Source organism: Mucilaginibacter sp. 22184 (assembly GCF_052045695.1).
In the GTDB taxonomy this organism is placed as follows: Bacteria; Bacteroidota; Bacteroidia; order Sphingobacteriales; family Sphingobacteriaceae; genus Mucilaginibacter.
Genome location: NZ_JBQEPI010000004.1, coordinates 230,687 through 461,372 on the forward strand (window position 1 = coordinate 230,687; position 230,686 = coordinate 461,372).

Genomic DNA, 230,686 nt, shown 5'->3' on the forward strand with positions numbered 1-230,686 from the left:
AAGCTATAGCTGGCCGTGCCACTGCCCGAGTGGATGCTCCATGGTGGTGAAACGATGGCATCATAGTTATCCATCAGCACATGGCGGGTTTCCTGCCCCTCGCCCATGTAATGGAACACGCGTTGTCCTTCCGGCACGTCAAAATAAAAATAGGCTTCCATACGGCGATCATGCACGTGTGCTGGCATGGTATTCCAAACGCTGCCACCATGCAATATGGTAAGGCCCATCACCAGCTGGCAGCTTTTGATACCTTCCAGGTGGATGTATTTATTGATAGTACGTTTATTAGCTGTTTCGATAGAGCCGGTATGTACTTTGGCAGCATCCTCATTGGTCATTAATGTGGTAGGATATACCGCGTGTGCCGGGGCCGAAAGCAGGTAGAATACCGCTGGCTCCGCGCTGTTTTTACTGGCAAATTTTACACTTTTAACACCTTTGCCTATATACAGGCAATCCAGCTTATTTACCTGGAAGGTTTGGCCATCGGCGGTAACTTCGCCATCACCGGCTACGTTGATGATGCCGATTTCGCGGCGCTCTAAAAAATAACCGGCACGCAGGTTAGGATAGTTTTCCAGCTCTACCGATTTGGTTACCGGGTGAGCTGCTCCTACAATCATGCGGTCGTAATGGGTGTAAGTACAATTAATTTGATCTGTTTGAACTAGTTGGTCAATTAAAAAACGTTCTCTTATCTGGGCTGTCTGATAGCTTTTAAAATCTTCGGGGTGTACGCTATGTATTACTTTCAAGGCTTTATGTTTTGGTAGGCAATTCTACAACGTATCTTTTTTAAATCAAAAGTATTCGGCCCATTATTCTACTCAAACGTTTGCGCTGAGGTGCCTTATTAACATAAAAGCAACAAAAAAGCCACTGAAGTAAAACATCAGCGGCTTTATAAAATGATACTTGACCGGTGTTTCTTAGTCCTCGTTCACAAATGAACGTAGCATCCAGGTATTTTTTTCGTTAAACTGCATAAAGCGGTTCACCATATCGTTTGAGCCATCGTCACCTGCTTCGGCGGTAATGTCCAGGATCTCTCTTTCTTTGGCAATTAAAACAGCCAGGTCATCAATAACGGCTTTTACCATTTTGGTATCTTTTAAGCCAATGGTTTGGATTTCTTTGATGGCCGATTTTGTAATATAATCATTAAATGTGCTGTATGGCGATTTGCCCAGGGTTAATATCCTCTCGGCAAGTTCGTCAATGGTGGTCAGCGCTGCAGTATACAGTTCTTCGAACTTTAAATGCAGCGTAAAAAAGTTTTGTCCTTTGATGTTCCAGTGGCAGCCGCGTACTTTTTGGTAGTAGATATGATAGTTGGCCAAAAGGTCATTTAAGTGGTCAACAACAGGTTTTACTTTACCTTCTTCCAGACTAATTTCTTTAGCGTTCATATATAAATAGTGATTTTTATGTTTAACATTAGCTTGGCAGCAATGTTTGGTAAATATAAGCAGATTTGAATTTATTACCCATATTTACACACTTTATGACACAGATGCTACCTTTTATTAACCAACAATTTGACTGGCCCATCTGGCGTATGGAAATTGACGTTATCAGCTCCACATTGTTTGTTGAACTGCGTAACAGCGAAGATAAAAAAGTAGCTTTTGGCGCCATAAATCTGCTCAGCGGCGATGTTTACTTTAAGGATATCACCACCCCCGAGCGATGGCTTACCGGTATTGAAACGGCTTACGATGGTACGCTCCTCGTACACAATTATCAATCAGAGAAAGGCCCTGTACATAAAGGCCTGATAGCCATTGATGGCACAAGCGGAGAAACGCTGTGGAGCAATTATACCCTGGCCTTTGATCACCTGTGTGTAAACGGCCCCATAGTTTATAACGCCCAGGTACAGCCCCCGAAATTATTTTTGGCCGATATAAAAACAGGCGGACTTTTACGAACCCATCAACCGGCAATAGATACACCATTACATAATGATATTGTTGTACCCCAGATGCTCCCGGCATCTCTTTTAAAAGAATTACCCTTACCTGCCGAACCTTATTTAAATAGCCTTCATTATTTGGAGCACAATAGCTACAGAATTGTATCTTTGCACACGTTTTTTCAGGAAAAAATAAAGCAGCATTTATATATTATTGATAGCGAAGGCGTAATTGTTTACCATGATTTGTTAAACAGCAACATACAAAAATTGCAGCCCGAGGCGTTTGTAGTACATAAGAATAACCTGATCTATTTAAAAGAACGGTCAGCATTAATAGTTTTAAACTTATAAGTTACTGTATTATAATTTATTATGAAATTAAAGATTTTATTAGTCATCGCTCCCCTACTTACCCTGTCCATATCCATTTTTGCAAACCCGGTTGTAGACTCTGTTGGAGTTGAAAACCTGAACGGAAAAAAAGTTGTACTACACAAACTTGATCCTAAAGATAATTATTACTCTATCGGTCGCCGTTATAATGTAAGCCCTAAGGCTATCATGCAATTCAATAACAACGCGCCGCTTAAAATTGGCGGCATTGTTAAAGTACCTACCGAACAATCATTTACACAAACCGCTGCCACAACACCTGCGCCGGTTCAGCAAACCAGGCCACAAGTGCAACAGCCTGTTCAGCAGCCAAAGCCACAACAGCCGGTAGCTCAACAACCAAAACCACAAACACAACAGCCGGTAGTACAGCAACAAGCCCCGGCTACAACCGTAACAACTACAACACCAGCTGCCGATACCACCCCTGCCAAGCCGGTAAATATGGATAATGTGCAGCAGTACAAAGTGTCTGCTGGCGAAACGCTTTATTCTATAGCCAAACGTTTCGGCACTTCTGTTGAAGATATCACCAAACTGAACAACTTAACTTCCAGCACGCTTACCCCGAATCAGGTGATTAAAGTACGCTCGGGCATGCCACCAGAAGAAAGACCTGTGGCTAAGCAAGACGCGGTAGTAACCACCTCTGATTCAACCGTGGCCGCTATTGACAGCGCGGGCAATAAACTGAAAGCCAACCGTTTTGGCCTGTATGAAAAAAATGAAACAGGTGTAGCCACCTGGATAGATGATACCAGCCTTGACCCTAAAAAGGAACTGGTATTACACCGCACCGCCCCTATCGGCACCGTGATCAAGATTACCAATCCTATGAACAACCATACCACCTATGCTAAAGTTGTAGGCCGATTTACCGACAGCGAAGCTACCAAGGATGTACTTATTGTAATGACCAAAAACACAGCCGACGCATTAGGTGCTTTAGATAAACGCATTCACGTAAACATCAGCTACGGCAGTCCGAACCCGAATGAATAAACCTTATATTATTGGAATTGCCGGTGGTAGTGGATCTGGCAAAACCTTTTTCTTAAAATGTTTCCTGGAGCATTTTACTGCCGACGAGGTGTGCCTGGTATCGCAGGATGACTACTATTTTCCGGTGGCCCATAACATGACGCCCGAAGAGAATAAGGAGTATAATTTCGACCTGCCATCTACTATCGACCATGAACACTTTCAGCAGGATATCAGTAAACTTTTTAATAATGAAACCATTATTAAGCCCGAGTATACTTTTAACAACCCTAATATTGTGCCCAAAATGCTGGAAATAAAGCCGGCGCCTATTTTAATTGTAGAAGGCTTGTTCATTCTGCATTTCAGGGATATTGCAGATATGCTGGACATGAAAGTTTTTATTGAAGCCAACGAAGAAGTGGCCTTAGAACGCCGCCTGAAACGCGATCTGATAGAGCGCGGCTACTCGCACGATGATGTGATGTACAAATGGATTAACCATGTGGTACCAGCTTATAAAGAGTTTTTATTGCCTTATAAAGACGAATGCGACCGGGTGATCACCAACAACAGTCATGTTGCCCAGGATATCATTGCCGTAACCGAAGAAATATCGGCAGATTTAAGGAAGAAATTATTTTAATAATTGATGGTTCATAGATCATAGTTAATGGTTCATGGTATTAATCACGACGAATTATCAACTATGATCTATAAATCACCTATGATCCATGAACTACGGATCAAATAACAATTTCCGGAATTTCTCCTTCAACAATCAGTTTACCGGCAGTTGCATTTTTAATCTCTTCCACACTTACACCCGGCGCACGTTCCAACAGTTTAAAACCACCTTCGGGCAATACATCAAATACGCCCAGTTCGGTCACTATTTTTTTTACGCAGTGTACACCGGTGAGCGGCAGAGTACATTGGGGCAATAGCTTTGATTCGCCTGCTTTGTTCACGTGCTGCATGGCTACAATGATGTTTTCGGCGGATGCTACCAGGTCCATGGCGCCGCCCATGCCTTTTACCATTTTACCGGGAATCTTCCAATTGGCAATATCACCATTTTCAGATACCTCCATAGCGCCCAGGATGGTGAGGTTTACCTTTTTCGCACGGATCATCCCAAAACTCATAGCCGAATCAAATATGGCCGAGCCCGGCAACATGGTAATAGTTTGTTTACCCGCGTTGATCACATCCGGATCCTCCTCCCCTTCAAACGGAAATGGTCCCATGCCCAGCAAGCCATTTTCTGACTGCAGCACCACATCCATGGTTTCGGGTATATAATTGGCTACTAAGGTGGGGATACCAATCCCCAGGTTCACGTAGTAACCGTCTTTTATTTCTTTAGCTATTCGCTTTGCTATTCCTGTTTTATCCAACATAATTTCTTATTTATTTCCCAGCACGTCATTGCGAGGAGGAACGACGTGGCAATCCCTGATTTACAGAGTCGCTCTGTATAGTTTGGGATTGCCACGCTACGCTCGCAATGACGCGTGGTTTTGTTCAGGTTCTTTTTTGCCTTTGCTCTTTGCTCCTTCTATCTTTATTGCTTCACCCTCACCGTCCTCTGTTCTATCCTTTTCTCATAATCTTTACCCTGGAAAATACGATGTACATAAATACCAGGAGTATGGATATGATCGGGATCGAGTTCGCCGGGTTGTACCAGTTCTTCTACCTCGGCAATGGTTATTTTACCCGCCATGGCCATCACCGGGTTAAAATTACGCGCGGTGGACCGGTACACCAGGTTGCCCATGGTATCACCCTTCCAGGCTTTTACAATGGCAAAATCGGCATCAAAAGCCATTTCCATCAGGTAATCCTTACCGTTAAAATTACGGGTTTCTTTGCCTTCGGCTACTTCGGTTCCTACACCGGCAGGGGTAAAAATAGCGGGCATACCATAACCGGCAGCCATACAGCGGGTAGCCAGCGTGCCCTGCGGCAGCAGTTCTACTTCCAGTTCGCCGCTGAGTAACTGGCGTTCAAATTCGGCATTTTCGCCAACGTATGAGGAGATCATTTTTTTTACCTGCCGCTGTTTCAGCATCAGGCCGATGCCAAAATCATCAACCCCGGCATTGTTTGAGATACAGGTAAGTTGTTTGCGCCCCTGTTTTACCAGCGCGGCTATACAATTTTCGGGCAACCCGCAAAGGCCAAAGCCACCCAGCATTAAAGTCATGCCATCCTGAATATCGCGGATGGCCTCATCGGCACCACTAACTACTTTATTCATGTTCTATAATTGGTTGCTCAAATTTAGATATAAGAATTAAGAGTCAAGAATCAAGACGTAAGAAATAGCCATATAATAAAGCTTTTTCCTTCTTGATTCCTGACTCTAACTTCTTGACTCTACTGGCGTTTTACCACTTCACCTGCTTATCAATAAAGCTGATCAGATCATCGGCCATAACTTGCTGCTCCTTGGCGCTGGGGTGTCCGGGAGTGTTTTTGAAAGGGAAAAAATGGGTATAAATTGCCTTATCATTGAGGCTGGCTACCGCCTTTTCGATATAACCAGGCCATGGCGAACCTGCTTTGGTAGCGTCCATACTGCCCAGCGCACAAATGATCTGTGCTTTAGGGTATTTTTTGCGGATATTTTTTACAAACTCCCTGTAAGCTTTAATGATCTGGTCGGATTCGGGTGCTTTGGCGCCAAAGCGTTCTTTAAACTGCTGATTGTTGGGTTGCTGAACTATCCAGGAATCGTTCTGAAACAGGTTGATCACCACCAGCTCCGGCATATATTTGGAAAAATCCCATAAGCTTGTGGGATCCTTTGGATTAAGCCGGTTATACATTTCGGGCATAATGAGCGGGAACCAGCTTACCATAACACCGATACCACTTTTAGCAGTACATACATAATCGGCATCAAAATGGCGGGCGGTAATGGCCGCATAGCTGATATAGCCATTTTCATAGGGCGCGGAGCCCCTATCCTGCCCGGTAGTATCTTCCACCGCGTATCCGCAGGTAATGGAATTACCAAAAAACTCTATCCTGTGCTTTTTAGCAGGTGGCGCAGGCAAAACAGTAGCTTCTTTGGCCAGTATAAACTGGTAAAAAGTAGTTTTGCCCATTTCCCACTCTGTACGTTTAAATAACTCAACACTATGTGCTCCGGCTGGCAATCCTTCGGCCAGGGTATAAACCCGTTTGGTACTGTCTAAATGAATGGTGTTAGCTACCTTGCCATCAACAATAACGGTAAAGTAGTTTTCGCCGCGTTCGTCCCGTAGGAGCGCCGATGCACCAGTACCGCTAAAGTTAATTTTAACCGACGAACCCGTCCAGTAAAGTTCAGCGGCTCCGTCGGTCATATTGATGCGGCCGGTATAACGTATGTGCGGGTCTTTACTATTAAATACCGCAATCTGAGCATCAGCGCAACTTAAACCGATAGCAAAAATAAGGAACAGAACTACAGTGCAGATCTTACGCATGGTTAATGGCTGTGATTTAAAATTATAAAAAACTGTTTAAATAAAATCAACCTCAATCTTCAATCCCAACTATTCCAAAGGCGTGCCAAACTGCAGTATATAGGCATTGTTATCAAAAACCGCGAACTCCCGCATACCATAGTTAAAATCTTCAATAGGATAGCAGATCACCGCTTTTTCCTTCAACTCATTCCATAGCTCATCCACGTTATTGGTGCGGATGTAAAAAGAGCCCGTGAATTTGGGCACGGTAAAGGTTTCGTGCTCATTGGGGAGCGCGATCATAATTTCGATATCATCCCTGCTCACGGTTGCCCAGCCCCAGTCTTCATCAAAACCAACGCAGGTAAAACCCAGATTACTAACATAAAAATCAACGCTTTCCTTAACACGAAGCGTATATAACATAGGAGTGATACTTTTTAATGCCATAATTTACGTTTAGTATCGAGTAGTTAGTATCAAGTATCACGACTTTTTTATTGACAGCAGATGCCGCATTTAAGCAATCTTGATACTTGATACTAACTACTCGATACTTATTTTAACAGCTAATTTACTTTAAATATGCATATGTTATACCATCGCCGCCGCGGTCGGCGTGTTCATCTTCCAGGCGATCTACCTGGTCGTACTTTTTGAGGTACTGCCTGATCATTTTACGCAGGATACCATCGCCTTTACCATGAATGATTTTGAGGTTATTGAAGCCCATCATCAAGGCGCGGTCAAACAGTTTTTCAATGGCGTGCAGGGCATCTTCGGTACGCATCCCCCGCACATCAATCTCCGGACTAAAACTAGCCAGATCATTGGTGTGCGAGCTAAAGTTTCTGCGGATATCCTTCGGTACCGACGATTTGGAAACTTTGACAACCCGTTTCTTTTTGGCCACGGTACGCAGGTCGCCAATGGCAATTACCACATTGTCCTTGATCAGCTCGATCACCTGCCCGGTAGTTTCCGAATCGGTTAGTTTCACCCAATCGCCGGGTTTCAACTCTTCGTCTGCAGCTGCCGGGTTTGGTTTTACGGGTTCAACTTTAACGGTATTCTTTTTAAGCTCGGTATTCAGGTTTTCGCGCAGGGCACGGGTTACCTCCTTATCGGCATTGCTGCTTTTTATTTCGGATATGGTATTCTCCACCAGCTTATTGGCATTCAGGATGATGTTTTTAGCCTGATCCTTAGCCTCTTTGATCAGCACTTTTTTGTTCTCGTCCAGGTAGCTTTTCAGCTTCTCGTTTTCGGTTTGCAGTTCGTTTACACGGCGTTGCTGCTTATCCAGCTTTTGCTTGGTTTCAAATATTTCGCGCTTTTCGCGTTCCAGGTCAACCAGCAGGGTATCTACTTTTTTCTGGCCTTCGCTTATTTTATTTTTGGCGAGGTTAAGCACATTGGCCGGTAAACCTATTTTCTGAGCGATCTCAAACGCGTAGGAACTGCCGGGCTTGCCAATTTCTAACTGGTAAAGCGGTTTCATTTCCACATTGTTGAACAGCATCGAAGCATTTTCGATACCCTCGGTATTACTGGCAAATATTTTGAGGTTGGAGTAGTGCGTGGTGACCATCCCCCGCACCTTTTTCTGATTCAGGGATTCCAGCACAGCCTCGGCAATAGGGCCGCCAAACTGCGGATCAGTTCCGGTACCAAACTCATCAATCAGGATGAGCGTTTTGCCGTTAGCATCTTCCACAAAAGTTTTCATTTTGCTCAGGTGCGCGCTATAGGTACTCAAATCGCTCTCGATCGACTGATCATCGCCAATATCCACAAACATTTGTTTAAACACCCCAACCACGCTGGCTTCGGCAGCCGGGATCAGCAAACCGGCCTGCACCATCATTTGCAGTAAACCAACGGTTTTCATACAAACCGACTTACCACCCGCATTCGGCCCCGATACCACAATAATGCGGGTACCTTCGTCAATATGCACATTGAGCGGAACTACCGTTTTCTGCTCGTTCTTGAAATTCAGGAACAACAGCGGATGGCGGGCATTGTACAATTTTAAGCGGGCTTCGTTAACTACCTGCGGCATTTCGGCCTCTATATCAATAGCAAACAGCGCCTTGGCGCGTACAAAATCGAGCTTGGTTAACAAACCATGATAGGATAGTAAAAGCGGCGTATAGGGCCGCAATTCATCTGTCAAAGCAGTTAATATTTTAACTATCTCGCGGCGGCGCTCAAACTCCAGATCACGTACACGGTTATTCAGCGTAAATACCTCCTCGGGTTCCATATAAACGGTTTGGCCCGATGCGGATTCATCATGGATAAATCCTTTAAGCTTGCGTTTGTTTTCGGCCAGCAGCGGGATACACAGCCTACCATCGCGTACGGTAAGCGAGCCATCGGCCGTCCAACCACTGCCGGATGCGGCTTTAAATATCTGGTCTATCTTTTTGCGGGCCTCTTGTTCGGCCTTGGCAATGCCCAGGGTAATTTCATTCAGCTCGCGCGAAGCGTTGGGACGGATCTTGCCTTTGGGGTCAATAACGGCGTCAATCTTTTTCAGGATCGCCTTTTCAATAGGCAGGTGTTCAAATAAAGCCTCGAGGTTTGGGTATAACCCTTCCCGCTCGCTAAAGTAAGCGATCACCGCGAATACGGTTTGCAGGGAGGTTTGCACCTGGTAAAATTCTTCCTCAGACAAAAATACGCCCTCAATACGGGCTTTGTTGGCTAAGGTTTTTATATCGAAAAAGTGATGAATGGGTAAGGCAGCATCATTAACCAGGATATTTTTAAACTCGTTGGCCTGGTTCAGGAACTTGTATATCAGGTCGTAATTGCTCATCACCTGTATCTTGTCAACCATTTGTTGACCCATTTCGCTCAGGCAATGCGCTTTAATTAATTCTTTTACCTCGGTAAACCCCAGCTTATCAACACTATTTTTTGGGTAAAGCATCAGGATGTTTTTGTTTTAACTTTTTTAGAAAATCAGCCTTTTTCATGGCCTTTTTGATAGAATCAAGCTTGTTTGCGGCCTTTTTGATAGAGTCGGCCTTGTTTACCGGCTTTATGGCTTTGTGAACAGCTTTTTTAATAGAATCGGCCTTATGAGCCATTTTGATAGAATCGGCTTTTAATTCAGCCTTGCGGTTTATGGCCTGTAGCTTGTTAACCGAATCGGCCAGGGCTTTGATCCGCTCATCAACCTTATCATATATATCGGTAAGCTTGTCCGGGTATTTGGCATAATAATTCATGCTCCTTTTAAAAGTTCCGGAGTCGGTATGGAACCGTTCAAAGGCGGCCAGATAATTGCCCATACCATATTTGTACAGCGTATCCGGTGTTTGCAACCCAGAGTATAAATGTCCGTCAATGATGTGAATTTCGGTTAGCAGACCAGCCATCGCATCAGGTTTTATAAGTCCGCCGGGCGGTTTATCGTTTTTACAGGCACATAAAAGTAGTGATACTGAAAAAAACAAGGTTAAATATTTATGCATTCTGTAATTTAGCGGCTAATTAAGTAAAATATTCAAAGAGCCTCACCCTGCCCTCTCCATCCCGATAGCCATCGGGAGAAGGTTCAAAAAAGAGCAGGGCTAAAGTCCTCTCTCCCGATAGCTATCGGGATGGAGTGTATTTAAGTGAGGCCCTTAATAATTAAGCAAATTTACGGATAAATGAGCATTGCAGATAATATCAAAAGTTTAAAAAAAGAAACGGGCCCGGGGGTAACTTTATTGGCGGTGTCGAAAACTAAACCTGCTGCCGACCTGCAGGAGGCCTATGATGCAGGGCAGCGCCTGTTTGGCGAAAACACCGTGCAGGAGCTGGTAGAGAAATATGAGCAGCTACCTAAAGATATTAAATGGCACCTGATAGGGCATTTACAAAGCAATAAGGTTAAATATATTGCTCCTTTTGTGAGCATGATCCAATCTGTCGACAGCCTGAAACTGCTGCATGAGATCAACAAACATGCGGAAAAAGCTGGCCGTATTATAGATTGCTTGTTGCAGATATATATCGCCGATGAAGAAACCAAATACGGCCTGGGTTTTGACGAAGCCATTGAACTGCTGCGCTCAGATGAGTTTGTAACGTTTAATAACGTACGCATTCGCGGACTGATGGGTATTGCCACCAATACCGATAACGAAAAACAGATCAAAGAAGAATATTACGAACTGAAGACATTTTTTGACGGCATTAAACAAAGCTATTTCCGCAAGATAGATACTTTTGATACCCTGTCGATGGGCATGTCATCAGATTATAAACTGGCCATTGAGCAGGGTAGTAATATGGTACGCGTAGGCAGCACCATTTTTGGCAACCGTGTTATTAAGCACTGGAAAAATAATTAAGTGAGTGGTTAGATTGGGTTGATTAAGTGAGTGGTTGCCTGATCGTCTGAATAGTTTTTCATAATTACAAAAATGAATTTTATTGGTTTGCAAAACCTAATGAACAATTGAACTAATGAACATCGATATAAGAATTGCCCGCAAAGAAGACTGTCCGCGTTTAATGGATCTGGTGCATGAATTGGCCCTTTTTGAAAAAGCGCCCGAAGAGGTAACCGTAAGTCTGCAGGAGTTTGAGGATGCCGGCTTTGGCCCTAAACCTGTTTGGAAGGCTTTTGTTGCCGAAGCTGAGGGTCAGATAATTGGCTTCGCGGTTTATTATGTACGCTACTCTACCTGGAAAGGCTGCCGCTTATATTTGGAAGACCTGATTATTACCGAACAATATCGCGGCAAAGGTGTTGGTAAATTATTATTCAACGTACTGATTGCTGAGGCCAAAGAATTAGGCTTTAGCGGTATGGTATGGCAAGTGCTCGACTGGAACGAGCCGGCCATCAATTTTTATAAAAAATACGAAGCCAATATTGAGGCCGGGTGGCTCAATGCCTCCTTATCAAAAGAACAGCTTTTAAACTATTAAGCCATGAAAACCAGCTACCTGTTTTATTTTATCGTTGTTAGTTTCGCTTTCGCGTCATGCCAATGGGGTGTTCCATCAAAGCAGAAGGACACTACCAGTGCCGACACGCTTTCCTATACCTACAAAAACATACATGAGCGTGCGGCAGATTGCGGCAATAAGCCAGACAGTGCCTGTGCTGTAGTAACCATCAAATACCCGGTTTTTACAGGGCAGAAAAAGCTGAACGACTCTATCACCCAGAAGATAAGAGGCCTGTTTGCCATGGATGGGCAGCCAGATAGCACCATTGAGCTTATGAACAAGGCTTTCTTTAAATCGTACAATGATTTGAAGAAAACTGAGCCCAAACTGGCTATGTATTACAAGCTGAACAGCTATGCCAAAGTGATATTACAGGATTCGAGCCTGACAACACTTGAAGTTGGCGGCGATACTTACCAGGGAGGCGCGCATGGTGCCGCTGCTACATTCTTTATCAACTGGGATACTAAAGCTAATAAAGACCTTACGCTGGATGATATTTTTACTGCCGGATATGAAGAAAAGCTCAGAACCATTGCCGAAAGCATTTTCAGGAAAGACGAAAAACTGAGCCCCACTGCTTCGCTGGCTAATGATTACTTTTTTAAGGATAATAAATTCGCGCTGAATGATAATTTCCTGATCAGCCCCGTCGGACTAAAATTCTTTTATAACTCCTACGAGATCAAACCTTACGCGGGCGGTACAACAACCCTCATCATCCCCTATTCATCCATCAAATCATTATTACGACCAGGTTCGGTTGTGTCCAAATACATCAAATAAATGCTTGTTTTTAAATTCGGAGGCGCGTCTGTTAAAGATGCCGGTGGCATCATTAACCTGGCCAGCGTTGTTAAAAAATATACAGGGAATCAGTTACTTATCGTGGTATCGGCCATGGGCAAAACCACCAACGCACTGGAAAGCCTTACCCGGGCCTATGTGGATCAGTCGGACAATATGCACCTCATCTACGAAGGCATCAAACAGTACCATTTCGATATCCTGCATGAGCTGTTTGATGCCAAGCACCCGGTGTTTGATGAAATAGCCAACACTTTTGTGGAGATTGACTGGATGATTGAGGATGAACCCCATGATGAATACGACTTTATTTACGACCAGATCGTATCCATCGGCGAGCTGGTATCTACCCGCATCATCAGTGCATACTTAAATAAAGAAGGGTTAAAAAACCAATGGCTGGATGTACGTGGCTATATCCATACCGATAATACTTATCGTGAAGGCGCAGTGCAATGGGATAAAACCCGTGAAAGCATCACCAAAGGCATCCCGGCTTTGCTGGATAAAGGCATTGTTGTAACCCAGGGTTTTTTGGGCGGCACATCTGAGAATTTTACCACCACATTGGGGCGTGAGGGATCGGACTATACCGCGTCCATCTTTGCATCATGCCTGGGTGCCGAATCGGTAACTACCTGGAAGGATGTGCCCGGTATCCTGAACGCCGACCCTAAGTTTTTTACTGATACGGTAAAGTTTGATGAGCTCTCCTATTCCGAAGCTATCGAGATGACCTATTACGGCGCAAGTGTCATCCACCCCAAAACCATCAAACCGCTGCAGAATGCCAATATACCCTTGCTGGTTAAACCGTTTTCTGATCCATCGGCGCCGGGGACTATTATTAAGGAAGATGGCGTAAATAGCTTTGTAAAACCGGTCATCATCCTTAAACAAAACCAGGTGTTGCTGTCGGTATCTTCTAAAGACTATTCTTTTATCACCGAAGATCACCTGAGCGATGTTTTTGGTCTGTTTGCGCAGAACCAGGTAAAAGTAAACGTAATGCAAACCTCGGCCCTTAGCTTTTCTGTTTGTTTTGACTTTTACGAAGAGCGCTTTGAAAAACTGCTGAACAGTTTGCAGCAGGATTTCAAAGTAAAATACAATACCGGCTTAACACTCATCACGGTAAGGCACCATGCCGACGGCGCATTGAAAGAGCTAACCAACGGTAAAACTGTGTTGCTGGAACAGGTAAGCAGGAATACGGCGCAGATGGTGTTGAAATAGAAAAAAAACAAACGCGTCATTGCGAGCCAAGCGTGGCAATCCCCGATAAGCAGAGCTGCTCTGTAGAGTTAGGGATTGCCACGCTTCGCTCGTAATGACGTACGTTTTTCCCGGCTAATTCCCAACAAAAACCTACCTTTATGCCTCCTTTTAGCTTCAAAGGGCTATATTTGGGCATGGACGCAATCAAGACAGTAAAAGATGCAATAACTATAGGATTGGGAATATTATCTGCCGGATTTGGGTTAAAAGGCTTTTTATTATCGAGCCATTTTATTGATGGTGGCGCTACCGGTATAGCCATGCTGATATCGGATATCACACATGCGCCCATCTCTATACTTATTTTTATTATCAATGTACCTTTCCTTTGGTTGGGCTATAAAAAACTGGGATTGCAGTTCGCTATTAAAAGTACGCTGGCTATTGGTCTGCTCGCGATAGTTTTGGCTGTGGTTCAGTTCCCCGATGTTACGCATGATAAATTACTTACCGCCGTATTTGGGGGTGTTTTTATAGGTACAGGCAGTGGTTTGGCCATGCGTGGTGGTGCCGTGCTTGATGGCACCGAAATTGCCGCCGTGCTGGTGAGCAAAAAAACACAACTGCTTAAAGTAAGCGACTTTATTCTGGTACTCAACGTGCTTATATTTAGCTTGGCCGCTTTCTTTTTGGGTGTGGAGCCCGCTATGTACTCCATCCTTACTTACATGGCTGCCGCCAAAATGATCGACTTTATTTTGAACGGTATCGAACAATACTCCGGTATCACCGTCATATCAACCCATAGCGAAGCCATCCGCAAGGCCATTACCGAAACGCTGGGTCGCGGGGTTACTATTTACCAGGGCAAAAGCGGCTACGGTAAAGATGGGCATATCAATGATCCGCGGGATATTGTTTTTACCGTGGCTACCCGTCTCGAGATCCCTTCGCTTAAACAAACCATCCTGGGTATCGATCCTAAAGCATTTATTGTACAGCAAAGTATTGATGATACCACGGGCGGCCTGCTCAAACGCAAAGGACTTCATTAAAGCTGAAAGCTTTTTTACGTAATATTTTTTTCAGCTTTTAGCTAATAGCCTTAGGCTATTAGCTAAAAAAGTATTTCCTTTGCGGCCTAAACCAAATCATATATGAAAAAAATCCTTACCACAATTACTATTGTTATTGCAACCCTTACAACCACATTTGCCCAGCAGAAAAAAGGCGATGTTGAACTGGGTATCCATGCCGGCTACAGCTATTCTGCCATCAGCAACTATTGGGGTAATTCAGATTTAAAATCGTCATTTAACGCGGGTGTATCTACCGATTTCTATTTCTCAAACCGCTGGAGCTTAAAAACAAGTTTAATTTTTGACCAGAAAGGCTGGGCAAATGGATTTATTTATACCGATTCAAGAGGCAATGGCTTAATTACCGATTACCGCTTAAACTACATTACCCTACCCGTAATGGCCAACTGGCATTTTGGCAAAAAACGTAACTGGTACCTGAATTTTGGCCCCTACGCAGGTTACCTGGCGGGTGCCAAAGCAAGCGATATTAGCCTTGACGTAAAAGATTACTTTCACAACGTCGACTTTGGCATAGCAGCCGGAATTGGCACTAAAATTCGATTATCAAACAACGTAAAGCTTCTGCTGGAATACAACGAACAAGCCGGACTTACCGATATCTTTAAAACAAATCCAGGTTCGATAGTCAGGATTGGCAGGGGAAGTTTTAACGTAGGTTTTAATTTTATACTGAAATAAGGCTAAAACAACAAAAGCGAGGGCATGCCCTCGCTTTTGTTGTTTTATAAGAAACCCGTCATTGTGAGCGATAGCGTGGCAATACCTAAAATACAGAGTGGCTCTGCTAATCGGGGATTGCCACGTCGTTCCTCCTCGCAACTACGGTGTAAGATCCCAAATGCTAAACTATCTCAGCTTACCCCATTTTAGCAGGGTGGCCCCCCATGAAAAACCGGCACCGAAGGCGGTCAGGATCATGTTGTCGTTATATTTAAAGTCGTTTTTAAAATCCCAAAGGCACAGTGGTATGGTGGCAGCTGTGGTGTTTCCGTACCTCTCGATATTTACTTTTACACGCTCGGCGGGTAAACCCAAATGGTCGCCAACGGCATGAATGATGCGGTAATTGGCCTGGTGAGGTATCAGCCAGTTGATATCGTCAATAGTCAAATCGTTACGTTTCAGAACTTCTTTACAGGTTTCGGTCATGCCGTTAATGGCAGCTTTAAAAACCACCCGGCCATCCTGGTGTATAAAATGTTTGTTGGCAGCCACGCTCTCGGCCGTTGCCGGAACTTTTGAGCCTCCGCCGGGTACCAGTAAATGCTCCCGGCCTTTGCCCTCGGTTTTAAAAACACTGTCAATTAAGCCCGTGCCATCGGTAGTAGGTTCAATTAAAACCGCTCCGGCCCCATCGCCAAAAAGTATACAGGTGTTACGGTCTTTATAGTTGATGATAGCGCTGTTCTGATCGGCACCTACCACAATCACTTTTTTATAACGGCCGCCTTCCACCAGGCTTGATCCCAGGGTGTAGGCATACAAAAATCCACTACAGGCAGCGTTTACATCTGTTGCCCAGGCATTGGACATACCCACCTTATCGCAAACAATGCTGGCAGTTGATAATAATAAATGATCGGGGGTTGATGTGGCGATGATTACACAATCAATTTCATCTGGAGAAACTTTAGTACTATCTAATAAATTTTTTATGGCCCAGGTGGCCATATCAGAAGTAGCGAGCGTTTTATCGGTTAAAATTCTTCTTTCCTTTATTCCTGTTCTTGATACTATCCATTCGCTGTTTGTATCAACCATTTTTTCTAAATCACTGTTACTCAGGATACTATCTGGAACATAACCACCTATACCCGTTATAACTGCGCTGCTCTTTAACTTCATAAATACTAAAATTCTTCAAAAAACAGGCAATTATACGGAAATTGCCTGTTTTTGACGTCAGGAAACTGTTGTTTCTACAACTAACTGACGAAGTTGTTTTGCAGCCAGCACCATATTCACCAGCGCGGTTTGTGTTTCGGGCCATTTACGTGTCTTCAAACCACAGTCGGGATTAACCCATAAATTGCGTGCCGGCAGTAATGCCGAAGCTTTTTCGAGCAGCGTGGCCATCTCATCAACCGTAGGTACGCGGGGCGAGTGGATATCATAAACACCCGGGCCAATTTCATTAGGATATTTAAAATCGGCAAAGGCATTAAGCAGTTCCATTTGCGAGCGCGAGGTTTCAATGGTGATCACATCTGCGTCCATATCGGCAATGTTTCCAATGATGTCATTAAACTCACTATAGCACATGTGGGTATGGATCTGTGTTTCGTCCTTCACCCCACTGGCCGATATACGGAAAGCACGTACGGCCCAGTTCAGGTAGCTTTCCCAATCGTTTTTACGCAACGGCAAACCTTCGCGTATCGCGGGTTCGTCAATCTGTATCACTTTGATACCGGCTTGCTCCAGGGCAACCACTTCATCGCGGATGGCCAGGGCTATCTGGTAGGTGGTTTCGGAGCGGGGCTGATCATCGCGCACAAACGACCATTGCAGTATAGTAACCGGACCGGTAAGCATACCTTTCATCAATTTGTTGGTATTGGCCTGGGCAAAGCTGCTCCAGCGAACGGTCATATCTGCCGGGCGGCTTACATCACCATAAATTACCGGCGGTTTAACACAGCGGCTGCCGTAGCTTTGTACCCAGCCATTTTTGGTGAACAGGAAACCATCCAAACGCTCGCCAAAGTACTCTACCATGTCGTTACGTTCAAACTCGCCATGTACCAATACATCCAGGTCGATCTCTTCCTGCCAGCGGATGGCTTCGATAGTGGCTTTTTCTATCTGCTCGTCGTACTGCGCCTCGGTCAGTTCGCCTTTTTTGAGGCGTGCACGCAGCGTGCGGATATCATTAGTTTGCGGAAACGAGCCTATGGTAGTTGTAGGGTACAGGGGTAAGTTAAAACGCTGCTGCTGTATTTTTTGGCGATCACTGAATGGACTGTCCCGGCGTGCGTCGGCATCAGTGATAAAAGCGGCACGTTGTTTAACCTCCTGTTTGTGGATCAACTTGGAAATATTACGGCTGGATATAGCCTGGATATTGGCTTGCAGCAGGTCGTTATTACCTTCGATGATCTGGGCCAGCTCGTTAACCTCGTTCAGTTTTTGTTTAGCAAAGGCCATCCAGTTTTTGATCTCGGTGTTGATGGTAGTTTCCAGGTCGAGGTCAAAAGGTGTATGCAGCAGAGAGCAGCTTGGCGCGATGATCACCCTATCCTTACCCAATACCGCGATAGCTTTTCTGATGTGCGATATGGATTTGATGTAATCGTTTTTCCAGATGTTGCGGCCATCAATAACACCTACCGACAGGCTCAGTTTTTCGGGCAGCAAGGTAAGCACCTCATCCAGTTGCTGCGGGGCACGTACCAGGTCGATATGCAGGGCGCTTACCGGCAGGTTTACGGCCAGCTGGGTATTATCCTTCAGACTTTCAAAATAAGTGGTAAGCAGTATTTTGATACCCGGAGTATTTTTGTTGATCTCGTTGTAAGCGTATACAAAGGCGTCTTTTTCGGCCTGGGTCAAATCAAGCGCCAGGAAAGGCTCATCTACTTGTACCCAAACCGCGCCATACTCTTTCAGGCGTTTCAATACTTCGATATAAACAGGCACCAGTTTTTTGATCAGATCGATCTTATTAAAGCCTGCTTGTTTCTCTTTACCCAGCAACAGGTAACTTACCGGACCGATCAGCACCGGTTTTGGTGTAGTACCGGTATGTTGTTTAGCCAGCGTAAATTCATCAAATACTTTTTCTGAAAACACCCGAAACTGCTGGTTTTGTATAAACTCGGGCACAATGTAGTGGTAGTTGGTATCAAACCATTTGGTCATTTCCATGGCGGTTACATCCAGGCCATCTTTCTGGTAACCGCGAGCCATGGCAAAGTACAGGTCGATCTCGGTATTGGCTTTGTTTTGGGTTAAAACAGGGGTGTAACGCTCAGGGATAACACCCAGCATGAGCGAAGTATCCAGCACCTGGTCATAAAAGCTAAAATCGTTACAGGGAATCAGATCGATACCGGCATCAACCTGGGTTTTCCAGTTGCTGATCCTGATCTGGCGGGCAACGGCAAACAGCTCGTCGCGGGTAAATTGGCCGGCCCAATACGCCTCACTGGCCTTTTTAAGTTCACGGAGGGCACCTACACGAGGATACCCGAGATTGTTTTTGAGCATACGCATAAAACTTTTTTGGTTAAACATTAAATTGAATTAATGCTCCTTACGGTTTTCGGTATGCTTTCGGGAAATGGTAATAAAAGGCAAAAGCACAACAACGCGCAGGCCGCTAAAAAGGGGCGCCGGCGGTTATCCTTTTTCTTTGACTACTGCTTCAAAACGCGAAAGCATTGTCTTTTATACAATAGGGCAAGTATCCTGGCTTGTAATATTGTTGCCGTCCTTCTCATTCCGTTTGGATGGAATAATGGACCTTACCGGCAACAACTTTTTGTATTACTTACAGTTGCGCGACAGCCCGCGATTTACACACGGTTCCTTTTTAATCCCTGCCCTCCACAGGCAGGAAACCATATTGCTGAAAAAAAGTAAAGAACTTTATTACAACAAATATAGGCTTTAATGGAACACGATAATCAACGTACGCAGGAAATTGCCATAGGACAAGTTTTTTAGATGTGCAAATTACAAATGTGCAGATGTGCAAATGTTCTGCTGTCAATAATGATTACGATTTCCCCATGTTGGCATATCCCCACGCTTTCATGGCATCAATAATAGGCAGTAACGTTTGGCCATGCTGGCTGATATGATATTCAACCCGGGGTGGCACTTCGGCAAAAACTACTCTTTCCAATACGCCGTCTACCTCCAATTCACGCAATTGATTGGTGAGGGTTTGCTTGCTTATTTCGGGGATGCCTTTCTGCATTAAGCTGTATCGGTTGGTTCCGTTCCTGATCAGGTGAATGATCACCGGTTTCCATTTGCCCCCAATAATATTCATACAATAGGTTACCGCGCAGTTGGTTGGGTTAAAATTTTTTGTTTTACGGGTGATCGATTTTGCCATTAGTCTAAAATTATTGCCTAAGCATATAAATATAGTCTTTTGCCGATGATCAGCAAAAACCGGGACATTTGCCAGCGATAAAAACAAATAATATGACCAAGAACTCAGAAATATCAGCTATAAAAACAAACCCGGTTCCGGGTGTTAAAAGTTACCATTTTGAATCATTTAATCTGTTGGTTATTACAGATGGAGATGTAGAATATGATAACGGCTGCTTTGCTCCCGGTATACCACCTGCAGAACTGAAACAGTTACGGGAAAACCACAATAACCTGACCGCGCACTTTATGCTGCCTCATAATATTATGGTATTCACATCACCGGATAAGACCATCATGATCGATGCAGGCAACGGTGACAAAGCCAGACCCGGCGCTGGTAAATTAGCAGGCAATCTGTATGCCGCCGGAATTAAACCCGCCGATCTCACCGATATTATACTCACCCATGCTCACCCCGATCATTTTAGCGGTCTGATAAGCCATAGCGGCCAACTGGTTTTCCCAAACGCGAAGATCCATCTGCACCAAAAAGAATTTGATTTTTGGCAGGATGATCATGCCGATTTCTCTAAAAGTAAAAGTCTGCTATCCTCACTTCAATCGCTCCAGCAGGAGATCCAATTTTTCTTTACGCAGATAAGCGGAAAGTTACAGCTATTCAATACCGATGAGCCACTATTTGATTTTTTGCAACCCATACTTACACCCGGGCACACACCGGGCCATTGTATGTTCACGATCATTTCGGGCAATGAAAAATTCATTCATATGGCCGATATTTTTCATGACGAGATCGTGCTGTTTGCCAAACCCGAATGGGGTACTGTTTTCGATATTGATTTTGATTTGGCCGCCCGTACACGCCAATCAATTCTTAAAGAATTTGCCACATCAAAACAACGGGTCTTCGGTTATCATTTACCCTGGCCGGGTTTTGGGCATATTGAAAAGCACAATGATGCGTTTACATGGGTGGTGGAATGATATAAAACTTGTGACTATCGGGCGAAATAAAAAATTAGTTCTTCTTTCTCCCGATATTTACATTTCAAATGCCTGCAAACGAAAACACCATCCTATTTAAAGTAGCCTATCAAGGGCGCATCACCGAGGTTCATACCTACCCCAACCAGTACTATAGCCTGATGACACTGATCTCTGACCAACTGGCTATCCCCGGTTTTGGTTTATGTTGCGGTATGGGCAGCTGTGGCACCTGCCTGGTGCAGATCAGCAATGGCTATCATCATGTTACCCGCAATGTGCTGGCCTGTGATGTACAGGTAAATGACGAGTTGGCCAATGCATTGGTCACTATATCAGGCGTATTTTAAAGAAACATCCTAATCATAAAAAGTTTGTCATCCTGAGGTACGAAGGATCTATTCGTAAACTTTGTATATCGGCGATTAGATGCTTCACTACGTTCAACATGACAAGAAAGGAGAGCGGGAAGCGGCTCATGAGTCGCCTGTGAGCAACAGGAAAAAAGGCCCGCAAAACAAAAACATTTGGCCTTTAAAACAAATTCTATTTAATTAAAGCCCTCTACTTTTGTTTCATCAACAAACAATAAAAAAATGGAACAAATAACAGATAATTATAATGGCGCGCTGCAACAACTTGTAGGCTCGGGCTTTAACGCTAAATCAACTACTACCGACGTGATCAAAGGCATCGATCTTACCGGCAAAAACATCATCGTAACCGGCGGCTACGCAGGTATCGGCCTCGAAACGGTAAAAACATTTGTTCAGGCTGGTGCGCAGGTTACCGTACCCGCCCGCGACATACAAAAGGCGGCCCAGAACCTGCAAGGGATCGACCATGTATGCATCCGCACTATGGACCTGATGGATCCTGCCTCTATAGATACGTTTGCCGACGATTTTTTAAAAACCGGTAAGCCGCTGCACATTCTGGTAAACAATGCCGGTATTATGTGGGTGCCGCTGCAGCGCGACAGCCGGGGTTACGAATCGCAGTTATCCACTAATCACCTGGGGCATTTTCAGCTTACGGCCCGGATTTGGCCTGCCTTGAAAAAAGCGAACGGTGCCCGGGTGATCAATGTATCCTCATTCGGGCACCAGATAGCGCCTTTTGATTTTGAGGACCCAAACTTTCTGCATCGCCCTTACGAAACTTTACAGGGTTATGGTCATTCCAAAACAGCTAACAACTTGTTTAGTGTGGAGCTGGATCACCGGGGTAAAAACTCTGGGATACGTGCATTTTCGCTGCATCCGGGTTCGGTGATTGGTACTGATCTTGCGAGAGTAGCTCCTATGGAATTGTTTCAGCAAATGGGCACGCACGATGCCGATGGCAACCTAAAACCCGAGGTGGCAGCCATTTTAAAAAATGTGGAACAAGGCGCAGCTACATCAGTTTGGTGCGCAGTGAGCCCGCAATTAGATGGTATTGGCGGCGTATATTGCGAAGATGCTGACATAGCCGAAGTAGATAACGGCCAGATTGAGCACCGCTATGATGATCCATCGACTCTCCGTGGCGTAAAACCATATTCGGTAGATGCCAGTTATGCCCAAAAACTGTGGGCTTTAAGCGAAGACCTGACCGGCATAACCTTCGAAGCCAATTGATCACTATCTTTGGATAATTGAACAATGGATTTTAAGATACACTATTTAACGCCCGACATCAAACTATCCTACTTTGATGCACAATCCTTCCGCACGGAGGTATTGTTTGAGCAGCATATGCTGGTATGGTTTATATCGGGCGAAACCAAAATAGTGCAAACCAATACTACCTATCTGTTTGGGGCTGGCGATATTTTCCTCATCCCCCGTAACCAACTGGCTACGGCTATCAATTATCCAAAGAACGGGCAGCCGCATAAAACGGTGGTGATGCATCTTACCCCAAAAATATTGAAGGACTTTTACGCGAAGAACCGGGCCAAAAGCAGGCATTTTTATGACCAGGGTATCCGCAATTTTGGCAAGCACCCGCTGCTGGAAAGTTGCCTGGCATCGCTGATACCCTATTTTGACCTGGAAGAGCCCCTGCCCGAAAGTATCGCTGCACTGAAAATAGAGGAAGCCATCAATATCCTGCGAACCATCGATAAGGATATTGATGGCATACTGGCTAATTTTGATGAACCCGGCAAAATGAACCTCAGCGATTTTATGGAACGGAATTTCATGTTCAACATGACGATGGAAAAGTTTGGGTATTTAACCGGTCGTAGTCTCACCACCTTTAAGCGCGATTTTAAAAAAGCCTTTGGCACCACACCACAAAAATGGCTTACCCAAAAACGACTGGAGCTGGCCCACTACCAGATTAGGGAACAAAACCGGCGACCATCAGAAGTATATGCAGAGGTTGGTTTTGAAAATCTCTCCCACTTTACTTCGGCCTTTAAAAAACATTTCAGCTATACGCCTACCAACATGGCCGGGTTTTAGTGCTCACAGGTTTTCGTTGGCCCATTGCTCAATATAGTCATAATCCTCCCGCTCGTTCCTAACGGTATGGATGTGTAAATGGAATAACGTATAATGAATGATATAACATTGCAGGCGTTCCTCAAAATGGAGTAATGCTTTGGGGTTGTTTTTCATGGCCGCTTTCCATACATCCACATAGATGAGCCTTGCGTCCTCATCCAGGGTTCATCCATATGGATCAAGTCATACAAAGGATCGCCCAGCAGCATTTCTGCCCAGTCAATAACGGCAGCTACCCGGTGATCGGATGTCAGCAGTAAATTATCATAGCCATAGTCGCCGTGCAATACGTGTTTCTCTTTGGGCAGGTACGGAAAATAGCTTTTCATCCGCTCGGTTAAACGGATAAACAAATCGCCATTAAGCCAGGTAGTTTTGGCCAGCTCCTGCCAGGCAATGGTGTATTTGCCATTATGGATAGCCAGAAGATGCTCTGCCCAGCTCCCAAAGATGCCGTTCCCGTTTTCATCGGTATAACCCCAACCGCTAAGCTTACCGGTATCAAGCTCGTGAATAGCTACAAGCTGCGTTATTACGGTTTGAGCTATCTCCATATTGGGCTCAGATGCGTATATATCCATAATTTGATCCGAAGGGGTGCCTGCTACATACCTGGAAATACAATAAAATAGCTCTTCATCGTACTTCCCGATAGCCATAACTTCTGGGATGGGTATCGCGGTACTATTAATGTGAGTGTAAGCAAATATATCTTTCCCAAAATCGACAGGGTGTTTACTTATTCTGATAACCCGTACTTCCCCAGCTGTTTTAAAAGAGAAAGCCTGCGACCACCAGCCATCCGCGATAGCTATAATTTCGGTAACATGGGTAAATTGCTGATGTAAAAAAACAGTCAGGGAATTAAGGTCTATATGCATATATTTTCCTGAAATAAAAGCAAAATATTAGCCTTTGATCCCCCCCATCCAAACGGGTATCACTAACCGGATTAGCCCTTTGTGCAAGCTGTGCTGTCACAAAGGGCCATACCCCAAACAAATGGTATTGCTTTATGCTGAATATTAAGGCTAAAATTTTTTAACCCTAATTTATAAAATCGGCATCAACTGTTATAATTTTAAATTATTGATTTACCTTAAATGTCTCTGTAGCCTGGGCGGTAGCACGGTTGCAGGTCATGGCTTGTGTACCATTCTCGCTCGAGATAAATTTGCCATTATTGCCTTTCAATGAAACCGTTCCATCTGCATTGCTTACCCAGTCAAACTGCTCCCATGGGCCTATTGATGCACGATTACAATTGATGGCCTGGGTACCATTTTCTGAGGATACATATTTGCCTAAACTCTGCAGGGCAACTTTACCACCCCCGGCATCAACTATCGTAAACTGCTCCCATCCACCGGCCGCGGGGCGGTTGCAGTTCATGGGTTGTGCGCCGTTTTCGCTGCTTACATAATTATTATTGGAACCCTTTAATGTTATGGTTTGCCCTATAGGTACAGAGCTTACCGGGTTACCGGTGGTTTGAATTACTTTTTGAATGGTGCCATCTGCATTGTAAAAAAGCTTATCCACACAGATAGATCTTGTCCAGTCGTTATGGGAGATGGAGCTGTTATGATAAAACGCATACCACTGATTTTTATATTGCACGATAGAACCATGATCGGTATAACTGTCCGTAGGATCAATATATACCCCCTTTGATGTCCACGGGCCTAATGGACTGGTGCTGGTAGCGTAGCGCATCTGGTTGTGTTTACCATTAACATCATGATTATCAGCATAAGAAAGATAATAGACCCCATTTCTTTTATGTACCCATGCGGCTTCGTGAAAATCATCGAGGCCCTGCATGGTTTGCATTGCGCCATCAATTTCGGTCATGTTATCTTTAAGCTTGCCACCCTTGCAGGAGCCTCCGCCACCATAATAAAAATAGGCCTGTCCGTTATCATCTACAAACACACAAGGATCAATCAGCGGCTCAAGACCAGCAATATATCCCTGAACGGTGAAGCCGCTTGCCGGACTTGTGCTGGTAGCCACACCTATTTTCCAACTGCTGCCCCAGTCCGTAGCACTTGGGTGAGGGAAGTAAAAATAGTAAGTACCATTTTTGTAAGCACAATCAGGAGCCCACATAAAACCTCCTTCGGCCCTGCCCCACGGCACCTGGCTGGCGCGCAGAATTTCGCCATGATCCGTCCAATGAATCATATCATCTGTTGAAAAAACATGGTATTGATCCATCAGGTCGCAACCGCGCGGAGGATCGATATCGTGCGAAGCATATACATATAACCGGCCATCGGCCCATACATGTGCTGATGGATCGGCGGTATAGATGGATGTTATAAACGGATTTTTCATCACATCAGCAGCCACTACATCTTTTTTCAGATCGGCGCTTTTATTAATATCCGTAAAATTATCAATAGTTTTTTTGGAGCAACCTATGCTTAATGCAAGCAATAGAGCCATCATGGGCAGGATGAGCTTTCTCATATACAGGTTTTAATTGGTTACTTATAAATTGCCTGCCCATCACTTCCCGTTTGAAGTATTGAAATTAATATTCAGATTAATTGGCAGCTATAATTGGTTAAAACAAGTATATGATAAGTGATTAATAATAGCTTAATAATTTATTAATAGGTATCATTAAGCTATTATTTGAAAAATATCTTGTGAGCATACCAGGTATTTTCATGCAAAAATATCTAATATGCATATATCCCCTGAAATAAAAATAATTATCAGCCTTTGATGATCAGCCCCATCCAAACAGGGATCAACTTTTTTCGTTCCTGCATCAGGGCAAAAAATTCATCAGAAGTAAAATAGCCCGAATGCAGCATCTGTGGGCGACTCAGAAATGGCGACATGATCATGCCGGTGATATTCCACAGCAAGTTAACCGGATGAAAATTGATATCTCCGTTTGTTTTCAACTCGCGCAGCTGCCTGGCAAAATGCGAGTTAACCAGCAGCTTCATAGTATTGATCATGGGCAATTTGGTTAAGCCGCCCATTACTTCACTCACCATAAAAAATATAAAGTCGGGGTTTTCCAGTACCTGGTCAATGTAGTAACCTACGCAAACCGCTATTTTTTCGGTAATGCTGGTGTCTTCATCGTTCAGTACCGGTTCAATTTTATCAAAAAGCTTTTTGATGGTTTCGTCCATAATAAAGGCAAACAGGTTTTCCTTACTCCGGAAGTAGTAGTTAATCGAAGCCACGTTGATATCGGCCTCAGTAGCTATATCCCTGATGGTAGTAGCCAGGAAACCTTTTCTGGTGAAAATTCTCCTGGCCGCGTCCTTTATTTTTTCTTCTGTTGAAAGTTCGGTAGTTGCTGGCATAATTGGTATTAGTGCTGTAAAGCTAACCATTAGCCAACAAATAAACTGCCATAATTCTACGCTTAATGCGAATCTGATACCGCTTTTTGCCCTTTTACAAATGGTGCTAAATAAACCATCGGAATAGCACATAACATTACAATACCCACTATCCAATAAGCATCGTTATAACTTAAAAGCGTGCTTTGCTTTTGTACAGCGCCTTCAATGGCACCGTAAGCCATACGGGTAGCATCGCTGAAGGATTTGCCCTTGGCTATAAAACCCTGCACATAACCGTTAAACCTGTCGTTATAAAAAGGATTGTAATTGTTGATATTCACCAGCAGGTTATTGCGATGTACGGCCTGACGTATGTGGATCATGGTATTTAAACCGGCAATACCGAATGAGCCGCCCAATTGCCGCATCATGTTGTTGAGGCCGGTACCCTGCCCTACTTCCTGTCCTTTTAAGCCGCCGATAGCCAGTGTAGTTAATGGCACAAAAAGTAAGGATAAACCTACCCCACGTATAGCCAGTGGCCAGAAAAAATCACCAATGCCTGAAGATAAAGTAGAGTGGCTCAGCATAGCCGAAAACACAAAGAACAACAACATACCTACCGTGGCCATAAACTGAGCCGGAACACCCTTATTGAGCATAATACCCACAAAAGGCATCATTACTATGGTAAACATCCCACCCGGGAATAATATTTCGCCGGTTTGTTGTGCCGAAAACCCCAGCAGCCCCTGGCAAAATACCGGGAATACAAACGTGGAACCATATAAGCCAACCCCCAGAATAAAAGAAGTAACCATACCAGCCGAGAAACTCCGGTGCCGCATGATCTTGAAATTGATGATAGGATAATCGGTACTGAGTTCGCGCCAGATGAACAGCAGCAGACCAAAAATGGCTGTTACAGTTAATACAACAATGTACGGGGTGGCAAACCAGTCTTCATCCTCGCCTTTTTCCAATATGGTTTGCAGGCTCCCTACGGCTATAGCCAGCAAAGCTATCCCCCACCAGTCGATAGGTTTTCCTTTACCATCGCTGGGCGTGGCCCGTACAAACATATAGGTACAGGTAGCTGCTAAGGCGCCTACGGGTATGTTCACATAAAATATCCAGCGCCAGGCGGCATGGTCGGTAATATAGCCCCCGATAGTTGGGCCGATGGTTGGACCAACAATAGCTCCCAAACCAAATAAGGCCGTGGCCGTACCCACCTGGTTGGGCGGCCAGGTTTCCAGCAAAATAGCCTGCGCGGTTGAGATAAGTCCCCCACCGGCAAGTCCCTGCAATATCCTGAATATCACCAGTTCAGACAGGCTTTGCGCGTTACCGCATAAAAAGGAAGCAATGGTAAATACGATAATAGAGGTTAAAAAATAATTCTTCCGTCCGAAGAAACTGCCCAGCCAGCCAGACATAGGCAGGATGATCACGTTGGCCACGCTGTAGCCGGTAACCACCCAGGCGGCATCGGTAATGGTAGCGCCCAGGTTACCCTGGATTTGAGGGATGGAGACGTTAACGATAGTGGTGTCGATCAGTTCCAGCAACGATGCTGTGATAACTGTAATGGTAATGATCCATTTTTTTATGCCTGTTTCAGCCATTTTGATAATATCCTAAATGAGTTAATTGATAAAAATCAGGACAAAATTAATCAAACGATTGATTAAAACATTTGTTTAAATTACATGTTTAGTTTATTTACACAGCGTTGACGGAAGCAGGGAAACGAAAAAGCAAGCCATTCCCGACTTGCTTTTTTCAATAGTGATCTCACCGGGGTAATATTATTAAGTCAAGGGCTGCTCCATCGGAGTAAAAGCTTTGTAGAAAACCCGGCATAAGTATTTAGCATGCCGTAGGTATGCAACCTGTGTGCAGTATCTACGGCATTGGATTTCGAATTAAATTTTCTACAAAGCTTTAACCCCTATGGGGTTTACAAAATTCCTTAATTTAATGACATTGTTAGCCAAGAGTAGCTCTTACTTCGGCAGCTTACAACTTTTAATGATTTCATATAGATATAGCGGCACGGCCCATCCCATCCAAAACAGGGATGGAGAAATGTTTTCAAAACTGCCCAATTGTTTAATGGAAGGTAATTTCAACGCAAGCCCTGAGATAACAAATGCCAGCGTTACGATATAGCTTCTGATCATCCACTCTTGATGGAGTTTAAACTTTTTGATAATCGCGGTATAATAGGCGATCGTGGTGGCGCTGATCCACACACTTACCCATATCTGTAAAGAAAAAGCATAGGCCCAGTTTATTTGATACGCGGTAGTAAAAGCCAAAATCACCGCGCAAATACTGCTTACCAAAACCGCTAATAAATATAGTGTACCAATGATCCGGTGCAGCCGCCAGCTGTACGTTCTTAAACTGGGCCAGAACTGCAGGAAGCCCAGTATAAGCGATCCACCACCGGCAGTTATATGGACTATCAACACCCATTTTATTTTGAAATATTTGCCCAGTGCCTCTGGTGTTAATTGCAGAAAATGATCTGCGCCGTGCATAAATAACCATGTTAGCGATATGATAGTTACCCATATGAGCAGCGGGATTATATCACCCGTGGTTAGTCTGAAAGCGGCATTTTTTTTTATAGTAGTTCTCATTATTTGTTTACGATTCTTGTACGCTTATTTCTCTACAAAATTCCGGTAAATCAATCGGGCGGGCAATAACCGATAAAAGATTCGGTATTCATCAATTTTAATCAGCCTGCCTAATTATTTAACTTTATAAATTAAAAGCAGAAACGATGTACACTAAAAAAATAGAGGAGGATCTGAATTGCGGGCTCCGCATTGGTTTTAAAATATTTGGTGGAAAGTGGAAAATGTGCATTCTTGACGCCATCAACAACGGCTTTACCCGCCCTGCAGAAATTTACAGAAGCATGCCCGACGCTACATTAAGGGTTATAGAAATGCAGCTGGCAGAATTGCTGTATTTTGGTGTTGTTGATAAATATTCGGAAGATGTGTATCCCAAGAAAACCGAATACCGGCTTACCAATCTTGGCAAAAGCATCCTCCCTATTTTATCCCAAATTGACAAATGGGGAACAGAGCACTCGGCATTCGTAAAAGAAAGGCTTCAGGAATTAGATGAGGTACAATAATAATATATTGAGGAAGCAGCAGCTGCATAATTTGATCAGGCAAATTTGTGGGCTGATTTAATAACAAATTACCGGCAAACACACTTAACGCGCTGAAACAAGTAACTCGCCGATTTTTACAATACCTGGAACCCGTGCATAAAAAGCCGGAAATTGAGCATCTCCACATAAAAAGATCAGGTAAGTAGGTGTTTTGCAACCTACTGTCCTCATAGATTTTACCTATTCATTATAGAATTAATCGATTGTGATTGTTGAATTCAATATCCTAATTTTATAATATATAAACTTATAAACATGGAAAACGAATCAAATGACATCAGTAAATGCCCGTTTCATAATGGCAGCATGAAGAATAATGCAGGTGGCGGCGGTACCCGGAACCATAATTGGTGGCCCAACCAGTTAAAACTAAATATCCTGCGCCAGCATTCTTCATTGTCGAACCCCAATGGTGATGATTTTAATTATGCCGAAGCTTTCAAAAGCCTCGATCTGGAAGCCGTAAAAAAAGATCTTCATGCCCTCATGACCGACTCGCAGGACTGGTGGCCAGCCGATTTTGGTCATTACGGTGGTTTGTTTATCCGTATGGCATGGCACAGCGCCGGAACTTACAGGGTAGGCGACGGCCGCGGAGGCGCAGGTGCTGGCTTACAACGCTTTGCTCCATTAAACAGCTGGCCAGATAACGTAAGTTTGGATAAAGCCCGCAGATTGCTTTGGCCCATCAAACAAAAATATGGCCGTAAAATTTCATGGGCCGATCTATTGATACTGACCGGCAACATAGCCCTGGAATCAATGGGTTTTAAAACTTTTGGTTTTGCTGGCGGTCGTGAAGATGCCTGGGAAGCAGATGAATCTGTATACTGGGGCTCTGAAACTACCTGGCTGGGTGGCGATCTGCGCTACGCGCATGGCTCGCCAGGCGTAAAAGAAGGTCATGGTGTACTGGTATCTGATGATGATGCCGATGGCGACATCCACTCCCGCAACCTCGAAAAACCGCTTGCAGCAGTACAAATGGGATTGATCTATGTAAATCCGGAAGGTCCTGATGGTAATCCTGATCCGGTTGCTTCGGCAAAAGATATCCGCGATACGTTTGGTCGTATGGCGATGAATGACGAAGAAACTGTCGCGCTGATAGCCGGTGGCCACAGCTTCGGTAAAACGCATGGAGCTGCCTCTGCCGATAATGTAGGCAAAGAACCCGAAGCCGCGGATATCGAATCACAAGGTTTTGGCTGGAGCAATAGCTACGGTTCTGGTAAAGGCGCCGATGCCATCACCAGCGGACTGGAAGTAATATGGACCACAACGCCAACCAAATGGAGCAATAATTTTTTTGAAAACCTGTTTGGGTTTGAATGGCAATTAACAAAAAGCCCTGCCGGCGCGCACCAATGGGTGGCTAAAGATGCCGAGGCTACTATTCCTGATGCTTATGACAGCTCCAAAAAGCATCGTCCGGCCATGCTGACTACGGATCTTGCCTTAAGGTTTGATCCGGCTTACGAAAAAATATCAAGACGTTTCCTGGAAAATCCAGATCAGTTTGCCGATGCTTTTGCGCGTGCATGGTATAAATTAACACACCGCGATATGGGTCCGCGCGAGCGTTACCTGGGTCCGGATGTGCCACAGGAAGAACTGCTTTGGCAAGATCCTATCCCTGCGGTTGATCACGCCCTGATAACTGATAGCGATGCAGCCGATTTAAAAGCAAAAGTATTGGCATCAGGTTTAAACATATCTGAGTTGGTTTCTACCGCGTGGGCTTCTGCTTCTACCTTCCGTGGTTCTGATAAACGTGGTGGTGCCAATGGTGCACGCATACGCCTTGCGCCGCAAAAATACTGGCAGGTGAACAATCCGTCTCAATTGCAACATGTATTGGGCGTATTGGAAGGCATCCAAAAAGAGTTTAACGCGGGTGGTAAAAAAGTATCACTGGCCGACCTGATTGTACTGGCTGGTAATGCAGGGATCGAAAAAGCGGCTAAAGATGGAGGCCACGCCGTTACCGTTCCGTTTAAAGCTGGTCGTGCGGATGCTTCGCAGGAACAAACCGATGTAGAATCATTCGGTTACCTGGAACCAGCTGCCGATGGTTTCCGCAACTATCGCAAAACAAAAGCGCCCATATCTACCGAAGAATTACTGATAGATAAAGCGCACCTACTTACATTGACCGCGCCTGAGCTAACCGTATTGCTGGGTGGCCTGCGTGTACTGAACATCAATTTTGATGGCTCTAAGCATGGTGTTTTCACCGCTCGCCCGGGTGTACTTACTAACGATTTCTTTGTAAACCTGCTGGATATGGGCACTGCTTGGAAAGCCGCTTCAGCCGACAAGGAATTGTATGAAGGCAGCCACCGTGCAACCGGCGAAATAAAATGGACAGCTACCCGTGCCGACCTGGTATTGGGTTCCAACTCCGAACTAAGAGCCGTTGCCGAGTTATATGCAAGTTCTGATGCTCAGGACAAATTTATAAATGACTTTGTAGCCGCCTGGACTAAAGTAACGAATCTGGATAGATTTTAAGCTGATCCACAGATAGCTTAAAGGGCATCACTTACAACCGGATAAAGTTGTGGGCGATGCCCTTTGTTTTTTAATGTATACCCGGGGCCTTCTTAAAACTACGAATTATCGCCTACCCCGGGGGCCGCGGCGATGTAAACTTCAATGGAAAGCATATTGGCAATGTATTGCGGGTTTTGTGTCTGTTTCATGATATAGTAAGGTGCATTTATGGTGGTTACCGTAAATTGGTCGCCCGGATTCACCGGATTATTGCTTTTGGTGGACTTTACGGCTAAATTCCCGCTTAATATAGTATCACCTCCATTTTTTTCCACAACCTGGAAATTTCCATTGGCGCTTTCAGCGACGCCTCCATTATAGTTAACATATCCGGCAAATTGCTGCGCACCGTATGGAGGAATCTCACTGGTACCTGCATTTATCACCATCTCCATCCCTCCGGTATCCAGTAACATTGGTACGCTTGTTATATTAAAAATAGTTATCGTAATAGTAGCACTACTTGGTGAGGCAGTGTTATTTGTTGTAGTGAACGGATATTTTACCTGTACATCCCAGCCATTTAACTGCCGGTAAAAATCATTAGGGTTAGTGCCATAAGACCAAAGCAGGTTCATCACATCCGGATTGATCACCGCTACCCATTCACTGAAAGTTCCATCGATATTTTCACCGTAAAAGGTAAGTTGATCTTCCTGTAAACCTCTCTCCGGACCTGTAGAGTTGTGCAAATACGCGTTGATGTAAAATGACGGATTGGAAGGGATCAATGTTTGAAAAACTTTGCCCGCGTACCCATCGAGCATTTGGTTGGTCATCACTGGGGTAAGCGAGGCCGGCCAATACAGGGAATCAATGGTGTCTGTATTTTTTATCATATCGTAAACGGCTGTGGTCTTACCCCAATCTGATAATATGGCCATTTCCATTTTGCCCAGCATAGTACCTATGTTTTCAAATAAACTCAGCAGCGATTGTTGCAATTGGAATACGCTCAGTTCATAGTTATAGATATTCTGCAAAACTGCTTGTGTCTTTGAAGTTGGCTGAGCAGAGGGTCTTGCCTGGTAGCAGGTCACCGACGCGGACATGACATTTGCCAAAACGGGAAGTAGATGTTTTAAAAACTTTTCGCCCGCTTTTAGCTCTCCAACTACATCTGGATCACCCACAAGCGCGCCGGCAGCATTTAACGCTGTGTAAAGTACTCCCTCTACTATATCCCAGATAAATTTTTTCTTCTTTTTGGGCGGTGTCACCGGTTGATTTTGACCGTTGGGGAAAGCGCATGCCGTGATCAGCTCAGAAACCAGTAAGGCCTGTGCCTGGCTCAGGGACTGATGCATAATACCGGCCTGTGTAAAAAATTGTTGAATGGCCGTTACACTAATGATTTCCTTATTTAACTGTTCAACCACAGTTTTCCAGTCTTGCGATTGGCTATTTTTTAAAAACAGCATATTAATGACACTCAGATAAGTACCCAGGGGCGCGGCAAGATTTTGATACTGCGCACGTATCCCGCCGGGCAAGCCAAGCGTTTTATTGATTTCGTTGTATACATTGGTTAAGTCTTGCGAACTACTGTCATCAGGTACCGGAAAAGGAACCCGTGGCATAACCAGAACCGTTTGCAGGGCCTGGCCCGGTGAAAAATCCCAAAGTTGCATACTGGCATCGGGCTGGTCAGAAACCGGCTGGGTAGTTAGGGAATAAGTTGTGCCATCGGTGGTTACCGTCAGGGCAAAGCCCGTTTGTTTATTGACCAGCATGCCCGATGGATCAGCCACCCAAAGTTGAAAAGGTTGAGCTCCGGGAGCCCGGAGATAAGCGGTAACATTAGGTCCAAAATCGGGGGTCCAGTCATTTGCGCCTTCAGTAGCTTCCACACTAAGTACAATGTTATCATTTAAGGAGCTCGCTATATAACCCGGATATACAAACTGCCAGGTGGATAGCGCCGCATTGCCGCGTGCCCCAACAACAACATTATAGGAGTTTTTTGTCGCCCCCTCTTCCAATTGCAGGAACAGCCCTGGCTCTTTTTCGGTCCCACCTGTGTTGCGGAAGGTTGTAGGTTGATTATAAGCGGGATTAAATGGCGCCATAAACCAGCATTGCCCAGGTACGTTGCTGGCAGGTGATACCGCCGTTTTTAATGATACAGAAGATATGGTGCCACTATTACCTTGATTCAATTGGGCATATAACGCAAGTTGCTGCCCTACATTTAACAGCACAGCACTCTGGAAATGATACTTTGAATTGTGTATGATAAACATTTTCCAGGTGTCGCCCCATACCCATTGCTGATTGGGGTTGCCGGTTTGTCCGGGCGTTAATGACAATGTACCATCCTGGTTACCCGTCAGGAAAAGCCCTGAGTTTAAGGCGCTGACAATATTTCCATCGAGCGTAAATTGCCAGAGCTGATTTACTGCCGCTTCTCCATTTGCTAATATATTACCACCCAGGGGTGGCGCGGTCTGTACAGTGGCCCAGTCGTTACTTACAGTGAGTAAAAAAGGTATTCTGTTATTTTTCTGTTCTGTGGCTGACTGAATTGTAAACCACTGACCCGACATTTCAGGTTCGTAGTTTACTATCTTCCATGAAGCGTTAGCATTATTTGAACCAGGATAAGTATAGGTTGTTACCTCTCCATTTGCCATTCCGGGATTAGAAGAAGTTGCAGAAATTGAATTTAATACACTCAGGTACTGCACGGTAGTTCCGTTGGCTACCGCAAACATGCCATTGGGCAACAAACACCAGGTCTGCAATACACCGGCATCACCGGCTGCCTGCAGGCTAATGGAATTACCCGTAGTGGGGTCTGCTGATAAAAGCAGTGAAGGGTTCAGTATATTAATCAGGGTACCCTCCGGGGTGAATTGCCATAATTGAGAAAGAGCACCTGGCTGAAGCTGATTGATCTGGACCAGTGTTGACGCTACAGGGCTTGAACCGGCAACAGTAAGTACATACTCGGGACCGGGAGGAGTAGACGACGAACTTTGATTTAGCTCTGTTTGGATATAAAACCATTCCCCAATCGGCGCGCTTTCTAATGGGAAACGGGTCCATTTCTCATTGCTACCCTGGTTAATTTCATACGTGACCACCCAGGCGTTTTCTGAAGCTTTTGCGTTTTTAACAGTTAACACCATTTGGGTGCCAAATTCCTGACTTGATAGTATTAACTGCTCATGGCTCCATGTCCATATTTGTTGCGCCGAAAGTGTAGCGGGAGGAGTGACCACATCAGTCTGAGTACTGGTATCTGTTGCAGATGAGGCATTAGATGTCAGCACCCAGGTTGAATTGCTAAGGGGGGATACAGACCCATCATAATTAAACTGCCATAATTGGTTTGAAGCACCTGGCTGCCATTGTTGTGTACATGCCAGTAACTGATTATTCTGCCAATTTGCAGCCAACATATAGGGTGAAGATCCGCCCGGGGGAGTTCCACTGCATTGTGTCTGAATATAAAACTGGTTAATAGTTTGCTGATATCCGGCCGGGAGAAATTTCCATAATTGTTCTGGCGAGGGCGAATTGTTGAGAGCGGTTAGCGACAGTGTATTGGAAGGGTCGGCTCCTCCCACATAAGGCACCTGGTTACTGGCTGCCGTGATGAGCTGTTGATTTTGATTGTTGGAAATGGTATACCCTCCCGCGTACCAGGTTATCGCCCATTGTTGAGTTTGGTCGGTATCGTCTTTTGTCACAATGCACAGCGTTGATCCCGAAATTCCGATCACCATATTGAATAGAAAAGGATTGACAATAAACCCATCGGGAGTAAGTTGCCATGAGCTATTCCAGTCTGTAGGCCCTGGAGCAAGCGCCCATAAAATCAATGGCGAATCTTGACTGGTGCCACCGTTTGATATATTGATAGCATTTAATGTATATGGCGGACTTGCCGCGGATACAAGACATACCGGAGTACCATAAACCGGCGGTAAGCCATTTTTAACTAAGCCTTCGGCGTCGTTAGATAAATACGCGTTGAGTGTTGACATAAGACTGATGTTGGTTGATTTGAAATTCTTATTAAAAATAAATAAGAATATATTGATATACCATCATCATATATGTATCCATTTTGGTCGTTTTTTTTATGAAAACATATTAAACCAAACTGATTATTAGAAGATTAGGAAGAGAAGCTAAAGTGGATACTATTCACCGTCAATTGAGTTTATTCTCCGTGGTGAAGTGTATAGGGTAAACGCATTTGAACAATGGAGAAATAAAATACAAACTTTTGTGCCCATGTGCATGCTATTACGCATGCACATGGGCAAGTTTTTAAATTAGCCCTTTTTAAAAAATCTGGTTTTAATAAAGGACGTGAACAGGATACCCGCCACACTACAGGTAACCAGAAGATAAACGATCAGGATGTGTTTCGGCATTTGGGTTTATAATTTTCCTAAATGTAACGGGTATGATACAACAGATGCAAGTGTTTTGAAAAATAATCTTTTTACCGGATGGGATAAAAAGTCAGTATAAGGTCATTTTGCCGCCTGTTTTATGTCATTATTCAGCTCTTATCTGTTTAATGGCTAATTCCATATTTTCAATCGCTTTTGTTCTTCCATCATTAAGCATCGCTGTATGCTTATCGGCTATTTGAGATAAGGCCAGGCCAACTATCGCTTTATCATCAGTATTAATTCCAGACAGTACCATTGATGTTATCTTTTCGAACAAAGCTTTCAGGCGTTTTAAAATTTCGCCGCCCTCATTGGTTAGCTTTATTAAACGGGCCCTTTTATCGGCAGGGTCTATCCTTTCACTGATCAGACCCGCTTTGAGCATCCTGTTTAAAATATCTATACCCGTGGTAGGTTCCAGCAAAAGGTTAAAACTTACAATTTCGGTTTTACGAATTTCTCCTCCGGCCGCTATCGCTTCCAAAAGATAATACCAATCCAGTTCAAAGTTGGGTATTTGCCGTAGGGCAAGTTTATAGTAGGCTTTAAGGATGCTATTGGTTTTACCCAACTGTTTAGCCAGTTGCAGATCGGCTCGGCTGTTATCGGGCGCTTGTTTTTTATGTGCCGATAGATAGTTATAGCAAAAGCCTGCTACATCGGCATCCGCATGCTGTTCAGTATATTGTTGCCAGGCGGTAATGAGTTGTACTAAAGGTTGCATGCTCAAATATACAATTAATTACAAAACCATTGTATCTATATCGATTTCGTTTTATAATTGTAAAAAATAAATCAGACATGAAAAATTATATCGTATTATTTAGGGAACCCGATGGCCGTGTGGATGAACATCCGACAGAAGCCATCAAACAACACCAACAAAATTGGGCTGCCTGGTTCGGTCAATGGGGCGCTGCGGGTAAACTGGCTGGCGGCAGTGGGTTAACATTACAGGGCCGTATCATTAAAGAAGATGGCAGCATCATCACAGATATTCACCGGGTAGGCACCGAGATAGTTGGCGGCTACCTGCTGCTCAAGGCCGATGATCTTGATGAGGCAACACAAATTGCTGCCTCCTGCCCTATTTATGAGTTTGGCGGTTATGCCGAAGTACGCGAACTGCAAAATCAATCATAACGCAAGGATAAGGTCCGGTATTAAACTGATTAGAATACAGGGGGCTCCGACGGTGCCAAAAACACTTCATACGATGGCTATAAACAGGGTGTTCCTCCGGAGCTTTGGTAATTTATAGCTCCAGAGGAGTATCCTGTTTATAGATAAACGAGGAAAAATTCATTGGCTCCTTCGGAGCCTCCTGTATTCGTATTGGTTACTTACCGGGACTCGTTTACATTTGTTTTATGGCTTCATCGCCATCTCCCACTTTTTCTTTGAAATGTTTAACTTTGCGCATGCCAACGTCTGAGTTAACCGAAAACGATATTTATAATCACGACACCATCACCAGCGAAGCTGTTCAGTTTAGGGTTGCCGAAATTTGTGCCACCTATTGCAGTCTGAGTTCATACAATCGCCGGAATTTTTATAAGATCACCTTATCCCTGGGTGGTGAAGGGCAGTTATATTATGCCAACAGGGCCATCGAGATCAATAAACCCGCCCTGGTGTTCACCAATCCGCTGGTTCCTTATTCCTGGGAATGTGACCCGGCACAGCACATCGGATATTTTTGCCTTTTTACCGATGAGTTTTTACACCCGGGCAACCGTATGGAAAGCATGGAAGAATCGACCCTGTTTAAACCTGGCGGCGACCCGGTATATTTCCTGGATGAAACGCAGGTACAATATATCCAAAGCATTTTTAAACGCATGTTGCAGGAGTTTGATAGTGAGTACACTTACCGGTACGAGCTACTGCGCAACCACCTCAATCTAATTATTCATGAGGCTATCAAAATGCAACCGGCCATAGCTTATTTTACACCACAGAACGCGGCTTCGCGCATAGCCAACCTGTTTTTGGGCCTGCTCGAGAAACAATTCCCTGTAGAATCGCCCAGGTATATGCTGGCGTTAAAAAAGGCCGGCGATTATGCCGATAGGCTATCGGTACACGTCAATCACCTCAACGCCGCCGTACGCGAAATAACCGGCCGATCCACCACCACGCATATTAACGACAGGATACTGACCGAAGCCAAATCACTGTTAACGCATACCGATTGGAGCGTTGCCGACATCGCGCGCAGCCTGGGCTTTGATTACGCATCCTACTTTAATAACTTTTTTAAAAAACATACCGGACTTACCCCTATGGCTTTGCGCAAAACTCTTTGAAAAGTATAATTATTACTTTGAAACGTTTAACATGCGTTCAGGCCGTCCGTTTTAACTTTGCTTAACGAAAACATAAAAGCAACATTATTATGATACAAGCAAAAGCGTATGCCGCCCAAACGCCGGAAACTGACCTGGCGCCCTGGGATTTTGAACGCCGCGAGGTAGGGCCGCATGATGTACAGATAGAAATACAATATTGCGGTGTATGCCACTCCGACCTGCACCAGATCAAAAACGATTGGTTTCCGGGGATATTCCCGATGGTACCGGGCCACGAAATTGTAGGCAAAATTATTAAAGTAGGTGATCACGTTAAAAAATTCAAAGTAAACGAACTTGCCGGTGTTGGCTGTATGGTTGACTCCTGCCAGGTTTGCGAAAACTGTAAAGACGGCCTGGAGCAATACTGCCTGGAAGGCAACACCCAAACTTACAACAACAAAGATCGTAGCGGCGTGCCTACCTATGGTGGTTATTCCAACACTATTGTAGTACGCGAGGAATTTGTACTGCATATTTCTGATAAACTACCGCTGGCCGCTACAGCACCCCTGCTTTGCGCCGGTATTACTACTTACTCGCCGCTACGTCACTGGAAAGTGGGCAAAGGCCATAAATTGGCCGTATTAGGTTTAGGTGGACTGGGCCACATGGGCGTTAAATTTGGCGCGGCCTTTGGTGCCGAAGTTACCGTACTGAGCACATCACCATCAAAAGAAGCTGAGGCTAAAGCTCTGGGTGCCCACCATTTTGTGGTAACATCCGATCCAGAGCAAGTAAAAGCCGTTAAAGGATCATTTGACTTTATCCTGGATACCGTTTCGGCTGAGCATGATATGGATCTGTACCTGTCGTTATTAAGAACAAACGGTACTATCATTGGTGTAGGTGTACCATCAGAACCCTATTCCATCAGACCATTTTCGTTATTGGCTGGTCGTAAAAGCATGGCTGGTTCCGGTATCGGAGGCATCCCTGAAACTCAGGAAATGCTTGATTTTTGTGCCGAACACAATATCGTTTCTGATATTGAACTGATCGACATCAAGGATATCACCACTGCATACGAGCGCATGCTGAAAGGCGACGTACGTTACCGCTTTGTGATCGATATAGCAACCTTGTAATTAGTGAATTATTGATTTGGTGAATTGGTGAATTTTCATTCAACATCGGCAGGTAAAAATTTTAATTGTTGATTATTGATTAAAAGACATAGCAACACTGTAATTGATTAACTATTGACTAAACTAAAACTAAAACTAAAAGCGCCTTCCGGTTTCCCGGAGGCGCTTTTTTAGTTAGTGAATTTTGCCTGAACCATGATTTACACGATTTTTCACGAGTTAATTTTAATCGGTGTTCAAGAGGGCTCTGCCGTTTAAGGATTACCATGATTTATTGCCAGATCATCCCAACATGTTTGTCATCCTGAGGAACGAAGGATCTATTCTTAAACATGCACATCGTTTAATAGATGCTTCACTCCGTTCAGCATGACAATTTTTTTAATTATTGAATTAGTGATTAAAAAAATCTTCTTCCCCGTCAGCAGATAAGCTTCGGGCGAAAGCGGGCAGAACGATGATGGCCTTGTGCGATCGCAGGGGCATAGCAAGTTTTGCAGAAGAAGTGGAATTGTGTGAGCAAAGCGGGGCAAATAATTGCAGCCCGTGGTTCTGTCCGCATTGCAGGGTAAAGGCAATGAGCGCAAAGAAGCATTTCTGCTGAAGCCTTTTTGGTTACTTTTGTGGCGACATACGGCGAAGCCCTCTTGAGTACCTTAAAAAAAACAAACCACAACGAAAAAAGTAACTGGCCCTCCCGCGGCCAAGAGCGGGTATGCGCCATACAAACCAGCGAGTAGATCCTTCGCTCCACTCAGGATGACAAACCGTTCGTTTCCGTCACCTCCAAAAAAGAAGATTTTCGCATAAACATCTGGTAAAGAATATATTTATATTTGTATTTGTATATCACCCGCTTAAAACTGTAATGAATTACCGTCAGTTATCACCGCCTGACTATCTCAAAAACCACATCCGCTTTTTCTGGACACTGGAAAGCGATGATTCTGCTGTGTTTAGCCGCTCTTTCAGAACCATGGCCGAAGGCTGCCCGGGCTTGATCTTTCAATCGCCGGATAAAGGGCCGATGTACCAGTTTGATAAAAAACTGCCCCATATTTTCATCTACGGACAATCAACCCGCCATGCTGATATCCAGTTCGGCGCTGTTTTTAGTACCATTGGCATCTGCTTTTTTCCTAACGCGCTCAAAGCCATATTCGGGTTTGATGCCTATGAATTGACCGACGATTGTACCTGTCTGGACCTGATAGCCCGCAAAGACGGCTTTTTATTATCAGAACAGCTCCTGGAGACCGATTCGCTCACCGATCGTATAGAAGTATTGAGCGCTTACCTGTTTTTTAAACTTCAAAGAAATACCCGGTATGAAGATGAGGCTATGCAGTTTGCCATAACACGCATAGCACAATCAAAAGGCAATGTTCAGATGAAGGAATTACAGCAGTATCTGCAGCTTTCGGAGCGCAGTTTTGAACGCCGGTTTAAGCAATATGTAGGGATATCGCCCAAATTATATTCCCGGATCTCCCGGTTCCAGGCCGCGCTCAACCAGATCCGCCTTGGCCAGCACAGCCGCCTTACCGATCTGGCTTATGAAAATGACTATGCCGATCAATCGCATTTTATACGTTCGTTTAAGGAGTTTGCCGGCTGCTCACCCCTGCAATACCAAAAGCAATCCATGCAGCAGGTGGAGAATTTTTATGAGAAGGTGCTGTAAGTATCAAGCGTTTTGCAGACCGGACGCTTACTTCGCCTGTCCATAATAAGCTTTTACCAGTGTGGCCTTCCCATTATCATCCAAAACAGCTACATCGGCTACCAGCGCGCCGGTTTCCCGTTTGTAAATAATGGTGATGCCATCGGTTCCGCTCAGCATATCTATAAATTCAAAATACAGACCTGGGGCCAGGTCAAGGCCTTTCAAAAAATGTGCTCTTAGTTGTTCTTTCCCGCTGATCTTGCCATCGGCAATACCCCAGCGTTTGGTAACGGTGAGCGAGTAAAATACAATATCGTCGGTATAATGCGCCATGATCCGGTCAATGTCCCGGTTATTCCAGGCATCTATCCAGTCAAGCGCTATGACTTGCGTATCCATTTGGTTTATTTATGATATATAAATATACGCTTTTAGTTTTTATAGGCCAATTCTTCCACCTCTTCCGGAATCTGGACAGCCTTATTTCTGCCATCCTTTATTTTAAAGATCAGTCCGGCAAATAAAATACATACGCCGATAACGCCCAATGCCACAGGCAGTGTAAGCAGTTGGGCTATAAAGCCGATAAGTGCCGGGCCAGCCAGGATACCGGCATATGCCATAGAAGTAACCACCGGGAGCGCATAGGCTGGCGAAAGTCCCGGCATAGTGCCTGCCGTTGAAAATAGGATCGGAATGATATTAGCACAACCCAGCCCCACCATCAGGAAACCCGCCAGTGCCAAACTCACATACGGAAAACAAACCGCAAGTATCAATCCCGCGGAAGCGATAACGCTGCCCCATACAACCACCTTTAATCGTCCTACAGCAGCAATAACGCTGTCGCCTGTTAAACGCATGATGGCCATGGCTACCGAAAACATGGCATAACCAACACCGGCAAACTCAATACTTAAATGCCGGTTGGCGGTCAGGAAAACCGCGCTCCAATCCAGCATCGCTCCTTCGGCCAGGGCCGATATAAAGCAGATAGCACCCGATATCAGCAAAGCGGCTGAAGGAAACTTGAAACCTTTGGTGGATTTATCTTGTATTTCTGCCGGGTCATCACTCATTAAGCTGGAGAATTGCGAGTAAGTGATCAGCACCAATAAAACGGATATAAAAATAATGGTGGTCATGGCATCCAGCCCGGCCTTAAGCAATAAACCAAAGCCCAGCGAGCCCACCAAACCACCTATACTGTACAAACCGTGAAAAGACGACATGATATGTTTACCGTATGATCGCTGCACTTTAATAGCCTGCGCATTCATGGCTACATTAATGCCCCCGGTTGATGCCCCGAAAATGAGCAGACAGATACTCATTTGATAAGTATGATCAAGAATTAGTAACAAAGGTAATATGGCGGCAATCAAAGTGCCCGAAACTACAATCACCCGTTTACTCCCAAACCGGCTAACCAGTTTACCGGTAAGCGGCATTGTGATCATGGCGCCAACGCCAAAAAACAGTAGTAAAAGCCCCAGGCTGCCATTATCCAGCCCGAGCCTGGCTTTGGCCATCGGTACCAGTGGCGCCCAACTGGCAACACCTAAACCACAAACTAAAAACATTAAGGAATTGGCTATTCTGGCTTTTCTAAGATCGCTCATGATTCAATTTTTTTAAGGGTGATTGATTTCTCCTTGCAATAATATGCAATAAAAAGCGAATAATTGCATATACGTGCAAATATTTGCAATTATTTGCAAAAACAGATTCAATCATTCTAAAAGAAGCACTGGCGGTTTAAGCGGAAAAATGACCAGTTCGGGGTTTCTATTGTCTATTTACCCCATTTAGCGGTTGAATTGAGGCTGTATTAAGCACAACTTTGTATCACAAAACAATAACTCAAACCATGGAAAAGAAAAAAGACATCCTTGCCGGCATCATTATTTTAGTTGCAATGGTCTTATTAACCATCTCAACTTCAGCCTCGGCACAGCAACAGGGCGTTAAACGTAACGATCTGCAACGTCACGATCTGAGCATCACCGGATACGAAACCGTACAGGCACGCATCGATTTTGAGCCCGGGGCCCTGGCCGTTAAACACAAACACCCGGGCGAAGAGATTATCTACGTACTGGAAGGTTTATTGGAATACCAGTTAGGTGACAAATCTCCTGTTACGCTTAAAGCCGGCGAGGTATTATTTATTCCGGCGGGTACTGTCCACTCGGCTAAAAACGTGGGTAACAGCCCAGCCAAGGAGCTTGCCACCTATGTGGTTGAAAAAGGAAAGCCGCTTGTTGTGCCGGTGAACTAAATATCATTACAATGCAAATAATCCCTCCGTTGCCAAAAGCATGGCAGCGGAGGATCATCATCTCCTTATAGCGATTAATTACTTTTTGCTTTAAGCAATCGCCTTATGGTAACCAAATGGGCGAAAAACACTGTAGGAACAATAAAACCGGGTAACCATACAAAAGGAAAATAGAACAAGGCCACACTGGGCTCATCAAACGCAAACCGCTGAAAAGGAAGGGGTGCCGACAATACCGCGGTTATTACAATATTGGCCAGCAATAACAAACAGATCACATTCCAGGCAAGCAATACTTTTTTGCCGAGCATCGGTTTAACGTAGCCAAAATACCAGACCAGTGGCGCGGTTATTCCGCAAAGGATGTCATAGTTCCGGCCTTCAAATGTCATTACCTGGGGGATCCCTTTATACAGGTGCAGCCAGTATAAAACCAGCTCAACCAGTATCCTTACTACATGGAGCAGGGTTAATATTTTCACATCAAAGCTATCCATTGCCCACCGTCCCCTTTTTATAAAAAACAAGGCGATTATGAACACCACCGGCGGCATTAATAAAAGCGCGAACCGTGGCGGCACCACACTGGTTACCGTATAAAATCCCGACAAGCTGACCGCACCCTGTAGTACAAGCCATAACAGGGTAATGATCATCACCGGTTTTGAATAATGTGTGGCTTTATACAACAGCAACAGCGTAACGATGACGCCAAGCGCAAACACAATATCGATATCAATTGGTAAATTTTCCATTGCTTAGTTATTTATAAAGCAAAGGAACTTAAATAAGGGCCGCCCCATCTTGCCAATTGGCAAGAAATGAACCTTTTACTATTTCTTTGAAAATTCTTTCCGGATCCGGCTTAGCGAAGTATCGGTAATACCCAGGTATGAGGCGATGTTTTTTAATGACATCTGTTGAAATATCCCGGGGTTGGTTTTTAGCAGATGCGCGTAGCGTTCTTCGGCGGTTTCGGTAATGGTCAGCAACATCCGGTTTTTCAACTCCGAAAAGCCTTTTACCAGTGTCCACCGGCCAAATTCCCTAAACTCCGGCAGCGTATGGAAAAGTTGATTGAGCTGTTCATAAGTGATATACCAGCCCTCGCAATCTGTTAAAGCCTGGATATTTTCTTTTGAGCGTGTACGGTTAAAAAAAGACGACACCTCCAATATGATCTGCCCCGGCGAACAAAAACCGGTAGTAACCTCATTCCCTTCTGTATCATGCGCAAATGTGCGCATGTACCCTTTTTCCAGGAACAGATATTGATCGCTTATTTTCCCGGCTGTTAAATGAAATTGATTTTTAGGAATGATTTTATGGTTAAACTGTCTAACAATTTCCTGCGCCGCAGATAACGAAACCAGGTTGGTGTTCAGCAAAAATGTAGTGAGGGTTTCTTTATCCATACAAACGATACTAATCAGGTAACTAATATACCAAAACCATCACTATAGGTAAGGCTCCTTCACCGTAGCGGGTGTTAAAAATCATATAATAATGGTAACTTTCCTATAAATATATTACCTGTTTCTTCAATCTGTAAATCCTATGAAAAAAGCAGCGCACAACCCGATCTTTAAAATTGCAAAACTCAACATACCCAAATTACTTACAGTAAGCTTTTTATGCGTGCCTTTAGTTTTTATTATAAGTGGATGTGCCGCCCAGTCGACACCAGCGCGTTCGTTGTTGGCCCTTTCTAAAAGTGATCATACGTTATCCATCATTGATCCGGTTAGCCTGAAAATTCTGGCAAGCGTTCCCGTAGGTTCAGATCCGCATGAGGTTATTGCCTCTGCCGATGGAAAAACGGCCTACGTTTCTATCTATGGTGGTGGTAGTCTGCACGAACTTAGTGTGATCGATCTGGTGGCGCAAAAGCCCCTGCCCTCTTTGGATACCAGGCCGCTGATGGGTCCGCATGGTTTGGCATTTGCCAATGGTAAGGTGTGGTTCTCGGCCGAGGGCTCCAAAGCTGTCGGCAGCTACGATCCGGCATCTGCCAAATTCGACTGGGCTATGGGGACCGGCGAGGACCGCACCCACATGATCTATGTAACCCGCGATGGAAAAAAGGTTTATACCACCAATGTTAACGCTGCAACAGTGAGCATTCTGGAGGATAAGGCCACACCCCCAGCCTATCACGAATGGGTGCAAACCGTTATCCCGGTGGCTAAAGGCTCCGAGGGCTTTGATGTATCGCCAGATGGCCGTGAGTTATGGACAGCTGGCGCCGCCAACGGTACCCTCTCTATTATCGATCTCGCTACCAAAAAGTTAACTGCCAATATCGACGCTAAGGCCGTAGGCGCCAACCGGCTCCAGTTTACCCCGGATGGCAAGCGTGTACTGGTGAGCAGCCTCAGAACCGGCGACCTGTTTATTTATGACGCGGCATCACATAGAGAGTTGAAACGCATCAATACCGGCCACGGCGCCGCCGGCATCCTGATAGATGACGATGGGTCACGCGCCTTTATTGGCTGCACCGGCGATAACTATGTAGCGGTGATTGATCTCAAGACCTTAACCGTAACCGGGCATATTGATATACGCGGAGCCGATGGCCTGGCCTGGGCGGTTAGACCGTAGGCCGATATTACTCAACTATTTTTATCCATTTTTTCCAACAGGGCCAGAATTTTGTCGAGTTTATCTGTTTCGATGGCGTTTAAGCGCAGTTGTAATTCTTCAATTTCTCTTTTGGCTTCCACATTGGTATGAAAATCCTCATTGGCCTGTGCCCGGTCGCGCTCATTCTGACGGTTTTGGGCCATCATGATAATCGGCGCGGCATATGCTGCCTGGGTCGAAAAGAGTAGGTTTAATAAAATATAAGGATACGGATCCCAGTGATCAACAAAAGCCACCACATTCAACAGCATCCACACGGCCACAATAATGGTTTGAATAATAATGAATCGCCATGAACCCATGCCCGCCGCTACCGAATCGGCCAATCGTTGCCCAAAAGCCAGTGAATCCGTATGTCTTTGATACCAATTTTTTTTACCGTTTGTCATTTTTAAAGGGGTTAAACTTTGTATGCTAAATATAAAAATTTAATTGGCCGGACTAAGCAGGTGCTTTTATGAAAAGAAAATCCCATCACGCGCCACTCGTGGTCTTCGTGATGGGAAATGATGTAAGTCTATTTTAGTACGCGCGAATCGCAGGCAGTAAATTACGGTTTGGACGATGGCGAGGCCAGAAACAACCTCTCCCCATTTTTAAAGGCCGCCACACCATCAAAATTTATCGATTCTGAAACCAGGTCTTTATCATAGGCAACCCTGCCCTGCCCCTCGTTGATAAATATGCCCGTTCCATGCGAATTGTCGATATTGATGATACCGTAAGTAACATTTTTTAAACTCGTACCATCTTTTGTTCCGGATAGCAGGATGCCGAAATAGGCAAATTTGGTTTTATCGGCCGAAACAGATTTCACCTTTCCATAAACGGTAAAATTATTGCCGCTGCCTGAGATGGCCGTAGTAATGCTGGTGTCTGCAGCGTTCAGAAAATATTTGCCAACTAACTTTATTCCAAAATCCTTGGTGCTTTGCTCAAAGAATTTCACGCTGGCATCATGAAAACTCTGACCGGGATAGTCGGTTTTGATATTACTTTTTTTCAGTATTAATGGGGCAATATGAAAAGCGCCCTCTACATTGGGTGGCGTTGTACCCTGGTTTACCGTCAGGCCTAATTTTGATAGGGTATCGATGTATTGCTGAGGCAGAATGTCCGAAATTTTCTTATTCAGGATCTCCTCCGGAGTAGGATTAACTTTGTCACTTTTTGAACAGGAAACTATCGTCACAGCAGATAGTAAACACAGCAGAACTAATAAATTTTTCATAGGTAAATGAATGATGATTGAATGTGATATCTAAATGTCTTTAGGGAGAGTTCAAAATTATATATGTTCTTACAATGCATCTATACCTACATTTGGGTATTTATTTGTACTGGTTTCTAAGTAATGGGATGGGAAATAGTTCCTATTCTACCGCAAGCGTCCCGCTTGTGGTCACCCTGATGATAACTGTACATAATCTATCTTAAATACCACAAGCGGGACGCTTGCGGTAGCGGGGGACGCCTGAATGGGCAAAGGCACATCAACTTCCGGTCTTGATACTTGATACTAACTACTTGATACTGACTACTCGCTACTTGATACTACTACGAAAGCGTATTCATAGGCTGCTCATCCAGCGTATGCACAGTATCTTTCTGGAGCTGGGTTTTGCGCAGGAAACGGAAGTGCAGTATACCGATGATGAGGGCCACCACGCCTTCCAGCATTACGGTATCGGCTGTGCCTATCCATTGCGAAACCGAGCCTACCAGCAAACCGCCAAGCGGCTGCATACCAAAAAATGCCATGGCGTAAAAGCTGATCACCCGGCCACGCATATCCGGTGTTACCGTGGTTTGTATCAGTGTGTTGCTGATGGTGATCTGCGACATCATCCCGAAACCGGTAACCGCCGCGAACAGCAAGGCCAGCGGGTAATTGGGCATGTGCGAAAAGATGACCAGTCCGGCGCCAAATATGAGCGTGTTAATAGCCAGTATCTTTTTGAGGTTATGACCCGGTTTTAGCGAAGCCAGGAATATAGCACCCGAAAATGCGCCCAGGCCTATCACACTATCCAAAACACCAAAGGTGGATGCCGTACCCTTAAAAATATCCTTGGCGTATACCGGTATCAGCGTGCTAAACGGCAATACCAATAAACTAATGGTGGCCAGCATAATGAGTATGGATTTGATGGATGGCGTATTGCTGATATAAACAAACCCTTCTTTGAGCTCCGAGAAAATATTTTTATCGTGTTTTTTAGATTCCATTTTGGGTAAACGCATCATCAGTAAGGAGCCTATTACCGCTATAAAGCTGATGGCATTGGCGCCAAAACATACGGTATCGCCAAATTTTTCCAGTACCAGACCGGCTATACCCGGACCAATCAACCGCGACAGGTTAACCATGGAAGAATTGAGGGCGAGGGCATTCGGCAGATCGGCCTTATTATCCACCATCTCATACACCAGCGATTGCCTGGCGGGCACATCAAAGGCATTAATAAAACCCAGTACGGCGCTCAGGGCTATGATCTCCCACACCACATAATGCCCCCAGAATATCAGCGCGGTAAGCAGCAGCGCCTGTATCATGGATGCCGCCTGTGTAGCCAGCAATAAACGGTAGCGGTTATAACGGTCGGCTGTTACACCACCCAGGAACGAAAATAAAAACGATGGGAACAAGCTGGCAAATAAGGTGAGCCCCAACATAAACTTCGAGTGGGTAAGCGAATAGATAACCCAGCTCACCGCCGTTTTCTGCATCCAGGTACCTACTAACGATATAGACTGGCCGGCAAAGTATAACCGGTAATTGCGGCTCTTGAAAGCATTAAATGTACTTATATTCATCTCTTAATAATGATTGAATTAGTGATTTAGTGAATTAGTGATTTTTGGGGAACCAACTCTTAATCAAAATCAACTAATTTGGTTAGCGGACCAATGGCCCGTTTCAGCAGTTCTTTTTCCTCCGCTGTGCAGGTAGCCTCCAGGGCCTTGTTGAGCCATTCGTTGCGCTCACTACGTACCTGGTACAACAGGGTTCGGCCAGCATCAGACAGGGTGATGATGGCCTTGCGCTTATCCGTTTCAGAAATACGCCTTTTGATCAGGTCCATCTGTAGCAGCTTGCTCAGTATTTGCGACATGCTTTGCGTGGTGATCTTCTCCATGGCGGCCAGCTCGTTGGGCAGCAACTCACCGTGTTTATCCAAAAGCGCGATGATGGACCGCTCGGTGAGCGATAACTTATCGGCTGTTGACGATTGTTTACGTAATTTTTTGATCAACCGTGTCACCACGGTACGCAGCTCAGAAGCCAGCAGGGAATCTTTTTGCTTTGTCATAATTCATCAAGTAAACTTATAAGTTTACCTTACAAAGGTAAGTATTATTTTATCTGGCTAAAGTCATAAAGAAAAAGAAGGGTTAACCTTAAAAGTGCGGTCCTCGAGCAATTCTCTCCCCACGGCAGGGAATTAAACTAACCTCTGTAACCTTAAATAATTTGACTAAAAAGTGCAACCTTTTTATTCCCGCTGCGTCTTGCATATAAACTATTGACTTATGCACCAATACCTTAAAATCATCAGCCTCACCATCCTATTACTCACCTTTTACATTCATGGCTTCGCGCAAAACGGTTTCTCCAATTCGCCCGACAGCGTCCGCTTTGTAACCGGCGATATCGACAATTTCTGGAAAGCTTTTGATCATTATAAAAAAGACACATCCATAAACACCTTTGGCAAAGAATATATCGACATTGGCAGCGATGGTGTAAAGGGCTTTACCCCTTATCGCATTCGGAGCGCCGATAACCTGTACAAAACAGTTAAGAAGCGACAGGCCGATTACGAGAAAGTGAGAAGCAACACCCTGCGGATAAAAGAAAAGGAAAAGCAATGCCGGGCCACCTTTTACGCCTTAAAATATTTATACCCACAGGCAAAATTCCCGCCGGTTTATTTTGTGATTGGGGCCTATAATTCGGGCGGAACTTCCGGCGATCAGGGTTTATTTATTGGCGCCGAAATGCAAAACAACATTGATGGCTTGCCGGGGATTGTAGCTCATGAACTGATCCATTTTCAACAAAACCTAAATGGCGAAAACCCTACCCTCTTGCAGCAAAGCATAATAGAAGGCAGTGCCGATTTTATAGGTGAGCTGATATCCGGAACACGTGGTGACGATGCGGCAAATAACTATGGTAATGCCCACGCCGAGCAACTTTGCAAAGAATTTGTTTCCCTTATGAATGGCACCGAGCGCAACGACTGGCTTTACGGAACTTCCAAAAAAGACGACCGCCCAAACGATTTGGGTTACTGGATAGGCTACCAGATCACCGCTCATTATTATACTAAGGCAAAGGATAAAAAACAGGCAATCTATGACATCCTGAATATTAAAGACTATACCGATTTTCTGAAAAAAAGCGGCTACCTGAATCAATATTTGAAGTAAGGGCGTGCCAGAAAGGCTACAATCTAAAAAGTTTGTCATCCTGAGGAACGAAGGATCATCTTCAACATGCCTATCGCAGAATAGATGCTTCAAACGTTCAGCATGACAACATAATTGTATCAAGTTTCACCTTTCTTTTCCCCGTCAGCAGATAAGTTTCGGGCGAAAGTCTGAACCATGATTTACATGATTTTTTGACTACCGTGATTGAATTATTGATTAAACTCAACTTCTTCCCCGTCAGCAGATAAGCTTCGGGCGAAAACGGGCAGAACAATGGTGGCCTCGTGCGCCAGCAAGGGCATTGCGAACCTTACCTGAAGCGTAGGGTAATGAGCAAGCGAAGTAGAGGTAAGGTTTGGTCCCGATAGCTATCGGGATGGTTCTGCCCGTTTTGCAGGGCAAAGGCAAAGAGCGCAAAGAAGCATTTCTGATGAAAGCCTTTTGGTTACTTTGTGGCTACAAAGTAACCAAAAGGCCCTCCCGCGGCCAAGAGCGGGTATACGCCATACAACGCGAAGAATAGATCCTTCGCTACGCTCAGGATGACAAAATAAAGAGAGATTGCTTCGTTCCTCGCAATGACGTGCGTTTTTTTAATTGATGAATTAACAATTACTCCAACTCTTAATTCCTGATTCTTATTTCTTGCTTCTTTTTAAATTATTTGTATCGCATTTGTTACATTTAAAGAGCGTCATACGTATTTGATAAAGCGGTACAGGCTCGGGGGTGGAATGATATTGACTGGATACATTTTTCTCAACAAAACCATAAACTGTTACTATGAGCAAGTTTCTAACCCTTCTTTTCGCTTCGCTGATATGGAGCACTACCATTTGTCACTCACAAACACCCAAAATATCCACAATGAAGAACACAACCACATTTAAAGTATCGGTACCGCAACCCGTATTAGATGACCTAAAAACCCGTTTAAAAAACACCCGCTGGCCGGGCGAAGCGGAGGGCTCCGGCTGGAACTTCGGCACCAACGAAACTTACCTGAAAGAGCTGGTAAATTACTGGATCAATCAATATGACTGGCACAAACACGAAGCCGAGCTGAACAAATATCCACAATACATTGCCAATGTAAACGGCGTGAAGGTGCATTTTCAATACATTAAAGGCGAAGGCAAAAACTCCAGGCCATTGCTACTAACCCACGGCTGGCCCGATAGTTATTATCGTTTCCACAAGATCATTCCGCTATTAACCAAGGGTGATCAAAGTTTTGATCTTATCATTCCATCTATTCCCGGCTTTGGATTTTCTGAAAAAACAGCTATAAGCAGCGAAGCAGTTGCCGATTTATGGAAAGTACTGATGACCGAAAACCTGGGTTATACCAAATTTTACGCGGCTGGCGGCGATGTGGGCATGGGCGTTACCAAGGCTCTGGCATCAAAATATCCGGGCGTTGTAGCGGGTGTACATTTTACCGATATTGGTTACCCCATGGGCCAGGAAGATCCCAGTACCATGACCGATGCCGAAAAGCAATTTGCACAATTTGTACAACAATGGTGGTACAGCGAAGGCGCGTATGCCATGGTACAGGCCACCAAACCGCAGTCGCTGGCCTATGGTTTAAACGATTCACCTACAGCACTTGCCGCCTGGATGCTCAGCTTCGGCAATGCAGGGGCCCCGCCCGAGATCGTGGAAAAAGCATTCGGCGGCAGGGATGAACTCCTCACCAACATCATGATCTATTGGACAACCCAAACCATAGCCACTTCTGTTAAAATGTACAAGATAGATGCCATGGCACAATGGAGCGGCGCCAAACCATTGCAAAAAAGTGATGTACCCGCAGGTCTGGCGGTATTCCCAAGGGAAGCGCAATTCCCCAAAGAATGGGCCGAGCGTTTTGTAAACGTCACCAGTTTCAAAAAGATGAAAGAAGGCGGCCATTTTGCTGCTCTGGAAGTCCCGGATGTTTTTGCCGATGAATTAAGAAGTTTCTTTTATAGCATCGATTGATAAGCAACGATAGGATAGCCATTTGGTATTCCACCCAAATTTTTGTATATTGTATAAATCACAGCCCGGTGCTCCTTTATTAAGAGTTCCGGGCTGTTTTGTTAAGGAGAAAACAAGACTCAAAATCGACCATTTTTCAATTAGTTATTTGACAATCAATAATTTAATACTTTTTAAAGTTTTTAAAACGCCTCAAAAACGGGCTAAATTTTGTTAAAAAGTGTTAAAATGGATATTTTTCAAATGTTTTTAGCGGTTATCACCCAAAAAGCGCATCGAAATTTGTTAAAATTCAAGGTTTAAAAAGTTTTTGGAAAGGGATAGTGACCCCATGATCAGAAAAAACGGGGTGTCAAAAATTACTTCATCGTTAAATATCTGTCGACACAAAACCGCACCTTTGTGATCAGTAAATATGGAAGCCAAACACGACATAACCACGCTGGACGATATCAAGCTACTGGTAGATACTTTTTATACCCTCGTAGCTGCCGATGCGCTGCTGGCCCCCATTTTCACCGCGCGTTTGGGCGGGCACTGGCTGCCCCATCTGCAAAAAATGTATACCTTTTGGCAAACCGTACTACTGGAACAATATACCTATAACGGGGCACCTTTTCCGCCGCATGCCCGTTTACCGGTAGATGAGCAGCATTTTGAGGCCTGGCTTAACTTGTTCTCGGCCACCATCGATAACCTTTTCCTGGGCGAAAAAGCCGATGAGGCCAAATGGCGGGCAGGTAAAATGGCCCAGATGTTCCAGCTTAAAATAGCGCATATCAAAAACAACCCACGCAATATATTATAGCGGAATTACTGGTGTATAAGCGCATTTTTGTAATTTTGTACCGTGCCACCTATCGAAAAAAAAGTTACCGAAATTCCCAATCCCTTCGTCCCGGTGAAAAAGAAAGCTCCTGCTAAAAGAAAAACCGTGGCCCAAAAGAAAAAGGATCAAAAAAACACCGTATACTGGCGAATAGCTATAATTGGACTGTTACTCATCCTGCTTTCGCCTTTTTATTATGGCTATGTTTTGCGGAGTTTTAGCGCTACCTGGCGCTGGATACTGGATATAGGGCAGGATACCGGCTATCGAACTTATAAGAACTTTAATGTGCGTATCCCGGCAGGTTTTACGGTTCACGGCATTGATGTATCATCGTACCAGGGCAAAATAAACTGGCAAAAGGTAAAAGCCATGAATGATGATGACGTACATATCACTTTTGCCTTTATCAAAGCTACAGAGGGCGTTTTAAGCGTTGATCCCTACTTTCAGCGCAACTGGCGCGAAGCACCTAAGGCGGGGATTATTTGCGGAGCATATCATTACTTTTTGCCACAAAAAAGCGGGGTGTGGCAAGCCAGGTTCTTCCTGCAAACCGTAAAAATGGAGAAGGGTGACCTGCCTATGGTAGTAGATGTAGAACAACTTTACAGAACGCCTCCGACTAAAATGCGTGAGCAGCTGATGTCCTTTGTAAATCACATAGAAAATAAAACAGGGGTTAAACCTATTATTTACACCAATATCAGCTTTTACCAGGATTACTTGCAAGGCTACTTTGACGATTATACCCTTTGGATTGCGCATTACTATCAGCCGGTATTAAACATCAGCAAAAAAACCAATTGGCAGTTTTGGCAACACTCCGATAAAGCGCGCATTAATGGTATCAATGAAAAAGTTGATTTCAATATATTCAGGGGCGATAGTATAGCTTTTCGCAGATTGCTCGTGAGCCAATGATTTTTTGTAACGGGAGAGCAGCTACAAACGTCAATAAAATAAAACCTATGAAAACACCCATATACCATTTCCTGATAGCTGTTGCCTTTTTAGTATCCTGCATGTTTTCATCCCAAAACGTACACGCCCAAGCCACTCAAAAACATGTTGACCAAAAGCTATACAATACCATTTTGCATATGGACAGTGTTTGCTTTGATGCCTATAACAACCGTGATCTGGAAACGCTGAAAAAAGTATTTTCCAAAGATCTGGAGTTTTATCATGATCTGGGTGGCCTTACCAATTATGAGCAAAACATCCAGGCTTTTGAAAGGACTTTCGCCCAAAATAAAGTTTCAGGCATGAAAAGAGAGCTGGTAAAAGGCAGTCTGGAAGTTTACCCGATTAAGGATTATGGCGCCATTGAGGTTGGTGTACACCGCTTTACCCATATGGAGGATGGCAAGCAAGTGGTTGGTCTGATGAAATTTTTGCATGTATGGCAATACAAAAACAACGAGTGGAAAATTACACGAATAGTTAGTTACGATCATTAATCCGGTTTCTTTAACGGGATAAACAAGGGTACACTATTTACCCACGAAGCACTTATTACAGTTGCAGATAAACCTTATCTTTATAAATTAAGTAACCTAAATCACCCTGTATATGAAGAAGTTCCTGCTGATCCTCATCATTTCAAGTGCATCATCTGCCTATATGGCTTTTGCACAACAAAGAACATGGCATTCTCAGCTTAAAAAAGCAGGTTGGCTAATAGGCGAATGGAAAAATCAGACCCTGAAAGGCCTGTCTGTAGAAAGCTGGAAAAAGCTAAATGATTCCACCTTACTGGGTAAAAGCTATGTATTAAGAGGTACAGACACTGTATCTGTCGAGCACATCCGACTGGAAGAACATCACGGTAACCTGTATTATATCCCTACGGTTAAAAACCAGAACGAAGGCAAACCGGTAACTTTTACCATGACAACATCATCGGCTGATCATTTTGTTTTTGAGAATCCGGAGCATGATTTCCCGCAAAAAATCACCTATAACCGTATCAACAAGGATAGTCTAGTAGCCGAAATTTCGGGAACATATAAAGGAAAGCAACGCGCTATAAAATTTCCGATGGGGCGGATAAAATAATATAGCCTACAAAACGGAAAAACCGCTGGCGGAATGCCAACGGTCTTTTCTGTTTATATAAAATGAGAGATTAGTTTACTTTATTCACCCTGCCCGAACCGGTGTACTTGGTTTCGCCAATGGTGGCATTGCCCGAGTACGAAACGCCTCCTGAACCGGTGATACGTGCGGATACAGTTTTATTGGCGATAATAGAAATGCTGCCCGAGCCACTGATGCTTGCGGCCAATGTTTCTGTAGTTAAGCCAGTACCGTTAATCTCACCAGAACCACTGATACGAAATTGAGCCGATTCGGTATTGCCTTTAATGTGTATACCACCAGAACCACTGATGCGTGTTTCTAAAGCGGATGCTTTTACAGCCACACGCATATTGCCAGATCCGCTTAATATTACGGATACGCTTTGACCAGTCAGGACACCATCAAGATCAAGATTACCAGAGCCGCTGTTGCTCAATCCGTTTAACGATTTGGCGGTAACATAAATGTCGCCCCGTTTAATGTTATGGTTACGCAGGGAAAAATTACGACGGAAGCCTATTTTTAAAACACCGCCTTCTACATCGGTTTTAACATCGTTTACTACATCGTCGTCAACATCCAAACGAACGCTTTCCGTACCGCCAATTTTAACGTGCACATTAAAGGGACCGCCCGATTCTATACTGCTAAAGCCAGAAACAGATCTGGTTTGCCCGCTTTGGGCGAATGTATTTAAAGATAGCATGGTTATAGCCAATGTAAACAGGATAAAGATTTTTCTTTTCATAATTCGATTGTTTTTTAGGAGACGCTATATAATGGCAAATAGTTGCAACAAATAATGAAGGATAGGTATTTTCTTTCCGAAAGAGGTTATTTTATTATTTTGGATGAAGTTAGTATATAAAGTTCCTATTTAAATGCCCGATCAGTCTGTCCGTTTTAACAAAACCCGTATAGCTCCTACCCCCAGCGGCTTTTTGCATTTGGGTAATATTCTGTCGTTTGCGCTGACGGTTGCATTGGCCAAACAACATGGAGCTAAAATATTGTTAAGGATAGACGATATTGATCAGGCCCGTGCTGATGAAAAATATATACAGGATATTTTTGACACCCTGAATTTTTTAGAGATCCCCTGGGATGAAGGTCCCCGTAATGTTGAAGAATTTAAAAACACCTACTCGCAAATACACCGGTTGGAGCTTTATGCCGAAGCTAATAAACAATTAAGGAACAATGGATTCCTGTTTGCCTGCACCTGCTCGCGCAAACAACTGGAAAAAGAAACTTGTACCTGCTTCAATCGTAAAATTCCGCTGGATACAAAAGATGCAGCATGGCGCTTGCATACCCACAATAACCGCGAGCTAACCATCAGGGATTACAATGGGCAAACCGTGGCCATTAATTTACCTATGGACATGCAAAATTTTGTGGTCAGGAAAAAAGACGGGTTTCCCGCCTACCAGCTTACTTCGGTAATAGACGACCTGTTTTATGGTATCGACCTGATTGTCCGCGGGCAGGATCTTTGGTCATCTACTTTGGCTCAGCATGAGTTGGCATTGGCTCTGGGTAAAAACGAATTCCGGGATATTACTTTTTATCATCATCCTCTGCTTACAGATGAGCAGAACCAAAAACTATCCAAATCGGCAGGAGCCACTTCGGTACTTTACCTGCGTCAAAACGGTAAAACCCAGGCGCAAATTTATACAATGATAGCCGATATGCTGGGGCTCCATATAGCTATCAGCAGTTGGGAACAGCTGGCAGATGCGGTACTATCCTTTTATAAAAACAACCCTGCTCCGACAATGAGCGGAACAGGGTCTGACATTTAAGTTTAGTTGGTGCTTATACGGTGTACACTGAGATTATCGTAATAGATATAATCGGTAGTATTGGCCGTCCAATAATCCTGGCTTCCCCCTCTGAAGGTATGCCAGGTTAGCTGGTCAATCATCCGTTTAGAGTCATTGGTTGTCCATCGGATATCCTGGTCAAGCACAACGGTACCGTCAATCACAATTTGGGCATGGCCATTGGTATTGCTGCCTGTATTGCTTTTAATATACATGTGCACATGATACCATTGTCCTTTAACCAGGGCGCCACTTGTAGGATAGGTTTTACCAAATGTATCGCCAAAGTTGTTGCCTGATGACGGGCCACCATTCATATCCTTGTAATAAAGATATGGCTGAAAATATACCCGACCTGGGTTAGAGTTTGGCGAATACCACATTAAGCGTAAAGTTCCGCCGTTGCCATCCCAGGCAGCGTCGCCACCGGTATTGTGCTCGCCTATACCGAAACCGAAGCCTACTTTACCGCCACGGCTCCAGTTAAACTGGCTGTGAAATTTTACATCATAGTCCATTTCGTAAGCGGTACCTGCCCCTATACTGATATTGGTTACCAAACCACCCGCACCCGAAAGCTGACCAGGCAACAGTGTAACACGGCTGCCTACGGTATTATCCTTACCATTGGTAGTGTAAGCCCTGTCGTTCCAGGAACTCGTATTACCCAAATCGGCATTGGCTTGCGACTGGGTGTAGGTAGCCCCGTTAGTCCGGTTATTCCAGTTGGCAGTAAAGCTGCTGTTTACCGCATCGACCGCCAGATTAGGGCCGTTTACAACGGGCTGTTTGTCATCAACATTGTTTGGCGCATTCGCTTCCTTTTTGCAGGCGGTAAGCGAGAGACCGATAAGCATGATAGCTGCCCCCGATCTTAAAACGTTCTTTTTCATAGTACTGGTTTTAAATGATAAATTGGTTAATTGGTTATAGTTAAAAGTTGATGATTTGCTGCAGCGGTTTTCAACTGTAAAACTCAGGATTGTATATCGGCTTAGTGATAAGGTTAAAGCGGATATAAATGAAATGTACAAGCATGGCAATGCCCTGCGAAATGTGTTATTTTTCCAATTCCGTTAAAATTTTAATAAATAATTATTTGATGTATTGACTGCGGTTTAAGCTCCAAATGAGTACTGACTTCCATTTGGTTAATTGGTTATTGTACAGGCGGTGAGCACTGTAACATCATATCAAAACTATTTAACTAAAAGATAATATTGCAACAATATCCCGATTTTATTTGCGCAATCGTTTTCGTAAAAACCCTCATAATCACACCACTTAAATCTAATTATAGCAAAAACATGGGAGACTGTTGAATACTAACCAGGCCAATAACGCAGGACTATAAATATCTATTTTTTTGTATTATAATGTAAAATACATCTTTCAACGATTTATTTCTTACCCACTCAATTAATCATGAAAAAGAGGCCGTTTCGCGGTAACCGCTGTTTGCCTTTAAGGGCAAACTGGCAGGTCACAAAACATCACCTTCTGACCCTCGTCAAGGCCTCTTCATAAAAACTTCATGAATTACCAAATAAATGACAGAGACTTAAAAAGCTTGTTATTTCTATTATTTAGGCAATATTTGGCCTGGATAAATCTCTTTTTATTAAAATCCTGAACTTATTTTGTTTGAGGTATTATTTTCTGTATCTAAATAATTACAAAACAGTTGATAGGTAAAACTGTATTTTTACAGCAGTTAAAATTATGTCGTGAAAACGCGGAAACAGATCATAAAGCAATGTATCGTTTTATCACTTTTAGTGATATTACAGGCTATATCTTTGATCCACATCGCTTCGATGCCCAGGTTCTATACTCCGATCGACAAGTCTCAATCGTCTTCAAGTGTAGATCTTCTTCATAAAAACCAAAGCGCGGGTAATGTAAGGATACCTTTTCAGCGAGGCATCGAAAACAACCGTAAAGCTTTAATAACCCCTCCAGATAAGGATTTTGTCCTTATTTTATCTTTCTTTTTAGGTAGCCTTATTTCACTGGCTATAGTTAAAAAACATAACACTCATGTAAGTCAACCAGGTGCACTATCACCGAGTTCATATCTGAGATTGTGTACGCTTAGGATCTGATTCTCTCCTGCTATTTCCTGCTCTAATTGATTGAAGCTTCTCATTAACAGAGGTTCCGATTCACGATATGTATTATTCCGGTTTTCATATGGAATAATATCTCAGTTTGTTCAGCTGTTTTTTAAAATCTATTGCTCAAAAAACAAGCAGATAATCATCAACTGAACCATAATCCTGATAAAACTAAATACGGATGTGCCGGAAGGCACAAACAATATGTTTTGAAATGAACAAAATACATTTTAATATTAAGCACAACCTTTTCGTTGTATTCGCGGGTTTGCTACTCTTATCATTGAGCGCACAGGCGCAAAATGCTAAGCCTAAAACCAAATCGTTCCCAGTTCCGGAAAATATCCCGGACACTAATAAAGTTGGCTTTCCTGTTATGCCCAACGCTACAAACCCGGGCAACAGCAGCGATCAGTACATGACACTGAAACAATGTATCGAGTATGCTATGATCCATCAGCCAGCGTTAAATAAATCACTGATCAATGTCGATATCGCCAAAACAACCAATGCCATTAATCTGTCGGCCTGGTTGCCCCAGGCCAATGCCAATGGTAACCTCATCCATTATATACAGCAATCTAACGCCAATATATCAACAGGTGTGGGTACCGGTGGCACTACCACCGGCAGTACGGGTACCGGCACTGGATCAAGCACTAATGTGCGTTCGAGTTATTCCAATACATTTATTCCCGAGCTGGCTGTTACACAAGCTATAGTGAGCCCTAATTTATTATATGCTGCTAAAACTGCCCCCCTGTTGGTTAAACAAGCCCAGCAAGTAACTGATAGCACCAAAATATTCCTGGTATCGGCAGTAAGTAAATCATTCTATAATGTATTGCTTACACTACAGCAGATCAACGTTTTAAAGGAAGACACTACCCGCTTGGGTAAAAATCTTCGCGATACTTACCACCAATATAAAGGCGGTATTGTTGATGAAACGGATTATCTGCAGGCAACCATCACCCTCAACAATTCCAGGGCTCAGCTTAAGCAGGCCAATGAAAATGTGGTACCTCAATACGCTGCTTTAAAACAATTAATGGGTTATGAGCCTGATAAGGATTTTAATGTCAGTATCGATACGGTACAGATGATGAACGATATCCAGATCGATACTACCAAGCAGCTGCAATATGAAAAACGGATAGAGTATCAACAGATCCAAACCAAAAAGGATTTGCAGCTTCAATTAAGCAGCTATTACAGGTATCAGTTTTTACCTTCCGTATCGGGATTTTTTAACTACAGTGCACAGTTCGCGAACAACAGTTTTCCGAATCTTTTATCCAAATCCTACCCAAGTTCGTTGGTAGGTTTATCCATCAGCATACCCATATTTACCGGGTTTGCCCGCCTGCATAATTTGCATAAATCGCATTTGCAGGAACAACTGATCGGTTGGGACGAGGCGGATCTGAAACTGCAATTACATAAAGAGTATGCCACAGGATTGGCCGATTACCGGAGTAACCTTTACAACTTTAATGTTCAGCAGAAAAACGTGGCCATGGCCAAGCGGGTATACTTTGTGGTCGACCTTCAGTACAAACAAGGTATTGTGGCTTACCTGAATGTTATAACCGCCGAATCGAACTTAATTACCGCAGAAATCAACTACACCAACGCGCTGTTCCAGCTGCTTTCGAGCAAAATTGACCTGGAAAAAGCAATGGGAGATATCACTTATTAATATAAAAAACCAACTCCATGAAAAGAGTATTTTTAAATGCCATTTTTATAAGCCTTACTATTCTGGCAGCGTGCAATAAAAAGCAACCACCCGTTAATCCTGAAGTTCCTGTTAACCTGTTTAAGGTTAAGGAAAAACATGTGTTGTATTATGATCAATATCCTTCAACCACGGCGGCGCTTAGCCAGGTTACGCTGTTGCCACAGGTTCAGGGTGCCGTTACAGGTATATTTTTTACAGAAGGTACTCATGTAAAAAAAGGTCAGAAATTATACGAGATCGATAAGCGCATATACCAGGACAGCTATGATGCTGCAGTAGCCAACCGCAAGGTAACCGAAGGCACATTAGTACAATCGCAACAGGACGCCGACCGTTATGAATACCTGAATAAATACAACGCCGTTGCCAAACAGCTTTATGACCATGCGGTAATTACGCTGCAAAACTCGCAGAGCCAGGTTAAATCGGCAGATCAGGCGGTAAAAACAGCCCGCACAAATTTAAATTATGCCACGGTTTACGCCCCTTTTGATGGCACGATAGGTTTTAGCCAGGTAAAATTAGGCAACGTGGTTACAGTAGGCTCAACGGTATTGAATACCATATCAACAGATGACCCGATGGCGGTTGATTTTGTGATCAACGAAAAACAACTGCCCCGTTTTGAACTATTACAGCAAAACAAACAGCAAACCACCGATTCACTTTTTACCATTCTATTGGCTGATAATAGTCTTTATCCCATCAACGGAAAAATTTCGGTGATCGACCGTGCGGTTAATTCACAAACAGGTTCTATTACTATCAGGCTTGTGTTTCCAAATCCCAAAGGTATGCTTAGGGTTGGGATGAGCTGCGTAGTGCGAGTTCATAACCAGGAGAAAGGTCCGCAGTTGCTGGTTCCGGGCAAAGCCGTGGTTGAGCAAATGGGCGAATACTTTGTGTATACCGCTAAAGACAGCCTGATGAACAATCCAAAAGCAGGTGCCGACTCTGCCAAGCAAAAGATAAAGAAACTGGTTGCAGTGCAGAAAAAAGTTCAAGTGGGTCAAACTATAGGACCTAACATGATCATCAAAAGCGGTATTAATAATGGTGACCGGATAGTGGTTGACGGTGTGCAGCTGTTACATGATGGCTCACGGATTACAACGGCTAATAAGATTGGGCCATCAGCCGGTGGCAGGGGCGGACGCTAATAGCATCGCCAAAAAACACAATCTGAAATTTTTAGACAAAGTATTGTATGATTGCTAACACCTTCATTAAAAGACCTGTAACTGCTATAGTTATATCTATTGTACTCATCATTACCGGTACAGTAAGTATACTGCTTTTACCGATAGACCAATATCCGGATATTACGCCGCCTATTGTACAGGTGAACGGTCAGTTTACCGGTGCCGATGCGCAAACCGTTGAACAAACCGTGGCCACCCCTATTGAAGAACAGGTAAACGGAACTCCAGGCATGGAATATATGCAAAGTAATAACACCAATAACGGGCAAATGAGCATGAACGTGACCTTTAAAATGGGAACAGACATTGACGTTGCCGCACTTGATGTGCAAAACCGGGTGAGTATTGCTACTCCACTGCTACCAGCTGTAGTAAGCCGTCTTGGCCTTACTGTTCGCGCGGTTAACCCCAGTATGCTGATGATGGTGGCTATTTATGCGCCGAAAGGAACGCATAATATCACCTTCTTGGATAACTACACCAATATATTTATTCAGGATGCTTTATTGCGCGTACCAGGTGTAGGCAGTATCAACCGCTTTACCGATGACTTCAGTATGCGTATCTGGATGAACCCGGATAAAATGGCTGCTTACAGCTTAACCCCACAGGACGTGATCAATGCCCTTAATGCGCAAAACGTGCAGGTAGCGGCCGGTACGGCCGGTGTGCCGCCACAGGCATCAAGCCAGACTTATGAGTTGGGTATCCTGGTTAATGGTCGATTGAGCAAAGTATCTGAATTTGAAAAAGTTATTGTAAAAACAGTACCGGCCACGGGCCAACTGGTTTACCTGAAAGATGTTGCCCGGGTTGAACTGGGTAAGTTTACTTTTTCGAGCAACTCCTTTGTTGATGGGCATAAAGCCTCCTATCTGCAAATTTACCAGGCACCGGGCAGTAACGCGTTGGAAACCGCCAACGGTGTATACGCGGCGCTGGCTAAATTGAAAACCAACTTTCCATCGGATGTAGAATACAAAGTTCCTTTTGAATCGGTTACCGTGGTTAAGGTTTCTATGGAGGATGTGGTAGGAACGCTGTTAAAAACCCTGGCGCTGGTTGCCGTTGTGGTATTTATTTTTCTGCAAAACTGGCGCTCGACCCTGATCCCGGTACTGGCTATTCCCGTATCTATTTTTGGCACCTTCTGCTTTTTTATCCCCCTGGGCTTTACCATCAACACCCTAACCATGTTTGGTTTTGTGCTGGCCATTGGTATTGTGGTGGATGATGCCATTATCGTGGTAGAAGCCGTGCAGCATTATATCGACCATGATGGCATGTCGGCTAAAGAAGCTACCTACCAGGCCATGAAGGATATCTCGGCACCGGTAATTGCTATCGCGCTGATATTGGCGGCGGTGTTTGTTCCGGTTGGGTTTATCCCGGGTATTGTGGGGCGCTTGTATCAACAATTCGCCATTACCATCGCCATATCGGTGATCATATCGGCATTTATAGCCCTTTCCTTAACACCGGCGCTATGTACCCTTCTGTTAAAACCATCACACCTGGATAAAGACGCCAAAGGCATTAACAAATTGTTCTTCAAGTTCAATACCTGGTTTGAAAAGGTAACCGCCAGTTATACCGAAGGTGTAAGAAAAAGCATCAAGGCATCGCGTTTTGTGGTGATCATTTTGATCTGCATTTGCGTGGGCACCTATTTCTTATTCCAGAATAAGCCATCGGGCTTTATTCCTTCTGAAGATGATGGCAACCTGTATGTGACCTTCCAGCTACCGCCGGCATCTTCTACCGCGGCTTCTGTTGATGTAATGTCCAGATTGATGAAAGTTATCGGATCGACACCCGGTGTGGCCCATTACGCGGCTCTATCCGGTCTCAACGTGGTAACCAATGCCAGTAACTCCAACAACGGTACTATTTATTGCCAGCTTGCCCCATGGGATGAGCGCAGTAAATCCACCGAGCAGGTACCAGGAATCATTGGCGAGCTGCAAAAACGTATTGCTGATGCTGGTATCAGGGATGCCAATGTGGAAGTTATCCAACCATCACCCCTTCCTGGTATTGGTACAACTGTGGGCTTCAGTTTGCAGATAGAACAACGCAACACCTCTGATAATTTGCAGGACTTTGAAAAAGTGGTGAAAAACTTTGTTGCCGAAGCCAATAAAAACCCGGTTATCAGCAAGGCGTTTACCTTTTATACCGCTCACACCCCCAACTATAGCTTAACGGTAGACCGGGAGAAGTGTGAGAAATTAGGTGTAAACGTAGCCGATGTATTCACCACCATCCAGGCGTATATGGGTAGTCTTTATATCAATGACTTCACCACCTATAACCGAACGTTTCACGTAGTGGTTCAGGCGGATACGGCCTTTAGAAAAGTGGTAAATAACATGGACAAATACTATGTACGTAACCAGGCCGGTGATATGGTTCCGCTGGGTACAGTTATCAGTTATAAGCCAGTTGACGCGCCACCACTGATCTCGCATTTCAACATCTTCCGCACTGCCGAGGTTGATGGCTCTGCAGCACCTGGTCATAGTAGTGGAGAAGCCATTGCTGCCATGCAGGATCTGGCTAAACGGATTTTACCACAGGGTTATGAATACGAGTTTTCGGGACTGAGTTATGAGGAGATCAAGGCGGGTTCAACCACTATTTATATATTCATCTTCTCCATCACCTTCGTATTCCTGTTCCTGGCGGCTTTGTATGAAAGCTGGTCGGTTCCTTTCTCTGTACTGTTGGCTGTACCGGTAGGCGCAATGGGTGCAATCCTTGCCCTGGTACTGGTGCCGAGTTTAACCAATAACGTGTACGCGCAAATTGGTCTCATCACGTTGATAGGTCTCGCGGCCAAAAACGCGATCCTGATAGTAGAATTTGCCAAGGTGCGGGTAGATATGGGCGAAGAGCTGATCAAATCAACGCTGGAAGCCGTAAGTCTTCGTTTACGCCCTATCATCATGACCTCACTTGCCTTTGTTTTGGGTGTATTGCCTTTGGTATTGGCAACAGGTGCAGGTGCGGTAGCGCGGCGGACTATCGGTTTTACCGTTTTGGGCGGGATGATCGCGGCTTCAACGCTGGCCATATTTATTGTACCAGTATTGTTTGTGCTGATAACCCGCTTCTCCTATGGCAAAGAAAAGCTGGAGTACTTACAGGCACACAAAGAAAATCTGAAGGAAAAAGCAAGAAAAGTTGAAGCTCAAAACATTGATCCCGAACTGGAATATGAGATTGCAAAATCCCGTGAATTACATAAAAGCTAACAAGGATGGTTTCAAATACATTTATAAAAAGGCCGGTAACCGCTATTGTTATATCATTAGTATTAATGATAGCGGGACTGATCTGCCTTTTCAATCTGGCGGTTGACCAATATCCTAATATATCACCGCCAAGCGTATCGGTAAACGGATCGTATACCGGCGCTGATGCTCAAACAGTTGAGCAAAATCTGGCCACTCCCATCGAAGAGCAGGTAAACGGTACACCGGGCATGGAATACATGACCAGTACCAATACCAACAGCGGCAGCATGGGTATAAGGGTAACCTTTAAAATAGGCACCAACGTACATATCGCCGCGCTTAACGTTCAGAACCGGGTGGGCATAGCCACGCCCTTGCTACCTTCCGTGGTAAGTAAACTGGGGCTGACCGTACGTGCGAGTAACCCCGATCAGTTAATGCTGGTCGCGATTTACTCACCTAAACGCACCCATAACATCACCTTCCTGGATAACTATACCAATACGTTTATCCAGGATGCCATACTTCGTGTCCCCGGCGTGGGCGATGTTAGTGCACGTACCGATAATTTCAGCATGCGTATCTGGCTCAATCCGGATAAAATGGCATCTTACAGTTTAACGCCTGCTGATGTTACTGCTGCCCTTAATGGACAAAACGTATATGTTGCAGCCGGTTCTGCCGGTGCTCCGCCCCAACAATCGTCGCAAACTTTTGAAACTGGTATTTTGGTAAATGGGATGCTGAGCAAAGTTTCGGACTATGAAAAGATCGTGGTAAAAACCATTCCCGGAACCGGGCAATTGGTTTACCTTAAGGATGTGGCCCGGGTTGAACTGGGTAAGTTCACCTTTTCCAGTAACGCCTTTGTGGATGGCAACCGGGCATCAACCATACAGGTATACCAATCGCCCGGAAGTAACGCCTTGCAAACTGCCGAGAATGTTTACGCCGCGCTGGCCAAACTCAAAAAATCCTTCCCAAAAGATGTGGATTATGTAGTGCCTTTTGAGTCAATAACCATCATCAAGGTATCGATGCAGGAGGTAATAGGCACCCTGGTTAAAGCATTAGCTTTAGTGGCTATTGTGGTGTTCCTGTTCCTGCAAAACTGGCGCTCAACACTCATACCTATACTGGCTATCCCAGTATCTATCCTGGCAACGTTTATATTCTTTATACCGCTGGGATTCACCATCAACACGCTAACTATGTTTGGTTTTGTGCTGGCCATTGGTATTGTGGTGGATGATGCCATTATTGTGGTAGAGGCGGTGCAGCATTATATAGATGAGAAGGGGTTGTCACCCAAGGAAGCTACCTATCAGGCCATGAAGGAGATCGCCGCGCCGGTGATCGCGATAGCCTTGATCCTGGCATCGGTATTTGTGCCGGTTGGCTTTATTCCGGGTATTGTGGGTCGTTTGTATCAACAGTTTGCTATTACCATAGCCATATCAGTTATTCTTTCGGCTTTTGTGGCCTTGTCGCTAACACCAGCGCTTTGTACTTTGCTGTTAAGGCCAACGCCACCGGTAACCGAAAAATCAAACTGGCTAACCAAATTCTTTGATGCTTTTAACAAGCGATTTGAAAAGATCACCCTGAAATATACTAACGGCGTTCACCGCAGTATTAAAGGGGCCCGGTATATTGTTATCATACTGGTGTGTATTTGTGTAGGTACCTATATCATGTTCAGGGTTAAACCATCCGGATTTGTACCGGCAGAAGATGGCGGGCGTTTATACGTAACCTACCAGCTACCCGAGGCCTCATCAACCATTCAGTCCGTTACGGTCATGGAGAAGCTGATGAAAATAGTGGCCTCGACACCGGGCATATTGCATTACACGGCCATATCGGGCTTTAACATACTCAATGGCGGGGCCAACTCCAACAATGGTTCCATGTTTTGTATGCTTACTCCCTGGGACGATCGTACCACTCCAAATACCCGTGTACCCGGACTGATGAATGTGATCAAACAAAAGATAGCCAAAGCGGGTATCAAAAATGCTAACGTGGTGGTAGCTCAACCTCCTCCCATCAGGGGTATAGGCCAGGCAGCCGGTTTTAGTATGCAGATTGAACAAGGTAACACCACCGACGATATTTATGCTTTTGAAAAAGTGGTTAAAAAGTTTGTGGCAGCGGCAAAAGCCAATCCGGCTACAGCAGGCGCGTATAGCTACTTTTCGGCACATACGCCAAGTTATGAGTTGAATGTCGACCGTGAAAAATGCGAAAAGCTGGGCATTAATATATCTGATGTTTTCTCGACCATGCAAGCCTACATGGGTAGTTTGTTCGTCAACAACTTTACGCTGTATAACCGCACCTACCACGTAGTTGTGCAGGCCGATACAGCTTATCGCGCACTCATCTCCAACATGAACAAGTATTACGTACATAATTCTGTTGGACAAATGTTGCCTTTAAGCACAGTGATCAGCTATAAGCCTATTGTAGCGGCCCCGTTGATCACCCACTTCAATATTTTCCGCTCGGCCGAGGTTGATGGTTCTATACCGCCGGGATATAGCAGTGGCCAGGCTATTGAGGCGTTAAAAGCATTAGCAGCTAAAACATTACCGCGCGGATACACCTATGAATTTTCGGGCTTAAGCTATGAGGAGATCAAGGCGGGTTCAACCACGGTTTACATCTTCATGTTTTCCATCATTTTTGTATTCCTGTTCCTGGCGGCGTTGTACGAAAGCTGGTCGGTACCTTTCTCCGTAATGCTCGCGGTTCCCATCAGTGCTTTTGGCGCTATTCTGGCGCTTACTGTTGTGCCTACGGTTACCAATAACGTATATGCTCAGATAGGATTAATCACCTTGATAGGCCTTTCGGCAAAAAACGCCATCCTCATTGTGGAATTCGCCAAAATAAGGGTGGATCGAGGTGAGGAGTTGATCAAATCGACATTGGAAGCCGTACGCCTGCGTTTGCGCCCTATCATCATGACCTCCCTGGCATTTATTTTAGGCGTATTACCGCTGGTTTTAGCAACAGGTGCTGGTGCCGAATCCAGAAATACCATTGGCATCACGGTTTTAGGGGGGATGATAGCCTCGTCAACCATTTCCATATTTATTGTGCCTGTGCTCTTTGTATTATTTACCCGTTTTTCTTACGGTAAAAAGCAGCTGGCTTATTTGCAGGAACATCATGAAGAATTAATGGAAAAGGCCCGCAAAGTAGAGGCCCAGAATATCGACCCCGAACTGGAATATGATATTGCCGAAGCCAATGCCAAACATAACGCGGACAAGCAAACAGCAAATGAAAATAACAAATAGCGTAGCGATCTATGAAACACACACAGCTGATATCAGAAAATTTAAGACTGATCAATTATTTATATAATAAGAACCTCTCCAGGGAATTATCATCTATCAAGGTGAATCATCATTTTGAAGTATTGTTGATTTTGGCCCAACAAAAGGGCCCGATAACGCAAAATAAATTAGCAGAATTGCTGCACGTTGATAAATCGAGGGTGGTGAGTATTGTTTATTCACTGGAACAGCGAAAAATGCTGATCGTGAAAACAAACCCCGCCGACAGGCGTCAGCATTATATCTCCTTATCACCTCATGCTTTACTGTCTATTCCTTATATCGAAACAAAAGTAAAAGAGGTAAATGAATTGGCTAATACCGGCATCAGCGAAGAAAAACTGGATACTTTTTTCGAGGTGGCCGAAGCGATAATGCAAAACCTGACTAAAAACAAGCACTGAATTTGAAATACTTTTCATAAAAGTATAATATTTTTCAGATCGCTGTCAGGGTTATCTGCTGTTAAATGTGTCATGGTTCAAAATATCTACCATGAAATATTTAACAGCAGATTTAAAATTCATCAAAAAAAGCCTATCACTCATCTCCTTCATAACCGCCCTCCTGCTTATTGAACATGCACAATTACGTGCCCAATGCCTGTACTATCCCCGCGACCTGAAACAAGCTTTTAAAAACAAAACCCGGTCGGCAGATGGGAAACCTGGTAAAAATTACTGGCAAAATCACAGCAGCTACAACATCACCTTAACTGTATTACCTCCCAGCAGAAATATCCAGGGAACCGAGCAGATCATCTACAGTAACAACAGTCCGGATACGCTCAAAGAACTGAATATGAAGCTAATCATGAACATACACAAACCGGGAGCGGCACGATTTGCCAATGCGCAAGCCAACTATTTAACCCAGGGTGTGCAGATGGATAGTTTTTCAATAGATGGCCAGCCTGTAACGGTAAACAATCAGGATGCCACAACCAATCAAACTATCGCCCTGTCAAAACCTTTACTGCCACATCAATCTGTAAAATTGGATATTACCTGGCATTATGAACTGGCTTTGGGTGCGGGTCGCGAAGGGGTTATTGATTCCACCTCTTTCTACCTGGGCTATTTTTACCCGAGGGTAGCCGTTTATGACGATTATAATGGCTGGGATAAACTCCCTTTCTTAGATATCCAGGAATTTTACAACGATTTTAATGACTATACCCTGCAGGTTAAAGTGCCATCTGATTTTTTGGTGTGGGCAACAGGAACCTTACAAAATCCAAAGGAGGTACTACAACCAGAGTATGCCAAGCGTTTGCAAAGCTCCATGAACAGCGACTCTAGCATACACGTAGTCACTCCTGCCGACCTTGCCCAAAAGAACATCGCCGCAAAAACCAAGCTCAATACCTGGATCTGGAAGGCGGATGATATCAGCGACATGGCTGTAGGCATAAGCGATCATTATGTTTGGGATGCGGCAAGTGTAGTTGTTGATCATTCTACACGTAGAAGAGCAAGCATACAGGCAGCTTACCTGGATAGTGCCGCCGATTTTCACTCTGCAGTAAAATTTGGGCAGTACGCCTTAAAGTGGTTTTCGAACAATTTACCAGGTGTACCTTACCCGTATCCAAAAATGACCGTTTTTCAGGGATATGCGGATATGGAATACCCCATGATGCTTAACGCCAGCCATAAAGATGATTTGAGTTTTGCTCAGCTTTTACTGGATCATGAGATCTCTCATACCTGGTTTCCGTTTTATATGGGTACCAATGAAAGTCGCTATGGTTTTATGGACGAAGGCTGGGCCACCACCTTCGAAAGGTTGATAGGCGCCACAGAAATAGGTCAGGAAAGCACCGATGCGCTATGGACTGAGCTCCGGGTAAAACCGTGGATCAGTGATCCATCAGCCCCGGAAGATCTGCCCATCATCACGCCTACGAGCGAATTAAGAGATGGCCTTTCCAATAACGAATATGGAAAACCGGCTTTGAGCCACTTTGCGTTGAAGGACCTGCTGGGTGATGACCTGTTTAAAAGATCGTTAAAAGGTTATATGGACAACTGGCATGGTAAACATCCGGTTCCCTGGGATTACTTTAATTCCATGAGCGATAAATCTGGCCGAAACCTGAACTGGTTCTTCAACAATTGGTTTTTCAGCAATGGTTATATCGATCTGTCATTACAAAAGGTAAACAAAACCAAAGATGGCTACGCCATCACTATCAAAAACACCGGTGGGTTTTATATCCCCTTTGATGTTAAAATTATCTGCCTGGATGGCACCTGCAAGATCATACACCAAACACCTGCCATATGGGAGCAAAATCCGCAGGCTGTCAGCTTTGTGTTTCAAACAGACAGGGTAGTAAAAGCCGTTGAGATAAATACAGGGGTATTTTTGGATGCCAATACCTCGGATAATAGCTATGTGGTTAAATAGCATGTAGTCTGTCGCAAACTGCCCTTAATTTGTCGTTTTCACACGCTTGCTCTTTTTGCATGTACGCTATTTTTGTATCATAAATTCATGAATATGAACAGTAACAATAAAACGATCCTTACCGCGGAGGTAGAAATAAACGCCCCGATTGAAACAGTTTGGGCCAGGTGGACTGAACCGGAGCACATTATGCAATGGAATAACCCATCTGAGGAGTGGCGTAATTCTAAAGTAGAAAATGATCTGCAGGCGGGCGGCAGATTCCTTTTTGCCATGGAATTAAAAGATGGCAGCTCCCGTTTCGATTTTAAAGGCACCTATGATGAGGTCAAAATTCATGAACTGATCTCCTACACCCTTGACGACGACCGCAGATCAACCATAACTTTTACAACAGGCCATATGGTGAAAATAACCGAAGCCTTTGAACCCGAAAAGAACCACCCACTCGATATGCAAAAAGATTTTTGCCAGGCCGTATTAGATGGCTTTAAAAGATATGCGGAATCTGATATTTAATTAAAAAACGAAAACCCCAAAGCCCCTCAGAACTAAACCTATGACAATTTATTCTTTGGGCACATTGATAAAGTTGGGGCAAGAAGCAACCTCAGGAGCCCAAAAGTGGGTTTACACTAAAACCCATAAAATAGCATAAAAATAAAATTAACTACCTGATTATTAATTAAATACATAAATGCAAACCATAAAAAGTGTAAACCATGTAAACCCACTTTTTAGGCTTTAATGAGCATATGGTTTATCAGGCCCTGCCCTGTAAAAAGGATTCTATGGCTGCCAAAACTTCTGTTTCAAATTCCTCTTGCCTTTTCAGGTCTTTTTTAGTGCTGCCAAACTCATGGCTGATGGGATAGCTTTTGCCGAATTTATTTTTCTTGTTCGAAATGGCGTAATGCAGCAAACCATTCAACTCCACGGGCAGCAGGTGCACATCTTCAAAATTCATTAATTTACGGGTGTATAATCCCGGAAATTTGCGGTAAATGGTTTGGGCGTACTGATCAAACTCATAAGTAACATTTACCCTGAACAAAAAGTCATAAATGGCATAAAGTGCTGGCACCATGCCTACGGTAAGCCATCCCCAGGTACTATCATGCCCAAGGTTTAGCACAGGTACTATGATAAATACGGCTACGGCTATCGAGGCCGAAATAACAATATTGATCCAGTAGTTGCGCATCGGCTGAAAACTCAGCTTCCCTCCCATTATTTTCAAATTATAGCGATCCATCTTTATTTTTTAGTTGGCGATATCAATCCTGCCTGAAGCTTTTTAGTGTACCGTCGTTGTTAAATTCTATGGAGTAACGTTGGCGGCTGCCATTGATGGTGCCAGGATACCAGCGCATCACTTTATCCCAAACCACCATATAAGCGCTGGTTGTTGGCCTGGCACCTTCAATTTCCGCAGCCTTTTCATTATATAAGCGGGTAATGTTGGCTATCGTAGTAAAGTCGACCTCATCCAGGGAAACCGACCGGCTGTCTATATCAGCATTTACCGATACCTGTTCTGGTTTAGGTTTTGACCAGGCACCATTCCGGTATTCATAACTATCCACATCATCCGGATTTTCAGGATGACGGAGCATTATACTAATGCTGCCGTCATCATAAAAATGTACCGACCGGTAAATAAAGATCTCTTTACCCCGGTACTGCGGCAGGTTTCTTAAAGATGCCTCCGCTTTTTTCAGCGCCGTGGTGTTTGTTAAAAAATCCTTACTCTTTACAGGCCTACTACGATGCGAGGTAGCATTAACCTTTGATAAGGCTGTTGTTAACTGATCTTGCATCTGCATTATTGCTCTGCTGGTGGTACTGTCAATCGCCTGCTGCACCAAAGCAGGTTTACTTACCCTCTGTTGTGGGTTTGGTTTAGGTATAAAAGTCTCGTCGACACTCCTGGTGATCTGTTTGCAGCCCACAGAAGTTAAACTGCAAACTACTGTAATGATTATAAAGGAGCTTAACGTTTTCATCGGTTTAATCTATCTCGTCTAAATCGGTGGCAAAAGCTATTTTTTGTGGGTCATCCTGCAGATAAAAGATGTCTGCCGTTTTCTGTTTTGTGCTATCCAGATCGAGCAAACTCACAATTTTTTTGATGCTGGCCCTATGTGTATGATTCTGGTGATCCACAAATTCCAGTTCGAAGTTCACCATCGGCTGCTCGTTAATGTAGGTACTGGTAAGGTTTGCCGCGATTTGTTTAGCCGTTGTTCTGACCCCCTTAAATTTAATTAAAGGAGCATTATCCAGTCCACTGTTTAGTTTACTGCTAATAAAGCCGAGAAGTACACGATAAAACAGTAGTACCGCCGGGCAAATCAGCAGCGGATGTCCAAAGCTCATAAAGCGCCAGCCCATCCCCTCGCTTTCTGACTGATAGGAGTATATGTAATATCCAACCACTACCGTTAAAAGCAGCAGCCAGCCCAGGTTTATCAACGCTATTATTCCTCTACGGATACTGCCTTCGCTATTTTCAAAAATAAAGTACGGGATATGTTTCATCTCCTTATCAATTAACAAACCAACCCGTTTACCTACTTCAAAGCGGCGCTCATAGGGCTTCATATCATTTATGCCAGCCTTTTGTACAATCTCGGTATTAGCCAGATTTTTAAAGCTCAGACTAAGCTCGTAGGTATTATACCCTGCGTCGGGTTTCGTTAGGTTGACTGATTCCAGTATTTTGGCCTCGCGCCGCACTCCATTTTTCTTAAGGCGATCCATATTCCGTTTGGCCGAAAACGCCTTCAAAACCCATTTACGATAATACCCTGCCAGCAAGATGATCCAAAGCACCATTGACAAAGCCGTCAGTCCTAACGAAAGCCAGGGATCTGATCCTTCGATATCAAGTGGGTTTTCGCTTTTGATGTTATAATATAACAGCATCGGAAAAGGGATAGCGAAAAACAACATGTAAAGCATCCAGAATATAGCAACACCGCGTTTCATTGTCGATTGGTTTTAGTTAAAAGCCAGTTACCTACTTAATTTTATTTGGGCAAGCCCATAATATCACTCAACTCGTCCGTAAAGTTTTGCAGGGGTTTGGTAACAAAAAAGCCTTGCCGCACCAGTATCCTTTTTTCTTTACCATTCTTATAAAAAATCATGGTAGCTGACACATTAAGCGTGATGCCGATGTTGGTCATTTTGGAGATCAGGAAATGATCAAAATCATCAAAGCTGTATTCCTTTTCAGGAGTAAAGAAAAATGTTTTAAAGGTCATGCTCCTGGCTGCTGTGTTAAAGCTTATTTTGGCGGTGGTACGCAGGATTCCTATCGTACCCAGGATACCCAGGCACGCTGCAAAAAAATAGGCACCTTTGCTGTTTCCATAAATCAAAGTAGCAACCATACCCCCGAATGAGAGTAAGGAAAGAAAATAGAACATACCCTTTTGTATTTTCACCTGGTAGGTATTCCCATCCTGTTCAAAATATTTAAGTGATTGCATAAGGCTATATTTTAAAAATGATCAACCTATAAAAGGGAAACTATTTTCAAATGCTTTACCAAATACAGGAATGGGCTTTTGGGCGTTATTGGCTGCATTGATCATACCCAATATCCAGAATACAATGATCACTAAGCCTATCAATCCCAAAAAGGCCAGTGCAGGCACCAACGATACAATAAATCGTAAAACGATATTAAGAATGATGCTCACAATGGCTAAACCCAATGATTGTCTTAAATGATATTTGAGCAACGCATCTGCTTTATCTTTTCCCGAAAAATACGCGACCAGCCACCCAATAAGAGTTATGTACGATACGATGGATAATGTTTTGTTGTTCATGATAATTTAGTTTTTTTGCCTGGCGATATTGCCGCAACAAAATTGCAGACAACTACCATGCAATGCTAATTTTTGCATTCTACAAAGCGTCTACCCATTTACAGCAGAGCGTCTACAATATATCTACAGGTTTTATAAATAATTGATTGTATGAATATTACAAATACACCCCAAGCACCAATCCTGGCGTTTCCGTATTAATTTTCAGTTAATTGTAGTAATTTGGCTTCATGACATCTCCATGGAATAAGCTCTTTATTGGGGCCTGTATGATAATGCTATCATTTGTTGCCCGGGCCCAGAATGTAATAATAGATAGCTTACGCTCTGTTATTGATAACCCCGCATTAAATGAAAAAGAAAAACCTGCTTTACTTTACCAACTGGGCCAGGCAAACCGGGTCAGTAAAAATTATGAGATTGCCGTATCCAATGCTAAACAATGCATTGTCCTGGCTTTAAAGTATAAAAACTTTACGGTAGCCACTAAGGGCTATACTCTATTGGCTACTATTAAAGCCAACACACAGCAGTTGGCCACTTTAAAACAAACCTGTGATACGGCCGTAATCATGGCACAACAGGCTAATGACCCCATAGCTATGGCCTATAGCTATTACGCAAAAGTATGGTTATATAGAATGCTCGGTAATTCGGATAATGTAGTAAAATACTGCCAGTTGGGATTAAAAGAGCTCGAAAAAAAAGCTGACCCCGGTTTAGCCGCTGGTTTTTATTACCGGCTTTACGCCGTAAACTCCGACTGGAACAATGAAGCTAAAGTAAATTTTTATGCCCGAAAAGCCGTTGAAAACGCCTTGCAGGCCAAAAATTATGACTTATTAAGTAATGCTTATACCGCGCTGTCAGTAGCTCATGAATACAATTACAATAAATCAAAAAACAAGGCCCAACTTGACAGCTTTTTCTTTTACCTGAATCGGTCAGAAATACTCTACCGGCAACATTCAGGAAGGGTATCTGCTAATACCTATGGTATTACTTGCATTAATATCGCCAACGCTTACTATAAATACTTCCCGCAAACTGATAAAAATGCCCGGAACCAGGCTATCGAGCATGCTAATATTGCCCTTTCAGTATTAAAAAACTCAAATAACGGTCAGGAAATTATGGCCAGCGGCTTGGGGATACTAAGCGAATATGCCCGGCGCGACGGAAATACCCCTCAGGAGGAAAAATATTTACTGGAAGCTTACCGCGTCATGCAAACCGATAAGCAACCTTATTATTACACGATGATCAATGTGGTTACGGGCTTATCGGAGTTTTATGAAAAAAGAGGAGAACTTGGAAAAGCGCTGGATTTTCAAAAGAAAATAACGGAGTACAACATCAAAAACTTTAACCAGGAACAAGCTCTCAATACTCAAAAACTGGAAATACAATACGAGACCGAAAAAAAGAACAGTGAAATGCAGGCCTTAAAGGAAAAAGAGAAAAGCCGCAGATTGCAAAATTACCTTTACGGCTGTATAGCCATCGCTTCTGTTTTGGGTTTGTTATTCATGTTTAGGTCATATCACTTCAAGTTGCGTTATTCTATGCAGCGCGAAAAACAATTACAATTGGAAAATCAGGAATCTGAGCTACAGGTAAAACTGGAAAAAGAAGAACAGGCCAGGCTCAGAGCCGAGCAGCAATTACTGGAAACACAGCAGCAACAACTAAAATTAGAAATGATGGCCAACACGCTTCAACTGGAACACAAGAACCGGATGCTGCACGATATAAAAGATAAGCTAACCGAGGGTGACCCTGTAAATATGCAGCGGATACTAAAAGAAGAAATGCTGCTGGATAACGACTTTGAACATGCCACATTACAAATACAACATGTGCATCCAGAATTTTTCAATCTGCTTAATGATAAGGCAAAAAAGAAACTAACCCTGCTCGATTTAAAACTTTGCGCCTACCTGTATCTTAAAATGGATACCAGGCAAATTTCGCAACTGATGCATATCGAAGCCAAAAGTGTACGAATGAGCCGCTACCGGATAAAACAAAAATTAGGATTGGAAAAAGAAGAAGATTTGAACCTCTTTTTACAGAAATTAGGGAATTAGGGCTATAGCTGGCCGAGGTCATGATTGCGCACAAAAAAAGCCTCTCATTTTCATGAGAGGCTTTCGGGTAAATGATGGGGCTCGAACCCACGACCCTCGGTACCACAAACCGATGCTCTAACCAACTGAGCTACATCTACCGTTTGGAGAGTGCAAAAATAGAAATCTTACGGCTATTTGCAAACTCTTTTTAAAATTACATTCGGCTTACCTGTTTAATTTAGAACGATTTTAATTAATTATTAGATTTGTATTTATGGCTGAGCAATTAATTGAATTGAACGTGACAGGGATGCATTGTAATAATTGTGCCTTATCTGTACATAAACTACTTGAAAAAAGGGGCTTACATAATATACTGGTCGACTTTGCCAGCGAAGAGGTAAAATTTTCAACCAGCGACAGCACCCAACTACCCGAAATAAAAAAAGGAATAGAAAGCTTAGGTTTTAGAGTGATTGACGATATTTCGCAACATCAGCCTTCATTTTACGATAAAGTAGAGAATAAATTTGTCTTCTGCGCCCTGTTTACCGTACCTCTTTTACTCGGCATGTGGTTGCCCTGGCATGTATTACATCAACCTATTGTACAACTATTATTATGCCTGCCGGTATTTATAGTAGGCTGCCTGCATTTTGGTAAAAGTGCATGGAGTTCTGTAAAAGGTGGCGTACCCAATATGGATGTGCTCATATTTATCGGTTCAACATCGGCATTTGTATATAGCCTTACGGGTACACTGCAGCATTTAGGTCCACAGTATCAATTTTACGAAACGTGTGCTACTATTATTACCCTGGTACTATTAGGCAATGTGTTTGAAAAACGATCCGTGACCCAAACCACGTCGGCAGTAAAAGATCTGATCAAATTTCAGCAGGTAAATGCTAACCGTGTTGTTAACGGCGGTGTGGAAGTGATCAGCGCCAAAGAAGTACGCCCAGGTGATACCTTATTAGTAAATCAGGGAGATAAAATACCTGTTGACGGCGAAATTCTGTCTGGCAGCGCGTCTGTAGATGAGGCCATGCTTACCGGCGAAAGTTTACCCGTTGAAAAGAAAAAATATGACAGGGTAATAGGCGGTACTATACTAGTTAACGGCAATATACATATGCTGGCCACCAAAGTTGGCTCCAATACTATCCTGTCGCAGATCATCGAGCTGATGAAAAAAGCCCAGGCAGCCAAGCCGCCTATTCAAAAACTGGGTGATAAGGTTGCTTCTATATTTGTACCAGCAGTGCTGGGTATCTCCCTGCTTACCTTTGTACTTACTTTTTACATCGTTCATGCCGGTCTGCAGCATTCGTTGCTGAACGCGATAGCCGTATTGGTGATATCATGCCCTTGCGCTATGGGACTGGCTACCCCTACTGCGGTAATGGTAGGTCTTGGTCGTGCGGCTAAGAGTGGCATCCTCATCAAGGGTGGTGACACGATTGAAGCCGTAGCCCATACCAAATATGTGGTATTTGATAAAACAGGCACCTTAACCACCGGCAAGTTCAGCATCAATGAGATCAAAGCCGAAGCTGGCGTCGATATCGAATTGATCCGAGGCATCATTATCGCCATTGAAGAGCGATCAAACCATCCAATAGCCAAATCACTGGTGAGCGGATTAAAAAATCTCCCCCGGCAAAAAGTAATCCTCAAAGTAGCCAAAGAGGAAAAAGGCCTCGGTATGCGTGCCGAAGACGTACAAGGCAGCAATTACTTCCTCGGTACTGCCAAACTGAATAAGGACGATCATTTTAATCTCTCCCTTTATAAAAACCAGCAGTTACTGGCCCAGATAGCGCTTGATGATGAAATAAAACCAGAAACGGCCTCCCTTATAGCCCAACTCAAAAAAATGGGCATCAAACCCATACTATTGAGCGGCGACAAAAAAGACCGTTGCCTCAAAGTGGCCTCTGTTATAGGCATTAAGGAGGTGCATGCCGAAAAACTGCCCGACGAAAAGTTGAAAGTGATCGAGATGTATAAGCAAAAAGGTAAAACCATCATGATAGGCGATGGAATAAATGATGCCCCTGCATTAACCAAAGCCGATGTGGGCGTATCCATGAACGATGCCAGCCAGGTGGCTATACAATCAGCCAGTGTTGTGCTGCTTAATACCGATCTGAATTCGGTGATTAAATTTTTACAGATCAGCAAGCATACCCTGCTCACCATTAAACAAAATCTGTTTTGGGCATTTGCATATAACATTGTAGCCATTCCTCTGGCAGCCCTGGGCTTTTTAAACCCGATGGTAGGCGCATTTACCATGGCTTTTTCAGATGTGGTGGTGATTGGTAATTCGCTGAGGTTGAAAATTAAAAAGGTCGATGGTCGATAGACCATAGTCCATGGCCCTTTCATTTTCTGTTTTATTTACGCATAAGTCAAAGTTTCTTACTTTTGCAGCTGTGGACTATGGTCTATCGTCCATGGACTAACAATTATGATAGAAATATTTACAGACGGTGCATCAAGCGGGAATCCGGGTCCGGGTGGTTATGGGGTAATTTTGCGTTCGGGGAAGCATTATAAAGAGCTTTCTGAAGGCTTTCGCAAAACCACCAACAACCGTATGGAACTACTGGCTGTAATCAAGGGACTGGAAGCGCTGAAAACCCCTAATCAGCAGGTGATGATCTTCTCCGACTCCAAATATGTGATCGATTCCATTGAAAAACGCTGGGTAAATGGCTGGGTGCAAAAAGGTTTCGCGGGCAAAAAAAATAAAGACCTCTGGCTCCGTTATCTCGATATCAGCAAGCACCACCAGATCAAATTTACCTGGGTACGCGGTCATAACGGTCACCCCGAAAACGAACGCTGTGATGAACTGGCTGTAGCCGCCGGGAAACAGAAACCACTGCTTATAGATTCGGTTTTTGAAGTGGAGAATGGGAAATAATTAGTATCAAGTAGCTAGTATCAAGTATCACGACTTTTTTCTTTTTATATTGAAGAGGCATAGCATCTTGATACTTGATACTAGCTACTTGATACCCAACCAACCTACCTACCACCTTCCCGCCAGCTCTATTACCTGTAAATCCTGAATTTTATCGCCATCGATATTAAAACGCATCAGCGTACGTACTTTATGCCAGCCTTGCTGCCCGGCCGCGCCTGGGTTAAGATGCAGGCAGCCAATAGTTTTATCGGGCATCACTTTCAATATATGCGAATGGCCTGAGATAAACAACTTAGGCGGGTTTAAGTAGATCTCCTTTTTCACCGCCGGACTATATTTACCCGGATAACCGCCAATGTGGGTCATCCATACATCAACACCCTCACAATTAAAACGCAGATTTTCCGGGTATATCAATCTTACATCCTTTTGGTCGATATTGCCATATACCCCTTTTAGCGGTTTAAAAGCGGCCAGTTTATCGGCCAGCTCCAGGGTGCCGAAATCGCCGGCATGCCATATTTCATCGCAATTTTCAAAATGCTTAAAAACGGCCTCGTCGAGGTAACTGTGGGTATCGGATATCAGGCCTATGCGGGTCATGGGAGCAAATATAGATACAAGCGGTAAGAGTCAAGAATCAAGAGTTCATAAATCTGTCGTTGTGCGCAAAAAAACTGGATAAAGGCTAAAAAGTGGGTTTACATGGTTTACACTTTTTAGGGTTTAAATTGATTTAATTTATTGATAATCAAATAATTAACTACAATAAAGGTCTATTTTGTGTTAACCCACTTTTGGGTCTGTTTTTGGTCGAATATCATAAGTCAATCATTTCCAACATCAGCAACACAAGGTGCACGAAAATATACCAGGATAAAATTTGTCATGCTGAACGTAGTGAAGCATCTATTAGTCGACAGGCAAAGCTCACGAATAGATCCTTCGTCCCTCAGGATGACAAATAAGAACTAAAATGGTGATTAAAATATCGTCAAAAAGTTCTCCAATACTTTTTGGTATTGCCTGCTGTAAACTTTAGGCGAATCGTAAATCACTAATTTCTCCGCTTTTGATTCTCCCTTACCAAAACCAAAAGCCAATATTTCCCGATGAAGTTCATCACTTTTAAACGAATGTATACTGATTACTTTTTGTAAATGAAGCTGATGTTGCGTGGCCAAAGCTTTAACCAGCTCAGCAGTATCAATTGGCAGCACCAACCAGCAAGTCCCATTTTCTGTTAAATGTTCAGCCACACCAGATATCAAGCCTTCAAAAAAACCATCACCTGCATGTTTGGCCAAATTCTTCTTTACCCCCGGCGATTGAAGGGAGTTGATATAGAAAGGCGGATTGGATACAATCAGATCATATTTTTTACTGGGATGATCGGAAAAAAAATCGGCAAAGCCAGTCGGAAACAATTCCAAACGATCAATAAAAGGCGAGTCTTTAAAATTACTCCTGGCAGTTACAGCCGCACTTTCATCAATTTCAACAGCATCGATATAGGCGTCTACAAAACGCTGGGCCAACATCAGCGCAATTACGCCGGTGCCTGTGCCTATATCTAATATGGATAGAGGTTTATCTGCATCAGCCAATGCACCCAGTAAAACACCATCGGTATTGATCTTCATAGCGCAACCGGTTTGGTCGACACTGAATTGTTTAAAGCGAAACATTGATGCGAATTTATTACTAAATGTTAAGATGCGTATCAACGTTGACATTTAGCGGGTTTATATTTGTTGGTGACAACACCAACAAAGTGCGAAGTTGTCCTCGCTGCCGTTGTTTTTGCCGCCCGTTGTTGGTGTTGTCACCAACAACTCTTATCTTGAAAGTTATAACCGATTTAAATGGCCGAAATCAATTTTGACTATCACCCTCAATTTTTCACCGCAACTATACTGGAATGGAAACCCTTATTACAGGACAACGCTTTTAAAGATATCATCATCAAAAGTCTTTTATTTTTAACCAATGAAAAAAGCATTGTTGTTTATGGTTTTGTGATCATGCCGAATCATATTCATTTAATATGGCAGATTCAGGATGGTTATAAACAGGATGTTATTCAATTGCATTTTTTAAAATTCACCGCACAACAATTCAAATTTAAATTATTGGATACTGACGATGATAGGCTACCCCTATTTTTAGTAAACGCTAAAGATAGAAAATATCAATTTTGGGAAAGAAATTCATTGAGCACTGATTTATGGGGTCCGAGAGTGTTTATGCAAAAGTTGGATTATATACATAATAACCCGCTCCAAAAAAAATGGCAATTAGCTACTTTACCGGAAGACTATAAATATTCATCAGCAAGGTTTTATTTGACAAATGAGGATAATTTCGGCTTTCTGAAACATCATAATGAATAAAAGCATAATGGTATTTGTTGGTGATAACTGATGTTTGTTGGTGACAACACCAACAAGCATAATTATTTTTCACAAAGCTCCAGCGGTAAACCATCCGGATCGGCAAAAAAGGTGAAACGTTTACCGGTAAATTCGTCTATGCGAATAGGCTCTGTAGTAATGCCATTAGCTTGTAAACTATCAATCGCTTCATCAATATCATCAACCTCAAAAGCCAGGTGACGCAACCCAGCGGCTTCGGGGCGTGATGGCCGGGCAGGTGGCTCGGGGAAGGAGAAAAGCTCGATCTGGTATTGGTCGCCCACTTCCAGATCGAGTTTATAGGATTGCCGCTCTTCGCGGTATACTTCTAATAATATCTTGAAACCCAGTATCTCGCTATAAAAATGCTTCGACTTTTGATAGTCGGAACAAATAATAGCGATATGATGTACCCGGTTCAGTTTCAGCATTATTCGCCTAATATGGAGTGTAGCACGTTGCTGTGAACCATTTTCAGGTCGGTAACATGACCAAACGGAACTTCGTCAACAGTAAGCGAGCCATTGTTCACGGTACCCAGCAAGCTGAATTCTACATCGCTGGTAGCCATAAATTCAATAAAGCGCTCTTGCTCTTCGGGAGCTACGGTTACCACTACCCTGCCTTGTGCTTCGCCAAACAGGAAGGCATCTTTACGGATCTCATCATCAGTTTCGATATCAAAACCTAAGCCGTTTGGCATAGATGACTCTAACAGGGCGATGTATAGGCCACCATCGGCAACATCATGTGCCGATTCGATCACACGGTGTTGGATGAGCCCTTTAACAGCCTGCTGTACCTCGTATTCCTGGTCGATATCAAAATGCGGTGCAGGTGCTTTTAGTATTTTGTGCCATGAAGCCAGGTACTGTGATGAAGCGATATCATTAACCGATTCGCCGATTAGGTAAATCAGGTCGCCGGGCTGTTTAAAGTCGGCGGTCATGATGTTCTCTACATCGTCCATTACGCCCAGCATACCAATGGTTGGTGTCGGGAATACCGAACCACCATCTGCCGACTGGTTGTAAAAGCTTACGTTACCACCAGTTACCGGGGTTTCGAACTTACGACAGGCATCGCCCATACCTTTTATGGCGCTTACAAACTGCCAGTAAACCTCTGGGTTATAAGGGTTACCAAAGTTTAAGCAGTTGGTAATAGCCACAGGCTCGCCACCGGCACAGACAATATTACGTGCAGCCTCGGCAACGGCAATGGAGGTACCTTTATAAGGATCGGCATATACGTAGCGCGAGTTGCAATCTGTGGTTAACACAATGGCTTTATCAGTATCCTTAACCGCCACAACGGCTGCATCGCAGGCCAGGTTGGCGGTCATGGTTTGTACACCTACCATGCTATCGTACTGATCGGTTACCCAACGTTTTGAAGCCAGGTTAGGATGTGCAGCCAGGTGCTCGGCCACTTCAATCAGGTTTTCAGGCTCCTTAACATCATCGATGTTGAATTTTTGGTTCTCGGCAAAGTAAGCAGGCTCACGGTATTCGCGCTGATAAACCGGTGCACCGCCACCTAAAACAAGGTCGTCGGCAGGTACGTCGGCAACCAGTTCGCCGTTCACAAAATATTCCAGGCGTTTGGTATCGGTTACCTCGCCTATTACGGCGCAATTCAGATCCCATTTGTCAAAAACAGCCTCTACATCCTTTTCGCGACCTTTATGAACCACAATCAGCATACGCTCCTGTGATTCGGACAGCAAAATTTCGTAAGGCTTCATATGATCCTGGCGGGTTGGTACTTTATCCAGGTGGATACGCATGCCATGCTCGCCTTTGGCGCTCATTTCGGAGTTGGAGCAGATGATACCGGCAGCGCCCATATCCTGCATACCTACAACGGCGCCGGTTTTAATTACTTCTAAGGTAGCTTCCAGCAACAGTTTTTCCTGGAAAGGGTCGCCTACCTGTACGGCAGGAAGATCATTTACAGAATCGGCAGTGATATCTTTAGATGCGAAAGCCGCGCCATGGATACCATCTTTACCGGTTGCAGAACCTACTATATATACGGGGTTACCCACACCGTAGGAAGTTGCCGAAACGGTTTCGCCCGCTTTTACAATACCTGCCGACATGGCGTTAACCAGCGGATTTACATTATAACAATCGTCAAAAAACAGCTCGCCGCCTACGGTTGGGATACCGAAAGCATTACCATAATGACTGATACCTTTTACCACGCCTTTTACCAGCCATTTGGTTTTATCCAGGCTCAGATCGCCAAAACGCAGGGAATTTAGCTGCGCGATAGGACGTGCGCCCATGGTAAATATATCCCGGTTGATACCGCCCACGCCTGTAGCAGCGCCCTGGTAAGGCTCCAATGCTGATGGGTGGTTATGCGATTCGATCTTGAAGGCGCAGCCGATGCCATCGCCTAAATCAACAAGACCGGCATTTTCTTCACCAGCCTTAGCCAGCATCCGCGGACTATCCTTAGGCAGTGTTTTTAGCCAGGTAATAGAGTTTTTATAGGAACAGTGCTCGCTCCACATTACCGAGAATATAGAAAGCTCGGTAAAGTTGGGTACGCGGCCCAATATTTCTTTTATACGTTCAAATTCTTCGGGTAATAAGCCTAAATCTTTGGCGGTTTCAACGGTGGTTAATTCCTGGTGCTCCAATGTACTATTGTTTTATTTGAAAGGATGCGCAAAAGTAGGAAAAAAGGCTGAAAGCTGAAAGGTAAAAGGCGAAAGGTTTTGGACGGCGTGGGGTTCGGGTTACGGGTTGCGAGGTTTGGGTGACGGAATGGTTAGTTTACTTTCTTCACCTGAAAATGAAACCTGTAAAATTCAAATCGTAAGAACTTTTTAAACCATCGATTTTAACATTTTTTTACTCAAAAACGAATGAAAAACCGATCAAAAACGATTTAAAATTTGATTAAAAGCATCAACTTTAACGCTTTTAACAAATTTTTGATGGTTTTTAAAATTTTAAAAAGTATTAAATAACTGACATTTAAATAGCGATATACCAAATGGTCGGTTTTTGTTGCTTTTTTTGAAAAGGGTAATTCTGTTTTTCAAACGGGATAAAAAGCTGGGCTGGTTCATTTAAATGTTCGGGGAACAGCAATGGAGGGATATATCTATTTAACCTGATGGTGCAGTGATATCACCGCACCACCAGGCCAATAATCAGAACAACTTAAACTCCATAAGTGCTCGTCAGGAACTCTTTTAGCCCTAATGTTTTCCTTCCAAGCAATTTTTCCAGGTCACTTCGGCGGGTATCAAACTCTCCTTTGGCTATTGCCGTTCCGAACCCTGCCAAAAATGAAGCGTTTTCCCGGGGAACGCCAGCCTTTACCAATTCATCTACATAAGTTTCTGCATCAGGTTTATGATATTGGATGTTTTTGCCCGTAATCTCGGAGATCATTTGCGCGATATCTTCAAATGAATAGGTTGTATCGGCAGCCATGGCATATGCTTTATTTTCGTGTCCCGGGGTTGTCAACACAACCGCTGCTGCTTCGGCCATCTCTGTCCGGGCAACAAAAGGTGTTTTACCGTCCCCGGCGGGGAAGAAAATGCCATTTTCCAAAACCTTATCGCCTAAAAACAAAGGAATCACATCGGCATAAAGTGTATCGTTTAACAGCGTATAAGGAATACCCACTTCCTGAAGGTAGTTGGCCGTATCGCGATGAATATGGCTAACGTACGGAATAGCAGTTTCATCAAAGCTTTTAATATCTATACCCGTATAAACGATATGCTTAACGCCATTTTCTTTAGCGGCATTGATAACGTTTTTATGCTGAACAAGCCTGTCCACCATTTCGTTGGAAGAAATAAGCAATAGCTTGTCTACACCCCGAAGGGCATTTTTAAGCGAGTCGTAATCATTATATTGACCAATTTTTATCTGAACTCCTTTATCTTTTAAATGTGCTGCCTTCTTTTCATCTCTTACCAAAGCGGCAATTTCATGAGCCGGAATACCTTTATTTAAAAGCGATTCGATTGTCGCGTTTCCTAAATGTCCTGTTGCACCTGTTACTAAAATCATCATTTGTATACTTAGAATTAATACTTATTTTTGTTTGTTACACAAAGTAACTAATAATGATTTCAAAAAGTAACTTGTTACCTTTTGGTAACTATGAAAATAGTGGTAACCTTTACGTGACTAATGGATAATAAAGCAGAAATTAACCCCTGCCCGTTTACGGCAACCATCGCTTTAATTGGGGGGAGATGGAAAACAATCATCATCTATTTATTGCTGGATCATACCAGGCGCTTTGGTGAAATAGCAGCGCGAATGCCTTCTATTTCGAGAAAAGTATTAACCGAACAGCTGAAAGAACTGGAAAGTGACGGATTAATTAACCGGAAGCAATACAAAGAAATTCCACCCCGTGTAGAATATTCGCTAACGGAGCTGGGCCAGAGCCTTAAGCCAATATTATCTGATATGGCCGTGTGGGGGCAGGAAAAACTATTGGATACGATGTAATATCATATTTTTTGTTCGTTCAGAAGACTCTGGGGGCCTCTGCGAGAGCCCTGAGGAGACGAAAAAGTTTGTTTACATCTGCTCAGACATTCCCATAAAGAAACATTTAGCCTGTGGTTGTTGTTATTAAGGTAACGCTTTATCAATACTATATCTCATAATTAAACTATGGCAAAAAGTAAATTACTGAGGATGGACAACATCGGCATTGTTGTGGAATCTCTCGATGACGCTATCGCTTTTTTCACGGAAGTGGGCTTAAAGCTCGAAGGACGGGCCACCGTTGAAGGTGAATGGGCCGGTCGCGTTACCGGACTGGGCGATCAACGTGTAGAGATTGCTATGATGATTACTCCCGATGGCCATAGTCGGCTCGAAATTTCGAAATTTATAACCCCGCCTACTATTGCAGATCACCGGACTGCCCCAGTGAACGCGCTCGGTTATTTACGCGCTATGTTCACTGTTGAAGATATCGACGAGCTGGTACCCAGGCTCATCAAGCATGGCGCCCAGCTTGTTGGCGAAGTGGTTAAGTACGAGAATTCCTATAAACTTTGCTACGTTCGCGGAGCCGAAGGATTGCTGATTGGTTTGGCAGAAGAACTCTAATCGCAGGCCTTCTGCCCGAACCGGGCCGAAAACATTTATCTTTGATCCAGGCCATCAATCAGCCCAAACAAATGGAAGCATTAATCTCCTTATTTACCAAAAACTTAGGGCTAAACATGGATCATTTCCAGGCGTTTTACGCGGAGCTGAAAGTGAAAAACCTAAAGAAAAAAGAACACCTAATTCGTGAAGGCTCAGTTTGTAATTTTATCGGATTTGTATCATCCGGGATGTTTAGGTCCTATATCCGGAATAACGACGAGGAGTTTAATAATGATTTTTATTTCGAGCATGATTTTGTAAGCGCCTATACCAGTTTTTTAACCCAGGCGCCAACCAATTGCAATATAGAGGCCTTAACCGACAGCACCATCCATTATATCAGTTATGATAAACTGAATAAACTCATCGCGCAGGACAATGCCTTTCTGAAACTGGGCAAATATGTTTCCGATACTTACTTTATCAGGAAATGCAAGCGGGAAACATCTTTCCTAAAACATTCGGCAGCGGAACGGCTCGAGGCTTTATCGTCCCTTTATCCCGGGATAGAGCAGCGGGTTTCGCAATACCATATAGCCTCTTATCTGGGTGTAAAAGCCGAATCGCTGAGCCGCATCAAACTCTTAACATACATCAATAAATAAGCGCTTTTTTACCCGGAGCTTTACTTCAGTAATTCACTAAATATTGAAGTATGCCCATCATCAATTTAAAAGTAAGCGGCCCGGAAGACCGCATTTTGGCACAAGAACTTGTAAACGAGATCGCTCGTCTCACCAGGGAGATCCTCAACAAAAAGCCCGAAGTTACGGTAGTAGTCATATCCTTTGTACCAGATCATCTTTGGTTTGTTAATGCTGTATCGCTGGCCGAATTAAATACAAGGAGCTTTCATCTCGACATTAAAATTTCAGACTCTACCAACCTTAAAACCGATAAGGCTAATTATATTAACGCTGTACACAGCTCGTTAGCCCGTATTTTAGGAGATATCCACCCGGTAAGCTATACTGCTATACAGGAAATGAAAGCAGATGCTTATGGCTATGAGGGGTTAACCATAGAATATAAGCTGGTTACCAATCAACAAAAGCAAGCTATTTTGCCGGAGCCTATCGCTTAATAGCATATAAGTTTCTGTTTTCCAACATCCATAAAATCTTAACAAAATGAAAGCTATAAAATTACTATTCATTGCACTTCTGATAAGTATTGGGCAGGCCTACGCCCAGCAACCGTCAGATAATAAAAAGGAAATAACCGACATCATTAATAAATACACCCAAAGCGTAATTGCCAGGGATTCCGTTACTTTTTATAGTTTGTTTAATGATGGGCCGGTTACCTGGTGCGGTGCCATTAAGGGCAAATCTCAAGCCAAAGAAATAGAAAAAAGGGGCGTGAAAGCGGCCGGGAGCAATTATTTTTCGGGTAGTTATAAAGACTTTTTAAGAAGCTTGTTCCGCCTTAAATCATCCGAAGATAAGTTTGATAACATCCAAATTACGGAGGATGGAAACGTGGCGTCGGTAACTATGGATTACAGTTTTTGGGCGAATAATAAAATGACCAATTGGGGCGGCAAATACCTGGGGTTGGTGAAAAAAGATGGAAAATGGAAGATCACCAGTGTTATCTACTCCCTGGAACTTACGGAATACTTTGAACAGCCCCAGCTTAAAGAACGGCAAAAATTAACTTTACATCATGTGATAAAGTAAGCCGTTAGATGAGTCGCTCACGTACGCTACCGCAAGCGTCCCGCTTGTGGTCATCATGATGATAATATTACCTTGCTAAATACCACAAGCGGGACGCTTGCGGTAGCGGTGAGCTTAAATCCCCTCTTGAGAGGGGGCGTGCGGGATTGTGTGACAGCAGGGGTGTGTTAGTAAAGCTGAAGAACACACCCCTCCCCCCTCTCAAGAGGGGAATCGCACATTCTCTGCTTTTAAAAGTCTTCCGAACATTCATGATGCAGCCCTGCTTTAATCACCTCATTTGATTAGATTTGCTTAACCATGTTTGAGGTATTCGAAAAATATTTACGCGGCTGGGTTGAAATCACTGACGAAGAGATGGAACGCATCCGTTTAGCAAGCACTGAAAGGTCGATACGAAAATGGCAGTCGATACTGCATGATGGCGAGGTATGGCGCATTGCCTGTTTTATCACAAGCGGATGTTTCAGGCTTTACCGGTTTGGAAAAGACGGAACAGACCATACCGCGCGATTTGGTGTTGAAAACTGGTGGATAAGCGACCAGGAAAGCTATAATCACGAAACACCTTCTGATTACAACATAGAAGCATTAGCTGCAAGTAAGGTTATTATATGGACAAAGGAATCATGGGAGGAATTGAGGAATACCATCCCCGCGGTGAAGCTATTTAACGAGCGCTTGCTGGCCCGTGCATTCGAAACAAGCCAGCAGCGGATATTCTCTTTGATCAGCAGTTCGGCAGAAGAAAAATACCTGGAATTTCAAAAAACCTATCCCAGCGTATTTAATAAAGTCCCGTTGCACATGGTAGCCTCCTACCTCGGCATATCGCGCGAAACACTCAGCCGCATTCGGAAAGATTTTACTAAGCGCAAATAAGAAAGCTCCCGGACTATTCCGGGAGCTTTCTTATTATATCAATTGCTTTGATCAGGCTATCGGGTGTTTACCGTAAGCATCGCTGCCTATCTGGATCAGTTCACCCAATTGAAGGATCGTGGCTTCATCAAACCACCGGGAAACCAGCTGAACGTTGACAGGCAAATTTTCGGAACTTAAAGTTACCGGTACCGAAAGCGCGGGTAAGCCCGTAGCGTTAAAAGGCGCGGTGGCAGCCATTACATGATAAGCAGATACGGTTTTACCATCTACCACATACTCCTGCAAACCATGGCCGGTAGCCGTCATCGGGTTTACGGGCAGCAACAACACATCATATTGTACAAAGTAATTGGCAAAATGGCTTTTCAGTTGTTCTATGCCGGCTTCGGCTTTTACATAGTCGGTAACGTTAAGCAGCGGAGCATCCATAGTAGCTTTACCAATAAAATGCAGTTCCGATTCGCGGCCTTTGGTAAACTGCTCCATATAAGGCACCAGTTCGCCATACAGCAAACCGAAATAAGGGGTGAGCCAATCGGTGTTTTCCATAAAAGGCAAACGCACTTCTTCTACCTCACAACCGGCCTCTTTCAGCAACAGGGCGGTAGCTTTAATAGCGGCTGTTATCTCCGGATCAACCGGGCCAAAAGCGGTATCCGATACCCACCCTACGCGGATCTTTTGCCCGGGGATCCTGAAACTGGCAGGTTTGGCATCATTGGCGAAAATGCTGTAGCCATCAATTCCATCAGCACCATTAATAATAGAGTACCCCAGAGCCACATCTTTAACCGTACGGGCCATGGCGCCTATATGCCAAAACCTGCTCAGGGCCGCCGGGAAATGCCCCGTATAAGGCACCCTGCCATGTGTTGCTTTTAACGCGGCGATACCCGTGAATGCCGCAGGGCCACGAACAGATATGGCTACATCGCTGCCCAAACCAATAGGCGAAAGGCCGGCGGCGATCACTGCCGATTCACCACCGCTTGATCCGCCGGGGGTACGCTCGGGACTCCAGGGATTCAGGGAGCGGCCGGTAAGCAGATTATCGGATTCCCAATGCGCAGAAAACTCGGGTATATTGGTTTTCATTAAGGGGATAGCACCCGCGTTTTTCATACGGCTAACCACGGTTGCATCCCTATCGGGAATAAACCCGGCGAATATTTTGGAGCCACGTTGTGATGGTACACCTGCTGTATCTATGGCATCCTTAATAGAAAAAGGTACACCATGCAGCGGGCCTAATTTATCGCCGTTGCTTACTGCCTTGTCGGCAATGGCGGCAGATCGCAATGCCTCTTCGCCCATGAGGGTAACCACGCCATTAATGCGGGGATTTATTTCGGCTACGCGATCAAGATGGGCCTGTACAACTTCAACCGAAGTTATTTCTTTATCGCGGATCATTTGGGCCAGTGTACCGGCCTCCTGGTAGTAAACAGGATCTATTTTACTGTTTTGGGTTTTCATATACTTTCTTTTTATGTTCAGCACCCGGGCATTTTTATTGATCAGGTGCGGAACAAAAGTGGGTACCAAACGCTACCCAAAACGAAGCTATATGACACAATTTGGCGTTGACATTTGTCACAGTTTTAGCCACGGATTGTTGTTATCATTGAGCCGCCATGTATATTTGTTTACTGCATAGTGCTGTGCGACATCAGCTAAAGGCTAATTGCAACCTCAAAACCAACTATGGAAATATCCGTACAAAATTTCCTTACCGATACACAGCTCCACGCGGCTTATCAATTATGGAATGACGAATACCCAGGAAAATTACAACACCATCATATAGCTGATTTCAGCAATTACCTGGACAATCTGGCGCATAAAACATACTTCCTGTTAATTAATGAAGACGGGATTCTGATGGGCTGGTCGGCAACTTTTTTGCGCGAAGATGAGCGGTGGTTCGCAATCATTTTGAACAGCAACGTTCAAGGAAAAAAATACGGAACCAGTATATTGAATGAAATAAAAAAACACGAAAATTATTTAGCCGGCTGGGTGATAGATAAAGAAGGAGAGTTAAAGGCCGATGGAAAGCCATACGCATCACCGTTGATGTTTTATATCAAGAATGGCTTTGCCGTACATGAAGATCAGCGAATAGAATCCAATAAAATATCAGCGGTAAAAATCAGCTGGCGGGGTTAAAAGATATTGCAGAAACCCCTTCCTCCCCTTCCCCAGGGAAGGAATCGCACATTCCCCTGTTTTTAAAAAACAAAACAATATCACATTCAATTCCTCCCTCTTGACTCTTGTTTCTTGTATCTTCTTCCTCCTCTACTAAATGACATTCCTATAACGATGTATATTTGGTTTGAAGAAGATTTGGTCCGATCTTTGAATTAGATGTTTAAACATTTATTTAAAATAATCAAATGGAAATAGGAGTTGACAGCTTCGCTTCGGCGATGTACGGCAGTAAGGAATTGAGCAGTGTGGATGCCATGGAACAATTGCTTGACCGCATCGCTTTTGCCGATGAGGTTGGTCTGGATGTTTTCGGTATCGGCGAACACCATAAAAAGGAGTTCCTGGATTCGGCAACAGCGGTGATTCTGGCCGCGGCTGCGGCACGGACTAAAAATATTAAACTCACCAGCGCGGTAACGGTACTGAGCGCCGCCGATCCGGTACGGGTATACCAGAGTTTTGCCACGCTTGACCTGATATCCAAAGGCCGGGCCGAAATGGTTGTCGGCCGGGGATCGTCGGTAGAAGCCTACCCCTTGTTTGGCTTTAATCTTGACGACTATGACGCACTGTTTAGGGAAAAACTGGACCTATTATTAAAGGTACGTGATAACGAATTCGTAACCTGGTCTGGCAAATTCCGCGCGCCTATAAACAACCGCCCCGTGTATCCAAGAACATTGCAGGAAAAACTACCCATTTGGCTGGGTGTTGGCGGCACGCCGGAGTCATTCGCCCGTGCCGGAACCCTGGGATTGCCACTGATGGTAGCCGTGATTGGCGGCGAAACACACCGGTTCAGGCCATTGATCGACCTGTATCGCGAGGCAGGCAAAAGAGCGGGTTTTACCCCCGATCAGTTAACCGTCGGCCTGCATTCGCCGGGTTATGTGGCCGCGACCAATGAACAGGCCGTTGCAGATTATTACCCCGGCTACGCCGAACTGTGGACCCGGTTGGGCCGCGAGCGTGGCTGGCCACCGGTAACCAAAGCGCAGTTTGACACCCTGATAGCACCCAAAGGCGTATTAGTAGTAGGCGGCCCCGAACAGGTTGCCGAAAAACTATTGCGCCACAGCGAAGCCCTGGGTGGTGTGGATCGTTTTACCTTCCAGATGGATAATGCAGGTTTAACACATGCCCAGCTCATGAGCTCTATTGAGCTGATCGGTAAAAAGGTGATCCCGCTGGTGAACGCAGCATAAGTATGGTACGGTGATAACACCGACCATCGGCTGAAACACCTACTGTAAACTAAATAAAAGCTGTCATTTCGAACGAGGTACGAGGAGAAATCTTATACGATTAACCAGACGAACATTGCAAGGTGTAAAAAATTTCTCCTCACGCCATCTCACCACCCAAACTTGTTCGTTCGAAATGACAGATTTTTTTGACTTTTAAATTTTGAATTTTGACTTCTCCTTCCAACTCACTTAATTACCGAAAGCACCTGCACAACCGGCAGATAGGGTGTTAAAAGTTTACGGATGAACTTGCTAAAGAAAGTCGTCGCTTTTTTTTAAAGCGTTGATCACCTCATTGGTATTCAATACGGTGGCAAATTCTTCGTTTATTTGTGCCAGGGCGGTTAAATGGATGGTTTCCGCATCGTAATGTTCACCGTTGATGCCTGTTTTGGCAAAGGCGGCTGTGGCATCGGCTACTACAAAGGTGTTGTAGCCTAAATTACCGGCCATCCGGGTGGTGGTGGATACGCAATGTTCGGTGGTAAGGCCCACAATAACCAGGGTATCAATACCAGCGGCGTCCAGTTGCTGCTGCAAATCGGTACCGATGAAAGAGCTATTCACCGATTTTTTGATCACCGGTTCGCCTGGCAGTGGCTTTACAATTTCTTTGTGTGCGTTGCCCGGGTTACCTTCGGCCAGCGGGGAATTAGGGTTGGTTGAGCAATGCTGAATGTGAAAAATGGGCAAGTTGTTTGTGCGCCAATGATTAAGCAATTTACGGACGTTTGCCTCGGCGCCGGGGTTATTGCGTTCGCCGCCCCAGTAAGGAATATTATCAAAACCCTGCTGTATATCAATCAGTATCAGCGCCGGGTTGGTATTTGTTAATGTTTTCATACCTCAAAATTGCAGCTTTGGCGGCACCCGTTTTTTGCTGTGAGGCTTTATTTGTTTGTTATGATAATACCTGATGGTTACGTGCGCAACTGGGCGGAGCGCCAAACTTTTGCTTATACACTTTTGAAAAATGCGAAATATTCTCGAACCCGCTGCTATAAGCTATTGCCGATACCGGATGGCTGGAGTTTTTGAGCTGATAAGCCGCATATTCCAGCCGGCGGTTGATCTGCCATTTTACGGGTGTAGTATTAAAACGTTCGGTAAATTCCTTTTTAAAGGCGCTTACACTCCGGCCGGTTAGTTTAGCCATATCCTGCAGGGAGAGCTGCCGGTTAAAGTTTTGTTCCATAAAATAAGCCAGATCGATCTTATTTTCGCTCACCATATGTTTTAAAAACGAAACAAAGGTTTTGGAACTGTCGTTCGATAAAATTTGAAGCAATACCTGGTGGGTGATAAATTTCACGATACAGCGCGAATATTCCTGCGGATGCAAAATATGATGAATAGCCTGCGCAATGTTGGCCGTTATAAACTCGGATGTTTTAAAGATAAAGGGCAGCACATCATCGCTAGATTTTTCCTGCCTGAACTCGGGCACGTGGCTGTCCAGAAAATAATCAACAAACTCATTTTCCATAAAAATGAGCATGCTGGTATAATCATCCGACGGGAATATCTGGTAATTACCTCGCCTCCTGAACTGAATATCACCGGCCTTTAAATGCTGTACGTGGCCGCCATACCAAACATCAATAGATCCGGTTAAAACCACCTCAAGGCAATGCATGGTTTGCAAGGTATCATCACAGCCGAAGGGCCGTTTTTTATCAATAACAAAACCATACATTTCACACATGCGCAGCTTCACATGCGCATGATAACCAACCAGATCCTTAGGAATTTGTATCATCGTTACAATAAATTATACTAAGCTACGGCTTGTTGGGTTATCTTTTTAGCTTTTGGGGTAATTGTAACAAAAGGATGATAAAAGGTCGCCTACTAATTCCCTTTTGAGAGGGGAATTAGAATTAATCAGATAACTTTGGAGATAACAAAAAAGGGCAAACGAAAAATATTCGCTTGCCCACGGTGGTCATCTAACGATTTCTGTCCCCCCGGAGACGCTATACAACCACTTTATTTTGAATGCCTTATTGCCATATTACTCACTTAGCTGAAAATTGATGGGGATATTGTACCGAACCCGCACCGGCTGACCGTTCTGGATACCCGGTTTCCAGGCTTTGGCCAGTTTAAGCACGCGCAGGGCTTCTTCATCAAACCCATACCCTGCGCCACGCTCAACTTTAATATTAGACAATGAACCATCTTTCTCAATTATAAAACTCATGATTACCCTGCCTGATACCCCTTGTTCTTGTGCTACCGCCGGAAAGCGAAGATTTTTTTGTAAAAATTTCCCCCAGGCTGCCGCTCCGCCAACCGGCTCGGGCATTACTTCAAGGGTACCCGGATCATATACTGTTGTTGACGATGGTGCTGTACCCTCTCCAGGCCCACCACTGCTCGGCCCTTTGCCTTGATCCATTACATTCTCGGGGCCTTTTGCAGGACCTTCAACATTTTTAGGCCCGATGGTGCCTTCTATTTTATCAATAGCAGGAGGATCAACCGTAGGCTGATCATCCGGAACAACCTTTGTCGGTATAGCCGTAGTTTTTACCGGTGCCGCAGCAGCAGGCTGCTCGGTTGATTTTGGTGGATCTACTTTTTTAAGTTTTGGTTCCACAGGAATCTGAATTTTAAAGTCCTCCAACTTCACAGGCACCAGATCAACCAACTTTTGGGGACTAGCCCTGAATACAAAACTTGCCACAATAAAAAGCGCCACAGCAATAAAGCTAAGCCCTATGGCTTTCGCCATGGTGCGGCCATAATTCTTTCTCAGATCATAAGCACCGTACTCTTTGTTACGATGGTCAAATACAAGGTCGAGCCACTCGGCGTTGTACAAATCAAATTTGGCAATATTCATAATTTTCAGAATTAAATTTCTTATTAAACGAATATACATATATAATATTTTACAAAACAAGAATTATTTTAAAATAATTTTCATCCTTGATACAAGGCACAAACCGTACAAAACGTTAAATTCCAGGCAAAAAATCCTCTCTACTGAATTGGTTTAGCAATTACAATCATTCTTATTTAATGATAAAAAGCTGTCATTTCGACGAGGAACGAGGAGAAATCTTTTGTTTTTTACTTTACAAACAAACTTATAGCGATTTTTTTTACCAACAAGAGGCAAAACAATCACACACGTTTAATTTAGTCTAAAAAATTTTCACATTTAAACAATAAATGCAATTTTAAAAGTCATTTACTTATATATTTATCATATAAACAAACAAAAAGTTAAATTATTTATAAAAAAACTGTATTTATTTTAATTTTTTACTACTTTTAGACATGATCAACAGGCTTTATCAATTTACTGCCTTACTTTTTTTTCTTTTTTCCGGATTTTCAGCATCCGGACGGGGAGGATCATACCACATTTACCATCAGGACGAAAAAAAGGCTTCTTTAAGAGCCACAAATCTTAATCATCGTCCCTCAAACTACGAATACAGCCTTAACAATGTACCCTTACCGGTTATTAATGTGCAGCAACACCGCGGGGCGCATTCGTTACAGGGCTTTTGTCATAATCCCAATTTTTTCTCCATCGGGATCAGATACATCACTTTTTCATGCGGCCGTGGCACAAGTCAGTTGTCGCGCTTCCGCAAACTCATCCTTTTTCCGTTTCACGCTTTTTGGTAGCAGGAAGAACAATGCTATCCCGGTGCCCTGATTAAGCACCCCGGATCTTATTGTTTTTAAAAATTTAGTTTTAATACCGCCCGGCATTTTTGATTGGGTGCCGGGAGTTATTTAAGAATCAAGAGATAAGAATCAGGAATCGAGACAAAAAAAACAAAACAGTTGATCGTTAACCCCTTCGTTTGAATATTTATTCCTCAGATCAAGGGCAACACCAAACCCATCACTGTTTTTCTTTCGTCCTGATTCCTGGCTCTTAACATCCTGACTCTCCAATACTGCCTGGTATTTTGATTGGTGCCAGGCAGTATTGATCAAACCTTACTAAACACCCTAAAACCCGAAACATGAAAAAATTCATACCCTTTGGCGTACTTATCCTTGTAATTGTACTTGCCCTTATATATCCATCAGTTACCCTTACCACCATCAAAGACAGTAAAATTGACAGCGGTGATACCGCATGGCTTTTGGTAAGTACCGCCCTTGTACTCATCATGACACCCGGCCTGGCCTTTTTTTATGGCGGCATGGTGAGCAAAAAAAACGTACTATCAACCATGCTGCAAAGCTTTGTTTGTATGGGTGTTATCACCGTTATATGGGTGATATTTGGCTTTAGCCTGGCCTTTGGCGATTCTATCGGCGGCTTCATCGGCGATCCCCGCACCTTTTTTATGATGAAAGGCACCCTGGGTAATGCCACCTGGAAACTGGCGCCAACTATTCCATTGGTATTATTTGCCATGTTCCAGTTAAAATTCGCTGTAATTACACCGGCGCTTATCACTGGTGCTTTTGCCGAGCGTATCCGCTTTAACTCCTATGTGATTTTCCTTTGCCTGTTCATGATATTTATATATGCCCCACTGGCTCACTCTACCTGGCACCCGGATGGTTTTCTGTTTGGCAAAGGCGTACTGGATTTTGCCGGCGGTACGGTAGTACACATGTCGGCAGGTTGGGCTGCATTGGCTTCGGCATTATATTTAAAACAACGTAACGATAAAGCACACGCGCCTGCACGCATCAGCTATGTGTTATTAGGCACCGGCTTATTATGGTTCGGCTGGTTCGGCTTTAACGCAGGTTCGGCTTTAGGCTCAGGCACATTGGCAGCTACTGCTTTGGCAACTACTACCACCGCATCAGCAGCTGCAGCTATGGCATGGATGTTTTTTGACATATTGCGTGGTAAAAAACCAGGGGTTATGGGTGCTTGTATAGGCGCGGTAGTAGGCCTGGTAGCTATCACACCGGCAGCGGGCTTTGTAACCATCCCCCACTCTCTCATCATCGGCATCGTAGCCGCGGTAGTAAGCAACCTGGTTGTGATCTGGAGAACATCAACCAGCATTGATGATACGCTCGATGTATTCCCTTGTCACGGCGTAGGCGGTATGGTGGGTATGTTATTAACCGGCGTATTCGCGCATCAAAATGTAAACGCGGGTAACACAACCGGCAATGGCTTATATTATGGCGAAACCCATTTGTTTTTCCTTCACCTCATTACATTGATAGGTGTTTCTGCCTTCGCATTTTTTGGCTCCTTATTATTATTAAAGATCACAGATATGATCAGCACTTTACGTGTTAGCCCAGAAGAAGAGCTTGCAGGCCTGGATATTAGCCAGCACGACGAAGAGCTTTAAGCTACATAGCGCTATAAAAATCAAAACCAAACAACAAGAAAAAACTAAAGCTGCATTTTTAAAGATGCAGCTTTTTTAATTATTGAATTATTGATTTAGTGAATTAGTGATTTCTTTGTCGGAACCCGAATTAGTAGAATTTAAGAATTAACTCGGTTGAGGGCTGCGCCGTTTTCAGGATTTGACTAACTTGCTTACCAATTTCTCACTACTCACTACTCACTACTCACTACTCACTACTCACTACTCACTACTCACTACTCACTACTCACTACTCACCAAACTACCACTCCTTGGTTGAAATCTTATTGATCTTTTTTTGCTCTTTGGGCAGGGCTGATATTTTGAGCATGTATGACCTGAGCACTGCTCCTACTTTGCGACTGTTTAATAACATTCGGTTTAAAAACTCCGCCACATCGCGCTTGTCCAGCTTATCTTTGGCTTTTTCCATGGGAATGGTTACACCCGGTACAGCTTCATATACATTATAGCGGTTGCGTTGATAAGGCACATATACAAAATCGGTAAACCAGTAGCGGTATTTATTATCCTTTACCTCAACCCTCAGGGTGTAGGTTATTTCGCCATCTTCATGGGTGGTTACGAATGATTTTTTTGATACCAGGAAACCACTGCTACCTACCAGTACACCCTGGGCCTTATCGGCAGTCGACTGCTTTAGCTTACCTTTTGGATAGGCCGACTTAAAAAAGTAAAGCCCGCGGTTATACAAGGTATCAGCGCTCAGGCCATCCTGGGCAACCGTTTGATAATAGATATACTTATCATTTTCATCCAAAGCCAACGAATCTGTCTGAGCCGAAGCACTTTTCACAAACAACACACAAACAAGCGCTATCAATATATTTTTCATTTTATACTTTATTAAGTTGAGCAAGGATTTTTTGGAGCAAGAAACAAGGACTTTTGGAGCAAGAACAAAAGGAACAAAGAGTAAGGACTTTTAACCCACCTGAATTCTATTTTTTTTCTATCCTTGTTCTTTGCTCAAAAATCTTTGTTCGAAAATCTTTATCCTCAAAGATAAAAGCCGTTCCGGTAATAGGAACGGCTTTTATAAAAAGAATTTATTTATTTTTTCTTAGAAATGGGTTAAAACATCTTTTATGTAGAGACGCATAATTGCGTCTCCCACAGGACAAGCCACTTTGCATTGTTTAACCTCCTTAATCTGTAAACGAGAGACGTAATTATACGTCTCTACATTTAGAACCACCTCTTAGAACGCGTAAACCGCCGCTAACACAAACTGCGAAGCTTTATTGGTTGCTACACCGCTGCTGTTAACAAAAGGCGCGTAGAATTTATCGCTCTTTTTATCAAACCTCACCTCCGGTATCAGCGTTAGCGGACCGGCCTTAATATTTGAGGTTACGGTGATCGCTTTTACATCGCCGCCATCTTTTTTAACTTTAAAATACTCACCCCTTAAACCAAAGCTCACTATTTTTGAAACAGCATACTGCGGGTAAAGAGCAACACCTTCAAAACCGCCACCATCATGAGGAGCCGAGAAGGTGGCACCATTTAAGCCTAATTTAAAGGCATCGGTTATCTGATAGGCTGTTGTCAGGTCAAATTCTGTTCCGGAGTATGACCCGGTTAATACGTTCAGATAAGCAGTCCAGCCTTTAACCGGGGCAACCATCAATTGCGCGCCAAAGGTTGATACATCACCAGAGGTTGTAGCACCTTCACCTACAGACCTGTAAGAGTTATAGGCATTCCAGTAGTTATTAAATATACCGGCCATTAAGCTCACTTTATCAGAGAAAGCATAGGTAGCTTTTAAACCCGCGTTTTGGAACGGACCATTGGTGAACAGGTATGAAGTTGAATAGTTATAATTGCCCGTTGGCGCAATTACCTCATAACCCACAAAAGTTGCCATATAACCCGCTGTTAAATTAAACTGACTGGTAACATCATAGGAAACATACAGGTTTTGGATATGATAATTAGGGTTAGGGATTGACTGATCATTTCGCGGACCGAAAGACAATTCACCTACAAATGAAGCCTTGCCTACCTTTTTCTTCAAACCCAGGTCAATCATACCTATCGAAACCGAATTCTGATCTGATGCGAAACTGGTTGGTATATTGGCGTGTTTAGAAAAATCGTATTTATAGTATGCATCAACAGATCCGGTTATGGTCAGGGGTGGATCTGCCGCTGCTGTTTTTGTGGTGTCCTGTGCTTTCACCGTGAAAGCCGCGATAGAAAATAAACATAATAGTAAAGCTGTTTTTTTCATGATAACGATTTAATTGTTAATAAAATTGGGTTTGTTAATTTTTTGATTTAAAATATTGATATACAAATAGTTATTACCTTACAGGACCTTTTATTGTCGGCATAAAAAATCCCTGTGCAGTTGGCGATGCCATTGCATTAAAGCCACACACCAACCACACAAGGTATTACAAGACCCCGACCGGGAATCTTTTTGTTATTATTTATTCGTCGTCTTAAACTTCGGTAGTCGACTTAACCCCTTTGTCAAAAAGACCGCTTAAGCTGATCTCTTCTTCCTGGGCAGGGTAAACTTCGATACCGTGATCAAACACATCGATACCGCCTAAGCCAGCTTCGCCATGTTCTTCGATACGCAGTTTCCATGGATTTGGCAATTTATTGATGATAAACATCATAGCAAAGGTTACTATAAACACCGAAGCTGTAATAGCAAAGCTGCCGATGAATTGAGCCTTCAGTACACCAAAACCACCACCATAGAATAAACCTGCAACCGGAGCAGAGTTATCGGCACCTGTTGGCCCCGTGGCACCAAACTGACCAGAAGCGAATAAGCCTAATGATAAAGTACCCCAGATACCGCACAGACCGTGAACAGAAACCGCGCCAACCGGATCGTCAATGCGGAACCACTCGATCAGGTAAACACCAGCAAATATCACGAAGCCGGCAACCGCGCCTAATAAAATAGAGCCAAACGGACTTACCCAGTAGCATGGACAGGTAATAGCAACCAAACCGCCTAAAAATCCATTGATAGTAAAGGCCAGATCGAACTTGCCTTTTGTTGGGCCCCACCAAAGCGCGGCAAGCATAGCAGCAAAACCACCAGCGCAAGCAGCAAGGGTAGTATTAGCAGCAACACGGCCAATACCCTGCATATCCATTGCGCTTAAGGTTGAACCAGGGTTGAAACCATACCAGCCAAACCATAATATAAAACCACCTACGGCAGCAACTAATAAGTTATGACCTGCAGGCAATCCTCCTTTTTCTTTATCGTCACGTGCAAATATTCTGCCTAACCGAGGGCCTAATACCATAGCGCCAGCCAATGAGGCCACACCACCTATAGTATGTACCACGGTTGAACCTGCAAAGTCACGGAAAGGTTGAGCGGTTAAGTGAGCGAAAATCCCCGAAGTTCCCATGGTAGCCAGGAAACCATCCGGCCCCCATGCCCAGTGACCAATTATTGGGTAAATAAAACCTGTAATACCTATACTGTATAAAATATCGCCACGGAAACTGGTACGACCGATCATGGCACCAGAAACAATTGTTGAACAAGTATCGGCAAACGCATATTGGAAAATCCAGTGTGCCAAAAGCGGAATACCGGTTGAACCATAAGTAGCGGGCGTATTTTGTAAAAAGAACCAGTTAGTAATGGTTTTGCCGTCGGCGCCTAAGCCACCCCAGCCAATAAAGCCATTACCGTTACCAAACATAAAGGCATAACCTATTGCGTAAAACAATAACCCGCAAAGACATGTATCAAAAATACACTCCATTAAAACGTTAACCGTTTCTCTTTTACGGGCAAAGCCAGCTTCAAGCATCACAAAACCAGCCTGCATACCGAAAACCAAAAAGGCGGCCACCAGTGTCCATACCGTATTAACAGTATTGATCAGTGCCGTCTCGTGAGCGGTGTAAGTGTCGGCAGCGTGAGCAGATGTACCTAATATACCAGGTAAACTCATCATGGCCACCAATACCAACCCTAACCCAATCATTTTTCCTGTTAAAATGGTAGCTCCCAGCGCCCATTTTTCACGTGACAGTTGTCGGACTGCACTCAGGAGGTTGTGTTTTGTTGAACTTACTTTCATTTGTCTTTAATTTAGTTTGATTGTTTTTAAAAGTTTAATTTAGTTTGATTGTTTATTTAATTAAGCTTGATTGCAGGGTAAAAATCTACAAAAACCATCATCCCACCTCACAAATACTACCTTTTAACTATTTAATTATTGATAATTTTATAAAAAACTCAATAATTATGATGTTTCTGTAAATTATTTTCTGAAATTATGCAGTAATTTTAATAATAACAAATTTTTAACAAAAAAATAACGTTAAAAAATGCAATATTTACGAAAATTGTAAATCAAAACTAAAATTTAAGGTAAATTTTAATGATTTTGAAATTTTATTCATCTACAAATCAATTTAAATTCACACATTCAAAAAAAATGAAGAATTTTTTAGACAAAATTTGATTTTTTGAATATTTCAGAGCAAAAAACAAGAAAAAACAGCATAAAATTCAAATTTAAACTCAACTCAAGGCGCCAAATGAGTGCTTTTCTTAGAAATATTCAGAATTTAAGTTTTATTGACCAGGGCAATCACTTTTTAAAATTCATGTGTTTTTTATTAGCTCGAAAAGGGGGCGAAAGCTAAAAGGCGGAGGTTACGCCGAATTTATTCAGCATCTCACTCACAGATACACCGCCGCAACAGGCAAATTTTTGACCCGACAAGGGTGAATATCCTTAGGTATGCCCAAATAAATTCGGCATAACCTATTTTTTTATTGATTTTTCTATTCATTTACTTACTTATATCATATTTCCGCTAAATTTTGCACATATTTTAAAGGATAGTTCTATTTTTGAGAGTTGACCTTTATTTAAACCGTATATCTTATGTCTAACATCCGATTTAAAGCACTACAGGACGTCCTGGGCAGGACCATCCCGGAAGTGAAACCACCTTCTTCAAAAATTTCAGATTATTTTGGTGCCAATGTTTTCGATAAAAAGAAAATGAAGGAATACCTTTCAACAGAGGCCTATCAGGGAATCATTAACTCTATCGAAAAAGGTGAACCAATCCCGCGCGACCTGGCCGAGCAAATTGCCGCAGCTATGAAATCATGGGCGTTGGGTAAAGGAGCAACGCATTATACGCACTGGTTTCAACCGCTTACCGGCACTACCGCCGAAAAGCACGACGCTTTTTTTGAACCAACTGCCGATGGAGGCGCCATTGAGCGTTTCTCCGGTGATGCATTGGCGCAGCAAGAGCCAGATGCTTCAAGCTTTCCGAGCGGCGGCATCCGCAATACCTTTGAGGCCCGTGGTTATACCGCCTGGGATCCATCATCACCTGCATTTTTGATGGCCCGCACTTTATGTATACCTACCGTTTTTGTCTCCTACACCGGCGAGGCCCTGGATTATAAAGTACCATTATTAAAAGCATTAAGCGTTTTAGATAAAGCCGCTGTAGATGTTTGCCACTATTTTGATAAAGGCATCGAAAAGGTAAATGCGTCCTTAGGTATCGAGCAGGAATATTTCCTGGTTGATATTGCCTTATTTAATGCGCGTCCCGATCTGTATTTAACCGGCCGTACCCTGTTCGGTCACATATCGGCCAAAAACCAGCAATTGGAAGATCATTATTTTGGATCGATACCGGAGCGCGTGTATGCTTACATGCAGGATATGGAAGCCGAGGCCTTATTACTAGGTATACCTTTAAAAACCCGCCACAACGAGGTTGCACCTTCGCAGTTTGAGTGCGCCCCTATTTATGAAGAGATAAACCTGGCCATTGACCACAACCAATTATTAATGGACCTGATGGACCGTGTTGCCCGTCGCCACAATTTCAAAGTGTTGTTGCACGAAAAACCTTACGCCGGCATCAATGGTTCAGGTAAGCACAATAACTGGTCACTGATAACCAATACAGGTAAAAACCTGTTGTCGCCAGGTAAAACGCCTAAGAACAACCTCATGTTCCTCACCTTCTTTGTAAATACAATTAAAGCGGTTTATGAGCATGCAGATTTGTTAAGAGCGTCTATCGCTTCGGTAAATAATGATCACCGCTTAGGTGCTAATGAAGCCCCTCCGGCTATCATCTCTATTTTCCTGGGCAGCCAGCTGAATGATGTGCTGGACGAAATAGAAACTTCGAGGATCAGCAAAAAGATCAAAGAAGATAACTTGCTATGGCAGGGCATCCCTAAAATACCACAGATATTGCCCGATAATACCGACCGTAACCGTACCTCGCCTTTTGCCTTTACCGGTAATAAGTTTGAGCTGCGCGCCGTAGGGTCATCAGCAAACTCTGCCAGCCCGATGACGGTGTTGAATCTGATTGTGGCCGATCAGCTTAAAAAATTCAAGTATGATGTAGATAAGCTGATCAAAAAGGGCGAGAAAAAAGATGTGGCCCTGTTAATGGTGATCAAAAAATACATCAAAGAGTCGAAAAACATCCGCTTTGAGGGCAATGGCTACAGCGATGCATGGGAAAAAGAAGCAGAAGAAAGAGGCTTATCAAACATCAAAACTACGCCAAAAGCGCTGGATGCCATGTTATCCGAAAAAACAGATATCCTTTTTGCAGAAACTGGCATATTTACTCCTCGCGAAGCACATGCCCGTCACGAGATCTTGCTGGATGCTTTCTACAAGAAATTACAGATAGAGGCGCGCGTTATTGGCGAGCTGGTACTGAATGTGATCATTCCATCGGCTATTGCCTATCAATCTAAATTGATCGAGAACGTAAAAGGCCTCAAAGATCTTGGCCTAAGCGCCGATACCTACGCCGCCCAACTTGACATTATCACCAAAATAGCCGAACACGTGAACTTTATAAAAGCAAACGTGGAGCAAATGGTTGATGAACGCAAAAAAGCTAATGTGATAGAAGATATACGCCAACGTGCCATTGATTATGACGAAAAGGTTAAAACGTTCTTCCAGCCGATACGCTACCATGTAGATAAACTTGAGCAATTGATAGATGACACCCTTTGGCCACTACCAAAATTCAGGGAGCTGCTATTTATAAAGTAAATAAACACTAATTTTTTGAAGGAGTTGACTTAGGTCAGCTCCTTTTTGTTTAAAGTACATTGGATCAGCACGCGGCGACGACTCACCCTGTCATCGCTGCGCTCGACATCCCTCTCTTCGCCTACGGCGTAAAGAGGGAGTTTTTTGTCATCCTGAGGAACGAAGGATCTATTTTAAGATTGAAAAGTTCAATAATAGATGCTTCACTTCGTTGAGCATGACAGATCTATTTTTCCCTTCACCCTCTTTCCGCAGTAGGCGAAGAGAGGGTCGCCTAGCGAAGCGTAGGCGGGGTGAGTCGGTACCGGGCCCAATTCGCGCAATCCGTGTTTCATCGCATTCGTGCAATTCGCATAAATTCGTGACAATTAGTGTCAAAATCATTAGTTTTGCGCTATGGTTTCTTCACAACGTTATGATCAACGTGGCGTATCTGCCTCCAAGGATGATGTACACAATGCAATAAAAAATATCGACAAGGGTATTTTCCCACAAGCTTTCTGCAAAATTGTACCCGATATATTAACCGGCGACGAGGATTATTGCAATATTATGCATGCAGATGGTGCGGGCACCAAATCATCCTTAGCTTATACTTACTGGAAAGAAACCGGCGATATATCGGTATGGCGCGGTATTGCCCAGGATGCTATTATCATGAACCTTGACGACCTGCTTTGTGTTGGCGCAACGGATAATATCCTGCTGTCATCAACCATTGGCCGCAACAAAAATTTGATACCGGGCGAAGTGATCGCGGCCATCATCAACGGTACCGAAGAAATTCTGAGCGAGTTGCGTGAAGCTGGCATCGGCATCTACTCCACTGGCGGCGAAACCGCTGATGTGGGCGACCTGGTGCGTACCATCATTGTCGACTCCACCGTTACCTGCCGCATGAAACGCGAGGATGTGATATCAAACCACCGTATCCAACCCGGTGATGTGATTGTTGGCCTGGCCTCATACGGACAAGCCAGTTATGAAAAAGAATATAACGGCGGCATGGGCTCCAACGGTTTAACCTCGGCCCGTCATGATGTATTTAACAAAACCATAGCCGATAAATATCCCGAAAGTTACGATGCGGCCATTCCTTACGAATTGATCTTTAGCGGCAGTAAAAACCTGACTGATAAAATTGATATAGGCAACAACCAATCGGTAACAGCTGGCAAACTGGTATTGAGTGCTACCCGCACCTACGCCCCTATCATCAAAAAAATGCTCGATGCACATCGCGGCCGGATACATGGTATGGTACATTGCAGCGGCGGCGCGCAAACCAAGGTGCTGCACTTTATTGACAACCTGCATATCATCAAGGATAATCTTTTCCCTGTACCACCGCTATTTAAGCTCATCCACGAGGAATCAAAAACCAGCTGGCAGGAAATGTACAAAGTTTTCAATATGGGTCATCGTATGGAGCTTTATGTACCCCAGGAAATAGCGGCAGAACTCATAACCATATCCAAAAGCTTTGGTGTCGACGCGCAGGTTATCGGTCGCGTTGAAGCGGCTGATAGCAAAAAGGTGACGGTAACATCTGAGTTTGGGGTGTTTGAGTATTAAAAGCCGAGAAGCAAGATAATAAGAGTCAAGAATCAAGACAGAAAAATATCTGTATATAAAAACCTTGTTTCAATAGCCGCGTTTAAAGGCTGACAACTATTATTGTTTTTCTTGTATCTTGACTTCTTGGTTCTTGATTCCAAAAAACTCGCCTATGCTTAGGTTCCTGTCGGCACAATCAACTTTTAATCTTTGGGTGATATTTTTGACCGAGAACCTGTTGGTGACCGTATTAGCATTGTTGTTTGGCTGGCTGATACTCAAATTCAATCACAAACCTATCAAACCTGCTTCCCGCAAGGAGGTATTCATTTGTATTTTAACCAACGTAATTAATACAGCTATAACCTACGCCGGCTTTTGGTTATGGACACATGGTTATATTCTGCTCAGCTATACCACATCCTGGCGTATCGGTTTTGATTTTTTAGTTCTTTTTATGCTGATGGATCTGGCGATGTTTTTGTTTCATTACGCCATACATCGGTCAATATTATACAAAACCATCCACAAATTCCATCACCATTATGCCGATCCCATCCCCATTGATCTGTTTGTATTGCACCCGCTGGAAACGGTAGGCTTTGGCTGCTTATGGCTGGCCCTGCTCCTGTTGTTCAACTTTAATATTTATGCTGTTTTCATTTACCTGGTGGTGAATGTGTTTTTTGGCATCATGGGGCATTTGGGCATAGAACCTGTACCCGCAGGAATCCGGCGGATAGCGCCTTTTAAATATTTAGGTACATCATCTTTTCATCACCAGCATCATTTAAATATCAACCATAATTTTGGTTTTTATACCAATATCTGGGATAAGATTTTTAGAACTTATAAGGGATGATTTTGGGAGCAAAGATTTGGGGAACAAGGAGCAAGGGCTTTTGGATAAAGGATAAAGGATAAAGGATAAAGGATAAAGGATAAAGGATAAAGGATAAAGGATAAAGGATAAAGGATAAAGGATAAAGGATAAAGGATAAAGGATAAAGGATAAAGGATAAAACAAAAAGCCCGGCCAAATTGGCCGGGCTTTTTGTTTTATATTCCTGTTTCAGGAGAAACGATTAGTTAAATATGTATCTAACACCGATCTGAGCCTGGAAACGTGAGAACTGACTGATATCTGTTTTGTATGAATTAGTAACGGGTATCTGGTTGTTGGCATCAAGATAAGGGAACGAATAAGTTGCCTGAGTTGAACCATCTGCATTTTTTTGAGGGCCCATATATCTTAACACAGTTGTTGCACCATTGTTGAAACCACTGTACGATACTTGTTGATTACCCCAGTTACGGTTCAACAGGTTAGTAAAGTTAATTACGTCGAAAGTAAGTTCGAGTGTATTTTTAGTTTTACCTGCTTGTATGAAAAAGTCTTGTGCAAAGTGCAAGTCAACTCTTTTGTAGGTAGGTAATATCGCACCGTTTCTTTGAGCAAACTGACCTCTGTGCTGGCTCAGATAAGGATCCTGGTTGATGAAGTTATTCAACTGAGTCCAGATCTGATCTGCTGTACGGGTATCCTTGGTTCCATTTGCTGCTGTAGGCGCTGCAACCAGAATAAGATCACTCTTATTTTTAGGGATATACATCAAATCGTTGGTAGCACCATCCCCGTTAGGGTCGTTAGCAGTAATATATGATATAGCGCCGTTGTTAGCCGCTTCAAATACTAAACCAATGGTTGATGCAAAGTTTTTAGCATACTGTTTACGGTATGATACGGTTGCTATGATACGGTTTGGCTGTACATAAGAACTGTTTGACAGGTTATCCGCATTCGGGTTACCTGCAACATAACGGGTGTTCCAGATAGTTGCAGCGGTTGAACCACCATCGTTAACATCTTTTGATTTGGTGTAAGTATAAGCTACGCTGGCGGCAAAACCGTTGCTGAAGCTTTTTTGCAACTGACCGGTAATAAAGTATGAGAATCCTTTGTTGGTATTTCTCATATAATATAAACCATTGATGAATGGATTAGTGGCAGTGGTAGGATTAGCCGTTGTTGGAGCTGTAGTATTTTTTGAAGTATACTGAATTTGACCTTCTGGACCAGCCAAAGTGGTGTATGAGTCAGATAATACTAAGTTTTGGTGATAAATAGCCCGGATATCTTTTGTATAAGCACCTTCGATAGTACCGATAATACCGCCAGGTAATTTTTGGTCAACCGCTAAGTTGGTTCTCCAGATTTTTGGATATTTCAGGTTCGGGTCAGCAACGTCAAGCTCGTATGAGTTATTGGCTGCCGCATTAGCCGGACGATTCGCGTTAACATTTTGATTGAATAACAATCTTGGATCGCCAGGAGAGTTTTTCTGCGTAACGGTATATGAACCAAATAACAAACCGTTGTTTGATGCCTGGTTAGATATCCACACAAATGGTACCGGACCGGTAAACAAACCAGAACCACCACGTATTTGGGTAGACTGATCGCCATTTACATCCCAGTTAAAACCTACACGAGGTGAAAGCTGTACCCTATTTTTTGGCAGCTTAGAAACATCAACATGTGTACCACCCTGAAAAGTAAGGGCAGCAGCATTGCTGTTAGAAGCTAATGTAGTTGGGAATACGTTATAATCGGCTCTTAAACCATATGTTAATCTGAAGTTATCAGTTACATGGTATTTATCCTGTACATATACACTATAAATAGACGCTTTGATCTTAGCAAATGGGAACCCGCTGCCAACAGCCGAATAGCGGTAAGTATAAGCTTGTGCTGGCAATCCATTGATAAAGTCAGAAGCTGAATTATAAGTATATAAACCATTGTAATCTGGAGCAAAACCGTTAGTGTAGCTCTGGATCTGGTTACTCGTACCTATAGTGAACTCATGTTTACCAGAATAAATGGTAAAGTCATCAGCAAACTGCCAAATGTTGGTATTTAATAAGTTACCCGCAGTATAAAGCTCAGAACCAAAGCTGGTTGCTGTAGCACTTGCAGGAGAGGTAACAACGCCATTGGCATCAGAAGAACCATTACCTATATCAACCATTGGTAATGAACCATTACCCAGGAAATTACGGAAGTCCCTTAATGCAGAGTAACCCACAGTCAATTTGTTTGACATAGAGTTGCTGATGCGGCTATTTAACTCAACTATACCGATATTAAAGTTATTGTTGATAGTATAACCAGATCCGTAGAAAGGCAAAGTATTTGGACCAGGTGCGCGGGTGGTACCATAACCTACGGTGGTTATACCATCGCTGTTAGGGATACCCGAGTTACTGGCTGGCTGATCTTTAAATGATTTTAAGTAAAAATACTTAGCACTTAAAGTATTATTCTTATCAATATTCCAATCTAACTTCGCAGTTAACTTGTTGCTTGAAGTTCTGTAAACATAGTTTTCATAAGCTCCCGGATCATAACCATAGCTTGCCAGTTTTGCTTTGATAGCATCTAATGTGCTGGCTTGTACGTTTGATACGTTCGATCCGCTTAAACCCGGACGGCCTGCTACTAAAGCATTTGCCGGTGGCGCGCTAACTCTTTCCTGTTCACCTGATACAAATAAGAACAATTTATTTTTGATGATCGGACCACCTACAGCAACACCATCGGTATGGTAATCAAACGGAGTAATAGGCACATTGGTTGTACCTGCATGGTAACCTGTTAACCTGGTACCACGACCATAATAATAAGCAGTACCTTTTACCTGGTTAGTACCTGATTTTACTACGGTATTAACACCAGCGCCGGTAAAGTTACCCTGGCGTACGTCATAAGGGGCAATATCAACCTGAATCTGATCGATCGCGTCTAATGATATAGGCTGTGAACTGGCCTGGCCACCCAAAGTACTTGATAAACCAAAAGAGTTATTGAACAATGCACCGTCAACAGTTACGTTATTATAAGCTCCGCTACGGCCACCGAAACTATTAAAAGTACCGGTTGAGTTTGCAGAAGGTGTTAATTTGGTAAAATCCTGTAATGAACGGGCAACAGTTGGTAAGTTTTCAATTTGCTGACGGTTGATTGTTTCGCGCGCTCCGGTACGTGATGAGTTGATCACTTTACCTTGCGAACCGGTAATTACTACCTCTTTTAACGCAGTCAGATTATCCTCCAGTTTGGAATTGATCTTTTGATCCTGACCAATAGAAAGGGTAATACCTTCCTGAACAAAGTTTTTGTATCCAACAAAACTTACTTTAAAGGTGTACGGGCCACCTACTCTTAAGTTGGGGATATTATAACGCCCATCGGCACGGGTTACTGTTGAATACACAGTACCGGTAGGTTGGTGGGTGATGGTTACGGTAGCACCCGGAATTCCACCCTTGGCATCGGTTACAATACCGTTTACACTGGCTGTTGTTACACCCTGTGCAAAGGCATTCCTGTTAAGGAACATAAAACCGGCCAATAATAATAAAAGAAGTAAAGGCTTCCTCATAAATTGCTTTTTTAATTATACTTTGTGTTGATTAGCCGCAAAGATAAGTAATAGGCTGATTGTCAATGTTAATTTTATGTTAACAATTATTATATATTTTTCAACAGTTTCATTCGTACATAATATGAATCACAAGTAAACCGGTAGATATTATATAATATTTATAATAATTTACCGGGCTGGCCGGGTAAATAGCATCTGATTGTAAATAATAACGCGGGGCTCTCTGAGCCTTCTTATTCCATTTTTCCTTTTCAGCCCTTTTACTTAGCTTTGGGCCATTAAAATTAACGCCTGTGTGTAACAACACAGTTTAGCTTTAATCCGTACAAAGCGAAAATTTAAATTATACATCATTAAAATATGGATTACGATTTAATTGTTATAGGATCAGGCCCGGGTGGTTACGTAGCAGCAATCCGCGCTTCCCAACTTGGTTTAAAAACTGCTGTTATTGAAAAAGAATCAGTAGGCGGCATATGTCTTAACTGGGGTTGTATCCCCACTAAAGCCCTATTAAAAAGTGCCCAGGTATTTGAATACATCAACCACGCTTCTGATTATGGCATCAATGTAAATGGTACCGGCGAGGTTAATTTTGAATCGGTTATCAAACGCAGCCGTGGTGTTGCTGATGGCATGAGCAAAGGCATCCAGTTTTTGATGAAGAAAAACAAGATCGATGTAGTCGCCGGTTTTGGTAAATTAAAATCAAAAGGTGTTGTTGAAGTAAAAGCTACTGATGGCTCAACCAAACAGATCACCGCTAAACATATTATACTAGCTACTGGCGGCCGCTCACGCGAATTACCAAACCTGAAACAGGATGGCAAAAAAGTGATCGGTTACCGCGAGGCTATGTCATTACCCAAACAGCCAAAATCAATAGTGGTTGTAGGCTCTGGCGCTATCGGTATCGAATTTGCTTATTTCTATAACTCTATCGGCACTAAAGTTACCGTAGTAGAGTATTTGGATAACATCGTTCCGTTGGAGGATGAAGAAGTTTCAAAAGGATTGAACCGTATCCTGAAAAAACAAGGCATCAACATTATGACCAGCGCTAATGTGGAGTCTGTTGATACCAGCGGCGAGCTTTGCAAAGTAAACGTTAAAACCGCATCGGGTGTTGAGGTATTGGAAGCCGAGGTTGTATTATCAGCCGTGGGTATCTCTACCAATATCGAAGGCATCGGTTTAGAAGAAAACGGTGTTAAAACAGATAAAGGCAAAGTACTCGTTGATGATTTTTACCGCACCAATGTAGAAGGCGTTTATGCTATTGGCGATATTGTAAAAGGTCAGGCGCTGGCACACGTAGCCTCCGCCGAAGGCATCATCTGCGTAGAGAAAATTGCAGGTCACCACCCTGAGCCATTAAATTACAACAACCTTCCGGGTTGTACTTACTGCTCGCCCGAAGTTGCCTCTGTGGGTTATACCGAAAAAGCCGCTAAAGAAGCCGGTTACGAAATTAAAGTGGGTAAGTTCCCATTCTCGGCATCAGGTAAAGCCAGCGCAGCCGGTGCTAAAGATGGTTTTGTAAAACTGATATTTGATGCCAAATACGGCGAGTTCCTGGGCGCACACATGCTGGGTAATAACGTTACCGAACTGATTGCCGAAGTAGTTACCGCACGCAAGCTGGAAGCAACAGGTCATGAGATCATCAAATCGGTTCATCCGCACCCAACCATGAGCGAAGCTGTAATGGAAGCTGCCGCCGAAGCTTACGGCGAATGTATACATTTGTAAAATTCAAAAGTTAAAATTCAAAATTCAAAAGCCGGTTGCTTATATAGTTACCGGCTTTTGTTTTTATATCAACCGGAGTAGAGTTTTTGAATTTTGAATTTTTACTTTTGACTTACTATGAAACTCCACACAATAGATACCGGTTTTTTTAAGTTGGATGGCGGCGCCATGTTTGGCGTAGTACCCAAAACCATCTGGAACAAAACCAATCCTGCCGACGATAATAACCTCTGCACCTGGGCCATGCGCTGCCTGCTGGTAGAGGATGGTAAGCAACTGATATTGATCGATACCGGCATCGGCAATAAACAGGACGAAAAATTCTTCGGTCATTATTACCTGCATGGCACTGCCACTATTGACAGTTCGCTGGCAGCTCTTGGCTTTCATCGCGACGATATTACCGATGTATTTTTAACCCACCTGCATTTTGACCATGTTGGCGGCGCAGTGATACGTGATGGTGATAAGTTACTACCTGCCTTTAAGAATGCGGTTTATTGGAGCAATCCGCAACACTGGGAATGGGCGGTAAACCCCAACGAGCGCGAAAAAGCATCATTTCTGAAAGAGAACATACTGCCTATACAGCAAAGCGGCCAATTACAGTTTGTGGATAGTACAGATGGCATAAAATTCGCCGAAAACTTTCATATACGCTTTGTTTATGGCCACACCGATGCCATGATGCTGCCATTGATAGGTTATAAAGACAAAAAGATACTCTATATGGCCGATCTGCTGCCATCTGTTGGGCATCTGCCACTTCCCTACGTAATGGCCTATGACATGTTTCCGCTGAAAACGCTGGCCGAAAAGAAACTATTTTTAAATGAAGCCGTAGAACAGGAATATATATTGTATTTTGAACACGATCCCATTAATGAATGTTGTACATTGCAGCAAACGGAGAAAGGACCGAGGTTAAAAGATGCGTTTAAACTGAGTGATATTTAATAAGTGTTTTATGGATACCACAAAAACCATACCGCTTGCAGGTTTAAACAATTAATAATACAAAAATGAACAATTTGTTAACATTGCAATAGCTAACCACTCATAGTCAATTACTTATAAAAGCAATTAACGACGCGTTTTTTTTCAAAATACAATTTGCAATTATATTTTTTTAGAACAATTTTATAACTTTGCACGTTCTGTACTAAATAGAAAGTACCGAAGGTTTATTAAATAAATGAGACAACTCAAAATAACGCAATCCATTACCAATCGCGAGTCACAATCGCTGGACAAATATCTTCACGAGATTGGTAAAGTTGATCTGATAACTGCCGAAGAAGAAGTAATATTAGCTCAAAAAATACGCGAGGGCGACCAGGCCGCTTTGGAACGGTTAACCAAAACCAATTTACGCTTTGTGGTGTCTGTTGCTAAACAATATCAAAATCAGGGTTTAACGCTGGGCGATCTCATTAACGAAGGTAACCTCGGTTTGATCAAAGCCGCCAAACGTTTTGACGAAACCAAAGGTTTTAAATTCATCTCCTACGCGGTATGGTGGATCCGTCAATCAATCCTGCAGGCAATTGCCGAGCAATCACGTATTGTGCGTTTACCATTAAACCAGGTAGGTTCATTAAGTAAGATTAGTAAAGCGTTCTCCAAACTGGAGCAGGAATACGAGCGTGAGCCTTCACCGGAAGAACTGGCCGATATACTGGAAACTACTGTAGATAAGATCTCTGATACGCTGAGTAATTCAGGCAGACATGTATCTATGGATGCGCCGTTTGTACAGGGCGAGGAAAACACCCTTCTCGATGTACTCGAAAACCAGGAACCCAACACCGACTCCATCCTGATCAACGAATCGTTATCAGAAGAGATCAAACGGTCACTATCGACCTTAACCGAACGCGAACGTGAGATCATCGTATTGTTCTTCGGCCTGGGAACCAACCATCCGCTTTCATTGGAGGAAATAGGCGAGAAGTTTAATCTTACCCGTGAACGTGTACGCCAAATTAAGGATAAGGCACTACAACGTTTACGCCACACTTCCAGAAGCAAAATATTAAAATCATACCTGGGTTAATCTATAAACCCCGATCATATTGAAAAGCCATCAGTAATACTGGTGGCTTTTTTGTTTTGCCTCTTTATCAGGAGACACAAATATGCGTCTCTACAACACATTTCTTCCTGTAGAGACACATATTTGTGTCTCCATTTTACATCAAACAAACCCATCTCTTTCTGCGTTTTAAACCCATGCAACCCTCCCAGTATGAAAATCTTACAGCAGCCCAGGCCATCGCCTACCAGCATGAACTACGCAGGCAGATAGACCTTACACCGCTGAATAAACCTATCCAAACCATAGGTGGGGCCGACATCTCGTTCAATAAATACTCGGAGGTAGTATATGCCGGTATTGTACTGTTTAACTACCCCGAATTGAAAGTTATAGGCACAGCAACAGCTATCAGCAAAACTAAATTCCCTTATATCTCGGGCCTGCTGGCTTTTCGCGAAGTACCCGCTTTATTGGATGCATGGAACAAACTGCCCATAAAACCCGATATAATGGTTTTAGATGGCCAAGGCATTGCTCATGAGCGTCGAACTGGCATCGCCACACATTTTGGATTGATAACCAATACACCATCCATAGGCAGCGCTAAAAGTCGCCTTACCGGGCGTTATGACGAACCCGGCAACAATCCATTTGATCAAAGCCTCATGTATGATAAAGGCGAAGTCATCGGCATCGCGCTGCGCAGCAAATCCAATTGCAATCCCATTTATATTTCGCCCGGCCACCGGCTAAGCATGAAGCAGAGTGTGGAGATCATCAAAAACTGCATCCGCGGTTACCGCATCCCCGAACCAACCCGCCAGGCACATCTCCTGGTAAATAAAATACGCGTTGACGACGGCGACAACAATAATCGGCAGATTAATCTGTTTGATTAGCTGTTACCTATCTATTATCGCATTGAAACGTTTAAGCATTATTACTTTCCAGTTTTACCGCTTGCTCCTGCTGTATAATATAGCATTTACTATATTGGCGCTATTTCTTTTGCTTTTCAATGCGGCCTCTCTAAATGCCGGAACCTTTGTGTTTGCCAAGGTAATTGGGTTCACATGCGCCGTAGCCCTTCATTATTTTTCGGCCAAGGAGAATTACTTTTATTTCCGCAATGCGGGCTATGGCATGAGGCGTATGTTCGTGAGTGCTTTCGCTATTGATCTTTCTATCTGTATATCATTGATCACCATAACTAAAATCATATTATATGCAGGCCTCTATCTTAAAGGTTGACAGCATACAGCTCGAATTTGATGGTCGAAAAATCCTGCAGGATATTTACCTCGACTGTAAGCAGGGGGAGATCGTGGGCTTGTTGGGCCGCAATGGTTGCGGAAAATCGTCATTGCTACGTATCATATTCGGTATTTTAACGCCTGGCTTTAAACATGTAAGTATTAACGGCCAGTACATAGCCAAAGGTTATCATCAAACCCGGATAGCCTATCTGCCTCAGCATAATTACCTGCCACACGGCATTCCGATAACAAAATTGGCCAAAAATTTTATCGACCCGATTTTCTGGGACGAATTCAGCAGCCTGGATATCTATAAAGGCCATTTTAATAAAACAGTAGGTCAGCTCTCAGGCGGCGAACTCCGCCAACTGGAAACCTTGATGATCATTTACAACAAGGCCGATTTTATCCTGCTCGACGAACCTTTCACACACATCTCACCCATACAGGCCGAACTGTTTAAACCCATCATCAAAAGATGCGCAAGGCACAAAGGTTTTATCATTACAGATCACCAGTACCGCAACATTATCGATATAAGCGATAGGATCATCCTCATCAGCGAGGGCAGCACCAAACATGTTAAAAGCAAGGATGATCTGATTACCTGGGGCTATGTGAGTCACTTAGATTGATGTTTCAGTCATAAAATAATCATCTGGGAATCGAATATAATTGCCGATATTCCGTTATGTTGATGTGATTTAATATTCACATAATAAAAAAGTAATTTAGCTTCACCAGAACATTTTTTTATGACCATCCCCATATACCAGGCCGACGCGTTTACCGATAAATTATTTGGCGGTAATCCCGCGGCTATTTGTCCGCTTACCAAATGGCTACCCGATGATGTGATGCAAAAAATAGCCATCGAAAATAACCTGGCCGAAACCGCTTTTTTTGTAAAAACGACTACCGGTTACAAACTACGTTGGTTTACCCCCGAATATGAGATTGATCTTTGCGGTCATGCTACCCTAGCATCGGCACATATACTGTTTACCGAACTGGGGTTCGCAGGTGACACCCTTCATTTTGAAACGGTAAAAGCAGGTACATTGATCGTAAAAAAAGATGGCGACAAATATACCATGGATTTCCCTTCGAGGCCACCAATCCCTATCGAACAACCCATGGGACTGGCCGAAGCCCTGGGCGATAAGCAACCTGTTGCCTTTTTACGCTCACGAGATTACTTCCTGGTTTATGAAAGCGAACAGGATATCAAAGACATTACCCCCGATTTTTTTGCACTCTCCAAAATGGATACCGTTGGGGTAATTGTAACCGCCCGCGGTGATAACTCCGATTTTGTATCGCGCTTTTTTGCCCCCGGCGCTGGCATTCCCGAAGATCCGGTAACCGGTTCGGCACATTGCAACCTGATACCTTACTGGGCAAAAGTGCTGGGCAAAAATACCCTGCACGCCTACCAGATCTCGGCCCGCCGCGGCGAACTATGGTGCGAACTCAAAGGAGACCGCGTACAAATGAGCGGCAAAGCGATGACTTACTTAAAAGGAGAGATAAGCGTTGTTCATTAGTTCATTGGTTCATTAAGAAAACTTCATATCGTTTAAATATTGTTTGTCATCCTGAGAAACGAAGGATCTATTTATAGTCATGCCTGTTGCACATTAGATTCTTCGTTCATCAGAATGACAACGTTTTTAAATATCTTTTTCTTCTCCCCCGTCAGCAGAACGGCTTCGGGCGAAAGCGGGCAGAACAATGGTGGCCTGTGCAGCTGTAAGGGCATTAGCAATTTTGCCTGAAGCGGGGATATGAGCGAACGAAGTAGCGGCAAAATTAAGCAGCCCGTGGTTCTGCCAGGTTTGCAGGGCAAAGGCAATGAGCGCACAGAAGCATTTCTGCTGACAGCCTTTTTGGTTACTTTTGTGGCGACAAAAGTAACTGGCCCTCCCGCGGCCAAGAGCGGATATGCGCCACGCTCCCACCCAAACTTTCCGTCTTTCTGACTTTCGGTCTATATCCCTCAAAAAAAGTTTAATAAAATCATTTTTTTATGATTACTTTGAAGGTTCGATCTTTTATACGGACACAATAATATAAATGCAGCTTACCCGCTTAGAAATCAAGGGCTTTAAAAGTTTTGGAGATAAGATCACCATTAATTTTAATGAGGGTGTAACTGCTATTGTGGGGCCAAATGGCTGCGGAAAATCAAATGTGGTCGACTCGATACGCTGGGTTTTAGGCGAACAAAGCACCCGGATGCTCCGGTCCGAGAAGATGGACAACGTTATTTTTAACGGAACCAAGAGTCGCAAATCCGCCAATCTGGCCGAGGTTTCCCTCACTTTTGATAATACCAAGAACGTACTGCCTACTGATTATTCGCAGGTTACCTTAACCCGCAAGCTATACCGCACCGGCGAAAGCGAATACCGTCTGAATGATGTTCAGTGCCGCCTCAAAGATATTACAGATCTTTTCCTGGATACAGGCATCGGGTCCGACTCCTACTCCATCATCGAGCTGCGGATGATCGACGAGATCATTACCAATAAGGAAGGCTCGCGCCGTAACCTGTTTGAAGAAGCATCGGGCATATCCAAATACAAGCTTCGTAAAAAGCAAACTTTTAGTAAGCTTAAAGATACCGAGGCCGATCTGGAACGTGTGGAGGATCTGTTATTCGAGATCGAGAAGAACTTGAAAACGCTGGAGAACCAGGCTAAAAAAACCGAACGCTACTACCGCATCAAGGAGCAGTATAAAACGCTCAGCATTATGTTGGCTTCGTTCCGCATTGTATCGTTCAGCGAGTCGTTAAAGAAAATTGAAGACCAGGAGCAACAGCAAAAAGCCGAAAAAGGCGGTATTGTTGCCCAGATAGATACTTTGGAGGCCGCTCTGCAGCAACAAAAGCTGGATAGCATCACCAAAGAAAAAAACCTGTCGGTTCAGCAAAAGACCACCAATGAGTTTGTATCCAAGATCCGTGCTTATGAAAGCGAGAAAAAGATCAAGAACGAGCAGCTCAAATTTCAGCAGGATAAGGAAGCCCGTTTAAGTGAAGAACTGGAACGCGATAAAAACCAGCTAAACCACGTACTGTACAACATCAAGCGCCTGAGCGAGGAAAAAGCTATTGAAGATGAAAACCTACAAGCCATACAAAGCAAAGTAACCGACCTGAAAGAAGCGGTTGATGAACTGCGGCAGCAGCAAACCGAAGCCCGCAACGAACTTAACGAGCTTACCAATATCAATACCCGGTTACAAAACCAGGCTTACAAAGCCGAAAAGGATATTGATATTTTGCAGATTCAGCAACAGGCCCTGGAACAGGAAAGCCAGCGTAACATGGAGGACACCACCAATAAGGAGGTGGAACTTTCGCACTTTAACCAGGTGGTTGCCGAACTGCAAACCCGCAAGGAAACGCTGGATGATGAATATCAGGCATCTTTAGAGGCAGAAAATAAGCTTAAAGAACAAATCGCGGCAACTGATACCGAGCTTACCGAGATAAAGGATACCATTATTAAGGAGAGTCGTAAGCTCGACGCCAAGCAAAACGAATACAACCTCACCAAAAGTATGGTCGACAACCTGGAAGGTTTCCCGGAGTCGATCCGATTTTTGAAAAAAAATACCGACTGGGCCAAAAACGCGCCGCTGTTCAGCGATGTGTTGTTTTGCCGCGAGGAGTTCCGTGTAGCCATTGAAAACTATCTGGAACCCCTGATGAACCATTATGTGGTGGAGAGCTATGACGAGGCTATAAAGGCCATCAATTTACTCAGCACCGCGTCAAGAGGAAGGGCGCATTTCTTTATCCTGGAAAATTACAGCGAAACCAAGCCAACCGAACCCGCGTTTGAAAACGCCGGCGCAGTATCGGCGCTCAAAGTGATCGAGGTGGATAAGCGTTATACCAACCTGTGTAACCATTTATTAAAAAATGTGTACCTGGTTGACGACGATAAAGACCAGCAGATCAACAACGCGCAATTACCCGAGGGCGTGGTATTGATCGGTAAAAGCGGCAAGTTCAACAAATCAAAATATACCATGGCCGGTGGTTCGGTAGGTTTGTTTGAAGGTAAAAGGATAGGCAGGGCCAAAAACCTCGAGAACCTGGCCAAGGAGATCAAAGGGATCGAGAACCAGGTGAACGGCTTAAAAACCCGCGTGGATGACCTGCAAAGCAAACTGGCAGCTCTCAAAGCATCCACCAAAACCGCTGAGCTGAATGAGCAGCAAATGATCATCAACCGTTTAAATACGGAGCTCATTACGGTTAAAACCCGGCAGGAACAATACCAAACCTTCATTGAAAACAGTCTGAACCGTAAGGAAGATATCGCCCGCAAAATAGCCACTATTACAGAGGAGATGCAAAACCTGCACCCCCTGTTAGCCGAGCTGAAAACGCAAAAGCAAATTCAAAACGACCTGCTTGTTGAAAAACAGGCGGCGTTTAACGAGCTGAACGAGTATGTTTCGGTACAGTCAAACGCTTATAACCAGGAGAATATCCGTTTCCATCAACAGCAAAATAAGGTATCGGGCCTGGTAAAAGATCTGGATTACCGCGATACCCAGCAGGAAAGCCTTGAAAGCCGTATCAAGCAAAACAGTGCTGAATTTGAAAATGTAAAAATAGCCATACAGGAAAACCTGAAACAGGCCGATAACTCTGACGAGGGTCTGCTGGAAATGTATGAGCAAAAGGAGGCACTGGAAAAAGCCACTCAACAAGCCGAACAGGAATACTACCAATGGCGCGGCGTCATCACCGAAAACGAGAACGAAATAACCGCCCTGCGCCGCAAAAAAGATAACAGCGAGGTTATAGAGAACGAACTGCGCGAGGAACGCAACAACCTTAAACTGGAACTGAACGCCCTGAAAGAGCGCCTTTCTGTAGAGTTTAATATCGATATTGAAGAACTGCCTGAAACCGAAACCCCGGTTGACGAAAGCGAGCATGACCTGCGCGAAAAGGCTGAAAAACTGAAACGCCAGCTGGATGATTTCGGCGCCATTAACCCTATGGCGGTAGAGGCTTATAACGAAATGAATGAGCGCTATACCTTCATCCAGGCACAAAAGAAGGATCTGAGCGAAGCTAAGGCCTCTTTACTGGCCACCATACAGGAGATTGATGATACCGCCAAAGAGAAGTTCATGACGGCCTTTATCATGGTGCGCGAAAACTTTATTAAAGTATTCCGTTCGTTGTTTAATGAAGAGGATTCCTGCGATCTGGTGCTGACAGACCCTGATCATCCACTGGAATCAGACATCGATATTATTGCCAAGCCAAAGGGCAAACGCCCATTGTCTATCAACCAGCTATCAGGTGGTGAAAAAACATTGACCGCTACAGCCATCCTGTTCTCACTTTACCTGTTGAAGCCAGCCCCCTTCTGTATTTTTGATGAGGTTGACGCACCGCTGGATGATACTAATATTGACAAGTTCAATAATATTATCCGTACATTCTCCAAAGATTCGCAGTTCATCATCGTATCCCATAACAAAAGAACCATAGCCAGCACCGATGTAATTTACGGGGTGACTATGGTTGAACAAGGTATCTCGCGCGTTGTTCCCGTGGATCTGCGGGAACTTGCTGATTAAATTCAGTATTTATTTCTTTCCTTTTAACGTCAGGAACATGGAGCTTTTAAGGAGCGGCTGTGCCTTCACAGCAAGCACCCTTCGCTGGTAATCGCTCATGGTTATAGCATTGGTTGATAAGCTCTGAACCTTTAAGGTTGTACTTGCCGGATAAGCTCCGTTTTCGATATAACCTATGGCCTGGGCTAATAAAGTTTCATTGGTGTCGCCAAAATCATTCTGAATATTTTCTAATATCCGCTTACCCTGAAATGTTCCACCGCCTGATAAGCTGCCAACAGGTGGCATACCGGTATAATAACCGCCTTCGTTGTTTGAATTTTTTGTTTCAAACTCAGGTGTATAAAAATAATAGCCGTTAACTTTAAGATCTGACAAAAAACCAACCGGTTTACCAAAAGTGGTGTCACCAACTAACTGAACATTCATTTTAGGTCGCAGGTTATTGATGGTAAGCTCACTGGCCGATGCCGTATTACCCGTTACCAGAAAGAAAACGCGATTGATATTTAAAGGTCCTTTTTTTGCAAATTTTTCTATTTGCGCGGCGTTAGTTGGCTTAAAATACCCGGTAGGGAAAGGACCCAGTTTTTTCTGTATGATAGGATATTTATCATTTTGCATGTTGGCTGTCCAATAAGTGGTATTCATTACGCTGCCGGTTGCGCTTGACGGCGCTATAAGATTGGTGAGGTAAATACTCATATCCACATCACCCCCGCCGTTATAACGCAGATCAACAATCAGGTCGGTCACATTTTTACTGGCAAAAGCATTAAAAACAGAATCAAGCCTGGCCTGTACATCTGGATTTTTGTCCAAAGTCACAAAACTGTTAAACACCATATAGCCCGCTGTTTTACCCCCTTTAAGGGCGTAAGTATTGGTATAAACAACCGGGTTAACTGTATAACTTTTGGCGTTTATGGTAACCGTTTTTTCGGTACCATTTGCCTTACGGATCTGAAGCGTTATTGTACTGCCGTTATTCACCGCGTTGCTTACAAATTTGTAGCCTGCATCATTAGCCGGGTCTTTAAGATTGGTAATGTAAATACTATTACCAGTTTGACCATTGATCCCGATAATCTGATCGCTTCGTTGCAAACCAGCTGAAGCCGCTGGCGAGCCCGGATAAACCAGGCTTACCCTGATTACGTTGGCGTAAGTATAAAAGTAATTGAAACCAAAATCGCCTTTTACAGCATTTAACTCACCATTAATGGTACCATCATCAATAAATGAATATTTGGAGCTGCCAGGGTTAAACGGATCATACTCATAAGGCAGGTTATGATCTGCCGGGTTTGCTGATAATTGGGTATAATGATCAATCTCGTCACTATAATTAAGCAGATCCGTGCTCTGCCTGGTATACTTCCTCGGATTAAAATCATTATAGGAGGGCAATGAATTATTCCAGTAATAATCCTCCTGGGCTATCATGTAAATGGAGTCCTGGGTGAGCTGGAGTTTAGTAGCATCGGTATTATTAGGTCCGTTGTTCGGGCTACTTTTTTTACAAGCCGAAACAACAATTGCGCAGGAAAAAAGTATTGGGTAAAATAATTTTTTCATATAGGATCAGTTTATTTAAATGCTTAACGCCATATAACCAACTATGTTACGCAGGCTTATAAAAATTTGTCGATATTAATATAGTCTATTCCTACGGCTTCGGCACATATCCTGTCCACTTCAGAATTTTCTATCATGATAATATCCCTTCTTTGTAAACTATGGTCTTGCATAAGCAGGTGCAAAACATCAGGTTCGGGTTTTGGGGCCGTTTCTTCGGCAAAATAGCAGGCCAGGTATTTTTCCAACCCGTGCCACTCTGTTTGTTTAATTTTATTTACCTGCTGTTCAATGTTTCCATTGGTTACAATGAACAGCTTTTTACGATCAACAACAATTTCCTGCATCAGCGTCAGCATATTCTGATACAGCAACAACTTCAATGGCAGCTTGGCGGTGATCAGCAGGTTTTCAAATTTATCCCTATATTTTTCAGCAATGGGGAAAGCTTCGGCTACTTGATTAAAAACCGCGTCCTTGCCTATAGTTGTATACGCATCAACCATGATATCGGTTGTCTGTTTCGCGTCAACTAATTCGGTATATTCCAATAAATTGGCAAACAGGTAATAAACCTGGTATAAATAATCTTTTTCGGGATACAGTACGTTATCCAATTCAAAAATAAAAGCGCTCTTGCGCCCGTCGATGTCCCTATAGTTCATTGGTTCATTAGTTCATTGGTCAACCTCACCCCAACCCTCTACAAAGGAGAGGGCTTCAAAATATTTTTTTGATGTTTCCCCTTTTGGGGGAGATTTAGAGGGGGCTACTCCACCAGTATCTTTATATTGTATTCATTAAACAATGTTTCGGCTTTCATCAACAGATCAATTTCCAATTGCCGAAACAGGTAAAGCGTTTCCACCCCCATATCCAGGCATAAGGTAAGCATTTCATGCGTATAACTTGCCGATTTTGGATCGGGCAAACGGATGAGTTTACCGGGTTTCAGCATAAAATCGGGCAGATCCATGTGATCGCCCATAATTACATCATCACTATTCAGCAGGTTTTTCAGTTTATAGGCCGGTGCAGAATTGGCCGCGGTTATCAGTATACTCACAATATTAGGCTAAAGGTTGTTCGGCAATTAAACCATCTTTCATTAATATGGTACGATCAGATAAATTGGCCAGATCCTCATTATGCGTAACGATCACAAAGGTTTGATTGAAATCTTTACGCAGCTTGATAAACAATTCGTGCAGTTCCAGCGCGTTCACCGAATCGAGGTTGCCCGATGGTTCATCGGCAAATATCAAAGCCGGGCTATTGATGAGCGCACGTGCCACGGCTACCCTTTGCTGCTCGCCGCCTGATAGTTCATTGGGTTTATGATTCACTCTATCGGCCAGACCCAGGCGTTCCAGTAGTTCTGTGGCTCTTTTTTCGGCCTCAGCACGGGCTGTACCTGCTATAAACGCGGGGATACACACATTTTCTACAGCTGTAAACTCAGCCAGTAAATGATGAAACTGGAAGATAAAGCCAATTTTACGGTTACGAAAATCGCTCAGCTGCCGGTTGCTTAACTTGCTCAACTCGATATTATTGATAAACAACTGACCAGAATCGGGCCTGTCCAGCGTACCCAATATATTAAGTAAGGAGCTTTTACCCGCGCCGGATGCGCCAACAATGGTTACAATTTCGCCCTGCTGTACATCCAGGTCAACCCCTTTTAATATTTGCAGCTGCCCGTATGATTTATGGATAGATGTAGCTTTAAGCATTTACAAATGTAAAATTAGTATCAAGTAGTTAGTATCAAGTATCAAGATTTTTTACAATGGAGTCTAAATCCTATAATCTGCATACAGAAAACGGTCGTGATACTTGATACTAACTACTTGATACTTCCCCCTATTGTAAACACAATGTTAATAAAAGCAACAAGGGTAAATAAACTCCATTTTGGGCATGAACCTTTGAAACAAAATTGTAGATTTACCGCAAATTCTTCAAAAAACATGAATATTCACGAATATCAGGGTAAAGCTATATTAAAGAGCTTTGGCGTTAGAGTTCAGGAAGGCATTGTTGCCGACAATCCTGAAGAGGCTGTTGCGGCTGCGCAAAAAATGAAGGAAGACTTTGGGTCTGACTGGGTAGTTATAAAAGCACAAATACATGCCGGTGGCCGTGGAAAAGGTGGTGGCGTAAAGCTGGCCAAAAATCACGATCAGGTTAAAGAGATTGCCGGTAACATTATAGGTATGCAACTGGTTACTCCGCAAACCGGACCAGAAGGTAAAAAAGTAAAAAAGGTTTTAGTAGCACAGGATGTTTACTACCCGGGCGAAAGTGAAACAAAAGAGTTTTACATGAGCGTACTGCTTGATCGCGCCCGTGGCCGTAACATCATCATGTACAGCACCGAAGGTGGTATGGACATTGAGGAAGTTGCACACTCAACCCCCGAATTAATATTTAAAGAAGAAATTGACCCTAAAGTTGGTTTGCAACCATTCCAGGCACGTAAAATTGCCTTTAACCTGGGTGTTAGCGGCGATGCTTTTAAAGATATGGTAAAATTCATTACCGCTTTATACAAAGCTTATGATGCTACCGATTCTTCGCAATTTGAAATTAACCCGGTATTAAAAACATCCGACAATAAAATTTTAGCGGTTGACGCTAAAGTAAACCTGGATGATAACGCGTTATACCGTCACCCGGATTACGCCGCTATGCGTGATACCGATGAAGAAGATCCAACCGAGGTTGAAGCCGGTAAATCAAACCTTAACTATGTAAAACTTGATGGTAACGTGGGTTGTATGGTTAACGGTGCCGGTTTAGCCATGGCTACCATGGATATCATTAAACTGGCCGGTGGCGAGCCCGCTAACTTTTTGGACGTAGGTGGTACCGCAAACGCGCAAACTGTTAAAGCTGGTTTTAACATCATCCTGAGCGATCCAAACGTAAAAGCTATCCTGATCAATATTTTTGGCGGTATAGTACGTTGCGACCGTGTGGCGCAAGGTGTTATTGACGCTTATAAAGAAATTGGCAACATCCCTGTACCTATCATCGTTCGTTTGCAAGGCACCAACGCTGCCGAAGCCAAAGAACTGATCGATAACTCAGGCTTGAAAGTATTCTCGGCTATCCTATTAAAAGAAGCTGCCGAAAGAGTAAAAGAAGTATTGGCTTTGTAATTAAAGCTGGTATTTAATATAAAAAAGCGATGGGTTTTACCTGTCGCTTTTTTTATGCCCGTTTGACTACAATAAACTTTGACAAAAAATGACATAAACAAGAAAACCTGCTTCTGGTAAAAGCAGGTTTTCTTTATAGTATTAATTTAGTTTTGTTCTGTTCTATATGTCGAATGAAAAATCATCGTCGGCACCGGCAGCTTTGGCCACTTCAGAGCCTTCGCTGTATTCGTAACGTTTTTCAACTACTTCCTGGTTTGCTTTGATATACTCAACGGTTTCTTTTAAACCTTCAGCAAATTTTTCGAAGTCTTCTTTGTACAAAAATATTTTGTGTTTAATAAACACACCGTCTTCCAAACGCTTTTTGCTTTCAGTTATTGTAACATAATAATCGTTTGAACGGGTTGCTTTCACATCAAAAAAATAAGTCCTCTTCCCGGCTCTCACCTTCTTTGAAAAAACCTCTTCACGCTCTCTATTGTCAAAATCTCCCATAATGAATATACCTGTAATTAGTTTTGGTTGGCATAAATATAAATCAAAATTTGAAAGCGCAAGTATTTTATTCAATTTTATTGAACTTTTTGAAACATTTCCGTCATTTTATTGTGTTTGCGCAAAAAAATCAGGCGTCTTGTTCTTCTTCAAGCAATTGTTTTTCGTATAACTCAAAGTAGGTACCTTTCAATTGCATCAGGTGATCGTGGTTACCGTGTTCAACAATCTGGCCATTATCCATTACCAGAATTTTGTCGGCATTTTTTATGGTTGATATGCGGTGGGCTATAATGATGCTGGTTTTGTTTTGCATTACCCGCCCCAGGTTGTTTAATATCGCCTCTTCGGTACGGGTATCAACTGCCGAAAGGCAATCATCAAAGATCAATATCTGCGGATGCTTAAAAATTGCCCGGGCTATGGACACCCGCTGCTTTTGGCCACCTGATAAAGTTACGCCCCGCTCCCCTATCAGGGTTTCAAAGCCCTGCTCCAGCTCAATGATATTATCATATACAGCGGCATCTTTGGCAGCCTGCTCTACAACAGGCATATTCAATACATCGGCGCTGAAAGCGATGTTATTGGCGATGGTGTCCGAAAACAGGAAAACCTCCTGCGGTACAAAGCCCACCTGCGAACGATAACTCTCCAGGTTGAGTTGTTTTACCGAAGTACCGTCGACGGTTATCTCACCGCCTGTAGTATCATACATGCGCATCACCAAATTGGCAATGGTTGATTTCCCGGACCCTGTACGACCGATAATGGCTACCATTTGCCCCGGTTCCACCGTAAACGATACATCTTTTAAAGCTTCGATGCCTGTATCGGGATAAGTAAATGATACATGGTTAAACTCAATAGCTCCCTGAACTGTACGCTCGGGCTGATCTGGTGATATGATATCCGGTTTTTCGTGCAAAAACTCATTGATGCGTTTTTGCGAAGCAGCTGCACGTTGAATTAATGAGGTAACCCAGCCCAGTGATATCACCGGCATAGAAAGCATATTGAGATAAACAATAAACTCGGCGATGTTACCTGATGTAATATTACCCTTCATCACCTCTACCCCACCCACATAAATGGTGATCACTGTACTTAAGCCCACCAGCAGCAGCATGGTTGGATAAAATACAGCTTGTACTTTAACCAGGTGCATGGAGTGCGTTTTGTAGTTTTCGCTCTCGGCGGCAAAATTCTTACGTACAAAACCTTCCCTCACATATGATTTAATAACCCTGATACCCGAGAAATTCTCCTGCACAAAGCTCGACAAGGCCGACAGCCGCTCCTGGATCTGCTCGCTGCGCTGATTGATCACGTTGTTTACATAATATATAACCCCGGCCAATATGGGCAACGGTAATACCGAAAGCACAGCCAGCCTTACATTCACTGTAAGCATGGCATATATCACCAATATAAACAGCACCACCGTATTAACGGTATACATAATACCAGGCCCCAGGTACATACGCACCCGGCTCACGTCTTCGGTAACACGGTTCATCAGGTCGCCGGTATTGTGGCGGCGGTAAAAAGCGAGGGAAAGTTTTTGATAGTGATGATAGATCTCGTTTTTCATATCATACTCGATATGCCTCGACATCAGGATGATGGTTTGCCGCATAAAAAACAGGAACAAACCACGCAAAAGCGCCAGCACCAATACCAATACACCAAAAAGCATCAGGCTGCTGCCAAAAATATCATAGATCATGTTTTGCCTGTTAAAACCGGCAAAAAGCTGGTAGGCGCCAATATTTTCGGTCACCAGGTCAAACGCTACCCTGATCACTTGTGCCGGCAGCACCGCGAAAATGTTAGAGATGATCACAAACAGCACACCGGGTATCAGCCGCCAGCGATATTTGTAAAAGAATTTATTAAGGTAAGCAAGGTCTTTCATATTTATGTTTTCCGGAAAACCGGGAAGCCGGAAAATCCGGAGGATATCGTTGCCTGATATCCGGTTAATCAAAAGTATTAAAAAGTTGGCAGAGTGGTTGAATGGAAAAGTCGGAATGATGTAAGAAAATGGCTACAGATCAGATCCGGTTAAATCCAGAACCGACTCGGTTTACGCTCCGCCGGACCGCCCTCTCTTCGGCTTCGCCGGGAAGAGCCTCCCCCATGTCTGCAATTCAACACCTCCTCCTATATTATTTATAAACCACTGTTAATCAATAAACAAACAATACTTAAATTGTTAGTTATTATTTTATATTTGATAAGTCTATAACCATTTTTAAAACAAAAAATTATGAAGAATTTCCAAAATTTTGGTTCAAAAGTATTGAACCGTGCCGATCTTAAAAACATTAAAGGAGCGGGTAGCGGCGAATCAGCCGTATGTGATAATGCCGGAAGATCCTGCAGCCGCTTTTGCTCAGCCGGTTTTTCAAATGGATATAGCTCATTTGTGGCTTGTGTTAGCTCCTATAACCCATGGCCATGTTCGCCATTAAATGAATGGGGAGTTGTTTGCGGCAGTTACAATTAATCAAACTTCGTAACGCTTACTTTGCTGTATAACCGGGTAAGCGTTACTTCTTATTGCCCCACACCTGGTACCAGCCGTTTGTAGCCACCTTATTACGCGTTATTATAGTTTAAAAATACCCCATCTATACTTCCCCGCTAATAAACTTTGTCAGAATAAAAAAAACCTCTACTTTTGTCCACGCCTTAAAACATTTACTATCGTATACTAATGCCCGTTCAACAACAACCGGAATCCATATTCAATCAGCTCGATGCCTTTGGCCACAAAAAAGTTGTATTCTGCAGCGATCCGGACACGGGTTTAAAAGCCATTATAGCTATTCATGACACCACGCTGGGCCCGGCCTTTGGCAGTACCCGCATGTGGAGCTACAGAACCGAGGCCGATGCTTTGAACGATGTATTGCGCCTTTCAAAAAGCATGACCTACAAATGCGCCATCGCAGGTTTAAATATGGGCGGCGGTTATTCTGTTATTATAGGTGATTCGCGTAAAGACAAAACTGAAGCATTGATGCGTAAGTTTGGCCGTTTTATTAAAAACCTGAACGGCGAATTTATTACATCTGAAGATGTGGGCACCAGTCCTCGTGATATGGAGTACATCCGTATGGAAACCGAGCATGTTACCGGTATACCGGAAAGCTTAGGTGGTAGCGGCGATCCATCACCGGTAGCCGCGCAAGGTGTTTTTCAGGGCATCAAAGCCTGCGTAAAAGAGCAATTCGGCAGCGATAGCCTTACTGGGAAATCGGTTATAGTACAGGGCGTTGGCCATGTTGGCGAGCACCTGGTACGTTTGCTTCGCGATGAAAATGTAAAAGTTTATGTGAGCGATATCCAGGAAGAACGCATTGGCCAGATAGCCAAAAGATATGGCGCCGAAGCAGTATCTAATAACAGTATATTTGATATCGATGCCGACATTTATGCACCATGCGCTTTGGGCGGTACCGTTAATACACAAACTATCAATAAACTTAAATGTAGTATTATAGCAGGCTCGGCCAACAACCAGCTGCTTGATGAAGCCGAACACGGGGCTATGCTTTTAGAGAAAGGGATATTATTCGCGCCCGATTATGTGATCAACGCTGGTGGTATCATCAATTGCTATTCGGAGTTGATGAGTTTCAGCAAAAAACGCACTTTGCAGCTTACCGAAAACATTTACGAGGTAACGCGCACCATTTTAAAACTTTCTAAATCAGAAAACATCTCTACCGTTAAGGCAGCCAATAAAATTGCCGAAAAACGGATGGAGGATATTAAAAAAGTAAAATCGTCTTATTAAATTAACCATCTGCCAGCTGGCAGATCAAATCGTTCTTACACATGTTAAACAGAAGGCACCTCCGGGTAAAAGTATTACAGGCATTATACGCGTATCATCAGTCAGATACCAAGGACATCAAGCTATACGAAAAAAATATGCTGCACGGCATCGACCAGGTATTTGAAATGTACATCTGGATGCTGTCGCTGATTTCGGAAGTGGCTAATTACGCGGCTAACGACGCGGAAGAACGCGCCAACAAACATTTACCAACTGCCGAAGACCTGAATGCCAATCGTAAAATATTGGAAAACAGGTTTATCGTTACCCTTAACGATAACCGCGATTACCTCATCGCGCTGAAAAAATATAAAGTAGAGTGGCACTTTGAGCCCGAACTGGCCAAAACGCTGTTCACCACGCTTAAAAATTCGCCGGAATATGCCGAATACCTGGCTAAAACCGATGATACCATCCATACCGATAAAGACATCATCAAATTCATTTTCAAAAAAGTGATCCTGAAATCGTCATTAGCCGAACAGGTTTTTGAAGACAAGTTTATCTTCTGGCCGGTTGACCGCGACGTTTTACAGGCTCTGATAGCTAAAACTTTTAAGAATTTTGCCTCGGAAGACGCCAAGCAGAACCACCTGGCCGAAATTACCGGCAACTGGATAGAAGACCGTGAATTTGTAGTAAATCTTTTTGAACAAAGCATCCGGTTTGATAAACCTTACCAGGAGCTCATTGCCGCCAAAACTCAAAACTGGGAGCCCGAGCGTATTGCCATGATGGATACCCTGTTGATGAAAATGGCTATTACCGAGTTTGTTAACTTCACTTCCATCCCGGTTAAGGTAACTATTAACGAGTATCTGGAGATCTCTAAAGAGTTCAGTACACCTAAAAGTAATTCATTTATAAACGGTATCTTAGACAAGATTTTGATTGACCTGAAAGGGGAGAACAAAATCAAAAAAATAGGACGAGGACTAATAGAATAATATTTTAACCGATGAAACGATTATTTTTAAGCTTATTAACCGCAGGCGTATTATTATCGGCCTGTAACCAAACACCCGCCAATGGCGCGGCATCAAGCACTGCCGATAGTTCTGCAACTAAAACACCTGCAGCAACTACAGCAAACGCCGCTACCGCCCCTGTCATGAAGTTTGAAAAAGAAAGTCATGATTTTGGCAAGATCAAACAAGGCGATAAAGTTAGTTACGATTTTAAATTCACTAACGATGGCAAATCGCCGCTGATTATTACAGACGCGGTTGCCAGCTGCGGTTGTACTACGCCCGAGTGGCCTAAAACCCCGGTTAAACCAGGCGAAAGCGGCTTAATTAAGGTGGTATTTAACAGTGCCGGTAAAACAGGTTTACAGGACAAACAAATAACCATTACCGCCAATACCGTACCGGCACAAACTATGGTACACCTTATTGGTGAGGTATTAACAAAATAACAATTAATTAAAAAAATGATAGCTACTATTTTATTACAAGCACCAGCAGGTGGTTCCGGAGGTTTTGGTATGTTGATACCAATGGTATTGATCATCGTGGTGTTTTACTTCTTCATGATCCGTCCGCAGGTTAAAAAGCAAAAAGATCAAAAGAAATATGTTGAGGAACTAAAAAAAGGAGATAAGGTAGTTACTACTGCCGGTATCCACGGCCGTATCATTGATTTGAACGAGACCACCTTTTTAGTTGAGGTAGAGAACGGCAAGATCCGTTTTGACAAATCGGCTATCTCGTTAGATGCTTCAAAAGCATTAAACACTCCTCCGGTAGCTGTAAAAAGCTAAGGCTTTTTGTTGATAAAAGACCAATGGAGCAAAGACAAAGGACTGAAAGTTCTTTGCCGCTATAAAAGATAAAAGGGCGAAAGATAATTGGTATTTTACCTCTATCCTTTCGCCTTTATCCTTTCAGCTTAAATAATCTTTTGTCTTTTTATCTTTGATCCTTAATCTAAAAGAATGGCAATAGTAAAATTATCGGCTACAGAACGAAGGCGCTTATCGGCATTTTTTACCTGCCTGGTGCTGGCCGTTGTGGCCTGGTTGTTTACTACGCTCTCTACCCCCCAGCCGTACACCATACAGGAAGTTCTTACCTATAAAAACGCTCCGCAGAAACGCGCTTTTCATTCCCTGCAGCCCGATACCGTGAATGCTACCGTACAGGGCACCGGCTGGCAAATGCTTTTTTCGAGCATGAATAAAGAAAGCAAGCCCATTACTATTGATCTTTCGACACTGGAGAACCGCAACTATGTAGTACTTAATTCACAGCTCAAACAGATTAACCTGAATAAAGATATCACGCAGCAGATCATTTCCATCGATCCGGATACGCTATACTTCGATTTCTCGAACCGCTTAGTAAAAAAAGTACCGGTACAACTGATGCTGGGTATCAAATACCGCAAACAATTTGCCGTATCGGGTAATATGATCATTAAACCCGCATACATCACCGTGAGCGGCCCTACCGAACGTTTAAAACAAATAAACCTCTGGAAAACAGATTCGCTGCAGATGAGTGATGTGGGCGAAACCGTGAATACCCGTGTAAACCTGCAAGCGGTTAAGGAAGGGAACTTAAATGTATACCCAAAAACGGTACAGGTGATCATCCCGGTTGATGAGTTTACCGAAAAAACGCTCGATCTGCCTGTTAAACTTATCAATAACCATAATTACGATAATGTTAAGGTGTTTCCGCAACGAGTTAAGGTAACGTTCACCACATCGTTAAACAGGTATCGCGACATGACCGAGGACCTGTTTGAAGCCACTGCCGATCTTGACCTCTGGCGCGATCACGGCTACACCACCCTCCCCGTAAAACTGACCCGGGTGCCCCCATTTTGCAAAATTGTAAAGGTGAGCCCTGCTAATATTGATTTTATTATTAAGAAATAAGGTTTTGTCTGAGCCATGATTAAAGGATTTTAGGATTACCATGATCTTTAATCCCAAAATCCTTTAATCATGAAAATCATGGTTCAGACAAAATCCCTTATCTTTGCTCCCCAAATGCTCAAAATAGGTTTAACAGGTAATATAGGTAGCGGCAAAACTACGGTGGCCAAAGTTTTTGAACTTTTGGGCATACCCGTTTTTTATGCCGACGATGAGGCTAAAAAAGTAATGGTGACCGATGCTATACTGATTGATGCCCTGAAACAAACCTTTGGCCCGGAATCATACTTTGAAGATGGCAGCCTGAACCGTAAACATATTGCCGGTATAGTTTTTAATAACGAGGCCGAACTCAAAAAACTGAACGCGTTGGTACATCCGGCAACTTTCAGGGCTTTTGATAACTGGATACTGCATATTAAGGATGCACCCTATGTGATCAAAGAAGCAGCCCTGTTGTTTGAAAGCGACTCCTATAAAATGTGCGACCGCAGCTTACTGGTATCTGCCCCGCTGGAAAACCGTATAGCACGCGTTATACAGCGCGACCATATTACCCGTACCGAAGTGGAAAGCCGCGAGGCCCGCCAATTTACCGAAGAAAAAAAGAAACAACTGGCCAATGATATAATTATCAATGACGATAGGCAACTGGTGATCCCGCAGGTGCTGGCTTTGCACGAGCAATACTTGGCCCTCGCCGCACAGCAGGAAAAAGGATAGCAGGAACAATGATTTTTAGAACAAAGACAAAACAAAATCCTTGCTCCTTACTCCATAAATCCTTGCTCCTAATTTAAGCTTCCATATAAATGATAATTGACGATTTTGTACAGATAGATGAAAAGGGATTGTATTGCAAATACGGTGATTTTTATCTGGATCCTAAATTACCCGCCAAAATAGCGGTGATAACCCACGGCCATGCCGATCATGCCGTAAGCGGCAACCACGATGTTTATTGTACCCGGGCCACAGCAAACATTATGCAGCTGCGGTATGACCGTACCGCGGCTAAGGTGTTTAATATAGTAGATTTTAACCAGCCTTTTACCCTTGGCAGGATAACCATTACGCTGATACCAGCCGGCCATATGCTGGGCTCGGCACAGGTACTGATGGAATACGAAGGAACACGCTACCTGTACACCGGCGATTATAAGCTACAGGCCGATGATACCTGCGAACCTATTGAATGGGTAACCACCGATGTACTGATCACCGAAAGCACCTTTGCCGACCCTGAAGTGATACACCCCGATCCGGTTGCCGAGATACAAAAGATCAATGCTATCAAAACCAATATTCTGCTGGGTGCTTATGGTTTGGGTAAAAGTCAGCGGCTTATTAACTTGATCAGCACCTATGCGCCGCAGAAAAAGATACTGGTACACCACCGTATTATGCCCATCAATGCTATTTATCAAAAAATGGGTGTTGTACTGGGGCCGCATCAAATTTATGGTCGTAAGTTGATGAAGGTACAGGATGAATTTGTTTATATCGTACCACCGTTTACGTTTGATAGCTATATCAGGGCTACTGGTGTAACCCGGCTTTTTGCCTCGGGCTGGAAAAACCTGCAGGTTAACCAGCGCGATACCCTCTTTATATCCGACCATGTGGACTGGAACGATATCCTGGAAACCATAACCCGCACCCAACCCCAGCAAATATGGACACTCCACGGCGACGGCCGTCACCTGAAAGCCCATTTTAACAACGATATTTTTGTAAAACTGCTTTAAAAGCTTGCCTTATAATTACCAATTTTTTTAGTAAATTTGTTTAAGCAATAGTCCTAACGCTCTTTTTCAGAGGCGACTTATTGTTGAGCTAAGCATAAATATGATCAAAAAGGGGCACTATTCATCTCAAACTATTAACTATCAACTAATTAATACTTTTTAAACTTTTCAAAACGCGTCAAAATCGTGTTGAAGTTTGTTAAAAAGTGTTAAAATCGTTTTTTTTTCGAACATTTTTGAACCGTTTATACCCCGTTTTTGAGCCAAAAAGTGTTAAAATTTAAGGTTTAAAAAGTTTTATCGCGGCAGCAAATGTTAAATATGGTATGGCTTATTAATGGGCTGCGCCAAACAGTTTAAATAAATGCTACAGGAAGGAATAGATTATTACATCAATGAGGACGGCAATTTTGTTTTCACAAAAGAGTACCACTTAAAGCGGGGTTACTGCTGTAAAAATAAATGCCTGCATTGCCCCTGGAATTACGGTAAACCGGAAGGGTCTGATCCTCAAAATGAAATAAATAAAAACGGGATGTAATGAAACACCCGCAGCTTACGTATAGGCTTAGCTCAAATTAAGAATTAATTAAACATATTTGCATCTCATTGATTGTTACCAATTATGCGCATTGACGACGAAATACAAAGTACAAATTTTGAAGATAATTATCATAAAGCAGCCATTAACATTGCCTATACAGCAGGCTGGTTAAGCAACTACTTTAGAATATATTTTGATAAGTATAATATTACACAGCAGCAATTCAACATCCTCAGGATACTAAGGGGCCAATACCCTAAACCAGCTACTATTAATTTGCTGAAAGAACGTATGGTTGATAAAATGTCCGACGCATCGCGTATAGTTGATCGTCTGATCCAAAAAGAACTGGTTTCGCGCTGTACAAATAATAAGGACAGGCGTGCTGTTGACATTCGTATCACTGAGATGGGCTTACAAATATTATCAAAAATGGATAATGAATTTAAAGCCAAGGATATTCTGAAAGGTAACCTAAGCGAAGAAGACGCTGCTGTGCTTAGCGATCTTTTGGATAAGCTGAGAGGGTAAAAGATTAAGCCCTTTAGGTGTCATCCTGAGCGAAGCGAAGGATCTATTCGTAAACTTTGCATACACTAAAACAGATTCTTCGCTTCGCTCAGAATGACAAATATTAATTAATAGTTAGTCGCTATATTTAAAAATGACCTCTTATTTTACCCGCAATCTCTGCATCATACAACGACCTTAACTGCTGATGCGCCTCTGCTGATAAATGGGGTAGTTTTACCGCTTCCACATTACTGTTTACCTGTATTACTTTAGATGCACCGGGTATTACAGTGGTAACCTCCGGATGATCCAATATCCAACGAATGGCCCATTGCGGCATCCGGTCATCGGGAAGCAAGCTTTTTATTTTATCGGATAGTTTTACACCTTCGCTAAATTCAATACCCGAGAATGTTTCACCGGCGTTAAAAGCTTCGCCATTGGCATTATAATTACGGTGATCGTTTTGGGCAAACTGCGTTTGCGCGGTGAATTTACCCGATAACAAACCACTGGCTAATGGTACGCGCACGATGATAGCCACGCCCTTTTCGGCTGCTTTGGCAAACAACTCATCGGCCACGTGTTGCCTGAATAGGTTAAAGATAATCTGTAACGACGCTAAACCCTCCTGCTCCAGACAGATCAGTGCTTCCTCGGATGTTTCGACACTGGCGCCAAAATGCATGATGAGCCCCTGTTCCTGCAATTGACGCAGATGATCAAACACTTTTCCCGAACGCAGTTCTTCTGTAGGGATGCAATGCAGCTGCTCCAGGAATATGCGGGGAATATCCAGGTGGCGCAGCGAATCTTCTACCTGACGTTTCATCATATCATAGGTAAAATTCTGCGGCCAGCCGTTTGGTTCGTCACCACGCCGCCCCAGCTTGGTTGCTACATACACTTTATGATCAACCAATTTTAAAAACTTACCAATTACGGTTTCACTCACACCCATGCCGTATACATCGGCCGTATCCAGAAAATTGCCGCCGGCATCGGTATAAGATTTTAGTATGTTGATGGCTTCATATTCGTTCACATTGCCCCAGTCGGCGCTGCCTAATTGCCAGGTGCCTAATCCAACTTCGGCAATGGCTGTGCCTTTAAAATCTCTGTAGTTCATGGTATAGATTGCTATGCTGTAAAATTACAAAGCCGTTCTGATAAACAAAACGGCGTTATAAATAGTATTATCGAAACGTTCTTTAATTTATGCTTTAAATGCCGCGCTCTCCTGCTTCAAGATATCCAATACTGATGGCGTAACCCGGCCAAAGAAGGATACTCCCGAAGCTCCATTTTTTAAAGCATATTGAATACCGGAGCGCACTTCTTCATCATTATTAAAATCAGAAAGATACAGACCGGCGTACAGTGGAAACTTACCATCGAGTACATGGATACCTTCTGCAACGGCATCACCTATCCAGCTTACGCTTTCTTTATAAAAGCCGTGATATATCATCGGGCAAACGCCATCGAGCTTAAAATTTGTCCAGTCTTGCCGCACATTACGGCGTGCCACTTCCGGCGTTGGGAAAACAGCCGCCGTGATTGGTTTTTTATGCTGATGGGCCACTGCCGATATCGCATTCACCACCCTGATGATATTACCATACCTGAACAAGCGCCAGGACAGACTGGCATCGGGATATTGAATAGCTTTAATATCCTTGCCGTATTGCTCTTTGAATTTGGCCTGGCAAACTTCGCAATAGCAAAAGTCGTATTCGGGTAGTTCTTTGGTTTGTTCAATTTTGTATTTATCCCACAGGTTTACAGGGAGTATCACATCACAATAACGCACATAATCCAGGTGGATGCCATCAACATAATCCTTGGTCAATATCTCGTTAACGGTACTGGTTAAATACTCCTGAACCTCGGGGCGCGAAGGGCAAAGCCAGCGATAATACTGTACATATGGCGGTTTATCGGCACAGGAATCACCGTTACGGCTTTTGCTGTACCATTCCGGATGATCAGCCACTCTTTCGGCACGGTTAAAAGTCCATATCCAGCGATGAGCCTCGATACCCGCGGCTTTCGCGGCACGGAAGTGTCTTTCGCTGTCGTTCTCAAAAAATATCCCGGTAATGCCTGCTGCTTTGTAGGCCGCGTAATTGGTTTTCAGATCCTCGTCCGTATCCTTTAGGTTAGGATTGATCCAGATCCAATTTTTCATGGCCTTTTTCTTATTGACAGCAACAGGTTCTTTTGCCTGGCTTTTTACAGGTAATTGAGATGCGACGGTAGCTACTAAACCGGCTTTTAAAAATTCGCGCTTGTTCATGGCGTTTGGTGATTGGTGGTTAAAGGTTCAACAAATCCATCCTGGTTAATGGTATAAGTTATTTTATTTTCCTCATCGGTAATTAAAGCCATAAACTGGTGTTTAGTAGCTTCGAGTTGTAAGTTATTAAATTTTTTTAAAATGTTATAACTACTTTCCAATCCCAATTCTTTTAATGATTGCGCATAACTATGGTTTTGCCTTTGCCACTCTTTTTGCTTGTAATAAACCAGCCATAGATATTGTTTTTGCAGTTCGGTGTAGGGCATTTCAAATACCACATCATCGGCCTGATGATCACTGAACAGCAGGTATCCCCAGCGTTCGGGGTAATGCATATTGATTAAACCCTGGGCCGACCATACCCAGTTATGCTCGGGCAGGTCACGGCCCGAAGTGGCATCTTTTACCTTCACGTATTGGCCATTCCGGATGTTTGTATCATACTCAACCCGCGAAAAATTGATCCGCCATAGCGTTCCATTTTGTGGCACTACTCTTCTGAAACCCGGGTTAAGCGCTTTATAGGGAATGGCCATTTCAACCGTCCAGCCCTGGTCTGTGTCACTCGCGTCATTGAGTGTACCACGTATTTTTACAGCCGTACGCAAACCCGGGGCATCCCAACCCGATATGGCGGCACCACGATTACGGTATGGTTTTGACAAGAATAAGTCGAAAATAGTATTCAGCGCATTAACCTCTATTTCGTAATACTGATGCCCGGTATTCAAGGGGTCAACAAACAGCTCAAAATCGTTATCCATGAAAATCACCTCATCGTGCTTTTTGAGTTTGGCCCACACATGCGGATCATACAAGCGGGCAGCTATGTACAGGCAGCTATCATCCCAAAGCATTTTCACATTGGTTTGCAATGGTGGTTTGGGTTTCAGGTTGCCTTCAATATCTACAAAATCGTTTGTCCATTTGGCTTGTTGCCATATGGGCTCATCAACATCCCCATCAATTACCGGGGCCTTTGCGGTATGTTTTACAACATAACCCTCCGGAACGGTAAACAGGCTTTCATAGCCTTTAAAAACATCCTGGGCCTTAAGCTGCCAGGGCATCAGCATCACAAAAACAGTAAAAGCCATCATTTTACGACGGCTTTTAAATAAGTTGAAGTTAACGATATGGGTTTCCATTAACTGCCCAGTTCTAATATACGGTCAAATTCTTCGCGCTTTAAACCCATTACCGAAAGACGGCCCTGCCTAACCAGGCCCACATCTTTTAGTTGTTCATCGGCCTTAATGGTTTCCAGGGTTACCGGGTTCTTCAAGGTTTCAACCGGCGACAGATCAACCACCACCCAGTTAGGGTCTGAAGTAGTAGGATCCTGGTAAAACTCTTTCACCACTTTGGCTATACCTACTACAGCCTTGCCATCGTTACTATGATAAAACAATACCAGGTCGCCTTCTTTCATCAATCGTAAATTATTACGTGCCTGATAATTACGCACACCATCCCAAAAAGTACGTCCATCTTTATTAAACTTTTCCCAACTGTATTTTACGGGTTCCGATTTGACTAACCAGTATTGCATAGATATTTTTGAATTATATGTTTTGTACCTGTAAAGATGTTAAAATACACCGATAAACTAAAACAGCGTTTTGTAAAAACATGGAAGCGCAAGAAATTTGAATGGTAGCATACATTAGATAAATTATTGCTTAAATTTGATACATGACAAAATCTATAGTATTACTATTGTTACTTTCTGTTTCAACAATTTGTTACTCACAAAGTCTTTATACGGCTTTGCATATGAATGATAGCCGCGAATATAAATTTGGGAAACCAAAGCAGATCATTGAGGAAAACACCTTTTATTCGCCCAGCCATACGGAGACAGCAAAAAATATAAAAGTATTTGATGTCGCCGGAATGCTATTGACCGAGGAACGGTACACCCAGGATGGGATACTCACAGCCAAACTCACCTATATCAATGATACCACCAGGCACCTTAAACGCTCACGGATATTTGAAAGATGGTTAAAATATGGCCGCGGCAAGGAAATCGCCAGTAATCAATACGATGAGCACGGCTTTCTGACAGGGACCATCGATAGTACCGCAAATGGAAAGATCATTGATGTTGTAAAAATAGTTAATAACAGCAAAGGCGATCCTACGGAATTGGTTCTTTTTGATGCCAATAATAACCCAACCGGAAAAGAGACAGCTGAATATAATTATGATAAAAACACGGTGGTTATCTCTGTATTCAAAAATGATGGGACTAAAGTTACTTCCGACACATCAAAGATTCGTTTTGATGTGATTACCTATAGTGAGGACAAAAGCAATTACAATCAATACAATGATGTTCTTAGCTCTAGTACAAAAAATTTAAATGGCTCGGTAAATCTTTACGAATTCGAATACCGGTACGATAAAACCGGTAATTGGATTGAACAAAAAATATATAAAACTACGCTAAAACCCAATGGTAAAAAGGAAAGGCAACTCGACAGACTTTTCAAAAGAGAAATTACTTACAGGTAAAAGCAGGTAGCAAAAGAGCAAATTTCATTAGCATAAAAAACTCCAACAAAAAACCCCGGGACAGGTGTCTCGGGGTTTTAGCTTTATAATTGGTTAATTTGGTTATTGTCCGGGTACAGTATAAAAAAATCTTTCATACACAATTTTACCATCTTTCACTTCATATACGCATATCTCCTGCATATTAACCCTACCCATTCCCTTAAAGGTGATGTCCATCTCCATAGTAACGGCAAAAAAGTTTCCGGTTACTATCGGGTCAGAAATGGTGCCGCCATGTATTTCTTCCACGGATTCATGCCATTGTTTTGATTTTTCCAATACAGCTTCTTTGCCCCTTGTAAATTCCTGATACCCGCCTTCCTGCTCCTGGCTCACTATATCATCGGCATAAAGCTCATTCATGGCCTCAAAATTTTTACCCTCGCGGCAAAACTGTACTAATGCATTAGCTACTTCCTGTGTGTTCATAATTGGATGTTTTTAATTGGTGGTTCCTGATGTTAAAGTTATTAATATTCTATGCAAAACCACAAACCACCATTTTAACTTTAAGTTACCTTTTGCTAAATTTTAGATTGTCAATAATTTGTTACATCCATCATTATGCTGATGATTAAATTATTATAAAGTATTTTAGCACAGAACAATCCGGGTTATTCATCATTTTACCTTTATCATGAATCCAAACTACACTCCACGACTAAAGTTCCTGCTTACTATTTTCAGTTGCCTGATCCTGACAAGCCAGGTAAAGGCACAAACGCCAACCGATGACCCTCATTTGGGGATCATTCCCGCGCCTGCTTCTATAACTAAATCCCAGGGCACTTTTGTGTTCAGCCAGTTAACACAGATCAAGGCAGACAATATCAAAGACAGAAACGTCGCTTTCCTGAAAAATTTCCTGCTGAATAGCCGGCACTTCAATAACAAGCTATCTAAATACAACCCTAAGGTAAAATCAACCAAAGGCACCACGCTCGTACTAACCGCTAAAGGATCAGCAGCGCTGCCTAAAGAAGGCTATAAACTAACCATTACCCCGCACCGCATAATCATTATTGGTAAAGATGCCGGCATGTTTTACGGCATTCAAACACTGATGCAGTTATTCCCGGTAGAAACTTCGGGTACCGAAAAATTCAACTGTGTGACTATTGAAGACAGCCCCAGATTTGGCTACCGGGGTATGATGCTGGATGTATCGCGTCACTTTTTTACTGTGCCACAAGTAAAAAAGGTGATCGAACTGATGGCCGCTTATAAGCTGAATAATTTTCATTGGCATCTGGTGGATGGCCAGGGCTGGCGCATCGAGATCAAAAAATATCCTAAACTAACCCAGGTGGGTGCTTACAGATTGCAAACCACCTTCGGTAGTAATCGCGATTGGCCCGATTCCTTATCATATGGCGGTTTTTATACCCAGGATGATATCCGTGATGTGGTGAAATTCGCGGCACAGCGTTATATCAACGTGATCCCTGAAATTGAAATGCCCGCCCACTCCGAAGCGGCTTTACGGGCCTATCCCGAACTCAGATGCGAGTCGCCTGCTGATAGCAAGATCCCGGCTCGCGACATCAACAATATTTACTGCCCTACCGAAGAAACTTTTACTTTCCTGGAGAATGTGCTGACCGAGGTGATGGCACTTTTTCCAAGCAAATATATCCACATTGGTGGCGACGAGGCTGGCAAACAGCCCTGGAAAGAATCGGCTTTTTGCCAGGCACTGATCAAGGAAAAAGGCCTGAAGGATGAGCACGAACTGCAAAGCTATTTTATACAACGCATCGAAAAGTTCCTGAATTCCAAAGGCCGCAGTATTATTGGCTGGGATGAGATACTGGAAGGCGGCCTGGCCCCAAACGCTACCGTAATGAGCTGGACGGGTGAGGCCGGAGGTATCGCCGCAGCCCATCAAAAACACAATGTGATCATGACACCGCAAACAACCGGCAACTACTTTGATCATTACCAAAGCGGATCGCCACAGGAGCCAGTTTCGTTTGGCCGTTATGCGGCCCTGGACGAAACTTATAATTACGATCCCGTATCCAAAGAATTAACAGCCGATGAACAAAAATATGTGATAGGCACCCAGGGCAACCTGTGGACGGAGTATGTACCTACCGTGGCCAAATTGCAATACCAGATATTGCCACGATTGTTTGCCCTTTCAGAAGTAGCCTGGAGCCTGCCTAAAAATAAAGACTATACCAATTTTTCGGAAGTACGACTGGCCAAACATTTCGCACGCTTAGAGGCCATGCATTACAATTACCGTGTACCTACCGCTCTGCCGGTTATCGATACCATGGTTTTTGGTAATAAGTTCACCTTCGCACCCAAATCTGTAGTACCAGGAGCCCGGATCTTTATTACCTATAACGGCCGCGATCCGCTGGATACCGATTGGGAATATACCTCGCCGGTAACTATTGTAGTACCACCCAATGAAAAGCGCGAGTTTAAAACGCGCGTAATCACACCAACCGGTCGCCGTAGTATAGCTACCCGAATATTGATGTATAACCGGGCACTGATGCCTGCGGCAAACTATACCGCCAATAAACCCGGCCTAAGCTATAAACTCATCAAAAGTAAATTTACCACACCCGAGCAGCTGGATTATGCCAGTGCTCCGGATTCGGCCATTACGGATCGTTTAAACGCCGAAACTTTCAAAAAAGATAACCCCAATTTTGGCGCGGTGTACAGCGGCTATATCAACATCCCTGCCGATGGTGCCTACAATTTCAGCACAGCATCATACACCGATACCCAGGTATTTATTGATGGTGAAAAAATAACCGAAAGTGAGCCTGCCCTTCTATTGGCAAAAGGTTTCCACATTATTAAAGTAAAATATATTTACAACGCACCTGCAGTTGTACCGGGAGCATACCGGGTTAGGCAAACTCCGCTGCGTGTTTTTATAGCAGCACCGGGCTCAGCTGGCAAAAAAGAAATTATGCCGGGTATGTTGTTTAATTAATTTCGTTCGATAAAAAAAGCGGTGCATTATTGAATAATGCACCGCTTTTTTTATAACCTTTATTTTAGCTTGCTTAAATTTTGCAGATATAAATTCACAGCGGCATCATCCAACAAAATTTCTTTGCTCATTAAATATTCAGTTGTAGAATATATATTAGCAAATCCATTAGATCCGCTAAAGGTAGTCGGTTTTACAATTACGGATACTAATTTCCAGCCGTCCTGGTTCATTCTTAAAATTAAGGTATTGGGGAAAACAACTTTATATTTTTCTTTGTAATCGATCATGACGGCGGTCTTTATGCTATCGGGATAAAGCTTGTCATAGTTAGGATATTGCACTACACAATACCGCTCATCAAAAGAACTATAGATAGTTAATTTATGGGCTTGAGCAAACGCTCCCATGGTCGTAAAGCCAAGGAGCAGGACAAATAAATGCTTTTTCATGGTTTAGTAAAATGGCTTTTCTAAAGGATCAACTCGCTTAAGGGGCTTTTCGTTTGACGATATAAAAAGCTAAAGGATTAATACTATTAAAATGTCTTGATAAATCCATTTTATATTATATGTTTGTACATTATAACATATTAAATTATCCCGTTAAATTTTAACTACTTGCATTATAATGAAAAGACGACAATCCGGTATAAAAAGTTTCTGCCTTATCACTATTCTGTTTTTACTGAGCACCGTGGCTACAGGCGCCTATGGACAAAAAGCCCAACCGGCTTTTAACTCCATAACCCTGCAGCCTACGGTGGCTTATGTAAAGTATCGTGGCGAAAACAGGCGTATGGTACGGCTCCTTTTCAGAAATGGTAAAAGTTATAATGCAGGCAGCTTGTCGGTTTCATTTAATGCCCATACCGATCATATCGCTATACCGGCCAGTACCACCGGATTGGAGTTTTTTGAGGTGCCCTTACCCGGCCCTGCTATAAAAATTGCTACCCAGGCCACTGTTACCTTAACCTATGGCGGGCAAATCTATCCGGCCCGTTGTATTGTGGAGCCGGCTCGTGATAACTGGACGGTTTATGTGCTGCCGCACTCACATGTTGACATTGGCTATACCAACACACAGGCCAAGGTGCTTAAATTGCATATGGACAACATTGATGAGTCTATCAACCTGGCCGAAAAAACACAGAACTATCCTGTCGAGGCCCGTTATAAATGGACAACCGAAGCTATATGGGTAGTGGATAATTACCTGAAACAAGCCAGCGCCGAAAAGAAGGCCCGCTTTTGGAATGCCGTAAAAAAGGGCTGGATCAACCTGGATGGAGCCTACGGCAATATCAATACCAGCATGACCGATTCCCGTCAACTGATGCAGATGTTTGCAAAATCGCAAAAACTGGCACGCGAGCAGGGCATCGAGATCCATACCATGTTCCAGGGTGATGTACCGGGAGCTTCATGGGGATTAGCCGCTCAGGCCGAACAAACTGGTATTCACTACTTTTTATCAGGTCCTAACGCGTCTGACCGGATCGGCAACCTGGCCAAATGGCAGGATAAGCCTTTTTACTGGTTATCGCCATCGGGCAAACAAAAACTGCTGTTCTGGCAATGCCAGCCCTACTCTATTGGTTATCAGCTCAAAGGCGATAAAATTCCTAACTTTTTTACTATTGATGATCCTAAACCTTATTATACCGGTCACCCCGAAGAAAACTTCCTGAACCCCTACCTTTTCCAATACCTGGGCGGCCTGGAGCAGAATAATTTTCCGTATAACATGACCATACTCACCTGGGCCATGAGCGATAATGCCCCCATCGACCCGGAACTGCCGGATGCTGTAAAAGCATGGAACGAGCATTATACTTCGCCCAAACTGGTGATCACTTCGGTAAAACAGTTTTTTAACGACCTGGAAAAACAGTACAAAAATAATATCCCTTCTTTTACAGGCGATTACACCGAATACTGGACCGACGGTGTGTCATCGGCAGCACGCGAAACCGCTTTGAGCCGTGTAACATCCGACAGGTTGAAGCAAACCGGGGCCATCTGGGCCATTCGTAACAAAGGGGCCTATCCTGCTGACGCTTTTGACGATACCTGGAAAAACCTTTTGCTGTACAACGAACATACCTGGGGAGCCTATAACAGCGTAGGCGAACCCGATAACGAAAAGGTAAAAAGTGAATGGAACGTAAAACAAGGCTATGCACTGCGTGCCGATAAACAAGTAGATTCACTGATGACCGAAGCCTTAAAACCTGCTACAACACAAACTAATGCCATCGATGTATATAACACTACTAACTGGCCCCGAACCGATGTAGTTTACGTTCCTGCCAACCTCAGCAAAACCGGCGACCTGGTTAAAGATGCAACAGGTAAAAAGATCCCTTCCCAACGCTTAAGCAGCGGGGAATTAGCTTTTGTGGCAGATGCTGTACCTGCGTTGGGTAAAAGTTCATATACCATTAATACAGGTAAAGCATTAGGCAATGGTAAGGCTAAGATTACCGGTAGTAGTTTAAGTAACGGCATTTATACCGTTGCTGTGGATGCCAAAAATGGTAATATTGTAAAGCTAATCAAAGGGACATCTGTCCGTAATTATGTTGCTGCTGATTCTGCCGGGCTAAACCAATATATGTATATGCCGGGCGATTCATTAAAGAAACTCGTAAGCAGCTCCAATACCCACATCAGCATCAAAGAAAACGGGCCGCTGGTAGTAAGCCTGCTTATTACTTCGGATGCACCCGGCACCAATGGCCTTACCCGCGAAGTAAGGCTGGTAAGTGGCTTGGATCAGGTAGAACTCATCAATACCATAGATAAAACAGCTATCAGACATAAGGAGAGTGTACATTTTGCATTTCCTTTCAATGTACCCGCAGCTCAAGTGCGTTACAGCATCCCATGGGGCAGTGCCCGTGCCGAGGCCGATCAGCTACCTTATGCCAACCACAACTGGTTTACCATGCAGCGCTGGGTTGATGTATCTAACAGCGCTTACGGTATCACCTGGTCGAGCCCGGATGCGCCCTTATTTGAGATAGGTAACATTACTACCGGCAACCTGCTGGGTGGCTTACATCATGCACCACAATGGCTTTCGTTCACCCCACAATCACCAGTTTTGTATTCCTGGGTGATGAATAACCTGTGGCATACTAATTTCCGTGCAGACCAGGAAGGCAAAGCTACTTTCCATTACTTTATACAAGCCCATGAAGGTGGTTTTAACAGCTTTAAGGCCAACCAAACCGGATTGAACAACCATCAGCCCCTGGTTGTATCTACTACCCCTGGTGCGCCGGAAAAAAGCCTGTTCTTTAAAATAACAGGCAATAACATCTATGTAGAGGCCATCAAACCTACCGATGATGGATTAGGCGTAATAGCCCAATTGGTAAACAGCGGCGATACCGATATTGAAGCAGCTATCACCCCGAATACAGTACCCGCTATTAAAATTTGGGAAAGTAATTTAATGGAGGATAAGCTGAAGGAGTTAGGGAATCGTTTTACGATCCCGGCTAAAGGAGTAATAAGTGTGAGGGTAGAGAGATAATAGCCCTCCTTCACAATTTCATTAGATTAGAATTACTCCATAGGAGTAAAAGCTTTGTAGCTAACAAAAAGATGATATTAAGCATGCCGTAGGTATGCAACCTGGGTATAGTACCTATGGCACTAACTTAAAAACTGATGCTTTTCTACAAAGCTTCAACCCCTATTGGGGTTCACAAAATTCGTTAACTTACTATATTTAAACTCCTCTCCCTGTAGGAGAGGAGTTCATCGAGTGGCAGTTATGCAACAAAAAGGATGTCATGCTGAGCCCCGTCGAAGCATGGTGGGCTGGGCCTCTGCGCTCTACCCTTCGACGGGGCTGGATGACAGTGCACTTTTGGCATATTATTTATTCATCATACCCTTTCATCGGGCTATTACCAATCGGCTATGTGTAGTTTTAAACTACAGGCATAGTCGTCCGAAGTCAAAGAATCAAACAGCGAAGTATTGTGCCACCTATGAATTAAAATTGAGCTGACCATATTTATACAAAAAGTGGGTTTACATGCAAACCCACTTTTTGACGATAAAATATATTTAACAATTTGATTATCAATAAAATAAATCAATTCAAACCATAAAAAGTGTAAACCCATGTTAACCCACTTTTTGGTTAATTCTGTCAATCTAATCCAAAACTACATCAAATAAAAAAGAGGCTGATCATGATGAATGATACAACCTCTTTTTTATAGCACGATCTGTAGTTTTACTTATGTTTTGATCCCATATAGTAAGTGATCTCGCCGCCATTCATAATATCGGCGTGGCTTATGAAAAGGCTGTTAAGCACTTTGCCATTCAGCTCCATTTTTTGTACGTAAACATTTTTAGGGCTTTGGTTTTTAACGTTGATGGTAAACGTTTTGCCGTTATCCAGGTTGATCACCGCACCATTAATCGCCGGGCTACCGGTTGAATACTGATCGGACCCTGGCGCTACCGGGTAAAAACCCAGTGAACTGAAAATATACCATGCACTCATCTGTCCGGTATCATCGTTACCACCTAAACCATCTGGTGTTGGTTTGTACATGCGTGGCAATATCATACGGATGCGTTCCTGTGTTTTCCAGGGCTTGTCTGTCCAGTTGTATAAATAAGCTACGTGGTGCGATGGCTCGTTACCATGTACATAATTGCCGATAATACCGTCACGGGTAATGTCCTCAGTTTCGGCAAAATATTTATCAGGCAAATTCATGGTAAATAACGAATCAAGATAACCTACAAAACGTTTGTTGCCCCCCATCAGCTTGATCAATCCTTCCGGATCCTGCGGAGCGAATAGGGTGTAGTTCCAGGAGTTACCTTCAATAAAACCTTCGTTAATGGTGCTCAATGCATCAAACTTTTGACGGAAGGTGCCATCAGCTAATCTTGGGCGCATAAAGCCTGCTTTGGCATCATATACGTTTTTATAGTTCTGTGAGCGTTTGATAAACTCCTCGTAAATATCATTACGGTTCAGCTTTTTGGCCATCTGCGCGATAGCCCAGTCGTCAAAAGCGTACTCCAGGGTTGAAGATACCGATACGCCGCTTTTTTCATCCGGAATATAGCCTCTGTCCATATACTCCCCTATTCCCTCATAATTGCGGTGACGGGCAGTAGCCACGCAGGCATCCAGTGCCTTGTTGGCATCAAACGGAGCATTACCCTTTACAACAGCATCAGCCAGTACTGTTACGCTGTGGTAGCCGCTCATGCACCAGTTTTCGTTGCCTGAGTTTGACCATATAGGCAGCATCCTTTCCGGACTTTGATCAAAGTGCGCCATCATAGATTGTACCATATCCGCATTGCGCTTAGGATCAATAATATTGAACAGCGGGTGCAAAGCACGGTAGGTATCCCACATAGAGAAGGTGGTGTAGTTGGTAAAACCATCCGCCTTATGCACATTCTTATCAAGCCCTTCGTACTGACCGTCCGCATCCATATAAATGGTTGGGTTAATCATGGCGTGGTACATGGAGGTATAAAAGTTTTCTTTAGTCTCTTTGCTGCCTTGGATCACAATTTTGCGCAGTTCCTGCTCCCATTGTTGCTGTCCATCGTTTTTTACCTTATCAAAATCCCAGCCTGGTAGTTCGGTACGCATGTTGTTGAGCGCGCCATCCATGCTTACCGGTGATATAGCAAATTTGATCTTGATCTTTTCACCTTCTTCGGTTTTAAAATCAAAGTAGCTCCTGATCTGACGACCAGCTATTTCGGGGAAGTTTTTGGTTTGATTGAACTTACCCCAGAAACCTCCGTAAACTTCGCGTTTATCATATTTCTTGAAACCATGCTGAAAGAACGGTTTAGAGAAACTCATGGCAAAATACAGCGAACGGGTACGCGCCCAGCCATTGGTTTGGCGATAACCTACTACGGTAGAGTCGTTCAATACCTTGAGGTAGGTCCACACATTTTTGTCAGGGTAATTATAGATGCCCGCCATCAGGTCAAGAATAATGTGCGATTGATCTGATTTGGGGAAAGTATATTGATGAAAGCCCACCCTAGTGGTGGTGGTCATCTCGGCAATAATGTTGCTGGCATCCAGCTTTACTTTGTAATAATTAGCCTCGGTAACTTCGTTCTGATGCGAAAAAGCAGAGCGGTAGCCGCTTCCTGGTTTATCCGCAGTGCCCGGATTCAATTTTAGCGGCCCAACAGTAGGCATGATCAGGAAATCGCCCAGATCGGAGTGCCCTGTACCACTAAAATGGGTATGACTAAAACCTACAATGGTTTTATCATCATACTGATAACCGGCGCAGTATTTATACACATCTGGGTTATAGTGACCGTTGAGCTCATAGCTGGCCGTATCCGTTTCGGGACTTAGCTGCACCATACCAAAAGGCACGGTAGCTCCGGGATAAGTATGCCCCATACGTTGCGTACCTATAATGGGGTTAACGTATTGTACCAGTTTTTCTGCCGGATGTGTTTGCGCACTGGCTATAGAAGCCGTACCCAATAAAAAAGCAGTGAATAAATGTTTCATGTTATATAATTAGTTTTTCTCTGACAGAGAAAATGGAAAATCTTTGTCTTGCGTACCCCGGTTTTTGTTTGGCGTTGCTCCCATACCCACATTAATCACCGCGCCCTGCATCAATGCTTTATGACTCAACCAATTTGGGTTATACGTTTTACCATTAACAGTAAAAGTTTGTACATAACGGTTCTGTGCACTATTAGTAGGTGCATTGATCACTACCTGCTTACCGTTTTCCAGTGTCAGGGTTAATTTTTTGAATAATGGCGCACCTAATACATATTGGTCGCTGGCAGGGCAAACCGGGTAAAAACCCATGGCCGAGAACACATACCACGCCGATGTTTGACCATTATCTTCATCACCGCAATAACCATCAGGCGTAGCTTTGTACATACGGTTCATGGTTTCGCGTGCCCAGTACTGGGTTTTCCAGGGTTCACCGGCATAGTTATATAGGTATATCATATGCTGTATTGGCTGATTACCATGCGCGTACTGGCCCATATTGGCTATCTGCATTTCACGGATCTCGTGGATCACGCCACCGTAATAGCTATCATCAAATATCGGTGGCATGGTAAATACTGAATCCAGTTTGGTTACAAATTTTTGTTTGCCACCCATCAGGTTTATCAATCCCTGGATATCATGAAAAACACTCCAGCTGTAATGCCAGCTGTTACCTTCGGTAAAGGCATCGCCCCATTTGAAAGGGTTAAATGGTGTTTCAAAAGATCCGTCTTTATTTTTGCCACGCATTAAGCCTGTAGCAGGGTCAAACAGGTTACGATAGTTTTGGCTGCGTTTTTTGTAGATGGCAATTTCAGATTCTGGTTTGCCTATAGCTTTTCCTAATTGATAAATCGCAAAATCATCATATGCATATTCAAGCGTACGGGCTGCGTTCTCATTGATCTTTACATCATACGGCACATAGCCCAACTCATTATAATATTTTACACCATAACGCCCTGTGGCTGATATCGGACCCTCGTTATTGGCACCGTGAACCAACGCGTCATACAAGGTGTTGATATCATACCCACGCAACCCTTTCAGATAGGCTTCGGCAACAACCGAGGCTGAATTATTACCCACCATAATATCGGCATAACCCGGGCTCGACCATTCGGGCAGCCAGCCGCCTTCTTTATAGTCATTGATCAAACCTTCCTGCATTTCTTTATTGATAGATGGATAAACCAGGTTTAGGAACGGATAAAGCGCCCTGAAAGTATCCCAAAAGCCGGTACCGCCAAATAAATAACCTGGCATTACCTTGCCATTGTAGGGGCTGTAATGTATTATCTTATTCTGTGCATCCAGTTCATATAATTTATTCGGAAAAAACAGCATGCGGTACATGCAGCTATAAAAAGTACGGGTTTGGTCGATGCTACCGCCCTCTACGTTAATCCGGCTCAGGGTTTTATTCCATACCGCTTTGGCTTTTTGGCAGGTGGCATCAAAATTATCGTTTGCCAGCTCGCGTTTCAAATTAAGTTCAGCCTGCTCAAAGCTCACGAATGAGGAGGCTACTTTCAAGTGTACCTTTTCGCCTTTTGCAGTTTTAAAGCCGATAACCGCACCGGCGTGAGTGCTGCTGATCTCCAGGGAATCATGGGCAATGGTTTTATCATGCCATGCTTTAGCCAGTATAAAAGGCTTATCTACATAAATAACAAAGTAGTTTTTAAAATTGGTCATTTTACCACGTGCGTAACGAGTACTGTAACCGATGATCTTTTGCTCCTTAGGCAATATTTTGATGTATGATGCCCGGTTAAAAGCATCAACAACGATGAATGAGCTGTCAGACTTAGGGAAAGTGAACCTGAACTGCGCGGCACGTTCGGTTGGAGTAATCTCTGTAGTCACATCAGCGTCGGCCAGGTAAACGCTATAATAATAAGGCTTGGCCGTTTCTGACTTATGCGAAAACCAGCTGGCGCGATCGTCCTGATCAAAACGCAGCTTACCGGTAACCGGCATAATTACAAATTGCCCATAATCATTCATCCAGGGGCTTGGCTGGTGGGTTTGTTTAAAACCACGTATTTTATCGGCGGCATAAGTATATTGCCAGCCATCGCCCATCTTGCCGGTTTGTGGTGTCCAGGTATTCATACCCCAGGGTAATGCTATTGCAGGATAAGTGTTGCCATTAGACAAATCGGGCTTGGAATCGGTGCCCATCAAGGGATTGATGTAATCAACCGGACTACTGACCGTTCCGGTTTGCTGCGCATAAGTACTCACGCAAAGCGAAACCAAAATGGCGCTAAAAAGTGCTTTCATTAGTTATAATTTAGATGTGATGAAACTGCAGGTTTCAGGTTAATGTTTATTAGGTTATTTATTATCTTCTTTCATTATAAACGCCAACTTCGGCAATAGATACCTGGTGATCGGCCGCATCAACAGATACACGTATCTTACTACCCCATACCCTGTCAAAGCGGAATATTTTCACTTTATTTTTATTCTCACCCGCAAATAATGGTTTCCAGGTACCATTATCACAATATTCCAGGTGAAGTTTGGTGATGTTTGGTTTCTCTTCGGTAATGGCTATAGCATTAAAGCCCTGATCACGTTTGAAGGTGATCTCGTACCATGGATTTTTTACGGTAGTGTTTGATATCCATGAAGAATGGAAATCATCATCATTGGCAAAATCCATAATATTGGAATCATCACTCCAGCTGGAGTTGGAGAATTGATTTTTAGCCAGATTTGATGAAATAATTGGAGCTTCCAGTTTAGGCAGTTTAGCCACAGGGCCTTCGTTCTTCCATATCTCCCCTATTTTTTTGAGAGCTGCAAGAGCATTATCATCAATGAGGCCATCACGATTAGGCGCTACATTCAGGATAAAATTACAATCCACATTATTAAAAGGAATGATATTATCGTTCACCAATTTAACCGGATCTTTTACTGCATCGGTAGGATCAGATAAGTTCCAGAACCAATGCCTTTGCAGCGGATAGCAGGAAAGCGCAGGCATATTATTGTTCTCTTTTGAAATGTGCTGACCAGCTCCTTGTTCATAAGTTTTAATATCTGTATAGAACATGCCCTCGGCAGGATATTTAGCGCCGTTAAGATCCATCACCAGGCAATTGGGTTGCAATGATTTTACCAAACGGTATATCTCTTCAAAAGGCACATCGTCATAAGATATTCTTGACCATGGCGCGTCCCAACCATCAATAATCAGCGCGCCGATATCACCATACTTAGTCAGCAATTCGGTGATCTGGGCTTTGATCATATCAATATGTTTAGGCGTTATGCCATTGGGTCTTAAGCAATGATGCGTATCCAGAATAGAGTAATATAAAAACACTTTCAGCCCGTTAGCCCTAAAGGCATCCGCGTATTCTTTAACTACGTCCCTTTTGAGCGGACTGTTCATTACGTTATAATCGGTAGTTTTGGTATCCCAGATACAAAAACCACTATGATGCTTGGTAGTAATACAACCATAGCTCATATGGGCGGATTTTGCCGCTTTAGCCCACTGATCGCAATTGAGCTTTGTTGGATTAAAGATAGCGGGTGATGCTTCGGGATCGGCCCAATCCTGATTCAGATAAGTTGGAATATTAAAATGAATAAACATGCCAAAACGCAGGTCAACAAATTCCTGTTGCAATTGCGCCAGCGTTTTTACCGGTTTATTACTTTGCGCATAGGCTGATATACCCAGACTGCACAACAGCCCCAGGCAAATTGCTTTTATACTATTACTTAACTTCATATAATGATGTGAATTGGTTATGCTTCAATAACCGGATTGGCCGCATAGGCTGTCCAAAGTTCATCTAACGTTTTGCCGGTTTCTTGTTTCCAGCTATCGTTGGTAAAGGTATGGTTGCGTAACTGGGCATCCAAATTTTTTACCAGGCCGGGTTTAATGTTTTTCTCTATCCACACGAGGAAACGGGCAGTAATGCGGTAGCTATTTTCATAGCTTTGGGTTGCTTTAAAAGCAGGCAATGCCCATTTGGCTCCTTCGTTATCTACCCCAAATTTGTAACGGGCATAATCGGCAATACCTTCTGTCAGCCATCCCGGACCTGTGCTTTGGCCATAATCCTGTACAATATGCATTACCTCATGTGTAACCACATCAATATCATGCGGGTGTTTTGTCATGTATTTTGAACTAAAAACAACACGACCGTCGGCTGTAGCGGCAACACCATTGTAGGCGGTGTCAATAACAAAAGTTACACTTTTTAAGGTTTTTTTATTGTAAGCTTTTGCCAGTTTTGGATAAACGGTATAAAAGGTTTCAACCAATTTATTCTTAAGTTCGGGACTAAAACTGGCATCCTGATTCTCGAAAGTTAACTTATAGCCTTTTTTGTTAAACACTTCGGTTTGTTGTGCATTACTGCTTGCGGCAAAACGTAAAGTAAGTAATGCACTTAAAAGAAACACTTTTTTCATTGGATAAATAATTGTTAAATGCTTAGTTAATAATATTTAAAATTTAATTGGGCTGCTCAAAAATGTGCGAGTTTATCATAAAACCCGGCACAAATTAAATTGTATTGTGCCGGGTTTGGGCTATTTAATTGAGGTTCCTGGTAACGTGCTGAAGCTTAACAGTAATCAGGTAAACTCCTTCCTGAAACAACCTGAAAGTAAACCTTGGGTTGGCGCTATAAATTTTGGCAGAAGTTGGTGTAAAACCAGGATCTATCCGCACAAACTGGCTCGGGATACGGTAATAAATGGTAAATCCCTGAGCTGCTCCTTTAACCGGGAATGGCGTAACTTCAAAATTACAGGTTAATGAAGTATCAGAAGCGATCAGCGGATGGAATTTAGCGAACGTTTCAAAGCTGCTCCTGTCTCCGCGTTTGATATACTCCCCGTTTTTAGGGTTAAAAGCTACTCCATTTTCATCAACTATTTTCAAGATGGCCAATGTACCCTTAGTAGATAATTTGGTGATGGTAACTTTGGGTTCACCTATATCACCACTAGTAGTGGTACCATCCTGGAACCAGGCGCCGCCGCCCGCATCAATTTCGGCTACATCGCCCTCAAAAATATTAAGATTGGCAATATTCTTAAAAGTTTTGGTACCGTTCTCGTTAGAGGCGGCTATATCAAACTCATATGCTCCCAACGGTACATTTGCCGTGGTATTATAAAAGGTAAACGCTCCTGTATGTGTATTAAAGTCAAAACTCGGAAGATTTACATTTTTACGGATACTATTGAGCAGGGCAACCGTTGTATCTACATCCGGATCAAACTCTGAAGTATACACATACCTATCGCGGTTTTTATATAGCGAATCGGCGTGTTTATGAGTAAGCGCATCCCTGATATCCAATAGCCGATAAGTTACAGGAGCACTTGAGCCATCATTATCAACCGCTATACTTTGAACTATGATACCACGCTGCACCTGGATAGGATTATCGCGATACCTGATCTGGCTACTTAAAAAACCATGCGGGGCCTTAACACAACCTATAACTCCGGCTGCCATTAAAATAACAAGAAGTATTTTATAGTGTTTTTTCATTTTCTTGGCTATCTAAAAATTTATCAATTGTTAACATTGTTGAAATACGTGAACGTATGATTGTTGCTCAACACATGTAACACACCTGTTGTAGTTAATATACCCGTTGTTTGACAAAGGGTAGAAAGCAGCTGTCTTGGATCAACCTGTTGTACACCATTTATGTCAACAGGTACCGGCCCTCCGGGTGTCAGGGGCACCACTTTAGTAAAGTATATGTACTGCGGATTGGTGGTGAAAATACTGTTGGTATAATCCGTTGTCGACCTAAGCTGAATCAACCGGTATTCTCCATCCAGAGTCTGAGGATATATGCCTTTCTGTGATAAATTATCCCTGGTAATCTTATCCTTAAACATATAGGCTCTTAAAGAGTCTTTGAGTGAGGCAAAATTTAGCGAATCAAACGTAAAAACCAGGTTTTCATCGTTTTTCTGCGTGCGCAGTTGCTCTCTTTTTGCTAATACGAAGTTGGTTATTGAATAATTAGTCACCGCAAAAAAAGTTCCTGCACTATTCACCTCGTCTTTCATATTCATTTTATTGATCATCATCACCAAAGTATCAAACGCATGGTTGGTTTTCAGATAATCATAAGTGGTCATATTTACCTGGGCCTTAAACAAATCGCCCCCAATGGTATAATCCTTTTTACAGGAAAAAAACACAACCGCTACTAATAGGATGGGTATAAATATTTTTAATGTTTTCATGTTTGTGCTATTTAACGGTTAAAGTTTTCCTTGCCAGTAAGGTGTTTGTTTCAAAACAAAATCATCTTTAAACATAGAAGGATCTATAGGCCACAGATACCCTCCCTGGTTCACCCTCGTATCATTAATATGTGAATAGTCGGAAATGAAGCTGCTTGTTGGGTTACCGATTTGTTTGGTACGAACCAGGTCATAAAAAGATTGACCTTCATAAAAGAGTTCACGCAAACGCTCTTCCAATATAGTCCTGGCAAGAGCATTACCTGCCCCTGTGTAACTGGCTATTCCTGCCCTACTGCGTATAGTGTTTAAAAGCACTAATGCTTCACCATCGCGTCCTAATTGATTTAATGCTTCGGCTCTTAAAAGCATAATATCGGCTAGGCGGAAAATGATAATGTTATTAGATAAACGAGGGTCGTTTTTTGCCGATCCATCGGCATAAGTAATATTCGAATACTTTATTGTTTGTCCGCTGGTGGATTGCGCCTGGAAGAAGTATTTCTTATACCTCAGATCTGTAGTATCTTTAAATAAGGTATTCACATATAAAGTACTTACCGGCCATTCGAGGTTTGATTTTTGTGCAACAAAGGGAAAAGCGATGGTTGGGGCATATCCATAATAATTAAGTGCTACACCTTCACTTTGCTGATAATTGATATTGATTTCAAAAATCCCCTCTACTGATTTACCAATAAATATTTTGCTGAATTGCGAAGTATCAGTAACCAACTGATATTGCCCGTTATTAATTACCTGAGCAGTGGCCTGTTCGCATCCGGCATAGTCATGTGTCCAGGCTTTTATATGAGCTTCCAATGCAAAAGCCGAACCTTTATTAGCTCTCACGGCACGCTGGCTTTCATCGGCATAACCAAAGGCCAGGTTACTTTCGGCAATCTTTAAATCAGCGAGGCATTGTTTAAGTACATCGGCAGCAGGTGTGCGGGGAATGTTTACAGCCTGACTAACATCCAGATCGGGTTGTGTTTTTAAAGGCACATCGCCCCAAACCCTGGTCATATAAAAGTAGGTGAATGCCCGCAGGTAATAAGCCTCGCCAATGATCTGATTCTTATCATCATGATTACTGAACTTTTCTATCGGGATAGCAGGTACTTTGTTAATGATGAGGTTTATTTGTTGTAAAAGCTGGTAGTAGTTTAACCAGTTCCAGATACCTGGCCCAACATTTAACCCGGTAAATTCACCATTGGAGATATTGTAATTAGCATCATCCAGTCCTGAGTTAATGCTAAATTCGCTTGTAGTGGCGTCACCAAATACATGGAATGAATAATTATTGAGCATTACCGAACGCAACAGGGAATATGCTCCCGCGATAGCGGTATTGGCATCTGTTCCATTAGTAAAATAAGCATTGGTAAAAGTGGAGTTATGAGGCTGCAAATCAAGTATTTTTTTGCAGGAACTCACACTAATAAGCCCGGTTATCATTAATAATCCGGCTGTGTATCTTATTATATTTTTTTTCATTTCTTTTCGTTTTTATTTACCCGTTAAACATTAAAAGCTTACATCAACACCCAGGGTATATTTTTTGGGGATAGGATAACCACTGCCATTGTAAATACCAAAGGCATCAACTTCTTCAGCATCAGGCACATTTGATTTCTGGAAAATATGCAGGTTATCAACCATGCCATATACCCTTAGGCGGCTCAGGTGCAGGTTTTTTAAAACTGCCGGGTTGAAAGTATATGATAAAGAAACCGTTTTTACACGCAGATAGCTTCCATTCTCGACCCAGGCCGAGCTAACAGCAGCATATTTATACCGGGTTCCGCTTACCGAGCTCAATGACGGATATTTAGCATTATCTCCGGGGTTTTGCCAGTAATTAATTCCACTTAAATCAGGAAAAGCGTTATTAGTAATATCATGGTATGGATCTGAATTACCATCATCTGTTGGTACCAGGTGCGATAACTTACCAACCAGGTAATCGTTATAAATATCGCGCCCCAGCGTAAAGGTGCAGAACACCGAAACGCTCCAGTTTTTGTAACTAAAAATATTATTAAAGCCACCGGTAAATTTAGGATTCGGGTTTCCGGCAGGCACATAATCTGTTTGGTCAAGCACACCATCGCCGTTTGAATCCTTCCATATCGGGTCGCCACCCTTGAATGGGTAACCGTAAAAGTTTAAAACCCCACCCGTTACCGGGTTTACAGGCACATCTTTATCAGTTTTATAAACACCTGTTTGCTGAAACAGGTTAAATTCATTGATAGGCTGTCCCTGCCTCAAAACAAACTTATCTAAATAAATATCGCGCCCGCCGTTTGGCAACGAGGTAATTTCATTTTGGTTATAGGCAATGTTAAAATCGGTTTCCCACTGAAAAGCACTTTTGGGATTAAAATAATGTGCAATAAAGGATGCTTCCAAACCACGGTTTTGTGTACCAATAGAGTTGGTTACAATAGTGGTATAGCCGGTGGTTACCGGCAAGTTTAAACTAAAAATACCCTGACTGGTGTTTTTAACATAGGCGTCGGCAACAAAATTAAAGCGGCCATCCAAAAAGGTAAGATCGACCCCAATATTGGCTTGCTTTGAATGTTCCCAGGTTAAATTTTTATTGCTCAAGCCTCCATTAAAATTGGGTGCTATAGCGGCAATACCATTATAAGTATTGGAAAGGTTTTGACCGGTTTGTGGACTGCTGCTACCTGTAAAACTACCTGCCCCTATGGTATAAGTATTGAATGACAGGTAATTGTCTCCGCTATCTGGCTGACGGCCGGCAATACCATAACTTGCGCGTAGCTTAAATAGAGTAAGCCAGTTTTTAGTACTTTTCATGAAGGGTTCATCACTAATGATCCAGCCTGCGGATACAGAAGGGAAGTAACCAACCCGTTTCCCTGGGCCAAACTTTGATGATGCATCGGCATTAAAAACCGCTGATAACAGGTAGCGTCCTTTAAAGTCGTAATTAAACCTTAAGAAACCGGTTTGAATACCACTCTCAATCAAATCAGAATAAGCATTCGAATTGCTTTTATTTAATACTTTAACAACGGATATCTGATCATTCGGGATCCCATCTGCTTCGGCATCAGTTGCCCTGTAAGTATGGTATTCGGTATTTTGCCCTAATAGCACATTGATATGGTGTATCTTGTTTAATGTGGTGCTAAACTGAATATTATTACTCATGAGGTAGTTGGCGGAATTATCAACGAAGCTTGATGCATAACCTAAACCGCTTTGCCTTACCACTCCTGGTGTATAAGCATCTCTCCTACTGCCCGCACTTTCATATGAAATAACTGTATTAAATAGCCAATGATCATTGATACGCCAGTCAATAGTAGGACTAATGGTAATGCTATTATTAGTATTGGCATCTGTTGATACATTTGAACTGCCATAAAGGAAATCTTTATTAGCCTGCCCCAGATATAAGTTTGATGGAGGTAGCGGACTATTAGCATAATACCCACCGGTAAATGGGTTTACATTACCGCTTAAGTCACTAAGTGAGGTAGGACGATCAACACGGTAAAAACGGATCTGCGTACTGATCTTTAACTTGGGCGATACGTTAATGCCAACCGTACTATTAAGTGCGTAACGTTGTAAGCCTGTTTTTTTGATAATTCCATCCTCATTATAATAATTTAAACCGTAACGGTAAGTAATCAGATCGTTACCACCGCTTATGGATAACTCATAATTATCTACCTTTCCTGTTTGATAGATGCCGCTCCGGTAATCATTGGCATTATTAAACGCGGGATTTAAGGTATCGGTTAATATTTGCGGAATGTTTTTAAGATTAGCATAATTACCATAATGATTAATTAAGGCTAATTTAGCCCTGGTTTCTTCGGCCCCCACAAGTACCTTATCCAGTTTTGGTTGATCTGTAATACCATGATAGGTAGAGAAATTTATCCTGGTTTTGCCAGCAGTACCCTTTTTGGTGGTAATGATGATAACCCCATTAGCTCCCCTTGAACCATAAATAGCTGCAGCAGAGGCATCTTTTAATATATCAATGTTATCAATATCATTAATCGGAATGCCCGCAAGTACATCTGTACCAGTACCTGTACCGTAATTAATTGCTGCGATATCCTCTGTGCTTTGTGGTACACCATCAATCACATATAATGGCCCTGAAATAGCCCTGGCTAAACTTGCTTTACCAGATGCAGACCCTGTATTGTTATCAATACTACGACTAACTGAGGTGTTACCCCTGAGTACCACATTACTCCTTACACCAGGCTCGCCCGAAAAATTCTGAACATTCAAACCGGCAACCCGGCCTTGCAACAAAGCATCAAAAGTTGGCGTAGGAATATCGGCGATAGTTTTAGGATCAACTGAAGTAATTGCGGCACTTACGCTCCTGCGCGAAACCTGCTGATAACCGATAACCACCACATCTTTAAGTACCTTTTGATCGGTCTTTAGAACCACTATTAAATTTGTATTAGATTCGGTTATCTTAATGGTTTGCGCCTCATAACCTAACATTCTTACTGTGATTGATTTACCAGCTTCTATCTTTAAGGTAAATCTTCCCGATGTATTGGCCGATACACCAGAAGCTGAACCTGTTAAAACAATAGATGCACCGGGCAGTGGGCCACTGGCGTCTTTAACTAAACCAGCTACGGTAACCTGGTTACCGGGGTTTTTAGCGTCTTGGGCATGCAATACAGGCATTCCCAACACCAACAGGATTGGAATGATGCACGTATAGTAAAGGAATTTTTTTTTGTAGAAAAAATTGATCATAATTTTTAATTAAATGAACAGTTAATGATTGTTTTGACCATAGAGATGCCATGGCAAATACGTAATAAGGAATTCTGGCAGCGGGTTGCTACCTGCTTTTAAATGCTAAGTCTTTGTTTCTTCATGCAGTTGAATTAAGTTAAACAATAAGTTAATAAAAATGATAAAACGTTTTATCAAAAATGACATAACAAGCCCTACCCGGTAGTATACCACCAATTTAAAATACGCTCGTTGGCTTAATTAAGCTTTAAAGCAATAAAACGTTTACCAAAAAATAAACCTGTAAGCTGTTTCCCAATTTATATACGCACAACAGCCTAATAAAACAAACAGTGTTTTTCGTCTCAACAAAAAACCTTAGAAAGGTATTGATAAAACGTTTTATCAATACGAAAATGTTTTACTTTAATAGATAGAATAATCAAATATAAGATAGTAAAATGTTTTACCAAATTTATATCACATTTTTTATCAAAAAACTTTATTTATTTCAATAAATTCATCAATAATGCCATAAAAAATAAAAAATGGCAATAATAAAAACAAACCTTTAGCTTTTTGACTGCCATTAGCCACAAAAAATTTGAATATTCTTAAAACAGAAAGGGTTTATAAGTGTAAAAATCTTACTTTTTCACTAAATTTTATTTTTTTGTTACGGTCGACCCACGTTCAATGAGTTTAGATGGTATCTGATATTTAATTTTTGACACGTCTCCCTTTTCCCCTCCCATTTGTGCCAATAAAAGATCAATAGCCGACTTTGCTATCTCATAAGTGGGCTGTTGTATAGTTGTGATCCCGGGCGGGTACAAACTAAATATTTCATTATCATCAAAACTGATCATGGCCAGGTCATGCGGAATATTTAGCTCAAGTTGCTTGATACTTTCTAATCCCATTGTACCTAAATAGTTTGTTGTAAAAAAAACAGCATCCATCTGTTTCTGTTGTTGTATAAAAGCCTTTACGGAGTTTATAGCTTTATCCTTATCGGTATCAAAAGGCAATTTAAATACTAGTTTTTTATCCTCTTTTATATTATTGGCTTTTAAGGCATCTTTATATCCGCGTGTGCGATCCTGTAATTGGATCAGGTCAAGATCAGCTGTTATTAAGCCAATTTTTTTATATCCGGCTTTTAATAGATGATCAACCGCATTAAAAGCGCTACCATGATTATCAACCAGCACATGGGGGATATCCAAGTCCGGAAAATAGCCATCTATTAATACTACAGGCTTTTCATTCGCTATCAAATTTTGTATATCCTTTTCCAGTCCCTTCATGGGGGTCACGATATAACCATCTACTAATTGCTGCGAAAGCATTCTGATCACATCCTTTCCCTTCTGGATGTTATTATTAGTACTACAGTAAATAATCCTGTATCCTTCCTTTTCGGCTTCTTCTTCTATTACTTTGGCCATTGCTCCAAAAAAAGGACCTCCAATGGTTTCAACTACGAGGCCGATTACTTTTGAAACACCGGTACGAAGGCCTACTGCCATCCGGTTGGGTTCATATCCATTTTTGGCTGCTACGTCTAATATTTTTTTAGTTATCTCTTTACTAATACGCCCTTTGCCATTTAAAACAAATGACACAGTTGTAATGGAGGTATTGGTAAGTTTTGCGATATCCTTTATGGATATTTTTTTATTTATCATTATACGTGGATCTCTCGTGATTTTTAGGTTTATCGTATTATCAGCAACAAATTAAGCAAATACCAGATTTATCAAAAATAAAAATTTATAACAATGCTGGCACACTTATTATTTTATTGTACCGGGCTCCGCAGCATTACCTTAAACGTTGTTTTTCTATAAATAATATACCGCTTGTTGGGTGAAGCCCTTTTTTAGTAATGTGGGCATAATTAATAAATATGCTTAAATTAACCTTCTTAATAAAAACCCTCTTTAATACTAAACATTGGTATATAAAAACGTTATGAGCATTACGCCCAAACTTACCCGTTTTGATCTTTCTATGATCGTTATCAGCCTGGTGATAGGCATGGGTATTTTTGCAACACCTGGCGAAGTAGCCATCAGTTCAAGTAACCCTTACCTGTATTTTGGCGCCTGGTTTTTTGGGGGTGCCGTTAGTTTATGCGGGGCCCTTACGTTTGCCGAAATAGGTGCGCGCTACCCTACTACCGGTGGATTTTACAAGGTTTTTTCCTATTGTTTTCACCCGGCATTTGCTTTTATGATCAACTGGATACTGGTGATCAGTAATGCTGCTTCTGTAGCTGCAGTAGCTCTTATTGGCGCTGAGTATATAAACCCTGTAATTATGCCCAAAAGCCTGCAAAATGATTTGGGTATCAAGATCATGACCATCACATCGGTACTCATTCTATATATCATTAATTTCCTGGGAATTAAAATGAGTGCCAGGACGCAAAATGTGCTTACAATATTTAAAATAAGCATGATCCTGATTCTTTGTACCGCGGTATTTAAAAGTCACATAGCCCCAGGAGCTTATAGGGTTATTGTACCACCCGATGATAATAATTATAATTTGAGTGCGTTCGGGATAAGCCTGGTTGCCGTATTCTTCACTTATGGTGGCTATCAACAAACTATTAACTTTGGAGGAGATATCATTAATGCCAAGCGTAACATCCCTAAAGCCATTTTCACTGGGATGATAACCGTTATATTTCTATATCTGCTAATCAACTTTGCTTATTATTCGGTCCTGGGCATAAAAGGTTTGCAGCATAAAACCGCGTTGGCCGCTACCCTTGCGGGCGCTATTTTTGGTTCGGTTGGCTATAAAATCATTTCATTGCTGATGTTTGTTTCGGTGCTTGCTTTCATTAACGTTAATATCATGGCCAATCCGCGGGTTTATTATGCCATGGCCGAAGATGGAATTTTACCCCATCGTTTCAAGCGCGTTAACCAGCAAACACAAGTACAAGAATTTGGCCTGAGCTTTTTTGTAGTGGCGGTCCTCCTTATACTATTTTTTATAAGTTCATTTCAAAAGATACTCAGTTACGTGATGTTTTTTGATACCATCGGACTTTCCACAGCGGCGGTTACTATTTTTATTTTAAGAAAAAAAACCAAGCATCTTGACAGAACAGGTATTTATACCATAAAATGGTATCCTGTAATCCCTATTATTTTTATAGTTGCTTATTGGTTTGTTACCGTAAGTATCTTTATTGAAAACCCCATGGCTGCGTTTATATGCCTTTGTGCATTTGTTACCGGTCTTATTATATATTTTATTACTAAAAACAGGCAGAACACCATTATAATACCTTAACTATGGAGCTTTCATTTATATTAAATGAATTGGGGGAAGAAAGAGAAAATTACTTCAACGCGGTTTCGCCACCCATCATACAATCAAGTAATTTCACCTTTAATACGGTTACGGCGTTGAGACAGGCTATGGCCGATGAATTTGATACCAATTTGTATTCAAGGGGGCAAAATCCAACATTGAGTATATTGCGAAAAAAGCTAGCCGCCCTTGATGGCGCGGATGATGCTTTGATATTTAGCAGTGGTATTGGAGCCATAAGTGTTCCGCTACTTGCGTTGTTAAAATCCGGTGATCATATTGTGGCTGTCGAAAGCCCCTACAGCTGGACAATAAAGCTATTCAAAGAGCTTTTACCTAAATTTGGCATAAACACCACTTTTATTGATGGTACTGTTTATGAAAATTTTGAAACAGCTGTTACTCCTCAAACACGATTGATCTTTTTAGAAAGCCCTAACACTTTTAGTTACGAATTACAGGACATCAAAAAGGTCGCGGCATTTGCCAGGTCGCGGGGTATTATATCCATGATCGATAACAGTTACTGCAGCCCCATATACCAGCAACCCATCAATATGGGTATCGATCTGGTGGCTCAATCGGCCACCAAATACATCGGAGGGCATTCAGATGTTGTAGCAGGCGTATTAACTGGGAGTAAGGAGTTGATCAGACATATATTTGACCATGAATTCATGAACTTGGGTCCTGCTATTTCGCCTCACTCTGCATGGTTATTGTTAAGAGGACTAAGAACCCTGCCCCTGCGTTTACAACGTAGCTTTGAAAGTACAGGAATTATTACGCAATGGTTACAAAACCAGGAACACATACAACAGGTGATATGGCCTTTCAGTGCAGGATTTAAACAAACACAACTGGCGCACGAACAAATGCAGGGTTGCGGCGGGTTATTTAGTTTTAGTTTAAAAAATTCTTCATTTAAAAAAATAGAAGCGTTTTGCAATAACCTGCAGCATATATTGCTGGCTGTTTCCTGGGGCGGGCACGAAAGTTTGATATTGCCATCAATAGCATCTATTTCAGAGCAGGAATATGAGGCAACTGATGAGCGCCTTCAACTGATCAGGATGTATGTAGGTTTAGAAGATACTGAGTATCTTATTCAAGATCTTAAGCAGGCATTAGCTAAAATTTGATTTTGTTAAACAATCAGTAATTTACCCTAAATCATATCAGCTTGCCAGATCATGTCTTAAAAAAGCTTCCCATGTTACCCGTCCATAACTATTAGTTGGCCAAATATTATTCTCAGACCGGTACCTGTCATATTCTTCACTTTGGAACGGCCGTACTTTTAGTTCATCCTTGCGCCTAAGTACATGGAGATATGTTTTTGCCATTTCTTCAAATTTAAGCAGTTCGGGTCCTCCTACTCCACGAACCAGGCCTACAGGTTCCCGCTGAGCTACGTCGATTAGCAATGTCGCAGCTTCTTTTACTTCTATTGATTGAAAATGCATGCCATCAGGTATAGCCAGCGTTCCATTTTCCTTATCCAATGTTTTTAAAATAGAGAGTACATAATTATGGAACTGAGTAGTGCGTAAAACTGAGAATGGGATCCCGCTGGCCGCTATCATTTGCTCTACCCTTATTTTGGTTTGATAATAAGCGTAATTACTTTTATCAACATTAATGATAGAAATGTAAACAAAATGCAGGGTTTTATCGCGGTCTATCACATTCAATAAATTTTGCGTTCCCTTGATATCCACACTTTGCGTGTCCTTAGGGTTACTCGCACAATGAATAATAATATCGGCATCCTGCGTGGCTTCTTCCAAACCCCTGTTTGAGGCCAGATCGCCTTTTATCAGCAGTACGCCTGCCGGGACAACGGCGTTCTTCTTTGAGCTTAATACACTAACTCTATAATTAATAGATAGCAACTGATCTACAACTTCTCTTCCCAGCAGGCCGGTACCCCCTGTCACTAATACATTCTTCATCTGTTAAGCTTTTGTAATAAATAATTAATAAGGTATAGGTTTGATGAATTATTTTAGTTTTTATTTGATTGCTCCAAAACAGGTCGGGGATCAAATATTACCCTGAACGAGTTTATTTTGCCATCATTAACCTGGTACCACCCGCAACTGAATATGGTGATATGTCCCATATCAATATCATAAAACAAACAAACATCATCTCCTTCGGCAATGGTTTTTTTCAGATCATACTTAAACTTCATTTTCTGCATGTCGTTCATATATGCATCTGCCCCATCCCGCGTACCTAATACACCTTTAAAGGTCATATCTGTTGCTAAATATTTGCGGGCAGCAGCAAAGTCTTCTTTATTCATCGCCTCTATAAAAGCCATTACTACTTCCCTGGCATTTTTGGTTGATTTTGCTGTATCACTTTCCATATTATTATTCAGATCAATCGTTATTATATAATAATAAATAAAACAACCTTAATGTTTTCATAAATAACAAAAAGCCACAGGGTTTATGGAACGCAGTAAATAAGGAGTAATAAACGTTTTCGCCTTATAACCTTGTTAGTTTAATGTAGACATGGTTTCTACAAGGTTTTCGCAAAAAATATATGCCTATTCTGATTCTTTTTATCTTTTAATTAACTGCATTTGTATTTCTGAAGGCTGAACTCATTATCAAACTTAGATTATCCTTTTTTTAAACCTTATATGAAATTTAAACTATTATTAATTGTGGTTGTGGCCTATTGCTGCAATTGCCCGCTTATGCTAAAACCTTGTTTTTAACCAGCCGGTCGGGGCTATATTCTGTTAATTTACAGTAGCGAGAAAAATTTCAGTGATCATTGTCCAGTTTTCGTTTGCTCGTTCGTATCTATAGTAACAAACAGGAAAAACGAATTTTAAAGCATACCACCATGATCATTGTAAAAGTTAACTATACCGTAAAACAGGAATTTGCTGCACAGAACCAGGAAAACATCCAATTATTTTTAAAGGATCTTCAGCAAATGAACCATCCCGATTTCAGATACAATGTTTACCAGGGACCGGATGGAAAAACATTCACCCACTTATCGCATTTCAAAACCGAGGCGATACAGCAAATAGTTTTGAATGTACCCTCATTTAAGTATTTCCAGCAGCAACGGGACAATAGTGGTCTGGAAGCACAGCCCCAACTAGAAGTGATGGACCTGATAGGCTCATCTGCCTGCATTTTCGATTGGCCGGTTTTTTAAATAAGAGTTGTTTACTATAAAAAAGCCCCATTGCCATAATGATGGCGACGGGGCTTTTAAATTTTGGCGAATATTTCTTTCAGGCTTACTTATCCAATCCACCCCTTCGGATAGCTTTAACCTGCACGGGCCATTTAATGCCTTCCGTTTTTGTATTGGTGGTTTTAGCCGGATCTTCGCTGGCCATATAGGCCAAAATAGCGGCCAGTATGGCGTTATTCTTCAGATCGTCGAAAACTACCTTATCATACGTATCGCGGTTAGTATGCCAGGTATAAGAACCGTACGACCAGTTTAGCGAGCTCAACGAAAAACCAGGGGCGCCAACGGCTACAAACGAAGCAAAATCAGAGCCACCACCGCCAGGCTGACCCGGGAAGTTGGTTTTGATGCGGTTTTTGATAGTATCGGGTACGGCCTCCAGCCAACGGGTTAAATAATCCTTAGCCTCCACAAAACCCTGTCCCGATAAGTTTACAACCCTTCCGGTGCCATTGTCCTGGTTAAACAGGGCTTGCAGGTTCTGTACAATTTCGGGGTGATCCTCCACAAAAGCGCGCGAGCCGTTCAGGCCCTCTTCTTCGCTGCCCCAATGGCCAACTAATATGGTACGTTTCGGGTGAGGGTAATATTTTTTCAGCAAGCGCATAGCCTCCATCATGGTCAGCGTTCCGGTGCCATTATCTGTAGCGCCGGTGCCACCATCCCAGGAATCAAAGTGGGCAGATAACATCACATATTCGTTAGGTTTTTCGCTGCCTTTTATTTCGGCAATGGTGTTAAAGGTAGGTACTACACCCAGTTCTTTCGACTCGGTATGCATGCTGATCACCGGCTTGCCACCCGATTCACTCAGCCTGTACAACATACCATAATCTTCCAGGGCGATATCAACCGTAGGGACTATTTTGGTATAAGCGCCAAATATTTTATCCACTCCAAAACCAGCCGACCAGTTATTGGTCAATATGCCAGCAGCACCGGCTTTTTCAAGCGCTACAGGTAGTGTGCGGGTGGTATAGCCCGTTTTGCTGATGCGTTTACGCCAGGCATCAGTAGCGGCTGTGCGTTCGGCTTTCATCTTATCAAATGATTCTTTAAGGGCAAATTCCTGCCAGTTATAGTCGGGCCGGCCGGTTGGCTGGCACATGGATATCATTACAAATTTGCCTTTTACGTTGGGCAGCCATTGCGCAAAAGCTACAGAATCTGCCAGATCCGGAAGGATGATTACCTCGGCACTTACCGTATTTTTACCCATACCCGGGCTCCAGGCAAGTTGGGTGCCTTCCAATGATTTTACACGTGGCGATATCATGTCAATGTGCGAGATACCCCGCTCCCATCCACGCCATTCGCCCCATTTTTCGTTATGGGCATCTATATTCCAGGTTTTATATTTGGCTACCGCCCAGTCATTAGCCTGTTTCATTTGGGGTGTGCCCACCAAACGGGGACCGATGCCGTCAAAAAGTTCATGGGCCAGTTTTTCGAGCTGCGAGTTATTGGTTTCTTCCTGCATAATGCCGTCGATGACCGCTTTGCTGGATTGTGCCTGGCTTATACCGCTGCAAAGCAGGGCACTTACCATTAACGGAATGGCTTTACGCCAACAATTAGTGAGTAGATTAAGATCAGTTGTTTTCATGAACCTAATTTATAAAAATTGAACGGCCCTTTATAATTTTGTTCTGTAAAAGTGGGTTTACATGGTTTACACTTTTTAGGGTTAACATAAACTTAACTAATTGACAATAAGTTAGTTATAATATTTTTCCTCCAAAAAGTGTAAACCCACTTTTTATCAAGTTTAGGCCTCTTAAATTCCCTCCCGAGGGAGGGATGTGATGGGATAGTACAGTAGCAGGGAGGGATTGATTCGTGATGCAAGCAGCATAAAACCCCTCCCTACCCCTCCCGAGGGAGGGAATCGCACACTCCCATGCTTTAAATCCTCTCAGGGGTCTGTAACATGGTTTTCCATTCCCGAATTCACATTTACTTATTATTTTTTAAGCATAATTTAACTTCTGAGCAAACAATTTTTAGCAAATCATACTTTTTAGTCCGGATAAACTATATTTGTTAATTCCAAATCATCAAAATTTACCATGAAATTATTTGTTGGCGGCTTTCCTCTTGATATTGCAGAAATTGAATTAGTTAAAATATTCAATTCCTACGGCACTGTTAATACTATCAAGATTGTACGGGATAAAAAGACCCGTAAATGCAAAGGATACGCTTTCCTGGAAATGACCGACCAGGCCGGGGCCGACCGTGCCATTGAAGGACTTGACGGCACCCCCATGGGCGACCGTATACTCAGTGTAAAACAAGCTGCTGATAAACCTGCCGCCAAACCACCAATGCAGCAACGCAGCTTTCGCCCGCAACATAGCAATTATATCAAAACAGACCGGAGCAGTAGTACCGGGAGCTCTGCCGGTGGCACTACGGTAAAAAAACGCCCGAGAATATAGGGTGATTACCCATTAATAAAGAATATGCTGCAAGGGGGTTGTCACTCTGAGCTCCGTTAAAAGAGCCAGGGCTTTGTGCGATTCCTTCCCTCGGGAGGGGGTTTCATCGCTTGATAATTCTGCCGCTTGTATAAACCCCTCCTGCCATTACCCCTGCCCTACGCGCCGCTCTCGTGGGGAGGGAACTGAAAAAGATTTCCCCAGACCTTTACCGCTTTACTTTCTCCACCGTTCCAAAACGTTCCATCACTTTATTAATGGTGACGCTGTCGCGCAATACGCTCAAGCGCATCCGGGTCATGGCATAATCTGATATTTGCCAGCCGAGTGGTAATACAGGCCATATATGGGTATTAGGTACCCTTTCGGCAGTGGGGCGGAACAGGAAAAAGCCATAATGCTTTATCCTCGACATGGAATAATTCCAGTCTTCAGATTTTTTCATATAGCCCACACGGCTATTCAAAATACCTACAGGTGGCGCCAATGGCTCAAATAAGTTGCCTGGTTTGCCTGCATCTTCTGTTTGCTGTACAGAGTTGGGCAGCGACAGGAATTGCGGCTGGATATGGCTAAATACAGCGTCTTCTTTGATCAGTTTAGTCCGCACCCGTTCAAAAACCGTTAACACGCCCAGTGAGGTTTCCGCGCCCGAATTATCCCAGGTACCTCCATCGGTAAAATGATGTTTGCCATTGAGTTTAGCCGTAGGGCTTACATAAGGGAACCGGGCGCTCAAAAAAGCGGCTGTGCTGAGGCGCAGATCTCCGGGGTCTTCAATTTCCTGCTCCAGGAATATGGTGGAAGGAAAATCAAGGCTATCCAGCAATACCGGGGCCGATATACCTTTTTTACCGCTATCCACATCAAATGTATTGGCAAACAGTAAGGGTACTTCATAATTGCTGCCTTTCCACATCCTCCCTAAAGTAACCTTCATATCCAGATAACGTGCATGGGTATGCCGCTCCCAGTCCTCCTCCATCAGTCTTGCCCTATCGGCCCAGGGGGCTATTCCTAATGATGATGCCAGCATATCCCTCCCCAATAAGGCAACTATATTGGAGGTGAGATAATCATTCCGATAGATGACCAGCGAGTTAACCGGGTAAAAAACAGTATCCTTTACCGGATTTTGCCGGTGCTGATACCTCGCATTGCTCAATAATGATAAACCTATAGTGCCTCCGGATGCTCCGGAATAGGAAAAAACATAATGCTGAAAATCACGTGTATTTGCCCCGTCAGGATAGCGGTTTTTTAGCAGGCTATCCAGCGTACCCACAACCATTGTTGTCCAAACGGTGGCACGTAGCCCCCCGCCATAAGCATTTACAAAAAACACAGGATAAGGTTTATCGGGGTTTCTGGCCACAAAATCTTTAATTTCCTGTTTACGGCTTTTGAGCCAATTTTCGGTATAGCGGTCTAAAGAATCCAATGATTTGTGATAACCTTCCTCCTTCTGAACAAAAGCTTCATGATAGGTGGTTATAGTACTGATCGACCTGAATAGTGTAAACATCAGCAAAAAAGTGATCAAACTAAAGCCTGTCTTTTTTCCAGCGAACAATAAAAAGGAAAAGAACAACAGGTAGCCCGCGGCCGCGCACAATACAATAGGCATGGTATAATAACGGTTGCCACTGGTTAGTTCATTTAAAAATGGCGGAAAGTTACACAGGACAAAAAACAGCAAAGCTATCACACCGCAAAAGCTTATCCACGGTGCAGCATGCCATTTCCGAATGCCAAGGGTACCCGTACGCAAGGCAGTAGTGATCACAAACATGGCCGATAGAAAGAACAAATCGAGCGACAGATATGCCAGGAAATGCGGTTCGCGGTTGCGCTTTCCATCAATACTGCCCCAAATGATCATGGGTAATATCAAGGCAGCCATACTCACCCAAAAACGCCACACAACTACGTTGCCCTGTGATTTAAACAGCTTATCTATCCATTTATACCTCAATACGATCTTATAAAAAATGAGCGATGCCAGCAGCAGAATCAGCGGAGGCACATCTTTCAACAGGTAATCGATCTGATAGGCGTTCATGGTTTGCAGGATACCGGTAGCAGGTATCAGGAAAGCGGCAGCACCGAACAACCGGGCAGTTTCTACCTTAAGAGATGGTCTGGAACCCGCGGGCAAACGGCTGGTGTCAAAATCAACAGGCCCTATAAAAAACCGTTTATAGCTTATTTTGATGGCGTTATCAATAACCTTAGGTAAATGCCAGCACATCAGCGCCAGCAAAGTTATGGCCAGCAGAAAATAAAAACTGGCCCAGCGCGAGGTATTAATCGAGAGCAACATATCCTGGATCTGTGCGCTGATAAAAAGCCCCAGAAAAAAAACCAGCAGCGTGATCAGTACGATACGGAAACGCCAGGAATAGGTGAGCAGGCGCCCTATCCAGGCGGTTGTATAATCCAACCAAAACCGGGGTTTACCCAGCTTAAAGCCTTCGTAAAGTAATTTGCACGCTATAAAAATCAGCAGCAGGTATTTGATACATGCCGGTAAACCAATAAGTAAAGCATCGGGTAAAGGCAGCTTCAGTTTAAAATGCTGCAAAGCCCGGTTGGTCATGATGTTCTCAAACACATCCAGCAGCGCTGCCAGGAGCACTATTGAACTTAACGTGATCACACTATGCTGCGATATCACCCGGCGACGGCGGTTAGCCTTTTGGCTTCCTATCCGGAAGATGAGAATGAGCAGGATACCTACATAAATCCCGATGAAAGTATAATCGGCATTGTTCCGGAAAACCGCGGTTTCGATACCCGTGACGGTTTCGGGATAAGTGGTTTCGCGGGTATAGATCTGGTTTTTCTTAAACCCGGCCTGCCATTCTTTTAGGATAGAATCCCTGCGGGCATTGCTGGTATTGATTTCCCAGTTGATGATACCCGATGGCGTGTACTTGGTTACAATGAGGTAATTATCCTTCAGCGTCATACTGCCGACAACTAATAAGGCCATCAGCAATAATGAAAAAATGGACGAAAAATGACGGTTGACCCAATTCTGTAAACGCCGGAACATATCAATGTGAATAACCTAAAGTTACGGAAAAAAGTATGATCGATGGGTTATTTGGGTGTATTTTAAATTGTTGTATGGTATCGACTCAACCCGTTTTTTCCCCATGCGTCATTGCGAGGAGGAACGACGTGGCAATCCCCGGTATACGGAACGTCTCTGTAAGTCGGGGATTGCTACGCTCGCAATGACGCGTGGAGGAAAAGCAGGGGCAAGGCTTTTATCCCACAAGCCTTAAACCTTAGCATACAACTCCTCTATCCTCTCCAACGGAACACCTTTGGTTTCGAACACATAGCGGCTCACAAACAATACCATGCTGATATTGATGATGCCATAAACCCCAAAGGTATACACTGGCCCCAGCTGCGCAAGCATCACCGGGAAGGTAAGCGAAACGATGGAATTGGCCACCCAGTTACCAAACACCGCAATAGATGTTGCCGTACCACGAACCCGGTTGGGGAATATCTCGGCCACGTACACCCACAGCACTACGCCCCAGGTACAGGCAAAACCGCCTATGTAAACAAATATGGTTAGCAGTACAAAGTAGTTATGCAGCATGTCGAAATGAAACAGCGCAGCCAGCACAAACATGCAAAGCCCCATGATCACCGAGCCGACGAGCAACAGCTTTTTACGCCCAAGCCTGTCAATCAGCGGGAAAGCCAGGATAGTAAATATCAGGTTAACCACACCGGTTAACATGGTTTGGAATAATACGCTACCGCCTACATGTACTTTTTCAAATATAAGAGGTGCATAGTAAAATACGATATTGATACCTGTAAGCTGGGCTATGGAGGCAAATACAAGGCCGATGATCACCACTTTTCGGAAACGCGGGGTAAATACTTCTTTCAGGGCCGAAGTATCTTCCGTTGCTATATCCTTACTAACCAGCTCAACCTGCTCCACGCTTTCGGTTTTGGAATAGATATGATCAAACACACGCTGAGCGTCTTTTATTTTGTTTTTGGCGATGAGCCAGCGCGGACTTTCGGGTACCAGCAGCAGCAGGATAAAGAAAATAACCGAAGGCACCACCGCCGCGGCCAGCATATAGCGCCAGATATTTCCATCATTTAAAAAACCGAAAGGCGCTTTAGCTATCACATAATTGGAGATGAACGACAGCAAAATACCCGTTACAATGGCAAGTTGCTGCAGCATACCCAACCTGCCCCTAAATTTTGGCGGCGCCACCTCTGATATATAAATAGGCGCCAGGGTTGATGCCATACCGATAGCTACCCCGCCTATAAAGCGGTACACCACCAATTGCACATAACTACCCGCGATGCCACTCCCCAAAGCCGCGATGATGTATAATATAGAGGTTACGATCATCAATTTCTTTCGTCCGAACTGATCTGCCAGGCTACCGGCAAACAGGGCTCCAGGGATACAGCCTATGGATGCAGCCGCTACTACCAAACCAACTTCTGCGTCGCTGAGCGAAAAAACGGGTTTGAGATATTGCAACGAGCCCGCTATTACGGCGGTATCAAAGCCAAATAATAGTCCGCCCAGGGCAGCCACAATAGAAATTAAAATGGTATAACTTTTCATAAAGCAGAGTGGTTAACGGTAAAGCCCCAAGCCGGGGTAATTGGTTTATAAACCCGATTTAGCAGTGCTAAAATCGACGCTTTACAAATATATAATTCCCCTGCACATTTAAGTCGTTCATTTTATATGTCAATGGAAATCGGTTTTAAATAGGAGGCACCTACAGAGCCAACACTTTTTCTATACTTTATCTATAAACAGGTTACTCCTCCGGAGCTTAAGCAATGGTACAAACACGACTCTGGATGAGTAACCTGTTTATAGGCCGAAAACATTAGTTCAAAGGCTCCGGCAGGGCACCTCCTATCCTGTCATTTGTTTTTAAAGCCATTTTCTTGATTAACCATCTGCTTTTTGTCAGCAAATTGTTATTTAAATGGTTGAAGTGCATTCAAAATATACCGATTGGTATATATTTGCATCATGAAAAAAATCTGGTCATATTTTCAATCTATCCATATAACTGATCACTAAAAAAATTTATCCAAAAATATACCGATTGGTATAATATATATTATGAACGCCATCAAACGACAAATCCTCCTCATCACGGTAATAGCCGCCGCTATTATGGAACTGATTGACACCTCCATTGTGAACGTAGCGCTCAACTACATGAGCGGTAACCTGGGCGCCACACTCGAAGATATTTCCTGGGTGATCACCTCCTACGCCATCGCCAACGTGATCATTATCCCCATGACCAGCTTTTTGGTGAACAACCTGGGGCGCCGCAATTATTACATCGGCTCCATTATTCTGTTTACCTTTTGCTCATTTATGTGCGGTAACGCCACTAATATATGGGAGCTGGTGAGCTTCCGGTTTTTGCAGGGTTTGGGAGGCGGCGCGCTGCTTTCCGTTTCGGCAACGGTGGTTTATGAGCTTTTCCCAAAGGAGAAACAAGCCACCGCGAGCGCCTTGTTTGGTATTGGTGTGTTCATCGGGCCAACTATTGGGCCAACATTGGGTGGTTATATCACCGAAAATTTCTCCTGGCCATGGATCTTTTATATCAACATTCCCATTGGCATAGCTGCCGCGATCTCCTGCTACTTCTTGCTGCACGAGCCCGCTATCAGGCAAAAGATCAAACATATCGACTGGACAGGTATCATCCTGCTCATCGTAGGCATTGGCTCCTTACAGGTGGTGCTGGAGCGCGGTGAAACCGACGATTGGTTTTCTGCCGGGTATATCGTTTTTTTAACTGTGGTGGCCAGCCTGGCGCTTACCACCTTTATTATCTGGGAGTTGTATACCGAAAATCCTGTGGTGAACCTGCGTATCCTCCGGTTCAGATCGTTAAGTATTGCGGCTGTGCTTACTTTTATCACGGGTATGGGTATGTATACTTCCATTTATTTGACCCCTGTGGTGGCACAGCGCCTGCTTAATTTTACCCCTACCCAATCCGGTCTGTTGCTTTTGCCTGGGTCTGTCATAGCCGTTCTGGCGCTCATCATTACCGGGAAGATGCTGCAAAAGGGCGTTCCCGCAGCGCTGATTGTGTTTTTTGGCTTTATGTGCTTTATATATTTCAACTGGTCGATGTCGAGGATCAATCTGCAATCGCCGGCTATCGACCTTACTTTAAACCTCATTTTCAGGGCGATAGGCATGGCTTTGTTAACCGTGCCGCTGGGCACGCTGGCTGTATCAGCGCTGGAACCCAAGGATATGCCCCAGGGAACAGCACTCAATAATATGATGCGGCAACTGGGTGGCTCGTTTGGTATTTCCATCATTAATACCTATGTAGCCCGGCGCATAGCCTCGCACCGGATGGACCTCATCACCCACATTACACCCGATAATCCCGCGTTTATTAACCGGATAAATGGTTATGCCGCGTCTTTCATACAAAAAGGCTTCGGTTTACTGGATGCTAAACAGAAGGCTATGCTGTTGGTTGAGAAAGTGGTGGTTCAGCAATCGTCCTTTTCCAGCTACCTGGATGGTTTTTTCCTGATCGGTTTGTTTTTTGCCATTGTACTGCCGCTATTGCTTTTTGTGGCTAAACGCGATAAGAAGAAACCGCTGGTTATCCCCTCATCAGATCATTAACATTTGGGGTTGAAAAGACTTTTTAAACCATGGATTTTAACATTTTCTTGATCAAAAACGGGCAAAAAACATTCAGAAACGAGCCCAAAAACATAGATGATATCGCTTTTAACAAATTTCGATATGGTTTTGAACCGTTTTAAAAACTTTAAAAAGTATTAATTTATTGGCTATCAAATAATCAATAAAATTCAGCCATGCCGAACTTGTTTCGGCACCCCACAAACCAAGTGTGTGACATGAAGCTGAATCTGTCCTGTGGGATCCTGAAACAAGTTCATGATGACTTAATGTGTTATCCAATCCAGCCATACCATTATCCTCCATTTTTAAATTTTGCTGGAATAGGTTATTTTTACGGATATCGTTAATCTGAATAAGGCATGGTTGAGATATTCCAGGATATCCGTAAAATATATATGTTCAGCAGGCCTTGCGAAGAACTGCTTCCGCATATTGAATTTTACTCCCAATCGGTTTTAGATCATTCCGCCCAGGATATAAAACATGAATTTTCTACCGTAAAAATGTTCCCCAGCTGGACGCCTACCTTTTATATTAACCTGGGCAGTCCGTATTATATCGATCTAAAAAATACCCGTCACTATGTAAAAGGAGACGAGGACATTTTAATATTGCGCAATGAGGATGTAACCCGGCACAAACTCCCCGCCGATAATATATTTACAGTCAAATTTAATCCCGGTGGCCTGGAGGCCATTCTGGGCTTAAACCAGGTTTGGGTTATGGACAAGATCATTCCCCTCCACCAGGTTTTGCCCTGGCAGTTGCTCCAAAAAATAAAACAACCCATTAGTTTTGAAGAAAGGGTACAAATTGTTCAATCTTACCTCTTAGCGGCGTACCATCAATTAAATAACCAGGATCATTATGTAAAAATGGTTAATGATAGTATTGGCGAATATCGGGCCGCGGGTATGCAATTAAATACATCTCAGGTTGCCGAAAAATTGTTTATTACCTCCAAAACCATCAACCGTTATTTCAACAGGGTAATTGGTATCTCTCCTAAAAATTACTTTTCTATTCTGCGGGGCAGAATTGCGTTAACATCCTTTATGAAGGATAAAGAAAACTTTATCCCGATGGATTATGGTTATTATGATCTGAGCCATTTTCATAAGGACATCGTTAACTTTACCGGCCAAAGGCTCACAAAGCATCTGTGATAATTTGTCCGTTTTTTACTTTCGGCGGGCAATATCATTCCTTTTATTTGTATGCTAAACAGCACTCATGAAAAAATTATTTGTTGCCTTGCTTTTTGCCACGTGTCTTTGCCAGAACCTATACAGCCAAAAGTACAAACCTGTTATTGAGCCTTTTCCCGGAATGGTTAAAGCAGACTCCCGCTTAATTTTAAAAACAGGCTACCTGGTTGTACCCGAAAACAGAAATAAACCGACTGGACGGAAGGTAAAGGTCCCGTTTTTATTTGTACGCCGACCGGATCAGGATGCGCGTAAAAACATCACACTTTACACAACCGGCGGACCAGGTTACAGCACAACAGCAAATATTTACAGTATCAGCTATAATTCCGGCTGGCTAGCCTATGGCGGCTTTATCGCTTTTGATCAACGAGGCACCAAACGTGCAAAACCCTGCCTGGATTGCATGGAGGTAGCATCGGCCATTAAACGTAGTTACCGGGAAGGGAAAAACAGGGATAGTTTAGTATCAGCAGCAGTTAAGCAATGCCGGACCAACTTTGTACAGCAAGGTATCGACCTATCGGCGTACAATACTATCGAAAGCGCCGAAGATATCAATGATTTAAGATTAGCGTTAAATATCGATTCGCTTAACCTGGTGGGAATATCTTATAGCGGAGGTTTGATGCTTACCGTGGCCCGGAACCATCCCGAAGGTGTTCGTACCCTGATTTTAAATTCACCGCTTCCAGGTTATGTAAACTTTGAAGAACACGCTTTATTCAATATCAACGAGGCGCTGGAGCAGGTATTCCGCAATTGTGAAGCGGACTCTGCTGATACAAAATATAAAAATTTAAGGTCAGATTTTCATCAGTATTTCGCCTCCATCACCGGCAAAAAATTTACCCTTGCCTACCAGGAAAAAGATAGCAGTAAAAGTATTCGTATAAGCTACACCAAAAATGAATTGCTCGACGCGGTAATAAACCGGATGAATTCCAGTCAGGTTAATACCGTACCGGGTGTAATGATCGACCTGATAGCAGGTCGCCGCGATAAATATGTGCGGGAAGTGCTGGATGGCTATTTTGCAGGCGACACCCATATTTCCCTGGGTATGCGGTATTCTGTTTATTGCTCGGAGCAGATAGACTATGCCGACCCACTGTTAGGAAAACAACAGGACCAGGTACTGCCATGGTTAGCCGGGTATCCTTTTAACAATGTAAACCATGCCATATGCAGTTGCTGGCAGGTAAAGCCCGAACCAGCAATTGCCAAACAGCCTGTTTATTCCAGCGTTCCGGCATTGATCTCGGCCGGCGACATTGACCCCGATTGCAGACCGTTTTATAACCGGTTAATTAAACGATCTATGCCTAATAGCCAACTGCTTATTATACACAATAAGGGGCATGCCCCGGGTTTTTCTGTTGATGGAACGGATTACGTAAATCTTTTTTTGGCTAATCCCTACAAGCCACTCGCATCCCAATCTAAAAATTTGATTGTGGAGTGATGGGGTGTTAATAAAATCATGTCATTGCGAGGTGGTACGACGAAGCAATCTCGTAGCTATTCTCGTCGGTGAGTATAAACGCGAGGAGATTATTAATACTATTGATTGTTTTTTAAAGGTATTAATGAGCTCCCTCCGGTCGGTTGTCCACGCTGCGCTCGCAATGACATATCAAGAATATCGCCTTACACCTCCCTTCCCATTACCGGGTCGGTTTTGGTGGCGGTGCCGGTTTCTACACGGCCGGCGAAGCGTTGTTCAAAATTGTTATCGCCATGGAGTTTTACGCTGAAATCGTACCAGTTGTAGTTTTTAGCCAGGTTTAGCACTACATCAACCTTGCTGTTGGCCGGGATGGTTTTGGTGATATCGGCGGCTTTGTAGCCATGGTCATGAATGGTAACGGTATGCGCTTGAGCATCATTGTTAACCAGACTCAGCAAAACGTTGCCGGTTAGCTTTGATGGATTGATCTTGTTTTTTTCATAAACACAGGTAACTTCCAGACCCGCGTTTTCCTGGGTACCTATAAATTCCCTGAAGAAACCATTTGGACCATTCACCCGAAGGTGATACCTGCCGTTCTCAAAGGCCGCTAAAGGCCAGTTGTAGTTCAGCTGATCGCCTGCTTTAACCGCGAAACTCCAGTTACGGGAGATCTCGTTTTTGCTCAGCTCGTCATTGTATTTAACCGGTACAGATACGGTGAAAGGCGAGCCTGCCGCGTTTTTGCCAAACACTTCGTTACCGGCTTTAAACTGGATCTCAAAGTTTTTTCTATCAGCTCTTAAACCGCCGTGGGTATATAATTCATAAGGCAGGGCGCAGGATGTTCTGATTCCTTTTTCCTGCAGGGTGATCAGGGATGGCTGCGCGCTGATCTTCATTATTTCATCGGCCGACAGCTTTTTAAACGCTATTGGTTGCTCTTTGAACCTGGCGTTATAAATGGTTTCTACATTTTTATTGCGATCAAGGAATGGAATTTCGCCCAGTTGATTGCCGTTGTAAGGCACAAAGGCCGATGTCAGGTCGCCACAAATGGTACGGCGCCATTCGCTGATATTGCCCAGCCTGATATCCTTTTTGTATTTTTTGTTGACGAATGTTTCCAGGAACTGCAGCGTAGAGGTATGATCAAACACTTCCGAACACACCTGCCCGCCCCTGCTCCACGGCGAAGCGATCATCATCGGCACACGGAAACCCAAGCCAATAGCGCCTTCACGGGCCTGGTTTTTAGGGATACCCTGTTTCAGTTCATTTTCCAGGCGTACGTGTTCTATCTCGGTTTCGATACCGGCCGAACATTTACCCGTGCCCGGGATCTTGTCATCGGGAATAGAGAACGGAGGAACGTGGTCAAAGTAGCCGTCATTCTCATCATAAGTAACAATAAATATGGTTCTTTTCCACACTTCAGGATTCTTGGTCAGGATATCCAATACTTCAGATACATACCAGGCGCCATACCAGGGGGCAGTTGGGTGATCGGAGAAATTCTCCGGACCAGCCAGCCATGACACGGTTGGCAGTTTACCGGTGTTCACATCCTTACGGAACTGGTGCAGCAGATCGCCCTTGGGCACGGTAACCTTGCGCTCCTTGCCATTATCCTGGTAAGTAAGCTCGGCAATACTCCTGAAATCCGGGTCGCCGGAGTTGATCACAAAGGCGCTACGGTAAAGGGCTTTTTCTTTATCGCTTAGTTTATTGTAGCTATCCTGGTTCCAGCGGGCCAGATCGCGCTGGGCATTATCCAGTACCTCTTGTTTTTTGCGGATACTTTCGCGCGCTTTGATGGCCGCCTGTTCATCGGCAGGTGTTGCTTCCTGCAACTTATTAATCTGATCAGGCAGATCCTGTACCAGCTTTTGCAAACTTTTGATATTCCGTTCAGAAAACTTAACGTTGTAGGCTTTAAAAAACTCCAGCAGGTTACAGCCAAAGTTAGCCAGCCAGGCACGTTCCTCTCGTTCAAAACCTCCGCCACAGCTCAGATCGTTCTGGTAAAATTTCCAGGGGATATTGTTTTGCTGTAACAGCTCGGGGAAAGTTTCCCAGGGCATATCGCCATAGCTATAATCAGTATTACGGATATTGGCTTTCGGGATGCCATCTTTTTCGTGAGTGATCTTACCCGTCCAGAAGAAAGAGCGGTTGGGCGTGGTGCTGGTCATGGCCGAGCAAAAATTCTGATCGCACACGGTAAAAGCATCGGCCATGCCGTAGTTAAAAGGCAGGTCCTCCCGGGTATAATAGCCCAGGGTAAGCGGCATATCGGCGTAGTTCCTATTGCCCGACTTTTTGGCGGTGAGCCATTGATCGTACTTACCCAGGTTATTGGCATCAACCTGGCTGGCGCGTGAGTGCGGTAATGAACCCATCCAGGTGATCTTGGTATCTTTTATATCCAAACGGAAAGGACTATAAGTATTGCCCACGGCATCGGTTTGCAGCCAAACCGGTTTCTGATCGGGCAGGCGGATGGCACGTGGATCGTTAAAACCACGTACACCCTGAAGCGTACCAAAACAATGATCGAACGAGCGGTTTTCCTGCATCAGTATTACAATGTGCTCGGCATCCAAAAATGTACTGCCCGGTTCCGGGTTAATGGCCAGCGCCCTTTGTATGGCGGGTGGCATCACACTCATTATTGCTGCACTGCCTGATAATAAAGCTGCTTTTTTTAGAAAATCTCTACGTGAATCCATGGGTTGATATGTTGTTTTATTAGTTGTAGAAGGGTTAGCGTGTTGACTCACCCCGACATCGCTGCGCTCGTCACCCCTCTCTCCGTTTCGCGCATAGAGGGGAATTTTATTTCTTTTTTGTCATCCTGAGGAACGAACGATCTATTCTACAATTGAAAAGTTCAACAATAGATGCTTCGCTGCGTTCAGCATGACAAACTTTTTTTATTCTCCAGCGAAGCGCAGACCGGGTGAGTCGATTATGCGCAATGCCCCTTAAGCAAAGCCCCCAAATATCTTCTCAGATATTTAAATTTAGGTTAATTAGGAGTTAACTCTATGCATCTAACGTATAATAGTTGTTACAAATACACGTATCATTTTGAGCCGGTTATACTTTATTTACAAAAAATACAGATATTGTATTCATTTCCAAGACCTATCCATCGTATGAACCTTTTGAAGCGGCTTTGCCTCCTGGCTTTATTTTTATTGTATACTACGTTTGCGTTTTGCCAGTCGAAACCCAGCCTTGATTCGCTGATCAGCTCGGCTCAGAACTTCCGGAAACAATGGCCCATCGAGAAAGTATATTTACGGCTCGATAAACCCGCTTATACCCAGGGCGACACCATCTGGTTTAAAGCCTACCTTTTTGATGCCGACTATTTTAAACCGTCGCACCGCAGCGGCTTGCTTTATGTGGAGCTTGATGATAATAACCGCCCGGTAAAACGAATGATGATCCCGGTGATATCGGGCTTAAGCTGGGGCAACATCACGCTCGACGACAGGGACATTCCACTCGGCGCTTATACCCTTCGGGCCTACACCAGCTGGATGCTCAACTTTGGCGAAGACTATGTTTTTAAAAAAGACATCTTTGTTTCGCCGCTCGACGGGCTGCCTCGTGTGGTTAAAACCGCTTTCAGGGAAACCGCTACCGATGGCAAAAGCAATATAGATGCCCGGCTGCAATTGCTTAATATAAGCGGCGAACCGCAGCGCTTAAAGGATATGCAGCTGCAGGTAATGGATGGCAAAAAATCATTAGTCAGAAACAAATCGGCCACGGATGTGGAGGGCAAGATCAACCTGAATTTTTCCCTTTCGGCAGAACGTGCACGCAGTAAAAACCTGCTTATACAGGCCCGTGAAGTGGTTAACGGCGATACTACCGCCGCCCTCATGATTCCGGTCGGCCTCAACAAACCCGAAAATACCGATCTGCAACTGATGCCAGAAGGCGGCACACTTACGGCAGATATAGTAAACCGTGTTGGCTTTAAGGCTATTGCCGATGATGGCAAGAGCGTAAATGTATCGGGCAAAATCATAAACGACAAGCAGCAAACGGTAGCCGCTTTCAAAGCCTTGCATGGGGGCATGGGTGCGTTTGAGTTTACACCCCAGGCGGGCGAAACTTACGCGGCAGCTATGGATCTGCCAAACGGTGTATCCAAAAACTATCCTTTGCCCGCAGTGCAGTCGGCAGGTACTAATCTGCGGATTGATCAACTGGGGCCCGACTCTTTACAGGTAAGAATAGCCGTTAGGGATGATGCATCCATGGGCTACTCTCTTATAGGCGAATCAAGAGGGGTGATCTGTTATGCCGCCCACGTGCCGTCGGGCAGCATCACGGTTAATAAACATATACCTACCGACAGATTCCCTACCGGTATTGCCCGCTTTACCCTACTTAACCTGGCTGGCGAACCACGGAACGAACGTATGGTGTATATCGATCATCAGGATGCGCTCAGGATCGATGCTGCTACCGATAGGCCGGTTTTCGCGCCGCATGATAGCGTGGCCCTGCACATCAACGTAACCGATAAAACAGGGAAACCGGTAAGAGGGAGCTTTTCTGTAGCGGTAACCGACGATAGCCAGGTACAAACTGATAGCATCGGGAGCAACATTATTAACAACATGCTGTTCACCGCCGACTTGAAAGGTAACGTTGAAAAGCCAGGCTATTATTTTACCGGTAACAGTGCAGAAAAGGTGGCCGCGTTGGATAACCTGCTGCTTACCCAGGGCTGGGTGGGTTATAACTGGAAACAGCTTTCGGCTCCAAAAACCGCCCCGCGCTTTGCCGCCGAACCTCAGTTTACCATACAAGGCAGGGTGAGCAATATATTTAACAAACCAGTCGAAAAATCGGGCGTTACCCTGTTCTCCAAAAAGCCGGTGATCATTACCGATACGGTGACGGATAAGAACGGTCGCTTTGTGTTTGACAACATTACGCCTATAGATACCGCTGTATTTTTGATACAGGCCCGCAACAAACGCGGCAGGAGCTTTAATGTGGGCGTTGATGTAGATGAGTTTAAACCACCTGTATTTGCCCCTGCAGAGCGCGTTACGCCCTGGTATGTAAACAGCGATACCCTGCTGCTGCAAAAGATTAACAAGCAGATAGCCACCAGGCAGGAAGCCGAAAAGCTGTACGGTCATGTTTTAAAAACTGTTCATATTAAAGATAAAAGGATCATAACCGGCTCCAAAAACCTCAACGGAGCCGGGGAGGCCGACCAAATACTGGACGAAGCGGATATGGACAAAGCCGGTAAACAAACACTGGCCGATCTGCTCGAAAAACGAATCAAGGGTTACCACTTTACAGGGATGTGGTCGCCATCACCATTTGGCCGCCCCATATTTACTTATTATATGGTCAAGGATAAAAAGATCCGCTTTATATTTGACGGGATGGATGTGGAATGGTTTTACAATGGATCGGCAAAAGGGCCCGAGGGTCAGGAGCGCTTCCAGTTCCTGAGAACCTACCTGGATTATTATGCCGCCGAAGATATTAAAGGCATCGAGGTAATGTACAGCGCCAAATATGGCGGTGCATATTCCAGCAAGCTATTACCCCCGCTTGATTATGGCACCCAGATAGTTTATGTAGAAATAACCACCCGCTCGGGCGCCGGGCCTTTCATGAAAAAAACACCGGGCATGTATATTTATAAACCACTGCCATTTACACTGCCCAAACAGTTTTACCGGCCCAGGTATACTGTTAAAAACACATCACCCCAGCCCGATCTGCGGTCGACCATTCACTGGCAGCCCAGTGTTGTTACGGATACAGCCGGGAAGGCCATGGTTTCTTTTTATAACGCGAACAAGGCCGCAATGTACCATATCATCATAGAAGGTACCGACATGAACGGGCAGTTGGGTTATATGAGCAAACAGATACAGGTACACTAATTCATCTTTAAGATATTATTGTATTTTAGTAATTCATCCAAACTTACATGCACCATCTTATTATTCAATATACCTGTTTGCTGGCTATTATCATCGCTATAGTGATGCTGGCCCAAAAAATCAAGATAGCTTATCCCATATTACTGGTAATAGCCGGGCTGGGCCTGGGCTTTGTACCTGGGTTGAGGGGTATTGAGATAGAACCTGATATGATATTTGTGATCTTTTTGCCTCCGCTGTTATATGAAGCCGCCTGGAGCACTTCCTGGAAGGATTTCTGGAAATGGCGACGGGTGATCAGCAGTTTCGCGTTCATTATCGTTATTTTAACCGCGGGTGTTGTGGCATTGGTATCCAGCAACGTTATTCCGGGTTTTACATTGGCCGCGGGTTTCCTGCTGGGCGGAATCGTATCCCCTCCTGACGCGGTATCGGCCACCACCATTCTTAAAAATGTAAAGGTGCCTAAAAGACTCGTCACCATACTTGAGGGCGAAAGCCTCATGAACGACGCAGCCAGTTTGGTGATCTTTAGGTTCGCGGCGGCGGCTATTGTTACCGGCACGTTTGCTTTTGGGCAAGCTTCACTGAGTTTTGTACTGGTTATTGTGATGGGTGTATTGATAGGCCTGGCTATAGCGCTGGTATTTTATGCCATTCACCGCTGGATGCCTACCACTACCAATATCGATATCATTCTCACCTTTATTACTCCTTATGCCATGTATATGGCGGCCGAGGCTTTTAACTTCTCGGGCGTGCTGGCGGTGGTTAGCGGGGGCCTGTTCCTTTCCATCAGGCGCGACAACTTTTTAACCCATCGCAGTCGGCTGCAGGGTATCAATGTTTGGGAGGCCGTAGCCTTTGTGCTGAATGGTTTTGTATTTATACTCATCGGTTTGGAATTTCCGGTGGTGATCAAAGACCTGGGACCAAACGGACTTGGACCGGCTATCCGTTACAGCGCCATTATTTCGGGGGTTTTGATCGTTACCCGTTTGGCCAGCACCTTTGGCGCAGGTGTATTTACGGTATTTATCAGCAGGTACATTACCACTGCCGATAACCGCCCGGGCTGGAAAGGCCCTTTACTATTGGGCTGGGCGGGTATGCGGGGTGTGGTATCGCTGGCGGCGGCATTGAGTATCCCGGTAGCGCTTCATTCGGGTGCACCTTTTCCCAACCGGAGCCTTATTTTATTTATTACATTCTCCGTTATTTTGGTTACCCTGATACTACAGGGGCTCACCCTACCCCTGCTGATTAAATGGGTAGATATGCCCGATCCTGATTACACCGTTTCTTTTGAACAGCAAAGGCAACTGGTACGGAAAAAACTTTCGATGGTGACATTGGACCTGCTCCAAAACAAATACGCCAAACATCTGAAAGAAAACGACATGGTGAAAGCTATCAAGATAAAAATTGATGCCGATATGGAACTGCTGGCCGACTGGGACAAGGCCGATGGCAAGGGTCGTGCAGAGGAATTTTACCGCGACTATATTATGATACTGGAAGATATGATGCATGAGCAACGCAGCCTGCTCAAAACATTGAACAAAAAGGAAAACATCAACGACGATATTATCAAACAGCAACTGGCCTTGCTCGATCTGGAACAGGAGAAACTGCGGCAGCATTTTTCTTTTGAGGAGGAGTAGATTAGAACGCGGGTGAAGACTCACCCCGGCATCGCTACGCTTGCCGACCCTCTCTTCAGCTTCGCTGGAAAGAGGCCATCACTGCGTTCACTTTCTCTTAGGGACGAAGGCCTGTCATCCTGAGCTTGTCGAATGCTTCGACGGGGCTCAGCATGACAGCCGATTATTAATCAAAAAGGCACGCCGGATATCCGGCGTGCCTTTCTTGGTTTGATATATACTGATTTGATTACCAGCCAGCGTTTTGTTTAATAACACCGTTGCTGCGGTCGATTTCTTTTTGGGGTACTGCCCAAACACCGTTTACAACCGGGTTAAAGTTACGTGCAGGCCATATCACCGAGCCATTGTAACCATGCAGTGGTTTGGCGTAAGCGGCAGCGGCATCACCCCAGCGTACCAGGTCGCGGTGACGGTCGGCCCATTCACCAGCCAGTTCGCAGCGGCGCTGGTTTTTCAGATCGGCCATGGTAGCACCCTGAATAGCTTTCAGGCCCGCACGCTGACGGATCATGTTAATCTCCGCATCGGCATTTTTACCCTGCATTAGCTCTGCTTCGGCTTTGATCAGGATAACCTCGGCATAGCGCATCAGCGGTACATTCAGGTTAGTTGTAGGGTGGTCACCATTAGGACTGATAGATGTACCTACCGGGTTGGCATAAGAAAATGGCTCCATATATTTATTGAACTGATAACCGGAAAGACTATTTACCGAAGCATAAGTTTTTGGAGCACCAAAATACTGAAATACGTCACCCGGTTTCAGGATAGTGGCTTCGCGACGTTTATCACCGGCTTCAAAGGCATCATACAGCTCTTTGGTTGGCTGATAATAGCCCCAGCCGTTAAACAGTCCCCAACCTTTGTTTTCCAACATTACGCCTGGCAGGATACTACCCCAGCCGGAAGAACCCTTTGCGGTGCTCACCGCCGACCAAATATATTCTGAGCTGAAGTTATTAGCCGCTTTAAATACATCGGCAAAGTTAGGCAACAAAGCCCGTTTACCCTGGTTGATCACTGAGTCGGCATATTTTTGGGCATTGGCATAATCCTTTTTGTACAGGTACATTTTGGCCAGATAACCCCATGCAGCCACCTTATGCGGCCTGCCCTGATCGGCCGGGCTCAGCTGATCAAAATAAGGCAGCAGGTTGGCCGCTTTTTTTAACTCACCTTCAATGTAGGTATAGTTTTCGCCAACGTTGGCCGCTCTTGGCGTAGGATTTGGATCGTTGTTGTTAGCACGGGTAATGATAGGCAGCCCGGCACGGTCATCACCATAATTATAAGCCATTTGAAAATACATCAAACCGCTTAAAAAATAGGCTTCGCCCAGGTAACGGTTTTTTAAAGAGGCATCCATGCTGATGGCAGGCACCTTGTTGATCACATCGTTGGCCCGCCTGATCACCGAGTAACGCATATCCCATTGGTCAACCGTATAACCGCCGGAGTAATAAGTTGGACTAAAATTTTTGATGGCATCGGCATTGGTATTGATACGGCCTGTCACCATATCATCACTCGCATTGATGAACCACATGTAGCCACGCCCGTAAAACTCTTCGCCGTCAAAAGGTTCATACATGGCGTTTACGCCCAGCAAAGCATCGTTGGCTGTTTGCCAGAAGTTATTTTCAGACACCGCGCCTTGTGGCTTGATATCCAGGTTTTTGGAGCAGGCACCCAACAGTATGCTTGCCGATATTGCTAATATAATATTGCTGATCTTTTTCATGATTGCTTTACTTACAGATTTAAATTGATACCGAAAATAAATGAGCGAGACTGCGGATAACGACCTACGTCGATACCATAGTTATCAAAGCCAACCTCCGGATCAAAACCTTTGTATTTGGTAATGGTGAACAGGTTGTTTGATGTGGCATATACACGCAGACTGCTGATACCGGCACGAGTTAACAACGCAGGTGAAAAGGTATAACCAAGGGTTACGTTCTTAAAGCGCAGATATGAACCGTTCTCGATATAAAAATCGGAGTTGGTACCAAAGTTACCGTTGTTATCGCTGGCTGTTACACGCGGAATGGTGGTATTGGTATGTTGTGGAGTCCAGGCGTTCAGTACATCTTTCAGCAGGTTGTAGTTTTGGCCCAAACCACCGGCATTTAAGCTGGTATATTTTAAAGCATTATACAATTTATTGCCCTGTACGCCCTGTAAAAAGATATTCAGATCGAAACCTTTGTAGCTGCCGTTCAGGCTCAAACCATAGGTAAATTTAGGATAGGCGCTGCCCAGGAACTGACGGTCGCTATCATTAATTTTACCATCACCATTGGCATCCACAAAACGGATATCACCCGGTTTGGCATTAGGTTGGATAGGCTGCCCGTTCGGACCTTTGTAAGCATCCACCTCTGCCTGGCTCTGGAACAAACCATTGGTTTTGATAGCGTAGTATGAATACAACGGCTGACCAACCTGCACCCAGGCAGGTGCCAGCAAACCGCGTACGCTTGGGCTTACACCCGGGATGGTTGTATTACCATTAGGTAAGGAGAGTAATTTATTGGTAAGTGTGCTCACATTGGCATTTACACCATAATGGAATGCCTTTTTAGGATCGCTGTTATAACCCAGGCTAATTTCAATACCATTATCGCGTGCCTCGCCGCCATTAACCCATACACTGCCCAAACCTATACCGGCAGGGATGTTCATCAGCATGTCTTCGGTTTTTTTAACAAAATAGTCGGCAGTTAAGGTGATGCGTTCGTTCAGGAAACCCAAATCCAAACCAATATCAGTTTGTTTTGAACGGGCCCAGGTCAGGTTCGGGTTGGCGCGGTCATAGCTGTAATAACCGTTTAATTGCGCAGGATCTGAACCCAGGTAAATATTACCCACACTCAGGTTAGGGCTTACCGCTGTAGTACTTACCGATGATAAGTTACCCAATATGCCATAGCTGCCCCTGATTTTTAAATTACTTAACCAGTTTAATGACTGCATAAAATTTTCACGGCTTACAACCCATCCGGCAGATACCGAACCAAAATTCTGGAACCTGTTTTTGGGAGCCACCAGTGATGTACCGTCCCTACGACCGGTAAATGATAACAGGTATTTGCCATCGTAATCATAATTAACACGGGCAAGGTAGGAGATCAAAGCTTCGTCAGATTTATAATCGCCTGGCTTTGGAACCGGGGTACCTGTACCGTTTATAAAATAACGGAACAAAGGATCTTCATTGCTAAAGCCCGAAAGGGAAGCCGAAAGCCCCATGCTACTGTTTTTCTGATAAGTATAACCGGCCACTACATCCAGGTTGTTTTTACCCAATGATTTCTTGTAGTTTAAAGTTTGCTCGGTCAGGAAACGAGAATCCTGTGATGATGACTCGTTCAGCGTATTGGTTAAGCTGGGTTTACCAACCTCGGGCACTATCGGTGTAAAGCCTTTGAAATAATAGAAGTTTTTGGTAATGGAATAATTCGATCTGAATTTCAATCCTTTGACGATGTTTGCCTCAAAATAAGGGTTAGCAATAATGGTATTTACCGGGTTGCTGGTATCAATACGCTCCAGGTTGGCAACCGGGTTAACCACATCGCCGTATGAGCCTGCATAGTCAATAGGCAAACCTGAGTAAGCGCCCGATGGTGTACGCACTGTAATGCTCGGCGGATAAAATATAGCCGCCTGGATAGCGCCGGTATAACCGCTGAAAGTGTTGGTACCCCTACCGTTTGAATAGGTATAGGATAAATTTTCGCCAACTTTTAACCAGTTATTTAACTGATGGGTGGAGTTGATACGGTAAGCATAACGTTCAGAATAAGTATTCAATAATATACCAGTCCCTCTGCGGTAATTAAAGCTCATGAAATAGTCTGATTTTTCGTTACCACCGTTCAGGCTTACGTTATAATCCTGGGTGTGCCCTGTTCTGAACACCTCATCAACCCAGTTGGTACGGGTTATTTGTCCGTCGGGATATTTGGTAGCATCAAAAGCCGGCAGGCGTGGCTTGCCAGCATTATCTGCGGCCGTGTTATATACATCGGCATATTCTTTCGCATCCAACGCTTCCAGTTTTCTCCAGGCATTGGCAAAACCTTGCTTGGCATCAAACGAGATAGTCATTTTACCTTTTGTGCCTTTTTTAGTAGTGATGAGGATAACACCGCCAGAAGCACGGGCACCATAAATAGCTGCCGATGCATCCTTCAAAACCGAAATCGCTTCTACATCGTTGGGGTTAATAACCGGGGTGCCGGGATAAAAAACCGATCCGTCGATAACATATAAAGGCTGCTCACCGTTGATACCACCCAAACCACGGATGTTTACCATAGGCGCATTGGTAGGATCGCCGCCATTGTTATTAACTACTACACCTGCTGCTTTGCCTTGTAAAGCTTCCTGCAGGTTGTTGAATGAGCGTGATGATACTTTATCCAAACCAACGGTTGATACCGCGCCAGATAATGTTGAACGGGTTTGTGTACCGTAGCCTATAACTACCACTTCTTTTAATGATTGGCTGTTAGCTTTTAGCACCACATTAATATTTTGTTGCCCTTTTACTGCTACCTCCTGGCTGTCATAACCAATGTATTTAAAAACCAGTATCGAAGTTTCATCGGTACTCAGGGAGTACTTGCCTTCGGTATCGGTCATGGTGCCGGTGCTTGATCCTTTTACGGCAACGCTTACACCGATCAGGGTTTCACCGCTTTCGTCGGTTACTTTTCCCGTAACGGTGATGGCCTTTACTACCAGCTCTTTTTCTTTGGCTTTTACTACCGGTTGTTGTTTTTCAACCTGTAATAATATATGTTCTTCATCAACCTGCCTGATGTTGCCTTTGTAGCCTTTGATCAACTCTTTCAACACATCGATCAGCAGTTCGTTATTGGCCGATATGGAAATTTCTTTGTCGGCATCAAAACTGGTGGAGTTGTAACCAATTTTAAAAGAGGTTTTTTGTTCAATTATTTTGAAAACGCTTTTAATGCTTAAATTTTTGGCGGTAAGACTGATACGCACGGTGTTCATGGTTTGTGCCGCCGCCGAAAAAGAAGGCGTTGAGCATGCGCCGATGATAACCAGAACAATGCAGTAGGTTGCCAGCCATTTGAGGTGATTTTTTAATGATAATATGTGTAATAGATTTCTCATTTTTATAATGTTATTTTATGTGATAAAAAGAATCGTTAAAAATGACATGGTCTGCTGCTACAGCAGCCATATAGCAGGCAGGTGTTCGCGCATCTGCCTGTTTTTGTTTTTTTGGGGGAACGGTTACATAGTTTATCGGCAATTTTTTGATTGAATAAAAATTTTATGGTTGGTGTACTGATAGGTAATTCCTGTAAGCTGACTTAATACCGGCAGCACTTTGTTTAAAGGCTGGCTGTTAAAGCCGATAGTGTATTTGCAATTGCGACCTGGCTTGTCCTGCAACTGCACATCTACATTATACATTCGGGATAGTGTTGAGGCTATCTCGGGGATGGTAGCTTCGTCAAAATAAAGCTGACCGTTTTGCCAGGCGCTCAGTTTGTCGGCATCGGTGGTTTTAATATAATGGCCGTGTGCTTTAAGGTTGTAAACCAGCATTAAGTTTCGGGTAAGCACTTTACCCATGGTTACCACCTTGCCGGCAGTCTTCTTCTCGCCAACGCTTACCATACCGCTTACTACGGCTATTTTATATTCGCTTTCGTTAGTATAGGCATGCACGTTAAACTGGGTTCCCAATACCTGGGTTTGTATGTTGCCGGTTGCTACGATGAAAGGTTTGGCAGCATCGTGCTTTACATGAAAAAAGCCTTCGCCGCTGAGTTTTACTATTCTCTTCTTTTCGCCAAAATCGGCGCTGAGGGTTAAAACGGATGATGAGTTCAAGGTTACTACCGTACTATCTGGCAGGATCAGTACTTTGCGTTCACCGCGAGCGGTAGAGTATTGCTGCAAAACCTGCGGGGAGGGTTGCTTTAATTGGGAGTACAGCAAAAAGCCGCCGGGTACCAATAATAACAGCGCCGCTACTTTAAGATATTGGAGTATATAAATTTTCCGGTCCGCCGATCGCGACGGTATGCCTTTGAGCACCCGTTTCCGGATACGGTTTAAAATACGTTCTTCGGCGGATGAGGTGATACCGCTTAGTGCCGGATTATTTAATCTTTCGAGCCAGGCCTCTACCCGGGCCTTTTCATCGGGTGTACATTCGTCCTTTTGGTACTTTTGTAATAATGCTTTGATCTCTGCAGATTCTTTTGTGTTCATCTGCCCATATAATCGGCACTTACCGAAAATAGTACCGTTAAACAATCATCAAGTGTTTGTTAATTAAATGTTACCTGAATTTTAGACTATAAGACTTGGGGACTATGGGATTGAGAGAACAAGGAGCTAGTTTTTTTTGAAGAAGTGAACGAGCAAAATCCCATAATCCAAAATAGATCATTTAAGATGAAGTATGATCTTCAGCATAATTAAAAACAATGGAAAGCTTTCCATCCGTTTTAAGCGCAGTTGCAGGCGTTTTAAAGCTATAGTGAGATTGTTTTTTACTGTTTGCTCAGACAAGGCCAGCCTGCCTGCAATTTCCTTAACCGGCAATTGCTCTACCCGGCTTAGTTTAAACACATCGCGGATGTTGACCGGCATTTTATCAACTTCGGAGCTAAGCCAGTCTTCCAGTTCGGCTTCAATAACTTCATTTTCTGGCGATGGGGATACCAGGTGCTCATAATCAGGCAACAGTGTTTCAAAGTAGGCCAATTTTTTATTACCGGCCAGGTAAAAATCAATGGTTTTATTTTTGGCGGCTTTAAATAAATAAGGTGAAAGTGTATCATCAATCGCCACGGCGTAGCGATTATGCCAAAGCGAAATAAAAATATCCTGTACGGCTTCTTCTGAAGTTTCGAGCGAGTTGGTTTTGGAGAGGATATATCGAAAAAGGGCTTTATCGTAGCGTTGCATCAGCGTGAGCAAGGCCTGTTCATCATCGTCCTGAAGCCGGGCCAGTAAATCAGTATCCGAAATAAACCTGCCACGCATCATGGAGCAAACTTATATTAGCACCTTTAACTCAATGTTAGCTCAGCATAAAATATCACGGTTTTTCGACTCACCCCGACATCGCTACGCTTGTCACCCCTCCCTCCGCTTCGCGCATAGAGGGGAATACTACATTACATTCTCCACGCGCAACCGGAGGAAGCTCATTAATACCTATAAAAACAATTATAAATATTAATAATCTCTACGCTATACAGAGCCACTCTGTTTAGGAATTACAAACGAGCACAAGTAGATAAGGGATTTTGCCAACCCCAGCGGGGTTGAAGCTTTGTAGAAAAATTTCGATTCCAAAACCAGTGCCGTAGGTACTGTACTCAGGTTGCATACCTACGGCATGCTTAGTCTTCTTTTTTATTTACTACAAAGCTTTTACTCCTGCGGAGCATTTTCTTAACCTAATTATATTCGTGGACAAGGGAACAAACAAAAAAGCCCCTTCAATTGAAGGGGCTTTTTTGTTTGTTAATTTTAATTGGCCGGTACCGTTATAGTTTTACGCGTTATAGGATAGGCGCTGAAATAGCCCAGCACTCCACCTGTAATATTACTGGTGGGGTTAGAGGGCGCAGCATTGTTATCATTACCTGTAGAGCCCGAGTTGAGGCTAAAAAGGTATTTGTAAACCGCGGCGTCGATACATTCCATCTCTACCATGAGTGTTTTGCCTGTCCTGATCTCACGCGCGGGATCGTCATTATCATTATTAAAATTAAGGCGGCTGTTTACCGTTTGGCCATTGGTAAACTCATCTTCATCTATAAATAAGCTTTTTTCTTTTCTGCCGTCAATATATTCAATAAAGCGGTAATAGTTTTGCACATTGGCTGGGTCCTGGTACTTCACCACAGCTATCCGTAGTTTGGTTTTGTCTTTATTGGTAGACAACTCATCATCAACCACATAAATACTATCCAGCTTTACAATCTGGGGCATGGTACTGGTTGATGTATAGGTTTTATCGTTCAGCTTAACAGTTAAATGATAGGTATGCCCAGGTATACCAACAAGGGTAGCATTCTGGTAAACACCGGTAGCCGTAGGATCAAAATTATAAATTGTGCCATCGGCTTCAACTGTTACCTGCGCCCCGCTGATACCTTCAAAGGAGCTGTCGTCGGTAAATTTTTTAGACAAGCTTATAGATACTTTGGCACCGCCGGCTTCATTAATCACCGTACCTTCTATCACCGTTTGGGGGGCGCTGTTATTAAGCTTCAGGTCGATAACCTTTTCACAGGAGCTCAGCAGCCCCAGCAGGATCATCAATATGGCCGAAAAACGTATGGTATGCATGTGTTAAAATTTAAAGTTATAAGTAATAGAAGGTACGTAGGTAAATAAAGTGGTACGTACAGCCTCTGTTTTATTAGGGTCTGTTTTATTATCTCTGAAAAATATACGGTAAGCGTTGCGGTTACCATAAGCGTTATACAAGCTAAAGTTAAGCTCCGAGCTGTATTTTTTGGTTTTCTTAAGCTGCTTGGTAGCGCCAAGGTCGAGCCGGTGGTAGGCAGGCAACCTTGAGGCATTACGATTGGTATAGTAGTAATAGGTTGCCCCGTCTATCTGGTATTTGCCGCTTGGGTAGGTAACCGCATCGCCGGTATAGAAAACAAAATTGGCCGATAGCGTCCATTTGTCGTTCAGCTTGTAAATACCTACCACGGCCAGGTCATGGGTACGGTCCTGGCGGGCGTTGTACCATTGATTGTTATTGATACCATCTATCAGCCGTTCTGATTTGGAAAGGGTATAACTTACCCAACCGGTTAAACGACCCGTCTTTTTCCGCAGCAAAAACTCCGCGCCGTAGGTACGCCCCTTGCCATACAGCAACTGCGTTTCAATGGGCTGGTTGGTAAAGATGTTGGCATCGTTACGATAATCCAGCTGGTTTTGCAGCTTTTTATAGTAGGTTTCAAACGTGAACTCATATTTATGTTCGTCCAGATCACGATAATATCCTACAGAAAACTGATCGGCCAGTTCGGGTTTGATCAAATTGGTACTGGCTACCCATTTATCGGTTGGCGAGCCCGGGGTAGAGTTGCTGATGAGGTGAAGGTTTTGCGCGTTACGGGCATAAGAAGCCTTAACCGAGCTGATATCATTCAACTGGAAAGCGGCTGCCGCACGGGGCTCCAGGTTTACGTAAGTTTTAACTATCTGGCCAGAGTTGTAGTGCGTTGAATTGGTTATTGCCCCATCGGCATTTACATCATAATAAGTACCCGGACCTATAATAGAAAAAGCCGAAAGCCGCGTGCCATAAGTTAAACTAAAGCGATCTGTAACTTTCCAGGTATCACTTACATAGGCGGCATTATCCCAGGCATACCGGGTTTCGAGCGTTTGTGATATGATGCCCGAGTTGCCACTGGCTGATATTTCGCCAGGTTTAATGGTATGATAAACGCTGTTGACACCAAAACTTAAGGAATGATCCGAACCCACATCATATTGCATATCCTCCTTAAAATTCCAATCCTTGATGCGGGAAGTGATCTTATAGGTGTTTACATCCTGCTTTACTTTAATCTCATAATCGTAATTACTGTAGATAAAAGAGGTATTGGAGAAAAAACGGTTGTTAAAAATGTGGTTCCAGCGCAGGGTGGCCGTGGTATTACCCCAGTTGATGCCGTTCACATTATTAGCAGTAAGCACATCCTTCCCCAGGTATCCGGAGATATAAACCCGGTCTTTATCGCCTAAAACCAGGTTGGCTTTAGCGTTGATATCATAAAAATAAAGCTGGCTATTTTTAACCACCGTATCTTTTGAAAACTTCAAAAAAGCATCGGCATAAGTACGCCGAGCCGATATCAGAAAGGATGATTTACCCTTCTGAATAGGACCTTCTACATTTAAACGTGCCGCTATCACACCCACACCGCCGCTTACGCCAAACTTTTGGTTGTTACCATCGTTCATCTTCACATCAATTACCGATGATAACCTGCCGCCGTATTGTGCAGGCATGTCGCCTTTATAAATGCTTACATTTTTTATAGCGTCAGAGTTAAAGGTAGAGAAGAAACCCAAAAGGTGATATGCATTGTATACAGTAGCTTCGTCAAGCATCAGCAGGTTCTGATCGGTAGCACCGCCACGTACATAAAATCCACCACTGCCCTCCCCCGCCGATTTAATACCAGGGAACAGCTGTATGGTTTTCATCACATCGTGCTCGCCCAATAATACGGGGACATCATTTATTTCCTTAATGTTTAGCTTCTCGACACCCATTTGCGGACTTTTCAAATCGCGTGCACCTTTTTGAGTAGCGGTGATGGTTACCGTTTGCAGCTCCTGGGCGTTATCCTCCATAGTGATGTTAAGCCTTTGATCGTGTGTTAGCGAAACTGGCACAACCAGGGTTTTCTGCCCAATGGCGCTCACAAGCAACTGGTGGTCACCGGCCTGCAGTGTGATCGAATAAAAGCCATAGCCATTGGTCGAAGTTCCTTGCGCGCCATCTACCAGCCGTATACTGGCTCCTATTATCGTTTCCCCAGACTGTTTTGATGTAATTGTTCCGCTGATGGTGAACTTTCCTGCTGCTGCCGGTTTTGCCGCCGGTTCGGCGTCGGGCTTTTTTAGCTTCGTCGCGTCATAGCGGATCAGTATATCCTGATCCAGTTGAGAATAATTATAAGGATAATTGGCCAGAGCCACTTCAAGTACCTGTTTAAGGCTTTGCGCCTTTGCATTGATGGTTAATTTAATGTTGCTGGCGGCAACGGCTTCGTTATAAGTAAAGCGTACGCCGGTGGCCGCGGTTATTTTATCGAGGGCTTGTTTTAATGGTACATTATTTAATTTGATGGTGATTGTTTTATCAAGCGGCGATTGGGCAAAAACCCGCAGGCTGCTAAACGTAAGGATCAGGGTTATACAAAAAAAAATACTTAAAAGTTGGTATAGTTTCATTAAAGGATAAATCAGGTTAGGGAACCTTAGAGGTCCGTTTTTTTTCATAACTTTAAGAGGTTTAAAATAATCAGCCATTCGTTTCGAAGGCAATGACTGATCAGGATTTTAAATAACAAGCCCGGTTCTGTTTCCCTGAGCCGGGCTTTTTTTTCATAGGTGTGTAGGGGCAATTTTAAGACGTCATGGTTGCAGGTTTGTTAAATGATAGGGGGTAAATAAATCATATTTGTTAGGGCTGAAGCTGGTAAGCTCCATTTTGTTTTTCCCAGCGTAATTCCATAACCGTGCTCAACTTATCAAGCGTGCGGTTAATGGGATCGGTAGTTTGCAAGCGACCGTAAAAAGCTTTTGATGTTAAACCGGGAGCCAGGTTGATGCTAATACCATATTGAGTTTCGAGATCATGAATAACTTCGGCGAGGGATGCACCGTTAAAATCAAAGATCCCTTTGCGCCTGTCCAAAAATCTGGCCGCGTTTGGGTAGTTCTCCTTTACCAGGCTTGCCGTTGCTTTTTGATATACCATCCTTTGGTTGGCGGTTAACATGGTTGCGGCAGCGCTTGTATTTGTTGATACCCCCACCTTGCCGTTAACCAGTGTTACATCAATAGATTTAGCATGATCATACGCCTGGATATCAAAACTGGTGCCTAATACTACCGTTTTTATAACACCCGATTGGATAACAAAGGGATGATCGGTATCATGTTTAACTTCAAAATAAGCTTCGCCTTTAATACTCACATTACGCAATTTACCCCTAAACTTTTCGGGATAATTAAATGTAGTTGCCGGGCTAAGCCAAATACGGGTACCATCGGGCAGTTGTATTTGCTTGTACTCTCCCGGGTTGGTGGTCAATTGCAGCTGTTTTACCGGATCAACCAGGTTGAGTATGGGTGTTCTGTAAAGCGCCGCGGTGCCTATAACAAAAACAACGGCTGCCGCGGCTGCCAAATTCCGCCATAGCTTATATATTTTTACTTTAGGTGCAAGCTGTTCATCTATACTGGTGTTAATACAGTTTAATATATTTGATCTGATCTGTTCAGTTGATGTATATCGACTATCTGAAAGCAATAGTTCTTCATCGTTAAAATCGGCATACCATTGCTCAAACCTCAACTTTTCGTCGGGGCTGAGTGTGCCTGTCAGCCATTTATGGGCCAGCTCTTCAGGGTTAAAGCTATTACTATCCATGGTTTACTTGGTATGTTTATACATATAGTCAGCCATAGCGCGTTTTACCCTTAGTGGTAAATGAAAAAAAGATGAATTATTTTTCGAGCAGGTAAAGCAGCAGCGGAATGGTGATATTTAATGTTTGCCTAAGCGTGTTTAATGCCTTGGTCATGTGCGCCTCTACCGTTTTTTCGGCGATGTTAAGTTCGGCGGCAATTTCGGCGTTTGTTTTATTTTGCTCACGGCTCAGCAAAAAAACTATCCGGCACTTTTCGGGCAAACGGCTAATGGTTTGTTCCAACTGTGTACGGAGTTCTTTTTCGGCCAGCCAGTTATTCGTACTATCCAGCTCACGCGGCGCATGAGTGGCCAGATGATCCACATGTTGCTTTTTAAGAAACTGTTTATCCAGGTGATTAATGATACGGTACTTAACAGCAACCGATAAATAGGTATTCAGGCTATGAGAAAGTTCAATAGTTGTACGCCGCTGCCAAAGGCTTAAAAAAATTTCCTGTACTACTTCTTCGGCCTCATGTTCGTCATTTAACCGGTGCATAGCTACAATGAACAGTTTGTCCCAATAGCGGTTATACAATTCTGTAAAGGCCAACCGGTCATCCTTGCGGATCAATTCCAATAACTGGCGATCTGTTGCTGGTTGGTGGCGCTCCATATATAAACTATGACGATCAATTGCCGTATTCGTTACACAGCAATTATGCAAGTTTACAAGAAATCATCTAATTATACCAGATATGAGCGGTACCCTGTTAAGTATTTCGATATTTTTCTTAAAATAATAAGCAATACAACAAGTGCGGATTAATCATCCTGGTTATTTTCCTTTTAACTGTACCATTACCCTGATGGTTTTTAAGATTATCCCCATATCACTGTTGAAGTTGATATTGTTGAGATAAATAAGGTCATAACGGATGCGGCTGTGCATTTGATCCAGATTTTCGGCATAGCCATAAGATACCTGTCCTATGGAGGTAAGACCGGGTTTAATACGTAACAGCTTTTTATAGCTTGGCGATTTTTCAATAAGCTGTTCAATAAAATGCTGTCTTTCTGGCCTCGGCCCTACTACAGACATTTCACCTTTCAGTACGTTCCAAAATTGAGGTAACTCATCCAGCCTTGATTTTCGTAATAATCTTCCCCATGCAGTAATGCGTGGATCCCATTCGCTTGATAACTGCGGGCCGGCCTTTTCGGCATTTACATACATGCTCCTGAACTTGTATATGGTAAATGGCTTATGATTTCGGCCAATCCTTTCTTGTTTATAAAAGGCAGGACCTTTTGATGTTAGTTTAGTAATTAACATCAACAAAAGAAATATCGGAAACCCAACTATCATCACACTTACCGAAAACAGGATATCAAAGCTTCGCTTAAAGAATATTACTTTAAAGCTCAACTCAGAACCGGCAGACAGCTGGATAACCGGAAGATTTTCATAATTAACTATGCTGGCATAATTATTATTCAGGATCAGGTCTGATACCAGTTTTATTTTAACTGAGTTCTGTTCGCCAAAATCAACCAGCTTTTGCAGTAGTAGTGGGTGCAGGTATTTATAGCACACAAATATCTCGTCAGGACTCTTATTGATCAGTTTTTCCATCAAAACCTGTTCAGGAAAATCCTTTATCATCTCTTCCGAAATAAAATCGGTAAAGTAATAACCGTACTCCGGGTGTTTGGAGAACGACCTGATGAGGCGGTTTGCAATATCTTCATCTCCTATAACCAGCACGTGCCTTCTGTTATAACCCTTTTTGCGGATATAATCCAGGATAAAAAATATAACCGAACGCTGTATAATGATAAAAAAGAAGAACAGCGTATAGGTAAAGAACATCTCCCAGCGACTTACCTCATACAGTTTGAAGAAATAAATAACACTAAGAACAATCAGCAGATGATAAAGCAAGGACGATAAAAACCGGTTGAGGTTATCCTTTAGTACCAGCGGCCTGGAAATAATATAATTTTTGGTAATGGTTGAAACAGATACCCAAACCAGGTTAACAAGTAGTGTAAAATTTACGGATTCTATCTGTGACGAGTAGTATGTAAACACCAGTGTATGAGCACACTGTAACGCAATATTTAATACTATTAAATCACTTATAAAAGTAACAGGGGCGAGAAATTTAGAGTATCGTATTGCCATAGGTAAAGTTTTGCAAATATAGGACTTTATATGTTATATTATTTACATAATTACATAACGATAAAGTTTGCCTTTTAATACCATTACGATAATAAATTAAAGAACGCTACAGGGCGGAATATTTTTTTTATACTGTACTTAAAGCGTAAAAAAGCCTTTAATTATCATGCATATAGCTATTACAGGACAATAACTTTCATACAGATCAAACAAAAACCTCATAATACACTTTTTTATTTATAATTAAATAATAATTTATTAATATAGACAGATCTTCAAGATGACTACTAATTACTCCAATTCTATCAAGCCCCCCCAAATTAGATAAATGATATTTGCTCTATTGCTTTATAAACTTTATCTACAGAGATGTTTTCCATGCAGTTTTCTTTTGCTCTGCTATACTCATAACCATAGTTTAAATACCCAAAGTGTCCTTCATCGGGCACTACCGAAATAGTATTATCATCGTAAGGGCCCCAACGTAGTACATTGGTAGGCCCATGAAGGCATACCTGTTTCTTACTTAGTGCTGCTGCCATATGCGCAATGCCTGTGTTAACCGAAACCACCAGCTCACTTTTAACAATTAGGTGCGCTAACTCTTGTAAATTAACCCCGCCACTAAGATTTATAATTTTGTTGTTACTATTTGCTGATTCTAATAACTGAATTATCCTGTCTGATTTTTCTTTGTCGGCAGGGCTTCCCGTTATAACGATGTGATCAAACTTGTCATATATCTTTTCAATTAATTTTACCCAATTGCTATCAGGCCACTCCTTCATATAACTTTTAAACCCACCCGGCCATGGATGGATGATGCAATACTTTTTCAATCCCTTAACCAATGTATCTGATTTTTCTGTTGATATTACATTGATTTGGGGAGCGTGGTTGATGCCCTTATATATATCACTCACCAAACTTCTGAAATTTTCTATCTCATGCGTTTGAGATGAATGGATAATGGCTTTATCATAAACGTAATGCCGATACTGCTTATCTGATTGAAAACCATATTTGTATTTGGCCTTAACAAATTTTGCATAGATAGAATTGAGCCTTGGCCAGGGACCAAAATCAAATAGCAAATCAAATCCGCCTTCTTCGCGTATCATCTTTACAGTGGCTAGCCCATTGGTTACCGGTAATTTTATCACCTTATTTAAGCCCGGTATCAGCTTCACCAACTGATAATTTGTTGACCCTGTAAAAGCAATGATTTCGGCATCGGCGTAATCCGATCTGAGATCCTGGATAACAGCAGACATTAACACATTATCCCCAATTGAACCTATATTAAGTACAGCGATCCTACCTATTTTGACTGGTACACTTTTGTTTTTCTTTCTTAATATCCCCAAGGTTAAAACAATTGGGATACCCAAAAATCTGTCCAACTTATGAAACAGTCCGTTACCTTTTTCCATCTGTATGTATAAATCTCCTATGTACGCAATGCAATCAACCGTTTTAATAATAACCTATAATATAACAGGTTAAGAAACACCCTTGTCTCCTATTTGTAATTAGAGTGGCCCGAAAATTCAATTCACGATATTCCCTTGTATCTCATCAAAAATTTTTGTTAAATGTGACATGAAAATTTCAGGATCATAATTCTTTTCATAAAATCTGGTTTGAGAAGCAACAACGTTGTGCCTAAAATCCTCATTTGTGGTAATTTCTTTTATATAACCGTTATACTGTTGATAGTTATTAAAATCACATACTATTGATCCTGAATCATTTGCCAGTAACACAAACTCTTTGATATCAGATAACATTACCGGGCATTTAAAATGGAACGGAATGGAAACCAACGCGGTTTGCGTGGTAGATATGTATGGTAATACACAGATCAGCGCATTTTCAAACAGATATTTAAGTTCTGCATCGTCAATATGCCTGTTTATTATCATTACCCGTTGGCTATCAGGTACCTGAAACCATATATTACCGGCGCCGGCTATTAGCAAAGTGGCATCCACAGCTGATTTTAAATGACATTCAATCAACCGTTCTAAACCCTTGTACTTATCCAGCCTTCCGAAAAACAAGATATATTTACCCGTTTTAATTTCGGCTGGCTTCAAGTTGCCATTAGCAATATGAGTATTTACTAATGTTGGCATACTTGTATAAAATGAGGGCTTGCTGTATTTGTTTTTTAGCTCCAAAAACTGAGCGTAGGAGTTTGTGATCCTGTAATCAGCTTTTTCGCGCAAATAAGCGGCCCGTGTGCTTTCGGTGCGTTCCAGCCACCTGTCTTTCATACTAACTATACTTTTTTCGTGCGGAATCAGGTCATGCACAGTATACATTATTTTAGATTGCCGAGCCATAGCGTCAATATTTTTAAAGAACAAGCCCTCAAATAGTATATATATTAAAGACGCGTTGAACTCCTTTGCTTTTCTTAAAACATACCTGTCAAAAAAAACGGGAAACACCTTTGATAATATATTCAGGAGACTATTTTTTATGATTACATAATCAATGTTAAGCCCTTCCAGTTCTTTTAACTCCGGATAATTCTCCAAATCGTTTCTTAAAACCAACGTAACATAAACCTGTTGATTTTCGGGCAGATGTTTCCTGATATTGTTTAATATAGTAAATGAGTAGTGCCTCATAGCAACTTCATACCAGGCACAAACTATATATATATTCATTAAACCAGCTCTTTATATATTTTCACAACCCCGGAAGCCATATTGTTAACGGAGTAATTTTTTTCAAAGTAATCTTTAATAACAGTTTCATTAAAGCTGGGATTTTCAAGCATCTGCTTTATTTTTTCAACCGCGCTACTTATGTCGCCCAGTTCATACAAATCTCCGGTGTCGCGATTAATCAAATCCTTGTTACCGGTAACATTGGTTGCTAAAATAGGCATTCCGGCGGCCATAGCTTCCAGCAGCGCCAACGGTAGCCCCTCCCATCTTGATGTAGTAAGGTACATATCACTTATTGATAAGTAAGCATCTATATTGTGCTGTACACCCAGCATGTTTATATTATCAATACCCTGTTGAGCAGCTTTTTCTTTAAGCGGTAAATAATCTTCTCCATCACCTAACCATAAGAAATTATATTCGGGGAGCGAGGCTGCAATATCAAAAGTTTCCTGCATATTTTTTTGATAATCAAACCTTGAAAACGTAAGGATAATTTTCCTTTCGGGCTGCTTAAACAAACTGTTCCTGAGGGCAGCCAGGTCTTCATTAGCAGGTGGATAAAAAGTAGGCACCCCATTTGGAATAATAGAAAACTTATTGCGCAGAAATAGCTTGCTTTGTTTTGCTTTTTCTCTTTCCGATTCTGAAACGTATATAATGTGATTAAATAATCCGCATGTAAGGTATTCGTAAGTTTGGTAAAGCATCATTGCCAATCTGGAATATTCATCAACGTGTATGCCATTGGGAGTATATATTAGTTTCAGGCTGGGCTTTAGGATCTTTAGTAATTTGCCATAAACAGATGCACCCTTGCCATGGCTATGTACAAGATGTATGTCATTTTTTTTTACATATTTCAATAACGAAAACAGCGCTTTTAAGGTGAGCTTACGATGAGGAATAGTGGTCATTTTTTCGTCTCCGAGTAAACCTTTATAGCTGTCAAAAAAGGGCTTATCTTCCGGGCATCCTGCAAAGCACTCCACTTGATTATGTATGGCTTTCAATAAATGCTGTACGTGCTTTGGCCCGCCCCCCATGTCAGCCCTGGCTGTTAACTGTATTACTTTTATCTTCATTATTATTTACTATTAATAATCCATAAACTACGCACAGATGCGCATACAACAAATCAGAGAACATAGAAACCCCGCTAACACAATTTGTTATAATTACCCCAATAAAGAAGTATTTGATTAACTTATATGGACTGTTTTTATTTATCTTAAATGCGGCTGCGGCTATTAAACTCAATAAGCAAATAGTTGCTATGATACCGCCGTATGCCTGGCAGTAAATTACCGCGCTTTCCGGAACGTTAACAATATCGGCATGGCTATAAGGACTTATATGATTATAAAAGTTGACAGGTGAAAAACCTAAACCGAAGAGTACATATTGAACATTGTGCGACAGGAAATTGAAATACGCTGCCCAGGTATTGATACGAAGACTGATATTGCTTTCGGATCCGTTATTTGAAAAGGAATCAATAGTGTAGGAAATCTTTTGTACAGCAGGCAGGTCAGATCCAAATATAACGATGCCGGTAATGATTATCGCAAAAACAATTAAGATCCAACCTCTTTTAAGAATTGATTTTTTAGACCGAAGAAAAGATAAGGTGTAAACCACCACCAGGATCAAAATAGCTTCCCGGCTAACGGTAATAACAATATTGATAAAAAACAAAGCCCCAACTATATAAAGGTGCTTACGTTTAATAACACCGCTTTGCTTTAATGATATAGCTAAAGTAAAAATTAACACACAATAAGAACCCCATATTCCGTGTGCGAGACCATTTAACTGAACAAGCTTTAATGAAAATATATCTATTCCCCTGTTAGACATTCCGCTGCTGAGTGTTTCTGCATCAGAAAATATGGTATTAGCCACAGAAAAATTCATCATGTACATCAGAATATTTATAAGCAACGCCACGCATCCAAAAAGCACTAAATTTTTTAATACTTTTTGAGTATTCCTGATCTTTGATGCCCAATAAATGATAGGGATATAAATTATTTCCTTAACGCTTCTTAAAATAGCTCCAAAATCAACAACCGATGCTTGTGATATTATGGAAAAAAGCACCATGCACAGAAATATACCCAACAAAAGCCGTTGTTCTGAGTAAAGTATAAATTGCTTAAAACCAAAAACCAGCCCTACAAACATAAACAGCTCTGGCAGAAAGATATTAACACCCTCAGTAATAACCAGCTTAGGAATAAATGCCGACAGGATTACACTATAAACTATAATGTTTTGCCAGTCGGTTTTTCGTACCGGTTTTTCTTCTGATAAGTATGATGTTGTAGTTGTCAATTAGGTATCAATATATAAAGGCATTCTAATGTTAAATATATAGGTATGGCGTAAAATCAATGGTGTATTTGAGTGCCGACCTTCTTGTGCCAATAACCTTTGCTGGCACACCGCCTGCAATACTCATAGCGGGCACATCTTTGGTTACAACTGCCCCACTGGCAATTACACAACCCTTACCAAGGGTAACCCCTGGCAAAATCATTGCCCGCGATGCAATCCAAACATAATCTTCAATAATTACATCGCCCTGCCTGGTTGCATGATAATCATCGTGTGGGTCGTGCTCCAAAGTATATATCCAGGTGCCTCTTGCTATATCTACGTTATCTTTAATGATGATTTTGCCTTTTCTGCCGTCAAGTAAACATTCCGGGTTAATAAAGCAGTTATCGCCTATAGTTATATTGTTTTTAGGGTCCTCCAGATTCAATATTTTGACATTGCAGCTCACAAAAGATCCCTTTCCTATTTTCATGTATAACCGCATGAAAAACATCCTGATAAAATTGATAGGTATCTTGCAAAAAAATGCGTTGAACAAATAAAGTGATATATAATTAAAGGCTTTTTTCATTTATAGGTTTGTTACTCCATGATCGTTTTGGGATGACTGTATAAAATTTTATTGTTTAGAGTAAGCTAAAAAACGTTTATCAATCCAATTAGCTACTGATATTTAACTGCTCGCGGCTTTCTTTGATGTCAATATTGAAAAAAATGATTTTACCCCAAGCAAAAAATACTTAGCTCCAAATCTAAGCCAACTAATTATATTATTTGAATGTGTCCTGTTAAAATCAAATGTTTGCTTCAGGTTGGCATTTGAACGGTTAGAAAATAATATGGCTTTAAAATCCTTAAATGATCGTACCTTATTTATCCCTGTTGTTTCAAAGTCATTATAAATTTTCAAAGAAGGTACCGCAAAAGCTTTATATCCCGCCTTTTTAGCTCTTAAAAAAAAGTCGATATCGCCATAATACTGGGGAAATCTTTTTTCGTCAAAATACATGATATGGGTAACAATGTGAGCAGGTATTAAAGTTCCCATACCACCAGACCAATCAATCTGGAGTATGTCATTGTAGATATCCTCCTTGTTAAACCCAATCAAAAGTTGCTTTCCTGTTTTTTCATAAAAATAACAACCAAAGTTAAATAATAAGCCCTCGTTATGTTGCCATAAAATTTTTGAAACAAAAATAGAATCGGAATCATATGCGTTGCTTAACATCAGCTTTTCCAATTCATAAAAATAATCTACAGAACATAGGGTATCATCATTCCATAATAAAATATGATCGCTTTTTAATACATCAATAGCATAATGGGCCCCCATGTTCATGGATCCCGTCCACCAAAGATTACCGTTACCTTTTAACAGATCAATATCCGGGTAATGCTCTTCTATCCATTGCGCAGTTCCATCAGTTGAATTATCATCAATTATAATGATCTTAAAAATATTAGTTCCGGTACCGTTTTCAGCATAATATTGCAATGCCTTATTGATGGCATCCACTCCCCTTATAGTAACTTCCAGTCTGTTAAAAACCGGTATTAAAATGGATATATTATTCATGCCGTTAGTTGATGTGTGGGTTACTCTCTGTTGTAAATACGAGTTTATACAGAAATTAAATCATGTACTCTTTTTCTAATAAAGAGATATTTTCAAATACTTTATTAATGTCAATCGCATCCAGACAGGGATAAGGATCAGTTGCGTTAAATTTGTAAATACACTGCCAATTACAATTAAAACAGGGCATCAGTTCATAACATAGTTTAACTTTTTTACTATTTCCATAACTAACAAATCGCTCAAAATGTCCTCCCCCGGCTAAACATATAGTAGCCTTATTTAATGCCATACTTAGATGATACGGCCCGCTATCATTACAAATAACACCTAAGCTTTTATTAATTATATAAGGCATTTCACCGAGTGCTGTTTTTCCGGATAGATCGGTGATTTTGTTTAGATGTCCGTGGGGTAAAGAATTGATAATTTCCCCAACAATCAATGAATCCTTCGGCGACCCGATAAAACAAACGTTATAACCTTTATCAATTAAAAAATCCACTATTTTAGCATAAGAAGATAATCTCAATTGCCTGTTTACCGATCCGGCTCCAGGGGCTACAATAAGATATGGACCCTCTATCTTTGAGTCATATCTATCAGCATCTAATTCAAGAGAAGGACCTTCTATGTGAGATTTAACCCCGGTTATAAACTCTGTAAGTGCCTTGTTAAAGCCAAATTCACTTTTAATATCAGAAGGCATTATAAACAGCTTATTGTAAATCAGATTAAAAATCGGTTTCTTCCAAAAACTCATTCTTAATGTATCGCCGTCTATGGTCACTTTTTCATCTGCGGCGGTAAGCCAGGTAATGATTTCCGTTTCGGGTGTACGCGAATAATGAAAATTAATAACTGCGCGATACTTACATACAGCAGCCTGTTTTAAGATATCTATCTTGTTTTTTAAAAAAGGCTGCAGATCAAATGAAATAACGTTGTCTATAACATCACCATCTAATTCCAATGCTAATTCTTTCAAAGCTTTATCACATATCACGGTGATTTTGCATTGTTTATATTTCTCGCTATAGGCTATTTCCCTCAAAAAATTTCTAAAAATGATATAATCACCAATGGCATCCATTTTTAGAATAAGAAGTCTATCAGACACCTTTTCCGGACTAAAAAGATGCCTGATCTTAGTTTTAACAACATATACCAGAAAAATAAATTGCTTTAACATCTCTTACAAATCTAACAGATCAAATATTTAATAAAATCCCTGATAACCTGTGCCAGCTATTTGTTCCAAATACCAGTTGCACTATTATTTATAATCCTGTAACATTGAATTGGGGACCATACCGAACTCACCAGCAGGCAAAGTATATTTGCTATTACAATTGACGACACCCCCAGTTGTGTGTATTTCACCAAAACATAGCATAAGGGTATATTAATAGTCCCTACAAATATCGAACTATATAATTGTAACCTGATTTTACCTACCCCGTTAATAAAGTAGGCAAAAACATTATTCCAGTTAGATACCATCGCATACACACCAAGAGAAATTGAAAGCGATAATGGTATAGCTATTTTACTACCAACCCATATCCTGTAAACTGTTCCGGCGGCAACAATTAAAAGTATTACACCCAAAACCTGAATTACCCATATCTTCAACAATTTTTTAAAAGCTTTATTTATCCAATCAAGATCCTTTACCGTGTAAGCATGGGTAAATGCCGACCAATACGGCATCATGATTATTAAAAATGCAATGGTAGGAATGGTAAAATATTTATATGCTACATTGAAAGAGGTAACATATTCGGGTGAATAGAATTGAGTTATAAGTATGTTATCTGTAGAAAAGATAATGATGCCTACAAATTGGATACAAAAAAACTGGATACCCACATTAAACAATGTTTTAATATAGCTTTTCCTGAAAAATTTAAATGACGGTTTTAGAAAACTATATTTCGACTTTGAATAAATGATATAGTTAAAAAAGATCAATACAATTACCGGAGCTAAGGCTACGGTAATACTAAACAAAGCAAAAGATGGCTTTGCGGTTTTTGAAAGTAAAAAAATGCAGGTAAGGGTTGATAAGCTTATTGAAAAATCAAGAAGGGTTCTTAAATAAGTTTTTTGCATAGCAATAGCCACCGTTCCGCCCAGATCTAAAACCAGCCTTATGCAAAAAGAAAGAACGATAAGGTAAGTAGTGAGCAGCAGTGTTTTGGAATTGATATTCGTTTTTAATATGCTATTCCAATCCAAAAACACATTGCACAATGCAAAAACTATAAAAAGACCAAGCATCACCGTACCAAAAAGCACATAAGTGGTGCTTACATATTCGCGTGCTAAAGTATTATTGCCCTGTGCTACAGCTTCGGTTAATTTGTTTCGAAGACCATTACCTAAGCCTACGTCCATATAGGATAGCCATCCGGTTATTGATGTGAGGGTAAGCCATACCCCATATTCAGTTTTATCAATATACAACAGGGCTATGGGCACCAAAAGAAAACTGCAAAATAACCCTGCTCCTTTAAAAACTACATTTAAGGTTGTATTTATCTGTATAGCTCTCGATCGTTCATCCTTATTAAGAATCAAAGTTTTAATTTTCTCTATCATCTTTAACTATCCTTACCCCCCAATTCCCTAAAACTTCTGGCTAATAACAACCAAAAAATACAAACAAATGCAAAAAGTAGCCCTCCCAGTAATATTCCGCCTATCTTGCCTAATTTTTCTTTGGTCAATGGAAATACAGGGGTATCAATTACCTGTATTAAGGGGGCCTCCTGACGAAGCGAGATTTTAGCTAATTCCAGGTTCTTAACAATTTCGGCATAAATAGCTGTACTTGCCTGCACGTCTATCTGTTTTCTCTGAGATGGCACTTTAAGGATTGAATGCAAAGGGTTAGCATTAGGAATAGCATCAATGGATGAGGCTACGCTACCTAAACTACTATTTAAAACAGCTTTTACACTATCAGCCTGCCGTTGAAGAACATTTACATTAGTTGATGTCTTTTTTATTTTAGTTTTAATATAAAAGTCATTAACCGTTGTAACCAATTTATCGTTAAACTCCTTGGCAAAAAGTTCATCTACAAACGAAATATCAACCTTTATAATAGTGAGTTTTTTATCAGGCTTACTTATATCTAATACTTTTTTATTAATGGCTTTAGCTATATCGGTTATGATACTATCCTGTGTACGGTTAAAGCTATCTGATGATCCCAGAAAATTAATGGTATCTATACCCTTTTGTTTCCACTTTTTTCTAAGCTCCAGGGCACTGATGTATCTGTCAATTAATAATTGCTTTCTATTGTTAACTGTTATTTCGCTTAGAAGGGCTTTCTCGATCATGATTCTGGATTTATAAAGCTCCATAATGTTATCGCCCTGAAAAACACCACCCGCGCCTGCAGCTCCTCCCAGGTCTATCCCTGCCAATGAAGCCAGCCCGGCAACCTGACTTAATCCTCCCCCGGATTTACCCTCATCTAAAACAAATGTACACGTGGCCGTATAAACAGGCTTTTTTACAAAAGAATAAATAAGCCCTAAAACCCCGCCCAAAACGCCAAAGGCAACTATAGTTAATATTTTGTTTTTTAGATATTTAACAACCAATTTATATCGCAACAGAACATCTTTTATAGATAATTCATCAGGCTCAGTTGTTTTTGGTTTGTCCATTTAGTATCCAATAAAGTGGTTAAAATTCAATAAAGAGGGATTATTTATTCAAACTAACTATTCCAAAAATAATTGCACCTAATGAGGCCAGCCCGGTTGCCAATCCTATAAAGTTTTGTATCCCGCCACCTTTTGATTCAGGTTTTTTAGGTACATATATTTCGGATCCGGGTTTTACATCGGGATGATTGTTAAAAAACAGGAATTTGCGTGTCCCCTTTACCGTTCCGTTAGCGTAAACAACATATGCCCCTCTTCTTAATGACCGCGGCGAATAACCACCCGCATTATAAATATAATCATTAAAGGATTTTGAATTGTTGTAAACAACAGCGCTTGGGTATAATACCTCGCCATTAACCCGTACAACCTGTTGTTGCTTAGGTACGCGCAGCACGTCGCCATCCTCCAGCAACAGATCGCCTTTTGAGCCGGGTGATTTCAAGACGCTTTTAAGATCTATGCCAACAAAGTTATTTCTCTGTTGCATATCGTTGTTAACACCGGTTGTATCACTATAAGTTCTTTTTAGCCTGTTCAACTGCTCATTACGTTCCCGGGCTATAGCTACCGTATCTGATTTGCTTTTATCGATACCCAAAATGGCTATATAGTTTCTTTTTAATGATCCGCCATCTACATCTGCCGAAGCTGTTAAACCACCTGCCCTGGCAACCAGGTCAGATATTTTTTCGTTTTTGGTTTTAATTGTATATGTACCTGGGTATAAAACTTCCCCCTCTATGTGCACTATTTTCTGCTTCTCAAATCCTGGCAGGTTATATACCGATACAATATCATAAGGTTTTAATACAAATCCTGTATCTGTGGCGCTGATAGGCCCATCTATATTAACAACATAAACCTGTGCTACCGCGCTGTTTCGGGAAGATGGATCGCCATTGTTTATTCTTCTGGCTACTTCAATCCTGTTAGTACTCGCTCCTTCGGCAAAGCCACCTGCTTTTTGTATCAGATCGGCTACCGTTTGATGTTCCGAATAAGCAAATACACCCGGTTTACGTACCGCGCCATTAATGGTAACCTGGTATATATCACGCAAATCAAAAATTGATGATATGGTGATGATATCTTCCCGCTGTAAAGCAATAGAAGATTTTTTACTGATGATATCTTTTACATTAAATGGAATAAGCTCTGTTGTATTATCTGGCTTTAACCTTACAATATTTCCACGCTCCATAAAAGCGTCTTCTTTTAGTCCAGAAGCTTTCTCAATAAGCTGCGCTAATGTTAGCCCATTTTGCAACTCATATTCTCCTGGCCTGAAAACCGCTCCATTAATAACCACCCGGTTTTCAAACCGGCTTAAAACGGATTCTACAGTATATCTATCGCCTCTTAATGGTATGTAATTTTTATAATCGGCTTCAAAAACATCGGTTAAGCGGCGCTGCTGATCACTCACTTGCGTTACCTTAATCCGTGCGGTATAGGCGCTGTCTGTAAAACCGCCGGCAAAATCAATTACATTTTGCAGATTTTCGCCCGGTAAAACCTCAAATAATGCAGGTATTTTAACTTGCCCGTCCATTTCAACACGCGTTCTGTAAGTAGGTACCCGCACAATATCCTGATCCTGCAGGGTTATATTATCTTTTTGACTTCCCTTTACCAGAAAGTCATAAACATCCAAATGCCTGATGATACGGTTGTTCCGGATGATCTCGATCTGCCTTAATGTACCTATACGGTTTGGGCCACCTGCGGCATAAAGCGCGTTAAAAACAGATGATAATGATGACAAGGTATATGTGCCTGGCTTGGTTAACTGCCCTACCATAATAACCTTAATGCTACGGATATTACCCAACGTGATCTGTACGTTTGTACCCCGCCCTAAAGCATAATTACTGGCTTGCAGCCTGCTTTTTATAGTGGCTGTTGCCTGCTCAATAGTTTTACCTCCAACGTTGATGATACCCACACCGGGAATATTAATATTACCATCTGGCGATACATCGAGTTTCCAGTTTACCTGTGAGTTGCCATAAACATTAATAATAAGCTGATCTTCTGTACCTAGTACGTAGTTTAAAGGGGTTGCCAGTTTTAAATTGGGCTCAAACTTCATATTCCGGTTTTGAAATATATCTAGGCCAAATATTTTGGGGCCACGGTTATTAGTATTCTGAACAGATTTATCATTTTCGAGCGAGTCGACTTTGTAATTTAAACTCCGTTTTCCTGATGAACCGCTGCTGTCGCTGGCCGACAACCCCGCGCCACCACTTTTCCTGATCAGATCAACACGGGCCTGTAATTTCTGGATCTGCGCATCTGGCATACCCCGCCCGCGGGCCTGTTGTATCAAATCATCATCACTTAGTCCTGAACTTTGGGCCTGCTGCATTAACTGCCTTATCTGCTGATCAGATAAAGCATCTACATTAATATTGGAAAGATTTTGGGGGTTTATATTACTTTGCGCAGTGGCATGGTTGATTGCCCCGCAACAAAACACAATAAAAAGCAGAAATATAAGGAACTTAGTTTTAATCATATTTGAAAAATATCGGGGTCTAAGCCCTGCAATAAACGGATTTAGATTTTTGCAAAGGTAAACCAATTTGTTGGCGAAGACGGTTGTAAAATTTTATATTACTTAATGATTTCATAGTTTTTTTTAACCAAATATTAAATTACATTCTCCATAAAGTTAAAAAACACAAATAACAGATTTATTTTTTAAACCTTGCCAGGAATTTGCTGCCTGATCTTTTCGATAATAGAAGTTGATGAGTAACCTTGCACAAAATCAATGGTTTTTACATCACCGCCATTGGCTAACACTTCTTTGCTTCCAACAATATTTTCCACGGCATAGTCTGCCCCTTTTACCAGGATATCGGGCAATAAGGTACTAATAAGATTAAGTGGGGTATCTTCTTCAAAAATTACAATAGCATCAACAAAAAACAGGGCAGCCAAAATAGCCGCACGACTATTTTGATCATTTACCGGCCTGCTTTCCCCCTTAATGCGCTTTACCGAACTATCGGCATTTAAACCAATAATAAGCTTTTCACCAAGTTCGGCGGCTTTGGCCAGGTAAGTAATATGACCGATATGCAGAAGATCAAATACGCCATTGGTAAAAACAACCTTTTGCCCTTTATTTTGCCAGTCTTTAACCTGAGTTTTAAGCAAAGAGATATTAGTTATTTTGCTTATCAATATTTTTTCGAGGTCGATTCTCATGTATTTATATCTTATGGCACCTGTGTGATTGGTTGACTAAGCTGATATGTTACTGAAACAAATCATCAACCGATTGGCAAAGTATATGCCCTATTAATATATGCATTTCCTGTATGCGGGCGGTTATGTTTGATGGTACAATGATGTTCAGATCACATAATCCGTTCATTTTACCTCCATCACGTCCCGATAACCCAAGGGTTTTACACTTAAATTTTGCAGCGGTTTCAAAGGCATTGAGGATACCCTGGCTATTACCACTGGTTGAAATACCTATAAACAGATCACCGGCATGCGCGAAAGCTTCAACCTGGCGAGAAAATACATGATCATAACCATAATCATTGGCTATAGCCGTAAGTGCCGATGTATCAACCGTTAAAGCAATGCCAGGCAAAGCTCTCCGTTCTTTAACAAATCTACCGCTTAACTCGGCGGCAATATGCTGGGCATCGGCTGCACTGCCACCGTTACCTGCCAATAAAACCTTGTTACCGTTTTTTATTGTATCAGATATCATTTGACAGGCCTTTTCAATATCACCGGCAAGGTTATCTATAACCCGTTGTGTGGTATTCTGGTGATCTTGTAGTGCTTCTAAAATCATTGTAATTATATTGTTTGGAAACTTTTGTGTTTGATATAGCTGCTAACTTTTATTTTTTAGGCCAGACTTAATTTTCCTTCTTCATGTCAAGAATAATTTCATCAATAGTTGTGGTAGCACTGCCTACCTGGCGTATCACTATAGCAGCAGCATGATTAGCTAATTCGCCTGCTTCTTCTATAGTTAAACCTGCTGCTATAAAGTAAGCCATTGTAGCTAAAACAGTATCACCTGCTCCTGTTACATCGAATACTTCAGTGGCTTTTACCGGCAATAACTTATATCCTGATTCGCTTAAAATCAACATACCTTCTTCAGAGAGTGTTACTACAAGATATTCGGCACCAGTCTGTTTCAAAATAATTTTTGCCGCATGCTGCAAGCTTTCTAATGTATCTACCTTTTCAAGTTGAGCAGCCTCTGCCAATTCCTTACGATTTGGTTTAATGATATAAGCTCCTTTATATTTCTCGTAATTTAATCCTTTAGGGTCAATCACTACCTTTTTACCATAACGGGTAGCTTCCTGAATTATTTTTTGGGTAAGAAATGGAGAAAACAAACCCTTATTATAATCTGATAATACTACAATGTCTGCTTTCTCTAAATAATCAGCCAACTCATTAAGCAGCTTGTTAGCAATGGTCTCTGATACAGCACTGGTAACTTCACGATCTATCCGAACCAACTGATGACTCCCTGCAAGTACCCGGGTTTTTACAGTAGTAACACGTGATTCATCTTTAATTATGGTATGGGTTTGCACACCCTCATCACTAAGTATCTCTATTAATTGAACACCCGCGCTATCATTACCTATTACTCCGGCAACCGCTACTTGCGCGCCTAAGGCTACCAGGTTTTGGACTACGTTACCCGCACCTCCCAGTGTAACCGATTCATTTTTCACATTAACTATGGGCACAGGAGCCTCCGGTGATAGCCGGGATGCGCTACCAGTAATATAATGATCTATCATCAGATCGCCTATAACAAGTATATTTGGTTTATGGGTGGCTGATTTAATGGAATGTATCTTGCTTATCATTTATTTAAAAGTAGCTGATCACTATTAATAACCATTTACTAATAGTTTGTTTTAATAATGTGGTTTTATTAAAAGCCGGGAAAAATTTTGCAAAGATAATTTTTTAAGGTTATTTCTTTGGGATAATAATATTTTCGAAGATCTTTCATCTAAATTTCTAAACTACGTTAGTTACACTACGTAATGTAAACTCAAAACATAACATTCCCTTTTCAATAAATTTATCTTATCAATTAGTCAAAGTAATAAGTAAGGTTGAGCCTTGCATGCATATTAAAGCCATTGCCGTGATTATACTGATAGTTTAAAGAATAAACTGGAGTCAATTCGCCAGAGATCAGGTATTTTTTTAATTTGATATTAGTATAGAAGGTACTGTTTATATCAACCCAGTGCGAATTAGAATTACCCGAACCACTAAAAGCCATATAATACAGATCATTATTATGAATTTGCCGCTCCAACGTTAAGCCATAGGAATTCATCCCTTTCAAATAACTAATATCAAACATAAAGCTGTTACTGCCTGGCCCGATACCGGCGCCTATATATCTGCCATCATTGGTATATCCATCCCGAGGGCTCGTAAGATGTGTATACCACGTAGGTTCATCCCTTAATAAAAATGTGGGTGATCTTTGTAATTGAGTTAACTCGGCTTTTATTTGTATATAACTATCTTTTGACAGCTCGAACAACTTACGCCCCCCCAAAGTGATGGCAGCTGAATGACTCGGTTCCTGTAAAAAATCGTTAATACTTCCGGTTCTGTCATTCCTTGCCCATTCAAAATAAAGCTCTGCGTTGTAAAGCGGTAATAGTTGACGTACATTAAGGGCAAAAGCAAAATCCTGGCCATCTCCACCCCTACCATTAGATACGTCGTTTGCTTTGAGCGACGACCCCGTAATTACTGGAAATAATTTTCTAAGAATATTTCTTTGATGATAAAGGGAATCCTTATCCAAATAATCGTACCCAGTGAGCCCTAAATATAAACCCTTTAACCATTTAGGTTGCCAGTTAATCGTGTAGGCCGATATATAGCGGGTAACTTCAGGCTTGGGAAGATATAAGCCACCGCCGTTTACCAATTTGGTAAGATCAATTGGCAGATAACCTGACTGTTTTAAATTTCCTCCTATTACCTGCCATTCAAATGAACCTATGATGGTTTTAATTGGCTTAATTGAATTAAATGTCCAATGAAAAAAGCCAGGTGCCGAGTTACTCATCATAATGGAATTTTGCACACTTGGCCCCCACCATATATTCTCTGTTGAAACACCTGCCTCTATATTTTTAAAGTTGACAGTTATTTTTGATTGCCCCGGATATAAATGCTGTAATGATTTATTGCCAAATCTTTCAGGTGCATCAATGCTATTTAGCATATTATAATATGCATTTAAAAGCTGCATATTCGTAGTATTAACCTGAACATCGGCAAAAGTGTCAAACCTTTTGTTTTCGGCATACACAAATTCAGGTTTTATTTGCACCCTGAGTATACCTGCTTTTAATAAGAAACCTCCGCTAACCCTTGTCTGGTACCCTGCGGTTGGGTACAATGAAGAGTTGTTATAGCCATAAGGCCTTCTAAAATTATAATCATTTAGCCAGTTAAATGGTAATATCTGAATACCGGATGGTTTCCCCATAAACTGGAAACTGCCGTATGTTTTGCTCGCTACTAATTGTTTGAAAGATGAGTCGGTATCATGCCAATCATCATTTAAGGGCCTTACGGTAAAAGATGAGGTATTATCGCTTTTGCCTAATAACTGGTTTCTCCTGGCAATATCTTCTGCATAACTCCCTACTGGTATGGTTTGCGAAAAAGTTTTTAAACCCAAAAATATCAAGACAACGGCTGATAATAAAATTTTCTTCATAATTATTGATAAGGACGCAGCAAATCATTTAAACGTAACAAGGCCATTCATTTTCTCCCAGGAAAAAATTATTTCATAATGCCTTATTGAATAAAATGCATCTGTAAAGTTTAAAGTATTTGCCGATAAAACGGCATGATCGAAACAAAATTACACTAAACTGTTACAAAAATTTAAAGGGCCCAAATATTAACGCGTGGCAATTAATAAATTAACAATAAGGCATTAAATTATCCGATAGGTTTATTCAGTTCGAGTTTGTAATAGAGTGATCCAAATTTCGATTTACCCGTTTACAATAAGTTAACACTTATTTCCATATCGATATTATTTTTTATCGGAAGCAACCAAAGCCTCTTTTCACAACGTATTGGAGTTATAAAAGATTTATTATTAACCACTTTTAACCAGTACAATGAAATTATTCAAAAATCTACCCCTCGCAATTGCCGGCATTGCGGTTATGTTTGCCAGCTGGTCATGCTCTAAAAACAACAACAGCAACAACACGCCAGATCAACCAGCCCCGGCGAATGCAATCAGACTATCAACTAATGCAAAGTTTGGCAGTGTTATTACCGATTCCAAAGGAAAAACCCTTTATTTTTTCGCTATTGACGCCAACGGTAGCTCAGGCTGTAACGGTGGATGCTCTGTGGTTTGGCCTACTTTTTACCAGGCAAATCTTACTTTAGACAAGGGTTTGGATAGCAAGGATTTTAGCACTATAACCCGTGCTGATGGATCAAAACAAACAGCTTACAAGGGCTGGCCACTTTATTATTATCAGAATGATGCCAATGCAGGTGATGTTAATGGCGATAAAATAGGAAATACCTGGTTTGTTGCCAAACCCGACTATACCGTAATGTTAAGCAACAGCCAGCTAATTGGCAACGATGGTGTTAAATACAACAGCGACCTTAAGGCTGGTGATGGTGTAACCCAATACATTGTTGATGACCGCGGGCAAACGCTTTACTCTTTTAGTCATGATAAATTTAACACCAACAAATTTACTGCCTCCAATTTTAGCAACAATAAAGTTTGGCCTATTGATACTGCTGTAAACGCGGCAATAAATGTCCCCTCTGTTTTGGACAAAACACAATTTCAGACAATAACCGTATTCGGAAAAACCCAATTGGTTTATAAGGGTTGGCCATTATACTACTTTGGCGCCGATAACAACGTACGTGGTAATAACAAAGGTGTATCTGTACCCACTCCGGGTACGTGGCCTTATGTTAATACTACTTCAGCCGTTGCACCTAATTAATTTAATTTCTTCATAACAAAAAGCGGGTAAGAAAATTTCTAACCCGCTTTTTATTGCCTATTAAAATCTATTTATTGGCTTACAGATCTATCTCGTAAGTAAAACTATCCGGCTTGGCATATACCGTATACTTAGCCAATGGCCGTGGACCGCAGGAGTTTGAACCTACTCCCAGCGTATGAGCACTGATGGTTAATACGGTCGCTTTGCTTTTTGGTAAATCAATTTTATACTCTACAGGTTCCATTTCTTCGTCACTATGAAGCTGTGCAGAAACCTGCAGGAATCCACCAACGTGTTTAACTGTTAACGATCCGTCCTTTCCGGTAAGCTTAGCCCAGCGGATATCCTCATGATTACCATTCTCCATTGGTTTTTCATATGGTGTTACCTGCTGTTTTACGGTACTTGAATAAACACCAATATCAAAACCTCTTTTTCTGTCGGAATAGGTCTCCATTGGGCCACGGCCAAAATAGGAGAACTGATCAAGATCTTTTTTTAGAAATAAGCGTACGCCCAATCTGGCCAATACCACCTTAGGGTTACTAAATGACACATCATTTTTAGCCTGAATAACCCCATTGCCCCATATATCATAAGTAACTTTATGATGTACGGTGAATCCTTGTTTACCCGTACCTGTTAAACTGGCACTGATCACTACCCTGTTTGGCGTTGGTTGTGTTGCCGTAATGCTATCTGCTGTCCAGGTAAGGGTTTTGAGGCCATTTTTTTCCCAGCCTTCATTGGCCCACATATCATCATTACGGTGAGGGGCACGCCATAGGTGTAATTTGGGGCCACCATTATCTTCCAGCACATTTTCGCCGTTCTTTTCCAGTTTGCTGAATGTGCCAGTTTTTTTATCAAACTCTATTTTAAAGTTTTTACTCTTTACTTTTATCTCGTTATTTCCGTTTGAAAGCTCGAGTGCTTGTTCGCTCGCGGGGTCTTTCTTTAAGGCTATAGTTTTAGCCGGAAACTCCAGTTGTTGCGATGCCGCCTCGAAACCTTTTTTGGCCCACATTTTATCGGCCTTATAAGTAAACGATATCCGCAGGAAGTATTCCGCATCGGGTTTAAGTTTACTGATAATATCATAAGGGATTTTCACATCCTTCTCTTCACCAGGGTTTATTTTGCCGATATCAAAATTACCTTTAGTGGTGACCACGCCATTTTCGCTCAGTTCCCAGTTACCGGTGAAACCATCCAGATTAATAAATTGATACCTGTTTTTGATGGTGATAATACCTTTGGTAATATCTTTTGCTTTTACGGCGATCCATTGATAAGCATGCTTTAACTCGGGATAGTGTGGTTTAAGCGAACGATCTGATGCTACCACACCTTTGTGGATAAAATAACGGTCATTCGGGTATTCACCGAAACCACCGCCAAAAGCCAGTATCGGGTGTTTAGGATCCCGCCTGTTCCAGACACCCTGATCCTGCCATTCCCAAATTGCACCACCTAAAAGCGTTGGATATTTATCAAACAGGTCATTATACTCATCAACAGAGCCCATGGAATTGAACATAGCGTGAGCATACTCGCACAAATAAAATGGTTTGGTGTATTTGTCATCGTTCGCGATCTTTTCGGTGTTCTCCAGATCGGTATACATGTCGCTGTCAATATCTGCCGGATTCTTTTCGCCAATACCAAAACCCTGGTAATGCGTAGGTCTTGTCGGATCAAGCTTTTTCACCATATCCAAAGCAGCCCTGAAATTAGATCCGCCGCTGCCGCACTCGTTACCTAACGACCAGATGATCACCGAAGGGTGATTTTTAAAGTTTTGCACGTTAGCTACATTTCTGTCGATAATGGCATCTTTTATCCTTGGATCCTCATTAAATTCATCCCAGGCACCATGGCTCTCCAGGTTAGCTTCGGCTACTAAATAAATGCCGTATTGATCACATAATTCATACCAGCGTGGATCATCAGAGTAATGGCAGGTACGCACATGGTTACAGTTGGCTTGTTTGATGAGCACGATATCCCTGATCATTTGCTCCTCGGTAACTGCGTGCCCAACCTCGGGCCAGTTCTCGTGCCGGTTAACCCCTTTTAATTTCACGCGAACGCCATTGATGGTAAATATGCGTCCTTTGATCTCGATAGTGCGGAAACCCGTACGTGATGAAATGGTTTCGTTTGTAGTATTGCCGTTCTTTAAGCTCAATACCGTGGTATATAGTTTCGGTGTTTCGGCAGTCCATTTTTGAGGGTTATTAACCTGGAAGCTTAGTTTCACAGTTGTTTCCTCACCAGGTTTTAAAGCGGGCACATTACCAGTAGCACCTTTTACTATAGTGCCACCATTATAAAGTGTTGCTGTTAATTGATTAGCTTTTGTGGTTTTGCCGCTATAGTTTTTTACCTGGGCGCTCACCTCAACCACCGCGTTTTTATATTGTTTATCGAGATTAGTTTTCACAAAATAATCCCTGATATGTTCCTGCGGAGCGCTCCATAAACTTACGTTGCGGAAAATACCACTCAACCGCCACATATCCTGATCTTCCAGGTAGCTGCCTGTTGTAAAACGGTAAACCTCTACGGCTATCATATTTTTACCAGGCTGTACATATTTGGTGATATCAAACTCGGCAGCATTGCGGCTGTTAACGCTATAGCCTACTTTTTTGCCATTTACCCAGATAAAAAAGCCGGCGTCGACACCATCAAAAGTCATAAATACCCGGCGACCTTTCCAATCAGCAGGCACTTCAAAATCGCGTCGGTAACTGCCTACCGGGTTGCGTTCGGCATAGGCGGTATACTTTCGGGGCGGCTCGCTCATTACGTGCGGGAAATCCTTTTTAAAGATGTACGTAAAATTGCTGTAATAAGGTGTACCATACCCCTCTATCTGCCAGTTGGAAGGTACTTTGATATCTTTCCAGGCAGATACATCGTAAGCTGTTTTATAAAAATCAACCGGACGTTGTTGTGGCCATGATACCCAATTAAATTTCCATAAACCATTCAGGCTTCGGCAAAATGATGAAGCGTGCCTGTTGGCCTTCAGAGCTTCCTGTAAATTGGCATAGGGCATTAATGAAGCATGTGCAGGCTCCTTATTGATACCGATATTGCGCGGGTCTTCAATTTCGGCAGGTACCGGGGCTCCTTTAACAACAGTATCAGCCAGCTTTGGCCCTGCAGCCATAGCTGCGGTGACCATATTTAAAAGAAAAGCACAAACAAGCAGTTTTTTCATTGGTTATGGATTTATGGTTATCTGCCGGGCAGATCGATTTAGCTATATAATGGTTTTATTTAAGCAGGGCTAATATATACTGTATTATTAACATTTAAAACAGGTTATTTAGTTTTCCTATATTTTCATCAATAGAAATTATATCTTAGAGCACCATCTGCCTTAATATTTATTTATCTGCTTTATGAATACTATAATTCAAAAAAAGAATAATATAACTATTGAGGGTAACCTTAATGCTACTGAAACAATTGTGTTTACCCACGGCTTTGGCACAGACCAAAACGCGTGGAATTGGGTCAAAGATGATTTTAAAGCTGATTATCGTATTGTGCTATTTGACAATATCGGTGCAGGCAGCGCAGACCCAAATGAGTATATACCAGAAAAATACGACCGGCTTTTTGCCTATGTTGATGATATGTTAAACATACTGGCTGATCTGAAATTACAAAATACTATTGTAGTTGCTCATTCCGTCAGCTCCATGATTGCCTTATTGGCTGCAATTCAAAAACCGGAGTATTTTTCAAAACTGGTATTTATAGGCGCCTCACCACGATATTTAAATGATGAAGAGCATAACTATACCGGTGGCTTTACCCAACCTGTTTTAGATGCTATGTATAGCGCCATGGCCGGTAATTATTGTGCCTGGGCCAGCGGTTTTTCGGAAGTTGCGATGGATAATCCGGATCAACCCGAACTTGCACAGCAATTTGCCTATACCCTATCGGCCATCAGGCCTGATATTGCTTTAGAAGTAGCCAAAGTTATATTTGAATCTGATGTTCGCGAGCATCTGCCTCATCTTAAAAAGAAAGTACTGCTGCTACAATCCTGGAATGATATTGCCGTGCCTACAGAGGTAGCCTATTATTTACACGCGCACATTGAAAATAGCACCCTAAAGTTCATTGATGCACAAGGCCATTTTCCACATATCAGCTCACCTCGGGCAGTGATCGCGGCCATCAAATCATTTATTTAAAATACTGATAGCATATCAATTATCTATTTTAAGACAATCTTTTTCTTATAATCCATCCTAATAAGTATACCATTTATACCTTTGTATAATACTTGACATATCAAGTATTATACAAAGGTATAAATGGTATACATTAATTCAACCTTAAAATTCATCCTCAACCTGGCTAAAATGCAAACGATAGTGAACCGTCGCTTTGATGCACAGTTGAGTAGTTATGGCTTAGGCTTTAATGATTTTGTTATACTGTATTACCTCTCACAGGCACCTCATGAAAAGTTGAGGAGGATTGATCTGGCCGACAAGCTGGGTTTTACTGCCTCAGGCATTACGCGCATGCTTGCACCTATGGAAAAAACAGGCCTCGTATCGCGCGAAAGTAATGAACGAGATGCCAGGGTAAGTTATGTGGTATTGGCGCCGGGTGGTAAACGTTTGTTGAACGAATCAATAAAAACCGCGGAATATGCCGCATTGGATATTTTCCCAAAATCAAAAACAAAAAAAATTGAAAAACTGTCTGAAATATTCGACGAAACAGGGCTCTTTTTATAAAAAATGGATCTAACAACAACAATACCCGAAATAAAATTGCCTGCTGTTAAAAAGGCGCTGAGATCTTTATTTAATCATACCGAAATTGAGGATATACAATTACTGACCGGTGGTCTTTCATCGGCATTGGTATACCGGATAACCATAGAAAGTAAGAACTATCTGCTTCGTATATTGATGCATGCCGATGAAATGCACAATCCGGAGCGACAACACATTTGCATGGGCTTAGCGGCCTCGGCTAACATTGCGCCACATGTTTATTATTCTAATGATGAAGATGCCCTGGCTATTACAGATTTTGTACAAGCCAAACCTTTACGCGAAGGTTTTGCTTCAAAACAGGAGCTTGTTACAGCGTTGAGTAACACTATCAAAGCTATACATGCGCTGCCCCCTTTCCCAAAACTGGTAAACTTTTTAGATGGGGTTGATATATTTATACAACAGTTTAAGGAACTGAACATGTTTCCTGAACATATTACAGCCGAGTATTTTTCACTTTACGCCGAAATTCAGAAGTCCTATCCAAGACATGACACCGATCTGGTAGCAAGCCACAACGACCTGAATCCGAATAACATTTTGTTTGATGGAAAACAGATCTGGGTGATTGACTGGGAAGCCGCTTTTCAAAACGACAGATACGTAGATCTGACTATCCTGGCCCAGCCCTATGTTAATGATGAGCAGGACGAAGCTATTTACCTCCAAACCTATTTTGGTGCAGCATTAGATGAATACAAAAAGGCGCGTTTTTTCTTGATGCAGCAAATATGCCGTATGTATTATGCCATGATCATGCTTAGGTTTGCAGCTGCTCAAAAACCCACTAATTATACACATGATGCCAATATGAATCAGCCTGAGATGGCCGAGTTTGGCGCTATGCTGATGAGCGGTAAAATATTATTGGATACCTACGAAGGCAAACTACAGTACGGTAAAATATTACTGAATACGATGTTATCAGCAATGAAAACTGAACGGTTTAAGGCGGCCATAAAAACCATGGATTAATTTGCGAATTTGTTGTTAATTTTAGATCGCCTGTCAGAATTCCTGCAGGCGTTTCTATAAATGAAAGCAACAGACGAAAAGCTTGTTTTTAATACCCTGATCAAACAATACCTTTATTTTGGACTGCCAACCGAGGGTATTGACGATAAAACGGATTTTACTATTCATAACATTAAAGATATCCACCTGGATCTGCCTTTTAAATCGCCGGTATACAGGCCAAACTTCTTTTCGTTTGTTTTTGTGAAAGATGGTCGCGGAGTTTATACTACTGATGATCTTCACTTTGAAACTGTACCGGGTACCATATATTTTACCAACCCGGGACACTATAAATCGCACGAATGGTTTGAGCTGAATGAGGTGTACCTCATCACTTTAAGTGAGTCTTTTTTAAAGGAGAATGTGCATCCCGATATTTTCGAAGAATTTCCTTTTCTACTGGCCGAAACAGTTCATCCAAGGGTATTAGACCAGGCTACATTCTCGGAATTTGAGGATATATACCTGCAGATCAATAAAGAATATCAATCCAACAGCCGTTACCGTGCCCGGCTCATTGGGAATTTATTTGTGGTATTGCTGTTAAAAATAAAGGAATATTTCTGGAAGGATTATAACCCCATATATGAAGGGAACCGCAGCTCCCAGATCGTCAAGAATTTCAAACGTACACTGGAACAGCACTACAGGGATTTAAACAATGGCAAGGTACACCAGGTTTTCAGGCTACAGGATTATGCCGACGCGCAAAACCTGCACCCCAACTACTTAAGTAACGTGATCAAAACCAAAACCGGCAAACCCATCAGTACCTGGATAACCGAAAAAACTATTGCCGAAGCTAAATCACTCCTACAAAATTCATCAACCTCTATTAAAGAGATCGCTTTCCTGCTGGGCTTCTCCGAAGCAAACCATTTTAGTAATTACTTTAAAAAGCATACCAGCATCACCCCTGTTTCATTCCGGAAACAGCATGGTACCATAGCTTGTTAAAACCCTTCTTGTAGAGACGCATATTTGCGTCTCCGGTGTGAAAGTCCTCCCTCAATAATCTGAGACGCAAATATGCGCCCCTACAGTAAAAATCCTTACCCTTTATCCAAAAATCCATGCTCCAAATCTCCCTTCTTTGATATTTGCAGGTAATGCTATGATATCTGTACTTTTTGGCTTGCGTTAAACCAGACCTTTGATTCATCAAAACAAACAAAGGAAAAATAATCATGAAAACGCTAACAGAAAAAGTAATCTTAGTAACCGGAGCCTCACGAGGTATCGGTGCAGCAGTAGCCAAAAAACTGGCATCAGAAGGTGCTAAAGTGATCATCAATTATGCAGGTGGTCTTGAAGCAGCCGAGCAAACAGTTAATGAAATAAAACAACAAGGTGGGGACGCCATAGCCTTGCAAGCCGACGTAAGCAAGTCAGACGAAGTAAAAGCCATGTTTGATACAGCCATAGCTCATTATGGCAAAATTGATGTACTGGTTAACAATGCCGGTATCATGATCACCAAACTATTGAAAGATACCACCGACGAAGATTTTACCCGCCAGTTTGACATCAACGTACGCGGCACATTTAATACCCTGCGTGAAGCAGCTACCAAACTAGCCGACAATGGTAGTGTGATCAACTTTTCAACTTCCAATAACCGTATTATGCTGCCAACATATTCAACCTATGCAGCAACAAAATCAGCGGTGGAACAATTAACCCGCGTATTCTCAAAAGAAGTTGGCGCAAGGGGGATCAATGTAAATTCGGTATCTCCGGGCCCTACCAACACCGAACTTTTCACCAACGGTAAGCCACAGGAAGTAATTGACCGCCTGGCCTCACTTTCGGCCTTTAACCGCATAGGCGAGCCTAACGATATAGCCAATGTAGTGGCTTTCCTGGCCAGCGATGCTGCCAAATGGATCAGTGCCCAAAACATCGGAATTAACGGTGCAATGGCGTAAGTGGAAGTCAAAATTCAAAAGTAAAAATTCAAAAAAATAAGTGGTCGCACCAAGCAAAATCGGTGAAATCAAAAACAAAATCAGTGTAATCACAAAATATTAAAATCATAGAAATCATGAACACATTAAAAAATAAAGTAGCCTTAATTACAGGATCAGCACGCGGTTTAGGAAAAGCCATTGCAGAACGTTACGCAGCATTAGGTGCCGATATCGTGATCAATTATTCACGTGATAAAGCCTCTGCCGATGAGGTACTAAGCAACATCAAAGCCATGGGCGTACGCGTAATTGCGGTTCAGGCCGATGTAAGCAAAGTAGCGGATATCGA

Annotated in this window: 189 protein-coding genes, 1 tRNA gene and 1 riboswitch (2 of these 191 cut by a window edge); of the genes, 90 read left to right on the forward strand and 100 right to left on the reverse strand. The window is 42.8% G+C overall.

What is annotated here, in order from left to right:
* Together kduI and ACTJKG_RS10850 are read right to left on the reverse strand one after the other, a co-directional pair.
* Window positions 1–758, reverse strand: partial view of a 5-dehydro-4-deoxy-D-glucuronate isomerase gene (gene kduI, locus ACTJKG_RS10845; RefSeq protein ID WP_172334660.1) — the 5' portion only. Its footprint begins 73 nt before the window's first position; 758 of the gene's 831 nt are visible here — the first part of the coding sequence; it begins with the start codon at window positions 756–758; its stop codon lies off the left edge, out of view.
* Between the two features lie 174 nt (window positions 759–932).
* Window positions 933–1,412, reverse strand: a complete 480-nt coding sequence (locus tag ACTJKG_RS10850; protein ID WP_172334661.1) for a Dps family protein — start codon at window positions 1,410–1,412, stop codon at window positions 933–935.
* Window positions 1,413–1,507: 95 nt separating this feature from the next.
* On the opposite strand from ACTJKG_RS10850, the gene ACTJKG_RS10855 reads away from it, so the two are divergent.
* From ACTJKG_RS10855 to ACTJKG_RS10865, 3 genes are read left to right on the forward strand one after another with little or no spacing between them, the layout of a single operon-like run.
* Window positions 1,508–2,272: a DUF4905 domain-containing protein gene (locus ACTJKG_RS10855; protein ID WP_440739208.1), complete on the forward strand. Its 765-nt coding sequence runs from the start codon at window positions 1,508–1,510 to the stop codon at window positions 2,270–2,272.
* 21 nt (window positions 2,273–2,293) lie between these two features.
* Window positions 2,294–3,316, forward strand: a complete 1,023-nt coding sequence (locus ACTJKG_RS10860) for a LysM peptidoglycan-binding domain-containing protein (RefSeq protein ID WP_440739209.1) — start codon at window positions 2,294–2,296, stop codon at window positions 3,314–3,316.
* Window positions 3,309–3,941 (forward strand): uridine kinase family protein, encoded by a 633-nt coding sequence (locus ACTJKG_RS10865; RefSeq protein WP_172334664.1) that lies wholly within the window; start codon window positions 3,309–3,311, stop codon window positions 3,939–3,941. Before ACTJKG_RS10860 ends, ACTJKG_RS10865 begins: the two co-directional genes overlap by 8 nt.
* A 100-nt stretch (window positions 3,942–4,041) precedes the next feature.
* On the opposite strand, the gene ACTJKG_RS10870 is transcribed toward ACTJKG_RS10865, so the two are convergent.
* From ACTJKG_RS10870 to ACTJKG_RS10895, 6 genes are all read right to left on the reverse strand, one after another.
* Window positions 4,042–4,698 (reverse strand): 3-oxoacid CoA-transferase subunit B, encoded by a 657-nt coding sequence (locus tag ACTJKG_RS10870; protein WP_440739210.1) that lies wholly within the window; start codon window positions 4,696–4,698, stop codon window positions 4,042–4,044.
* 164 nt (window positions 4,699–4,862) lie between these two features.
* Window positions 4,863–5,561 (reverse strand): CoA transferase subunit A, encoded by a 699-nt coding sequence (locus ACTJKG_RS10875; RefSeq protein WP_172334666.1) that lies wholly within the window; start codon window positions 5,559–5,561, stop codon window positions 4,863–4,865.
* 130 nt (window positions 5,562–5,691) lie between these two features.
* Window positions 5,692–6,777, reverse strand: coding sequence for an SGNH/GDSL hydrolase family protein (locus ACTJKG_RS10880; RefSeq protein WP_440739211.1), 1,086 nt, complete (start codon window positions 6,775–6,777; stop codon window positions 5,692–5,694).
* Between the two features lie 69 nt (window positions 6,778–6,846).
* Complete coding sequence (locus tag ACTJKG_RS10885; protein ID WP_172334668.1) at window positions 6,847–7,209, reverse strand: VOC family protein; 363 nt, start codon at window positions 7,207–7,209, stop codon at window positions 6,847–6,849.
* Window positions 7,210–7,333: 124 nt separating this feature from the next.
* A complete protein-coding gene (locus tag ACTJKG_RS10890) occupies window positions 7,334–9,700 on the reverse strand; it encodes an endonuclease MutS2 (protein ID WP_440739212.1) in 2,367 nt (788 codons plus the stop codon).
* Window positions 9,681–10,247 carry a DUF4296 domain-containing protein gene (locus ACTJKG_RS10895; RefSeq protein WP_172334670.1) on the reverse strand — a complete coding sequence of 189 codons (567 nt, stop codon included), beginning with the start codon at window positions 10,245–10,247 and terminating at the stop codon, window positions 9,681–9,683. Before ACTJKG_RS10895 ends, ACTJKG_RS10890 begins: the two co-directional genes overlap by 20 nt.
* 180 nt (window positions 10,248–10,427) lie before the next feature.
* On the opposite strand from ACTJKG_RS10895, the gene ACTJKG_RS10900 reads away from it, so the two are divergent.
* The 6 genes from ACTJKG_RS10900 (at window position 10,428) to ACTJKG_RS10925 (ending at window position 15,527) form a co-directional block, all read left to right on the forward strand.
* Entirely contained in the window at window positions 10,428–11,114 is a 687-nt protein-coding gene (locus ACTJKG_RS10900) for a YggS family pyridoxal phosphate-dependent enzyme (RefSeq protein WP_172334671.1), read from the forward strand.
* Between the two features lie 115 nt (window positions 11,115–11,229).
* Window positions 11,230–11,697: an N-acetyltransferase family protein gene (locus ACTJKG_RS10905; protein WP_440739213.1), complete on the forward strand. Its 468-nt coding sequence runs from the start codon at window positions 11,230–11,232 to the stop codon at window positions 11,695–11,697.
* Window positions 11,698–11,700: 3 nt separating this feature from the next.
* Window positions 11,701–12,507 (forward strand): DUF3298 domain-containing protein, encoded by an 807-nt coding sequence (locus tag ACTJKG_RS10910; protein WP_440739214.1) that lies wholly within the window; start codon window positions 11,701–11,703, stop codon window positions 12,505–12,507.
* Entirely contained in the window at window positions 12,508–13,764 is a 1,257-nt protein-coding gene (locus ACTJKG_RS10915; RefSeq protein ID WP_172334674.1) for an aspartate kinase, read from the forward strand. It begins immediately after the preceding gene.
* Window positions 13,765–13,940: 176 nt separating this feature from the next.
* Window positions 13,941–14,801 (forward strand): YitT family protein, encoded by an 861-nt coding sequence (locus tag ACTJKG_RS10920; protein WP_172334675.1) that lies wholly within the window; start codon window positions 13,941–13,943, stop codon window positions 14,799–14,801.
* A 102-nt stretch (window positions 14,802–14,903) separates the two neighbouring features.
* The gene (locus ACTJKG_RS10925; RefSeq protein WP_440739215.1) at window positions 14,904–15,527 is read left to right on the forward strand and encodes a porin family protein; all 624 of its coding nucleotides are present in this window, start codon (window positions 14,904–14,906) and stop codon (window positions 15,525–15,527) included.
* Between the two features lie 168 nt (window positions 15,528–15,695).
* On the opposite strand, the gene ACTJKG_RS10930 is transcribed toward ACTJKG_RS10925, so the two are convergent.
* The 3 genes from ACTJKG_RS10930 to ACTJKG_RS10940 form a co-directional block, all read right to left on the reverse strand.
* Entirely contained in the window at window positions 15,696–16,694 is a 999-nt protein-coding gene (locus tag ACTJKG_RS10930) for a beta-ketoacyl-ACP synthase III (RefSeq protein ID WP_440739216.1), read from the reverse strand.
* A gap of 57 nt (window positions 16,695–16,751) precedes the next feature.
* Window positions 16,752–19,058 carry a 5-methyltetrahydropteroyltriglutamate--homocysteine S-methyltransferase gene (gene metE / locus ACTJKG_RS10935; RefSeq protein ID WP_440739335.1) on the reverse strand — a complete coding sequence of 769 codons (2,307 nt, stop codon included), beginning with the start codon at window positions 19,056–19,058 and terminating at the stop codon, window positions 16,752–16,754.
* 174 nt (window positions 19,059–19,232) lie between these two features.
* A riboswitch (cobalamin riboswitch) is annotated at window positions 19,233–19,431 on the reverse strand.
* 138 nt (window positions 19,432–19,569) lie between these two features.
* Window positions 19,570–19,914, reverse strand: coding sequence for a winged helix-turn-helix transcriptional regulator (locus ACTJKG_RS10940; protein WP_172334678.1), 345 nt, complete (start codon window positions 19,912–19,914; stop codon window positions 19,570–19,572).
* A gap of 92 nt (window positions 19,915–20,006) precedes the next feature.
* Here ACTJKG_RS10940 and ACTJKG_RS10945 point away from each other — a divergent pair, with 92 nt between their 5' ends.
* The 4 genes from ACTJKG_RS10945 to ACTJKG_RS10960 all read left to right on the forward strand — a co-directional run bounded on the left by ACTJKG_RS10945 (window position 20,007) and on the right by ACTJKG_RS10960 (window position 23,359).
* Entirely contained in the window at window positions 20,007–20,903 is an 897-nt protein-coding gene (locus tag ACTJKG_RS10945; RefSeq protein ID WP_172334679.1) for an MBL fold metallo-hydrolase, read from the forward strand.
* A 68-nt stretch (window positions 20,904–20,971) separates the two neighbouring features.
* Complete coding sequence (locus ACTJKG_RS10950) at window positions 20,972–21,253, forward strand: 2Fe-2S iron-sulfur cluster-binding protein (RefSeq protein WP_172334680.1); 282 nt, start codon at window positions 20,972–20,974, stop codon at window positions 21,251–21,253.
* Window positions 21,254–21,499: 246 nt separating this feature from the next.
* The gene (locus ACTJKG_RS10955; protein WP_440739217.1) at window positions 21,500–22,525 is read left to right on the forward strand and encodes an SDR family NAD(P)-dependent oxidoreductase; all 1,026 of its coding nucleotides are present in this window, start codon (window positions 21,500–21,502) and stop codon (window positions 22,523–22,525) included.
* Window positions 22,526–22,549: 24 nt separating this feature from the next.
* On the forward strand, window positions 22,550–23,359 hold the full coding sequence (locus tag ACTJKG_RS10960) for a helix-turn-helix domain-containing protein (RefSeq protein WP_172334682.1): 810 nt from the start codon (window positions 22,550–22,552) through the stop codon (window positions 23,357–23,359).
* 3 nt (window positions 23,360–23,362) lie between these two features.
* Here ACTJKG_RS10960 and ACTJKG_RS10965 read toward each other — a convergent pair whose 3' ends face one another.
* The 6 genes from ACTJKG_RS10965 to ACTJKG_RS10990 all read right to left on the reverse strand — a co-directional run bounded on the left by ACTJKG_RS10965 (window position 23,363) and on the right by ACTJKG_RS10990 (window position 29,369).
* Window positions 23,363–23,515, reverse strand: a complete 153-nt coding sequence (locus tag ACTJKG_RS10965; protein ID WP_440739218.1) for a hypothetical protein — start codon at window positions 23,513–23,515, stop codon at window positions 23,363–23,365.
* The gene (locus ACTJKG_RS10970; protein ID WP_440739219.1) at window positions 23,512–24,282 is read right to left on the reverse strand and encodes a phosphotransferase family protein; all 771 of its coding nucleotides are present in this window, start codon (window positions 24,280–24,282) and stop codon (window positions 23,512–23,514) included. The genes ACTJKG_RS10965 and ACTJKG_RS10970 overlap by 4 nt, the downstream gene beginning before the upstream one ends.
* Window positions 24,283–24,487: 205 nt before the next feature.
* Window positions 24,488–25,876: a family 43 glycosylhydrolase gene (locus tag ACTJKG_RS10975; protein WP_216650521.1), complete on the reverse strand. Its 1,389-nt coding sequence runs from the start codon at window positions 25,874–25,876 to the stop codon at window positions 24,488–24,490.
* A 251-nt stretch (window positions 25,877–26,127) separates the two neighbouring features.
* The gene (locus tag ACTJKG_RS10980; RefSeq protein ID WP_440739220.1) at window positions 26,128–26,736 is read right to left on the reverse strand and encodes a TetR/AcrR family transcriptional regulator; all 609 of its coding nucleotides are present in this window, start codon (window positions 26,734–26,736) and stop codon (window positions 26,128–26,130) included.
* Window positions 26,737–26,798: 62 nt separating this feature from the next.
* Window positions 26,799–28,346 carry a DHA2 family efflux MFS transporter permease subunit gene (locus tag ACTJKG_RS10985; protein WP_440739221.1) on the reverse strand — a complete coding sequence of 516 codons (1,548 nt, stop codon included), beginning with the start codon at window positions 28,344–28,346 and terminating at the stop codon, window positions 26,799–26,801.
* 381 nt (window positions 28,347–28,727) lie between these two features.
* Entirely contained in the window at window positions 28,728–29,369 is a 642-nt protein-coding gene (locus ACTJKG_RS10990; protein ID WP_440739222.1) for a DUF2306 domain-containing protein, read from the reverse strand.
* A 146-nt stretch (window positions 29,370–29,515) separates the two neighbouring features.
* On the opposite strand from ACTJKG_RS10990, the gene ACTJKG_RS10995 reads away from it, so the two are divergent.
* Together ACTJKG_RS10995 and katG are read left to right on the forward strand one after the other, a co-directional pair.
* Window positions 29,516–29,878 carry a winged helix-turn-helix transcriptional regulator gene (locus ACTJKG_RS10995; RefSeq protein WP_172334687.1) on the forward strand — a complete coding sequence of 121 codons (363 nt, stop codon included), beginning with the start codon at window positions 29,516–29,518 and terminating at the stop codon, window positions 29,876–29,878.
* Between the two features lie 297 nt (window positions 29,879–30,175).
* The gene (gene katG / locus ACTJKG_RS11000) at window positions 30,176–32,434 is read left to right on the forward strand and encodes a catalase/peroxidase HPI (protein ID WP_440739223.1); all 2,259 of its coding nucleotides are present in this window, start codon (window positions 30,176–30,178) and stop codon (window positions 32,432–32,434) included.
* 98 nt (window positions 32,435–32,532) lie between these two features.
* Here the strand turns inward: katG and ACTJKG_RS11005 are convergent, their stop codons facing one another.
* Together ACTJKG_RS11005 and ACTJKG_RS11010 are read right to left on the reverse strand one after the other, a co-directional pair.
* Window positions 32,533–36,468, reverse strand: a complete 3,936-nt coding sequence (locus tag ACTJKG_RS11005; RefSeq protein ID WP_440739224.1) for a hypothetical protein — start codon at window positions 36,466–36,468, stop codon at window positions 32,533–32,535.
* Window positions 36,469–36,991: 523 nt separating this feature from the next.
* A complete protein-coding gene (locus ACTJKG_RS11010; protein WP_440739225.1) occupies window positions 36,992–37,612 on the reverse strand; it encodes a MarR family winged helix-turn-helix transcriptional regulator in 621 nt (206 codons plus the stop codon).
* A 77-nt stretch (window positions 37,613–37,689) separates the two neighbouring features.
* Here ACTJKG_RS11010 and ACTJKG_RS11015 point away from each other — a divergent pair, with 77 nt between their 5' ends.
* The 4 genes from ACTJKG_RS11015 (at window position 37,690) to ACTJKG_RS11030 (ending at window position 42,011) form a co-directional block, all read left to right on the forward strand.
* Complete coding sequence (locus ACTJKG_RS11015; protein ID WP_440739226.1) at window positions 37,690–38,031, forward strand: YciI family protein; 342 nt, start codon at window positions 37,690–37,692, stop codon at window positions 38,029–38,031.
* A gap of 278 nt (window positions 38,032–38,309) precedes the next feature.
* Window positions 38,310–39,197 (forward strand): helix-turn-helix domain-containing protein, encoded by an 888-nt coding sequence (locus ACTJKG_RS11020; protein WP_440739227.1) that lies wholly within the window; start codon window positions 38,310–38,312, stop codon window positions 39,195–39,197.
* Window positions 39,198–39,286: 89 nt separating this feature from the next.
* The gene (locus ACTJKG_RS11025; RefSeq protein ID WP_440739228.1) at window positions 39,287–40,327 is read left to right on the forward strand and encodes an NAD(P)-dependent alcohol dehydrogenase; all 1,041 of its coding nucleotides are present in this window, start codon (window positions 39,287–39,289) and stop codon (window positions 40,325–40,327) included.
* Between the two features lie 868 nt (window positions 40,328–41,195).
* On the forward strand, window positions 41,196–42,011 hold the full coding sequence (locus tag ACTJKG_RS11030; protein ID WP_440739229.1) for a DUF6597 domain-containing transcriptional factor: 816 nt from the start codon (window positions 41,196–41,198) through the stop codon (window positions 42,009–42,011).
* A gap of 27 nt (window positions 42,012–42,038) precedes the next feature.
* On the opposite strand, the gene ACTJKG_RS11035 is transcribed toward ACTJKG_RS11030, so the two are convergent.
* Window positions 42,039–42,392, reverse strand: coding sequence for a nuclear transport factor 2 family protein (locus tag ACTJKG_RS11035; protein WP_172334694.1), 354 nt, complete (start codon window positions 42,390–42,392; stop codon window positions 42,039–42,041).
* Window positions 42,393–42,424: 32 nt separating this feature from the next.
* Window positions 42,425–43,615, reverse strand: coding sequence for an MFS transporter (locus tag ACTJKG_RS11040; RefSeq protein WP_440739230.1), 1,191 nt, complete (start codon window positions 43,613–43,615; stop codon window positions 42,425–42,427).
* A gap of 248 nt (window positions 43,616–43,863) precedes the next feature.
* On the opposite strand from ACTJKG_RS11040, the gene ACTJKG_RS11045 reads away from it, so the two are divergent.
* Window positions 43,864–44,274, forward strand: coding sequence for a cupin domain-containing protein (locus tag ACTJKG_RS11045; protein WP_440739231.1), 411 nt, complete (start codon window positions 43,864–43,866; stop codon window positions 44,272–44,274).
* A gap of 74 nt (window positions 44,275–44,348) precedes the next feature.
* On the opposite strand, the gene ACTJKG_RS11050 is transcribed toward ACTJKG_RS11045, so the two are convergent.
* Both ACTJKG_RS11050 and ACTJKG_RS11055 read right to left on the reverse strand, forming a co-directional pair.
* Window positions 44,349–45,029, reverse strand: a complete 681-nt coding sequence (locus ACTJKG_RS11050; protein WP_440739232.1) for a hypothetical protein — start codon at window positions 45,027–45,029, stop codon at window positions 44,349–44,351.
* Window positions 45,030–45,107: 78 nt separating this feature from the next.
* Window positions 45,108–45,689 (reverse strand): Crp/Fnr family transcriptional regulator, encoded by a 582-nt coding sequence (locus tag ACTJKG_RS11055; RefSeq protein ID WP_172334698.1) that lies wholly within the window; start codon window positions 45,687–45,689, stop codon window positions 45,108–45,110.
* 142 nt (window positions 45,690–45,831) lie between these two features.
* Here ACTJKG_RS11055 and ACTJKG_RS11060 point away from each other — a divergent pair, with 142 nt between their 5' ends.
* The gene (locus ACTJKG_RS11060) at window positions 45,832–46,878 is read left to right on the forward strand and encodes a YncE family protein (protein WP_172334699.1); all 1,047 of its coding nucleotides are present in this window, start codon (window positions 45,832–45,834) and stop codon (window positions 46,876–46,878) included.
* A gap of 11 nt (window positions 46,879–46,889) precedes the next feature.
* Here the strand turns inward: ACTJKG_RS11060 and ACTJKG_RS11065 are convergent, their stop codons facing one another.
* The 4 genes from ACTJKG_RS11065 to ACTJKG_RS11080 form a co-directional block, all read right to left on the reverse strand.
* Window positions 46,890–47,309, reverse strand: a complete 420-nt coding sequence (locus tag ACTJKG_RS11065) for a DUF1003 domain-containing protein (RefSeq protein ID WP_172334700.1) — start codon at window positions 47,307–47,309, stop codon at window positions 46,890–46,892.
* Window positions 47,310–47,470: 161 nt separating this feature from the next.
* Window positions 47,471–48,151 (reverse strand): hypothetical protein, encoded by a 681-nt coding sequence (locus tag ACTJKG_RS11070; protein WP_172334701.1) that lies wholly within the window; start codon window positions 48,149–48,151, stop codon window positions 47,471–47,473.
* A gap of 326 nt (window positions 48,152–48,477) precedes the next feature.
* Complete coding sequence (locus ACTJKG_RS11075; protein ID WP_172334702.1) at window positions 48,478–49,737, reverse strand: MFS transporter; 1,260 nt, start codon at window positions 49,735–49,737, stop codon at window positions 48,478–48,480.
* A gap of 59 nt (window positions 49,738–49,796) precedes the next feature.
* Entirely contained in the window at window positions 49,797–50,234 is a 438-nt protein-coding gene (locus tag ACTJKG_RS11080) for a MarR family winged helix-turn-helix transcriptional regulator (RefSeq protein ID WP_172334703.1), read from the reverse strand.
* 220 nt (window positions 50,235–50,454) lie between these two features.
* On the opposite strand from ACTJKG_RS11080, the gene ACTJKG_RS11085 reads away from it, so the two are divergent.
* The 6 genes from ACTJKG_RS11085 to ACTJKG_RS11110 all read left to right on the forward strand — a co-directional run bounded on the left by ACTJKG_RS11085 (window position 50,455) and on the right by ACTJKG_RS11110 (window position 56,236).
* Window positions 50,455–51,357, forward strand: a complete 903-nt coding sequence (locus ACTJKG_RS11085; protein WP_440739233.1) for a DUF2268 domain-containing putative Zn-dependent protease — start codon at window positions 50,455–50,457, stop codon at window positions 51,355–51,357.
* A gap of 786 nt (window positions 51,358–52,143) precedes the next feature.
* A complete protein-coding gene (locus ACTJKG_RS11090) occupies window positions 52,144–53,346 on the forward strand; it encodes an epoxide hydrolase family protein (protein WP_440739234.1) in 1,203 nt (400 codons plus the stop codon).
* 415 nt (window positions 53,347–53,761) lie between these two features.
* A complete protein-coding gene (locus ACTJKG_RS11095) occupies window positions 53,762–54,154 on the forward strand; it encodes a group III truncated hemoglobin (protein WP_440739235.1) in 393 nt (130 codons plus the stop codon).
* 42 nt (window positions 54,155–54,196) lie between these two features.
* On the forward strand, window positions 54,197–55,099 hold the full coding sequence (locus ACTJKG_RS11100; protein WP_440739236.1) for a glycoside hydrolase family 25 protein: 903 nt from the start codon (window positions 54,197–54,199) through the stop codon (window positions 55,097–55,099).
* Between the two features lie 47 nt (window positions 55,100–55,146).
* The gene (locus tag ACTJKG_RS11105) at window positions 55,147–55,638 is read left to right on the forward strand and encodes a DUF4440 domain-containing protein (protein ID WP_440739237.1); all 492 of its coding nucleotides are present in this window, start codon (window positions 55,147–55,149) and stop codon (window positions 55,636–55,638) included.
* A 112-nt stretch (window positions 55,639–55,750) separates the two neighbouring features.
* Window positions 55,751–56,236, forward strand: a complete 486-nt coding sequence (locus ACTJKG_RS11110; protein ID WP_172334707.1) for a DUF6265 family protein — start codon at window positions 55,751–55,753, stop codon at window positions 56,234–56,236.
* 70 nt (window positions 56,237–56,306) lie between these two features.
* On the opposite strand, the gene ACTJKG_RS11115 is transcribed toward ACTJKG_RS11110, so the two are convergent.
* On the reverse strand, window positions 56,307–57,008 hold the full coding sequence (locus tag ACTJKG_RS11115) for a GIN domain-containing protein (RefSeq protein WP_440739238.1): 702 nt from the start codon (window positions 57,006–57,008) through the stop codon (window positions 56,307–56,309).
* 133 nt (window positions 57,009–57,141) lie between these two features.
* On the opposite strand from ACTJKG_RS11115, the gene ACTJKG_RS11120 reads away from it, so the two are divergent.
* Window positions 57,142–58,068, forward strand: a complete 927-nt coding sequence (locus ACTJKG_RS11120) for a glutamate--tRNA ligase family protein (RefSeq protein WP_440739239.1) — start codon at window positions 57,142–57,144, stop codon at window positions 58,066–58,068.
* A 2-nt stretch (window positions 58,069–58,070) separates the two neighbouring features.
* On the opposite strand, the gene ACTJKG_RS11125 is transcribed toward ACTJKG_RS11120, so the two are convergent.
* Entirely contained in the window at window positions 58,071–58,982 is a 912-nt protein-coding gene (locus tag ACTJKG_RS11125) for a polysaccharide lyase (protein WP_440739240.1), read from the reverse strand.
* Between the two features lie 1,438 nt (window positions 58,983–60,420).
* Here ACTJKG_RS11125 and ACTJKG_RS11130 point away from each other — a divergent pair.
* From ACTJKG_RS11130 to ACTJKG_RS11160, 7 genes are all read left to right on the forward strand, one after another.
* Window positions 60,421–61,908, forward strand: coding sequence for a TolC family protein (locus ACTJKG_RS11130; protein WP_172334711.1), 1,488 nt, complete (start codon window positions 60,421–60,423; stop codon window positions 61,906–61,908).
* Between the two features lie 17 nt (window positions 61,909–61,925).
* Complete coding sequence (locus ACTJKG_RS11135; RefSeq protein ID WP_440739241.1) at window positions 61,926–63,110, forward strand: efflux RND transporter periplasmic adaptor subunit; 1,185 nt, start codon at window positions 61,926–61,928, stop codon at window positions 63,108–63,110.
* A 47-nt stretch (window positions 63,111–63,157) separates the two neighbouring features.
* Window positions 63,158–66,409 (forward strand): efflux RND transporter permease subunit, encoded by a 3,252-nt coding sequence (locus ACTJKG_RS11140; protein ID WP_172334713.1) that lies wholly within the window; start codon window positions 63,158–63,160, stop codon window positions 66,407–66,409.
* Window positions 66,410–66,414: 5 nt separating this feature from the next.
* Window positions 66,415–69,699 carry an efflux RND transporter permease subunit gene (locus ACTJKG_RS11145; protein ID WP_440739242.1) on the forward strand — a complete coding sequence of 1,095 codons (3,285 nt, stop codon included), beginning with the start codon at window positions 66,415–66,417 and terminating at the stop codon, window positions 69,697–69,699.
* An 11-nt stretch (window positions 69,700–69,710) separates the two neighbouring features.
* Window positions 69,711–70,142 (forward strand): MarR family winged helix-turn-helix transcriptional regulator, encoded by a 432-nt coding sequence (locus ACTJKG_RS11150; protein WP_172334715.1) that lies wholly within the window; start codon window positions 69,711–69,713, stop codon window positions 70,140–70,142.
* Between the two features lie 91 nt (window positions 70,143–70,233).
* Window positions 70,234–72,150 carry a M1 family metallopeptidase gene (locus ACTJKG_RS11155; protein ID WP_440739243.1) on the forward strand — a complete coding sequence of 639 codons (1,917 nt, stop codon included), beginning with the start codon at window positions 70,234–70,236 and terminating at the stop codon, window positions 72,148–72,150.
* Between the two features lie 93 nt (window positions 72,151–72,243).
* The gene (locus ACTJKG_RS11160) at window positions 72,244–72,669 is read left to right on the forward strand and encodes an SRPBCC domain-containing protein (RefSeq protein ID WP_172334717.1); all 426 of its coding nucleotides are present in this window, start codon (window positions 72,244–72,246) and stop codon (window positions 72,667–72,669) included.
* A 244-nt stretch (window positions 72,670–72,913) separates the two neighbouring features.
* On the opposite strand, the gene ACTJKG_RS11165 is transcribed toward ACTJKG_RS11160, so the two are convergent.
* The 5 genes from ACTJKG_RS11165 to ACTJKG_RS11185 are packed head-to-tail and all read right to left on the reverse strand — an operon-like array spanning window position 72,914 to window position 75,992.
* Complete coding sequence (locus ACTJKG_RS11165; RefSeq protein ID WP_172334718.1) at window positions 72,914–73,405, reverse strand: hypothetical protein; 492 nt, start codon at window positions 73,403–73,405, stop codon at window positions 72,914–72,916.
* A 22-nt stretch (window positions 73,406–73,427) separates the two neighbouring features.
* Window positions 73,428–74,156 carry a hypothetical protein gene (locus ACTJKG_RS11170; protein ID WP_440739244.1) on the reverse strand — a complete coding sequence of 243 codons (729 nt, stop codon included), beginning with the start codon at window positions 74,154–74,156 and terminating at the stop codon, window positions 73,428–73,430.
* A 4-nt stretch (window positions 74,157–74,160) separates the two neighbouring features.
* A complete protein-coding gene (locus ACTJKG_RS11175; protein ID WP_440739245.1) occupies window positions 74,161–75,141 on the reverse strand; it encodes a hypothetical protein in 981 nt (326 codons plus the stop codon).
* 41 nt (window positions 75,142–75,182) lie between these two features.
* A complete protein-coding gene (locus ACTJKG_RS11180; protein ID WP_172334721.1) occupies window positions 75,183–75,647 on the reverse strand; it encodes a hypothetical protein in 465 nt (154 codons plus the stop codon).
* 21 nt (window positions 75,648–75,668) lie between these two features.
* Window positions 75,669–75,992: a DUF4870 domain-containing protein gene (locus ACTJKG_RS11185; protein ID WP_172334722.1), complete on the reverse strand. Its 324-nt coding sequence runs from the start codon at window positions 75,990–75,992 to the stop codon at window positions 75,669–75,671.
* Window positions 75,993–76,261: 269 nt separating this feature from the next.
* On the opposite strand from ACTJKG_RS11185, the gene ACTJKG_RS11190 reads away from it, so the two are divergent.
* Window positions 76,262–78,082, forward strand: coding sequence for a helix-turn-helix transcriptional regulator (locus ACTJKG_RS11190; protein WP_440739246.1), 1,821 nt, complete (start codon window positions 76,262–76,264; stop codon window positions 78,080–78,082).
* A 66-nt stretch (window positions 78,083–78,148) separates the two neighbouring features.
* Here ACTJKG_RS11190 and ACTJKG_RS11195 read toward each other — a convergent pair.
* Window positions 78,149–78,222: transfer RNA gene (locus ACTJKG_RS11195), tRNA-His, on the reverse strand.
* A gap of 116 nt (window positions 78,223–78,338) precedes the next feature.
* On the opposite strand from ACTJKG_RS11195, the gene ACTJKG_RS11200 reads away from it, so the two are divergent.
* The gene (locus ACTJKG_RS11200) at window positions 78,339–80,435 is read left to right on the forward strand and encodes a heavy metal translocating P-type ATPase (RefSeq protein WP_440739247.1); all 2,097 of its coding nucleotides are present in this window, start codon (window positions 78,339–78,341) and stop codon (window positions 80,433–80,435) included.
* Window positions 80,436–80,540: 105 nt separating this feature from the next.
* On the forward strand, window positions 80,541–80,999 hold the full coding sequence (gene rnhA, locus ACTJKG_RS11205) for a ribonuclease HI (RefSeq protein ID WP_172334725.1): 459 nt from the start codon (window positions 80,541–80,543) through the stop codon (window positions 80,997–80,999).
* A gap of 108 nt (window positions 81,000–81,107) precedes the next feature.
* On the opposite strand, the gene ACTJKG_RS11210 is transcribed toward rnhA, so the two are convergent.
* Window positions 81,108–81,605, reverse strand: a complete 498-nt coding sequence (locus ACTJKG_RS11210; protein WP_172334726.1) for a metallophosphoesterase family protein — start codon at window positions 81,603–81,605, stop codon at window positions 81,108–81,110.
* 380 nt (window positions 81,606–81,985) lie between these two features.
* The gene (locus tag ACTJKG_RS11215; RefSeq protein WP_440739248.1) at window positions 81,986–82,738 is read right to left on the reverse strand and encodes a tRNA1(Val) (adenine(37)-N6)-methyltransferase; all 753 of its coding nucleotides are present in this window, start codon (window positions 82,736–82,738) and stop codon (window positions 81,986–81,988) included.
* A gap of 129 nt (window positions 82,739–82,867) precedes the next feature.
* Between ACTJKG_RS11215 and ACTJKG_RS11220 the strand changes: the two genes are divergently transcribed.
* A complete protein-coding gene (locus ACTJKG_RS11220) occupies window positions 82,868–83,395 on the forward strand; it encodes a transposase (protein WP_440739249.1) in 528 nt (175 codons plus the stop codon).
* A gap of 62 nt (window positions 83,396–83,457) precedes the next feature.
* Here the strand turns inward: ACTJKG_RS11220 and gloA2 are convergent, their stop codons facing one another.
* From gloA2 to ACTJKG_RS11235, 3 genes are all read right to left on the reverse strand, one after another.
* A complete protein-coding gene (gloA2, locus tag ACTJKG_RS11225; RefSeq protein WP_440739250.1) occupies window positions 83,458–83,847 on the reverse strand; it encodes an SMU1112c/YaeR family gloxylase I-like metalloprotein in 390 nt (129 codons plus the stop codon).
* The gene (purL, locus tag ACTJKG_RS11230; RefSeq protein WP_172334730.1) at window positions 83,847–86,069 is read right to left on the reverse strand and encodes a phosphoribosylformylglycinamidine synthase subunit PurL; all 2,223 of its coding nucleotides are present in this window, start codon (window positions 86,067–86,069) and stop codon (window positions 83,847–83,849) included. The genes gloA2 and purL overlap by 1 nt, the downstream gene beginning before the upstream one ends.
* Window positions 86,070–86,598: 529 nt before the next feature.
* A complete protein-coding gene (locus ACTJKG_RS11235; RefSeq protein WP_440739251.1) occupies window positions 86,599–87,468 on the reverse strand; it encodes an SDR family oxidoreductase in 870 nt (289 codons plus the stop codon).
* Window positions 87,469–87,588: 120 nt separating this feature from the next.
* Between ACTJKG_RS11235 and ACTJKG_RS11240 the strand changes: the two genes are divergently transcribed.
* The 6 genes from ACTJKG_RS11240 (at window position 87,589) to ACTJKG_RS11265 (ending at window position 91,133) form a co-directional block, all read left to right on the forward strand.
* A complete protein-coding gene (locus tag ACTJKG_RS11240) occupies window positions 87,589–87,915 on the forward strand; it encodes a winged helix-turn-helix transcriptional regulator (protein WP_172334731.1) in 327 nt (108 codons plus the stop codon).
* A 192-nt stretch (window positions 87,916–88,107) separates the two neighbouring features.
* Window positions 88,108–88,527 (forward strand): VOC family protein, encoded by a 420-nt coding sequence (locus ACTJKG_RS11245; protein ID WP_440739336.1) that lies wholly within the window; start codon window positions 88,108–88,110, stop codon window positions 88,525–88,527.
* Between the two features lie 71 nt (window positions 88,528–88,598).
* A complete protein-coding gene (locus ACTJKG_RS11250) occupies window positions 88,599–89,174 on the forward strand; it encodes a Crp/Fnr family transcriptional regulator (protein ID WP_440739252.1) in 576 nt (191 codons plus the stop codon).
* Window positions 89,175–89,224: 50 nt separating this feature from the next.
* Window positions 89,225–89,653: a tautomerase family protein gene (locus ACTJKG_RS11255; protein ID WP_440739253.1), complete on the forward strand. Its 429-nt coding sequence runs from the start codon at window positions 89,225–89,227 to the stop codon at window positions 89,651–89,653.
* 46 nt (window positions 89,654–89,699) lie between these two features.
* On the forward strand, window positions 89,700–90,251 hold the full coding sequence (locus ACTJKG_RS11260) for a hypothetical protein (protein WP_440739254.1): 552 nt from the start codon (window positions 89,700–89,702) through the stop codon (window positions 90,249–90,251).
* 300 nt (window positions 90,252–90,551) lie between these two features.
* Window positions 90,552–91,133, forward strand: a complete 582-nt coding sequence (locus ACTJKG_RS11265; protein ID WP_172334736.1) for a Crp/Fnr family transcriptional regulator — start codon at window positions 90,552–90,554, stop codon at window positions 91,131–91,133.
* Window positions 91,134–91,184: 51 nt separating this feature from the next.
* Here the strand turns inward: ACTJKG_RS11265 and ACTJKG_RS11270 are convergent, their stop codons facing one another.
* Window positions 91,185–92,612, reverse strand: a complete 1,428-nt coding sequence (locus tag ACTJKG_RS11270) for an amidase (RefSeq protein ID WP_440739255.1) — start codon at window positions 92,610–92,612, stop codon at window positions 91,185–91,187.
* 228 nt (window positions 92,613–92,840) lie between these two features.
* Between ACTJKG_RS11270 and ACTJKG_RS11275 the strand changes: the two genes are divergently transcribed.
* Together ACTJKG_RS11275 and ACTJKG_RS11280 are read left to right on the forward strand one after the other, a co-directional pair.
* Window positions 92,841–93,305, forward strand: coding sequence for an N-acetyltransferase (locus ACTJKG_RS11275; RefSeq protein ID WP_172334738.1), 465 nt, complete (start codon window positions 92,841–92,843; stop codon window positions 93,303–93,305).
* Window positions 93,306–93,535: 230 nt separating this feature from the next.
* Window positions 93,536–94,555: an LLM class flavin-dependent oxidoreductase gene (locus tag ACTJKG_RS11280; protein ID WP_440739256.1), complete on the forward strand. Its 1,020-nt coding sequence runs from the start codon at window positions 93,536–93,538 to the stop codon at window positions 94,553–94,555.
* 294 nt (window positions 94,556–94,849) lie between these two features.
* Here ACTJKG_RS11280 and ACTJKG_RS11285 read toward each other — a convergent pair whose 3' ends face one another.
* From ACTJKG_RS11285 to ACTJKG_RS11295, 3 genes are all read right to left on the reverse strand, one after another.
* The gene (locus tag ACTJKG_RS11285; RefSeq protein WP_172334740.1) at window positions 94,850–95,440 is read right to left on the reverse strand and encodes a cysteine hydrolase family protein; all 591 of its coding nucleotides are present in this window, start codon (window positions 95,438–95,440) and stop codon (window positions 94,850–94,852) included.
* Window positions 95,441–95,498: 58 nt separating this feature from the next.
* Window positions 95,499–96,356 carry a helix-turn-helix transcriptional regulator gene (locus ACTJKG_RS11290; RefSeq protein ID WP_172334741.1) on the reverse strand — a complete coding sequence of 286 codons (858 nt, stop codon included), beginning with the start codon at window positions 96,354–96,356 and terminating at the stop codon, window positions 95,499–95,501.
* 255 nt (window positions 96,357–96,611) lie between these two features.
* Entirely contained in the window at window positions 96,612–97,445 is an 834-nt protein-coding gene (locus ACTJKG_RS11295; protein ID WP_440739257.1) for an energy transducer TonB, read from the reverse strand.
* A gap of 440 nt (window positions 97,446–97,885) precedes the next feature.
* Between ACTJKG_RS11295 and ACTJKG_RS11300 the strand changes: the two genes are divergently transcribed.
* Window positions 97,886–98,242 carry a hypothetical protein gene (locus ACTJKG_RS11300; RefSeq protein ID WP_172334743.1) on the forward strand — a complete coding sequence of 119 codons (357 nt, stop codon included), beginning with the start codon at window positions 97,886–97,888 and terminating at the stop codon, window positions 98,240–98,242.
* 347 nt (window positions 98,243–98,589) lie between these two features.
* Window positions 98,590–99,897, forward strand: a complete 1,308-nt coding sequence (locus tag ACTJKG_RS11305; protein WP_172334744.1) for an ammonium transporter — start codon at window positions 98,590–98,592, stop codon at window positions 99,895–99,897.
* A 283-nt stretch (window positions 99,898–100,180) separates the two neighbouring features.
* Here ACTJKG_RS11305 and ACTJKG_RS11310 read toward each other — a convergent pair whose 3' ends face one another.
* The 3 genes from ACTJKG_RS11310 to ACTJKG_RS11320 form a co-directional block, all read right to left on the reverse strand.
* Window positions 100,181–100,774: a DUF4468 domain-containing protein gene (locus ACTJKG_RS11310; protein ID WP_172334745.1), complete on the reverse strand. Its 594-nt coding sequence runs from the start codon at window positions 100,772–100,774 to the stop codon at window positions 100,181–100,183.
* Window positions 100,775–101,140: 366 nt separating this feature from the next.
* Window positions 101,141–102,178 (reverse strand): porin, encoded by a 1,038-nt coding sequence (locus ACTJKG_RS11315; RefSeq protein WP_440739258.1) that lies wholly within the window; start codon window positions 102,176–102,178, stop codon window positions 101,141–101,143.
* 214 nt (window positions 102,179–102,392) lie between these two features.
* On the reverse strand, window positions 102,393–104,015 hold the full coding sequence (locus tag ACTJKG_RS11320) for an ammonium transporter (RefSeq protein WP_172334747.1): 1,623 nt from the start codon (window positions 104,013–104,015) through the stop codon (window positions 102,393–102,395).
* Between the two features lie 816 nt (window positions 104,016–104,831).
* Here ACTJKG_RS11320 and ACTJKG_RS11325 point away from each other — a divergent pair.
* The 3 genes from ACTJKG_RS11325 to ACTJKG_RS11335 all read left to right on the forward strand — a co-directional run bounded on the left by ACTJKG_RS11325 (window position 104,832) and on the right by ACTJKG_RS11335 (window position 109,425).
* The gene (locus ACTJKG_RS11325; protein ID WP_172334748.1) at window positions 104,832–107,006 is read left to right on the forward strand and encodes a glutamine synthetase III family protein; all 2,175 of its coding nucleotides are present in this window, start codon (window positions 104,832–104,834) and stop codon (window positions 107,004–107,006) included.
* Window positions 107,007–107,402: 396 nt separating this feature from the next.
* Window positions 107,403–108,581: an AIR synthase related protein gene (locus ACTJKG_RS11330; RefSeq protein WP_440739259.1), complete on the forward strand. Its 1,179-nt coding sequence runs from the start codon at window positions 107,403–107,405 to the stop codon at window positions 108,579–108,581.
* A 154-nt stretch (window positions 108,582–108,735) separates the two neighbouring features.
* A complete protein-coding gene (locus ACTJKG_RS11335; protein WP_440739260.1) occupies window positions 108,736–109,425 on the forward strand; it encodes a sterol desaturase family protein in 690 nt (229 codons plus the stop codon).
* Window positions 109,426–109,648: 223 nt separating this feature from the next.
* Here the strand turns inward: ACTJKG_RS11335 and ACTJKG_RS11340 are convergent, their stop codons facing one another.
* Window positions 109,649–113,008, reverse strand: coding sequence for a carboxypeptidase regulatory-like domain-containing protein (locus ACTJKG_RS11340; protein ID WP_440739261.1), 3,360 nt, complete (start codon window positions 113,006–113,008; stop codon window positions 109,649–109,651).
* A 363-nt stretch (window positions 113,009–113,371) separates the two neighbouring features.
* Here ACTJKG_RS11340 and lpdA point away from each other — a divergent pair, with 363 nt between their 5' ends.
* From lpdA to ACTJKG_RS11375, 7 genes are all read left to right on the forward strand, one after another.
* Entirely contained in the window at window positions 113,372–114,763 is a 1,392-nt protein-coding gene (gene lpdA, locus ACTJKG_RS11345) for a dihydrolipoyl dehydrogenase (RefSeq protein WP_440739262.1), read from the forward strand.
* A 117-nt stretch (window positions 114,764–114,880) separates the two neighbouring features.
* The gene (locus ACTJKG_RS11350; RefSeq protein WP_440739263.1) at window positions 114,881–115,720 is read left to right on the forward strand and encodes an MBL fold metallo-hydrolase; all 840 of its coding nucleotides are present in this window, start codon (window positions 114,881–114,883) and stop codon (window positions 115,718–115,720) included.
* 238 nt (window positions 115,721–115,958) lie between these two features.
* Complete coding sequence (locus tag ACTJKG_RS11355) at window positions 115,959–116,819, forward strand: sigma-70 family RNA polymerase sigma factor (RefSeq protein ID WP_090466905.1); 861 nt, start codon at window positions 115,959–115,961, stop codon at window positions 116,817–116,819.
* Between the two features lie 176 nt (window positions 116,820–116,995).
* Window positions 116,996–117,700 (forward strand): deoxyribonuclease V, encoded by a 705-nt coding sequence (gene nfi, locus ACTJKG_RS11360; RefSeq protein WP_440739264.1) that lies wholly within the window; start codon window positions 116,996–116,998, stop codon window positions 117,698–117,700.
* Window positions 117,693–118,052 (forward strand): hypothetical protein, encoded by a 360-nt coding sequence (locus ACTJKG_RS11365; protein ID WP_440739265.1) that lies wholly within the window; start codon window positions 117,693–117,695, stop codon window positions 118,050–118,052. The genes nfi and ACTJKG_RS11365 overlap by 8 nt, the downstream gene beginning before the upstream one ends.
* Window positions 118,027–118,692, forward strand: coding sequence for an ATP-binding cassette domain-containing protein (locus ACTJKG_RS11370; protein ID WP_172334756.1), 666 nt, complete (start codon window positions 118,027–118,029; stop codon window positions 118,690–118,692). The genes ACTJKG_RS11365 and ACTJKG_RS11370 overlap by 26 nt, the downstream gene beginning before the upstream one ends.
* Before the next feature lie 120 nt (window positions 118,693–118,812).
* The gene (locus ACTJKG_RS11375; RefSeq protein ID WP_172334757.1) at window positions 118,813–119,604 is read left to right on the forward strand and encodes a PhzF family phenazine biosynthesis protein; all 792 of its coding nucleotides are present in this window, start codon (window positions 118,813–118,815) and stop codon (window positions 119,602–119,604) included.
* 126 nt (window positions 119,605–119,730) lie between these two features.
* Here the strand turns inward: ACTJKG_RS11375 and ACTJKG_RS11380 are convergent, their stop codons facing one another.
* Window positions 119,731–120,060, reverse strand: coding sequence for a hypothetical protein (locus ACTJKG_RS11380; RefSeq protein WP_440739266.1), 330 nt, complete (start codon window positions 120,058–120,060; stop codon window positions 119,731–119,733).
* Window positions 120,061–120,133: 73 nt separating this feature from the next.
* Here ACTJKG_RS11380 and smc point away from each other — a divergent pair, with 73 nt between their 5' ends.
* Window positions 120,134–123,676, forward strand: coding sequence for a chromosome segregation protein SMC (smc, locus tag ACTJKG_RS11385; RefSeq protein WP_172334759.1), 3,543 nt, complete (start codon window positions 120,134–120,136; stop codon window positions 123,674–123,676).
* 9 nt (window positions 123,677–123,685) lie between these two features.
* On the opposite strand, the gene ACTJKG_RS11390 is transcribed toward smc, so the two are convergent.
* The 4 genes from ACTJKG_RS11390 to ACTJKG_RS11405 all read right to left on the reverse strand — a co-directional run bounded on the left by ACTJKG_RS11390 (window position 123,686) and on the right by ACTJKG_RS11405 (window position 126,990).
* Window positions 123,686–125,254: a S41 family peptidase gene (locus ACTJKG_RS11390; protein WP_440739267.1), complete on the reverse strand. Its 1,569-nt coding sequence runs from the start codon at window positions 125,252–125,254 to the stop codon at window positions 123,686–123,688.
* A gap of 56 nt (window positions 125,255–125,310) precedes the next feature.
* The gene (locus ACTJKG_RS11395) at window positions 125,311–125,919 is read right to left on the reverse strand and encodes an HAD family hydrolase (RefSeq protein WP_172334761.1); all 609 of its coding nucleotides are present in this window, start codon (window positions 125,917–125,919) and stop codon (window positions 125,311–125,313) included.
* A 104-nt stretch (window positions 125,920–126,023) separates the two neighbouring features.
* Entirely contained in the window at window positions 126,024–126,320 is a 297-nt protein-coding gene (locus tag ACTJKG_RS11400) for a hypothetical protein (RefSeq protein ID WP_172334762.1), read from the reverse strand.
* A gap of 4 nt (window positions 126,321–126,324) precedes the next feature.
* Window positions 126,325–126,990 (reverse strand): ABC transporter ATP-binding protein, encoded by a 666-nt coding sequence (locus ACTJKG_RS11405; RefSeq protein ID WP_172334763.1) that lies wholly within the window; start codon window positions 126,988–126,990, stop codon window positions 126,325–126,327.
* A 144-nt stretch (window positions 126,991–127,134) separates the two neighbouring features.
* Between ACTJKG_RS11405 and sucC the strand changes: the two genes are divergently transcribed.
* On the forward strand, window positions 127,135–128,421 hold the full coding sequence (gene sucC, locus ACTJKG_RS11410; protein WP_256367775.1) for an ADP-forming succinate--CoA ligase subunit beta: 1,287 nt from the start codon (window positions 127,135–127,137) through the stop codon (window positions 128,419–128,421).
* Window positions 128,422–128,583: 162 nt separating this feature from the next.
* Here the strand turns inward: sucC and ACTJKG_RS11415 are convergent, their stop codons facing one another.
* Window positions 128,584–128,919, reverse strand: coding sequence for a DUF3276 family protein (locus ACTJKG_RS11415; protein ID WP_076377769.1), 336 nt, complete (start codon window positions 128,917–128,919; stop codon window positions 128,584–128,586).
* A gap of 130 nt (window positions 128,920–129,049) precedes the next feature.
* Window positions 129,050–130,837, reverse strand: coding sequence for an ABC transporter ATP-binding protein (locus ACTJKG_RS11420; protein WP_440739268.1), 1,788 nt, complete (start codon window positions 130,835–130,837; stop codon window positions 129,050–129,052).
* Between the two features lie 354 nt (window positions 130,838–131,191).
* Between ACTJKG_RS11420 and ACTJKG_RS11425 the strand changes: the two genes are divergently transcribed.
* The 10 genes from ACTJKG_RS11425 to ACTJKG_RS11470 all read left to right on the forward strand — a co-directional run bounded on the left by ACTJKG_RS11425 (window position 131,192) and on the right by ACTJKG_RS11470 (window position 138,476).
* Window positions 131,192–131,431 carry a hypothetical protein gene (locus tag ACTJKG_RS11425; protein ID WP_440739269.1) on the forward strand — a complete coding sequence of 80 codons (240 nt, stop codon included), beginning with the start codon at window positions 131,192–131,194 and terminating at the stop codon, window positions 131,429–131,431.
* A 210-nt stretch (window positions 131,432–131,641) separates the two neighbouring features.
* Window positions 131,642–132,727 (forward strand): Glu/Leu/Phe/Val family dehydrogenase, encoded by a 1,086-nt coding sequence (locus ACTJKG_RS11430; protein ID WP_440739270.1) that lies wholly within the window; start codon window positions 131,642–131,644, stop codon window positions 132,725–132,727.
* A gap of 41 nt (window positions 132,728–132,768) precedes the next feature.
* Window positions 132,769–133,716, forward strand: coding sequence for a transcription antitermination protein NusB (locus ACTJKG_RS11435; protein ID WP_172334768.1), 948 nt, complete (start codon window positions 132,769–132,771; stop codon window positions 133,714–133,716).
* Window positions 133,717–133,727: 11 nt separating this feature from the next.
* The gene (locus ACTJKG_RS11440; protein ID WP_172334769.1) at window positions 133,728–134,186 is read left to right on the forward strand and encodes a DUF1573 domain-containing protein; all 459 of its coding nucleotides are present in this window, start codon (window positions 133,728–133,730) and stop codon (window positions 134,184–134,186) included.
* Between the two features lie 15 nt (window positions 134,187–134,201).
* On the forward strand, window positions 134,202–134,531 hold the full coding sequence (gene yajC / locus ACTJKG_RS11445; protein ID WP_172334770.1) for a preprotein translocase subunit YajC: 330 nt from the start codon (window positions 134,202–134,204) through the stop codon (window positions 134,529–134,531).
* A gap of 174 nt (window positions 134,532–134,705) precedes the next feature.
* Window positions 134,706–135,653 carry a CdaR family protein gene (locus ACTJKG_RS11450; RefSeq protein WP_172334771.1) on the forward strand — a complete coding sequence of 316 codons (948 nt, stop codon included), beginning with the start codon at window positions 134,706–134,708 and terminating at the stop codon, window positions 135,651–135,653.
* A 78-nt stretch (window positions 135,654–135,731) separates the two neighbouring features.
* A complete protein-coding gene (gene coaE, locus ACTJKG_RS11455) occupies window positions 135,732–136,376 on the forward strand; it encodes a dephospho-CoA kinase (RefSeq protein ID WP_440739271.1) in 645 nt (214 codons plus the stop codon).
* Between the two features lie 89 nt (window positions 136,377–136,465).
* Window positions 136,466–137,401 carry an MBL fold metallo-hydrolase gene (locus tag ACTJKG_RS11460; RefSeq protein ID WP_440739272.1) on the forward strand — a complete coding sequence of 312 codons (936 nt, stop codon included), beginning with the start codon at window positions 136,466–136,468 and terminating at the stop codon, window positions 137,399–137,401.
* Between the two features lie 364 nt (window positions 137,402–137,765).
* The gene (locus tag ACTJKG_RS11465) at window positions 137,766–137,942 is read left to right on the forward strand and encodes a DUF5522 domain-containing protein (RefSeq protein ID WP_172334773.1); all 177 of its coding nucleotides are present in this window, start codon (window positions 137,766–137,768) and stop codon (window positions 137,940–137,942) included.
* Window positions 137,943–138,026: 84 nt separating this feature from the next.
* A complete protein-coding gene (locus ACTJKG_RS11470; RefSeq protein ID WP_172334774.1) occupies window positions 138,027–138,476 on the forward strand; it encodes a MarR family winged helix-turn-helix transcriptional regulator in 450 nt (149 codons plus the stop codon).
* Between the two features lie 127 nt (window positions 138,477–138,603).
* Here ACTJKG_RS11470 and ACTJKG_RS11475 read toward each other — a convergent pair whose 3' ends face one another.
* From ACTJKG_RS11475 to ACTJKG_RS11490, 4 genes are all read right to left on the reverse strand, one after another.
* The gene (locus ACTJKG_RS11475; RefSeq protein ID WP_440739273.1) at window positions 138,604–139,587 is read right to left on the reverse strand and encodes an aldo/keto reductase; all 984 of its coding nucleotides are present in this window, start codon (window positions 139,585–139,587) and stop codon (window positions 138,604–138,606) included.
* An 87-nt stretch (window positions 139,588–139,674) separates the two neighbouring features.
* On the reverse strand, window positions 139,675–140,757 hold the full coding sequence (locus ACTJKG_RS11480) for a family 10 glycosylhydrolase (protein WP_440739274.1): 1,083 nt from the start codon (window positions 140,755–140,757) through the stop codon (window positions 139,675–139,677).
* Window positions 140,754–141,908 (reverse strand): carbohydrate-binding family 9-like protein, encoded by a 1,155-nt coding sequence (locus tag ACTJKG_RS11485; protein WP_172334777.1) that lies wholly within the window; start codon window positions 141,906–141,908, stop codon window positions 140,754–140,756. The genes ACTJKG_RS11480 and ACTJKG_RS11485 overlap by 4 nt, the downstream gene beginning before the upstream one ends.
* Window positions 141,908–142,312, reverse strand: coding sequence for an EVE domain-containing protein (locus ACTJKG_RS11490; RefSeq protein ID WP_172334778.1), 405 nt, complete (start codon window positions 142,310–142,312; stop codon window positions 141,908–141,910). Before ACTJKG_RS11490 ends, ACTJKG_RS11485 begins: the two co-directional genes overlap by 1 nt.
* Window positions 142,313–142,455: 143 nt before the next feature.
* On the opposite strand from ACTJKG_RS11490, the gene ACTJKG_RS11495 reads away from it, so the two are divergent.
* Window positions 142,456–143,280: a hypothetical protein gene (locus tag ACTJKG_RS11495; RefSeq protein WP_440739275.1), complete on the forward strand. Its 825-nt coding sequence runs from the start codon at window positions 142,456–142,458 to the stop codon at window positions 143,278–143,280.
* 102 nt (window positions 143,281–143,382) lie between these two features.
* On the opposite strand, the gene ACTJKG_RS11500 is transcribed toward ACTJKG_RS11495, so the two are convergent.
* The gene (locus tag ACTJKG_RS11500; protein ID WP_172334780.1) at window positions 143,383–143,751 is read right to left on the reverse strand and encodes a nuclear transport factor 2 family protein; all 369 of its coding nucleotides are present in this window, start codon (window positions 143,749–143,751) and stop codon (window positions 143,383–143,385) included.
* Between the two features lie 208 nt (window positions 143,752–143,959).
* On the opposite strand from ACTJKG_RS11500, the gene ACTJKG_RS11505 reads away from it, so the two are divergent.
* Window positions 143,960–146,284 carry a family 20 glycosylhydrolase gene (locus ACTJKG_RS11505; protein ID WP_440739276.1) on the forward strand — a complete coding sequence of 775 codons (2,325 nt, stop codon included), beginning with the start codon at window positions 143,960–143,962 and terminating at the stop codon, window positions 146,282–146,284.
* Between the two features lie 59 nt (window positions 146,285–146,343).
* Here ACTJKG_RS11505 and ACTJKG_RS11510 read toward each other — a convergent pair whose 3' ends face one another.
* Window positions 146,344–146,736, reverse strand: coding sequence for a hypothetical protein (locus ACTJKG_RS11510; protein WP_172334782.1), 393 nt, complete (start codon window positions 146,734–146,736; stop codon window positions 146,344–146,346).
* A gap of 178 nt (window positions 146,737–146,914) precedes the next feature.
* Between ACTJKG_RS11510 and ACTJKG_RS11515 the strand changes: the two genes are divergently transcribed.
* Window positions 146,915–149,830 (forward strand): glycoside hydrolase family 38 C-terminal domain-containing protein, encoded by a 2,916-nt coding sequence (locus ACTJKG_RS11515; RefSeq protein WP_440739277.1) that lies wholly within the window; start codon window positions 146,915–146,917, stop codon window positions 149,828–149,830.
* Between the two features lie 714 nt (window positions 149,831–150,544).
* On the opposite strand, the gene ACTJKG_RS11520 is transcribed toward ACTJKG_RS11515, so the two are convergent.
* The 9 genes from ACTJKG_RS11520 to ACTJKG_RS11560 all read right to left on the reverse strand — a co-directional run bounded on the left by ACTJKG_RS11520 (window position 150,545) and on the right by ACTJKG_RS11560 (window position 165,558).
* Window positions 150,545–152,836 (reverse strand): GH92 family glycosyl hydrolase, encoded by a 2,292-nt coding sequence (locus ACTJKG_RS11520; RefSeq protein ID WP_440739278.1) that lies wholly within the window; start codon window positions 152,834–152,836, stop codon window positions 150,545–150,547.
* Window positions 152,837–152,845: 9 nt separating this feature from the next.
* Window positions 152,846–155,131, reverse strand: coding sequence for a GH92 family glycosyl hydrolase (locus ACTJKG_RS11525; RefSeq protein ID WP_440739279.1), 2,286 nt, complete (start codon window positions 155,129–155,131; stop codon window positions 152,846–152,848).
* Between the two features lie 61 nt (window positions 155,132–155,192).
* A complete protein-coding gene (locus ACTJKG_RS11530) occupies window positions 155,193–156,599 on the reverse strand; it encodes an alpha-L-fucosidase (protein WP_440739280.1) in 1,407 nt (468 codons plus the stop codon).
* Between the two features lie 17 nt (window positions 156,600–156,616).
* Window positions 156,617–157,294: a basic secretory protein-like protein gene (locus ACTJKG_RS11535; protein ID WP_440739281.1), complete on the reverse strand. Its 678-nt coding sequence runs from the start codon at window positions 157,292–157,294 to the stop codon at window positions 156,617–156,619.
* 124 nt (window positions 157,295–157,418) lie between these two features.
* Window positions 157,419–158,387, reverse strand: a complete 969-nt coding sequence (locus ACTJKG_RS11540) for a DUF5007 domain-containing protein (RefSeq protein ID WP_216650522.1) — start codon at window positions 158,385–158,387, stop codon at window positions 157,419–157,421.
* 23 nt (window positions 158,388–158,410) lie between these two features.
* Window positions 158,411–159,100, reverse strand: a complete 690-nt coding sequence (locus tag ACTJKG_RS11545) for a hypothetical protein (protein ID WP_172334788.1) — start codon at window positions 159,098–159,100, stop codon at window positions 158,411–158,413.
* 18 nt (window positions 159,101–159,118) lie between these two features.
* Window positions 159,119–160,600, reverse strand: coding sequence for a RagB/SusD family nutrient uptake outer membrane protein (locus ACTJKG_RS11550; RefSeq protein ID WP_172334789.1), 1,482 nt, complete (start codon window positions 160,598–160,600; stop codon window positions 159,119–159,121).
* A 30-nt stretch (window positions 160,601–160,630) separates the two neighbouring features.
* Window positions 160,631–163,885, reverse strand: a complete 3,255-nt coding sequence (locus ACTJKG_RS11555) for a SusC/RagA family TonB-linked outer membrane protein (protein WP_440739282.1) — start codon at window positions 163,883–163,885, stop codon at window positions 160,631–160,633.
* Between the two features lie 647 nt (window positions 163,886–164,532).
* Entirely contained in the window at window positions 164,533–165,558 is a 1,026-nt protein-coding gene (locus tag ACTJKG_RS11560) for a LacI family DNA-binding transcriptional regulator (RefSeq protein WP_172334791.1), read from the reverse strand.
* A gap of 286 nt (window positions 165,559–165,844) precedes the next feature.
* Between ACTJKG_RS11560 and ACTJKG_RS11565 the strand changes: the two genes are divergently transcribed.
* Window positions 165,845–167,182: an APC family permease gene (locus ACTJKG_RS11565; RefSeq protein WP_172334792.1), complete on the forward strand. Its 1,338-nt coding sequence runs from the start codon at window positions 165,845–165,847 to the stop codon at window positions 167,180–167,182.
* A gap of 2 nt (window positions 167,183–167,184) precedes the next feature.
* Window positions 167,185–168,345, forward strand: coding sequence for a trans-sulfuration enzyme family protein (locus ACTJKG_RS11570; RefSeq protein ID WP_440739283.1), 1,161 nt, complete (start codon window positions 167,185–167,187; stop codon window positions 168,343–168,345).
* A gap of 36 nt (window positions 168,346–168,381) precedes the next feature.
* Here the strand turns inward: ACTJKG_RS11570 and ACTJKG_RS11575 are convergent, their stop codons facing one another.
* Window positions 168,382–169,158, reverse strand: a complete 777-nt coding sequence (locus ACTJKG_RS11575) for an SDR family oxidoreductase (RefSeq protein ID WP_440739284.1) — start codon at window positions 169,156–169,158, stop codon at window positions 168,382–168,384.
* A gap of 53 nt (window positions 169,159–169,211) precedes the next feature.
* Window positions 169,212–169,580 carry a nuclear transport factor 2 family protein gene (locus ACTJKG_RS11580; RefSeq protein WP_172334795.1) on the reverse strand — a complete coding sequence of 123 codons (369 nt, stop codon included), beginning with the start codon at window positions 169,578–169,580 and terminating at the stop codon, window positions 169,212–169,214.
* A 491-nt stretch (window positions 169,581–170,071) separates the two neighbouring features.
* Between ACTJKG_RS11580 and ACTJKG_RS11585 the strand changes: the two genes are divergently transcribed.
* Complete coding sequence (locus ACTJKG_RS11585; RefSeq protein ID WP_172334796.1) at window positions 170,072–170,395, forward strand: hypothetical protein; 324 nt, start codon at window positions 170,072–170,074, stop codon at window positions 170,393–170,395.
* A gap of 85 nt (window positions 170,396–170,480) precedes the next feature.
* Here ACTJKG_RS11585 and ACTJKG_RS11590 read toward each other — a convergent pair whose 3' ends face one another.
* On the reverse strand, window positions 170,481–172,043 hold the full coding sequence (locus ACTJKG_RS11590; protein WP_440739285.1) for a M20/M25/M40 family metallo-hydrolase: 1,563 nt from the start codon (window positions 172,041–172,043) through the stop codon (window positions 170,481–170,483).
* A 463-nt stretch (window positions 172,044–172,506) separates the two neighbouring features.
* Between ACTJKG_RS11590 and ACTJKG_RS11595 the strand changes: the two genes are divergently transcribed.
* Window positions 172,507–172,878 (forward strand): RNA recognition motif domain-containing protein, encoded by a 372-nt coding sequence (locus ACTJKG_RS11595; protein WP_172334797.1) that lies wholly within the window; start codon window positions 172,507–172,509, stop codon window positions 172,876–172,878.
* A 208-nt stretch (window positions 172,879–173,086) separates the two neighbouring features.
* On the opposite strand, the gene ACTJKG_RS11600 is transcribed toward ACTJKG_RS11595, so the two are convergent.
* Both ACTJKG_RS11600 and ACTJKG_RS11605 read right to left on the reverse strand, forming a co-directional pair.
* Window positions 173,087–175,873: a hypothetical protein gene (locus ACTJKG_RS11600; protein WP_440739286.1), complete on the reverse strand. Its 2,787-nt coding sequence runs from the start codon at window positions 175,871–175,873 to the stop codon at window positions 173,087–173,089.
* Between the two features lie 294 nt (window positions 175,874–176,167).
* Window positions 176,168–177,508: a sugar porter family MFS transporter gene (locus tag ACTJKG_RS11605; protein ID WP_172334799.1), complete on the reverse strand. Its 1,341-nt coding sequence runs from the start codon at window positions 177,506–177,508 to the stop codon at window positions 176,168–176,170.
* 516 nt (window positions 177,509–178,024) lie between these two features.
* Here ACTJKG_RS11605 and ACTJKG_RS11610 point away from each other — a divergent pair.
* The 3 genes from ACTJKG_RS11610 to ACTJKG_RS11620 all read left to right on the forward strand — a co-directional run bounded on the left by ACTJKG_RS11610 (window position 178,025) and on the right by ACTJKG_RS11620 (window position 182,272).
* A complete protein-coding gene (locus tag ACTJKG_RS11610) occupies window positions 178,025–179,575 on the forward strand; it encodes a DHA2 family efflux MFS transporter permease subunit (protein WP_440739287.1) in 1,551 nt (516 codons plus the stop codon).
* Window positions 179,576–179,958: 383 nt separating this feature from the next.
* Window positions 179,959–180,765, forward strand: a complete 807-nt coding sequence (locus ACTJKG_RS11615; protein WP_172334801.1) for an AraC family transcriptional regulator — start codon at window positions 179,959–179,961, stop codon at window positions 180,763–180,765.
* 67 nt (window positions 180,766–180,832) lie between these two features.
* Window positions 180,833–182,272: an alpha/beta fold hydrolase gene (locus ACTJKG_RS11620; protein ID WP_440739288.1), complete on the forward strand. Its 1,440-nt coding sequence runs from the start codon at window positions 180,833–180,835 to the stop codon at window positions 182,270–182,272.
* 185 nt (window positions 182,273–182,457) lie between these two features.
* Here the strand turns inward: ACTJKG_RS11620 and ACTJKG_RS11625 are convergent, their stop codons facing one another.
* On the reverse strand, window positions 182,458–184,989 hold the full coding sequence (locus ACTJKG_RS11625; RefSeq protein WP_440739289.1) for a phosphocholine-specific phospholipase C: 2,532 nt from the start codon (window positions 184,987–184,989) through the stop codon (window positions 182,458–182,460).
* Between the two features lie 429 nt (window positions 184,990–185,418).
* Between ACTJKG_RS11625 and ACTJKG_RS11630 the strand changes: the two genes are divergently transcribed.
* Window positions 185,419–188,199, forward strand: coding sequence for a hypothetical protein (locus ACTJKG_RS11630; RefSeq protein WP_440739290.1), 2,781 nt, complete (start codon window positions 185,419–185,421; stop codon window positions 188,197–188,199).
* Between the two features lie 47 nt (window positions 188,200–188,246).
* Window positions 188,247–189,863 carry a Na+/H+ antiporter gene (locus tag ACTJKG_RS11635; RefSeq protein WP_440739291.1) on the forward strand — a complete coding sequence of 539 codons (1,617 nt, stop codon included), beginning with the start codon at window positions 188,247–188,249 and terminating at the stop codon, window positions 189,861–189,863.
* 229 nt (window positions 189,864–190,092) lie between these two features.
* Here ACTJKG_RS11635 and ACTJKG_RS11640 read toward each other — a convergent pair whose 3' ends face one another.
* From ACTJKG_RS11640 to ACTJKG_RS11750, 23 genes are all read right to left on the reverse strand, one after another.
* Window positions 190,093–191,607 (reverse strand): RagB/SusD family nutrient uptake outer membrane protein, encoded by a 1,515-nt coding sequence (locus ACTJKG_RS11640; RefSeq protein WP_440739292.1) that lies wholly within the window; start codon window positions 191,605–191,607, stop codon window positions 190,093–190,095.
* 11 nt (window positions 191,608–191,618) lie between these two features.
* Window positions 191,619–195,020, reverse strand: a complete 3,402-nt coding sequence (locus tag ACTJKG_RS11645; RefSeq protein WP_440739293.1) for a SusC/RagA family TonB-linked outer membrane protein — start codon at window positions 195,018–195,020, stop codon at window positions 191,619–191,621.
* A gap of 132 nt (window positions 195,021–195,152) precedes the next feature.
* On the reverse strand, window positions 195,153–196,133 hold the full coding sequence (locus tag ACTJKG_RS11650) for a FecR family protein (protein WP_440739294.1): 981 nt from the start codon (window positions 196,131–196,133) through the stop codon (window positions 195,153–195,155).
* 177 nt (window positions 196,134–196,310) lie between these two features.
* Window positions 196,311–196,916, reverse strand: coding sequence for an RNA polymerase sigma factor (locus ACTJKG_RS11655; RefSeq protein WP_440739295.1), 606 nt, complete (start codon window positions 196,914–196,916; stop codon window positions 196,311–196,313).
* A 489-nt stretch (window positions 196,917–197,405) separates the two neighbouring features.
* A complete protein-coding gene (locus tag ACTJKG_RS11660) occupies window positions 197,406–198,230 on the reverse strand; it encodes a DUF4249 domain-containing protein (RefSeq protein ID WP_440739296.1) in 825 nt (274 codons plus the stop codon).
* 3 nt (window positions 198,231–198,233) lie between these two features.
* Complete coding sequence (locus ACTJKG_RS11665) at window positions 198,234–200,870, reverse strand: TonB-dependent receptor (RefSeq protein ID WP_440739297.1); 2,637 nt, start codon at window positions 200,868–200,870, stop codon at window positions 198,234–198,236.
* 232 nt (window positions 200,871–201,102) lie between these two features.
* Window positions 201,103–202,074 (reverse strand): FecR family protein, encoded by a 972-nt coding sequence (locus ACTJKG_RS11670; protein WP_172334812.1) that lies wholly within the window; start codon window positions 202,072–202,074, stop codon window positions 201,103–201,105.
* A 76-nt stretch (window positions 202,075–202,150) separates the two neighbouring features.
* Window positions 202,151–202,732, reverse strand: a complete 582-nt coding sequence (locus ACTJKG_RS11675) for an RNA polymerase sigma-70 factor (protein ID WP_440739298.1) — start codon at window positions 202,730–202,732, stop codon at window positions 202,151–202,153.
* A gap of 162 nt (window positions 202,733–202,894) precedes the next feature.
* The gene (locus ACTJKG_RS11680; RefSeq protein WP_172334814.1) at window positions 202,895–204,244 is read right to left on the reverse strand and encodes a sugar transferase; all 1,350 of its coding nucleotides are present in this window, start codon (window positions 204,242–204,244) and stop codon (window positions 202,895–202,897) included.
* Window positions 204,245–204,564: 320 nt separating this feature from the next.
* Window positions 204,565–205,677, reverse strand: coding sequence for a glycosyltransferase family 9 protein (locus ACTJKG_RS11685; RefSeq protein WP_440739299.1), 1,113 nt, complete (start codon window positions 205,675–205,677; stop codon window positions 204,565–204,567).
* A gap of 117 nt (window positions 205,678–205,794) precedes the next feature.
* Window positions 205,795–206,922, reverse strand: a complete 1,128-nt coding sequence (locus tag ACTJKG_RS11690; protein ID WP_172334816.1) for a glycosyltransferase — start codon at window positions 206,920–206,922, stop codon at window positions 205,795–205,797.
* Window positions 206,922–208,010 carry a glycosyltransferase gene (locus tag ACTJKG_RS11695; RefSeq protein WP_172334817.1) on the reverse strand — a complete coding sequence of 363 codons (1,089 nt, stop codon included), beginning with the start codon at window positions 208,008–208,010 and terminating at the stop codon, window positions 206,922–206,924. Before ACTJKG_RS11695 ends, ACTJKG_RS11690 begins: the two co-directional genes overlap by 1 nt.
* On the reverse strand, window positions 207,973–209,262 hold the full coding sequence (locus ACTJKG_RS11700; protein ID WP_172334818.1) for an O-antigen ligase family protein: 1,290 nt from the start codon (window positions 209,260–209,262) through the stop codon (window positions 207,973–207,975). Before ACTJKG_RS11700 ends, ACTJKG_RS11695 begins: the two co-directional genes overlap by 38 nt.
* A 31-nt stretch (window positions 209,263–209,293) precedes the next feature.
* Window positions 209,294–209,740, reverse strand: coding sequence for an acyltransferase (locus ACTJKG_RS11705; protein ID WP_216650523.1), 447 nt, complete (start codon window positions 209,738–209,740; stop codon window positions 209,294–209,296).
* A gap of 201 nt (window positions 209,741–209,941) precedes the next feature.
* The gene (locus ACTJKG_RS11710) at window positions 209,942–210,847 is read right to left on the reverse strand and encodes a glycosyltransferase family 2 protein (RefSeq protein ID WP_172334820.1); all 906 of its coding nucleotides are present in this window, start codon (window positions 210,845–210,847) and stop codon (window positions 209,942–209,944) included.
* A gap of 55 nt (window positions 210,848–210,902) precedes the next feature.
* Entirely contained in the window at window positions 210,903–211,940 is a 1,038-nt protein-coding gene (locus ACTJKG_RS11715; protein WP_440739300.1) for a glycosyltransferase family 9 protein, read from the reverse strand.
* 155 nt (window positions 211,941–212,095) lie between these two features.
* Complete coding sequence (locus tag ACTJKG_RS11720) at window positions 212,096–213,451, reverse strand: lipopolysaccharide biosynthesis protein (protein ID WP_172334822.1); 1,356 nt, start codon at window positions 213,449–213,451, stop codon at window positions 212,096–212,098.
* A gap of 2 nt (window positions 213,452–213,453) precedes the next feature.
* Window positions 213,454–214,533 (reverse strand): Wzz/FepE/Etk N-terminal domain-containing protein, encoded by a 1,080-nt coding sequence (locus ACTJKG_RS11725; protein ID WP_440739301.1) that lies wholly within the window; start codon window positions 214,531–214,533, stop codon window positions 213,454–213,456.
* A 40-nt stretch (window positions 214,534–214,573) separates the two neighbouring features.
* Window positions 214,574–217,057, reverse strand: coding sequence for an SLBB domain-containing protein (locus ACTJKG_RS11730; protein ID WP_216650524.1), 2,484 nt, complete (start codon window positions 217,055–217,057; stop codon window positions 214,574–214,576).
* A gap of 185 nt (window positions 217,058–217,242) precedes the next feature.
* Complete coding sequence (gene rfaE2, locus ACTJKG_RS11735) at window positions 217,243–217,755, reverse strand: D-glycero-beta-D-manno-heptose 1-phosphate adenylyltransferase (protein ID WP_172334824.1); 513 nt, start codon at window positions 217,753–217,755, stop codon at window positions 217,243–217,245.
* Between the two features lie 49 nt (window positions 217,756–217,804).
* Entirely contained in the window at window positions 217,805–218,362 is a 558-nt protein-coding gene (gene gmhA, locus ACTJKG_RS11740) for a D-sedoheptulose 7-phosphate isomerase (protein ID WP_440739302.1), read from the reverse strand.
* 67 nt (window positions 218,363–218,429) lie between these two features.
* Window positions 218,430–219,410 (reverse strand): D-glycero-beta-D-manno-heptose-7-phosphate kinase, encoded by a 981-nt coding sequence (gene rfaE1 / locus ACTJKG_RS11745; RefSeq protein WP_440739303.1) that lies wholly within the window; start codon window positions 219,408–219,410, stop codon window positions 218,430–218,432.
* A gap of 233 nt (window positions 219,411–219,643) precedes the next feature.
* Window positions 219,644–221,305, reverse strand: a complete 1,662-nt coding sequence (locus tag ACTJKG_RS11750) for a hypothetical protein (protein ID WP_172334827.1) — start codon at window positions 221,303–221,305, stop codon at window positions 219,644–219,646.
* A 415-nt stretch (window positions 221,306–221,720) separates the two neighbouring features.
* Here ACTJKG_RS11750 and ACTJKG_RS11755 point away from each other — a divergent pair, with 415 nt between their 5' ends.
* On the forward strand, window positions 221,721–222,584 hold the full coding sequence (locus ACTJKG_RS11755) for a hypothetical protein (protein WP_172334828.1): 864 nt from the start codon (window positions 221,721–221,723) through the stop codon (window positions 222,582–222,584).
* A 79-nt stretch (window positions 222,585–222,663) separates the two neighbouring features.
* Here ACTJKG_RS11755 and ACTJKG_RS11760 read toward each other — a convergent pair whose 3' ends face one another.
* A complete protein-coding gene (locus ACTJKG_RS11760) occupies window positions 222,664–225,819 on the reverse strand; it encodes a glycoside hydrolase family 2 TIM barrel-domain containing protein (protein WP_440739304.1) in 3,156 nt (1,051 codons plus the stop codon).
* 184 nt (window positions 225,820–226,003) lie between these two features.
* On the opposite strand from ACTJKG_RS11760, the gene ACTJKG_RS11765 reads away from it, so the two are divergent.
* The 6 genes from ACTJKG_RS11765 to ACTJKG_RS11790 form a co-directional block, all read left to right on the forward strand.
* Window positions 226,004–226,810 (forward strand): alpha/beta fold hydrolase, encoded by an 807-nt coding sequence (locus tag ACTJKG_RS11765; protein WP_216650525.1) that lies wholly within the window; start codon window positions 226,004–226,006, stop codon window positions 226,808–226,810.
* 123 nt (window positions 226,811–226,933) lie between these two features.
* Window positions 226,934–227,365: a MarR family winged helix-turn-helix transcriptional regulator gene (locus ACTJKG_RS11770; RefSeq protein ID WP_172334830.1), complete on the forward strand. Its 432-nt coding sequence runs from the start codon at window positions 226,934–226,936 to the stop codon at window positions 227,363–227,365.
* 3 nt (window positions 227,366–227,368) lie between these two features.
* Complete coding sequence (locus ACTJKG_RS11775; protein WP_440739305.1) at window positions 227,369–228,385, forward strand: phosphotransferase; 1,017 nt, start codon at window positions 227,369–227,371, stop codon at window positions 228,383–228,385.
* 60 nt (window positions 228,386–228,445) lie between these two features.
* A complete protein-coding gene (locus tag ACTJKG_RS11780; RefSeq protein ID WP_440739306.1) occupies window positions 228,446–229,384 on the forward strand; it encodes a helix-turn-helix domain-containing protein in 939 nt (312 codons plus the stop codon).
* A 230-nt stretch (window positions 229,385–229,614) separates the two neighbouring features.
* Complete coding sequence (locus tag ACTJKG_RS11785) at window positions 229,615–230,355, forward strand: SDR family oxidoreductase (RefSeq protein ID WP_440739307.1); 741 nt, start codon at window positions 229,615–229,617, stop codon at window positions 230,353–230,355.
* 116 nt (window positions 230,356–230,471) lie between these two features.
* Window positions 230,472–230,686 carry the start of an SDR family oxidoreductase gene (locus ACTJKG_RS11790; RefSeq protein ID WP_172334834.1) on the forward strand. The gene runs 538 nt beyond the window's last position, so 215 of the gene's 753 nt are visible here — the first part of the coding sequence; its start codon is at window positions 230,472–230,474; the stop codon falls past the right edge of the window.

Excerpts from the sequence above, each read along its gene's own strand:
- ACTJKG_RS10850 (WP_172334661.1), bottom strand. The coding sequence starts at position 1,412 with ATGAACGCTAAAGAAATTAGTCTGGAAGAAGGTAAAGTAAAACCTGTT.
- ACTJKG_RS10855 (WP_440739208.1), top strand. The coding sequence starts at position 1,508 with ATGACACAGATGCTACCTTTTATTAACCAACAATTTGACTGGCCCATC.
- ACTJKG_RS10860 (WP_440739209.1), top strand. The coding sequence starts at position 2,294 with ATGAAATTAAAGATTTTATTAGTCATCGCTCCCCTACTTACCCTGTCC.
- ACTJKG_RS10865 (WP_172334664.1), top strand. The coding sequence starts at position 3,309 with ATGAATAAACCTTATATTATTGGAATTGCCGGTGGTAGTGGATCTGGC.
- ACTJKG_RS10870 (WP_440739210.1), bottom strand. The coding sequence starts at position 4,698 with ATGTTGGATAAAACAGGAATAGCAAAGCGAATAGCTAAAGAAATAAAA.
- ACTJKG_RS10875 (WP_172334666.1), bottom strand. The coding sequence starts at position 5,561 with ATGAATAAAGTAGTTAGTGGTGCCGATGAGGCCATCCGCGATATTCAG.
- ACTJKG_RS10880 (WP_440739211.1), bottom strand. The coding sequence starts at position 6,777 with ATGCGTAAGATCTGCACTGTAGTTCTGTTCCTTATTTTTGCTATCGGT.
- ACTJKG_RS10885 (WP_172334668.1), bottom strand. The coding sequence starts at position 7,209 with ATGGCATTAAAAAGTATCACTCCTATGTTATATACGCTTCGTGTTAAG.
- ACTJKG_RS10890 (WP_440739212.1), bottom strand. The coding sequence starts at position 9,700 with ATGCTTTACCCAAAAAATAGTGTTGATAAGCTGGGGTTTACCGAGGTA.
- ACTJKG_RS10895 (WP_172334670.1), bottom strand. The coding sequence starts at position 10,247 with ATGCATAAATATTTAACCTTGTTTTTTTCAGTATCACTACTTTTATGT.
- ACTJKG_RS10900 (WP_172334671.1), top strand. The coding sequence starts at position 10,428 with ATGAGCATTGCAGATAATATCAAAAGTTTAAAAAAAGAAACGGGCCCG.
- ACTJKG_RS10905 (WP_440739213.1), top strand. The coding sequence starts at position 11,230 with ATGAACATCGATATAAGAATTGCCCGCAAAGAAGACTGTCCGCGTTTA.
- ACTJKG_RS10910 (WP_440739214.1), top strand. The coding sequence starts at position 11,701 with ATGAAAACCAGCTACCTGTTTTATTTTATCGTTGTTAGTTTCGCTTTC.
- ACTJKG_RS10915 (WP_172334674.1), top strand. The coding sequence starts at position 12,508 with ATGCTTGTTTTTAAATTCGGAGGCGCGTCTGTTAAAGATGCCGGTGGC.
- ACTJKG_RS10920 (WP_172334675.1), top strand. The coding sequence starts at position 13,941 with ATGGACGCAATCAAGACAGTAAAAGATGCAATAACTATAGGATTGGGA.
- ACTJKG_RS10925 (WP_440739215.1), top strand. The coding sequence starts at position 14,904 with ATGAAAAAAATCCTTACCACAATTACTATTGTTATTGCAACCCTTACA.
- ACTJKG_RS10930 (WP_440739216.1), bottom strand. The coding sequence starts at position 16,694 with ATGAAGTTAAAGAGCAGCGCAGTTATAACGGGTATAGGTGGTTATGTT.
- metE (WP_440739335.1), bottom strand. The coding sequence starts at position 19,058 with ATGCTCAAAAACAATCTCGGGTATCCTCGTGTAGGTGCCCTCCGTGAA.
- ACTJKG_RS10940 (WP_172334678.1), bottom strand. The coding sequence starts at position 19,914 with ATGGCAAAATCGATCACCCGTAAAACAAAAAATTTTAACCCAACCAAC.
- ACTJKG_RS10945 (WP_172334679.1), top strand. The coding sequence starts at position 20,007 with ATGACCAAGAACTCAGAAATATCAGCTATAAAAACAAACCCGGTTCCG.
- ACTJKG_RS10950 (WP_172334680.1), top strand. The coding sequence starts at position 20,972 with ATGCCTGCAAACGAAAACACCATCCTATTTAAAGTAGCCTATCAAGGG.
- ACTJKG_RS10955 (WP_440739217.1), top strand. The coding sequence starts at position 21,500 with ATGGAACAAATAACAGATAATTATAATGGCGCGCTGCAACAACTTGTA.
- ACTJKG_RS10960 (WP_172334682.1), top strand. The coding sequence starts at position 22,550 with ATGGATTTTAAGATACACTATTTAACGCCCGACATCAAACTATCCTAC.
- ACTJKG_RS10965 (WP_440739218.1), bottom strand. The coding sequence starts at position 23,515 with ATGAAAAACAACCCCAAAGCATTACTCCATTTTGAGGAACGCCTGCAA.
- ACTJKG_RS10970 (WP_440739219.1), bottom strand. The coding sequence starts at position 24,282 with ATGCATATAGACCTTAATTCCCTGACTGTTTTTTTACATCAGCAATTT.
- ACTJKG_RS10975 (WP_216650521.1), bottom strand. The coding sequence starts at position 25,876 with ATGAGAAAGCTCATCCTGCCCATGATGGCTCTATTGCTTGCATTAAGC.
- ACTJKG_RS10980 (WP_440739220.1), bottom strand. The coding sequence starts at position 26,736 with ATGCCAGCAACTACCGAACTTTCAACAGAAGAAAAAATAAAGGACGCG.
- ACTJKG_RS10985 (WP_440739221.1), bottom strand. The coding sequence starts at position 28,346 with ATGGCTGAAACAGGCATAAAAAAATGGATCATTACCATTACAGTTATC.
- ACTJKG_RS10990 (WP_440739222.1), bottom strand. The coding sequence starts at position 29,369 with ATGAGAACTACTATAAAAAAAAATGCCGCTTTCAGACTAACCACGGGT.
- ACTJKG_RS10995 (WP_172334687.1), top strand. The coding sequence starts at position 29,516 with ATGTACACTAAAAAAATAGAGGAGGATCTGAATTGCGGGCTCCGCATT.
- katG (WP_440739223.1), top strand. The coding sequence starts at position 30,176 with ATGGAAAACGAATCAAATGACATCAGTAAATGCCCGTTTCATAATGGC.
- ACTJKG_RS11005 (WP_440739224.1), bottom strand. The coding sequence starts at position 36,468 with ATGTCAACACTCAACGCGTATTTATCTAACGACGCCGAAGGCTTAGTT.
- ACTJKG_RS11010 (WP_440739225.1), bottom strand. The coding sequence starts at position 37,612 with ATGCAACCTTTAGTACAACTCATTACCGCCTGGCAACAATATACTGAA.
- ACTJKG_RS11015 (WP_440739226.1), top strand. The coding sequence starts at position 37,690 with ATGAAAAATTATATCGTATTATTTAGGGAACCCGATGGCCGTGTGGAT.
- ACTJKG_RS11020 (WP_440739227.1), top strand. The coding sequence starts at position 38,310 with ATGCCAACGTCTGAGTTAACCGAAAACGATATTTATAATCACGACACC.
- ACTJKG_RS11025 (WP_440739228.1), top strand. The coding sequence starts at position 39,287 with ATGATACAAGCAAAAGCGTATGCCGCCCAAACGCCGGAAACTGACCTG.
- ACTJKG_RS11030 (WP_440739229.1), top strand. The coding sequence starts at position 41,196 with ATGAATTACCGTCAGTTATCACCGCCTGACTATCTCAAAAACCACATC.
- ACTJKG_RS11035 (WP_172334694.1), bottom strand. The coding sequence starts at position 42,392 with ATGGATACGCAAGTCATAGCGCTTGACTGGATAGATGCCTGGAATAAC.
- ACTJKG_RS11040 (WP_440739230.1), bottom strand. The coding sequence starts at position 43,615 with ATGAGCGATCTTAGAAAAGCCAGAATAGCCAATTCCTTAATGTTTTTA.
- ACTJKG_RS11045 (WP_440739231.1), top strand. The coding sequence starts at position 43,864 with ATGGAAAAGAAAAAAGACATCCTTGCCGGCATCATTATTTTAGTTGCA.
- ACTJKG_RS11050 (WP_440739232.1), bottom strand. The coding sequence starts at position 45,029 with ATGGAAAATTTACCAATTGATATCGATATTGTGTTTGCGCTTGGCGTC.
- ACTJKG_RS11055 (WP_172334698.1), bottom strand. The coding sequence starts at position 45,689 with ATGGATAAAGAAACCCTCACTACATTTTTGCTGAACACCAACCTGGTT.
- ACTJKG_RS11060 (WP_172334699.1), top strand. The coding sequence starts at position 45,832 with ATGAAAAAAGCAGCGCACAACCCGATCTTTAAAATTGCAAAACTCAAC.
- ACTJKG_RS11065 (WP_172334700.1), bottom strand. The coding sequence starts at position 47,309 with ATGACAAACGGTAAAAAAAATTGGTATCAAAGACATACGGATTCACTG.
- ACTJKG_RS11070 (WP_172334701.1), bottom strand. The coding sequence starts at position 48,151 with ATGAAAAATTTATTAGTTCTGCTGTGTTTACTATCTGCTGTGACGATA.
- ACTJKG_RS11075 (WP_172334702.1), bottom strand. The coding sequence starts at position 49,737 with ATGAATATAAGTACATTTAATGCTTTCAAGAGCCGCAATTACCGGTTA.
- ACTJKG_RS11080 (WP_172334703.1), bottom strand. The coding sequence starts at position 50,234 with ATGACAAAGCAAAAAGATTCCCTGCTGGCTTCTGAGCTGCGTACCGTG.
- ACTJKG_RS11085 (WP_440739233.1), top strand. The coding sequence starts at position 50,455 with ATGCACCAATACCTTAAAATCATCAGCCTCACCATCCTATTACTCACC.
- ACTJKG_RS11090 (WP_440739234.1), top strand. The coding sequence starts at position 52,144 with ATGAGCAAGTTTCTAACCCTTCTTTTCGCTTCGCTGATATGGAGCACT.
- ACTJKG_RS11095 (WP_440739235.1), top strand. The coding sequence starts at position 53,762 with ATGGAAGCCAAACACGACATAACCACGCTGGACGATATCAAGCTACTG.
- ACTJKG_RS11105 (WP_440739237.1), top strand. The coding sequence starts at position 55,147 with ATGAAAACACCCATATACCATTTCCTGATAGCTGTTGCCTTTTTAGTA.
- ACTJKG_RS11110 (WP_172334707.1), top strand. The coding sequence starts at position 55,751 with ATGAAGAAGTTCCTGCTGATCCTCATCATTTCAAGTGCATCATCTGCC.
- ACTJKG_RS11115 (WP_440739238.1), bottom strand. The coding sequence starts at position 57,008 with ATGAAAAGAAAAATCTTTATCCTGTTTACATTGGCTATAACCATGCTA.
- ACTJKG_RS11120 (WP_440739239.1), top strand. The coding sequence starts at position 57,142 with ATGCCCGATCAGTCTGTCCGTTTTAACAAAACCCGTATAGCTCCTACC.
- ACTJKG_RS11125 (WP_440739240.1), bottom strand. The coding sequence starts at position 58,982 with ATGAAAAAGAACGTTTTAAGATCGGGGGCAGCTATCATGCTTATCGGT.
- ACTJKG_RS11130 (WP_172334711.1), top strand. The coding sequence starts at position 60,421 with ATGAACAAAATACATTTTAATATTAAGCACAACCTTTTCGTTGTATTC.
- ACTJKG_RS11135 (WP_440739241.1), top strand. The coding sequence starts at position 61,926 with ATGAAAAGAGTATTTTTAAATGCCATTTTTATAAGCCTTACTATTCTG.
- ACTJKG_RS11140 (WP_172334713.1), top strand. The coding sequence starts at position 63,158 with ATGATTGCTAACACCTTCATTAAAAGACCTGTAACTGCTATAGTTATA.
- ACTJKG_RS11145 (WP_440739242.1), top strand. The coding sequence starts at position 66,415 with ATGGTTTCAAATACATTTATAAAAAGGCCGGTAACCGCTATTGTTATA.
- ACTJKG_RS11150 (WP_172334715.1), top strand. The coding sequence starts at position 69,711 with ATGAAACACACACAGCTGATATCAGAAAATTTAAGACTGATCAATTAT.
- ACTJKG_RS11155 (WP_440739243.1), top strand. The coding sequence starts at position 70,234 with ATGAAATATTTAACAGCAGATTTAAAATTCATCAAAAAAAGCCTATCA.
- ACTJKG_RS11160 (WP_172334717.1), top strand. The coding sequence starts at position 72,244 with ATGAACAGTAACAATAAAACGATCCTTACCGCGGAGGTAGAAATAAAC.
- ACTJKG_RS11165 (WP_172334718.1), bottom strand. The coding sequence starts at position 73,405 with ATGGATCGCTATAATTTGAAAATAATGGGAGGGAAGCTGAGTTTTCAG.
- ACTJKG_RS11170 (WP_440739244.1), bottom strand. The coding sequence starts at position 74,156 with ATGAAAACGTTAAGCTCCTTTATAATCATTACAGTAGTTTGCAGTTTA.
- ACTJKG_RS11175 (WP_440739245.1), bottom strand. The coding sequence starts at position 75,141 with ATGAAACGCGGTGTTGCTATATTCTGGATGCTTTACATGTTGTTTTTC.
- ACTJKG_RS11180 (WP_172334721.1), bottom strand. The coding sequence starts at position 75,647 with ATGCAATCACTTAAATATTTTGAACAGGATGGGAATACCTACCAGGTG.
- ACTJKG_RS11185 (WP_172334722.1), bottom strand. The coding sequence starts at position 75,992 with ATGAACAACAAAACATTATCCATCGTATCGTACATAACTCTTATTGGG.
- ACTJKG_RS11190 (WP_440739246.1), top strand. The coding sequence starts at position 76,262 with ATGATAATGCTATCATTTGTTGCCCGGGCCCAGAATGTAATAATAGAT.
- ACTJKG_RS11200 (WP_440739247.1), top strand. The coding sequence starts at position 78,339 with ATGGCTGAGCAATTAATTGAATTGAACGTGACAGGGATGCATTGTAAT.
- rnhA (WP_172334725.1), top strand. The coding sequence starts at position 80,541 with ATGATAGAAATATTTACAGACGGTGCATCAAGCGGGAATCCGGGTCCG.
- ACTJKG_RS11210 (WP_172334726.1), bottom strand. The coding sequence starts at position 81,605 with ATGACCCGCATAGGCCTGATATCCGATACCCACAGTTACCTCGACGAG.
- ACTJKG_RS11215 (WP_440739248.1), bottom strand. The coding sequence starts at position 82,738 with ATGTCAACGTTGATACGCATCTTAACATTTAGTAATAAATTCGCATCA.
- ACTJKG_RS11220 (WP_440739249.1), top strand. The coding sequence starts at position 82,868 with ATGGCCGAAATCAATTTTGACTATCACCCTCAATTTTTCACCGCAACT.
- gloA2 (WP_440739250.1), bottom strand. The coding sequence starts at position 83,847 with ATGCTGAAACTGAACCGGGTACATCATATCGCTATTATTTGTTCCGAC.
- ACTJKG_RS11235 (WP_440739251.1), bottom strand. The coding sequence starts at position 87,468 with ATGATGATTTTAGTAACAGGTGCAACAGGACATTTAGGAAACGCGACA.
- ACTJKG_RS11240 (WP_172334731.1), top strand. The coding sequence starts at position 87,589 with ATGGATAATAAAGCAGAAATTAACCCCTGCCCGTTTACGGCAACCATC.
- ACTJKG_RS11245 (WP_440739336.1), top strand. The coding sequence starts at position 88,108 with ATGGACAACATCGGCATTGTTGTGGAATCTCTCGATGACGCTATCGCT.
- ACTJKG_RS11250 (WP_440739252.1), top strand. The coding sequence starts at position 88,599 with ATGGAAGCATTAATCTCCTTATTTACCAAAAACTTAGGGCTAAACATG.
- ACTJKG_RS11255 (WP_440739253.1), top strand. The coding sequence starts at position 89,225 with ATGCCCATCATCAATTTAAAAGTAAGCGGCCCGGAAGACCGCATTTTG.
- ACTJKG_RS11260 (WP_440739254.1), top strand. The coding sequence starts at position 89,700 with ATGAAAGCTATAAAATTACTATTCATTGCACTTCTGATAAGTATTGGG.
- ACTJKG_RS11265 (WP_172334736.1), top strand. The coding sequence starts at position 90,552 with ATGTTTGAGGTATTCGAAAAATATTTACGCGGCTGGGTTGAAATCACT.
- ACTJKG_RS11270 (WP_440739255.1), bottom strand. The coding sequence starts at position 92,612 with ATGAAAACCCAAAACAGTAAAATAGATCCTGTTTACTACCAGGAGGCC.
- ACTJKG_RS11275 (WP_172334738.1), top strand. The coding sequence starts at position 92,841 with ATGGAAATATCCGTACAAAATTTCCTTACCGATACACAGCTCCACGCG.
- ACTJKG_RS11280 (WP_440739256.1), top strand. The coding sequence starts at position 93,536 with ATGGAAATAGGAGTTGACAGCTTCGCTTCGGCGATGTACGGCAGTAAG.
- ACTJKG_RS11285 (WP_172334740.1), bottom strand. The coding sequence starts at position 95,440 with ATGAAAACATTAACAAATACCAACCCGGCGCTGATACTGATTGATATA.
- ACTJKG_RS11290 (WP_172334741.1), bottom strand. The coding sequence starts at position 96,356 with ATGATACAAATTCCTAAGGATCTGGTTGGTTATCATGCGCATGTGAAG.
- ACTJKG_RS11295 (WP_440739257.1), bottom strand. The coding sequence starts at position 97,445 with ATGAATATTGCCAAATTTGATTTGTACAACGCCGAGTGGCTCGACCTT.
- ACTJKG_RS11300 (WP_172334743.1), top strand. The coding sequence starts at position 97,886 with ATGATCAACAGGCTTTATCAATTTACTGCCTTACTTTTTTTTCTTTTT.
- ACTJKG_RS11305 (WP_172334744.1), top strand. The coding sequence starts at position 98,590 with ATGAAAAAATTCATACCCTTTGGCGTACTTATCCTTGTAATTGTACTT.
- ACTJKG_RS11310 (WP_172334745.1), bottom strand. The coding sequence starts at position 100,774 with ATGAAAAATATATTGATAGCGCTTGTTTGTGTGTTGTTTGTGAAAAGT.
- ACTJKG_RS11315 (WP_440739258.1), bottom strand. The coding sequence starts at position 102,178 with ATGAAAAAAACAGCTTTACTATTATGTTTATTTTCTATCGCGGCTTTC.
- ACTJKG_RS11320 (WP_172334747.1), bottom strand. The coding sequence starts at position 104,015 with ATGAAAGTAAGTTCAACAAAACACAACCTCCTGAGTGCAGTCCGACAA.
- ACTJKG_RS11325 (WP_172334748.1), top strand. The coding sequence starts at position 104,832 with ATGTCTAACATCCGATTTAAAGCACTACAGGACGTCCTGGGCAGGACC.
- ACTJKG_RS11330 (WP_440739259.1), top strand. The coding sequence starts at position 107,403 with ATGGTTTCTTCACAACGTTATGATCAACGTGGCGTATCTGCCTCCAAG.
- ACTJKG_RS11335 (WP_440739260.1), top strand. The coding sequence starts at position 108,736 with ATGCTTAGGTTCCTGTCGGCACAATCAACTTTTAATCTTTGGGTGATA.
- ACTJKG_RS11340 (WP_440739261.1), bottom strand. The coding sequence starts at position 113,008 with ATGAGGAAGCCTTTACTTCTTTTATTATTATTGGCCGGTTTTATGTTC.
- lpdA (WP_440739262.1), top strand. The coding sequence starts at position 113,372 with ATGGATTACGATTTAATTGTTATAGGATCAGGCCCGGGTGGTTACGTA.
- ACTJKG_RS11350 (WP_440739263.1), top strand. The coding sequence starts at position 114,881 with ATGAAACTCCACACAATAGATACCGGTTTTTTTAAGTTGGATGGCGGC.
- ACTJKG_RS11355 (WP_090466905.1), top strand. The coding sequence starts at position 115,959 with ATGAGACAACTCAAAATAACGCAATCCATTACCAATCGCGAGTCACAA.
- nfi (WP_440739264.1), top strand. The coding sequence starts at position 116,996 with ATGCAACCCTCCCAGTATGAAAATCTTACAGCAGCCCAGGCCATCGCC.
- ACTJKG_RS11370 (WP_172334756.1), top strand. The coding sequence starts at position 118,027 with ATGCAGGCCTCTATCTTAAAGGTTGACAGCATACAGCTCGAATTTGAT.
- ACTJKG_RS11375 (WP_172334757.1), top strand. The coding sequence starts at position 118,813 with ATGACCATCCCCATATACCAGGCCGACGCGTTTACCGATAAATTATTT.
- smc (WP_172334759.1), top strand. The coding sequence starts at position 120,134 with ATGCAGCTTACCCGCTTAGAAATCAAGGGCTTTAAAAGTTTTGGAGAT.
- ACTJKG_RS11390 (WP_440739267.1), bottom strand. The coding sequence starts at position 125,254 with ATGAAAAAATTATTTTACCCAATACTTTTTTCCTGCGCAATTGTTGTT.
- ACTJKG_RS11395 (WP_172334761.1), bottom strand. The coding sequence starts at position 125,919 with ATGAACTATAGGGACATCGACGGGCGCAAGAGCGCTTTTATTTTTGAA.
- ACTJKG_RS11405 (WP_172334763.1), bottom strand. The coding sequence starts at position 126,990 with ATGCTTAAAGCTACATCTATCCATAAATCATACGGGCAGCTGCAAATA.
- sucC (WP_256367775.1), top strand. The coding sequence starts at position 127,135 with ATGTTAATAAAAGCAACAAGGGTAAATAAACTCCATTTTGGGCATGAA.
- ACTJKG_RS11415 (WP_076377769.1), bottom strand. The coding sequence starts at position 128,919 with ATGGGAGATTTTGACAATAGAGAGCGTGAAGAGGTTTTTTCAAAGAAG.
- ACTJKG_RS11420 (WP_440739268.1), bottom strand. The coding sequence starts at position 130,837 with ATGAAAGACCTTGCTTACCTTAATAAATTCTTTTACAAATATCGCTGG.
- ACTJKG_RS11425 (WP_440739269.1), top strand. The coding sequence starts at position 131,192 with ATGAAGAATTTCCAAAATTTTGGTTCAAAAGTATTGAACCGTGCCGAT.
- ACTJKG_RS11430 (WP_440739270.1), top strand. The coding sequence starts at position 131,642 with ATGCCCGTTCAACAACAACCGGAATCCATATTCAATCAGCTCGATGCC.
- ACTJKG_RS11435 (WP_172334768.1), top strand. The coding sequence starts at position 132,769 with ATGTTAAACAGAAGGCACCTCCGGGTAAAAGTATTACAGGCATTATAC.
- ACTJKG_RS11440 (WP_172334769.1), top strand. The coding sequence starts at position 133,728 with ATGAAACGATTATTTTTAAGCTTATTAACCGCAGGCGTATTATTATCG.
- yajC (WP_172334770.1), top strand. The coding sequence starts at position 134,202 with ATGATAGCTACTATTTTATTACAAGCACCAGCAGGTGGTTCCGGAGGT.
- ACTJKG_RS11450 (WP_172334771.1), top strand. The coding sequence starts at position 134,706 with ATGGCAATAGTAAAATTATCGGCTACAGAACGAAGGCGCTTATCGGCA.
- coaE (WP_440739271.1), top strand. The coding sequence starts at position 135,732 with ATGGTTCAGACAAAATCCCTTATCTTTGCTCCCCAAATGCTCAAAATA.
- ACTJKG_RS11460 (WP_440739272.1), top strand. The coding sequence starts at position 136,466 with ATGATAATTGACGATTTTGTACAGATAGATGAAAAGGGATTGTATTGC.
- ACTJKG_RS11465 (WP_172334773.1), top strand. The coding sequence starts at position 137,766 with ATGCTACAGGAAGGAATAGATTATTACATCAATGAGGACGGCAATTTT.
- ACTJKG_RS11470 (WP_172334774.1), top strand. The coding sequence starts at position 138,027 with ATGCGCATTGACGACGAAATACAAAGTACAAATTTTGAAGATAATTAT.
- ACTJKG_RS11475 (WP_440739273.1), bottom strand. The coding sequence starts at position 139,587 with ATGAACTACAGAGATTTTAAAGGCACAGCCATTGCCGAAGTTGGATTA.
- ACTJKG_RS11480 (WP_440739274.1), bottom strand. The coding sequence starts at position 140,757 with ATGAACAAGCGCGAATTTTTAAAAGCCGGTTTAGTAGCTACCGTCGCA.
- ACTJKG_RS11485 (WP_172334777.1), bottom strand. The coding sequence starts at position 141,908 with ATGGAAACCCATATCGTTAACTTCAACTTATTTAAAAGCCGTCGTAAA.
- ACTJKG_RS11490 (WP_172334778.1), bottom strand. The coding sequence starts at position 142,312 with ATGCAATACTGGTTAGTCAAATCGGAACCCGTAAAATACAGTTGGGAA.
- ACTJKG_RS11495 (WP_440739275.1), top strand. The coding sequence starts at position 142,456 with ATGACAAAATCTATAGTATTACTATTGTTACTTTCTGTTTCAACAATT.
- ACTJKG_RS11500 (WP_172334780.1), bottom strand. The coding sequence starts at position 143,751 with ATGAACACACAGGAAGTAGCTAATGCATTAGTACAGTTTTGCCGCGAG.
- ACTJKG_RS11505 (WP_440739276.1), top strand. The coding sequence starts at position 143,960 with ATGAATCCAAACTACACTCCACGACTAAAGTTCCTGCTTACTATTTTC.
- ACTJKG_RS11510 (WP_172334782.1), bottom strand. The coding sequence starts at position 146,736 with ATGAAAAAGCATTTATTTGTCCTGCTCCTTGGCTTTACGACCATGGGA.
- ACTJKG_RS11515 (WP_440739277.1), top strand. The coding sequence starts at position 146,915 with ATGAAAAGACGACAATCCGGTATAAAAAGTTTCTGCCTTATCACTATT.
- ACTJKG_RS11520 (WP_440739278.1), bottom strand. The coding sequence starts at position 152,836 with ATGAAACATTTATTCACTGCTTTTTTATTGGGTACGGCTTCTATAGCC.
- ACTJKG_RS11525 (WP_440739279.1), bottom strand. The coding sequence starts at position 155,131 with ATGAAAGCACTTTTTAGCGCCATTTTGGTTTCGCTTTGCGTGAGTACT.
- ACTJKG_RS11530 (WP_440739280.1), bottom strand. The coding sequence starts at position 156,599 with ATGAAGTTAAGTAATAGTATAAAAGCAATTTGCCTGGGGCTGTTGTGC.
- ACTJKG_RS11535 (WP_440739281.1), bottom strand. The coding sequence starts at position 157,294 with ATGAAAAAAGTGTTTCTTTTAAGTGCATTACTTACTTTACGTTTTGCC.
- ACTJKG_RS11540 (WP_216650522.1), bottom strand. The coding sequence starts at position 158,387 with ATGAAAAAACACTATAAAATACTTCTTGTTATTTTAATGGCAGCCGGA.
- ACTJKG_RS11545 (WP_172334788.1), bottom strand. The coding sequence starts at position 159,100 with ATGAAAACATTAAAAATATTTATACCCATCCTATTAGTAGCGGTTGTG.
- ACTJKG_RS11550 (WP_172334789.1), bottom strand. The coding sequence starts at position 160,600 with ATGAAAAAAAATATAATAAGATACACAGCCGGATTATTAATGATAACC.
- ACTJKG_RS11555 (WP_440739282.1), bottom strand. The coding sequence starts at position 163,885 with ATGATCAATTTTTTCTACAAAAAAAAATTCCTTTACTATACGTGCATC.
- ACTJKG_RS11560 (WP_172334791.1), bottom strand. The coding sequence starts at position 165,558 with ATGATAAATAAAAAAATATCCATAAAGGATATCGCAAAACTTACCAAT.
- ACTJKG_RS11565 (WP_172334792.1), top strand. The coding sequence starts at position 165,845 with ATGAGCATTACGCCCAAACTTACCCGTTTTGATCTTTCTATGATCGTT.
- ACTJKG_RS11570 (WP_440739283.1), top strand. The coding sequence starts at position 167,185 with ATGGAGCTTTCATTTATATTAAATGAATTGGGGGAAGAAAGAGAAAAT.
- ACTJKG_RS11575 (WP_440739284.1), bottom strand. The coding sequence starts at position 169,158 with ATGAAGAATGTATTAGTGACAGGGGGTACCGGCCTGCTGGGAAGAGAA.
- ACTJKG_RS11580 (WP_172334795.1), bottom strand. The coding sequence starts at position 169,580 with ATGGAAAGTGATACAGCAAAATCAACCAAAAATGCCAGGGAAGTAGTA.
- ACTJKG_RS11585 (WP_172334796.1), top strand. The coding sequence starts at position 170,072 with ATGATCATTGTAAAAGTTAACTATACCGTAAAACAGGAATTTGCTGCA.
- ACTJKG_RS11590 (WP_440739285.1), bottom strand. The coding sequence starts at position 172,043 with ATGAAAACAACTGATCTTAATCTACTCACTAATTGTTGGCGTAAAGCC.
- ACTJKG_RS11595 (WP_172334797.1), top strand. The coding sequence starts at position 172,507 with ATGAAATTATTTGTTGGCGGCTTTCCTCTTGATATTGCAGAAATTGAA.
- ACTJKG_RS11600 (WP_440739286.1), bottom strand. The coding sequence starts at position 175,873 with ATGGCCTTATTAGTTGTCGGCAGTATGACGCTGAAGGATAATTACCTC.
- ACTJKG_RS11605 (WP_172334799.1), bottom strand. The coding sequence starts at position 177,508 with ATGAAAAGTTATACCATTTTAATTTCTATTGTGGCTGCCCTGGGCGGA.
- ACTJKG_RS11610 (WP_440739287.1), top strand. The coding sequence starts at position 178,025 with ATGAACGCCATCAAACGACAAATCCTCCTCATCACGGTAATAGCCGCC.
- ACTJKG_RS11615 (WP_172334801.1), top strand. The coding sequence starts at position 179,959 with ATGGTTGAGATATTCCAGGATATCCGTAAAATATATATGTTCAGCAGG.
- ACTJKG_RS11620 (WP_440739288.1), top strand. The coding sequence starts at position 180,833 with ATGAAAAAATTATTTGTTGCCTTGCTTTTTGCCACGTGTCTTTGCCAG.
- ACTJKG_RS11625 (WP_440739289.1), bottom strand. The coding sequence starts at position 184,989 with ATGGATTCACGTAGAGATTTTCTAAAAAAAGCAGCTTTATTATCAGGC.
- ACTJKG_RS11630 (WP_440739290.1), top strand. The coding sequence starts at position 185,419 with ATGAACCTTTTGAAGCGGCTTTGCCTCCTGGCTTTATTTTTATTGTAT.
- ACTJKG_RS11635 (WP_440739291.1), top strand. The coding sequence starts at position 188,247 with ATGCACCATCTTATTATTCAATATACCTGTTTGCTGGCTATTATCATC.
- ACTJKG_RS11640 (WP_440739292.1), bottom strand. The coding sequence starts at position 191,607 with ATGAAAAAGATCAGCAATATTATATTAGCAATATCGGCAAGCATACTG.
- ACTJKG_RS11645 (WP_440739293.1), bottom strand. The coding sequence starts at position 195,020 with ATGAGAAATCTATTACACATATTATCATTAAAAAATCACCTCAAATGG.
- ACTJKG_RS11650 (WP_440739294.1), bottom strand. The coding sequence starts at position 196,133 with ATGAACACAAAAGAATCTGCAGAGATCAAAGCATTATTACAAAAGTAC.
- ACTJKG_RS11655 (WP_440739295.1), bottom strand. The coding sequence starts at position 196,916 with ATGATGCGTGGCAGGTTTATTTCGGATACTGATTTACTGGCCCGGCTT.
- ACTJKG_RS11660 (WP_440739296.1), bottom strand. The coding sequence starts at position 198,230 with ATGCATACCATACGTTTTTCGGCCATATTGATGATCCTGCTGGGGCTG.
- ACTJKG_RS11665 (WP_440739297.1), bottom strand. The coding sequence starts at position 200,870 with ATGAAACTATACCAACTTTTAAGTATTTTTTTTTGTATAACCCTGATC.
- ACTJKG_RS11670 (WP_172334812.1), bottom strand. The coding sequence starts at position 202,074 with ATGGATAGTAATAGCTTTAACCCTGAAGAGCTGGCCCATAAATGGCTG.
- ACTJKG_RS11675 (WP_440739298.1), bottom strand. The coding sequence starts at position 202,732 with ATGGAGCGCCACCAACCAGCAACAGATCGCCAGTTATTGGAATTGATC.
- ACTJKG_RS11680 (WP_172334814.1), bottom strand. The coding sequence starts at position 204,244 with ATGGCAATACGATACTCTAAATTTCTCGCCCCTGTTACTTTTATAAGT.
- ACTJKG_RS11685 (WP_440739299.1), bottom strand. The coding sequence starts at position 205,677 with ATGGAAAAAGGTAACGGACTGTTTCATAAGTTGGACAGATTTTTGGGT.
- ACTJKG_RS11690 (WP_172334816.1), bottom strand. The coding sequence starts at position 206,922 with ATGAATATATATATAGTTTGTGCCTGGTATGAAGTTGCTATGAGGCAC.
- ACTJKG_RS11695 (WP_172334817.1), bottom strand. The coding sequence starts at position 208,010 with ATGAAGATAAAAGTAATACAGTTAACAGCCAGGGCTGACATGGGGGGC.
- ACTJKG_RS11705 (WP_216650523.1), bottom strand. The coding sequence starts at position 209,740 with ATGAAAATAGGAAAGGGATCTTTTGTGAGCTGCAATGTCAAAATATTG.
- ACTJKG_RS11710 (WP_172334820.1), bottom strand. The coding sequence starts at position 210,847 with ATGAATAATATATCCATTTTAATACCGGTTTTTAACAGACTGGAAGTT.
- ACTJKG_RS11715 (WP_440739300.1), bottom strand. The coding sequence starts at position 211,940 with ATGGATGCCATTGGTGATTATATCATTTTTAGAAATTTTTTGAGGGAA.
- ACTJKG_RS11720 (WP_172334822.1), bottom strand. The coding sequence starts at position 213,451 with ATGATAGAGAAAATTAAAACTTTGATTCTTAATAAGGATGAACGATCG.
- ACTJKG_RS11725 (WP_440739301.1), bottom strand. The coding sequence starts at position 214,533 with ATGGACAAACCAAAAACAACTGAGCCTGATGAATTATCTATAAAAGAT.
- ACTJKG_RS11730 (WP_216650524.1), bottom strand. The coding sequence starts at position 217,057 with ATGATTAAAACTAAGTTCCTTATATTTCTGCTTTTTATTGTGTTTTGT.
- rfaE2 (WP_172334824.1), bottom strand. The coding sequence starts at position 217,755 with ATGAGAATCGACCTCGAAAAAATATTGATAAGCAAAATAACTAATATC.
- gmhA (WP_440739302.1), bottom strand. The coding sequence starts at position 218,362 with ATGATTTTAGAAGCACTACAAGATCACCAGAATACCACACAACGGGTT.
- rfaE1 (WP_440739303.1), bottom strand. The coding sequence starts at position 219,410 with ATGATAAGCAAGATACATTCCATTAAATCAGCCACCCATAAACCAAAT.
- ACTJKG_RS11750 (WP_172334827.1), bottom strand. The coding sequence starts at position 221,305 with ATGAAGAAAATTTTATTATCAGCCGTTGTCTTGATATTTTTGGGTTTA.
- ACTJKG_RS11755 (WP_172334828.1), top strand. The coding sequence starts at position 221,721 with ATGAAATTATTCAAAAATCTACCCCTCGCAATTGCCGGCATTGCGGTT.
- ACTJKG_RS11760 (WP_440739304.1), bottom strand. The coding sequence starts at position 225,819 with ATGAAAAAACTGCTTGTTTGTGCTTTTCTTTTAAATATGGTCACCGCA.
- ACTJKG_RS11765 (WP_216650525.1), top strand. The coding sequence starts at position 226,004 with ATGAATACTATAATTCAAAAAAAGAATAATATAACTATTGAGGGTAAC.
- ACTJKG_RS11770 (WP_172334830.1), top strand. The coding sequence starts at position 226,934 with ATGGTATACATTAATTCAACCTTAAAATTCATCCTCAACCTGGCTAAA.
- ACTJKG_RS11775 (WP_440739305.1), top strand. The coding sequence starts at position 227,369 with ATGGATCTAACAACAACAATACCCGAAATAAAATTGCCTGCTGTTAAA.
- ACTJKG_RS11780 (WP_440739306.1), top strand. The coding sequence starts at position 228,446 with ATGAAAGCAACAGACGAAAAGCTTGTTTTTAATACCCTGATCAAACAA.
- ACTJKG_RS11785 (WP_440739307.1), top strand. The coding sequence starts at position 229,615 with ATGAAAACGCTAACAGAAAAAGTAATCTTAGTAACCGGAGCCTCACGA.